General features: G+C 39.8%; 192 protein-coding genes, 2 tRNA genes and 1 pseudogene (1 of these 195 cut by a window edge). 120 read left to right on the plus strand and 75 right to left on the minus strand.

The genetic code is table 11. The annotated features are described in order from the left end of the window. The first annotated feature begins 415 nt into the window (after positions 1-415). The 5 genes from lpdA (at position 416) to AC04Q1_RS15885 (ending at position 6,857) form a co-directional block, all read left to right on the plus strand. Entirely contained in the window at positions 416-1,822 is a 1,407-nt protein-coding gene (lpdA, locus tag AC04Q1_RS15865) for a dihydrolipoyl dehydrogenase (protein WP_478365560.1), read from the plus strand. A gap of 290 nt (positions 1,823-2,112) precedes the next feature. Further along, positions 2,113-3,660, plus strand: coding sequence for a choice-of-anchor I family protein (locus tag AC04Q1_RS15870; protein ID WP_478365561.1), 1,548 nt, complete (start codon positions 2,113-2,115; stop codon positions 3,658-3,660). A 397-nt stretch (positions 3,661-4,057) separates the two neighbouring features. Continuing rightward, positions 4,058-4,891: a bifunctional hydroxymethylpyrimidine kinase/phosphomethylpyrimidine kinase gene (gene thiD, locus AC04Q1_RS15875; RefSeq protein ID WP_478365562.1), complete on the plus strand. Its 834-nt coding sequence runs from the start codon at positions 4,058-4,060 to the stop codon at positions 4,889-4,891. Continuing rightward, on the plus strand, positions 4,888-5,541 hold the full coding sequence (locus AC04Q1_RS15880; protein ID WP_478365563.1) for a TenA family protein: 654 nt from the start codon (positions 4,888-4,890) through the stop codon (positions 5,539-5,541). Before thiD ends, AC04Q1_RS15880 begins: the two co-directional genes overlap by 4 nt. Positions 5,542-5,651: 110 nt before the next feature. After that, on the plus strand, positions 5,652-6,857 hold the full coding sequence (locus AC04Q1_RS15885; RefSeq protein ID WP_478365564.1) for an MFS transporter: 1,206 nt from the start codon (positions 5,652-5,654) through the stop codon (positions 6,855-6,857). Positions 6,858-6,875: 18 nt separating this feature from the next. Here AC04Q1_RS15885 and AC04Q1_RS15890 read toward each other — a convergent pair whose 3' ends face one another. The 7 genes from AC04Q1_RS15890 to AC04Q1_RS15920 all read right to left on the minus strand — a co-directional run bounded on the left by AC04Q1_RS15890 (position 6,876) and on the right by AC04Q1_RS15920 (position 15,040). Beyond that, a complete protein-coding gene (locus tag AC04Q1_RS15890; RefSeq protein WP_478365565.1) occupies positions 6,876-7,169 on the minus strand; it encodes a type II toxin-antitoxin system RelE/ParE family toxin in 294 nt (97 codons plus the stop codon). Then, a complete protein-coding gene (locus tag AC04Q1_RS15895) occupies positions 7,169-7,408 on the minus strand; it encodes a hypothetical protein (RefSeq protein ID WP_478365566.1) in 240 nt (79 codons plus the stop codon). The genes AC04Q1_RS15890 and AC04Q1_RS15895 overlap by 1 nt, the downstream gene beginning before the upstream one ends. Positions 7,409-7,453: 45 nt before the next feature. Continuing rightward, positions 7,454-8,257, minus strand: coding sequence for a hypothetical protein (locus AC04Q1_RS15900; RefSeq protein WP_478365567.1), 804 nt, complete (start codon positions 8,255-8,257; stop codon positions 7,454-7,456). Between the two features lie 430 nt (positions 8,258-8,687). Then, positions 8,688-11,882: an efflux RND transporter permease subunit gene (locus AC04Q1_RS15905; RefSeq protein WP_478365568.1), complete on the minus strand. Its 3,195-nt coding sequence runs from the start codon at positions 11,880-11,882 to the stop codon at positions 8,688-8,690. Positions 11,883-11,946: 64 nt separating this feature from the next. Then, on the minus strand, positions 11,947-13,014 hold the full coding sequence (locus AC04Q1_RS15910) for an efflux RND transporter periplasmic adaptor subunit (RefSeq protein ID WP_478365569.1): 1,068 nt from the start codon (positions 13,012-13,014) through the stop codon (positions 11,947-11,949). Between the two features lie 2 nt (positions 13,015-13,016). Continuing rightward, positions 13,017-14,357: a TolC family protein gene (locus AC04Q1_RS15915; RefSeq protein ID WP_478365570.1), complete on the minus strand. Its 1,341-nt coding sequence runs from the start codon at positions 14,355-14,357 to the stop codon at positions 13,017-13,019. Positions 14,358-14,428: 71 nt separating this feature from the next. Further along, complete coding sequence (locus AC04Q1_RS15920; protein WP_478365571.1) at positions 14,429-15,040, minus strand: TetR/AcrR family transcriptional regulator; 612 nt, start codon at positions 15,038-15,040, stop codon at positions 14,429-14,431. 167 nt (positions 15,041-15,207) lie between these two features. Here AC04Q1_RS15920 and AC04Q1_RS15925 point away from each other — a divergent pair, with 167 nt between their 5' ends. From AC04Q1_RS15925 to AC04Q1_RS15945, 5 genes are all read left to right on the plus strand, one after another. After that, a complete protein-coding gene (locus tag AC04Q1_RS15925) occupies positions 15,208-15,648 on the plus strand; it encodes a sterol desaturase family protein (protein ID WP_478365572.1) in 441 nt (146 codons plus the stop codon). A 10-nt stretch (positions 15,649-15,658) separates the two neighbouring features. Beyond that, a complete protein-coding gene (locus tag AC04Q1_RS15930) occupies positions 15,659-16,108 on the plus strand; it encodes a hypothetical protein (RefSeq protein ID WP_478365573.1) in 450 nt (149 codons plus the stop codon). A gap of 46 nt (positions 16,109-16,154) precedes the next feature. After that, the gene (locus AC04Q1_RS15935) at positions 16,155-17,294 is read left to right on the plus strand and encodes a thioredoxin-like domain-containing protein (protein ID WP_478365574.1); all 1,140 of its coding nucleotides are present in this window, start codon (positions 16,155-16,157) and stop codon (positions 17,292-17,294) included. 73 nt (positions 17,295-17,367) lie between these two features. Then, a complete protein-coding gene (gene murB, locus AC04Q1_RS15940; protein ID WP_478365575.1) occupies positions 17,368-18,384 on the plus strand; it encodes a UDP-N-acetylmuramate dehydrogenase in 1,017 nt (338 codons plus the stop codon). 129 nt (positions 18,385-18,513) lie between these two features. Beyond that, positions 18,514-19,044 carry an RNA polymerase sigma factor gene (locus AC04Q1_RS15945; protein ID WP_293304601.1) on the plus strand — a complete coding sequence of 177 codons (531 nt, stop codon included), beginning with the start codon at positions 18,514-18,516 and terminating at the stop codon, positions 19,042-19,044. A gap of 430 nt (positions 19,045-19,474) precedes the next feature. Here the strand turns inward: AC04Q1_RS15945 and AC04Q1_RS15950 are convergent, their stop codons facing one another. Continuing rightward, the gene (locus AC04Q1_RS15950; RefSeq protein ID WP_478365576.1) at positions 19,475-20,956 is read right to left on the minus strand and encodes a phytoene desaturase family protein; all 1,482 of its coding nucleotides are present in this window, start codon (positions 20,954-20,956) and stop codon (positions 19,475-19,477) included. A 186-nt stretch (positions 20,957-21,142) separates the two neighbouring features. Here AC04Q1_RS15950 and AC04Q1_RS15955 point away from each other — a divergent pair, with 186 nt between their 5' ends. The 3 genes from AC04Q1_RS15955 (at position 21,143) to AC04Q1_RS15965 (ending at position 23,069) form a co-directional block, all read left to right on the plus strand. Continuing rightward, complete coding sequence (locus AC04Q1_RS15955; protein WP_478365577.1) at positions 21,143-21,673, plus strand: hypothetical protein; 531 nt, start codon at positions 21,143-21,145, stop codon at positions 21,671-21,673. Beyond that, a complete protein-coding gene (locus AC04Q1_RS15960; RefSeq protein WP_478365578.1) occupies positions 21,674-22,378 on the plus strand; it encodes a lycopene cyclase domain-containing protein in 705 nt (234 codons plus the stop codon). It abuts the gene before it with no gap. Between the two features lie 448 nt (positions 22,379-22,826). Beyond that, entirely contained in the window at positions 22,827-23,069 is a 243-nt protein-coding gene (locus AC04Q1_RS15965) for a cytochrome b5 domain-containing protein (protein WP_478365579.1), read from the plus strand. On the opposite strand, the gene AC04Q1_RS15970 is transcribed toward AC04Q1_RS15965, so the two are convergent. Continuing rightward, the gene (locus AC04Q1_RS15970; protein WP_478365580.1) at positions 23,056-23,883 is read right to left on the minus strand and encodes a helix-turn-helix domain-containing protein; all 828 of its coding nucleotides are present in this window, start codon (positions 23,881-23,883) and stop codon (positions 23,056-23,058) included. The genes AC04Q1_RS15965 and AC04Q1_RS15970 overlap by 14 nt on opposite strands. A gap of 85 nt (positions 23,884-23,968) precedes the next feature. On the opposite strand from AC04Q1_RS15970, the gene AC04Q1_RS15975 reads away from it, so the two are divergent. Genes AC04Q1_RS15975 through AC04Q1_RS15985 form a run of 3 tightly spaced genes read left to right on the plus strand, consistent with a single transcriptional unit; the run spans position 23,969 to position 27,963 of the window. Next, on the plus strand, positions 23,969-25,306 hold the full coding sequence (locus AC04Q1_RS15975; protein WP_478365581.1) for a TolC family protein: 1,338 nt from the start codon (positions 23,969-23,971) through the stop codon (positions 25,304-25,306). Position 25,307: 1 nt separating this feature from the next. Beyond that, positions 25,308-26,375 (plus strand): HlyD family secretion protein, encoded by a 1,068-nt coding sequence (locus AC04Q1_RS15980; RefSeq protein ID WP_478365582.1) that lies wholly within the window; start codon positions 25,308-25,310, stop codon positions 26,373-26,375. Further along, positions 26,368-27,963, plus strand: a complete 1,596-nt coding sequence (locus AC04Q1_RS15985) for an MFS transporter (protein ID WP_478365583.1) — start codon at positions 26,368-26,370, stop codon at positions 27,961-27,963. Before AC04Q1_RS15980 ends, AC04Q1_RS15985 begins: the two co-directional genes overlap by 8 nt. A 194-nt stretch (positions 27,964-28,157) precedes the next feature. On the opposite strand, the gene AC04Q1_RS15990 is transcribed toward AC04Q1_RS15985, so the two are convergent. Next, positions 28,158-29,078: a PfkB family carbohydrate kinase gene (locus AC04Q1_RS15990; protein ID WP_478365584.1), complete on the minus strand. Its 921-nt coding sequence runs from the start codon at positions 29,076-29,078 to the stop codon at positions 28,158-28,160. Positions 29,079-29,222: 144 nt separating this feature from the next. Between AC04Q1_RS15990 and AC04Q1_RS15995 the strand changes: the two genes are divergently transcribed. Next, positions 29,223-29,299: transfer RNA gene (locus AC04Q1_RS15995), tRNA-Asn, on the plus strand. Between the two features lie 133 nt (positions 29,300-29,432). Here the strand turns inward: AC04Q1_RS15995 and AC04Q1_RS16000 are convergent. Next, complete coding sequence (locus AC04Q1_RS16000; RefSeq protein WP_478365585.1) at positions 29,433-29,687, minus strand: hypothetical protein; 255 nt, start codon at positions 29,685-29,687, stop codon at positions 29,433-29,435. 154 nt (positions 29,688-29,841) lie between these two features. Here AC04Q1_RS16000 and AC04Q1_RS16005 point away from each other — a divergent pair, with 154 nt between their 5' ends. Continuing rightward, positions 29,842-30,177, plus strand: coding sequence for a hypothetical protein (locus tag AC04Q1_RS16005; RefSeq protein ID WP_478365586.1), 336 nt, complete (start codon positions 29,842-29,844; stop codon positions 30,175-30,177). 166 nt (positions 30,178-30,343) lie between these two features. On the opposite strand, the gene AC04Q1_RS16010 is transcribed toward AC04Q1_RS16005, so the two are convergent. Together AC04Q1_RS16010 and AC04Q1_RS16015 are read right to left on the minus strand one after the other, a co-directional pair. Continuing rightward, the gene (locus AC04Q1_RS16010; RefSeq protein ID WP_478365587.1) at positions 30,344-30,982 is read right to left on the minus strand and encodes a suppressor of fused domain protein; all 639 of its coding nucleotides are present in this window, start codon (positions 30,980-30,982) and stop codon (positions 30,344-30,346) included. A gap of 421 nt (positions 30,983-31,403) precedes the next feature. After that, on the minus strand, positions 31,404-33,143 hold the full coding sequence (locus AC04Q1_RS16015; protein WP_478365588.1) for an ATP-binding protein: 1,740 nt from the start codon (positions 33,141-33,143) through the stop codon (positions 31,404-31,406). A gap of 472 nt (positions 33,144-33,615) precedes the next feature. Here AC04Q1_RS16015 and AC04Q1_RS16020 point away from each other — a divergent pair, with 472 nt between their 5' ends. The 5 genes from AC04Q1_RS16020 (at position 33,616) to AC04Q1_RS16040 (ending at position 36,504) form a co-directional block, all read left to right on the plus strand. Then, entirely contained in the window at positions 33,616-33,939 is a 324-nt protein-coding gene (locus AC04Q1_RS16020) for an ArsR/SmtB family transcription factor (RefSeq protein ID WP_478365589.1), read from the plus strand. Between the two features lie 6 nt (positions 33,940-33,945). Further along, positions 33,946-34,413, plus strand: a complete 468-nt coding sequence (locus AC04Q1_RS16025; protein ID WP_478365590.1) for an SRPBCC domain-containing protein — start codon at positions 33,946-33,948, stop codon at positions 34,411-34,413. 6 nt (positions 34,414-34,419) lie between these two features. Beyond that, positions 34,420-34,806 (plus strand): DoxX family protein, encoded by a 387-nt coding sequence (locus tag AC04Q1_RS16030; protein WP_478365591.1) that lies wholly within the window; start codon positions 34,420-34,422, stop codon positions 34,804-34,806. Positions 34,807-34,810: 4 nt separating this feature from the next. After that, complete coding sequence (locus AC04Q1_RS16035; protein WP_478365592.1) at positions 34,811-35,389, plus strand: YdeI/OmpD-associated family protein; 579 nt, start codon at positions 34,811-34,813, stop codon at positions 35,387-35,389. Positions 35,390-35,934: 545 nt separating this feature from the next. Further along, positions 35,935-36,504, plus strand: a complete 570-nt coding sequence (locus AC04Q1_RS16040) for a DUF4256 domain-containing protein (RefSeq protein WP_478365593.1) — start codon at positions 35,935-35,937, stop codon at positions 36,502-36,504. Between the two features lie 3 nt (positions 36,505-36,507). Here AC04Q1_RS16040 and AC04Q1_RS16045 read toward each other — a convergent pair whose 3' ends face one another. Next, complete coding sequence (locus tag AC04Q1_RS16045; RefSeq protein WP_478365594.1) at positions 36,508-37,008, minus strand: GNAT family N-acetyltransferase; 501 nt, start codon at positions 37,006-37,008, stop codon at positions 36,508-36,510. A gap of 441 nt (positions 37,009-37,449) precedes the next feature. On the opposite strand from AC04Q1_RS16045, the gene AC04Q1_RS16050 reads away from it, so the two are divergent. The 9 genes from AC04Q1_RS16050 to AC04Q1_RS16090 all read left to right on the plus strand — a co-directional run bounded on the left by AC04Q1_RS16050 (position 37,450) and on the right by AC04Q1_RS16090 (position 50,898). Beyond that, positions 37,450-40,701 (plus strand): TonB-dependent receptor, encoded by a 3,252-nt coding sequence (locus AC04Q1_RS16050; RefSeq protein WP_478365595.1) that lies wholly within the window; start codon positions 37,450-37,452, stop codon positions 40,699-40,701. Positions 40,702-41,057: 356 nt separating this feature from the next. Next, positions 41,058-41,216, plus strand: coding sequence for a hypothetical protein (locus AC04Q1_RS16055; protein ID WP_478365596.1), 159 nt, complete (start codon positions 41,058-41,060; stop codon positions 41,214-41,216). A 147-nt stretch (positions 41,217-41,363) separates the two neighbouring features. Further along, positions 41,364-41,933 carry a helix-turn-helix domain-containing protein gene (locus tag AC04Q1_RS16060; RefSeq protein ID WP_478365597.1) on the plus strand — a complete coding sequence of 190 codons (570 nt, stop codon included), beginning with the start codon at positions 41,364-41,366 and terminating at the stop codon, positions 41,931-41,933. Positions 41,934-42,025: 92 nt separating this feature from the next. Next, on the plus strand, positions 42,026-42,916 hold the full coding sequence (locus AC04Q1_RS16065) for an alkaline phosphatase family protein (protein ID WP_478365598.1): 891 nt from the start codon (positions 42,026-42,028) through the stop codon (positions 42,914-42,916). Between the two features lie 209 nt (positions 42,917-43,125). Further along, on the plus strand, positions 43,126-44,445 hold the full coding sequence (locus AC04Q1_RS16070) for a DUF5690 family protein (protein WP_478365599.1): 1,320 nt from the start codon (positions 43,126-43,128) through the stop codon (positions 44,443-44,445). A gap of 98 nt (positions 44,446-44,543) precedes the next feature. Further along, the gene (locus AC04Q1_RS16075) at positions 44,544-45,704 is read left to right on the plus strand and encodes a TIGR03364 family FAD-dependent oxidoreductase (RefSeq protein ID WP_478365600.1); all 1,161 of its coding nucleotides are present in this window, start codon (positions 44,544-44,546) and stop codon (positions 45,702-45,704) included. Between the two features lie 104 nt (positions 45,705-45,808). After that, positions 45,809-49,036, plus strand: a complete 3,228-nt coding sequence (locus AC04Q1_RS16080; protein WP_478365601.1) for a SusC/RagA family TonB-linked outer membrane protein — start codon at positions 45,809-45,811, stop codon at positions 49,034-49,036. 24 nt (positions 49,037-49,060) lie between these two features. After that, complete coding sequence (locus AC04Q1_RS16085; protein WP_478365602.1) at positions 49,061-50,629, plus strand: SusD/RagB family nutrient-binding outer membrane lipoprotein; 1,569 nt, start codon at positions 49,061-49,063, stop codon at positions 50,627-50,629. Positions 50,630-50,824: 195 nt separating this feature from the next. After that, a tRNA-Asn gene (locus AC04Q1_RS16090) sits at positions 50,825-50,898 on the plus strand. Positions 50,899-51,201: 303 nt separating this feature from the next. Here AC04Q1_RS16090 and AC04Q1_RS16095 read toward each other — a convergent pair. Beyond that, entirely contained in the window at positions 51,202-51,750 is a 549-nt protein-coding gene (locus AC04Q1_RS16095) for a DUF6090 family protein (protein ID WP_478365748.1), read from the minus strand. Then, positions 51,713-51,859, minus strand: a complete 147-nt coding sequence (locus tag AC04Q1_RS16100; RefSeq protein WP_478365603.1) for a hypothetical protein — start codon at positions 51,857-51,859, stop codon at positions 51,713-51,715. Before AC04Q1_RS16100 ends, AC04Q1_RS16095 begins: the two co-directional genes overlap by 38 nt. Before the next feature lie 699 nt (positions 51,860-52,558). On the opposite strand from AC04Q1_RS16100, the gene AC04Q1_RS16105 reads away from it, so the two are divergent. The 7 genes from AC04Q1_RS16105 (at position 52,559) to AC04Q1_RS16135 (ending at position 59,501) form a co-directional block, all read left to right on the plus strand. Beyond that, a complete protein-coding gene (locus AC04Q1_RS16105) occupies positions 52,559-53,413 on the plus strand; it encodes a COG1470 family protein (protein WP_478365604.1) in 855 nt (284 codons plus the stop codon). A 34-nt stretch (positions 53,414-53,447) separates the two neighbouring features. Next, positions 53,448-54,455: an ABC transporter ATP-binding protein gene (locus AC04Q1_RS16110; protein ID WP_478365605.1), complete on the plus strand. Its 1,008-nt coding sequence runs from the start codon at positions 53,448-53,450 to the stop codon at positions 54,453-54,455. Then, on the plus strand, positions 54,406-55,422 hold the full coding sequence (locus AC04Q1_RS16115) for an ABC transporter permease (RefSeq protein ID WP_478365606.1): 1,017 nt from the start codon (positions 54,406-54,408) through the stop codon (positions 55,420-55,422). The genes AC04Q1_RS16110 and AC04Q1_RS16115 overlap by 50 nt, the downstream gene beginning before the upstream one ends. A gap of 175 nt (positions 55,423-55,597) precedes the next feature. After that, the gene (locus tag AC04Q1_RS16120) at positions 55,598-56,770 is read left to right on the plus strand and encodes an aminotransferase class V-fold PLP-dependent enzyme (protein ID WP_478365607.1); all 1,173 of its coding nucleotides are present in this window, start codon (positions 55,598-55,600) and stop codon (positions 56,768-56,770) included. A 438-nt stretch (positions 56,771-57,208) separates the two neighbouring features. Beyond that, the gene (locus AC04Q1_RS16125) at positions 57,209-58,075 is read left to right on the plus strand and encodes a hypothetical protein (protein WP_478365608.1); all 867 of its coding nucleotides are present in this window, start codon (positions 57,209-57,211) and stop codon (positions 58,073-58,075) included. A 30-nt stretch (positions 58,076-58,105) separates the two neighbouring features. After that, positions 58,106-58,759: a hypothetical protein gene (locus tag AC04Q1_RS16130; protein ID WP_478365609.1), complete on the plus strand. Its 654-nt coding sequence runs from the start codon at positions 58,106-58,108 to the stop codon at positions 58,757-58,759. Positions 58,760-58,832: 73 nt separating this feature from the next. Further along, the gene (locus tag AC04Q1_RS16135; protein WP_478365610.1) at positions 58,833-59,501 is read left to right on the plus strand and encodes a hypothetical protein; all 669 of its coding nucleotides are present in this window, start codon (positions 58,833-58,835) and stop codon (positions 59,499-59,501) included. A gap of 162 nt (positions 59,502-59,663) precedes the next feature. On the opposite strand, the gene AC04Q1_RS16140 is transcribed toward AC04Q1_RS16135, so the two are convergent. Both AC04Q1_RS16140 and AC04Q1_RS16145 read right to left on the minus strand, forming a co-directional pair. Further along, on the minus strand, positions 59,664-60,077 hold the full coding sequence (locus AC04Q1_RS16140; RefSeq protein ID WP_478365611.1) for a VOC family protein: 414 nt from the start codon (positions 60,075-60,077) through the stop codon (positions 59,664-59,666). A gap of 312 nt (positions 60,078-60,389) precedes the next feature. Beyond that, complete coding sequence (locus AC04Q1_RS16145; protein ID WP_478365612.1) at positions 60,390-61,133, minus strand: SDR family oxidoreductase; 744 nt, start codon at positions 61,131-61,133, stop codon at positions 60,390-60,392. A gap of 105 nt (positions 61,134-61,238) precedes the next feature. On the opposite strand from AC04Q1_RS16145, the gene AC04Q1_RS16150 reads away from it, so the two are divergent. The 3 genes from AC04Q1_RS16150 to AC04Q1_RS16160 all read left to right on the plus strand — a co-directional run bounded on the left by AC04Q1_RS16150 (position 61,239) and on the right by AC04Q1_RS16160 (position 63,448). After that, positions 61,239-61,586: a winged helix-turn-helix transcriptional regulator gene (locus AC04Q1_RS16150; protein WP_478365613.1), complete on the plus strand. Its 348-nt coding sequence runs from the start codon at positions 61,239-61,241 to the stop codon at positions 61,584-61,586. A gap of 57 nt (positions 61,587-61,643) precedes the next feature. Then, positions 61,644-62,138, plus strand: coding sequence for a glycosyl-4,4'-diaponeurosporenoate acyltransferase CrtO family protein (locus AC04Q1_RS16155; RefSeq protein WP_478365614.1), 495 nt, complete (start codon positions 61,644-61,646; stop codon positions 62,136-62,138). Positions 62,139-62,284: 146 nt separating this feature from the next. Then, complete coding sequence (locus AC04Q1_RS16160; RefSeq protein ID WP_478365615.1) at positions 62,285-63,448, plus strand: aspartyl protease family protein; 1,164 nt, start codon at positions 62,285-62,287, stop codon at positions 63,446-63,448. A 5-nt stretch (positions 63,449-63,453) separates the two neighbouring features. On the opposite strand, the gene AC04Q1_RS16165 is transcribed toward AC04Q1_RS16160, so the two are convergent. The 6 genes from AC04Q1_RS16165 to AC04Q1_RS16190 form a co-directional block, all read right to left on the minus strand. Beyond that, positions 63,454-64,038 (minus strand): hypothetical protein, encoded by a 585-nt coding sequence (locus tag AC04Q1_RS16165; RefSeq protein ID WP_478365616.1) that lies wholly within the window; start codon positions 64,036-64,038, stop codon positions 63,454-63,456. 105 nt (positions 64,039-64,143) lie between these two features. After that, positions 64,144-64,758 (minus strand): hypothetical protein, encoded by a 615-nt coding sequence (locus AC04Q1_RS16170; protein WP_478365617.1) that lies wholly within the window; start codon positions 64,756-64,758, stop codon positions 64,144-64,146. A 260-nt stretch (positions 64,759-65,018) separates the two neighbouring features. Beyond that, positions 65,019-65,933: a glycerophosphodiester phosphodiesterase family protein gene (locus AC04Q1_RS16175; RefSeq protein WP_478365618.1), complete on the minus strand. Its 915-nt coding sequence runs from the start codon at positions 65,931-65,933 to the stop codon at positions 65,019-65,021. Then, positions 65,930-67,210, minus strand: coding sequence for an alkaline phosphatase family protein (locus tag AC04Q1_RS16180; RefSeq protein ID WP_478365619.1), 1,281 nt, complete (start codon positions 67,208-67,210; stop codon positions 65,930-65,932). The genes AC04Q1_RS16175 and AC04Q1_RS16180 overlap by 4 nt, the downstream gene beginning before the upstream one ends. 14 nt (positions 67,211-67,224) lie before the next feature. After that, positions 67,225-67,977 carry a S1/P1 nuclease gene (locus tag AC04Q1_RS16185; RefSeq protein WP_478365620.1) on the minus strand — a complete coding sequence of 251 codons (753 nt, stop codon included), beginning with the start codon at positions 67,975-67,977 and terminating at the stop codon, positions 67,225-67,227. Positions 67,978-68,055: 78 nt separating this feature from the next. Next, on the minus strand, positions 68,056-71,388 hold the full coding sequence (locus AC04Q1_RS16190; RefSeq protein ID WP_478365621.1) for a TonB-dependent receptor: 3,333 nt from the start codon (positions 71,386-71,388) through the stop codon (positions 68,056-68,058). 446 nt (positions 71,389-71,834) lie between these two features. Between AC04Q1_RS16190 and AC04Q1_RS16195 the strand changes: the two genes are divergently transcribed. Both AC04Q1_RS16195 and AC04Q1_RS16200 read left to right on the plus strand, forming a co-directional pair. Then, on the plus strand, positions 71,835-72,653 hold the full coding sequence (locus AC04Q1_RS16195) for an SDR family NAD(P)-dependent oxidoreductase (RefSeq protein WP_478365622.1): 819 nt from the start codon (positions 71,835-71,837) through the stop codon (positions 72,651-72,653). A gap of 72 nt (positions 72,654-72,725) precedes the next feature. Next, positions 72,726-73,616: a helix-turn-helix domain-containing protein gene (locus tag AC04Q1_RS16200; RefSeq protein WP_478365623.1), complete on the plus strand. Its 891-nt coding sequence runs from the start codon at positions 72,726-72,728 to the stop codon at positions 73,614-73,616. Positions 73,617-73,812: 196 nt separating this feature from the next. Here AC04Q1_RS16200 and AC04Q1_RS16205 read toward each other — a convergent pair whose 3' ends face one another. From AC04Q1_RS16205 to AC04Q1_RS16215, 3 genes are all read right to left on the minus strand, one after another. Then, positions 73,813-74,202 carry a RidA family protein gene (locus AC04Q1_RS16205; RefSeq protein WP_478365624.1) on the minus strand — a complete coding sequence of 130 codons (390 nt, stop codon included), beginning with the start codon at positions 74,200-74,202 and terminating at the stop codon, positions 73,813-73,815. A gap of 243 nt (positions 74,203-74,445) precedes the next feature. Then, on the minus strand, positions 74,446-75,009 hold the full coding sequence (locus AC04Q1_RS16210) for a Crp/Fnr family transcriptional regulator (protein ID WP_478365625.1): 564 nt from the start codon (positions 75,007-75,009) through the stop codon (positions 74,446-74,448). A gap of 309 nt (positions 75,010-75,318) precedes the next feature. Further along, the gene (locus AC04Q1_RS16215) at positions 75,319-76,074 is read right to left on the minus strand and encodes an SDR family oxidoreductase (protein ID WP_478365626.1); all 756 of its coding nucleotides are present in this window, start codon (positions 76,072-76,074) and stop codon (positions 75,319-75,321) included. A gap of 133 nt (positions 76,075-76,207) precedes the next feature. Here AC04Q1_RS16215 and AC04Q1_RS16220 point away from each other — a divergent pair, with 133 nt between their 5' ends. The 14 genes from AC04Q1_RS16220 (at position 76,208) to AC04Q1_RS16285 (ending at position 99,411) form a co-directional block, all read left to right on the plus strand. Then, on the plus strand, positions 76,208-76,624 hold the full coding sequence (locus AC04Q1_RS16220) for a winged helix-turn-helix transcriptional regulator (protein ID WP_478365627.1): 417 nt from the start codon (positions 76,208-76,210) through the stop codon (positions 76,622-76,624). A 57-nt stretch (positions 76,625-76,681) separates the two neighbouring features. After that, on the plus strand, positions 76,682-78,217 hold the full coding sequence (locus AC04Q1_RS16225; protein ID WP_478365628.1) for a SulP family inorganic anion transporter: 1,536 nt from the start codon (positions 76,682-76,684) through the stop codon (positions 78,215-78,217). A 520-nt stretch (positions 78,218-78,737) separates the two neighbouring features. Continuing rightward, positions 78,738-81,752: a SusC/RagA family TonB-linked outer membrane protein gene (locus AC04Q1_RS16230; RefSeq protein ID WP_478365629.1), complete on the plus strand. Its 3,015-nt coding sequence runs from the start codon at positions 78,738-78,740 to the stop codon at positions 81,750-81,752. Position 81,753: 1 nt separating this feature from the next. Then, entirely contained in the window at positions 81,754-83,304 is a 1,551-nt protein-coding gene (locus AC04Q1_RS16235) for a RagB/SusD family nutrient uptake outer membrane protein (RefSeq protein WP_478365630.1), read from the plus strand. 10 nt (positions 83,305-83,314) lie between these two features. Next, on the plus strand, positions 83,315-84,424 hold the full coding sequence (locus AC04Q1_RS16240; protein ID WP_478365631.1) for a fasciclin domain-containing protein: 1,110 nt from the start codon (positions 83,315-83,317) through the stop codon (positions 84,422-84,424). Positions 84,425-84,459: 35 nt separating this feature from the next. Further along, positions 84,460-85,551: a DUF5007 domain-containing protein gene (locus AC04Q1_RS16245; protein WP_478365632.1), complete on the plus strand. Its 1,092-nt coding sequence runs from the start codon at positions 84,460-84,462 to the stop codon at positions 85,549-85,551. A 21-nt stretch (positions 85,552-85,572) separates the two neighbouring features. Continuing rightward, on the plus strand, positions 85,573-88,719 hold the full coding sequence (locus AC04Q1_RS16250) for a SusC/RagA family TonB-linked outer membrane protein (protein ID WP_478365633.1): 3,147 nt from the start codon (positions 85,573-85,575) through the stop codon (positions 88,717-88,719). Between the two features lie 11 nt (positions 88,720-88,730). After that, positions 88,731-90,251 carry a RagB/SusD family nutrient uptake outer membrane protein gene (locus tag AC04Q1_RS16255; protein ID WP_478365634.1) on the plus strand — a complete coding sequence of 507 codons (1,521 nt, stop codon included), beginning with the start codon at positions 88,731-88,733 and terminating at the stop codon, positions 90,249-90,251. A 19-nt stretch (positions 90,252-90,270) separates the two neighbouring features. Continuing rightward, the gene (locus AC04Q1_RS16260; protein WP_478365635.1) at positions 90,271-91,011 is read left to right on the plus strand and encodes a fasciclin domain-containing protein; all 741 of its coding nucleotides are present in this window, start codon (positions 90,271-90,273) and stop codon (positions 91,009-91,011) included. Between the two features lie 29 nt (positions 91,012-91,040). Then, positions 91,041-92,663, plus strand: coding sequence for a DUF5008 domain-containing protein (locus tag AC04Q1_RS16265; RefSeq protein WP_478365636.1), 1,623 nt, complete (start codon positions 91,041-91,043; stop codon positions 92,661-92,663). A gap of 36 nt (positions 92,664-92,699) precedes the next feature. Then, positions 92,700-94,403, plus strand: a complete 1,704-nt coding sequence (locus AC04Q1_RS16270; protein ID WP_478365637.1) for a DUF4983 domain-containing protein — start codon at positions 92,700-92,702, stop codon at positions 94,401-94,403. A gap of 30 nt (positions 94,404-94,433) precedes the next feature. Further along, the gene (locus tag AC04Q1_RS16275; protein WP_478365638.1) at positions 94,434-95,876 is read left to right on the plus strand and encodes a PA14 domain-containing protein; all 1,443 of its coding nucleotides are present in this window, start codon (positions 94,434-94,436) and stop codon (positions 95,874-95,876) included. Positions 95,877-95,889: 13 nt separating this feature from the next. Beyond that, on the plus strand, positions 95,890-96,732 hold the full coding sequence (locus AC04Q1_RS16280) for a PKD domain-containing protein (RefSeq protein ID WP_478365639.1): 843 nt from the start codon (positions 95,890-95,892) through the stop codon (positions 96,730-96,732). Between the two features lie 204 nt (positions 96,733-96,936). After that, positions 96,937-99,411, plus strand: a complete 2,475-nt coding sequence (locus tag AC04Q1_RS16285) for a glutaminase family protein (RefSeq protein WP_478365749.1) — start codon at positions 96,937-96,939, stop codon at positions 99,409-99,411. A 578-nt stretch (positions 99,412-99,989) separates the two neighbouring features. On the opposite strand, the gene dinB is transcribed toward AC04Q1_RS16285, so the two are convergent. After that, a complete protein-coding gene (gene dinB, locus AC04Q1_RS16290; RefSeq protein ID WP_478365640.1) occupies positions 99,990-101,090 on the minus strand; it encodes a DNA polymerase IV in 1,101 nt (366 codons plus the stop codon). 65 nt (positions 101,091-101,155) lie between these two features. Here dinB and AC04Q1_RS16295 point away from each other — a divergent pair, with 65 nt between their 5' ends. Continuing rightward, a complete protein-coding gene (locus AC04Q1_RS16295) occupies positions 101,156-101,509 on the plus strand; it encodes a DUF6717 family protein (RefSeq protein ID WP_478365641.1) in 354 nt (117 codons plus the stop codon). A gap of 133 nt (positions 101,510-101,642) precedes the next feature. Here the strand turns inward: AC04Q1_RS16295 and AC04Q1_RS16300 are convergent, their stop codons facing one another. Then, a complete protein-coding gene (locus AC04Q1_RS16300) occupies positions 101,643-102,002 on the minus strand; it encodes a response regulator (protein WP_478365642.1) in 360 nt (119 codons plus the stop codon). Between the two features lie 735 nt (positions 102,003-102,737). Between AC04Q1_RS16300 and AC04Q1_RS16305 the strand changes: the two genes are divergently transcribed. The 10 genes from AC04Q1_RS16305 (at position 102,738) to AC04Q1_RS16350 (ending at position 120,352) form a co-directional block, all read left to right on the plus strand. Then, a complete protein-coding gene (locus AC04Q1_RS16305; protein ID WP_478365643.1) occupies positions 102,738-103,751 on the plus strand; it encodes a LacI family DNA-binding transcriptional regulator in 1,014 nt (337 codons plus the stop codon). 433 nt (positions 103,752-104,184) lie between these two features. Further along, on the plus strand, positions 104,185-107,160 hold the full coding sequence (locus AC04Q1_RS16310; RefSeq protein WP_478365644.1) for a SusC/RagA family TonB-linked outer membrane protein: 2,976 nt from the start codon (positions 104,185-104,187) through the stop codon (positions 107,158-107,160). Between the two features lie 13 nt (positions 107,161-107,173). Further along, the gene (locus tag AC04Q1_RS16315) at positions 107,174-108,766 is read left to right on the plus strand and encodes a RagB/SusD family nutrient uptake outer membrane protein (RefSeq protein ID WP_478365645.1); all 1,593 of its coding nucleotides are present in this window, start codon (positions 107,174-107,176) and stop codon (positions 108,764-108,766) included. A gap of 19 nt (positions 108,767-108,785) precedes the next feature. Then, complete coding sequence (locus tag AC04Q1_RS16320; protein ID WP_478365646.1) at positions 108,786-109,790, plus strand: SusE domain-containing protein; 1,005 nt, start codon at positions 108,786-108,788, stop codon at positions 109,788-109,790. Positions 109,791-109,860: 70 nt separating this feature from the next. Beyond that, the gene (locus AC04Q1_RS16325) at positions 109,861-111,795 is read left to right on the plus strand and encodes a glycoside hydrolase family 13 protein (RefSeq protein WP_478365647.1); all 1,935 of its coding nucleotides are present in this window, start codon (positions 109,861-109,863) and stop codon (positions 111,793-111,795) included. Positions 111,796-111,894: 99 nt separating this feature from the next. Then, positions 111,895-112,581 (plus strand): beta-phosphoglucomutase, encoded by a 687-nt coding sequence (pgmB, locus tag AC04Q1_RS16330; RefSeq protein ID WP_478365648.1) that lies wholly within the window; start codon positions 111,895-111,897, stop codon positions 112,579-112,581. A gap of 71 nt (positions 112,582-112,652) precedes the next feature. Beyond that, positions 112,653-114,971, plus strand: coding sequence for a glycoside hydrolase family 65 protein (locus AC04Q1_RS16335; RefSeq protein ID WP_478365649.1), 2,319 nt, complete (start codon positions 112,653-112,655; stop codon positions 114,969-114,971). Positions 114,972-115,150: 179 nt separating this feature from the next. Next, positions 115,151-116,833, plus strand: a complete 1,683-nt coding sequence (locus AC04Q1_RS16340; RefSeq protein ID WP_478365650.1) for an alpha-amylase family protein — start codon at positions 115,151-115,153, stop codon at positions 116,831-116,833. Positions 116,834-116,927: 94 nt separating this feature from the next. Then, positions 116,928-118,304 (plus strand): MFS transporter, encoded by a 1,377-nt coding sequence (locus AC04Q1_RS16345; protein ID WP_478365651.1) that lies wholly within the window; start codon positions 116,928-116,930, stop codon positions 118,302-118,304. 110 nt (positions 118,305-118,414) lie between these two features. Beyond that, positions 118,415-120,352: an alpha-amylase family glycosyl hydrolase gene (locus AC04Q1_RS16350; RefSeq protein ID WP_478365652.1), complete on the plus strand. Its 1,938-nt coding sequence runs from the start codon at positions 118,415-118,417 to the stop codon at positions 120,350-120,352. A 45-nt stretch (positions 120,353-120,397) separates the two neighbouring features. On the opposite strand, the gene AC04Q1_RS16355 is transcribed toward AC04Q1_RS16350, so the two are convergent. Next, positions 120,398-121,003: a hypothetical protein gene (locus AC04Q1_RS16355; RefSeq protein WP_478365653.1), complete on the minus strand. Its 606-nt coding sequence runs from the start codon at positions 121,001-121,003 to the stop codon at positions 120,398-120,400. 5 nt (positions 121,004-121,008) lie between these two features. Next, positions 121,009-121,506, minus strand: coding sequence for an RNA polymerase sigma factor (locus AC04Q1_RS16360; protein WP_478365654.1), 498 nt, complete (start codon positions 121,504-121,506; stop codon positions 121,009-121,011). Between the two features lie 155 nt (positions 121,507-121,661). On the opposite strand from AC04Q1_RS16360, the gene AC04Q1_RS16365 reads away from it, so the two are divergent. The 12 genes from AC04Q1_RS16365 (at position 121,662) to AC04Q1_RS16420 (ending at position 141,821) form a co-directional block, all read left to right on the plus strand. Next, positions 121,662-122,216 carry an RNA polymerase sigma factor gene (locus AC04Q1_RS16365; RefSeq protein ID WP_478365655.1) on the plus strand — a complete coding sequence of 185 codons (555 nt, stop codon included), beginning with the start codon at positions 121,662-121,664 and terminating at the stop codon, positions 122,214-122,216. A gap of 571 nt (positions 122,217-122,787) precedes the next feature. Then, positions 122,788-123,855 carry a FecR family protein gene (locus tag AC04Q1_RS16370; protein ID WP_478365656.1) on the plus strand — a complete coding sequence of 356 codons (1,068 nt, stop codon included), beginning with the start codon at positions 122,788-122,790 and terminating at the stop codon, positions 123,853-123,855. A 178-nt stretch (positions 123,856-124,033) separates the two neighbouring features. Continuing rightward, positions 124,034-127,342, plus strand: coding sequence for a SusC/RagA family TonB-linked outer membrane protein (locus AC04Q1_RS16375; RefSeq protein ID WP_478365657.1), 3,309 nt, complete (start codon positions 124,034-124,036; stop codon positions 127,340-127,342). A 20-nt stretch (positions 127,343-127,362) separates the two neighbouring features. Beyond that, a complete protein-coding gene (locus AC04Q1_RS16380) occupies positions 127,363-128,943 on the plus strand; it encodes a SusD/RagB family nutrient-binding outer membrane lipoprotein (protein ID WP_478365658.1) in 1,581 nt (526 codons plus the stop codon). 214 nt (positions 128,944-129,157) lie between these two features. Next, on the plus strand, positions 129,158-131,497 hold the full coding sequence (locus AC04Q1_RS16385; RefSeq protein ID WP_478365659.1) for a family 20 glycosylhydrolase: 2,340 nt from the start codon (positions 129,158-129,160) through the stop codon (positions 131,495-131,497). A 393-nt stretch (positions 131,498-131,890) separates the two neighbouring features. Then, the gene (locus AC04Q1_RS16390; RefSeq protein ID WP_478365660.1) at positions 131,891-135,040 is read left to right on the plus strand and encodes a SusC/RagA family TonB-linked outer membrane protein; all 3,150 of its coding nucleotides are present in this window, start codon (positions 131,891-131,893) and stop codon (positions 135,038-135,040) included. Positions 135,041-135,051: 11 nt separating this feature from the next. Continuing rightward, a complete protein-coding gene (locus tag AC04Q1_RS16395; RefSeq protein WP_478365661.1) occupies positions 135,052-136,503 on the plus strand; it encodes a RagB/SusD family nutrient uptake outer membrane protein in 1,452 nt (483 codons plus the stop codon). Between the two features lie 11 nt (positions 136,504-136,514). After that, the gene (locus tag AC04Q1_RS16400) at positions 136,515-137,216 is read left to right on the plus strand and encodes a fasciclin domain-containing protein (protein WP_478365662.1); all 702 of its coding nucleotides are present in this window, start codon (positions 136,515-136,517) and stop codon (positions 137,214-137,216) included. Between the two features lie 10 nt (positions 137,217-137,226). Beyond that, positions 137,227-138,288, plus strand: coding sequence for a DUF5007 domain-containing protein (locus AC04Q1_RS16405; RefSeq protein ID WP_478365663.1), 1,062 nt, complete (start codon positions 137,227-137,229; stop codon positions 138,286-138,288). Between the two features lie 26 nt (positions 138,289-138,314). After that, entirely contained in the window at positions 138,315-138,707 is a 393-nt protein-coding gene (locus tag AC04Q1_RS16410; RefSeq protein ID WP_478365664.1) for a hypothetical protein, read from the plus strand. A gap of 131 nt (positions 138,708-138,838) precedes the next feature. After that, complete coding sequence (locus AC04Q1_RS16415; RefSeq protein WP_478365665.1) at positions 138,839-140,398, plus strand: S10 family peptidase; 1,560 nt, start codon at positions 138,839-138,841, stop codon at positions 140,396-140,398. A 460-nt stretch (positions 140,399-140,858) separates the two neighbouring features. Continuing rightward, positions 140,859-141,821: an acetyl-CoA carboxylase carboxyltransferase subunit alpha gene (locus AC04Q1_RS16420; protein ID WP_478365666.1), complete on the plus strand. Its 963-nt coding sequence runs from the start codon at positions 140,859-140,861 to the stop codon at positions 141,819-141,821. A gap of 227 nt (positions 141,822-142,048) precedes the next feature. Here AC04Q1_RS16420 and AC04Q1_RS16425 read toward each other — a convergent pair whose 3' ends face one another. Both AC04Q1_RS16425 and AC04Q1_RS16430 read right to left on the minus strand, forming a co-directional pair. Then, on the minus strand, positions 142,049-145,093 hold the full coding sequence (locus tag AC04Q1_RS16425; protein WP_478365667.1) for a protein O-mannosyl-transferase family: 3,045 nt from the start codon (positions 145,091-145,093) through the stop codon (positions 142,049-142,051). A gap of 216 nt (positions 145,094-145,309) precedes the next feature. Then, positions 145,310-148,336: a glycosyltransferase family 117 protein gene (locus AC04Q1_RS16430; RefSeq protein WP_478365668.1), complete on the minus strand. Its 3,027-nt coding sequence runs from the start codon at positions 148,334-148,336 to the stop codon at positions 145,310-145,312. Between the two features lie 370 nt (positions 148,337-148,706). On the opposite strand from AC04Q1_RS16430, the gene AC04Q1_RS16435 reads away from it, so the two are divergent. The 3 genes from AC04Q1_RS16435 (at position 148,707) to pth (ending at position 151,165) form a co-directional block, all read left to right on the plus strand. Further along, complete coding sequence (locus tag AC04Q1_RS16435) at positions 148,707-149,648, plus strand: ribose-phosphate pyrophosphokinase (RefSeq protein ID WP_478365750.1); 942 nt, start codon at positions 148,707-148,709, stop codon at positions 149,646-149,648. Positions 149,649-149,809: 161 nt separating this feature from the next. Beyond that, positions 149,810-150,394: a 50S ribosomal protein L25/general stress protein Ctc gene (locus tag AC04Q1_RS16440; protein ID WP_353905201.1), complete on the plus strand. Its 585-nt coding sequence runs from the start codon at positions 149,810-149,812 to the stop codon at positions 150,392-150,394. 210 nt (positions 150,395-150,604) lie between these two features. Beyond that, positions 150,605-151,165: an aminoacyl-tRNA hydrolase gene (gene pth / locus AC04Q1_RS16445; protein ID WP_478365669.1), complete on the plus strand. Its 561-nt coding sequence runs from the start codon at positions 150,605-150,607 to the stop codon at positions 151,163-151,165. Positions 151,166-152,004: 839 nt separating this feature from the next. Here pth and AC04Q1_RS16450 read toward each other — a convergent pair. Beyond that, a complete protein-coding gene (locus tag AC04Q1_RS16450) occupies positions 152,005-152,670 on the minus strand; it encodes a tetratricopeptide repeat protein (protein WP_478365670.1) in 666 nt (221 codons plus the stop codon). Positions 152,671-152,794: 124 nt separating this feature from the next. Next, complete coding sequence (locus AC04Q1_RS16455; protein WP_478365671.1) at positions 152,795-153,187, minus strand: hypothetical protein; 393 nt, start codon at positions 153,185-153,187, stop codon at positions 152,795-152,797. Positions 153,188-153,307: 120 nt separating this feature from the next. Here AC04Q1_RS16455 and recF point away from each other — a divergent pair, with 120 nt between their 5' ends. Both recF and AC04Q1_RS16465 read left to right on the plus strand, forming a co-directional pair. Further along, positions 153,308-154,411, plus strand: coding sequence for a DNA replication/repair protein RecF (gene recF, locus AC04Q1_RS16460; protein ID WP_478365672.1), 1,104 nt, complete (start codon positions 153,308-153,310; stop codon positions 154,409-154,411). Continuing rightward, positions 154,404-154,694, plus strand: a complete 291-nt coding sequence (locus AC04Q1_RS16465; RefSeq protein WP_478365673.1) for a DciA family protein — start codon at positions 154,404-154,406, stop codon at positions 154,692-154,694. The genes recF and AC04Q1_RS16465 overlap by 8 nt, the downstream gene beginning before the upstream one ends. A 101-nt stretch (positions 154,695-154,795) precedes the next feature. Here AC04Q1_RS16465 and AC04Q1_RS16470 read toward each other — a convergent pair whose 3' ends face one another. The 3 genes from AC04Q1_RS16470 to AC04Q1_RS16480 form a co-directional block, all read right to left on the minus strand. Beyond that, the gene (locus AC04Q1_RS16470; protein WP_478365674.1) at positions 154,796-154,969 is read right to left on the minus strand and encodes a hypothetical protein; all 174 of its coding nucleotides are present in this window, start codon (positions 154,967-154,969) and stop codon (positions 154,796-154,798) included. Positions 154,970-155,284: 315 nt separating this feature from the next. Then, the gene (locus tag AC04Q1_RS16475; RefSeq protein WP_478365675.1) at positions 155,285-156,055 is read right to left on the minus strand and encodes an FKBP-type peptidyl-prolyl cis-trans isomerase; all 771 of its coding nucleotides are present in this window, start codon (positions 156,053-156,055) and stop codon (positions 155,285-155,287) included. Positions 156,056-156,191: 136 nt separating this feature from the next. Continuing rightward, positions 156,192-156,611 carry a nucleoside-diphosphate kinase gene (locus tag AC04Q1_RS16480; RefSeq protein WP_025144153.1) on the minus strand — a complete coding sequence of 140 codons (420 nt, stop codon included), beginning with the start codon at positions 156,609-156,611 and terminating at the stop codon, positions 156,192-156,194. Positions 156,612-156,838: 227 nt separating this feature from the next. On the opposite strand from AC04Q1_RS16480, the gene AC04Q1_RS16485 reads away from it, so the two are divergent. The 4 genes from AC04Q1_RS16485 (at position 156,839) to AC04Q1_RS16500 (ending at position 161,197) form a co-directional block, all read left to right on the plus strand. Next, a complete protein-coding gene (locus AC04Q1_RS16485; protein WP_478365676.1) occupies positions 156,839-157,849 on the plus strand; it encodes a DHH family phosphoesterase in 1,011 nt (336 codons plus the stop codon). Between the two features lie 47 nt (positions 157,850-157,896). After that, the gene (locus AC04Q1_RS16490; protein WP_478365677.1) at positions 157,897-158,892 is read left to right on the plus strand and encodes an FKBP-type peptidyl-prolyl cis-trans isomerase; all 996 of its coding nucleotides are present in this window, start codon (positions 157,897-157,899) and stop codon (positions 158,890-158,892) included. Between the two features lie 187 nt (positions 158,893-159,079). Continuing rightward, entirely contained in the window at positions 159,080-160,048 is a 969-nt protein-coding gene (locus tag AC04Q1_RS16495) for an FKBP-type peptidyl-prolyl cis-trans isomerase (protein ID WP_478365678.1), read from the plus strand. Positions 160,049-160,561: 513 nt separating this feature from the next. Next, on the plus strand, positions 160,562-161,197 hold the full coding sequence (locus AC04Q1_RS16500; RefSeq protein ID WP_478365679.1) for a response regulator: 636 nt from the start codon (positions 160,562-160,564) through the stop codon (positions 161,195-161,197). Positions 161,198-161,288: 91 nt separating this feature from the next. Here AC04Q1_RS16500 and AC04Q1_RS16505 read toward each other — a convergent pair whose 3' ends face one another. The 9 genes and pseudogenes from AC04Q1_RS16505 to yiaA all read right to left on the minus strand — a co-directional run bounded on the left by AC04Q1_RS16505 (position 161,289) and on the right by yiaA (position 171,488). Further along, positions 161,289-161,759, minus strand: coding sequence for a CYTH domain-containing protein (locus AC04Q1_RS16505; RefSeq protein WP_478365680.1), 471 nt, complete (start codon positions 161,757-161,759; stop codon positions 161,289-161,291). Further along, entirely contained in the window at positions 161,759-163,708 is a 1,950-nt protein-coding gene (locus tag AC04Q1_RS16510; RefSeq protein ID WP_478365681.1) for a beta-N-acetylhexosaminidase, read from the minus strand. Before AC04Q1_RS16510 ends, AC04Q1_RS16505 begins: the two co-directional genes overlap by 1 nt. A gap of 482 nt (positions 163,709-164,190) precedes the next feature. Further along, positions 164,191-164,580 (minus strand): SpoIIAA family protein, encoded by a 390-nt coding sequence (locus AC04Q1_RS16515; protein WP_478365682.1) that lies wholly within the window; start codon positions 164,578-164,580, stop codon positions 164,191-164,193. A 3-nt stretch (positions 164,581-164,583) separates the two neighbouring features. Next, positions 164,584-165,951 (minus strand): annotated as a pseudogene (locus AC04Q1_RS16520) (aldehyde dehydrogenase family protein); the annotation flags it as partial. Between the two features lie 77 nt (positions 165,952-166,028). Next, complete coding sequence (locus AC04Q1_RS16525; RefSeq protein WP_478365683.1) at positions 166,029-166,733, minus strand: gamma-glutamyl-gamma-aminobutyrate hydrolase family protein; 705 nt, start codon at positions 166,731-166,733, stop codon at positions 166,029-166,031. Positions 166,734-166,834: 101 nt separating this feature from the next. Beyond that, positions 166,835-167,983 (minus strand): iron-containing alcohol dehydrogenase, encoded by a 1,149-nt coding sequence (locus tag AC04Q1_RS16530; protein WP_478365684.1) that lies wholly within the window; start codon positions 167,981-167,983, stop codon positions 166,835-166,837. 227 nt (positions 167,984-168,210) lie between these two features. Then, positions 168,211-169,572 carry a glutamine synthetase family protein gene (locus tag AC04Q1_RS16535; protein WP_478365685.1) on the minus strand — a complete coding sequence of 454 codons (1,362 nt, stop codon included), beginning with the start codon at positions 169,570-169,572 and terminating at the stop codon, positions 168,211-168,213. Continuing rightward, on the minus strand, positions 169,572-170,885 hold the full coding sequence (gene eat / locus AC04Q1_RS16540; protein WP_478365686.1) for an ethanolamine permease: 1,314 nt from the start codon (positions 170,883-170,885) through the stop codon (positions 169,572-169,574). Before eat ends, AC04Q1_RS16535 begins: the two co-directional genes overlap by 1 nt. Before the next feature lie 195 nt (positions 170,886-171,080). Further along, the gene (gene yiaA / locus AC04Q1_RS16545) at positions 171,081-171,488 is read right to left on the minus strand and encodes an inner membrane protein YiaA (protein WP_132398365.1); all 408 of its coding nucleotides are present in this window, start codon (positions 171,486-171,488) and stop codon (positions 171,081-171,083) included. Between the two features lie 168 nt (positions 171,489-171,656). Here yiaA and AC04Q1_RS16550 point away from each other — a divergent pair, with 168 nt between their 5' ends. Further along, the gene (locus AC04Q1_RS16550; protein ID WP_478365687.1) at positions 171,657-173,153 is read left to right on the plus strand and encodes an NAD(P)H-hydrate dehydratase; all 1,497 of its coding nucleotides are present in this window, start codon (positions 171,657-171,659) and stop codon (positions 173,151-173,153) included. A 120-nt stretch (positions 173,154-173,273) separates the two neighbouring features. Beyond that, the gene (locus AC04Q1_RS16555; RefSeq protein WP_478365688.1) at positions 173,274-173,975 is read left to right on the plus strand and encodes an AIM24 family protein; all 702 of its coding nucleotides are present in this window, start codon (positions 173,274-173,276) and stop codon (positions 173,973-173,975) included. A 531-nt stretch (positions 173,976-174,506) separates the two neighbouring features. Here the strand turns inward: AC04Q1_RS16555 and AC04Q1_RS16560 are convergent. The 4 genes from AC04Q1_RS16560 to AC04Q1_RS16575 all read right to left on the minus strand — a co-directional run bounded on the left by AC04Q1_RS16560 (position 174,507) and on the right by AC04Q1_RS16575 (position 177,534). Further along, on the minus strand, positions 174,507-175,364 hold the full coding sequence (locus AC04Q1_RS16560) for an anti-sigma factor (protein WP_478365689.1): 858 nt from the start codon (positions 175,362-175,364) through the stop codon (positions 174,507-174,509). Between the two features lie 2 nt (positions 175,365-175,366). Continuing rightward, positions 175,367-175,918: an RNA polymerase sigma factor gene (locus AC04Q1_RS16565; RefSeq protein ID WP_316847948.1), complete on the minus strand. Its 552-nt coding sequence runs from the start codon at positions 175,916-175,918 to the stop codon at positions 175,367-175,369. A gap of 114 nt (positions 175,919-176,032) precedes the next feature. Then, positions 176,033-176,926, minus strand: a complete 894-nt coding sequence (gene lipA, locus AC04Q1_RS16570; protein ID WP_029278501.1) for a lipoyl synthase — start codon at positions 176,924-176,926, stop codon at positions 176,033-176,035. A gap of 176 nt (positions 176,927-177,102) precedes the next feature. Continuing rightward, positions 177,103-177,534 carry a GNAT family N-acetyltransferase gene (locus tag AC04Q1_RS16575; protein WP_478365690.1) on the minus strand — a complete coding sequence of 144 codons (432 nt, stop codon included), beginning with the start codon at positions 177,532-177,534 and terminating at the stop codon, positions 177,103-177,105. A 174-nt stretch (positions 177,535-177,708) separates the two neighbouring features. Between AC04Q1_RS16575 and cysS the strand changes: the two genes are divergently transcribed. From cysS to AC04Q1_RS16600, 5 genes are all read left to right on the plus strand, one after another. Next, complete coding sequence (gene cysS / locus AC04Q1_RS16580) at positions 177,709-179,169, plus strand: cysteine--tRNA ligase (protein ID WP_478365691.1); 1,461 nt, start codon at positions 177,709-177,711, stop codon at positions 179,167-179,169. A 147-nt stretch (positions 179,170-179,316) separates the two neighbouring features. Beyond that, positions 179,317-179,703: an endonuclease domain-containing protein gene (locus tag AC04Q1_RS16585; protein ID WP_478365692.1), complete on the plus strand. Its 387-nt coding sequence runs from the start codon at positions 179,317-179,319 to the stop codon at positions 179,701-179,703. Positions 179,704-180,018: 315 nt separating this feature from the next. Further along, a complete protein-coding gene (locus tag AC04Q1_RS16590; RefSeq protein ID WP_478365693.1) occupies positions 180,019-180,999 on the plus strand; it encodes a M28 family peptidase in 981 nt (326 codons plus the stop codon). Between the two features lie 86 nt (positions 181,000-181,085). Then, a complete protein-coding gene (locus AC04Q1_RS16595; protein WP_478365694.1) occupies positions 181,086-181,943 on the plus strand; it encodes a DUF4440 domain-containing protein in 858 nt (285 codons plus the stop codon). Between the two features lie 231 nt (positions 181,944-182,174). Next, positions 182,175-183,059 carry a glycerophosphodiester phosphodiesterase family protein gene (locus AC04Q1_RS16600; RefSeq protein WP_478365695.1) on the plus strand — a complete coding sequence of 295 codons (885 nt, stop codon included), beginning with the start codon at positions 182,175-182,177 and terminating at the stop codon, positions 183,057-183,059. A 74-nt stretch (positions 183,060-183,133) separates the two neighbouring features. Here AC04Q1_RS16600 and AC04Q1_RS16605 read toward each other — a convergent pair whose 3' ends face one another. From AC04Q1_RS16605 to AC04Q1_RS16640, 8 genes are all read right to left on the minus strand, one after another. Beyond that, complete coding sequence (locus tag AC04Q1_RS16605; protein ID WP_478365696.1) at positions 183,134-183,325, minus strand: hypothetical protein; 192 nt, start codon at positions 183,323-183,325, stop codon at positions 183,134-183,136. Between the two features lie 129 nt (positions 183,326-183,454). Then, positions 183,455-183,976 (minus strand): hypothetical protein, encoded by a 522-nt coding sequence (locus tag AC04Q1_RS16610; RefSeq protein ID WP_478365697.1) that lies wholly within the window; start codon positions 183,974-183,976, stop codon positions 183,455-183,457. A gap of 757 nt (positions 183,977-184,733) precedes the next feature. Next, positions 184,734-185,321, minus strand: coding sequence for a class I SAM-dependent methyltransferase (locus AC04Q1_RS16615; RefSeq protein ID WP_478365698.1), 588 nt, complete (start codon positions 185,319-185,321; stop codon positions 184,734-184,736). A 9-nt stretch (positions 185,322-185,330) separates the two neighbouring features. After that, the gene (locus tag AC04Q1_RS16620) at positions 185,331-185,816 is read right to left on the minus strand and encodes a DinB family protein (RefSeq protein WP_478365699.1); all 486 of its coding nucleotides are present in this window, start codon (positions 185,814-185,816) and stop codon (positions 185,331-185,333) included. 135 nt (positions 185,817-185,951) lie between these two features. Then, positions 185,952-186,341 carry an RDD family protein gene (locus AC04Q1_RS16625; RefSeq protein ID WP_478365700.1) on the minus strand — a complete coding sequence of 130 codons (390 nt, stop codon included), beginning with the start codon at positions 186,339-186,341 and terminating at the stop codon, positions 185,952-185,954. A 183-nt stretch (positions 186,342-186,524) separates the two neighbouring features. Next, positions 186,525-187,487: an AAA family ATPase gene (locus AC04Q1_RS16630; protein ID WP_478365701.1), complete on the minus strand. Its 963-nt coding sequence runs from the start codon at positions 187,485-187,487 to the stop codon at positions 186,525-186,527. A 5-nt stretch (positions 187,488-187,492) separates the two neighbouring features. Next, positions 187,493-188,851 carry a peptidylprolyl isomerase gene (locus AC04Q1_RS16635; protein WP_478365702.1) on the minus strand — a complete coding sequence of 453 codons (1,359 nt, stop codon included), beginning with the start codon at positions 188,849-188,851 and terminating at the stop codon, positions 187,493-187,495. Positions 188,852-188,906: 55 nt separating this feature from the next. Then, entirely contained in the window at positions 188,907-189,389 is a 483-nt protein-coding gene (locus AC04Q1_RS16640) for a hypothetical protein (RefSeq protein WP_478365703.1), read from the minus strand. A gap of 209 nt (positions 189,390-189,598) precedes the next feature. Between AC04Q1_RS16640 and AC04Q1_RS16645 the strand changes: the two genes are divergently transcribed. After that, positions 189,599-190,252: a hypothetical protein gene (locus AC04Q1_RS16645; protein WP_478365704.1), complete on the plus strand. Its 654-nt coding sequence runs from the start codon at positions 189,599-189,601 to the stop codon at positions 190,250-190,252. A gap of 121 nt (positions 190,253-190,373) precedes the next feature. After that, entirely contained in the window at positions 190,374-190,952 is a 579-nt protein-coding gene (locus AC04Q1_RS16650) for a non-canonical purine NTP diphosphatase (RefSeq protein WP_478365705.1), read from the plus strand. A 147-nt stretch (positions 190,953-191,099) separates the two neighbouring features. On the opposite strand, the gene AC04Q1_RS16655 is transcribed toward AC04Q1_RS16650, so the two are convergent. Beyond that, positions 191,100-193,526 carry an OstA-like protein gene (locus AC04Q1_RS16655; RefSeq protein WP_478365706.1) on the minus strand — a complete coding sequence of 809 codons (2,427 nt, stop codon included), beginning with the start codon at positions 193,524-193,526 and terminating at the stop codon, positions 191,100-191,102. A gap of 65 nt (positions 193,527-193,591) precedes the next feature. Between AC04Q1_RS16655 and tilS the strand changes: the two genes are divergently transcribed. The 4 genes from tilS (at position 193,592) to AC04Q1_RS16675 (ending at position 197,383) form a co-directional block, all read left to right on the plus strand. Beyond that, positions 193,592-194,923, plus strand: coding sequence for a tRNA lysidine(34) synthetase TilS (tilS, locus tag AC04Q1_RS16660; RefSeq protein WP_478365707.1), 1,332 nt, complete (start codon positions 193,592-193,594; stop codon positions 194,921-194,923). Further along, positions 194,924-195,415, plus strand: a complete 492-nt coding sequence (locus AC04Q1_RS16665; RefSeq protein WP_478365708.1) for a hypothetical protein — start codon at positions 194,924-194,926, stop codon at positions 195,413-195,415. Positions 195,416-195,531: 116 nt separating this feature from the next. Beyond that, positions 195,532-196,674: an N-acetyl-alpha-D-glucosaminyl L-malate synthase BshA gene (gene bshA, locus AC04Q1_RS16670; protein ID WP_478365709.1), complete on the plus strand. Its 1,143-nt coding sequence runs from the start codon at positions 195,532-195,534 to the stop codon at positions 196,672-196,674. A 262-nt stretch (positions 196,675-196,936) separates the two neighbouring features. After that, entirely contained in the window at positions 196,937-197,383 is a 447-nt protein-coding gene (locus AC04Q1_RS16675) for a KTSC domain-containing protein (protein WP_184467855.1), read from the plus strand. Between the two features lie 52 nt (positions 197,384-197,435). Here AC04Q1_RS16675 and AC04Q1_RS16680 read toward each other — a convergent pair whose 3' ends face one another. The 5 genes from AC04Q1_RS16680 to AC04Q1_RS16700 all read right to left on the minus strand — a co-directional run bounded on the left by AC04Q1_RS16680 (position 197,436) and on the right by AC04Q1_RS16700 (position 202,035). After that, complete coding sequence (locus tag AC04Q1_RS16680) at positions 197,436-197,624, minus strand: hypothetical protein (RefSeq protein WP_478365710.1); 189 nt, start codon at positions 197,622-197,624, stop codon at positions 197,436-197,438. A gap of 651 nt (positions 197,625-198,275) precedes the next feature. Continuing rightward, positions 198,276-198,512 carry a GIY-YIG nuclease family protein gene (locus tag AC04Q1_RS16685; protein ID WP_478365711.1) on the minus strand — a complete coding sequence of 79 codons (237 nt, stop codon included), beginning with the start codon at positions 198,510-198,512 and terminating at the stop codon, positions 198,276-198,278. 104 nt (positions 198,513-198,616) lie between these two features. Continuing rightward, positions 198,617-199,111 (minus strand): SRPBCC family protein, encoded by a 495-nt coding sequence (locus AC04Q1_RS16690; protein ID WP_478365712.1) that lies wholly within the window; start codon positions 199,109-199,111, stop codon positions 198,617-198,619. A gap of 17 nt (positions 199,112-199,128) precedes the next feature. Then, positions 199,129-200,238 carry a lactonase family protein gene (locus tag AC04Q1_RS16695; RefSeq protein WP_478365713.1) on the minus strand — a complete coding sequence of 370 codons (1,110 nt, stop codon included), beginning with the start codon at positions 200,236-200,238 and terminating at the stop codon, positions 199,129-199,131. Positions 200,239-200,445: 207 nt separating this feature from the next. After that, the gene (locus AC04Q1_RS16700; protein ID WP_478365714.1) at positions 200,446-202,035 is read right to left on the minus strand and encodes a pseudouridine synthase; all 1,590 of its coding nucleotides are present in this window, start codon (positions 202,033-202,035) and stop codon (positions 200,446-200,448) included. A gap of 263 nt (positions 202,036-202,298) precedes the next feature. On the opposite strand from AC04Q1_RS16700, the gene AC04Q1_RS16705 reads away from it, so the two are divergent. Both AC04Q1_RS16705 and AC04Q1_RS16710 read left to right on the plus strand, forming a co-directional pair. Continuing rightward, complete coding sequence (locus tag AC04Q1_RS16705; RefSeq protein WP_478365715.1) at positions 202,299-203,081, plus strand: lytic transglycosylase domain-containing protein; 783 nt, start codon at positions 202,299-202,301, stop codon at positions 203,079-203,081. Between the two features lie 244 nt (positions 203,082-203,325). Further along, positions 203,326-204,369: a 2Fe-2S iron-sulfur cluster-binding protein gene (locus AC04Q1_RS16710; RefSeq protein WP_478365716.1), complete on the plus strand. Its 1,044-nt coding sequence runs from the start codon at positions 203,326-203,328 to the stop codon at positions 204,367-204,369. A 124-nt stretch (positions 204,370-204,493) separates the two neighbouring features. On the opposite strand, the gene AC04Q1_RS16715 is transcribed toward AC04Q1_RS16710, so the two are convergent. Beyond that, positions 204,494-205,057 carry a hypothetical protein gene (locus AC04Q1_RS16715; RefSeq protein WP_478365717.1) on the minus strand — a complete coding sequence of 188 codons (564 nt, stop codon included), beginning with the start codon at positions 205,055-205,057 and terminating at the stop codon, positions 204,494-204,496. A gap of 45 nt (positions 205,058-205,102) precedes the next feature. Then, a complete protein-coding gene (locus tag AC04Q1_RS16720; protein WP_478365718.1) occupies positions 205,103-205,675 on the minus strand; it encodes a DUF1361 domain-containing protein in 573 nt (190 codons plus the stop codon). 271 nt (positions 205,676-205,946) lie between these two features. Here AC04Q1_RS16720 and AC04Q1_RS16725 point away from each other — a divergent pair, with 271 nt between their 5' ends. From AC04Q1_RS16725 to AC04Q1_RS16750, 6 genes are all read left to right on the plus strand, one after another. Next, entirely contained in the window at positions 205,947-206,798 is an 852-nt protein-coding gene (locus AC04Q1_RS16725) for a hypothetical protein (protein WP_478365719.1), read from the plus strand. Between the two features lie 111 nt (positions 206,799-206,909). Beyond that, complete coding sequence (gene uvrA / locus AC04Q1_RS16730; RefSeq protein WP_478365720.1) at positions 206,910-209,825, plus strand: excinuclease ABC subunit UvrA; 2,916 nt, start codon at positions 206,910-206,912, stop codon at positions 209,823-209,825. A gap of 154 nt (positions 209,826-209,979) precedes the next feature. Then, the gene (locus AC04Q1_RS16735) at positions 209,980-210,747 is read left to right on the plus strand and encodes a TatD family hydrolase (RefSeq protein WP_478365721.1); all 768 of its coding nucleotides are present in this window, start codon (positions 209,980-209,982) and stop codon (positions 210,745-210,747) included. Between the two features lie 191 nt (positions 210,748-210,938). Beyond that, complete coding sequence (locus AC04Q1_RS16740) at positions 210,939-211,958, plus strand: asparaginase (RefSeq protein WP_478365722.1); 1,020 nt, start codon at positions 210,939-210,941, stop codon at positions 211,956-211,958. 285 nt (positions 211,959-212,243) lie between these two features. Beyond that, positions 212,244-213,659 (plus strand): MBL fold metallo-hydrolase, encoded by a 1,416-nt coding sequence (locus tag AC04Q1_RS16745; RefSeq protein ID WP_478365723.1) that lies wholly within the window; start codon positions 212,244-212,246, stop codon positions 213,657-213,659. Between the two features lie 57 nt (positions 213,660-213,716). Further along, positions 213,717-214,685 carry a YpdA family putative bacillithiol disulfide reductase gene (locus AC04Q1_RS16750; RefSeq protein WP_478365724.1) on the plus strand — a complete coding sequence of 323 codons (969 nt, stop codon included), beginning with the start codon at positions 213,717-213,719 and terminating at the stop codon, positions 214,683-214,685. 79 nt (positions 214,686-214,764) lie between these two features. Here AC04Q1_RS16750 and AC04Q1_RS16755 read toward each other — a convergent pair whose 3' ends face one another. From AC04Q1_RS16755 to AC04Q1_RS16765, 3 genes are all read right to left on the minus strand, one after another. After that, positions 214,765-215,583, minus strand: coding sequence for an alpha/beta hydrolase (locus AC04Q1_RS16755; RefSeq protein WP_478365725.1), 819 nt, complete (start codon positions 215,581-215,583; stop codon positions 214,765-214,767). Between the two features lie 4 nt (positions 215,584-215,587). Then, positions 215,588-216,088, minus strand: a complete 501-nt coding sequence (locus AC04Q1_RS16760) for a hypothetical protein (protein ID WP_478365726.1) — start codon at positions 216,086-216,088, stop codon at positions 215,588-215,590. 130 nt (positions 216,089-216,218) lie between these two features. Further along, positions 216,219-217,211, minus strand: coding sequence for an alpha/beta hydrolase (locus AC04Q1_RS16765; RefSeq protein ID WP_478365727.1), 993 nt, complete (start codon positions 217,209-217,211; stop codon positions 216,219-216,221). Positions 217,212-217,570: 359 nt separating this feature from the next. Between AC04Q1_RS16765 and AC04Q1_RS16770 the strand changes: the two genes are divergently transcribed. The 6 genes from AC04Q1_RS16770 (at position 217,571) to AC04Q1_RS16795 (ending at position 223,102) form a co-directional block, all read left to right on the plus strand. Beyond that, positions 217,571-218,542 (plus strand): polyprenyl synthetase family protein, encoded by a 972-nt coding sequence (locus tag AC04Q1_RS16770; RefSeq protein WP_316848538.1) that lies wholly within the window; start codon positions 217,571-217,573, stop codon positions 218,540-218,542. Further along, positions 218,542-219,597 carry a TerC family protein gene (locus AC04Q1_RS16775; RefSeq protein WP_478365728.1) on the plus strand — a complete coding sequence of 352 codons (1,056 nt, stop codon included), beginning with the start codon at positions 218,542-218,544 and terminating at the stop codon, positions 219,595-219,597. The genes AC04Q1_RS16770 and AC04Q1_RS16775 overlap by 1 nt, the downstream gene beginning before the upstream one ends. Positions 219,598-219,965: 368 nt before the next feature. Next, positions 219,966-221,414, plus strand: coding sequence for a M28 family peptidase (locus tag AC04Q1_RS16780; protein ID WP_478365729.1), 1,449 nt, complete (start codon positions 219,966-219,968; stop codon positions 221,412-221,414). Between the two features lie 456 nt (positions 221,415-221,870). Beyond that, on the plus strand, positions 221,871-222,221 hold the full coding sequence (locus AC04Q1_RS16785) for a hypothetical protein (protein WP_478365730.1): 351 nt from the start codon (positions 221,871-221,873) through the stop codon (positions 222,219-222,221). Next, a complete protein-coding gene (locus AC04Q1_RS16790; protein ID WP_478365731.1) occupies positions 222,211-222,708 on the plus strand; it encodes a M23 family metallopeptidase in 498 nt (165 codons plus the stop codon). Before AC04Q1_RS16785 ends, AC04Q1_RS16790 begins: the two co-directional genes overlap by 11 nt. Positions 222,709-222,712: 4 nt before the next feature. Continuing rightward, the gene (locus AC04Q1_RS16795) at positions 222,713-223,102 is read left to right on the plus strand and encodes a bactofilin family protein (RefSeq protein ID WP_478365732.1); all 390 of its coding nucleotides are present in this window, start codon (positions 222,713-222,715) and stop codon (positions 223,100-223,102) included. 53 nt (positions 223,103-223,155) lie between these two features. Here the strand turns inward: AC04Q1_RS16795 and AC04Q1_RS16800 are convergent, their stop codons facing one another. Beyond that, positions 223,156-223,584: a CBS domain-containing protein gene (locus AC04Q1_RS16800; RefSeq protein ID WP_478365733.1), complete on the minus strand. Its 429-nt coding sequence runs from the start codon at positions 223,582-223,584 to the stop codon at positions 223,156-223,158. 396 nt (positions 223,585-223,980) lie between these two features. Here AC04Q1_RS16800 and ahcY point away from each other — a divergent pair, with 396 nt between their 5' ends. Continuing rightward, positions 223,981-225,297: an adenosylhomocysteinase gene (gene ahcY / locus AC04Q1_RS16805; RefSeq protein WP_478365734.1), complete on the plus strand. Its 1,317-nt coding sequence runs from the start codon at positions 223,981-223,983 to the stop codon at positions 225,295-225,297. A 307-nt stretch (positions 225,298-225,604) separates the two neighbouring features. Then, a complete protein-coding gene (locus AC04Q1_RS16810) occupies positions 225,605-225,946 on the plus strand; it encodes a DUF6370 family protein (protein ID WP_478365735.1) in 342 nt (113 codons plus the stop codon). 119 nt (positions 225,947-226,065) lie between these two features. Here AC04Q1_RS16810 and AC04Q1_RS16815 read toward each other — a convergent pair whose 3' ends face one another. From AC04Q1_RS16815 to AC04Q1_RS16830, 4 genes are all read right to left on the minus strand, one after another. Beyond that, positions 226,066-227,031, minus strand: coding sequence for a polysaccharide deacetylase family protein (locus AC04Q1_RS16815; protein WP_478365736.1), 966 nt, complete (start codon positions 227,029-227,031; stop codon positions 226,066-226,068). A 34-nt stretch (positions 227,032-227,065) separates the two neighbouring features. Beyond that, the gene (locus AC04Q1_RS16820) at positions 227,066-227,563 is read right to left on the minus strand and encodes a hypothetical protein (protein WP_478365737.1); all 498 of its coding nucleotides are present in this window, start codon (positions 227,561-227,563) and stop codon (positions 227,066-227,068) included. A gap of 451 nt (positions 227,564-228,014) precedes the next feature. Continuing rightward, a complete protein-coding gene (locus AC04Q1_RS16825; protein ID WP_478365738.1) occupies positions 228,015-228,395 on the minus strand; it encodes a GtrA family protein in 381 nt (126 codons plus the stop codon). A gap of 1 nt (position 228,396) precedes the next feature. Next, complete coding sequence (locus AC04Q1_RS16830; RefSeq protein WP_478365739.1) at positions 228,397-230,037, minus strand: ArnT family glycosyltransferase; 1,641 nt, start codon at positions 230,035-230,037, stop codon at positions 228,397-228,399. Positions 230,038-230,120: 83 nt separating this feature from the next. Between AC04Q1_RS16830 and AC04Q1_RS16835 the strand changes: the two genes are divergently transcribed. Further along, positions 230,121-230,686 carry the 5' portion of a pyridoxine 5'-phosphate synthase gene (locus tag AC04Q1_RS16835; RefSeq protein WP_478365740.1) on the plus strand. 151 nt of this gene lie beyond the right edge of the window, so 566 of the gene's 717 nt are visible here — the first part of the coding sequence; its start codon is at positions 230,121-230,123; its stop codon lies beyond the right edge, outside the window.

Raw genomic sequence — 230,686 nt, forward strand, 5'->3', positions numbered from 1 at the left:
GAAACCTTTAATGTACAGAGGGATATAGCTTAACTTAACGACATTGGGCGGGCGGTTGAAGTGGTACCCTGCAGCAACGAGGTACGAGAAGCGAAGCGTACAAGCGTAAAACGGGACGAACCCTGGTGTAATGCACTATACCCTGTGCTTCCCTAAAAAACAGATCAATTAACTTACTTCTCACTGCGGACTACCGTCTTCGGATCTATCAGTTCACTGGTTACTGCCAATTCTCTGCTTAAAGTAAAATGTTTTCTACCTTCATCCAACCAAATAACTTTTAAGTTTAGATAGGGCATTATATTGATCATCAGTGCGCTGGTTACGCACACTAAAGAGTTACAATTGGCCGATTCGCTTTCAGCTTTCCGCCTTTTTTTCCCTACCTTTGACTAATCAAAATTATCAAGAAATTATGCAATACGATGTCGTTGTTATCGGTTCAGGGCCGGGCGGTTATGTAGGCGCAATCCGTTGTGCTCAGTTAGGTTTAAAAACTGCAGTTATTGAAAAATATAAAACTTTTGGAGGTACTTGCTTAAATGTTGGCTGTATCCCATCTAAGGCTTTGTTAGACTCATCAGAGCACTATCACAATGCTGCCCATACATTTACTACCCATGGTATCAACTTAAAAGATTTAAAGGTTGATATGAAACAGATGATCGCCCGTAAAGACGATGTTGTTGCTCAAAATACTGCCGGTATCACGTATCTCTTTAAGAAAAATAAAATCGATTCATTCGAAGGCGTTGGTTCTTTTGTGGATAAAAACACCATTCTGGTAACCAAGGCTGATGGTTCTACCGAAACCTTATCGGCTAAAAATGTAATCATTGCTACTGGTTCTAAACCAACAGCTTTACCGTTTTTGCCAATCGATAAAAAGCGTATCATTACTTCAACCGAGGCTTTAAACATTAAAGAAGTACCAAAAACGATGGTGGTGATCGGTGGTGGTGTAATCGGTTTAGAGTTGGGTTCGGTATATGCACGTTTAGGCACAAAAGTTTCTGTAGTTGAGTTTTTACCATCGATCATCGGCACCATGGATGCTGGTTTGGGTAAAGAACTTCAGCGCGTGTTGAAGAAAACTTTAGGTATGGAGTTCTACATGGGCCACAAAGTTACGGGCGCTACCACTAAAGGTAAAACCGTAACGGTTACTGCCGAAACACCAAAAGGTGAAACCATTTCTTTAGAAGCCGATTATTGTATCGTTGCCGTTGGCCGTACCGCTTATAGCGAGGGTTTAGGTTTAGATAAAATCGGGATCACTGTAGAAGAAAGAGGTAAGAAAATTCCGGTTAACGAACATCTAGAAACTTCGGTTAAAGGTGTTTATGCCATTGGTGATGTAATTACCGGTGCCATGCTGGCGCACAAAGCAGAAGATGAAGGCACTTATGTTGCCGAAACCATTGCAGGCCAAAAACCACATATCAATTATAATTTAATCCCTGGTGTTGTATACACCTGGCCAGAGGTTGCTTCGGTAGGTTTAACCGAAGAGCAATTAAAAGAAAAGGGTGTTAAATATAAAGCAGGTTCATTTCCTTTCAAAGCCAGCGGACGTGCAAAAGCAAGTATGGATACCGATGGCTTTATTAAAGTATTGGCCGATGCCGCTACGGATGAAGTTTTAGGTGTACACATGATCGGGCCGCGTGCTGCTGATATGATTGCTGAAGCGGTTATTGCGATGGAATTCCGCGCATCTGCAGAAGATATCGCACGTACCTGCCATGCCCACCCCACTTATACTGAGGCATTAAAAGAAGCCGCACTTGCCGCAACGGATAACAGAGCGATACATATTTAATTGATCGTTCTCGATACTGATCCGATAGCTATCGGATTTATTTCAGTATCTAATCTGCAAAATGATATATAGCTGAAGAAATCCTGGTATTTATACCGGGATTTTTTTTAATCTGTCGGTTTTGAGGACCTTTTTATGATAGTTTGTCAATTACACAGCAATCAGTATTTTAGCGTTGTCAACTCTTCAGATCCTGCTTCTTTACCTTTTCTTAATAAAATGATAACAAACCGCGCCTGAAAAATGGTGTTGGAGGCGGTTATTTTTGCGGTTCAGATATTAAACGAACCATGAACTGTAAAAAACTATTTGGTGCAATCCTAATGGCATCATTGGCATTTGCTGCCTGTAAAAAAGATTCAACTGATGATCCGATTATAGATCCGCCAACCGAAGCCATGGTACCCGAAAAAATCGATAGCTTCAAAGAAATCGCCTCTATTGATTTAGGTGGAGAATTTGCCTCAGAAATTTCTGCATACGACCCCTTAACCAAACAATTATTTGTAGTGAGTAACGATGGCGGAACCAAGGTTGACGTGGTTGACATGGGCAAATACCCAACGGTTACCAAACTGAAAACGCTTTTATATCCAGGTAATGCAGGTATCAATAGTGTAGCGGTGAGTAACGGTTTATTGGCCATCGCCTTAGATGGTGCAGATAAACAAGGTAATGGCGATGTAGTGGTTTTAAAAACATCCACTTTAGAAGAAGTTAAAAAAATCACGGTAGGAGCTATGCCCGATATGGTTACGTTCAGTCCGGATGGCAACTATATTTTATCGGCCAATGAAGGTGAACCGAACCTTGCCTATACCGTTGACCCTAAGGGAACCATTTCGATCATCAATATTAAAGACAACTACTCGGTAAAAACATTAGATTTTTCGGCTTTCGAATCACAAAAGGCAGCTTTGCTTGCAGGTGGTTTTAGGATTTACGGTTTAAACGCGAGTTTTACACAAGATATCGAACCCGAATATATCGCAGTAAGTTCCGATTCTAAAAAAGCATACGTTACCTTACAAGAAAACAATGGCGTTGCCGAGGTAGATATTGTTGCCGGAACGATCACTAAAATCAATCCGTTGGGTACAAGAGACATCAGCCTAACTGAAAATGCTTTTGATGTAAGCGATAAAGACAGCAAACAAGTGTTAGGTACCTGGCCAATCAAGGCGTATTATTTACCAGATGCCATCTCGTATTTCAGTGCTGGCGGTACAGCTTACCTGGCATTGGCTAACGAAGGAGACACCAGACAAGATTACACACCAAAAGATGCAAAGGAAGAAGTGCGGGTAAAAGACCTTGTATTAGACCCTGTTAAATTCCCGAACGCTGCCACACTACAATTAGATGCCAATTTAGGCAGGCTTACGGTAACCAATACCGCTGGTTTTACCATGGTTGGTACGAATAAAGTGTATCAGGAATTGTACTCAACGGGTGGAAGAAGCGTGAGCATTCTAAATGCAGGCACAGGTGCTTTGGTAGCCAATATTGGCAAAGATTTAGAGCAACATGTCATTGATGCAGGTAAGTATGACGACGACCGTTCGGATAATAAAGGTGTGGAGGTAGAAAGTGTAACGGTTGCGCAGGTGAACGGACAAACCTTAGCTTTTATTGGTATGGAGCGCGCAGATATGATTGCTGTTTATGATGTAACTACACCAGCCTCGCCAAAATTTGTTCAGTTATTTTCTACAGGCGATGCCCCTGAAGGTTTACTCTTTGTTAAACCCAAAGACAGCCCTAACGGAAGAAGTTTATTAATCGTTTCAAACGAATCTGATGGTACCGTTAGGTTCTATCAGCCAGATAAAATATAGTCTCTACCCCTTTATTAATTATTGTGTTTTAACCCCGGTTTTATACCGGGGTTTTTGCATTTAGAGTTGTCAGATTAACAGACAGTCGCTGTTAAGTTGACAACTCTGCTTATATAATTCGTTTATATAAACGAAGAATAAAAACTAAGCCCTATATTGCGGTACGAAATAAAACTTTAGGGGTGCCTTCAAATCAGTTGGCTGAGAATATACCCGTTTTATAGGTGAAAGCTAAAAGGTTAAAGGCGGAGGGTAAAAACCCTATGCCCTAAACCCCACACCTTATACCTTATAAATGAACCTGATCCGGATCATGCCGGCGTAGGAAATTAGTTTGTCTGCAAAAATTGCGTAAAATGCATCCTGCATTTGAAGACTCCTAAGGTTGTATAACAAAATGAAGTCTTTAGCAATGAAGTATATTAATGTATTAACCATAGCGGGTTCCGATAGTGGCGGTGGCGCGGGCATTCAGGCCGATTTAAAGACCTTTTCTGCATTGGGATGTTTCGGAACTTCCGTAATCACCGCCGTAACCGCTCAAAATACTATGGGCGTAAGGTCGGTGTTTGGCATCCCCGAAGAAATGATTAAAGATCAGATCCAGGCGGTGTTGGAAGACATTGCGCCTGTAGCCATTAAAATCGGGATGATCAACCGTGCCGGGGTGGTGCAGGTTATCGAAAGGGAGTTAAAGGCCTATCATCGCCGTGTTCCGGTTATTTTAGATCCTGTTATGGTGGCTACCAGTGGTCATCGCTTAATCGAACCCGATACCGTTATTCAACTGGTTGAAAAATTGTTTCCATTGGCGACATTGGTTACCCCAAATATTGATGAGGCCATTATACTTTCAGGACAGCAGATCCATCACCTGGATGATATGGTTGCTGCGGGTTATAAAATTATCGAAAAAGGAGCAAAGGCGGTTTTGATAAAAGGCGGACATTTACCAGGATCAATGATCTACGATGTTTTCATTTCAGGAAACAATGCTCCGGTGGTATTGGAAAGCGCCTTCATTGCCTCAAAAAACCTGCATGGAACAGGTTGCACGCTTTCATCGGCCATAGCCGCCGAGACGGCAAAGGGCCACAATCTGTTGGCTGCCATTAAAAAGGCGAAGGATTATATCAGTGAGGCCTTGCAAGCGGGCAGCATGGTGACAACAGGCAAGGGTAATGGCCCATTAAATCACTTCTTTAACCCTTTAAAACTAGTTATCCAATGACGTGGAGCGAACAGGCATGGGACAGGGTTAGCCCTATTTATACAAAAATTTTAGCATTGCCTTTTAATACAGAATTGAGCAATGGCAGATTGCCAATAGAGAAATTTGTCTTTTATCTGGCTCAAGATGCGTATTACTTATTGGAATTTGGCCGGACACTAAGCGCTATCAGTAGCCGGATGCAGGATGCTGATCTGGTTTTAGCCTTTGCCGGATTTTCTACAGGGGCCATTTTCGCAGAGCGTAGTTTGCACGAAAGTTATTTTATAGAATTTGGTCTTGACAGCAGAGTGCAGCCTAGCCCGTCTACGCTATTGTATACCAATTATATCCTCAGTCAGGCGGCTTATGCCAATGTAGAGGTTGCAGCAGCTGCCGTTTTGCCTTGCTTCTGGATATACAAAGCCGTTGGCGATTATATTTTTGCGCAACAAAATGGTGATCAGAATCCCTACAAAAGATGGATTGATATGTATGCGGGTACCGAATTTGCCGCAGCAGTAGAAAAAGCGATTGCCCTAACCGATCAATTGGCAGCGGGTGCCAATGCCGAGATCCGGGAGAAGATGTGGCTGGCTTTTGAAATGGCCACGCGATTGGAATGGATGTTTTGGAATAGTGCCTATGAACAGGAAAAATGGAAAATCTAATATTTTAACGTGCTGCTGAGCAAATATTTTGATATAATGTTAAAAAATTGTCGGTATTTCCAATAGATTTAAGGAACTTTGTAGCTTCATTTTAAATTTAGAACATCATTTTGGAAGTAAGCACGCAAGAACAGGAAATTTTAAATACACCAGAAGACCAACCTGTAACAGCGCAAAGCTCTCCGAAACAAGTACGTTTCGCAATATCGGCCTTTTATTTTATGCAAGGGGTCTGTTTTGCAAGCTGGGCCAGTAGGATCCCAACTTTTAAAGCTTCGATGGGTTTGAACGATGCGGAGTTGGGTTCCATTCTTTTTGCATTGCCTGCAGGGCAGATTATTACCATGTTTTTCTCGGCAAAGCTTACCACACATTTTGGCAGCAAGAAAATGCTTAAGGCTACTGCGCCATTGTATGCCATTGCGCTAACTTTTTTGGCACTGGCCACCACTGGCTGGCAATTGGCTGCTTTTTTGGTGCTGTTTGGTATAACGGGTAATCTCTGTAACATTGCTTTAAACACACAGGGCGTTGCGGGCGAAAATTATTATGGCAAGCCAATTATGAGTTCATTCCATGGTGCCTGGAGCATCGGAAATTTAACCGGGGCGTTAATTGCACTGGGTTTGGTTAACCTGAAATTAGGGATGTACACGCATTTTTGGATCGTTGCGCTACTCTCATTAAGCAACGTTATATTTAACTCGAAAAAACTGTTACACTATAAAAAGCCAGATATTCCCATTGAGAAAACAAAGTTTTTTACCATGCCTCAGGGTATTTTGGTGTTATTGGGTGTCATCGCATTTTGCAGTATGGCCACCGAAGGAACGATGTTTGACTGGAGCGCGATTTATTTCGAAGATGTAGTGAAACTGCCGCACAACCGGGCAATCATTGGCTATGCGTCGTTTATGTTTATGATGGCCAGTGGAAGGTTTTTAGGCGTATTCCTGATCAGTAAATTCGGACGGAAAAACCTCCTGCAGATCAGTGGTGCAATTATATCGATAGGCATGGCACTGGCGGTTATATTCCCGAATATTATTGTCGCCATTTTTGGTTTTATGTTGATTGGCCTCGGGGTTTCGAGTATTGTACCCATGGTGTACAGCATTGCAGGTAACAACAAAAAGGTACCTGCGGGTAAGGCCATCACCATGGTTTCGAGTATTGGTTATTTTGCGTTTTTGTTCGGACCGCCATTAATTGGTTATGTTTCGCAATTGTCCAGCCTGCGTTACTCTTTTGGGATCATTTCTGTTTTCGGATTGCTGATTACTTTTCTGGTTACGAAAATAAAGTCAATCAATTAGAGGAGGGTAGTCGATCATTTAACGTGTGAATGGCCTTCGGCTAGCGTGCCTTACTCTCAGGATTCTAATTTCTTTATCTTTCCTTCTGAATGATATTCTGTATCGATCAATTTCAAAGGCAAAAAAACTACCATCATTGTTTTTCTTTAACCGATCTATTTGAAATGTGTGAAGATGATTTGGAAGTGACCTGATTTTGGATAAAATCCTAATTTCTATTTTTTCAGCATAGTCAATAAGGTCATTATCTTCTAAATACTGAATGATTTCTAATAGCTGTTTTACCGCAAGTTTATTCCATTTAATTTTCATTAAATAAGCTTCCGTCTTTTTTCGAAAAGTTGTTCCACGTCTTCGTGAGAAATAAAGTTGCCGGATTCTATTTCTTTATCTGCTTGATTGATGTCCTCATTATATTCATTTAAGAATGCTGCTTCAGCTTCTGCTGGTTCGTCATTAATATCAGATTGATATTTATAATCTAAACTATCCAAAAAAGCAATAAGTACTTTTTCTTCCTGTTCATTTTTGGTATTTACAAATATGCTCATATTCAAATTTAACGAAATTTTATGAAAATAAATATAAGTGATTACCTACTCCTTCCTCACCAGGCCATGTTCCTTCAGTGTAGCAACTGCCAGCTCAATCAGCCTTAAATTTTCATCCTGATGCCCGTGTTGTACCTCTACATTGATGTAAGGAATATTATTCTGCATGGCATAAACTGATAGCGAGCCATCATTGGATGCAAATTTAGATTGGAGGATAACATTCACATTTGCTTTTTTTAAACTGCTGAACAATCTTGGCTCGGTTACGTAAATCAGGTCATCGCCATCCATCTGGAAGTTGATGTAAACAGAGTCGGCTGTGCTGGCCAGATCATATCCGGGCAGGTAAGAAGAGATCCCAAAACCGCCGTCAGCATTGTTGTGGAGCGTTAAAAAATAACCTGTTGATTTTGGATCGTAAAAATCGACAATCTGTTTGCCTGCATTTAATATAGCTTTCTCCACCTCGTTAGAGCTAAACATATCTTTCTTTAACCGGGTATTTACACCCACTTCGGTATAAATCGCATTGGGGTCTATACGGTATTGATCATCCATATAGGTGAAATAATAATCCCTTACCCCGCCATATTGACTGTCGATCAGTTCGCCACCGCTCCAGCGGATGTAATCGAAACCTGCTTTTACACCGGTATCTTCATTGTCATGTACCACCAAAAATTTAATCCCGTTAGGTTTGTAGCTGTATTTTACCAGTGTAATATCCAGGTTGTAAACTTTAATGAAGCTCGAATCGGTAGTCATTGCCGGAAAAACTGGCGGGTGTTGAGCTTTTACTAGGAGGGCAGAGCAGATCAGGAACAGGCTAAAAATGAATTTAAACATAATGCCTAATATACAATGTTGCTATATAATTTGTTTGGAGACAGTATTGTAGAATTATCCGCGCAACTTTTTGAAGTGGTTCAGGTTTCCGCCCAGCAACTGTCCGTTTAAATTTGAGGATTTGGAAACTCGATATAAAATTGGTTCGTGGAGACGCGGACTAAGGCGATGGAATGATGATGGTTTTGATTGAAGTTGAAAACTTTTCACCCGAAGCGCAGGGCTTGTATTTCACAATCAGTTTGTTCCCGTTTTTCGCTTGTACACTTCACTTCCTTGTAAACGTGTTCTATTTGGTCAATGGTGGACAGGATTCATATCATTTGTAGAGGCACAAACGATGGCAAGGGGGTAGATGCAATTATCTGAGCATAAAAAAGGCCACCTTTTGGGAAGGTGGCCTTGGTTTGATTGTTAATCTGGATGTTTATTAGTGTCCGTGATCTAGATCGTATTCGTTTACATCTTTATGATCATATGGTTCTTCCATCAGTTCATCAATGGTTTTGCCTTTTTTGTTGAAACCTAAACGCTCTAACATTCTATCGAACATTAAATATACCACCGGTACAACAATTAAGGTTAAGAACAATGAACTGGTTAATCCGCCCACAATAACCCATGCCAAACCATTTTTCCATTCGGCACCTGCACCGCTTGCCAATGCAATTGGAAGCATACCAAATACCATGGCAATGGTGGTCATTAAAATTGGTCGTAAACGGGCGTGGTTGGCCAGAACAAGTGCTTCTTTGGTTTCTTTACCTTCGGCTTTTAGGTGGTTGGTAAAATCGACCAGGATAATCGCATTTTTCGCTACCAGACCCATTAGCATGATTAAACCTAAAATGGTAAAGATACCGATCGAGTTGTTGGTTAAAGCCAGTGCAAGCAATGCTCCGATTACCGCTAATGGAAGCGAGAACATTACCACCAGTGGATAGATAAAACTATCATAAAGCGCTACCATGATCAGATAAACCAAAATAATAGAGGCCAGTAAGGCGATACCCAGAGTACCAAAACCTTCGCTCTGGTTCTCCTGGTCTCCTGCCCAGCTATAGCTTACGCCTACCGGTGCTTTTAGCTTACCATTTTTCTGTAGTTCTTCCAGTTTGGCCTGGAATTCAGCCACCACTGTTCCGGTTGGCCTACCGATTGATTGTGCCTTAACGGATACCGAAGTAGACTTATTTAAACGTTCTAACTGACTTGGGCCTGAACCTTCAGTAATGGTTGCAAACTGCGACAACTTAATCTGTTTGTTATCGTTGTTTACAAAAATCAGGTTTCTTACGTCGTCTATATTCTGACGGTTGAAGTTTTGATACTGGATATTGATGTCGTATTCGTACTCGCCTTTTCTATATTTACCATCCGTGTTGCCTGCAAATGCAGTTTGCATCGTAGAACCCACCGTTTGTAGTGTTAGGCCAACGGCCGACATCTTATCGCGGTCTACCTGAACGTTAATCTCAGGGGTTCCTTTTTCTACTGAGAGTTTAATCTCTGTAGCACCAGGAATCGAAGCAAGTACTTTTTGAGCACCTTCTGCGTATTTCAATGCGCTATCTAAATCTGATCCCATGACCACCAACTGGATAGGTGCATTTTCAGCAATACCCAAAATACTGATCGGAACGGTTTTTACTTTTGCTCCAACCAATTCTTTAGCCAGTGCACGACTCATTTTCGTAGCGAAAATATCTGAAGAAACGCCTTCACGCTGATCACGCTCAACAAGTTTAACGTTGATCTCCGATTTATAAGCCGTTGCCTGTGTACCACCGAAATCACCTGTCGATTGTCCGACAGTAGTAATTAACTGCGTAATTTCTGGCTGTTTATCTAAATAAGCTTCAGCTTTTTGCGTTAAAAAGTTGGTTTGTTCTAAAGAGGCATCTTTAGGCAATTCTAATTGTACCAGGAACTCACCTTTGTCTGATTTAGGGAAGAACTCAGAACCGATAAACCCGCCCACCAATAAACCGCATGAACTTAAGAACATTACCACAACCGCAACTAAAGTAAGTGCTTTATGGTTTAAAGACCATGTTAAAATGCTGGTAATCCAAAGGGTAAATTTCTTTAATTGTTTTTCGAACCATAGAATAAAACGGCCGAACAGGTTTTTGCCTTCAATACGTTCTAACTTTCCGAAACGGGAGAAGATAAGCGGTACAATGGTAAATGAAGCCACTAACGAAAGCAGGGTTGCAATAATTACTACAATACAGAACTGACGAAGGATGTTCGAAACCAAACCTGTACTTACCGCAATCGGGAAGAACACTACTACAATTACGAAGGTAATGGATACTACGGTAAAACCGATCTCTCTTGTTGCATCAGAAGCAGCCCTTACTTTATTTTTACCCATCTCCATGTGTCGCTGGATATTTTCCAGTACCACAATCGCATCATCCACCAGGATACCTACCACGAGTGATAGTCCTAAAAGCGACATCAGGTTTAAGGTAAAACCAAATAAGCTGATTCCAATAAATGTAGCGATCAATGAAACCGGGATGGATACCATTACAATTAATGCGTTACGTAAACTGTGCAGGAAGAAAAGCATTACAAAAGCCACCAAAATAACCGCAAGGATTAAATCGTGTATTACCGCGTCGGCTGATTCTAATGTAAAAATAGAACTATCGTTAACAATTCTGATGTCCAATTTATTTGCTGCATATTCCGTTTTAAGCTTAGCAATAATGGCATGTACACCTTTACTCACTTCTACCGCGTTCGCATCACTTTGTTTAATGATCTGGATTGCGATAGATGCTTTACGATCGATACGTGCCAATTTCTCGGTTTCTTTTTGCGAATCCTGAACATCGGCTACATCACCTAAACGGATCTGTGCACCATCTTTCGAAGTGGTTAAAACCAGGTTTCTCAACTCTTCCATACTTCTGTATTTACCCGATAAACGGATCAATACATCCTGGTTTTGCGTTTTCACACTTCCTGTAGGGAAATCTAAGTTGGAGGATAAAATCAATTGCTGAACCTGAGGGACAGAAAGATTATAGCCCTGTAATTTATCAGCATCTAAAGAAACCTGGATTTCGCGTTCCGAACCGCCCACTAAATTCACCTGAGCAATACCGCTTACCCTCGAAATTACGGGGGCAATACGTTTGTCGATCAAATCGTAAAAGGTAATGTCATCCATGTTTGCGGATGCCGACATGGTAATTACCGGTAAATCATCCAAAGAGAATTTACTTAATGATGGCGTTTTTACATCCTCAGGCAGATCAGAAAGAATAGCGTTAACCTTTCTTTGTGCATCATTTAAGGAAATATCGATGTTTGCGGCATCGGTTAAGGTGATGGTAACCGTTGATAAACTCTCAAACGATACAGAGTTGATTTTTTTGATGTTTTCCATCGATGATACCGCATCCTCAATCTTTTTGGTTACGGTATTTTCGACCTCATTTGGTGAAGCACCAGGGTAGATGGTCGAAATAGATACTACGTTGTTAGAGAATTTTGGAAGTAATTCATAACCCAACGAAAAGTAACTTAGTAGCCCAAGCAGGGTCAGTGCGGTAAATACCACAATCACCAGCGAAGGCCTTTTTATAGATATGTCTGTTATCTTCATTTTAATTAGTATTGTGTTTTGCGATTGGCGTACCGCGTTTTAAAAGCCGAAAAATCCCTCTAACTTATTTTACGATACTCACTGCGGTACCTTCAGTTAAGTTAATCTGACCACTGGTAATTACGGTTTCACCTTCTTTTAATCCGTCAAGAATCTCCACGTTGTCTCCTAAAATACGGCCAGCAACAACAGTACGGGTTTTAGCTGTGTTATTCGATTTATCCAATACGAAAACCTGGTTGCTGCTTACACTACCTACAAATGAAGTGCGTGGGATCAGGATGCTCGGTGCTTGTTTAGGGAATTTGAATATGGCAGTTCCGTACATACCCGCTTTCAAGGTGTTTTTGTGGCTGTTATCTACTTCAATTTCGATTGGGAAGTTTAACGTTCCATCCGCTTTTGCAGCGATGAAAGTTACCTTGCCCGAGAAACTATCGGTAGGGAAAACAGAAGATTTGATCTCGATTTGATCTCCAACTTTAAGGTTGGCCACCTGCGATTCGTTTACATTCACCTTCAGTTTTAATTTCGAAACATCAACCAATTCGAACATCTGTGTGCCCTGGGTATTTACAAATGCACCCACTTCGATGTATCTTTTGTTCACGATACCGTTAATAGGCGATTTGATATTTGCATCACTTAATTTGCGTTGTGAAGCCTGCAAGCGTAATTTTGCATTTCTGGTAGCCAGTTTAGCCTGATCTAACTGTTGTTGGGTTACACCACCGGTAGAGAAAGAGCTTTGGTATCTGGCTTCATCTCTTACTGCATTTTGATAGTTCGCTTCAGCAGTTTCTCTATCGGTATTGATAATCTCGGCATCAACACGTGCGATAACCTGACCTTTGCTTACGCGATCACCCTCATCAACATAAATGGCAGTAACACGGCCTGCATTTTCTGATAAGAAGTTAAGTTCTTGTTTAGGAATAAAATTTCCGTTTGCACTGAAATCTAAATTCACGGCTTTTTTCTGTACTTCAGCAATACGAACGGCAACTGCACCACCACCTTTAGCAATGAAAGCAGTTTTTTCTTCGTTCTTCTTTTTATTGTTGCTTAAAACATAAGCGATTGCGCCCAGGGCAACAACAATTACGACAATTATGATAATTACTCTTTTCATTTCTATTTAACTAGCGATTTAATATTTCCGTTTGATTTGATTAATTGTATTTCGGCTATTTTGTAATTCAATAGCGCCTGTGTATAGCTGTTTTGTGCTTCAGTAAGTGCATTTTCTGTATCCAGAAGATCGGTTAAGGAAGCTAAGCCGTTGTTATAGTTGTTTTGTGTGCTTTTGTAAATCTCCTGCGCCAAATCGGCATTTTTACGTTGCGATTTAATGGTGTTGATATTGTTGCGCAATTGGATTTTCGCGTTCTCGTAAGCCAGGTTTAATGAATTTACTGATTCTTTTCTGCTTTCCCTGGCTTTTTTAATATCGACATCTGCCTGGCGGATTTTTGAACGTGTTAAAAAGCCGTTAAAAATGGGCACTTTTAAAGTTAAACCAACCGCTGATGCGCCGTATCCGATTGCTGCCGCATTCGACTTTAAAAAATCGAAACCGTCGCTTTGGCTCGAATAGGTATAATTTCCCGTTAAAGCCAATGATGGATAATATTCGGCAACATAAGCCTTTCTCTGCAGTGACAACAATTTATCCTGGTTATCCAAAAGTTTCACCTCTGTTCTGTTTGCCAGATCGATTGAATCTGTAAATACAGGTAAGGTGGTAACTTCTGTTAATTCAGTAGCAGGTAAGCTGATCGGTGTAGAAACCGGCATACCCATCGAGAATTTTAACTGATTTTCCAATTGGGTAATGGCATTGATTACCTGCTCACGCTGTGTATTCAGGTTGGTTAAGTTTACCATGATCCGATCAACGTCGATTTTCCTTGCCAAACCGTTTTTAAATTGGTTTGAAACAATTTTTTCTACAATCTTCACATTTTTAATGTTGGTATCGATTACGTTTAACTGTTGTCTGTTTACCAAAACCTGGTAGTAATTGTTGGCAACCAGTTCGATAATCTGTTCTTCAGTTAACTGCGAAGTCAGGTTATAATACTCTTCACTCGATCTCGCAGCTTGTAAACCGGTAAAAACCTGTTGGTTGAACAATTGTTGCGAAAGCTGAACGCCCGCAGTCGAATTCCAGTTCTGACCCAATTTGATCGCCTGTGTTTGACCACCGAAATTAGCAACCAATTGACCAATAATAGGATTGTAGGTTAAACCCACATTACCTGTGATTTGGGGTAAGGCCTGTGCCCTAACTTCCTCTACCTTATATCTTCCGCCTTCAATATCCAGTTTCGCATTGCGAACCTTGGTGTTGTTTTGGAGCGCAAAGGTGAGCGCATCTTTTAAGGTAACTTGCTGCTGAGCAACCACCAGCTGCGGTAAAGCCGAGCCGATTAGCAGTATGAGCATTAATTTTACCATTTTTACTCTAAGCATAATGTATTGTTTTTTGTTTTTGGGTTCTTATCTATTTAAGTTCTTCTTGTATGTTGAAGGTATTTGGTTGCTTAATCTGAGCACCTTAATCCCCTTACAAATATGGTAGTGAGGTTTTTTTGTTTCAATGTCATTCTGTTAAATGCTTTTTTGTCGGGGAAAAGGTCTTTGCCTGTTTCCATGATACACATGGTACAAAGGCCCATCAAACTTTCCAGATAGAGTTCTGCAACATGGGCAGTATCATCGTGCTCTATTTCTCCCTTTGTTTTTGCCTGACTGAAAATCTCTGCAAAAAATTCTTTTTCGGAGCCTTTAAGGGCTTGAAGCTTGCCTTTTATCACATCATCATTGAGTAAATCAGGAATACCTTCCGTAATCCTTAACATATAATATTTTTGGAAGAACGTGTTTCTAACATCTATGGTGCTAAAAAGGATTTCTTCCAGGGGCTGATCAGGATTGTATTTCTTTTTGATCAGTTCAAAAAAGTCGTGGAATACCCTTTCTATTACCCCGATAATTAAATGCTTCTTATCCGGGAAATAATAATAAAGCGATGGTTTGGAAACGGAAAGATCTTCGGCAATATCGTTCATTGTGGTTTTTCCAATACCAAAATGGATAAAGCGTTTTATAGCGCCATCAATAATTTGCTCTCTCTTTTTATCGGCTACAATCATTTTACTTTTCTACTTTCTGACTTTTTTAATATTTTAGTCAAAAATAGTGCTAAAAAATGATTTGTCATGAAAGGTTTGTTGAAAAGTGCATTAAGCTTACAATTTTATGACACAATTTTGCGGGTTCGGCTGTTTATATATCTTTACAAACCAATCATTTAGAAATATTGTCCATATTTATCAGCATTTTAACGGTATTGTTTACCATCGTTTTGATGGAGTGTTTGTCGTGGTGTATACACAAGTATTTATTCCATGGCCCACTCTGGTTTATGCATAAAAGCCACCATCAAAAAACAGCATCGTTTTTTGAGTGGAACGATCTGTTCGCTGTGCTGTTTGCAGGCTTGTCTTTGTATTTAATGTATATCGACAGAGCGCATCTGGGATACCGGTTTTTTATCGGTTTGGGTATTACTTTATATGGCCTGATTTATTTTGTCGTGCATGATTGGTTTGTGCACCGCCGTTTTAAGACTTTTAAAAGCAATAATGCTTATTTGCAGGCGGTTAGGAAAGCGCATAAAATCCATCATAAAAACCAACATAAGGAAAAGGGGAAGGCTTTTGGACTGTTATTTGTGCGAAAAGAAGTATTGAAAAGCTAAATTATACCTTATGAAAAATTATTGCCTGGTCATTCTTTTTGGAATTATCTCTTTGATCTTATATTCATGCGGAAAAAAAACAGATAAAGAGCGCGCCATCGCATTAGTCGAAACTAAGTATAAAAATAGTGCGCAGAAGTTCGATTTCGATGGTGCAAGCCTGGATAGTCTTTACAATATTTCTCCTGCAGCTTATGCCGATAGCCTAAAAAAAGGAAATGAGCTGGATGCTACTTTGGCAATTCTTGAAAGTGAAATAGAGCATTTAAGTCAGGAAGCGTCTGATAGTGTAGGCTTGATCAGTGCGAAACTTACCAAAGAAAGATACCACTTATTGGATCTAGCCAAAACTAAACCCGCTTTTATTGGTTGGAAACTTTCGGGGGTTAAGTTGGAAAATGCCAGACCTGAAGGATTGAGTTTTAATTTTGATAAGGAGATTACGAAGATTGTACAATAAATATTAATTTTAATTACCTTCTATTCAAATCGTAATCTGCTCTCACATGAAAATACTGCTGCCTTTAGTTTTTGTATTCATAAGTTTAACGGGCTTTGCTCAAAATGATGCTTCAAGGTTTAATTTATTGGGCAAAACCGATTTGAAGGATGGGGAGAAAATTATACTCGAATACCGTGGAAACAGAGATTCGTCCTTTGTAATAAATGGTTCTTTCAGCTTTAGTGGTTATTTAAGTGAACCCAGTTTGGCCAGTTTGAAACATGGGCAAACAAATCTGTTTGAGGGACCAGCATCTGTCAGGTTATTTTTGGAACCTGGCCATTTGAGGGTAAACGTCATTGCTGGACAGTTTTTTAAGGCAGAATTGCTGGGATCAAAAACCCAGTTGGATTGGGATAAGCTTAGGCTTAAAAAGGAATACGACGCGATACTGGATAAAATTGATGCTTTAAATGAAGCAATTAAAGAAAAGGGGAGTTCTGATGCGTTGAAGGCAAATCTTGATTTAAATTATGCCGAAAGATTGAGGATAATTAAAGCCGGAGAAAAGAATAGCTTAACTTTTATCCGAAACAATCCTGATTCTTACCTGAGTCCTTATCTACTTACTGCTTTAATTAAATATTTGCCCAGAGATTCTGTTGAGTTTTATTATCGGGGTTTTTCCGGGCCAGTGTTAAACAGCGCCTGGGGAAGGGTAGTTTATAAAGCACTGGCTTATGAAGAATTAAGTAAGGTGGGGCAAACAGCCCCAAATTTTTCTGCGAAGCTGGTTAATGGAAAAATGATCAACCTTGCCGGATTTAAAACCAAGCAATATGTACTGTTGGATTTTTGGGGAACCTGGTGTGTGCATTGTAGGGCATTGAGTCCTGATTTGATCGAAGTATATAAAAAATATAAAGATAAAGGACTCGAAATCGTAAGCATAGCTACCGACCGTGATCGTAAGCTATGGCAAAAAGCAATTGAGGATGATCGTACTGGTTTATGGAAACACATTTTACTTATAGATGCAAGTAAAAGTGCCAGGGGGGATGATTTGATCGTGCAATATAATGTTGCAGCTTATCCAACATTCATTTTGATAGACAAAGCGGGCAAAATAGCCGGTCGTTATGAGGGTGAAGGGAACGATTTTCATGTTAATTTGAAAAATAAGCTGGCCGCGATTTTTGAATAGCAGGCTATATGGTCAATCAATTATTAATATAAAGTCTTTTTATTTTACTTTTGCAGCATAACCTAAAATCAATATGCTTCAGATCCAGGAAAATATTTCGTTAAAACCATACAATTCATTTGGTATAGATGTTAATGCCCGTTATTTTGCTGAAATATTTTCTGAAAAGGATTTGATTGAATTGTTTCAGGATGAGGTAACGGAATCTCACAAGCTCCTTGTTATTGGTGGTGGGAGTAATGTACTTTTTACTGAAGATTACAAAGGTTTAGTTGTTAAAATCAGCATCAAAGGCATCCAATACGAAGTTTTGGAAGATAAAATCTTGGTAACTGCAGGTGCCGGAGAAGTTTGGAACGATTTTGTAAACTATTGTGTGGCGCATCATTTTGCAGGTGTAGAAAACTTGAGTCTAATACCCGGCACGGTGGGTGCCTCGCCAATTCAAAATATTGGTGCCTATGGCGTAGAGCTTAAAGATGTTTTCGAAAGCTGTACGGCATGTGAGATCAGGACAGGGCAGATTAAAACTTTTACCTATGCTGATTGTCAGTTCGGTTACCGCGAAAGTATTTTCAAAGGAGCGTTAAAAGGTCAATATATTATTACGTCGGTTACTTTCCGTTTGTCGGCAGAAGCAAAAATTAACACTTCTTATGGTGCTATCGAAACCGAACTCTTAAACAGGGGCATCGAAAATCCGAATATTGCGGATGTTTCTGCTGCGGTATCGCATATCCGGGTGAGTAAATTGCCCGACCCGTCTACCATAGGGAATGCGGGTAGTTTTTTTAAAAATCCGGTGATCGAAAAATATGAATTTGCCGATGTTGTGGCAAAACATCCCGATGTGGTGCATTATCCCACAGCTGATGATAAAATTAAATTGGCTGCTGGTTGGTTAATCGAGCAATGTGGCTGGAAAGGCAAAATCGTAGGACAAACAGGTACCTGGAAAAACCAGGCTTTGGTTTTAGTTAACCATGGCGGCGCAACTGGCACGGAAGTGTACCAGTTTTCTGAACAGATAATAGACAGTGTAAAGTCTACTTTTGGAGTCACTTTAGAAAGAGAAGTAAATATTCTGTGACGAAAGTATGCCGTAACGTAGTTATACGCTTTTGGCACCGTGCCAGAAATTTTTGGTACTAAGTTTGTTTAGGTTTATGCGAATGAACATCATTCATTTGTTTTTTTAATCTTCCTAAAGCTAAACATCATGACAAAATTCGAATTCAATCATCTGGTTAATCATCACTCGGTATCACTTAGATCTTATGCTTTAAATTTTACAAAAGACGCAGAAGACGCAAATGATTTGGTTCAGGATACCATGTTGAAAGCGATCACTTATTACAATAAGTTTAAAGAGGGTACGAATTTGAAAGGTTGGTTATTTACCATCATGAAAAATACGTTCATTAACAACTACCGTCGTTTGGTAAAAACGAATACTTTGATTACGCAGAGCGAAGATATTTCTTCCGCTAACCTTTCATATAGTGCAACAAAAAACCAGGCTGAAAGTAAATTTGTACTGGGTGATATTGATAAAGCCCTTTCACAATTGCCTGAAGAGTATTATGTGCCTTTTATCCGTTATTTTGAAGGATATAAATACCATGAAATTGCAGATATGTTAGAAATTCCAATCGGAACGGTTAAAACCCGTATCCACGTTGCAAGAGGAATCCTGAAAAAATACCTTAAAACCTATTCAAAAGAAATTGCCATAAGTGAAATGGCTTAAGATACATCCATCGAAAAACTAAGGGCTCAGATTTGATCTGGGCCTTTTTTGTTTGTTCCCTTCTTGATGATATTCGTCATCCGTGCAGCGTAACCTGGAGCACGATTACTCAGCGGAGCTAAATCTATTGCATCTATTGTACAGATTTTTCCCCGCCTGTACGGGCAGGCATTCCGCGTTGCTTCAGTCGAAATGACGATCAGATATTAGTACTAGTTATTTGCAGAATGTCGTAAAAAGCAAAAGGCCTGAAAATTCAGGCCTTTTTGCTTATCATATATTTGGTTAGTTGATTCTTATTTTTTCTTTCAACAATTCGCCTTCTCTCTTATTTCGAAACAAATGAAAACCTCAAACAATTATGTGTTTTAAAGCTTTTTTGCAGTGTTTTTGTTTTGTGGTTATAAAGATAAGGGAAATTTTAAATTTGTCAAGCTTTTTTTAACTTTTTTTTTATTTCTTTTGCTACCACTTGCCCTGAGATGATTGCAGGTGGCACTCCGGGGCCTGGAACGGTTAATTGTCCGGTGTATAAAAAATTTGTTACCTTACTTTTCATCTTCGGTTTTAAAAAAGCCGTCTGTTTCAAAGTGTTTGCTAATCCATAGGCATTTCCTTTAAAGGCATGGTAATCTTCCACAAAATCATTCATGGCATAACTGCGTTTAAACAAAATGTTAGCGCTAATGTCGTTTCCTGTTAAATCTTTAAAGCGTTTAACCAATAAATTGAAGTATTCTTCTCTTTTGCTTTCGTTATCTTTTAAATCGGGCGCAAGCGGAATAAGGAAGAAAAGGTTCTCACAACCTTCGGGTGCTACACTTGGATCGGTAACCGAAGGGCAGCAGGCGTAAAACAATGGCTTTGATGGCCATTTCGGATCGGTATAAATTTCTTCGGCATGCTGATCAAAATTCTCGTCGAAAAATAAGTTATGGTGCAATATATGATCTAGTTTTTTATTTAAGCCAATGTAAAACAAGAGGCATGAAGGAGCCATTGTTCTTTTGTCCCAATATTTTTCGCTGTAATTACGGTATGGTTTTTCAAAAAGATGCTGGTCGATGTGGTGATAGTCGGCATTGCCAATAACAAAGTCGCTTTTAAAACTGCCCTTATTGGTAATCACTGTTTCTGCAATGTTGTTTTTGACTTCAATTTTGGTTACTTCGGTATTGACAATAAATTTTACACCCTGTTCTTCAGCAATTGTTTGCATAGCGGTTACAATTTTATGCATCCCCCCCATGGGGTACCAGGTACCCAAAACGAGATCGGCATAATTCATTAAACTGTACAAAGCAGGGGTATTTTGTGGCGTGGCACCTAAAAATAATACCGGAAATTCTATAAGTTTCCTTAACCGATCATTTTTAAACAATTGGTGCACATGTTTCCGCATATTTCCTAAAAGCTGAAGTTTTATTCCGCTAATGGCCAGTCGCGGGTCGAAATACTCCATTATGCTATGCGAAGGTTTAAAAACATATTCGTTCATGCCCACATCATATTTATATTTGGCCTGATCGAGAAAGGACTCCAGGTTTTTACTGCTGCCAGGTTCTAGTCTTTCGAACAAGGAATACAGATCATCTAGTGTTGCCGGTACGTCGATCGTATCGGTTTTGCCAAAATAAATGCGGTAAGACGGACTTAATCTCTTCAGTTCATAAAAATCGGAAGTTGTTCTGTTAAAGAGCTGGTAATAGTTCTCAAAAACATCGGGCATCCAGTACCAGCTTGGCCCCATATCGAAAGTAAAGCCATCTTTTTCCCAGGTTCTGGCCCGGCCACCGGCCATTTCATTTTTTTCGATTACCGTTACTTCGCAACCATCCCTGGCCAGTAAAGCTGCAGCGGCCAAACCTCCAAAACCGGCACCAATAACGGTAACTTTGGGTTTATTATCCATGGTGTAAATAAAGGAAATTTATATCGTTTTGTTTTTGTTATTTGTGCCTTATTTGGTGACGCAGCAAACACTCGTGAACTCCAAACACCCTGTCCTGGCTAACTCCCCTCTAAAAGTGGGGAATGAAGTGCCGTCTGATATCAGCATGCCAAATACAATTAGCTTTTCTTACCTTTGCGCCCAAACATGATCAAATTACGCATTATATTTTTTCTGCTGTTTGCAGCAACCCATATTACTTATGCCCAGTTGTCAACGCAAGAAATTGCGGTACTGAAAACCAATATGGTAAAAGCAGTAGAAAATTCGAAGTTAACCGATTCGTTATTTGATAAGCTAAGCAAATTATCCAATAAAACGGCCTTGATTACCGGCTATACCGGAACCCTGGAAGCGTTGAAAGCTAAACACTCGTGGAATCCCTACAACAAGATTAAATATGTAGGCCGATCACTTAAAACGATGCAAAAGGCGATCGATATGGATAAAGAAAACATGGAAATCCGTTTTATGCGTTTTTCGATCGAGTTTTATACCCCATCTTTTTTAGGCTTTAGTAAAGATCTTGCCGAAGATAAAAAGGAAATTGTTAAACATTATCAAAATGAGAATTTTGGACTTGCCGACCACGAGCTGGTAAAAAATGTTGCCAAATTTATGATCGACAGCAAAAAATGTAGCCCATCAGAAGTTAAAATTTTAAAGAAACACCTATAAATGAACTATACTTATTTACTTATAAACCTTGCTGTAATTTTCTTTCCTCTGGTTTTATCCTTTGATAAAAAAGTTCATTTCTTTAGTAAATGGAAATTTGTTTTCCCCGCCATATTGATTACAGGTGTAGTGTTTTTAATCTGGGATATCCTGTTTACCAAACTCAATGTATGGTCATTCAATCCCGACTATATTATTGGTGTAAATCTGTTGGGTCTGCCTTTGGAAGAGATGCTGTTCTTTTTGACCGTTCCCTACGCCTGTGTGTTTATTTATGAGTGTTTAAATGTTTATTTCCCTAAAAATGACCTGCAGAAGTACAGTCTGGCAATAAGCAATTTATTACTGGGCATATGCGTGGCCATGTTGTTTTTCGGTCATGGCAGGTGGTATACCTTCATTAATTTTGGGTTTTTACTTTTGGTGCTGGGTTACGTAGAGTACATCAATTCAAAACATCGGTTTATGTACCGGTTTTTTAGGGCTTATCTGGTTTCGCTTATTCCTTTTTATATTGTAAACGGTTTTTTAACTGCTATTCCGGTGGTGATCTATAACAGCAGAGAAAATGTAGGCTTTAATGTTGGCAGTATTCCTTTTGAAGATCATTTCTATTTAATGAGCCTGTTGCTGATGAATGTTTACCTGTATGAAGTTTTTAAAAATAAAAGCGTTAAAAAGGAAGATTTAAAATTAGAAAATTAATTAATTTTTTCCTCAAAGAGGTATCATCCCGGGCATAGTCAAAGCATACTTTTCCATTGGAAAATGAACGTGTAGTGGCTCTTGGCTGTTTGTAGTCCCGCTTTGCGCTTTACTTCGTTGCACTTCGTGTTCGCTGTATCCGATAGCTATCGGATCGGGTTTAGAAACAAGGGTTTCTGCATCCTGCAAACCCCAAATATGAAATACAGCCCTGTTCACCTAGCGGTGGTTAGAGCGGTACCCTGCAGCAACAAGGAATCCCGAACTTCCGGGAAAGCGTACAAGCGAAAGACGGGAATAAACTTATTGTATTGTACTGGCGTTGCGCTTCAAAAAGTACTTACTGCCCTCAACTACAATTCATTATAAAACATAGCTTGATATGCCCCTTATATTTCTTATGCGGTTAAAAACCTTTTTCTTTATCTTCAACGCGAAATTAATTTAAATGGATTTACCAGGATATACCAAGCAGCAACTCGCTTTACGCAACGGACAGGATAAACCGCAGATTTGGGTGGCTTACAAGGGTTTGATCTACGATATGACCGATAGCAGGCTTTGGCGCAATGGTAAACATTACGAGCACTGGGCCGGTCAGGATTTAACAGATGAGCTGCCCGATGCACCCCATACCGAGGCTGTTTTTGAAAAGTTTATCCCAATAGCCAAACTGGTTACGCTAAATTGATTTTAGTTAGAGTAGATTGTTTCAGTTCCTTAAATTCCGAAGGCCTTTTGCCTACCATCTTATAAAAGGTATTGCTAAAAGAGGAAATACTGTTGTAGCCCACCTGGTAAGCAATCTCGCTAATAGTGGCATCGCTTTCCAATAATTTCTCCATTGCTTTGATCATCCTGGCCAGTTTTAAATACTGAAAAAAAGAAGTATCTAAAGCCGACTGAAATAACCTGGAGAGTGTGCGTTCGCTAAATCCCATCGCTTTCCCAACACTTTCTAAACTCATGCCATCGTCGGCCAGTCCGTCAACGATATGTCTTAATACAGGTCTTAACCGCTGGTTTTCTGTTGTTGGCAAGGCAATTGGGAGTGGATGTTGGCTCACTACGGGCAAAATATTTTTAAGCGTATTTAAAAAATCGTATTCTTTGGTTTGTGGTACAATGTTGCCGTTCCAGCGCTCAGAAAAAAGGAACATTTCTAATAAAAGATTATTTACAGGATAAATGCCAATCTGTTTGTAAAAGGGATTTTCGTCATCTGTGGCGGTATCGAAATAGATATTCCGTACGATTGCGGCATGATACCGGTGCTGTAAATGGTGTTCTACCCCTGCAGGGATCCAAACATAATGCCTTGCTGGCAGGAAATAAGATTTCTCCTTGGTATATAAGAAAATGATGCCGCCCTCTACATAAGTGAGCTGTCCTTTTAAATGCGTATGGTCTTGAAATCGGTCTTCAAACCTGCTGTGCCAAACATACATGGTTTCTGGTTTTTCGTCGATTGCAAATAAAAGGTCTTCGTTGCTAACTTTTATCATTTGGCTGGTTTAAACAAATATCTGTCGGTTTAGATAAAACAAAGTAACAAATCTGTCGCGAAATTTGCATCATTAATTAGCGAATATGAATTTTAACAGGAGTAAAAGAACATTTTGGGTGTGCATGCCCTTTCTTTTATCATCAATTTTTGTTCATGCACAAGCCGTTCTGGATCAAAACAATTTTACCATCAGCCAGGTTTGGGCATTGGCTGATAGCAACAATAAAAAAATCCAGATGCAGGGCCTCAATGTGCAGGCTGCTGATGTGCATGTAAAAGTAAGCAAGGCCGAAAGGTTGCCAGAGATAGCTGCTGAAGGACTTTATGCACATGTTTTTCCCTTGCCGATTTACGAAAACGGATTGTTCCATACCCCAAGTCAATTCCCGGTTGTACCCACCTATTACAAAGCTGGGGCAGATGCTTATTTCAATATTTATAACGGTGGGAAAACCACGGCCGAAATCAATGCCTCAAAAGTAGAAAGCGAATTGAGCAGGATACAAAAAGGGCAAAGCAAACAGGAGATCCATTATACCGTAACGGTTTATTTTTATGATGTTTTTCGTAATATTTCCTATCAGGTTTTGTTGGAACAAGACATCCGCGACCGTGAAAAGCAGCTGGCCGAAATTAACCAGCTGTATAAAAACGGAACGATATTAAAAAGTGATGTGCTGAGGGCCGAATTGCGTCTTTCTAAACAGCGCATGCTATTAACCGAAATCAGCAACAGTATTAAAATTGCGAAGCAAAAACTCAATATTTTAATCGGAAGAACAGATGATGCACCCCTGAACCCGCAGATTTCGGACAATGAAACAGATGCGATCGCACTCAAACAGGTGGATGAATATTTTAATGATGCCAAAACATCTTCTTATAAAATACAGCTTTCGGAAAAAGAACAGGCCTTGGCGAAATTGAAACTGAAGACTGTAAAATCGAACATTATGCCTTCTTTGGGTTTCTTTGGTGAGTATGCTTTTGCCTATCCACAAATCCAGTTTTATCCTTATGCCTTATCGCTCTATAGTAACGGTATGGTTGGGTTAAAACTTAAAATCCCGATTTCATCCTGGTATACCAACCAACACAAAGTAAAGGAAGCGGAAATCAAGGTACACCAACAAGCGGTAGAAGATGAAGATGTGAAGGATAACATCCGGCAGGAAGTGCAGGAAAATTATATCCGTTATAAGGAGTCGGTTCAGCGCATTGCCTTGGCCGAAGAAAATATTAAACAGGCTGCAGAAAGTTACCGCATCGTACAGAATACCTATTTCAACCAGTTGTCGCTTTTAACCGATCTGTTGGATGCCGAAACCCAGTTGTTGCAATCGCGGTTCGAACTCACTACCGCTAAAGTGAATGCCAAAATACAATACTATCAATTACAAAAAGCCGTAGGAAATTTATAAGATGAACACACAGAAACAAAGCAAGGCCGATAAAATCATTAGTAGGATCACGACAGTAATAGCGCTCATCGTTTTAGTGGTGTTGATGGTATGGGGTGGGAAAACGCTCTTTGGCTATATGAAATATGAGGAAACGAACGATGCACAGGTGGATGAGTACATCAATCCCGTAACGGCGAGGGTGAGTGGTTATATCAAAGAAGTAAAATTTGAAGAAAACCAGGATGTGAAAAAAGGTGATACATTGGTTTTGATCGACGATGATGACTACACGGTTCAACAAGATGAGGCCTCGGCTTCGTTGCTGAATGCCAAAGCACAGGTTTCGGTACAGCAAAGCAATATCAAAACAGCTCAGAGTACAGCCATGGTTGCCGAAGCCAAAATTGCTGCGGCAAAAGCCAGACTCTGGAAACAGCAAACGGAATATAACCGTTATAAAAAACTTTTTGATGCAGAATCGGCTACGCGCCAGCAACTGGAAAACATCGAGAGTTTGTTGCAGGTTGCACAGGCAGAATACCAAGCCGCCAAAGAAGATTATATGACCGCAATCTCCAGAACGAATGATATTAAAGCGCAACGTGATGTGCTGGAATCTGAAATAAAAAGAAGACAGGCTGTTGTGAAAAGAAATAACCTCAATACTTCTTACACGGTAATTGTAGCGCCTTATGATGGCAAAATGGGTAGAAGGACCATCCAGGCAGGGCAATTGGTTCAAACCGGCCAAACCATCGCTTACATTGTAGATAGAAGTGCAGGCAAATGGGTGGTAGCCAATTTTAAGGAAACCCAGATTGCTAGAATGTATGTTGGTGAAAAGGTAAATGTTGAAGTGGATGCTTTTCCGGGCCAATTGTTTATTGGAGAAATCGAATCCTTATCCGGTGCAACAGGGTCAAGGTTCTCCTTATTACCTCCCGATAATGCTACCGGCAATTTTGTAAAGATTGCCCAGCGTATCCCTGTACGTATCCGCTTAGATAAAAAAGATAATGCTACCGAGCATTTAAGCGCTGGCATGAGTGCAAGTGTTATAGTGAAAAGGGACGGAAAAAATGACTAATCAGTTGCCTATATTTAAAGAGAGGGTGCCTGAATGGTTAGTGATACTGAGTATTTTCGCGGTGCTTTTATCTTCAGTATTGCTTTTTGCGCTTTCTACTGCTGATGGTAACGCTGCTGCAGGTTATTATGGTGCGAGTGCTTCTGATGTCCAGTTTTCGCTATTGATGTTTTATGCAGCAGTTGCGAGCTTTGCTGTGGTTGAGCGAAGGTTTTTTGCCAGGGTGGTGACCAAGGACTATCTTCTGATCTGTATCATATTAGAAATCCTGATCGCTTATTGGTGTTACCATACACGTGAAATTTGGTTAATATTTACCCTGAGGTTTTTGCAGGGCATTGTAAACTGTGGCTTAACGAGTATTTCCCTAAATCTGCTTTTTAGCAGGTTAAAATCAGAACATGCAAAAGAAACAGGATATACTATTTTTTATGGGATGATTCTTTGTGTATCCCCCTTGACCGCTTTGTTTTCGGTGCCAATAGTGGAAAATTTTGAATATAATGTGGTTTACAAGGCCATTATATTCTGTTTTCTGCCCAGTGCAATCCTGCTTTTTAGTGTAATGAACAGGGTACGTCTATTACTTAAAACGCCTTTATATAAGATCGATTGGATGAGTTTTGTGCTGTTTTCTACCATGTTAGTACTTATTGCCTATGTATTGGTTTATGGTCAGCAGTACGATTGGCTGGAAGATGCCAGTATTTTATACTCCATTTTGGCTATCCTAGTTTTGTTTGTGGTTTCGGTCGTTAGACAACTTACCTTAAAAAGGCCAGCGGTTGATCTCAGCATTTTCAAGTCACGGAATTTTACCATAGGCATTGTCTTTTTGGTGATCCTCTATATTATACGTGGTGCTTTTAGCTTAACATCCTCTTATTTTATTAACGTTTTAGGGATGGATTCGCTGCATGCCAACGAGATGATGATTTTCAATATTGCAGGGGTAATATTAGGTTCAATCATTGCCATTCGCTTCCTGATTCTTCAGAAACATTTAAGGATATTATGGGTAACCGGTTTTATATTGCTTTTTGCATTTTTTTTATGGATGTGCCAGTTGTTTGCCAGTGAAGCAGGAACAGAGAACTTTTACCTCCCGTTATTCGTGCAGGGCGTGGGTGCTGGAATGGTCATGTCGCCGATCGTGATGTTTATTATGTCGTCCGTTCCCGATAACATGAGCCAGTCAGCATCATCTGTGGGTGTATTTGTGCGCTTTTCGACCTTTAGCCTTAGTTTGGCTTTTATCAATTTCTACCAGCTTTATTTTAAGGGAAAACATGGCGACGATTTGCGTGGCGGTATTACCTTGTTGGATTTTAACCTGCCAGAAAGGTTGAAAATGTATCAATCCGCTTTGAGTAGCAGGGGAATGCCTCGTGATGAAGCGGGTAAAGTGGCTATAGGATTACTAAATAAGGCCGTTCAAAAACAAACCTTTTTGCAGTTTTGTGTAAGTTATTATGCATGGATTGCGTTGCTTTGTTTGTTAACGATTATCCTTATTGCCTTACAGCCGGTAATCAGCCGAACGGTGATTAATTTGCGGAATAAGCAACCTGCGGCGGCTGGGTTTTAGGTTAGTTATCAGTTATCAATTTGTAATTTTCAGTTTGCATAAATCAACCTTAATCTCTTTTAAGATTCCCAACTGAATGGGAATGACGATTTCCTATAAGAAAAAACCGCAGATTTAAAGAAATGTATCTCTAAATCTGCGGTTCGTTTATTTGCAATTGAAAAGCAAACCGTTAACCGAAAACTGTCAACTGACTATGCTTCAATTGTAAATGCACTTAAGCTTACAAATTCCTGAATCCTGGCAGCAACTTCTTCCTCGGTTAGGTTTAATAATTTTTCTGTTCCAAATTTCTCTACACAGAAAGACGCCAATGCTGAACCATAAATGATTGCATTTTTCATATTGTTAAAGCTAATGGTACCCACTTTGGCCAGATAGCCAATAAAACCACCTGCAAAAGTGTCGCCGGCACCAGTTGGGTCAAATACTTCAGCCAAAGGCAATGCAGGGGCAGAGAAAATCTGATCTTCATGGAACAATAAGGCACCGTGCTCGCCTTTTTTAATGATCAGATATTTTGGGCCCATGGTAAGGATTTTCTTTGCTGCTTTAACCAATGAGTATTCGCCAGATAACTGACGCGCTTCTGCGTCATTAATGGTTAATACGTCTACCAATTTAATGGTCTCCAGTAAATCATCCATCATAATGTCCATCCAGAAATTCATGGTGTCCATTACAATTAACTTAGGGCGGTTTTTAAGGCGTTTAATTACGGTTTGCTGCACCTGAGGGGTTAAGTTGCCCAGCATTAAATATTCGCAATCCTGATAGCTCTCCGGGATAATTGGGTCGAAGTTTTCCAATACATTTAATTCTGTAATCAATGTATCGCGGCTGTTCATGTCGTTATGGTATTTTCCCGACCAGAAAAAAGATTTTTCACCAGCTTTAATCTGTAATCCTTCGGTATCAATACCGTGGGCAGTGAAGGTATCGATGTCTGATTGATGAAAATCATCACCAACAACTGCTACGATTTTTGCTTTATTGTAAAAGTAAGATGCGGCTAAACTTGCGTAAGTTGCTGCTCCACCTACAATTTTATCCGTTTTTCCGAAAGGAGTTTCAATAGCATCAAAAGCTACAGTACCTATGATTATCAGGCTCATATCTATGGGTTAATTTTTTTTTAAAATTTTTCAGTGCAAATATTGCATAAATAATTTAAAAGCCCTAATATTGCATTCCCAAAACGAACAAGGCTATGTGTACTGTAAAGTACAAAAAACCTCGTTTTAGGAAATGACCAGTACTCCTTCTTAGCTCAGCTGGTTAGAGCATCTGACTGTTAATCAGAGGGTCGCTGGTTCGAGCCCAGCAGAGGGAGCCAATGCCCTTCACGATATCGTGAAGGGCATTTCTGTTTTTAGCTGATTTTCAAATCGTTGCATATGTTAAATAGAGGCCGATTTTTGGTTCGAGCCCAGTGTCCGCACCCTTACTGTGCAAAGTCTTTAAAATTTTTAAGTTTGCTTTACTAACGCCTTCTTAGCGAATAAGTTATAATTAATATTCTCTGGTTTTTTTGGTTCGATGCTGCTAAATTCGATGGGATTGCAAGTTTTGCTTGCATTATAGAGTTTAAATGCCTGTTCTGAGAAGAAATAAATAAGATCGATGTATTCTTCTGCTTCCTTTTCTGTAAGATTATTTTTTTTGGCTTTGAGGTCTTGAATTACCTTTTTAGTGGTAAGAGATCTTGTGATTTGATTTTCCATTATGGTGAGTTGTAGTGAATTCGTTTTTAAATATTGGCCTGCTCTTTCTTATCGCTATATTTGAATTAACAAATTTACTACAGCACGCTCAATGTATCTTCGATTTACAACTCAATTTATAAATCCATATGGAGAACTGGAAACGGGTATATTTATGGCATTAAAATATCTGAGAGAAGATTACTCCCTTACAAATGATGAAGACATTGTAAAACTTAAAGGACTTACAGTTTGGTTTAGTAAAAATTTAGAAAAGCCAAGTAGATTTTCTAATGGAACAAGTAAGCATAATGCTGCTATTTCCTTGTCTTGGTTTAAAGATACAGCAAATGAGCACCTTAAAAAAATGCAAGAGTTTATTAAAATAGCTGAGCAATATGATATAGTAGTTGAAAGGATTATTAGTAAAAATCCAGGCTATGTTGTCTATGAAGATGAATATCAAGTTTCAGCTATCCCATTTAAAAATGATCGCAAAAATGTAATATGATTGCATTATTCTAAATAATATTCATCAGTCCTTGCAATTCTCTTAAGGTCATTAAGTAGGTTTCGAAAAGTAAATAGTCTCGGGAGCCAAAACCGCAACGAAAGTTATTCACTTTGTTTATTTAAATTAACTATCCTGCAATGATTATAAGATTTCGAAGTGCCGTTTAATCACAAGTATTTGGTCTGCCAATTTTTACGATTTCATTTACACCAAAATGATCAAGACGTTCCAATAGCGCCACGGCTCCATTTTGCTTTTTAAATTCCAGCTCTTCGGGATAAAGGGGAATTAGAGAATATATAGTAACTACTTGTTCATCTGCCATTTCTATTTGCGTAAAATCGTCAGATAGTTCCATGGAATGTGCTAACATTACCGCCTTGAATCCTATTTTCTCCGCAAATTCATCATCTACCTCATGTTCAAAGGTATGTCCAAATCCCAGCCAGGTTTCATCTGGATGCGGTAACATCATCAATTCTTTCATTAAGCGGATTGGCCAATAGTTTTGTTCGTCTTCGAAGGATTCATAATTTAGATTCCATTCTTTGGGGAGTAAAAACATGATTTCAGCATAGGGAGAAGATCCATCATCTTCAGGAACCTTCATAGGCAATGCACTCATGCCACAACTCAGTAGAATATGATACGGCCTTTCTTCATTAGCTTTTATAAAAAAAATATCTCTATGGATTACTTCTGATTCAATTTCATCAAACACCACAATATCTTCATTATCATTAAAGAACTTATCAAGGTGACTATCGATTAGCTCCACGCTATTAGGAACAGAGTTTTTCATTGTAATATTTTCTTGTCTTTAAAAGTAAATGAAATCAGCCAAAATCATCCTACAAAAAGCTATTTTTTATGCGTCACTCCGGATCTTAGTTTCTTCAAGCATATCGAATAAATTGTAAATATGATATTGTAAACCTTGAACTTGTAGGTATAATTAACGTTGTTAAAAATGCAATGATTTGATTAATATCATAAATTATTCCAAATTATCTTCATTAATCTTTGAAATTCTAGTCAAGTCGTCAAGCAAATTTCTAGAAAAATACAGAGTCTCGGGAGCCAAAACCCGCAACGAATTTGTGGGTTTTTTGCGTTTAGGGCTGGATGAGAAGTTTATCCTGAGCGCAAAAACGGAAGCTTAAAAGCCTGATTAATAGCTAAATCGACGCTGAATAAATAGATATTTTAAAGAATCGACTTGTTTATTTTAATGGCAGCTCAACGAAAAACGTTGTGCCCTGGTTTAATTCGCTGTCAAACCATATCCTGCCTTTGTGTGCATCAACGATTTGTTTGGAAATGGCTAGTCCCAGGCCGGAAGAATATTCCCCAATAGTTCCTTTTCTTTGGGCTACGGTAAACAGATCAAAGATGGTATTTCCCAGCTCGGCTGGAACACCAATGCCGTTATCCTCAATACTTACAATAACCGTTTTTAGTTTTTCTTCTGTTATTATTTTTATTTCTGCTCCAATAGGGCTGAATTTTATGGCATTTGCAATCAGATTGCTGAATACCCTCCATATTTTTCTTCCATCTGCCTCGAAGATAATGTTCTGTACTTTTAAGTTTAATTTTTGCTTTTTTTCAAGTGCCTTAAATTTAAATAGGTTAGCGCAATAATTTAACAGTGTATGCATTTCAACAGATTCTTTGATCAGATCGGCAGTTTCGGCGTTTATATTTAATATACTCGCAATCATTTCTAAAGATCGCTGGCTGGAAAGCTCTAAAAGTTCAAGCATTTCAAGGTCGGCCTGGGGTAGGGCTGTTGCTTTAAGTATTCCCGAAATGCTTATTGCTGCGGCAATCGGACTCCTGAGGTCGTGCGCCACAATTTTCATCATACGGGTATTTTCCTGTTGCGTTTGCTCTAAAGCAGTTAGCAGTTTTTGCATGTTTAAATTTTGAGCGGTAATTTTCTTGTTCATTACCTTTAATTTTTCTCGGTTAAACAATACCAGGCTCAGCAATGCGATTATGATTACTGTGAAGAAAATGAATATGATTAAATAATTTTTTTTGATTTCGTTGTCTTTGTGGAGCAAAGCTATTTTATATTCCTGTTCAGTAGCCTTAAACGATAAATTGATGTCTGCCTTTCTTAAACTCTCATTCTCAGCATTCACTGAATCGTCCAGCTGATGATAAAGTTGCATATACTCTAAGGCTTTGGCAACGTTATGAATTTGATCAAAATAATTCCATTTTAACCGGTATAATTTGATCTGGCTATCAACTGTCATTTTTTGGCCCTTTAATTTCTGGTCTAATACCAGCTGGAGTTCATTTAACAGGGTTTTTGCTTCCTTAAATCGTTTAAAATCCAGATAGAGAGCAGCTAATTTTATTTTGGCAGTTTGTGCATCTACTTGGTCATGACCAGGGCGATCGTTAATTTTAATACTTGCTTTCAGGTATTTTTCAGCTTCAGCATATTGTTTGATTTTTGCATATGTGCCCCCTAGGTTTCCATAAACAACTCCATGGGCGATCGTTAAAAAATCTGCTTGATGAGGATATCTGGAAAGGTTTTCGTCCAAGAAAGCGATTGCCTTTCTGTAGTAATAAATGGCACTGTCCAGTTTATTTGCCTTTTCAAAACAAAGCGCAATGGTATTGATGTAACTTTGCCGGGATATAAATGTCATCTTTAGTGATTCTTCCTGATCACAATTTTTACTTTCAGAAAATGCTTTTTTAAGAAAGGTAACTGCATCGAGATATTGGTGTTGATTGTATTTTAAAAGCCCCAATCTATAGTTGAAACCATAAGAATCGCAACTATCTAGATTTTTTAATGCAAGTTGTCCGGCATTGTAGTAATAATTAAAAGCAGTATTGTACATTTTAGTTGAAACAAGGGCATCTCCCTTTGTAAAAATGGCATTTGCATAGGCCGATCTGTAGATGTCTTCCTTTCCTTTTATTATATAATGCATGCTGTCTGCATATAGGTTGGCCTTAGCTGTATCCGGTTGTCTATATAGATAATATACCGCCTTCGCATAATATTTGCTATACACGTCCATCAAATTTGGTTCTTTTAACTTGCGATGTGCAGAATCAAGATATGTTAACGCTTGATCATTAAGTCCGGCATAGATAAGGGAGTCCATATGTGCCGCTATTTTTTTGCTTTGTAGAGATTGTTCTGCTTTTTCTTTTGTAACTGTGTTTTTGCAAGCGAATTGAAAAAAGGATAATAGCAATAAAATAAAAGACACAACAGTTTTTTTGCAAAAGGAGGTATAGGTCATCGCTTTATTTTTAGCATACTGAAACTATCATTATCCAAATTACATTAAAAAAATGATAAGGTGAAATGATGATAAAAGCCTGATCTAAAAAAAATCAACAAAAATTTGCGTAGTTAAATGACTACATGTATATTTGTAGTCAAATAGCTACATAATGAATTTAAGAAGAGATGTATTTCAGGCCATTGCCGATCCCACCAGAAGGGCAATATTGTTATTGGTGGCCACCCAATCGATGACGGCAGGAGCAATAGCCACCAATTTCGACACGGCAAGGCCAACGGTTTCCAAACATCTGCAAATCCTCACCGAGTGCGAATTGTTAGAACAAAGGCAAAACGGGAGAGAAGTTCACTACCATACCAATGCAAAAAAAATGAAAGAAATAGCTGATTTTATCGAACCTTTCCGCCAAATGTGGGATGACAGATTTAATAAATTGGAAGATATCATGAAAAACTATAAACCAACCAAATAGCATACCATGGAGCGGAAAACCAAAATCGATGCCGAAAACGGTAAACAGGAAATTATCATCACCAGGGAATTTGATCTGCCCCTGGCACTACTTTTCAAAGCTTATGTAGAGCCTGAAATCGTTGAGCAGTGGATGGGCACCAAAGTATTGAAGCTTGAAAATAAAAAGTATGGCAGTTATCAGTTTGAAACTTCCGATCCCAAAGGGAATGTGGCGTTCGTGGCTACCGGGGTGATTCATGAGTTTGTTCCCGAAGAAAAAATCACACGGACATTCGAAATGGAGCAAACACCTTTCGGTGTTCAGCTTGAGTTTTTAATGTTTGAAAAGCTGGATGATGATAGGAGTAAGCTCACCATGCACGTCGTTTACCGATCAGTTACAGTTAGGGATCAGATACTTGCATTACCTTTTGCCCAGGGCATTAATATGGCGCATAACCGCCTACAAGATATTGTAAACCAGTTAAAATAATACATCATGACAAAAAAAAACAAAATTATCTACTGGATTGCCACGGTTTGGCTTGCATTGGGCATGTTATCTACCGGCATCGTGCAATTATTGAAAACGAAAGAAGAAGTAGCCATGTTTAACCAACTGGGTTATCCGCTCTATTTTCTAACCATTTTGGGGGGTTGGAAAATTTTGGGTGTGGTTGCGGTGTTAATTCCGAAATTTGCTTTACTAAAAGAATGGGCTTATGCTGGCTTTTTCTTAGCCATGTCTGGTGCTGTCTTCTCGCATCTGGCGGTTAGCGATAACAGTGTTTCGGCTTATTTTGGCCCAATTTTATTAATGGTATTAACGGTGTTGTCCTGGTATTTCAGGCCTGCCGATAGAAAAATTGTTCCTGCTAAATTATAATCCGATGAACCCTAACGTTGATTTTTATTTTAACAAAGCAAAAAAGTGGCAGGAAGCTGTAAGCTTATTAAGAACAATTGCCCTTGATTGCGGACTTACCGAAGAATTGAAATGGGGCTGCCCATGTTACACGCTTAAAGGGAGCAACATTGTTTTAATACACGATTTTAAAGAATACTGTGCTTTTTTATTATTTAAAGGTGCTTTATTAAAAGATAAGGAAGCTATTTTGATCCAGCAAACGGAGAATGTACAATCATCAAGACAAATCCGCTTTACCAATGCATTGCAGATTGTAGACATGAAGGCAATTTTAAAAGCCTATATTCTGGAAGCCATTGAGGTAGAAAAAGCCGGATTGAAAGTTGAATTAAAGAAAACGACTGAATATGTAATTCCTGCAGAGTTTCAAAACAAACTGGACCAAATTCCGGGTTTAAAAGCAGCTTTCGAAGCTTTGACGCCAGGGCGACAGCGCGGATATCTTTTGTATTTTTCGTCTGCTAAACAATCCAAAACCCGCGAGGCCAGGGTGGAGAAATATATGCCGCAGATTTTGAATGGAAAAGGATTGGATGATTAGCATGAAAGTGCCTTCATTTCGACCGGTAAATCCTTAGAAAAACAGAAGATTTGGGATCACTGGTAGCGACAGATCGTCATTGCGAGGCGCGAAGCAATCTTATGACTATGGGTGGGTAAACATAATTGATGATACGCTCTTGAAGTTCAAAAAATGAGGACTGGTATTGCGCATATTGCAAAAAGGAATGATTTAAGATTAGAAAATGAACGGCTTGTGGTACTTGGCGGTTATTAGTCCCGCCATTCGCTATAGCTCCGATAGAAAACCTGTGAAACAAGCAAGCATACCAAAATATAATATAAACCGGTGCTTAAATCGGAGACTGTCGCTGCTGTCGCCTGCCAGCTGCAGGCTGGGGTTTAAAAACAAGGGTTTGTGCATCTTGCAACCTCAAAAATGAAAAACTGGCTTGGCCATATAGCCCCGATTGAAGCGTTATCCCGAATTTTCGGGAAAGCGTAAAAGCGTAAAACAGGAAAGAACTTCATATTTTGTACAGGCACGGCGCTCCGTTATAAAAATGAAAATAAATTAATCACTTTATGAGCAAAATAAATAAAAAAGAAATCTCCACCGAACAAACGGCAGAACTACTCCATACCTTAAAAGTTCGTTTTGAGAAAAACATGAACCGCCATAAAGGTCTGGAATGGGCTAAAGTTCAGGAAAGACTGGAAGCTAACCCCGAAAAGCTACCGGTGCTTGATGAAATGGAGGTGACGGGTGGTGAACCTGATGTTGTAGATTATGATAAAGCTACTGGTGAATATATATTTTACGATTGTTCTGCAGAAAGCCCTAAAGGCCGCAGAAGTGTTTGTTATGATCTCGAGGGGCTCGAATCGAGAAAAGAACATCAACCAGATCATAACGCCGTTGACATGGCCGCGGCTATGGGTGTCGAACTTTTAACGGAAGCGCAATACAGGACCTTGCAGCAGCTGGGAAAATTCGATACCAAAACATCAAGCTGGATTGTTACCCCTCCCGAAATCAGAAAACTTGGTGGAGCACTCTTTGGCGATCGCCGTTACGATCATGTATTTGTGTACCATAATGGAGCACAATCCTATTACGCCGCAAGAGCATTCCGTGGATCATTAAGGGTATAACCGCTACAATAATTTTTCGTAACAGAAAAAACGGAGGCCAGGTCGTTTGGCGAGACTAATTTCGCCGCTAAACTGATAACCGAGTTTTGGAAAAAGCGCCTGGGTGGCTTTGTTTTCGCTATTGGTGTCGACCCTTAATATGGTAATGCCGGTTGTTTTCGCTACAACCTCGGCCTGCATCATTAACGCTTTGGCAATGCCCATGCCCTGGCGATCGGGATCTACCGCTAAGCGGTGTGTTACAATAGCTTTGTCGTTAATGTCCCAGCCTGCATCTGCATATTCCGGATCCTGATCTGTTGTAATGGCAGAAACACCAACAACTTCGTCTTCCATTTCTGCAACCCACAACTGGGTAATGGCGATGTCTTTGGTAAATACTTCCGGATTTGGATAATCGTTTCCCCACTGAAAGTTACCGGCAGCCTGCATTAAGGGTACAACCTTGCTTACCAGCTGCATTATTTTAGGTATATCTGCTGTTTGGGCTAATCTTATTATCATGATGCAAAGATAATATATAGGTTCATTTGTCAATAGTTCATTTGTTCAGGGGTCATTGGTTCATTTGTTGCCGTAGTGCGTAAAATATTTAGCGGTTAACTGGTTAATTATTGAAACCGGTTGACTGCAAATTGCCAACTGCCAACCGGAAATTGTGAACCGTTTAAATCGGTTAACGGGTGCTAAACGCCCAGCGCCACACCCAAAGATTGTTAATCGGCTGTGGACTAGCCTAACTTCACGAAATGTTCATCTTTCAATTTGATATTTGAGCGTATTTCTTATCATGATATTCCGGTCTGTAAATTGGCTATTAAGGAATTGTTTTTCTATTGTATATTTCCGATTTCCGTATTGTTAATATAAGGTTAAACTTAATCTGATATTAATATTGAATTAACATTAGGGCTGTTGTTTTGTACCAAAATAAAATAACAGAAAATGAAATCACGTATACTATCCCTAGTAGGTATTCTGATGCTCTTGGTCACGTTTGCTCAGGCACAGGTTACAACATCTAGTATTAATGGTAAGATTAAGGATAACAAAGGTATCATCCCAGGTGCAACCGTCGTTATGGTACACGTTCCAACAGGTACGGTATCTAAAGGTTCGTCGAATGAAAACGGACTTTACCGCATTGGCAATTTAAACCCGGGCGGACCATACAAAATCACCGTAACCTTTGTGGGTTATAGTCCGGTTGTAAAAGAAAATATTTATTTAACCTTAGGTTCCGATGTAAAATTGGATATCGATCTTCAGGAACAGGGCAACCAATTGGCTGAGGTAAGTGTTAAAGGGCAAAAAGGCGGAACAAAATCTGGTGCTGGTACCAGTATTGGCGAAGGTCAGATTAAAACCTTACCAACCATGAACCGCAGCTTGCAGGATGTAACAAGGGTTACCCCGCAGGGCAGTAAGGATAATACTTTTGGCGGTACCAACTTTAGGTATAATAACGTAACCATTGATGGTGCGATTAATAATGATGCCATTGGTTTCAGTCCATCATTGGGCGGTCAGAGTGGAAGCTCAGGTATGCCAGGAAGCAGTACACGTACCAATCCGGTTTCGCTTGACGCGATACAGGATGTTACTGTTTTGCTTTCTCCATACGATGTTAAAGTAGGTAACTTTTTAGGTGGTAGTATTAATGCCGTTACCCGTGGCGGTACCAATGAAGTTGTAGGATCAGTTTATGGATATGGCCGTAACGCTTCGTTAATTGGCAAGAACAAAATTGGCGATAACAGTAAAGAACCCTCCGCTTTTCACGATTATCAGACTGGTTTCCGTGTGGGTTTCCCGATCATAAAAGATAAATTGTTCTTTTTTACCAACGAAGAGATTACCCGCCGTCAGGATCCGGTAATTTTAGGCGCGGGATCGTCTGATATGAAATTGCTTACTTTAACTGAAGCGCAGCAGATCTCTGACCGCATGAAAAATGTATATGGTGTAGATGCAGGTTCGTTTGGCGATTACAATATCTATTCGCAGTCTAACAAATTCTTTAACCGCTTAGATTGGAACATCAGCGAAAGCACCCAGTTAACCATCAGAAATAACACGATCATTTCGAAAGCCACAAACCTGGAAAGGGATCAGTCTAACTTCAGGTTTGGCGGTATCGATTTTAAGCAGAACAACAATCAAACTTCAACAGTTGCCGATCTGAAAACCCGTTTCGGAAATTCAGCTACCAACAACTTAATCGTAGGTTATTCTACCGTTCACGATTTCCGTGACCCACTTTCTAATCCGGCTTTACCGCAGATTGAGATTGCTTCTAACGGTGGGACATTGTTTTTAGGTACCGACCGTGAGGCCAGTATCTTCAATATGAAACAGAATACATTCGAATTTACTGATAACTATACGTATAGCTCTGGTATCCATACTTTTACGGTTGGTACCCACAATGAGTTTTATAACATCAACTACGGTTTCGTAAACTCTTGGAATGGCCGTGTAGCTTATGGCAGTGTTGCCGATTTTCTGGCCAACAAGCCAAGTAGGGTACGTACCAGTTATAACTACGATGACAATACCCGCGATAACATTATTGCGAACCCAACGGCAGCGTTTAATGTAAACATGTACAGTGTTTACGGTCAGGATGAAATCCGCATTGGCGACCGTTTTAAATTAACGCCTGGATTGCGCTTTGATATGGCAAACTTACCAGATATGCCTTCGTTGAGCACTAAAACAACAGGTTCTCCGGTTGATACAAATTACGGTACTACCTATACTTATACCCAGCCTTCATCAATTACCGGAAAATTCCTGAATAAAATTCAGATCTCTCCACGCGTAGGCTTTAATTTTGATGTACTGGGCAACCAAAGTTTGGTAATGCGTGGTGGTACAGGCCTGTTTACCAGTCGTGTTCCTTTTGCGTGGATTGGTTATGCGTATTACAACAACGGCGTAAATTATGGTGCTTTTGATAAGAAATATGTTTATACAAATGCAGATCCTACAAAAATAGTAATACCTGCAGCAGGTTCAGATCCGATTAAAGATGCCTTAACAGGTAATGGTGAAGCAGGTTATGTAACCAATCAAGGCATTAACGTTAAAGATGCTAAAGGTGCAACACAGGTAGATTTGGTTGACAATAACTTTAAGATGCCAAAAGCATGGAGAAGTAATCTGGCTTTCGATTATAAAACAGACGACCAATGGAAATTTACGGTTGAGGGAATCTTTAGCCAGGTAATCAAAGATGTGCAGTTTCAGCAGATCAACTATGTAGATAACCCTACGTATATGGTTTATGATACGCAGAAACAGCAACCGATTTACTCAGGTGCCAAAATCAATCAATTGTATACCAATGCTTATCTTTTGTCGAACACGGATAAAGGATATAAATACAGTTTAACCGCTCAGGTAAGTAAATCACTTCCGATAGGTTTAGATATGATGGTGGCTTATACCTATGGCAGATCAAAAGATATCGCCAATGGTATCCGTAATTCGATGGAGTCTAACTGGCAATTGAACCAGGCGCTTAATCCAAATAATCCAGGTTTGGCGTATTCTAACTTCGATATCCGCAACAGGATTATCTCTACCATCAATTACAGGTTAGATTGGGCTAAAAACGGTAAGTATGTATCTAACTTCTCGTTATTCTTCAGTGGTCAGTCAGGTTCGCCATACTCATTGGGTTTAGTGAACAGTACCATTAACGGAACTGGACAAACAGTGGGTTTATTATATGTTCCAGCTGCTGGTGAAACTACTAAGTTTTTTGCCAATACACCTGATGGCATCGCACAGGCTGCAGCATTTGATAACTACATTAACGGTGATAAATACTTAAGTACCCGTCGTGGCAATTTCACAGAGCGTAATGGCGCACGTACCCCATGGAATGTTCAGGCTGATTTCCGTTTCGCTCAGGATATACAGGTAGCTAAAGGAAAACACCCACATGTACTTACGTTAACCTACGATATTGTTAACCTAACCAATTTGGTGAATAAGGATTGGGGAATTCAGTATTTTTCTCCTAATACTTATAACTCTATGGCCAGTGTGGGTATTAAGGTTGCAACAGCAGGCACACCAACAGCATATCCGGTGTATACCTTTGCTCAAAAAGATGTAACCTCTTATTCAAAAGATTTCTTTGCTTCACGTTATCAGATGCAATTGGGATTGAGATATAGCTTCTAATCTTTTTTAATGATAAATATATAACGGTCTGGCCTAGATAAGGTCAGGCCGCTTTTTGTTTAACAACGAGGGTTCCTGATCATATTTATCGTTGTAAAAACTGTAAACCTTATTGAAGTGAAAAGTGAGCACGCAAGCGAGACACGAGTGTGGAATGTAACGGAAAGAAGGACCAGGGCTACCGATGAAAGCGTATATTGATTTCGTGCAAATCTCTCCTTTTCTGCCCAGTCTTCTGAGTACGGACTTAAGAAATCTTTCTTGCATAAACAATTAAACCTTTCCTATCCTCACCCTGTCAAAATAATACACACAGCATAAAGCTTGATTTATTTTTTCACTTAAAAAGTTAGGTTATGAAAAAGATTGTAAATGCATTGCTCTTATTGGTTATGGCGGTTAATTTTAGTGCATGCGTAGTAAGCGCACGTGCACCACGCGGTCACTGGGTACCTGGACACTATAATGTTGGCCCTCACGGTGGCCGATATTGGGTAAAAGGCCATTATCGTTAAATCAGTTTCAGATCGCCGCTCGGGTAAATATGGCGGCGATCTCTTTAAGAAAAATGCTAAAAGATGTTAATGCGTAACTAATGCGATAGTTGGATTCAGAATACAGGAATAAAATAATACATTAGCAGTATTAATATCTATTTTAATATGCAAGAAGAAATTCTTTTACAGATAAGCGTTAAAATTAAAGAAAGGCGTAAGGAGCTTGGCATTACCGTTCAGGAACTTGCTGATAAAGCCGAGGTAAGCAAAGGCCTTATTTCACAGATCGAAAACAGCAGGACCATTCCGTCTTTAATGGTGTTGATGGATATTATCAAAAGCTTACAGATTGATCTGAATAGCTTTTTTAAAGACATCAACTTTCATAAAAAAGATGCACCCGTTCTGGTGAAGCGGCAAGAGCAATATCAGAAGTTTGAAAAGGAACAGGCCGTTGGCTTTAATTATTCGCGTATCCTAACCAAGAATATTAAATTTTCTACGGCTGATTTTGTACTGCTCGAGCTCGAAGTTAACGCGCACCGGCCAATGGTTAAAACTGAAGCCTTCGAATTTAAGTATATGATTGAAGGTAAGGTAGAATATCAGTTTTCGAAAAAGAAAATTATCCTCGAAAAGGGCGACTCGATGCTTTTCGACGGAAGACTTTCTCATACGCCGGTAAATATTGGCGATACCAAAGCTTTAATGCTTGTTGTTTATTTTTTCGAGTAAAAATTTGGTAAACAAAGTTTATTAATACTTAACAAATATCTATCTTCATCTTCATAAACCAGTCCTAATTTTGATTGGTAAAGAATATGAATATGAAAAAATTGTTAAAAAGCACAATCTTGTTGCTTTGTGTAGCGGTATTTGCGCAGGCACAACCTAAAAAAGTTAAACATGTAATCTTGATCGGTTGCGATGGTTTTGGCGGCTATGCCCTGCAGGAAGCCAATATGCCCAATCTGAAAGCTTTAATGGCCAATGGCTCATGGACCAACAAGGCACGTTGTGTATTGCCGTCATCCAGTGCGGTAAACTGGGCTTCCTTGTTAATGGGCGCGGGACCAACCGAACACGGTTATACCGAATGGAACAGCAAAGTGCCCGAAATTCCTTCCATTGTCAAAACTTCTTACGGTTTGTTCCCAGGTATATTCAGCGTAATCCGTGATCAGAAAAAGCAAGCTAAAACAGCTATTATTTATAGCTGGAACGGTATCGGCTACCTGTTCGAAAAAGAAGCGGTGAACATCATTGTAGACGGGAAAGAGAAAGACGATTTCTGTGCCGACACTGCTTCGGCAATTATCAAAAGGGAAAAACCTTATTTCACTTTTGTACATTTCGACGAACCTGATGAAACCGGTCACTCAATCGGTCACCGCACGCCAGCTTATTATAAACAACTTGAACTTGTAGATCAGCGCATCGGGAAAATAGTAAAGGCAGTTCAAGATGCGGGTATTGCCGACGAAACCATTATCTTAGTTACAGCAGATCATGGCGGAACGGGTAAAGGGCATGGTGGTAAATCGTTGGATGAAGTGCAGATTCCCTGGATTATTGCAGGGCCTGGGGTACACAAAAACCACGAGTTAAAAGATGCGATCATCACCTACGATACGGCTGCTACACTGGCATGGTTAATGGGTTTAAGTGCGCCGCAAAGCTGGAGAGGAAAGCCGGTGTTAGAGGCGTTTAGCAGATGATATTTGCCCGCTGGTTAAATTTAACAATTTGATAACCTGGATTTTGTTTACAAATAATAAACATTGTTTACTATTGTTTTCTTTAAAAGTTAATATATTATGGTAATCAAGTTTGTAGAATTCGATGGGGCGGGCAAAGCCTTCACAGCATTAGGCAAGGGAGCTGATCAGTTTAAGGATAGGGTATTTGGAATGATAACAGACTAAAGATGAATTTGCTTCAAATTGCCCGTAAAAAAGCGTTGAATTGGCCATATTGGCTAATAACCATGCTTGGTGGTGTTGCGGCCTTTGGTTGTTATACCAGTATGTATGCTTTCAGAAAAGCCTTTGCTTCTGCTACGTTCGAGCACCAGGAATTTCTGCACATTGATTATAAAGTGTGGCTGGTTATTGCACAGATGGTGGGTTATACCTTAAGTAAATTTTATGGTATCCGCTTTATTTCCGAATCCGGGAAAAGCAACCGCGCCAGGAGCATTATCTTTCTGATCCTTTTTTCTTGGATTGCGCTGTTAGGCTTTGCACTGGTACCGGCCCCTTACAATATCGTATTTCTTTTTCTTAATGGTTTTCCGTTGGGGATGATCTGGGGTTTGGTATTCAGTTATCTTGAAGGACGGAAAACAACCGAATTTATGGGCGCATTAATGTCGATCAGTTTAATATTTGCCTCTGGTTTTGTTAAAACCGTAGCACGTACACTGATGGGTTTTGCTGCGGTAAGCGATTATTGGATGCCTTTCCTTACCGGACTGGTTTTCCTGTTGCCGCTGTTCCTGTTTGTTTTTTGTTTAGAAGTCATTCCACCGCCATCAAAAGAAGACCAGGAGCTGCGGACCAAGCGGGTACCGATGGATGCCAAACAACGCAAGGCTTTTATTACCGCTTTTTTGCCGGGTATTATCCTTACCATCATCATTTATGTGCTGCTTACCTGTATCCGCGATATGCGCGATAATTTTGAGGTCGAAATCTGGAATGGTTTAGGGATCCATGACAACCATATATATACGCAGATTGATACCCTGATTTCTGTAGTGGTATTGATCATGATGGGACTTTTGATCCTGATTAAGGATAACCTTAAAGCTTTTACCGTGATCCATATCATGATTATTGCAGGTTGCTTATTGATCGGTGTGAGCACGTTCTTTTTTGACCGGGGCTACATCGGTCCGGTTAGCTGGATGGCTTTGCTGGGCATGGGGCTTTATATGGCCTATATTCCGTATAATGCCATTTTCTTTGAAAGGATGATTGCCAATTTTCATTACAAAAGCAATATCGGCTTTATTATGTATGTAGCCGATTCTATTGGTTATGTGGGTAGTTTTTCGGTACTGATGCTACACGAATTTGGCGAAACCGATATCAGCTGGATGCATTTCTTTAAGCAGTGTTTGTTTGCTGTGCCACTAATTGGCGGGGTATGTAGTGTGCTTTCGCTGATTTATTTCAGAAGGAAAACTTTGGCTACAAATAAAAAAATGAATGCCGATGAACGGCTGGTTTTAACAAGGAAATAAAGCATTGGACTTGATTTAGCTGGACAGAATACTTAATAGTAATACACATTGGTGCCATATAAACCTAAAAATATCCGGCACCAGCAAAAAAATAAACAATGAATAAACATTTCGATCTTATCGTAATCGGCGGGGGTATACTGGGAACATTCCATGCCTACCATGCCTTACTTTCGGGTAAATCTGTATTGCAGCTCGAAAAAGACAATTATCCGGTAGGAGCTACGGTACGTAACTTTGGTCAGGTGGTACCATCGGGTATGGAAGCCGAGTGGTTCGGATATGGTGTAGCCGGATTGGAGATTTATAAATCGATCCAAAAGGATTTTGATATCTCCGTGCAGCAAAATGGTAGCGTATACATCGCATCTGATGATGATGAATGTACGTTGATCCATGAGCTGAAAGCACATTACGATACCATTGGTTACGAAACCGAGCTGCTCAATCAGGAGGCCATTTTAAAGAAATACCCGGCCATCAAATCATCCTATGCCAAAGAGGCGATCTTTTTTCCGCAGGAGATCAGCGTAGCGCCAGATCAGATGATCCATCGCCTGCATACGTACATGCAGAACAAGTTTGGAAAGTATACACTTCAATACAATAGTCCGGTTACCGCCTGCGAAAGTAAAGGCAGCGGTGTGGAAGTAGGCTTGAAAAACAATGCTGAACTTTTTACCGCTGAGAAGGCCATTATCTGCAATGGTTATGAATTTAAACTGCTCTATCCGGAACTGTTTGGCGAAAGCGGAATTGTGGTGAGTAAATTACAGATGATGCGCAGCATCCCGATGCCGGATGTTGCTTTAGAAGGCAATATTTTAACTGGTTTAACCACCAGACGCTACGAGAGTTTCGAGCACTATTGTCCTTCATTTAAGACCATTAAAACACCTGCATATTACGAAGAACTGAAAAAGTGGGGCATCCATATCCTGTTTAAAAAAGCCGCAGATAATACGATTATTATAGGCGATTCGCATGAATATGCCGATGCAAAACATTTTGATGATCTGGGTTTCAATTTAAGTTACCACATTAACGAGCTGATGCTGCAGGAAGCAGCACGGATTGTTGATTTCGATGTGCTTAAACTGCAAACTACCTGGGCAGGATTTTACCCTCAGCACCCAACTAAACATATCGTAGAGTATGATCTCGACGATCGCATCCACATCCGTACGGCCATTGGTGGGAAAGGGATGACGGCCAGTGCAGGCTATGCCGCAGAAAGTATTAAAAAAATATTTAGTTAACAAATACTAAACAAAAACAGGCTGTTTTGTTAACTAAAAATTGGCATTAGGCTAACATGCATATCTTATCATTGCATCTATAAAACCTAAAAAATTATAGATAAATGAAACATCTCTACAAGATGAAGATGTGCATGGTAGCTTTGCTGTTATTATGCCTCACGCCCTGTTTTACCTGGGCACAAACAAAAATTGCTGGTCTGGTTAAAGACGATGCACAACAGCCGGTTCCTGGTGTAAGTGTGTTAATAAAGGGAACTAAAAAAGCCACCTCAACCGATCAGTCGGGCCGTTTTACTTTAGAGGCCAAAACCGGCGAAACACTTGTGCTTAGCTCTATCGGTTTTCTTACCCAGGAAGTTGAGGTTACAGGGGCCAACCTCACCATAACCTTAAAAACAGATTCGAAAAACCTGAACGATGTAGTGGTTACCGCGCTGGGTATCCGTAAAGAAAAGCGGAACCTGGGTTATGCCATTCAGGAAGTTAAAGGTGCCGATCTGGTAAAAGCCCGTGAAGCAAACCCTGTAAACGGGTTGGTGGGTAAGGTTGCCGGTTTAACTGTTGGGGTATCCTCAGAGCTTTTAGGCCGTTCATCGCTCTACCTGCGTGGTAATGATGTGAACCTGGTAGTGGTAGACGGGGTGCCGATCAATTCTGATACCTGGAATATCAATCCGGATGATATTGATACCTATACGGTACTTAAAGGCCCTGCTGCTGCTGCACTTTATGGTTATCAGGCTTATAACGGTGCATTATTGATTACCACTAAAAGAGGCAAGCTGAGTGACAAAGGTTTTACTGTAGAACTCAATTCGAGTACACAGTTTAACAAAGGATTTATTGCTTTACCAAAAAGCCAGGACGAGTACGGCCCCGGAGAGCACAGTGCCTATGCATTTGGCGATGGTAAAGGCGGTGGTTTAAATGATGGTGATTATGATATCTGGGGGCCAAAATTCGATGGGCAATTGATCCCGCAATACGATAGCCCAATTGTAAACGGTGTGCGCCAGGGTACGCCCTGGGTGGCCCGTGGTAAAGATAACTTAAAACGTTTTATCGAAACAGGATTACTTTCTGCCAACAACATTGCTTTATCTTCAGCAACTGATAAATACAATCTGAGGGTTTCCATCTCTAACAATTACCAGAAAGGAATTATCCCGAACACGCAGTTGAATATCAATAATTTTAATGTAAGCGGTTCTTATAACATCAGTCCTAAATTAAGGGCCGAAGCCTATATCAATTACAGCCGTCAGTTTTCTGATAACATCCCGGATGTAAACTATGGCCCGAACAGCGTAATCTACAACATGACCCTTTGGGGCGGTGCCGATTGGAATATTGATGATATGAAAAACTACTGGCAGCCGGGTAAAGAAGGCATCCAGTCTATCTATGCCGAATACCAGCGTTACCATAACCCTTATTTTCTATCGTACGAATGGTTGCGTGGACATAAAAAGAATGATATTAATGGTTATGCCTCATTAAACTATACTATATCGAAAGGATTAGATGTACTGTTAAAAACACAGATCTCTACCTACGATCAGTTAAGGACAGAGAAAATGCCGTTTTCTGCCCACCCATACGGACGCGAAGAAGGTTTGGGCGATTACCGGGAAGACCGCAGGAGCATGTTCGAGAACAATACCCAATTGATTTTAAAATACAATAAAAACGTGGGCGATCTTTTCGAAATCAGTGCTTTTGGTGGGGGCAATGCCCGTAACTTCAGTTACAACTCGAGCTTTACCACAACCGATTATTTAAACGTTCCTGAGGTGTATAATTTCTCGAACTCTAAAAACCCGGTCAAAGCATTCAATTTCAATTCGCAGATGTTGGTGTTAAGTGCTTTTTACTCGGTTGATTTAAGTTTTAAAAAATACCTGAACATCAATACCACTGGCCGGGTAGATAAAAACTCTGCGCTTCCTCCGGGCAATAACGCAGCATTCTATCCTTCAGTTTCGTTAAGCTCGGTGATTTCTGATTATGTGAAAATGCCTGCATTTATCTCTTTTGCAAAAATAAGGGCATCGTACGCCAACGTTAAAGACCCAGGTTTGGGTACGCAGGATTTTATCGGTGCAACACCATTGCAAACTTATCCGATAGGTTACGGTGCCGAATATACTTCATCATACGGAGGCCCTGGTTATGGTTTGTCTTCGCCATATAGCATCAGACCCACCTATAACAACCAAACCGGAGCTTATTACACCAATAACCTGATTGATCTGAATGCGGTTAAAGCGCAGAGCAGAACCAATTACGAAGGTGGTATCGACTTAAAGTTCCTGAAAAACAGATTGGGCTTCGAGGCCACTTATTTCAGGTACATCGACGGACCAAAAATTATCAAACAGAATATCTCGGCAGCTACAGGTTACCAAACCAATACCATCAATGGTCGTAAAACGCAGAACAGTGGTGTAGAGTTAAGTTTGTCGGGTGCACCCATCATGACCGATAAATTCGGATGGGATGTGATGATCAACTGGTCTACCTATAAACAGATTTATAAGGAACTTGCCCCAGGCGAAACATCGGTTGATCAGTTCTTTAAAACCGGCGACCGTATCGATAATATCTATGGTTCAGTACTGGCCAAAACACCAGGCGGACAGGTGATCCACACCTCGAGCGGAACACCGATTTCGTTACCGGTGAATCAGTTATTGGGGCATGCCGATCCAAACTGGGTATGGAGTATCGGTAACAAGTTCAGATATGAGAATTTCTCTTTCAGCTTCCAGTTAGATGGTAAAGTTGGTGGGGTAATGCAAGATTATGTGCGGTTGAAGTCGTTTCAGGGTGGCCGTCAGATCGAAACCATTCAGGGAAAAATGGGCGAAGCCCGGTACCAGGATTATTTACATGTAAACGATCCAAAGTACAAAGGTACCTGGGTAGGCGAAGGTGTGGTGGTGGCCAACAACGGTAAACTCAATTTCGATCCGGTTACAGGTGTAATTACCAATTATGGCGATCTAACTTTCGCGCCAAATACTACCCCTCAGCTTTTACAGGATTATCTGGGCGTTTTTTACGGTGCCAAAGAAAATACCATGATGAGCCGTACTTATGCAAAATTACGCGAAGTGACCTTCGGTTATCAGTTACCTAAAAAATTATTGGAACGCACGTTTATCAAATCGGCCAATATTTCGGTAGTAGGGCGTAACCTCCTGTATTTTATCAATTCCACCTATAACGATGTGGATGTAGATCAATATTCGGGCAGGGAAGGCACTTCTACATTACAAACTCCAACTACGAGAAGTGTAGGCTTTAACCTGAATGTTACTTTTTAATACCTAAAAAATAAATATAAAGAGATGAAATCAATATATAAAATCCTTTTTCTTTTCATTATCGTGGCAGTTTGCGGCGGATGTAAGAAAGAATTTGAAGACAACTTCAAAAACCCCAACCAGGCCGAAACTGTTCCGCCAAACTTGTTGTTGAACGGTATTTTGTTCGATATGTACGAGGCTCCGTTTTCGGGCTCAGAAAGGTGGAACCAGTATACTGCAGCCAACTACTACTATTATGCAACCAATAACTACGATTGGACAGGCGCTTCGTTAGATTATACCACCTTGAAAAATGTGGTGAAAATGGAAGAAGAGGCCAACCGTTTGGGTGGTGCAGTGGCTAAACCTTACCTGGCGCTGGCTAAATTCTTTAAAGCCTATTACTTTGTGAGAATGAGTTTGAAAGTTGGCGATTTGCCTATGACAGAAGCGTTAAAGGGTTTTGCCAACTTAACACCAAAGTACGATACCCAAAAGGATATTTTCAAACAATCCTTAACATGGTTGGAAGAGGCTAACAATGATTTGACCGGTTTAATTGTTGCAGGCAATAAAGAGCTAAAAGGCGATATCTATCTGAAAAACGACCTGGTAGCCTGGCAAAAGGTAGTGAATACCTTTAAATTGCGGACTTTGGTTAATTTGAGCACTAAAGCAGATGATGCCGACTTACAGGTAAAACAACAATTTGCCGCGGTGTTGGGCAACCCGACCAAATATCCGGTGATGGACAGTATGGCCGATAACCTGCAGTTTGTGTACAATGAAAGTTTTAACAAATATCCTAACAATAAAGACAATTTTGGTAACGATGCCTTACGTTACAATATGGCGGGCACATATTTAAATACGCTTTCGGGCCTACAAGACCCCCGGGCCTATATGGTAGCTGAGCCGGCAAGAGGTATCGCAGAAGCCAATGGTTATGCGATTACCGATTACCGCAATTTTATAGGTGCACCTACGGGCGAAGATCAGGGAGTAATGTTGGATAAAGTGCAGAAAGGCTTGTATTCATTGATTGGCCGTTACCGTTACTATAGTGGTTATACCGCCGAAAATACCTTTATCATCGCTTATCCTGAATTGTGTTTTATCAAGGCAGAAGGCATTAACCGTGGCTGGGCTACCGGCGATGCCGAAAGCTGGTACAAAAAAGGGATCCAGGCTTCTATTGGTTTTTATGGAATAAAAGATGGTGTAAATGTGGTTACTTTTCTTAAAAAGGATGGGAAACTTGGCGAATTTGAAAACTTCAATATTAATTTTTCTTTCGAGAACGATTATTACGCACAGGCAATGGTTAAGTATGCCGGTAATACCGCCGATGGTTTAAAACAGATCCTGATGCAAAAATACCTCTCTTATTTCCGTAATTCGGGTTTCGAAGCCTATTATCAGTACCGCAGAACTGGTGTGCCAACTTTTGATGTAGGTCCGGGTGTGGGTAACAGCAACAGGATCCCTAAACGTTTTCAGTACCCTGATATCGAAAGAACAACTAACGGCGAGAACCTCAAACAGGCCCTGCTCCGTCAATTTAACGGAACTGACGATATTAATCAGTCACCATGGATTGTTAAACCATAATTGTTAATGATCTGATAGTCAGTTTGAAATTAGTGAAACGGTCCTCCTCCGCAAAAGGGGGATCGTTTTCTTTGATAATAATTGATTTTATTTTTGGATAAATAATTTTAAAGCGCTAATATTGCACTCCCAAAACGAACAAGGCTCAGGTTGCCGCAAAGTAACATCAGCCCCGTTTTAGGAAACGACCAGTACTCCTTCTTAGCTCAGCTGGTTAGAGCATCTGACTGTTAATCAGAGGGTCGCTGGTTCGAGCCCAGCAGAGGGAGCAGATTGAAAGCCTTACAACATCTTTGTAAGGCTTTTTTGTTAATAAAGTTTTCGTTAGCTCAGCTGTGCTAGCGTCCCGCACGTGCGGGATTATTCAGCCGAATGATCGGGATTATAAAGGTCGCTAAGGTTAAGATCCCAATACTTCGGGAAGCCCCGCAGAGGAGCCAAAACCCGCAACGAATTTTTGGTTTTTTTGCGTTTAGGGCCGGGCTAGATTTTATCCTGAGCGTATCCGAAGAAGCCCGGCAAATAATGCTGCAGACAAAGCCCTCCGTTTACCTGTTTTCTTTTAATTTAACTTATTTCTCCAGCTTTTTGATCCGATTTACAATGTCTTTCCCAGTTTTAATAGAGGTTGTTGCCATAAGTGTATACCCGTTGACCAACATGATATAATCACTATAGAGATATCGGTATAATTTAGTCCCAGTGAAGCCTTCCGGATGCGAACTGATTTCATACAGGATTTTTTTCTTAGATTCTTCCATCCTTTTTTTTGCTGTATTGACTGCAGGAAGTAAATCCTGATAATATTTTAGAATTGCGTTCCGCAAGCTGCTATCTTCTATGAAGGCGATCTTCCCGCTAGAGTTAAATCCTTCAAAACTGGAATTCATGTTAAAAAATGTATATTTCCCAGTGATAATCTTCGTGATTTGGTCGGTATTCGTAATATTTTTTATTTTTTGGTCTATAGTCGATAACTCGCTAATTTCTAATTGCTTTTCTCCAAGCATCTTATTTATTTCTATTTTAAGATCAGACATAAATTCCCTGACTTCCTTTTGCTTGTGCCGGTGCTCGCTCCATTCATGTAGCCATAGCGATAAGCTTAGCGCAAAAACAATTAATGATTTCTAAAATAAACTCTCCTACCTTGTGCCACAAACTATGCTCTTTGCTGGTCAAGATTTGATGTGTTTTTTTAACATGTTTAATGACTTCCTGATCTGCCATAATATTTTTAATTAGCGACTAAAAAAGATTCTTCATTTAAAGATATAAAAACAAATAATTAAATGCATCGCGCAGTATAAAAAAGATTGTGCATTGTATTTCAGGAAATTATCTATTCATTTTTGTGCCAAATATTCTGTCCCATTTGTTTTGGTCTTTTTAAGGCCTTCCCATTTGAAAACATCAGTTTGCCTAAAATTGGCTCTAATAGGGTCTGTCAAAGTGCTTTTACAGAGTAAAATATCTATATCGTATCAAAATTAACCTTCGATCGCACCAGGTTTATATCAATAAACGGCAACTGGAATTACTGTCCTTGTTCGTCAGCATAAATTAATCCCTGGTAGCTGACAAGTTAACGGTGTATGAAATTTTCATTCATGGATACTCCGCAGTTTACCAACAAAATGCAGACTTGCTGCGGACATGAGATAATCTTGATAAGGTTTTTGATAGCACATGAAGCCAGGAGAATACAGGCAGTAAGTCGGCGCTATGTCTGGCAGTTGCAGGATCAATCCTTACCGTAGTAGGTAATATTCAGCTCGCGCATAAGGTTCTTTTCCATATTCATTCCAATTGTTAAAAAATGTTAAAGGATTTTGAAAAAATCATTCCTTTTTTTTGTTTTGAAATCTAATCAGATAAACAATCAGAAAGCATTTTTTAGAGCAATTATTAAAATTTTTGGTTTAGATCATGTCAACAAAATCATTACACAACGCCCTGCGCAAAAAACTTTTTGGCGCGCTTTTATTACTAAGCACCATTTCAATAGCAGTGTCCGCTATTGCACAACAAACAAATGTCCAGAGCGGGCCATCAAACCTGAGCGCAAAGCTGATCAATATCGAATCGGCCACCAATGAGCCTTTCCGGTTTTCGGTCACACTCCGCAACGGAACAGCATCGGCCCAGCTTTACGAACTCAAAGCCGATCTTCCGATGGGGTGGCAGGTAAGCTACAAGATAGAAGGCAGCCAGGTCACTTCGGTGAATATGGAAGCCGGCAAAACCCAGGAGATTGCGGTAGAGATTACCGCCACCAGTACTGCGGCAGCCCGGAAATACATTATCCCGTTTAAGGCCACATCTGCTACCCAAACCCTATCATTGCAACTCGAAGCAGTGGTAAAAGGAAATTACGGCTCCACTATCAGCACAGCAAGCGGAAGACTCAGCGAAGAGGTTACCTCGGGTGTCCATAAGGATATTGAGCTGGAGGTACGCAATACCGGGACCCTTCCACTAAGCGAACTTGAAATTACTTCTCAATTGCCTGCAGGTTGGGAGGTCAGTTTTGAGCCAAGCAAAATAGCCAAACTCGAGGGCGGCAAAAAGATCACCGTAAAGGCATCGCTCAAGGTTCCGGATAAAACGATAGCGGGAGATTATGCCGCTACTTTTAACCTTAGTGGCAATAATGCTACTGGTCAGGCTGCGTTTCGCATCTTTGTCAAAACTTCAATACTGTCGGGATGGATTGGTATTTTTGTGGTCCTGATCGCCATTGCGGCGGTGTATGTGCTGATCCGCAAATACGGCAGACGATAATCCATCTTTCAGCTAAAATCTTATTGAAGAGCAGATGGAACCGATTATAAATTTAAGAGGCCTGGTGAAAAACTATGGCAGCCATAAGGCAGTGGATAGACTTGATCTGGACATTTACCGGGGTGAGATTTTTGGCCTGCTCGGGCCTAATGGTGCAGGGAAAACCACCAGCATATTGATGATGCTCGGACTCACCGAGCCCGACAGTGGTAAGGCCACAGTGTGCGGATATGATGCTACCCGAAATCCCATAGCCGTAAAGCGGAAAGTAGGCTATATGCCCGACAATGTAGGTTTTTATCCGCATATGACCGGGCTCGAAAATCTGCTGTATATGGCCAGGCTTAATGGACTCGAAGAAGAGGGGATAATTGAGCATGCATTAACTGTACTGGATATTGTTGGACTAAAAGGTGCCGCATATCAGCAAACTGCTACCTATTCGCGGGGCATGAAACAAAGGCTGGGACTTGCAGAAGTACTCATCAAGGATCCCGAAGTGATAATATTGGATGAACCTACACTGGGCATCGATCCCACCGGGGTGCGCGAATTTCTGGAGCTGATTAAACGTTTAAAAGAGGAGCAGGGATTAACGGTGCTGTTATCCTCACATCACCTCCATCACGTACAACAGGTATGCGATCGGGTAGGCATATTCGTGGCCGGAAAACTATTGGCGCAGGGCAACCTTGCTACGCTCACGGAGGAGCTTTTCAACAATGCGGGTATACAAACCGTTATTCAATTGACTCAGCCACCGGCTGATGCAGATGGTTTACAGCAGAAATTCTCAAAGTGGCCAAAGGTTACCCATTTGAGTATTTCAGGAGATCTATTAACCTTCAGCAGTACCGAAAACATTACGCCGGGGCTCGTCCGTACACTTATTGAGAGTGGAGCAGACATCCAGCGGGTTACCCAAAAGGCTTACGGCCTGGATGAAATCTATCAGAAATATTTTGAAAGCAGTTCTAACAACACAACAGACCATGAAAGCAGCATCCCCAACAGCATATTCAAGCGCGGCAGAAAAAAATAGTCTGAGCTCAGCAAAACAAAAGAGCCCCTTTAAGGTAATGGTGCATAAGGAGGTAGCCGATCATTTGCGGAGCTGGCGTTTCATTTTGCTGCTGGCACTGGTGATATTAACCTTTGCGGCTTCGCTTTACATCTCGATGGGCAACATCAAAAATGCTTTTACCAATACGGGAGACCCAGACCATGCCTTTTTATACCTGAAACTGCTCAGTACCACCGACGGTTCGATGCCGCCCTTCCACGTGCTGCTCAGTTTTCTGGCGCCATTATTGGGGATCAGCATGGGGTTTGATGCAATCAATTCGGAACAGAACAGCGGCACCCTGACCAGATTGCTGGCGCAGCCCATTTACCGCGATAACATTCTGCTGGCAAAATTCTATAGTGCGATGCTGATCATCGGCACGCTGTTCGTTTCACTTACCTTGCTTATGATCGGTGGTGGGCTCTTTATCACCGGGGTAAGAATCGAGCCACAGGAGTTGATGCGGATCCTAAGTTTTGCACTCACCACCATTTTGTACGTAGCTTTTTACCTAAGTCTGTCAATATTGCTGTCCATTGCCTTCCGGCAGGCGGCCACTTCGGCATTGAGCGCCCTGGGTATCTGGCTGTTCTTCACTGTATTCTACCCGATTTTGGTAAACCTCATCATCAGGGCCTTTCTTCCTGATCCCGCTTACCTTACCCAGGGGCAAATCATGCGTTATAACGAACTCATCATGGATATCTTGCGCATTGCGCCAAACCAACTATATAGTGATGCTGCTACCACACTGCTGATGCCATCTATCCGTAGTCTTGGGCCGATGAATATGGAACAGCTTTCGGGAGCCATACCAGCACCGCTGCCCTTAAAAGAAAGCCTGATGATTGTCTGGCCACAGCTCAGTGGAATGATTGCCTGTAGCATTGCGTGTTTTGCCTTTGCCTATTATCTGTTTATGCGCCGGGAGATCAGGAGCTAACAATTAAAGCGTTTGTTGCCCATGTCCCCTTTTCTGTGATGTGGCGTAATTCAGGTCAAGCTTAAAGTATTGAAAACAGAATTGGAAGAAAGGTGTTAGTTTTTATTGAGGAAGCCGGTTGGCAGGCAAATGATAAGGTATTTTGCTTGTTTACGGGTTCTAAATCATACTGATCATGGATATACAACTCATCAGAAAACAGACCTTAGGTAGCGGGAACGCCATACATTTTAACAATGCGGGTGCGGCATTAATGCCACAAACAGTTGCCGATGCGATTCGCGATTATATTACCGAAGAAGAACTGCATGGCGGTTATGAAACGGCCGATCGAAGGCGCGCTGAGCTTGATCTTTTTTATGATTACGGTGCGCAGCTGCTTCATTGTAAAAGCGGGAATATCGCCTTTACCACTAATGCGACCGACAGTTATAACCGGGCCTTATCGTCGGTCTCCTTTAAGGCTGGAGACGTTATCCTGGTGACTGAAAACGACTATCCCTCAAATTTTATCGTGTTGCTCTCCTTACAGCACAGATTCGGGATTAAAGTTGTGCGTGTGGCCAATACCGAAACCGGAGAAATTGATCTCGGCGATCTCGAAGATAAGATCATCCGTTACCAGCCGCGGTTGCTTTCTGTAACGCATATCCCTACGAGTTCAGGTTTGATCCAACCTGTTGAAGAAATCGGGCAGATCGTGAAGAAGTATGATGTGCTGTATCTGCTGGATGCCTGTCAGTCGTTGGGCCAGTTAAAGGTTGATGCCGTAGCCACCGGTGCCGATTTTATCAGTGGCACTTTTCGGAAATTCCTCCGTGGTCCAAGGGGAGCGGGAATCTTATATGTGTCGGACAAAGCACTTAAAGCAGGGTTTGAGCCGATGTTTATCGATCTGCGTGGAGCGGAATGGACAGCCGCAGACCAATACAGCCCACGGAAAGATGCCAAGCGTTTCGAAGACTGGGAAACGGCTTATTCATTGATGATGGGCAGCAGTGAAGCCTTGCGTTACTTGCTGGACATCGGGATTGATCAGATCGCATCGAGGAATAAGAGTCTGACGGATACTTTAAAGGCAGGGCTTTCGCAAATCGATTTTATCAAGCTTCAGGATAGGGGTAAAAAGCAGGGTAGTATCCTAACTTTCAGCTGTGGAAAACGACGGGAGATGGAAACCAAGAAATATTTTACCGATCAGCATATACACATCTACACCACTGCTAAATCGAATGCGATTATTGATTTTGCTGAAAAAAATGTAGACTGGGTGGTACGGGTTTCGCCCCACTATTACAATACAGAGGAAGAAATCAAAACATTTATTAAAGCGGTTGAGAATTTATAAAGCGTCAGCTTGGATAGTTAAGATGCCAAACGCTCAACGCAATGCTGGTAAATCGGTTTCCCTTTCATATCATCATCCCCGCGCAGTCGGAGAGGCTTTCGACGAAGCCTTCTCCCAAATGGGGATATCACGGTAGATCACGGTTTTAACAATTCTGGCATAGGCTGCATCAATAATCTATAGTTAAGGTCCTTTTATCTTTCGATAGGCAGGTCCAACACGATTTTTCCAAATCGTAAGTTTGGATACATCTGTAATTTGGGGCTGTAAGCCTTTATCTCCGAAAAAGCATGGTGCCTGGCTACATAAAGCCCACTGTATCCCTTTTTTGATAATCTCAGGTACAGATTGCTCTTAACTGGTCTTAGCGTCTCGCTAAGACCAGATTAATATTATGGAATCCTGTGCTTTATTGCATCTTTCTAAGAAACCTAAAGCATGAAAAGTCTACAATTAGTACTCACTAACCCCTGTACACAGCAGTGGAGCGATATCGAACGCCCGGATGGAAACCACCACTGTAGCCGTTGCGAAAAAAATATTGTGGATCTTACCGCTAAATCCGATCAGGAGTTAATTCAGTTCTTCAAAAATAAGAGTGACAATGTATGTGGCCGTTTGCTTGATAGTCAGTTAAACCGGGAGCTTGTTTTGCCTTCGTCAAAACTGAACTGGCAATGGCTGGTGCCATTTGCTTTTACTGCATTGGTTGTTAGCCCGGCCCAGGCGCAACATTTAAAACCTGCTGTCGTGCAAAGCGATCAACATCCTAAATCTTCTTCAGTGCCACTAGAATTGTCAAATGCCTTACCTCCTTTAGATACCATCATCACCGGAAAGGTCCTGAATCAGGTAAATGGCCATCCCTTAGGTGGGGTGGAGATCAGGAAAAAGGGAGAAGAAAAGGTGCTGGCGGTAACAGATACAACCGGCACATTTGAACTCAGTCTACCCGATAGAGATACCTTAGCTAAATTCGTTTTTAATTTACCAGGCTTTTCGAATGCAGAGATTTATCTCAATAACAAAATGGTGGTAAGGTTAGGTGCTGAGCGGAGGATCATGCTGGGGGGTATCTCCACGATATCGCCAATTCAGAAGCCGCTTTACTATGTCTTGGCGGGTAATAAAAGCTGTGTCCTCGATCCTGCCAAAATGGGTGAAATATCTCCTGATTGGATCGAAAAAATAGAAATATTAAAAGATGCTAGCGCAACCGCATTGTATGGTAGCAGAGGCGCCAATGGAGTAATATTGATTGAGATTAAAAAAGAATATAGAAAGAAGATTAAATTCTCGGAATAGTGTTAGTTTGTAAAATCATAAAAAGTTAATATGCTAAACAGGTACACGCTTACCATGATGCTGTTTTTAACAACAGCAATTTCATTTGCACAAATAAAAGGCACGTATGTGTATGTTCCGGGCTTTGATAGTGGCGTACGGACGCTAACTTTTAACACTTCGGGTTTTACTGATCAATCAACCGGGCATGTGGGTGGTAAATACGGAGCAGGTTCATTTAAAATAAAAAACGATAGCCTTTACCTCACGTATTTTAAATTGGAAGATAAAGATTCTTCCCTTTATAAAATCAGTTCTGAGGAAGCCCGTTATGGATACACGCATATTTATACTCAGATATTTGATGGAAAAGCGCCACTAAACGGTTCACTAGTTGCTTTAAGGGATCAGGACTTCAAAATTATTTACGCCGCAGATGCGGTTTCAGAAGGGAAAGCCAGTTTGCAGGTGCGTAAACAAGAAAAAATTGGCTATCTCACCATTGATTTTATAGGTTATAACCAGGTGGTCATTCCCTTTGATAAATTACAGGGCAAGAGAAGTGATATTTTTGTTGAGCTTAAGCCACAGCACACCCTGATCGAGCCACCACATATTGAGGTTTACCGGATAATTAAATTGGAAGAGAAGAAACTGATACTGCAAAGTACAGCAGACACCGAGCTCGTATTTACTAAAAGGTAGTGTTGAGAAGCGGGGAGACCGCCCTCAAAAAAAGATCCTATTTAATAAGCTTTTGGAATACTTAAATGTTATAATGAATATAAAAGAAATTGTAAAAACCTGTTTATTTTTCCTTTTCAGCCTGGTCTCTATTTCTGGCTATGGTCAGTCTGGTCCGCCGGTTATTCTAGTGGGACCTCCAATGAACCTTTTAGAGGTGATGAGGGTTGAATACAATAAACCAGTTGGTCTTAAAGAGATCCGTATGAGCGAATGTTTCAAGGCCTATCCCAAGCTTAACGCCCTCATTACTTGTGCATACAGTCAATTTGAATCTAAAGACAAACAATTTTTTCTGTTCACCACTCTGTATAAACCTTTAAGTCCGGAAGACTCTGTTTTTATCTCCAAAATTTCCCCCAACAAGATAAAGACTTTGGATTGGATGCATGAGGCGAATATCAAAGGGAACATCAAAGAATCTTTAAGAGAGGATGCTGCCATGCGTTGGAGATCGTTTGTCAAGTGTGGCACTTTGGAACAGGCAAGAAAGTTTTTTAATGCCGACTCTGTTCTATCGTATTCGATAAAGTTAGATCCCAAGGACTATTATCATGGTAAATTCAATAATCTTGAGGTGTTGTGTATTGCAAAGAAGCGTAGAGGTGTAATCTATCTTTTCGCACTCTACACAGATGAAGGTAAAAGAAATCTGAAACCTTATCAGAAAGAACTGGAGGGAATATTCAGATTCAAGGAATAAAAAACTTCGTTAAGCGGTTAGCATGACTATTACGTTAAGTAAGAACTAAAAACGATATTATATCAGCCTTAATATTGGAAAATCAGATATAGAAATCCATAAAAAGGGCAAGCAGCGGATTTTCGTGCTTGCCCTTTATATTGCTATAAAATACGATCATCACTATCCCTGATGCTCAGGCATGCCGTTTGGATCCATCCATACATATTCCCAATGGTGGCCATCCAGATCATCGAAACTGTGTTGGTACATGAAACCGTAATCGGTAGCCGGATTCGGGATGGTGGCTCCAGCAGCTACGGCTTTGTCTACCATTTCGTTAACCGCATCTTTGCTCTCGGCCGATATGGCAATAGAGGTTTCTATCGCCTTGTGGGCATCAACAATTTCTTTTTCGGTAAAGGTTTGGAAAAAGGTTCTGGTGAGGAGCATCACATAAATGGTATCGCTGATGATCATACAGGTTGCTTTTTCGTCGGTAAATTTTGGGTTAAAGGTATAACCGAGTTTGGTAAAAAATTCTACCGACTTGTTTAGGTCGCTAACGGATAGGTTCACAAAAATTTGAGTTGCCATGTTGTTTAATGATTTAGTTTACTCAAAGATACAGCAACAGCCTATCTGGACAAACGTGCAAAAACGACAAGTTAAGGGGTGATATGCGACGGATGAGGTATAGGGAGTATGGGTGCGCGCAAAGCTCTCAATTTGGAGCATGGCTATAACACAGTCGTCATTCTCGCTTATACTGGAATCTTAATGCGCTGTTATTTTTGGCACCCTACGACTTCATTATTGGATTTTATTAATGTCAGGTAGGAGAATGGTGCCAATAGGGGATGATTAAATTACATAGAAAGCGGCATTTACCGCTTTCTATGTAGAGACTTATTTTAACGCATAGTTAAGATAACCACCATCAGCTACAATCTCTGTTCCCGTGATAAAGCTTGCATCATCAGAGGCCAGGAACAATACTGTTTTGGCAATTTCATCGGGGTGGCCCAACCTTTGCAGCGCAGTAGCACCAGCTAAAAATTCTTTTGCTTCTGCGGGTACAGCGTTTTCTAAGCCCGGTGTGGCCACCGGTCCCGGACTAATCAAATTTACACGGATCTTTCTGCCCGCCAGTTCGTTTGCTGCGATCTGGGCTATTTTATTCAAGGCCCCTTTAGTTGCAGAATATACGCTTGCACCTAAATTTGCAGCTGTTGCCACTGTTGAAGAGGTGAACAATACGGCTGCGCCATCTGCCAAATGTGGAAGTAACTTTTGCAGGGTGAAAAAATGCCCTTTTACATTGGTGTTAAATTGTGCGTCGAAATTTTCCTCGGTCACTTTTTCTATCGGTTCGAATGTCGCGATTCCGGCATTTAGAAAAAGAACATCTACCTTGTTTCCGCTTTCGGCGATTGCTTTTTCAAGGATAGCAATATCCGCAAGTTTTGAGGTGTCGGCTACCACCGTGTTCAAATTTGGGTGATCGATTTCAGCGCTTGCTTTCTGTAAATTGCCGGCATTTCTACCGGTGATCAATACATTTGCCCCTGCATCAATAAATGCTTTTGCGGTAGCTAATCCAATTCCGGTAGTTCCTCCGGTAATAACGACGTTTTTATTTTTAAAGTCCATGATTATTTTAAATTGTTTACGCTGTAAAGTTATCACGAATCAATTTATTTTAGTTACTTTGTAACAAAAAGTAACAGTAACTTTCGGGTAACAAAGTAACTTATTATGGAAGATCATTGCCAGTTAGGGCACAAAAAAGAAATCATGGCGGTCCACGATGCGATGGACGTGCTGAGCGGAAAATGGAAAATATCCATCATTTCCTCTATTTGCTATTACAACAAAAGAAGATTTTCTGACATTTTGAATGATGTACCAGGAATATCAAACAAAATGCTGAGTAAGGAATTAAAGGAGCTGGAGATCAATAAACTGGTAAACCGGACGGTATTAGATACCCAGCCTATTTCTGTTCAGTATCAATTATCAGAATATGGGATGTCGTTGAAAACGATTATCAACAACCTCACCGCTTGGGGATTGGCGCACCGTAAAGTGATTAGTGGTAAATAAAGATGTATCTCACAACCTAAATTGTTTCTATTAGATTTCGCTCAAGCAATAAAAACCATGATTAAATACCTGACTTTTGGCATTGCTATCTCCTTTATTTCCTGGATCGTAGGGATCATTTTAAATGCTGTTTTAATCAAAACGCCGTATTACCATCAGAAACTTTCCCATCTCAATTTTATTCGCAATGAAAACCTGAATACATATATTGGAATAAACCTCTTTAAATGGGTTATTATCCATTCTATTTTTAAATATTTTAATCCTAAGCTGTCGCTGAAAAAAAAGATTAAGATCACAGCATTAGCGGATCTGCGGAATGAAATGACAATTGCCGAAATTGGCCATTTAATTGGTTTTTGCTTTGTAATGGTTTTTGTGCTAATTAAACTGATCAATGGCAATTATGGCTTTGCTTTGATCATTTTGCTGGTAAACATCATAATGAATCTGTACCCCTCATTGCTACAACAGCAAAATAAAAGAAGGATAGATCAATATCATAAAATTACCGCACTTAGGGCAGGCCATCGCGATCTGGTTAATGGCTGATTGCAATATTGTTTTGTTTTTCAAGTATTTTTTTCAGGAGAAAAGTATTGAAAGGCTTGTGCTGGGTCTTTACCCCCTTCTCCATTCTTATAAATCTTTATATCTTTAGTTTTGGTTTACCATTCCATCTAAATTGAGCCCTTAACATGAAACGAATCTTAAGTATCTTAGCTGTTTTACTTCCCTTTTGCGGTGTCGCTCAAAAGAAATTGCCTCTTGTAAAAGCAGGAGCTGGTTTGGCAAAATTTTACGAAGAACATAACGCCTCATCGAACTGGTACATCAACCCCAAGTTAAAGTTAGATGTATTTACAACCGGCAAAATAACCAAATCGAGTAACATCAAATTCAAAACGGATATCGATTCTATTGTTTTTAGAATAGGGCCCGGAGAGCAAAAGGAATTTATTGTTTTGTTAAACGGCAAAGATTCGTGCCGTACCCGGATTGTATGTCCGGAGTTAAAAAACTTTAGTAAGGTATCGCCCGAAGTTCACGATTCAATTCCCTTTTTTGTAAATAAGTACAACACTAACTTTTTACCGGTCGTTTTTAACGGAACCGATTCCCTGTTGTTGAATTTTGATTCGGGAGCCACGGAAATAGACCTCACCACTGCTGCGCTGAAACAAAAAGTAAAGTCTAAACCTAAACTTTATAATACCGAATATGGGATCAAGATTGGAAGCCAGACCTATAAAAGCAAAATTTATGATATCGAATTGGCGGGCAACGAAACAGACGGCCTGCTGGGATGGGATATATTTGACGGTATGATTGTAGCGCTTGATTACGACCAGAACAAAATGATGGTGCATTCTGTGATGCCTAAACAGATTTTACAGGATAAACAATACAGCAAATTCAAGATCACTTACATCAGGAATAAACCTTTTATAGAAAGTGAAATCTTGCAAGGCAGAACTAAAAATAAAAGCCTGTTTTTCTTTGATCTGGGTTATCAGCGTACTGCAATGCTGGATAACGATTTGTTGCGGGAGATGAAGTTTCCGACAGAAGAGATGGAGGTAATTAAAAAGGTGATGATGCATGGTACAAGGGGGAACGAAGTGCCTGTAACCACGGTAAAATTGCAAAGTTTAAAGATCGGTCATTTCGAGCTGAAAGATGTTCCGGCACAGGTGATGGAACAGGGCAAGCCCATGCCGGGTGTGAACGTTCATTATTTAGGAACCGACATTCTGAAAAGGTTCAATACCGTTTTCGATTTTCAAAATGATGTGATTTATTTAAAACCCAATCACCTGTATGAGGTAGCCTATGCAGACCAAAAGAAGAGTGGCGCTTAATCTTTTTACAGATCTTGTTTAAGGGCCAATAAACTTTTATCTATTAATTTTAAGGCCAGCTGGCGCAGTTGATTGTCGCCACGGTTTAAGCTGCCGAGCAACAAGCGCTTTTTTTTCAGGTATTTTTTGGCATGTTTTAGATCGTGAACAAGCATCCAGCCGATGTTATCCATTAAATCGGCATACTTTACGGTCTGCGCAGAAGCACTGATACTTAAAAGTCGTTCGCTCTCCAGTTTTTTCCGTTTTGCCTTACTGAGATCAGGATAAGCTTTTTTGGTATAAAAATCCGTTAGCTCAAGCACACTGACCGTAATTTCATGCGCATCGGGTTCCGAATAACCAAAACCGAGTAAGGCTTGCAGTAGTTCTTCACTGGTGGTGTCAGTATCTTCTAACAGATCATGGCAGAGCCCAATTTCATAACCCAATCTTGTTGCCGGTTTGGCCATTGAGGCAACGGTAATCAGATGATTAAAATAGGGGGTATTTGTTTTTCTAATGAGCTGCCCCGAATGTTGGTTTGCCACCCAGTTTGCCAATTCTGCTGCGGTGGCCGTGCTGATTTTATCTCCGTCCTCTTGATACATTTAGGTACATTATTAAAAGCTAACCCGAAATATCAGGTTTTTGTTTTAATTGATAAAGGGTGAACTATTGCCATTTTATCATCCTGAACGAAGCCGAAGCGCTATCTAATTAACAAACTGTATCTGCTGCACCAAATATGCTTTTCCGAATTTCTGCGGGTCGTGCGTAACGGTAGCTTTAATGGCCTTCCATTTTGGTTCCTGGTAGTTCTGCTGGTTGGCACGTATTTCCTGTGCATTCAACCAGATTTCTTCCAGCTGGTTTTGAATAGTGCTGTTTGCAAAACTGAGCTGTATTTTATCTGGAATGAAACTATATTCGCTTCCCGTCTTGCCCAGTCTGATCACTTGTCCGCCGGGTATGTATGAGGTAATGAGCTGTATGCTGAAGGATTCATTTCCTTTATACTGCACTTTGTTAATGACCTTTTCGAATACAAAGGAATATTCTGGACCATCCTCTACTGGCACTTCATCACGCTTAAACCTGGCTTTAATATGGTAAGTGTAGCCTGGCTCTCTTGTATCAAATCCCTCAAGGTAAGCTTCAGCGGGTATATTTTCAGGAAACTTTAAAAGTTTTTCCTGGTCTGCACCATAGCGGTGATCGACGATGAGTTCTACTTCCTGTCCGTTTTTTAGTTTCAGTGGGCCATATACCGGTTCTTTTTTACAGGAAACAAATGCAAAGGCGATAAAAAGGATGAATAGGTTTTTCATAACTGAGCTTAGCTTAATAAATCAAATGGTTTTTCATTAAACGCAAGGATGTCAATTAACGCTACAGGAGAAATGATAATTTAATGGGAAACGCAGTTATTGATAACTGCTTTCTGCAAAACATCCGTAAAGTTTAGCTTCTAACGATAGTTTTTCAACTATATTTATCACCTGGATCTTTAAACACGACGGTTAAAACACTAATTTGATCTAAAATGATTGACCCATAGGGATTATCCATAAGGATCAATCATTTCCATTTACTTTTTGGATGCAACCAGATGTTTAGTGCCCGATCCTTTTTCCTTGCTATACTTTAATAATTTAGTTGCACTTTCGATGCTTCTATCACTTGATAAAATGTCTGCACCATCTTCGATTAGTTCTGTATAAAGGTTATCGCCCTTAGCTTTTGCACTTTTATCAAGGTTGCCCATGGTGCCCAAAATACACCAGATCCCCTTGCTGTGCAGGTAATCATATACGGCTTTTTCTGGTGCAGCAGTGCCAACAAAAGCGACGATACGGTTGTTCGGGATGCCCATTTGGTTAAGCCTTTCCAGATCCGCAATACTTCTGATCGAAGCCGAAATCATCAGCTCTGGAGCTAAACGGTGCACTTCTGCGGCTTGCCCGGCATTATAAGTAATCATAATGCTATAAGCCTCTGCTTTATTCCGCCTTACAGCTTCAACCATTTTTTGATAAGGCACGCCTCTTTTGACATCCAGGGTAAAAATTACCTTATCCTTTCCCCATTTTAATACCTCATCCAACGTAGGTATATGAAACGTGGTAACCGTACCTGCATTATCCTTTAAGCGGAATTCCTTTAATTCGATAAGGGTTTTTTCGCCGATCGGACCTGTTCCGTTTGATGTTCTTTCCAAACGGTCGTCATGCATCATAACCAGGACCGAATCTTTGGTTAAGGCTGCGTCGCATTCGATAATGGTGGGGTGAAATTTTACACTATTGGCGAAAGTTTCTATGGCATTTTCAGGAAATCCGGCAACCGGCCCGCCACGGTGGCAACTAATGAGGGGATATCGGGAAGGAGACCATTGCATAAATTTCTGTAGTTCCTCAACCGTTTTAAATTTTAACGCATATTGCTGACTGTATACCGTAGTAAAGCTGAGTACGGCAACAATTGCCAATAATAATCTTTTCATTGTCTGTTATTTAAAATGGGTTTTAGTATCTCGATTTTACCATCAATCGGTTCCTGATAAGTTAAACCGAGAATGTTTGCGATTAATGGATATACATTTACATTTTCAAAGGATGGGATTTTCACCTGTTTTTTAAACGCTGGTCCCCACGCCAAAAATGTAGCGTGCATATCTTTAACTACCGAAGGGTCAAAGCCGTGGTGACCTATGCCCGGTTTGCGGTTCGAAAATACCTTTGGCCATTCGGGTACGAGGAGGATATCGCCGATGCGGTTCATTCTGTCGTCTTGTGCACTGTAATGAAAATGTCCGGGCATATTGGTTTTTAAATAAGCTTTGTAATCCTTTTCATTGCTTTTTAACTGTTCGTACAATGGCAGAATATCTGCCTTGTTTTTGGCATGGATATCCATCAGGGTACCGGAAGAAGCAATGATGTATTTAGCGGTATCTATGGCCTGTGGCGTGGCTATCGGATGTTCACGGTCTACAGCAGTCATGCCGTGATCTGAAACAAATACATAATTAACAGGCAAACCCAGCGGTTCGATGGCTTTGGTCAAGGCAAAGATTACTGAATCGACCATTTTAACGGCTTTTTCAGTCTGCGCCGCATCGGGCCCGTAACTGTGTCCAGCATGGTCGGGTTCTGAAAGGTAAAAGGTAATGAGGTGTGGCCTTTTTTCCTCGGGAAGACTCAGCCAGTTTTTAACGATATTGATTCTTTTTTCAACCGTAATCTGTTCGGTGTAATCGTAATAATAGCTTGGGCGTAATCCTTTAATCTCTGCTTCTGATCCCACCCAGAACATACTTGCGGCAATCATGTGCTGCTGCTCAGCCAGTACCCAAAGCGGTGTGCCGCCATACCATTTTCCGTCTCTTACTTTCGTTTTTGCACCCATCGAGTATTTTTCTCCTGTTTTTTCATCCAGAAAGCTATTGTTCACCAGGCCGTGATGCGAAGGGTACATCCCTGTTGCGATACTGTAATGGTTTGGGAAGGTTACCGAAGGGTAACTTGGGATCATGGATGCTGCCTGTACACCATCATGGCTAAGTGCTAACAAATGCGTTGCTTTGTAGCGCTCTGCATAGTCATAGCGGAAACCATCTGCCGAAATTAAAATTACATAAGGTTTTTTTAACTGTGCCGCATCATTTTTCCGGTCCTGCGCAACATGCTCTAGGGTGTCGGTTTGAGCCTGTACATTGCTTGCTGTTATGAATAGGAAAGCAGTAACGATCAGGCAGAAGTTATAATTGATTTTTTTCATTTTTATACTTATTTTTATATTTCATTCAGTATTGCCGCTAAACGGATGCCTGCCTGCGCAAGTCGTTTCTTTACCAGATCAGCATGGGCAGGATAATAATTGTAATCGAAATCAGGATTTTTTGCCGCTTCTGCATAGAGCTGTTTGCTGATTTCGTAAGATTCGAAGGCCCATTTCGCCACATCATCCTTTTCCCAGGTTCTGGCCTCATTCTTTTCTGCCATATCGCAGTCTGCTGCCAGTTCGCGGTAACTTAAGCCTGCATAATCGATCAGGCCGCTATCCCAAAGGCCGTGAAGATTGCTCTCTTTGCGCATCAGTTTTACTTTAATGCCATTACCTCCAGAATCTTCTGAATGACCGGTATGCATGGGCTGATGGATATCGCCTACCAGGTGCACCAAAAATTTTAGTGCAAAAATATGTTCTTCTTTGGTTTTGGAGGCATCTTTTAAGTCACTAATACATTGCAGGAGTGCTTTATAAATATTTGGTTTTTCCATTGATTTCAATTGTATATTGAAATCCTCATAACTTAATCCTTCAGGCAGGTTTACATAATGCCATGGCGCAGTATAGGCATATTGGGAATAAGACCTGATCTCATCGGGATAGGTACTCACCATTGCGAGGCTCTCGCTCCCTAAAATATCCTGAACTGCTTTTTTTGCTTTGGTACTCAGGTGGTTTTCGGCAATTTTACCAATGGCCCGGTGACCAATTACACCCCATGAAATCAGGGCAAAACTGATGGCTATCAGTAGCATAGGGAATAGTAGTTTTTTTAACATGGTATAATTAAAATAGGGAAAGCCAGTCCGGCTTTCCCTTATAAAAAAGATGGATTAATTGAAAATGTAACGGAAACCAAACTGCATTTCGTAGGTAGATGCAAAGCCTACCACATCCCTGTTGCCGTTTACAATAGGGAAGTTCCTGTCTGTTGCGATACGAAAGGTTGGTTTAGTTGTTCCGCCAGGTGTTAAGGCCGCTACGTTAGTGGGTACCAGGATAGAAGTGGTGCCAAAGTTGGTCTGCATACCCCAATCCTTGTTCAACAAATTACCAAAATTCCTGATGTCGATACTGAACTGGATGGTATTGCGTTTGCCACCCACATTGGTGAAGATATCCTGTAGGAATTTAAAGTCCCACCGGCCGTTAAACGGTGTGATTACAGCGTTACGCTCAGCATATTGTCCTTTTCTGCCTCGCAGGTATTTGTCCTGGTCAACATAACGGAAAAACATATCGCTCTGCTGTTTTGGTGAAAAGGTAACCATGTCAGCGCCTGTTCCAATAGTCAAAGGTACAAACGTGATCTCTGATGCGTCTTTTGGTACATAAATCAAGTCACCGTTTACACCGTCCCTATTGATATCGGTAGAATAGGTATAAGATGCGCGTCCGTTTGATCCATCATAAATCAAAGTAAGCTGTGTACCCAAATGTTTGATAAATTCTTTGCGGTAATAAAGAGAAGCGATAATACGGTCAGGCGAAACAAAACCCGAGTAGCCCAATGTAGGGTTGTTGGCGCCATCTACGGTACTTGTTCCCTGCCATCCCGATAGGGTTTGGTCGCCACTACCTTCGAATAAACTTTTAGCAGAACTTCTGATATAAGAAACGCTACCACCAAAGCCATTGTCGAAGCGTTTGCTCAACGTACCCGTTAACGAATAATAGTAGCCTTTATTAGCATTTCCCAATACAATCACATTAAATGCATCAGGCTGTCTGGCGTTAGCTCCTGGTATAACCGTACCGTTTGGCACTGGCAGCCCGTTTAATATCGGGTTGATAAATTTGTCGGTTGCTGCACTTGGGTAGATCAGCCTGTTATCAGGATAACCTGCAACATTTAAAGGTTTTGGATCAACCAGGTTCGCATTGCGGAAAAGGACAGTCCGGATGTCTCTGTTGAAAATCCCTTCAACTGAACCAACAATACCGTAGGGAAGTTTAAAATCTACCGCTAAACTGGTTTTAAAGGCAGCCGGCATTTTTAGGTTTCTGTCCATTACCGTAATCGGGTTGGGCAATACAGTTCCGGCAACCGGTACCGTTGTTGGGCGGTAAGCACCGATATTGGGATTAAACGGGCCAGGGGTATTGTTCTGTCCTGAATAGGTTTCCGTAATCTGAAGCATCCCTGCATCACCAGCCTGTGCCACAATCCACACATTTGGAATGCGGCCCACAAAAAGACCTGCACCGCCCCTCACCTGGATCGACCGGTCGCCGATAACATCCCAGTTAAAACCGATACGCGGAGAAATAGAAAGTTTTGATTTTGGAAGATTCCCGGTATTTAAATGCTCTCCGTTTTGAAAAGAAAGCATCGATACCAGTGGATGTTCTTTTAAGATTTTTGGATAGGTGCCCAATTCTGCACGGATACCGCCTGTTACCCTTAAACGATCGGTAACTGAGATTTCATCCTGCACATAACCCGAAAACTGCCAGAATTTATAGGTAGGGAAGGCCTGCTCATAGTTTGGCGAAAGTGAATAGGTTTGGGCAAACTCGATTGGCTTGGCGCCGTTTTTAAAATCATCCCAGGAGTTAAAGGTATAATAACTTGTTCCAAAGCGTTGGAAACCGTTTTTGGTAATTGTATAATCACCCTGTAAACCTGCCGTAATGTTGTGTTTACCAACCGCCCAGGTTACGTAATCGTTTAATGAATACACCTGTACATCCCTTAAGTTTCCGTAGGTGAAAGGTTCATAACCAAATGTGGTAAATGGTGTAGGTGCCGAATTACCATCTGCTTTTAAGATATCAACCAATGGGAAAATATCGCTGTCAGAACTTCTTGGGTCGTTCTGGTTGGTGTAGGATAAACGAAGGGTATTGGCAAAGCGGTTAAATACCTTGCTGTTCAGCTCGGCAGTAATCGAATATAAATTGCTCTCCTGGTAATAATTGGAGTTTTTAAAAGCCAATGCGCTATTACCTGTTCTCGATCCTCCCCCAGGGAATCCGCCTAACGGACTTCTGGATGTACTTACAAAAGAAGGCTGTTTAGTTTTAACATAACTGCCACGGATATTGAAGTGGTTGTTCTGATCAATATTCCAGTCTAATCTTCCCAGTAAGTTTGTTCTTTCTGTTTCAGAAGCATAACCCTGATAAATCCCCGGATCATATCCGTAGGTTGTTTTGAGGTAATTACTAATCTCATCCAGTTCTGAGGCCGTTGGACGTACCACATTCGGAATACCTGATCCAAAAGGGGCCTCAGGTGTTGCAGCCAACCGGGTCTGTCCCGGTGTTACCTCATTTTCCCTTTCCGCATTTAAGAAGAAAAACAATTTGTTCTTGATAATTGGGCCGCCAATTCTGGCGCCGAAAGTTTTATAGGTCTGATCCGTTGGATCTGCAAGTTCAGGGTAATTGCTTACCTTTTTACCGATCTGGTTCTGGTTTCTGAAATAGGTATAGGCAGAGCCCGAAAACTCATTTGTACCTGAACGCGTTACCGCATTGATGGAAGCACCGATAAAACCCGACTGTTTTACATCATAAGGGGTAACATTTACCGATATTTCTTCCAATGCATCTATTGATACCGGGTTTCCGTTTCCGGGAAGATTGTTACCGATCCCAAAGTTGTTGTTAAAATCGGCACCATCTACCGTTACATTGTTCTGGCGTGAGTTACCTCCGCCAATTGCCGCTCCGTTCGCTTGCGGTGCCAACCTGGTCAGGTCGCTCAAACTTCTGCTCAAAGTTGGAATGGCGTTAATCTCCTTTTTACCCAGACTGGTCGAAGTACCTGTTCTGCTGGCATTTAGAACCGAATTTTTAGATGCCCCCTTGATGCTCACTTCCCCAAGCTCTTTTCCCCCAGCAGCCATGCTAAGGTTAAGGATGTAGGTATCGCCCAAAGGAAGGGTGATATTCTCAATTGTTTTTGGATCCATACCCACATAGGTAATTACCACTTTGTAAGGGCCACCAGGGCGCATGTTCGAAATGGTAAAGCGGCCGTCGTCATTGGTGCTCGCCACATAATTTGTTCCTGAAGGTAAGTGCGTGGCTTTGACCGTTACGCCGGGCAAAGTGTTTTTCGAATCTTTTATTGTTCCGGATAAACTCCCCGTCGTGACCTGCGCATGCAGGGAAATCGCGACAAATAGTAACGATAAAAGCGTAAATAGTTTTCTCATGTTAATCTTATTTGTTAATGAATTAGTTGGGGGCAAAGTTCTCCCGGCCACTTAAAGCGGAGATTAACAAAAGGTTAAAATAGGTTAAGAAAAAAGTATTATCGGCGTGACAACAGGGGGTATTATAAAGCCAATATTTACAAAGGGATAAATCTGAAGCTTATTTGGGTAACATACCCGATAGGCTTATCTGTAATTTGTTATTATACAGAGTGTTGTAATAGTTTTTTGGAGTTTTGAGGTTGAAATGCATTTTTCTGCTAATTCTTAAACAAACGTTTGCGTATTTTCAATACTACAGATAATGGAACGAAATGTTCTGACCGTGAGTGTGTAATTAAATTAGTCTATCCTAACCGCGAAATGTGCTAATACTCCCGTGTTTTGTGTAAATCCCTGTCGGCCCGCACCAATACCTTTGTTATCAATTTTTAAACAAAGAAAAAATGTCGAAAATAATTTTAATTACCGGAGCCTCACGTGGCTTTGGTAAAATCTGGGCAAAGGCCCTTTTAGAGCGCGGCGATAAAGTTGCCGCAACTGCAAGAAATACCGCAGATTTAAATGATCTGGTAGCAGCCTATGGCGATGCCGTATTTCCTGTGCAACTGGATGTAAACGATAGGGATGCCTGTTTTGCAGCAGTTGATCAGGTTAAACAGCACTTTGGCCGCATTGATGTACTGATCAATAATGCGGGCTTTGGTTTGTTTGGTGCGATAGAAGAAACCACCGAACAACAGGCCCGTGCACAGATGGAAACCAACTTCTTTGGTTTACTTTGGGTAACACAGGCTATTGTTCCGGTAATGCGTGAACAAAAAGGCGGCCATATTATTCAGGTGTCGAGCTTTTTAGGATTGGTGAGTTTACCAATATTAGGTTTATATAACGCATCGAAATATGCAGTTAACGGTTTAAGTGAAACCTTAGCTACCGAAGTAAAAGGTTTTGGTATCAACGTAAGTTTAATCGAACCAAATGGTTTTTCAACCGATTGGTCTGGAGCCTCTGCTTTCCAAACTGAGGCCAACGAAGTTTATGCACCGGTTAGAAAAGCATTTTTTGAAGGCGCCACACCTGATAGCTGGGGAAATCCAGAAACCACAACGCCTGCAGTACTCGCACTAATTGATAGTGACAACCCGCCTTTGCATTTTTTATTGGGTAAAGTGGCCTATCCGGTGGTTAAGCAGGTGTATGCAGACCGGCTGGCCGAGTTTGAACAATGGGCAACAGTATCTGCCGATGCACACGGTCATTAAGAAATCATTTAATACGTTAAATTACAAGCTATATCGTGTAATTGTGTAGCTTGTAATTTATCATTTAAGGAAATGAAACATTACAAAAGTTTAGCCGAATTGCACAAGGGAAATGGATTTCCGCTACCAGAAAACCCGTTATTTAGTGTGTACAAATGCGACCATATGTGTAGCATTGGCGACCGTGAATTTACCAGCGACTTCTATATGATCGGTTTTAAAAAGATCATTGCCGGGCATATCCTTTACGGACGTACTAAATACGACCACGAATGCGGTCCGATGATGTTCTTTAAGCCCCATCAGGTAATCGAAATGAAAAACCTCGAATTTGATGAGGATGGCTTTTTGATGTTTATTCATGAGGACTTTCTGAACGGACACCCCCTGCACGATAGCATAAAAAAATACCATTACTTCGATTACGAAATCAACGAGGCATTACACCTTTCGCCCAGCGAAGAAATAACCATATGGGAACTTTACCACAAAATTGAAACCGAATACCGCAACAACCAGGATGAGTATAGCAGGGAGTTGATTTTGGCCAATGTAGATACGATGTTAAAATACAGTCAGCGTTTTTACAAAAGGCAGTTCCTGAACCGTACCGAGATTTCGGGCAAAACGGTTACCAGGTTTAATGAGGAAATAAACAAGTATGTAGCAAGTGGGCTGTTGGGCACTAAAGGTTTGCCCTCTGTAAACTATATGGCCGAGCGTTTAAATATTTCAGCAGGTTATTTAAGTGATATTTTAAAACAGGAAAGCGGAAAGACGGCTTTAGAACACATCCATATTTACCTCATATCGGAAGCGAAAAACCGCTTGATCGGAGAGGACAGGTCGGTTTCGGAGATTGCCTATGCGCTGGGGTTTGAAAATCTTTCCTATTTCTCACGCTTGTTTAAAAAGGAAGTTGGTATAAGCCCCAATTTATTTAAAAAGCAATTGTTGAATTAAAGCATGCGAAGTAGAGTGATTATTTAATCTGGAGTTATCTTCTTGAATCTGCGGGAACAAAACAATCCTAGGGATGTCCCGCAGATTTAGAAGATAAACGCAGAATTAATCCATCATAGGGCATGAGATTTGAGATAGCTTTACGACTAAAATCGCATATCTCACATTTCCATAATCAATGATTTAGCAATATCGCCTATTTCACTACTGTAGCTTCCAATTCGACGCTTAAAGTTTCGTACAGACTTTTTACTTCCAAAAGGGTAGTGGCCTGTTTAATGCCGTGTTTGGCAATCCAGGCTTGGAAAATATCGAAGCATTCGAAAAATTCGGCCGATGCCGTAGTGTAGATATTTAAGCGAACAATACCCTTAGGCTCATAGCCCGCCTGGGCAATTACCTCCTCCAGATGTTTTATGGCATCAACAAGCTGGGTTTTAACATCAGCGGTGCTCGATATGCCATCTGCACCGGTAGCCGTTTGACCAGAGATATAGAGTGTGCCTGTTGCCTGTTTAACTTCTACCGCTTGTACATAACTGCGTTGATCTTGCCAATTCCAGGGATTAATGATTTGTTTTTCCATTACGTTGTTTTTTGAATTTAATAACACAAAGTTGCAGCGGTGGCCCGAATTTTAACGGTGATAAAACGCACGATTATGGAGTGAGGTTCGTCACAAAGCCGCTGGTCAATTCAATTGCTTTGGATTTGTAATTAGGACCTGTGTGCTATGGATTTGTAATCCGTTTATACATCATTTCCTTAGAAATTTATTTTAGCTTAACCCTCAAACCGCTGACAGGCAAATCGGATCCCATTATTAATGTTAAACTGAAAATCTACTTAAAGTCTCGCGCGAAACCCCTAGATAGGCTGCAAGTAAAGATTTGGGTACCCGTTGAAATAGAGCTGGATATTGTTTCAACAACTGCTCATAGCGCTCTTGCGCGTTGGAGGTGAGTAATGATAATATGCGGCGTTGCGAACCGATATGTCCAAAATTTGCTTTCTGCAGAAAAAAGTACTGCATCTTCTGGAGCTCAGCACATAAGGTGCTGTAATCTTCAAGTGTAAAGCAACATACTTCTGTATCTTCGAGGCACTCTAAACTCATGGTGGCCGGGCTTTGCGTAAAATAGGCCAGATAGTCGCTTTCCCACCAGTCTTCCATGGCAAAAGAAACAATATGTTGTTTTCCAGAATCGTCGGTATGCACCAGTTTTAAGAGACCAGAAACTACAAAATAGGAGTATTTTACGCTTTCTCCTTCTTGAATCAGGAATTGATGTTTTTTGAACTTTTTAGTCATGAAATGTGCCTGTACAAATGCAAACTCCTCATCTGTTAGCGGCACTATTTTTTCGATATGAGTTCTTAATTCGTGTTGCATAGCTTTAGCGATAAAGATAAGAGCTATTTTTCGTAGTACGAATTTTGATGTGCAGAGAAGCGTTTGGCGTATACCTCTATTCATGATTTAACCACGAAGGCACCAAGAGAACAAGGGAGAAGATCAAGGCAGAATCAATTTCATCACCCAACTTACATTTTTTGTTTGGTCAGGATTTGCAATCCGTTTATCACTATTTATTTGTCCCGCAGATTTAGAAGATTAACGCAGAATCAATTCAGTTATCCATCTTACATTTTCCATCAACTTAACCCAGAACATTTAATTGCTCCGGGTTAAATTTTAATCTTATAAATTATACATACCACCATCGGCAATAAGTTCTGATCCTAAAATGAAGGAAGAATCATCAGAAGCAAAAAACGCGATTGTTTTGGCGATTTCTTCGGCCTGACCGAACCTGCCCACAGGGATCTGTTTTACCAAACTTTCGCCCATCTGCTGTAAATCTTCATCACTTAAGCCTAATTTTTCGCTACTGTGCAACGGGGTGCCAACAGGACCGGGGCTGACAGCGTTAACCCTTATTTTCCTGGATGTTAATTCGGCAGACAGGTTTTTGGCCAAAGTTAACAATGCCGATTTGCTTGCGGCGTAAACTGTAGCACCAGCCATTCCGATATGCGCATTGATCGAAGTATTTAATACAATAGATCCACCATTGTTAACCAAAGGCAATAGTTGCTGTAAGCTAAAATAAGCGCCTTTAAAGTTGATGTTCATGATTTCATCAAACATTGCCTCAGTCATGTTCTCTAATGAATTGAATTTTCCAATACCAGCGTTTACTACAATAATATCAAGCGTTGGTGTGATCGTTCTAACCTGATCGGCCAATTTGGTAATTTCTTCCATATAGGCACTGTCGGAAATTATTCCATGTGCATTTTCGCCCAGTTGTGCTAAGGCATCTTTTACCGATTTTTCATTTCTTCCGGTGATGATTACTTTAGCACCCTGCGCTAAAAATTCTTGTGCTGTTGCGAAACCTATACCGCTATTTCCACCTGTGATGATTGCGGTTTTTCCTGCTAATTTTTTCATTATCTTTATGTATTAATAGGTCAAAGAGACGCTTAATCTGAATGCCCGTCAAGTATGTACTTTTTAGTTCGGTACGTACTTTTTAGTACGAAATGCTCCCAGATTCTTTAAACACCTTGCATCAAATTTTTATATGACAAAGAAAAGACAGGCCTATTATTCCTGCTCCATGGAGGCGGCCCTAAATGTGATAGGCGGCAAATGGAAGCTAACGATTTTAAACCGGCTCTTATCTGGCCCAAAGAGATATGGCGAACTTCACCGTAGTGTTGCGGGCATAACCGAAAAGATGCTTACGCAGCAACTGAGGGAGTTGGAGGAAGATCAGATCGTGGAAAGAAAAATTTTTCCTGTGGTGCCACCTAAAGTGGAGTATTCTTTTACCGAATCAGGAAAAAAACTGACAGATGTTTTTAAGGCACTGGAGATTTGGGGCAGTAATTTCCAGCACCGGATTAGTCCGATTTCTGGAAATGCAGATCACGACAATAGTTGTTACACTTTTAAGGATGAAGCACAGCTTGCCGAAATATCCATAACCCATCGCTAATGATAGGCTAATGTTTTATAATTCCGATATTAGCAGCTGCTAAACCTATCCCTTAAAATGAAACCCTACCTGCAGCTTTTTGATTTCTCGAAGAAAATAAACTACAAAACCGAAATTCTTGCGGGGCTAACTGTAGCCATGACAATGATTCCCGAATCGCTGTCGTTTGCTATTCTTGCAGGCTTCCCTCCCTTAACTGGTTTATATGCTGCATGTATAATGGGTTTGGTAACCGCTGTATTGGGCGGAAGACCTGGTTTGGTGTCGGGTGGGGCAGGGGCTACCGTAATTGTGCTCATTGCTTTGATGAAAACCCAGGGTATAGAATATGTTTTTGCTGCAGTGGTACTGGCTGGCGCAATCCAGATTTTAGTGGGCTTGTTTAAGCTTGGTAAATTTGTACGGCTGGTTCCACAACCCGTAATGTTTGGCTTCGTTAACGGTTTAGCTGTCATTATTTTTATGTCGCAGTTGGAGCAGTTTAAAACCCTGGTTAATGGGAGGGTTGAATGGCTCACTGGTACACCGTTATATATTATGCTGGCCTTGGTGCTGCTTACTATTTCAATTGTGGTAATCCTCCCTAAAATAACCAAGGCTATTCCAGCATCTTTAGTTGCCATTATTGTGGTTTTTATTGTGGTGCTGGGTTTTGGGATCGATACCAAGTTAGTGAAAGATATCGCTTCAGTTAAGGGAGGTTTTCCGCCATTTCATATTCCAGGTGTTCCGTTTAACCTAGAAACACTTAAAACCATCTTCCCTTACGCGCTCATTATGGCGGGTGTGGGGCTAACAGAAGGCTTGCTTACCTTAAACCTGGTTGATGAAATTACAGACACTAAAGGGAACAGGAACAGAGAAAGCATAGCGCAGGGAATAGCCAATATTGCGAACGGCTTTTTTACGGGCATGGGTGGTTGTCCGATGATTGCGCAAACACTGGTCAACCTATCGGCAGGAGCAAGGGCCAGGTTATCGGGTATTATTGCTGCGATAACTATACTGGTTATTATATTGATTGGTGCGCCTGTAATCGATCGTGTACCCATGGCTGCATTGGTGGGGGTAATGATGATGGTCGCCATCGGAACTTTTGAATGGATGAGCTTTAAGGTAATTAATAAAATGCCCAGACAGGATATTATGATCGGTATTTTAGTAGCAGTAATAACCATTTGGCTGCATAACCTGGCATTGGCCGTGTTAATCGGTGTAATTATTTCGGCGCTTGTTTTTGCATGGGAAAGTTCTAAACGGATCAGGGCCAGCAAACATATTGATGCCGATGGCTCAAAACATTACGAAATATTCGGGCCGCTCTTTTTTGGATCTGTTGCTGGTTTTAATGAGCTGTTCGATGTAGCGCAAGATCCTGCTTTTGTGGTCATTGATTTTAAACATAGCCGGGTTTTTGATATGTCGGGCATTGATGCTCTGAATAAACTAACCGAAAAATATAGCATCGCCAATAAAAAGCTTCAGTTGAAACACCTCAGTAATGATTGTAAACGTTTACTTATAAATGCTGATGAAATTATTCAGGTAAATATTATCGAGGATCCGGGTTACCGCGTGGCAACGGAGAGATAACCGCCGTTACTATTCGCTATTCTAAAAGAATAGCGCTGTCGTATTAGTACTATGATAAATCGTCATCAATCTAGAAAATAATTATTTTTTGTATTCACTGGCATCCGGTGGTTGATGTTCAAAGATTTAGTAAAACGTTTAACTAGAATGAAGCTTTACAACAGAAAATTGTTCAATTTATTGTAGTTGAGACCGAAAAATGTTGTTATGTGCTGTTATTTAGGATGTTAAATTATTAATAGATTTTATTAATATTTACTTTTTTATCTGTCAAACTGACAATTATTTTGATATAATTAAATATTATTGCTGTGTTTTATAAAAATTTCATAAAAATGACATTTTGTTGTTAAAACGATTTAGTATATATATATTTGATTTAACCAAATGCAAAATTTTATGAGAATCCCTAACTATTACTACCGAAGTACCTGTCTTTCTAACCTGAGACATATCTTGCCGTTTCCCAAAAAATAAGTTTTAGAAATCATTTTTTTTACCAATTAAAGATCCATTAACTATGCGATACTTATGGGCGTGCCTTGTTTTTTTTGCCGCGTTTACATTAAACGTTTTACCGACTTATGCAACGGGTAGAAAAATTCATAAAGGCCTAACAATTAATTACCTGACCCTTCAGGACACGACAAAAATCAAGATCGTAACCCTGAAAGATTCATTACGAAAAGACAGTTTAGACCAGATCAAGCAGAAAACACTTTACAATAAGCTATCTGGCGGTGTAAAGAAAGACACCAGAGACCTGGCGCTTTTCCCTGCAATTTCATTACAGCAAAACTTAAAGGGCAATTTTGCTGGTCTGTATATTCAGGAGCCATCAGGCGAGCCTGGATCCATTCAGAACATGTTTATCAGAGGGGCTGCAATGCCGCTATTGTCTAAAAAGGAATTATATGATGCTCAGCCATTGGTTGTGCTCGATGGAATCCCTTTGGTACGGGAGCATCCTTTTGCTTTTGATACACAGCAATTCGATTTTAACAGAATTGGCCCTGCAACTAATTTATTGGCAGGTATCGATATGAATAATATTGCATCAGTAGAGGTACTTAAAGATTTAGCATCAACATCTATTTATGGGCCAAGAGGTGTTAACGGGGTAATTGTTTTAACCTCTAAAACAGCTGCTGGTAAATATCGCTCCATATCTTTCAATTCATATATTGGGATGGTGCAAAAACCAACCGTAAATACCATTAATGGTAAATATGAAAATGAGTTCAGACAACGTTTTTACGATATCTATACCACTAACGGCAGGTATTCTGATGATGAGGAATATCCGGTATACTTAAGCGATTCGTTAAACAATGTATATAGCGGTAAATCAGACTGGACCGATTTATACTATAAAAATGCCTTAATATATGGCATTAATTTCTCACTTTCCGGTGGTACCGACCGGGCGAACTTTAGGTTTGCATTGGGCAATACCAAAAGCGAAGGTGTAGCAGATGACACGGGTATCGACCGTTACAGCGCTACTTTCAATATCAATATGAAACCAACCAAGTGGTTGTTGTTCTCCACAATGATTAATGCGAACCGTTTAAATCGCAATAGAAATAGAACCTTGCGTGACCGGTTTTCGCAACTTAATTATTTCCCTGATTTAAGCGCTCCACTTCCTCCCAATAAGGATTTCTATGGTTCTTATTTGCAACAATATACCAAAGGATTTGATGATAATAAAACAAACAGTATACAGGGTTATGCCAAATTGGAAGGAACTTTTGGCAAATTTAAAGTGGTATCGTCTTTTGACGCCGATTACAGCGAAGGCTACAGAGATGTTTTCTATGCCAGAACGCTTTTACAGGGAAACAGTTATGCATCCAATTACTATGGCTTTAGCCAAAGGTTAATGATGGATAACAAAGTGACTTACGATTTGAATCTGAATAAGGTTCACGATTTTCATTTTGCGTTAGGACAGTCTATGCAATGGGACATTTATAAGTATAGCAATGCTTATGCCTATAAAGGTGTTAACGATTATATCAAAATCAATTTACTCGATTCGAAACCTAAAAACGACGACGGTTCGGATAATGGAGGTTACCTAACTCCGGTTGCCTTCCCTAGAGAATTGACCTATCGCTTTATTGATAAAACAGAAGATAATTTATTGTCTTTTTATGGAAAAGCCGATTATTCATTTAACGAAAAATATTTCTTATCAGCGATATTACGTTTAGATGGTTCTTCAAATGCACAACCTACAAGCCGCTGGTTTTATTCGCCAACCATTTCTGCAGCCTGGAATATCAAAAACGAATTTTTGAAAGATAACAAACTGGTTGATGATTTGGTGCTGCGCGCAAGTGTTGGCAGAATGGGCCGTACCTTTAGTTATGACAATTATGCACAAGGCCCACAATATACAGCATCGGTTGGCTATACCGGTAACTTAACCGTTCCTGGATATAACGCATTTGGTGTGTTAACCCGTACTTACCAATTTGGTTGGGTAGGTTATGGTGTGCCTTGGTCGTACTCTGATCAAATTAATATTGGTGCAGATGCGGCGCTGTTAAAAAACCGTCTTCACCTTTCTGTCGACCTGTATAGCAAAACCGATAAAAACCAATTAATTGGTATTCCGGCTTATGCTGAATATGGATATAAACAATCTATCGAAAGTGGGATGTCTGTTAATAACATGGGCATTGATGTAACCATTAGCGGACAGGTAATTGCCAGAAATAAATTTTCATGGAATTCTGCCCTGAACTTTAACCACAACGCTAACGAACTTAAAGCATTGCCTAGAGGTTTAGATCAGCTGGTTGTGGGCAACAGGTTTTTGAAAGTTGGCCAGCCGGTAGATCAATATTGGTTATTGGTTAACAATGGGATCTATACTTCAGATGCTGATGTGCCGGTAGTTAACGGACAAAAATTAAAATATAAAGGAATTCCTTTAAAGGCTGGTGATCCACGCTGGCAAGATCAAAATGGTGATAATACCATTGATGATAATGATAAGGTGTTAAAAGGACATTCATTACCAACTATTGCAGGTGGTTTTGATAACAACTTTAAGTATGGGAACTGGAGTTTAGGTACCAGTCTTTATTTTAATTTAGGCAGAAAGCTGATCAATCAGGAAATGGCCAGCCGTTTCGATTTTGTGAACCGCGAGGGTAATACGGATATCAATTCTGTTAAGGAAATCACCTTCTGGGAAAAACGTGGCGATTACTCCAAATATCCGCTGTATAATCCTTGGAGTACAGTAATTCCATATCGTGCAGATCAGGATCTTTTCTTAGAGAATGCTTCATTTTTAAAATTAAGACAAGTATCATTAGGTTACGACCTGGGCAACTTGCTCATTAAGAAGAACATCAAGATCAATAAACTCTTCGTATACGGTGCTGTGAGTAATATTTTCACCATCACGCCTTACACTGGTCAGGATCCTGAACTGGTTAGCTACGATGGTATTGATACAGGTTATGGCCAGCCTATTCCAAGAACATATACCCTAGGTGTTAAAATGGAGCTATAAGATGAAAAAAAGAACTAACAACACATTAAGCGAGATGAAAAATATATTATACATACTTCTGGTTTCTGTGGTAGCCTTTTCAGGCTGTAATAAAGCTTTGGAAACAGATTCTACCAGAGTTGTGGGCGAAAAAAATGCCTGGAATACAGTGGAAGATGCCCGATCGGGAATTTTGGGTGTTTATGCTTTAACCCGGGCTGCTTTATCAGACAATAACGGTCACTGGATTTATGGGGATGTAAGAACAGGAGAGTTTTTAAGTCCAAAACGACAGGATTTAAAAGCGGTTATAGGCAATAATTTAAACGCCTCATATCCCGTATTGGAATCGTTATCTGATTGGACAAGGTTTTACGCCATTGTAAACGGCGCTAATGTTTTCTTAGAGAATATTGCGCATGTAAGAGAAACAGATAAACGTTACAGCAGCAATAACATGACTGTTGATATTGCACAAGCTAGATTTTTAAGGGCTTTTGCCTATTTCTACATGGTTAGGATCTGGGGTGATGTACCCTTTATTACTTCATCGGATGAAGGTAAATTTACAAATAAGCCCCGCGAAAGCCAGGCAAGGATTTTAGCCTGGGCCGAACAGGAAATTTTAAAAGCAGCAGCTGATATGCCATTTATTTATAGTGGTGGTGATGTACAGCAGCCGACAGATTATTACAATGAAAATTCGGGGCGCTGGGGCGGAGCTTTGGCAACAAAAGTTACAGCCTACGCGGTATTGGCACATTTAGCAGCCTGGAATAGCGATTATACCAGTGTAGCTAAATATGCCAAATTTGTTGAAGATAATTATGGCAGGAGTGCTGGTGGTTTTACCTCAACTAATGATTTATCAAATTCAAACGGATTTTTCTACAATAAAAATACCAGACAGATGTTTGGTTTCAACTCTGATTATGGGCATGTTGATGGTTCATCAACGGGGCATATTGAAGAGTTAACCTTAGCGGAGCCGGTTATGACTAAATCAATTCCAGATATTTACCTGCCAAAAGATTCTATTCTGAAATATTTCAATATTGCTAAAGATCAAAGATTTGCAGTTGATACTTTAGGACAGGCTAAATACGATGGGAGATATTTTACAAACCTGAACGGCAAGTATCCAATTTTCAGTAAAATCAAAGTCATTCAGGGTGGTGGAAATGATCCGAACTTCAGATATTTTACGAGTGCTTTAATTTTTACCCGCCTTGAGGATATTATTCTTTTGCGTGCTGAAGCATTATCGGTTTTGGGTGATCAGCTTGGTGCCATAAATGAGTTGATAAATGTTCAGGCAAGAAGGTATGAAGAAGGTACTGGATTCAGTTTCAATCTCGGTACGGACGATATTATAAAATTAATCTTCGAGGAGCGTCACCGCGAATTATTGGGTGAGGGCTCCAGGTGGTACGATTTGATCCGGTACAACAAGATCAAACAAAACGATGCCAAATTTATGAACCTCATTAACTCTGGTGGAATATATTGGCCAATATCAAGGAGGCTTATTTCTCAAAACAGTTTATTAACCCAAAATGCTTACTGGCGCTAATTACAGAGATATGAAAAATTCAATAAAATACATGGGCGCTTTAGCAATTTTATCGTTGCTAACGCTGATCAATTCGGCTTGCAAAAAGAACGGAGGATTTTATGATGCACCGGATCAGAATGTAACTTTTTCTGGAAATACTTATGAGTATTTAAAAAGTAAACCAGGAGTTTTCGATTCGTTAATCGTAGCAATTGATAGAATGGGCCTTAAAAAAACATTAACCGATAGTAATGTAACGCTATTTGCGGTTACCAACCCGAGCTTTCAACTGGCTTTACGAAACTTAAATACCTTGAGAAAGCAATCAGACAAGGATCCGCTTTTTTTAGCCAATATTGATGCCGTTCAGTTAGATACAATGACCTCTTATTATATTATCAGGGGCAAAAGACCTACAGATTCTTTAAAACTTCAGGATGGGTTAAACTTAACCAGTGCACATATCTCTTACCCGATGCATGCAAGCATTACCAACATTTCGGCTTCTGGCCAGGTAGGGGCAGGGCCTGCAATTATTAATTTTGACAATACCAAAAAAAGCAAGTTTGTACGCAACTGGGCAACCAGCACAACATCATCAAATAATATTAAAACCACAAATGGTATAGTACATGTAATCAGTGCCGATCACGTATTTGGTTTTAACGAATTCGTTACCCGTTTAACTTTTGTACCACCACCACCAAATTTATATCTGGAAATTGGCGGTATATTTTCATCTAACCGCGAAAATGGTGGGGGTATAACCAGTGGAGAAAATTCGAGGAAAGTAATTGACGGCGATGATCACACTAAGTTCTTAGCCGACTTACAGGGTGAGTTATGGATGAGGTTCGAACTTAACACCCCAGCGGTTTCATCAGTGTATACCCTAACCTCGGCAAATGATGCCAACGAAAGAGATCCAAAAGCCTGGACTTATGAAGGCTCTATGGATGGTACGAATTGGGTAGAACTTGATCGGAGATCTAACTTTTTCTTTGAGGAAAGATATCAGCAAAAGGTATTTAGATGTACAAATACTGTTGCCTATAAATTTTACCGCATTGATATCACCGAACTGAGAAACAGTGGAACGTTCCAGTTGGCGGAGTTTACCATAAATAAAACGAAATAGTGATGCGAAATAGAAACATTAAAATAAATACTCCAATGAAATCTATCATAAATAAATATTTTGCGCTCCTTTTACTTGCCCTCACTGTTTTTAGTAGCTGTAAAAAGATTTTCGACTTACCTGATGAGAAAGATTATATCAGCAATAATGTGAATTTTAGCAATAAAATTCTTGAACCTATAATTGGCCGGACCAATCTTATCGGTGGTTTTAACAGTGATAACTCAACCAATCCAATCACGTTTGAAATTGTAAACGTCAGGTTCGGTGATGGAAAGCCGGTGAGCGATCTTTTTACAACTGCGCCAACTTATGTATGGACTGCTCCTTACACTGGTTTGGAAAAAAGCCTTGCTGAAATTGAAGCGAAGAGAAAAATCGAGACACATTCCATATTTGAAATACGTTCGTCAGGTGAATTCATTTTATGGCCTTCTGCAACCAATCAGATATTGAAGCCACGGCCAACAGACAGTACAAACTATTCTCAGGATACCCGCTTTTTTGATGTGAAGGTTAAAAACACCGGTGGCGAAAGGCTGATCAAAGACTTTCAGATCCGACCTTTTAGAGAGCGTCCCTACGAACCATCGAATGATTTTAACGCCTATACTGGCTTACCAGCTCCTGATCCCAAATTTCCATTGGACAAAAAATTGAGAGATTACATCCGTCCTTATTTAAATAATGTTATCGGTGCCACTTCCAACTTAAACCTGGTAAGCAACAATGATAAAAAGGACGCAATTGTATATATCCGCCCATTTACTTCAGGTGGCAACGGTCACTCGCTGCGAATCGTGGTTTTGGGTAAAGATTCTTTACCGATCGATCCAAAATTCTTCAACGAAACGGTTTGGGATAAAATGATCCATGGCTTTAATATGCAAAAAACGGATAAGTATGTGCAGTACGATGTTGCATATCCTATCCCACTGGTCGAAATCCCAACATCTTACGCCACCGGAGGATCGAGAGCAAAAGCACAGTTGAGTTACTCCCGGCTTGGTTTTGGGGGCGGACGTACAGTGGCCAATTTCGGTATTGATTTCGCCATTTACAAAGCAGGTGACTGGGAAATAGTCTTTTATTTCAAGAATGAGAACCCAAAATTTGCTAACGAATAGTTGATCAATAAAGCTAATATTATGAAAAGAAATATACTTTTATATACATTACTTATTGTATGTATAATATGTGGTACGAATGCCTATTCGCAAGAAAAAAATATTATTGTAAATGGTAGGGTTTTAGATAAAGATACCAAACAAGGGGTGCCAGGCGTATCGGTTGTTTTGCAGGCCACCAATAAAGGCTTAACGCAAACCAATGGCGATGGAAAGTTTTCGGTTAACGTACCTGTTGGAGGAACTCTTTTATTTAAATTTTTAGGTTACAACACCCAATCGGTTAAAATTACCAATCAAACAAATATTACAGTTACTATTGGCGAAGACCGCAAAGATCTGAGCGAGGTAATCATTGTAGCCTATCAGAACAGACCAAAAGAAACTACTGCCGGATCGGTAACGGTGCTTACCGGAAAAGATGTATCTGATATACCTGTTTCCAATATAGAAACACTTTTACAGGGTAAAGTTCCAGGATTAAATATTCAGAACAATACAGGTGCGCCGGGTTTCAGGGGATCAGTACAGCTCCGTGGTTTATCAAGTTTAAGTATTTCTGGTAGTGGTAACGATTCGTTTTTACAACCTACCTCGCCATTATATATTATAGATGGTGTGCCTTTGGATGCCGATAAAGCAGCCGAGTTTGGTTTTCAGACACAAGGCCCTGGCGTAAGTCCGCTATCATTGATCCCTCAGGAGGATATCGAAAATATTCAGATCCTGAAAGATGCGCAGGCAACTTCAATGTATGGATCGAGAGGTGCTTATGGTGTAATTATCATTACTACAAAAAGAGGTAACTCGAAAGTGCCGCGTATTAAATACGTATCGAACTTTTTCGTTAATGCACCGCCTAAACTACGCGAAACATTAGGTGGTAATTCAGAACGTCAATTGAAGATTCAGCAGATTATTTTAAATGCCCAAACCATTAATCAGATCAGAGGGATTAGCAATACACCTTTCCTTGCTGATAGTTTAAATGCATACTGGAACAATTCTACCGACTGGCAGGATGTATTTTATCAAACTACCTTTAACCAAAGTCATAACCTGGCCTTGGATGGTGGTGATCAGAAGTTCAATTATAAAGCCAATATGGGCTATTACTCCGAAAAAGGGGTAATTAAAAACACGGGTTATAACCGTTACAATCTGAACATGAACATGGAGTTTAAACCGAATGATAAATTTAGATTCTTCGGTTTTGTTAATGGCTCGGTAGGTAAACAGAATAAGGGTAATGGTGCCGGCTTACTTCAATCGGGTGTAGCTGCAAATGGACAGGCATCAACACTTTTGCCTCCACCATCTTTTTATCAGGCATCGGGCGGGGTACTATCGGCTTTGCAAACACTGAATGATAACAATTCCAGAAATTTAAGAGCAAATATCGATGCCCGTTACGAATTTATACCAGGTTTTGCAGCATCTTCAACCTTAAGTTATGATTATACATCGGATACTGAAACAACATTTACGCCTGCTGCAGCCAACGGACAGTTTGCCAAACTTTATGATTATAACGGAAGAAATTTCCAGTTGTATAATAGAAATGCAATCACCTATGCTAAAACATTTGGCGAAAAACACAATTTCTTTATTAACACATTTAACGAAATTTATAAACAAGGCTCACAATCATCAATAACCCAACAAGAAAGAATTCCAAATGACCAATTACAGGGGCCTGTAGGTTACGATGGTTATTACTCAAGAGGTGGTGGTGTGTTAAGTAGCTATAAAAATGCTACCATTGCATCTTTTGCAGGTTCATTATCTTACGATTATGACAAAAAATATGTTGCCGAATTCTCTTATCGTTTAGATGGTACATCATCAAGCGGTTTGGAAAATCCATATTCTAAAAACTCTTCAGTTGGTTTGAGGTGGAATTTTAATAAAGAAAACTGGTTAACCGATCAAAAATGGTTAGACTATGGTAGTTTAAGATTAACATGGGGCCAAAATATTGTACCAACAGGTAATCTTCAAAGTATTTATGGTATTTATAACCTAAATGGAAGTTACAACAATACGCAGACCATTGGTATTAACTACGATTTAATTCCAAATCCGGCACTAAAGCCAACCACTACAAGCCAGTACAATCTGGGTTTTGATATAGGCTTCCTGAACAGATTCTCAATTGTTGTGGATACCTATTTTAAAAAGGTAGATAATTTATTGTTCGACCGTATTCTATCAAATACTACGGGCTTTAATAAATTGTCGAGCAACGATTTGGGTATTGCCAATTACGGTACCGAAATCAGCTTAAATGTAAAAGCCATCACCAGTAAGGACTTTGATTTATCTTTCTCCATAAACGGAGCGTATAACCGCGACGTGCTGTTAAAATTACCAGAAGAGTATAATGGGCAATATATCCGCTTTGATGGTTCCGGTTATCTGCAACATAATGTTTTCCGTGTGGGCAGAAATACCCTATCAAACTATTTGAGAATTAACCAGGGGGTTTACAGTACTGATGCCGATGTACCTGTAGATCCGGTTACCGGAAAAAGATATCAAACCAATAATACCTTCTTTTATGGGGGCGACCCGATCCTGAAAGATGTTAACGGAGATTATATCCTGGATGGCAGAGATTACGAAATTACCGGAAACTCACAGCCATTGTTTACAGGTGGGTTATCATTTACCATGAGGTATAAAAACTGGGGTTTAAATGTGTATGCAAGTTATACCGCAGATAGAACAATTTTAAATAATGCCCTGGCCGATCGTATTGCCATCATGAGAGATCCGTTTGCCTTAAATGCAGTAGTACCTTTAGGTGATTTGAATATCTGGCAGGGACCTGGCGATGTAGCTAAATACCCATACCCTTATGATTTTTCACGTTATGGAAGTATTCAACCATTAAGAGCCGATCAAACTTTATGGCAAGAAAGTGGTTCTTATTTGAAAATCAACAACTTAACACTTTCTTACATGTTCGACAAGAAGTTGATACGCAGATTCGGACTTGCCAATTTAAGGATATTTGGCTCAACCAATAACCTGATCACATTTTCTAAGTACAGTGGCCCGAATCCAGAAAACGTAACCGCATTAGGTCGCGATATTTCTAACGGTTATCCTGTGCCACGTACATATAACATTGGTTTAAACTTAGAACTTAATACAGGCAACTAAAAATATTTATTATGAAAAAAGTTATCATTTACACTTTAGTTATTGCAGCATCTTTTTGCTTGCCTTCATGTAAAAAGTTTTTAAACATACAGCCTTTAGATAAATTAACGGGAAATAACTTTTTCCAATCTAAGGACGACGTGGTGGCCAATATTTATGATTTATCGAGGATTGTTTTCAGCAAAATAAACGAAACACATTATATCGGTGCTGTTGGAGAATATAGATCGGGAGAGGTGCTGCACGAAAGCCAGTCTGATAATGCGCCATCACGCGAATTCGTTGAATATTTAGGTAGAAACGATCTATTAAATCTGATCAGGAGAGGACAGCCCTGGGATTATTACAACTTTGACAGGATAACCAATTGGTCAAGTTATTACAGGGCCATTCAAGGCGCTAATATCTTAATCGCAAAATTAGATGAGGGAATACCAGGCGTTAGCGATACGGAGAAAGGCCAGTTCAAAGCTGAGGCTGCGTTTATTCGCTCACTTTGTTACTTTACCATGGTAAGGTTGTATGGAGATGTGGTGTATTATACTGATGCATTTCACTCTGCATCATTACCTCGTGAAAATTTTGTCTCGGTACTCAATAAATGCATTGCCGATTTAGCTAGTCACAAAAATGAAATTCCATATACCTATAACGATCCGGCTTTAAAGGGCGTAAGGGCAAGCAGGGGAAGTATTATTGCCTTAATGATGGAAATGAATATGTGGAATGCAGGTTTTGACGGCGCTAATGCAAATAAATATTATCAGGCTACTGCAGATTTGGGTAGAGAACTGGTTCAGAGTAATGCTTACCGCTTATTACCCCTTTCAGAGTGGTCAACGGTGATCAAGGGCCGTTCGGATGAAAGTTTATTTGAATTTTATCAAAGTATAAACTATGGTGATGCGGTACTGAACGTTGCACCAATTGCCGATATGTTTTTGCATTACCCCTATAAAAGACCAGAGTATACCCACCGCGTAAGTTTTGCTTACTACAGGGGAGAGTACATGCAGAAACTTTTTCAGGATGGTAGTGATAAAAGGATCACAACTTGGTTTAATGAAGATATTTTTGCCGACAACGGAAAGTTCATGTTGTTAAAATATGCGAAGAACTCTTTTATTGTCGGTGAAGAAGACGCCAATCCTGATAATACTTTTATGATTTTTAGGTATGGTGGAGAACTCCTACTGGCTGCAGAGGCTCTCGCAAATATAAATGAAGATCGCGAAGCCATAACACTGGTAAACCTGGTAAGAGGTCGCGCTGGCGCATCTCCATACACCCCTTCAATGGGCGACCTTAAAGAATTTATTTTTTACGAACGCTCTAGGGAGCTTATCGGCGAGGGCCATCATTACTTCGATTTGGTAAGAACAAAGAGAATTTTAAATAGTCAGTATTCTTACAATGTACTTACATCAGATAAATTTAGTCGTGGTGCCTGGACCTGGCCTATAAGCTCAGATGCACTGAACAACAATCCGTTCATGAAACTAAATGATTATTGGGTTAATGGAGGTAATTAATTATTATAATAAAAGACATATGAAAAAGCTAATTTTTGCTTGTGCTGCCCTGTTAATTTTATTAAATGCTTGTAAGAGGGATGAGTATTATCGTGACGGGGGATTAGCCGACCCTAATTTTAAAGGCAACATGCTTCAATATTTACAGGCTAAAACAGTTCCTTTTGATACCGTAGCTAAAATTGTAAAACTTGCGGGTTTAGAAAGCACATTTTCTAATGACGACTTTACTTTTTTTGCGCCTGATGATGAGGTAATCAAAAAAACAATTGGAACGATTAAAACGGATGGATTAAATGCATTCCTTTTTTATGCAGGAAAAGACACTGTTAAAACTTTAGACCAGATTAGTCCGATAATCTGGAAGAGGTATTTGCAACGCTACATGTTTAAGGGAGTGAATAGGTTAAAGGATTATCAACAGATAGATTTTGATGTGAAGAGTGTGTATCCTGGTGGCTTATACTATTCTCTTGCAGGTAATATTTCTAATATTGGGGTAACCTATGCTACCGCAAACAATATCAAATACATTGGATACCGCCAGCTCAATTTGACTTACATACCTGATGCTTCAAAACCAAATGATAATTGGTATATCAATAAGGTATCATCATCTGATATCAAACCCACCAATGGTGTAGTACATGCCTTAGCTTATAATGATATTGTTGGTGGTGCTTATTTTGGTTTTAACCGAAATGATTTTTTTAATGATGTATATTTTAGTGGTTTGGCGCCTTCTGATCCCTCAAAATAAGTCATAATTGGTTTACCTCAAGAAATTAAATGATGAAAAAAATTAAATTTATATTCGCAATAATCGCTTTGATTGCTTTTAGCTTTCAAGGATGTAAAAAGGCAGACGAAGTGCTCCCAGATCCTTACGCTGATGCAAAACCACCTCTGGGCGTGACCATTTCGCAAACCGATATCCCTGTACCGGCAATTGGACTGGTGGGTACAACTGTAACCATCAAAGCTACTGGTTTTGATAAATATAAGGATCAGTTGAGCTTTATGTTTAATGGCGAAAAAGCCGAAGTAGTGAGTGTTACCGCTACTGAAATAAAGGTAAAGGTTCCGGAAAGTGGAAGTACAGGCGTAACGTCAATTGCCATTGGCGATCAATTATTTATTGGCCCAACGTTTACCGTAACCGGGCTTATTCAAATCGACCCTACATTCAAGGCGATAGCCGGAACCAATGGTTATGTTAGCCAGGTGTACGAAATGCTTGATGGAAGAGCTATCGTGGTTGGTAATTTTAATAACTTTGATAACAAAGGCGGGGTGGTTCCAATCAATAGAATTGCCAGAACATCAATCGATGGAGAATACGATCGGACTTTCCGTACAGGAAAAGGTGCGAATGGCAGTTTGTCTAGGATTTTAGAAATTGGTGGCCGTTTTATTATTGCCGGAGGCTTTAGCGGATTTAACCAGCGTACTGAAAACATCAGTAACATCACCAGTTTATTTACCAGTGGTGCAATAGACACGATAAAAATCCAAACCAAAAGAAAGCCAACGCTTACTGATACGGTTACGCAGAAATGGTTTCCAAAATTTAATGGTGGTACCAATGGCTTTATTAACCGTGTATATGCCCATAAAGGAAAAATTTTAGCAACAGGCGATTTTAGGTACTATGTAAAAAGAACCTATGATCAGTTTAATTATGATTTCTCAAGAGATACTGTCATATTAGATAGCACTGAAATTCGTCAGATATTGCGCTTTAATTTAGATGGTAGCCTTGATAAAACATTCCGTTTTAACACCACTACCAATAAAGGGAAAGAAAGTGCAAATGGACCTATTGATACTTATATGCATACGGATGCCGAGAAATTGGAAAAACTGGTTGTATTTGGGAGCTTTAATACATTTGATGGTCAACCGGCTAATCGTATTGTTCGTTTAAATCCCGACGGAAATATCGATCCTTCTTTTACGCCGGGTTCAGGTGCAGATAATACGATTGCTTCGTGTACCTATAATACGACGACAAAAAAATATGTAATTACCGGAATCTTTACACAATACAATGGCAAACCAGCACCTGGCTTGGCAGTTTTAAATGATAATGGAACGCTAGATGAAACATTTGCTTCCAGCTCATTTGAAGGCGGTTTTCCTGGTTTTGCAAAACAGCTGAATAATGGATTGATTGTAGTAAGCGGATATTTTATAAAATACAATAACATTACCAGAAATGGTTTTATGGTGCTAACACCAACAGGATCATTGGCAAAAGGGTACAATTCTACCGGTCCTTTTAGCGGTAGTCTGTCTGATGTGATCGAAACCAAATCGGCTGATGGTAAAAAAGCTTTATTGTTAATCGGTGGCTTTAGTCGTTTTGATAATTTACCCTATTACAACATTATTAGGGTAACCATCGAATAGTGGAATAAGCTAAGCAAAATATAAATTAAGACGAGTATGATGAAAAAATATAAATTATTGATTGGCTTAATCGCAGCAATAATCACCACGGCCATATTTTCCTGTAATAAGGAATTCGACAGAACGGTTGGAGACAAGAATGCCAACGATACCACAACCGTTAAATACGGAAACCGTAAGGTACTCTATTTAGTTGTTGATGGAGCAAGAGGACAATCTGTATTAGATGCCAATACACCCAATATAGATGCGATTTTACCACACGCTATCTATAGCTGGGTAGGTTTAAGCGATCCTGATGCAACTGCAAATGCAACAAATTGGGCAAACATGTTAACAGGGGTTAAAAAAGATAAACATAAAGTTACCACTGATGACTTAACCAATAACGACCTGCAGAATTATCCGGTTATCTTCAATAGAATTAAAGAGACAAACCCAAATTCGAAAATTGTTAGCTATACCTCGTCAACAGTTTTTAAATCGTTAACAACAGGGGCTGATGTGAGTAATTTGGTGGCAAATGATGATGCAGTTAAAGCAGGCTTGATCAGCAATTTAACAAGCGATACATCAGCTGTCGTTGTAGGCCACTTTACAGGAATTAATGCCGCAGGAGCTGCTGCCGGGTCTGGTTATGATGTTTCTTTTCCTGCTTATAAAGCAGCTATCGAAAAATTCGATACCTCGGTAGGCGAAATCTTAACTGCATTAACAAAACGCCCAAACTACAACAATGAGCAATGGTTGGTAGTGATCGCATCAAGTGCAGGCGGGGCTTATACTTTACCTCCAAATGCCGACGATCAAACCATTTTTAGTCAAACTAAAGCCAATTCATTTGTAATTTACTATGCGCCAACCTATAGCAAAAGGATTCTGACCAAACCATTTACGGGTAACAGGTACTTAGGCAAAACGATCCGTTTTAAAGGGCAGGACGTTAGGGCACAAGTTGATGCTGCTGACGCAAATGTTTATAATATAGACGATACCACAAAAGTAACCATAGAACTTAAGGTTAAAAAGAACGAAGACAAGTTCTTTTGGCCGAGTGTTTTAGGCAAACGTAACGAGTGGTCGGGTGGTCACCCAAGTGTGGGTTGGGTGATTTATCTGGAAGAAGACTATTGGTATTTTGAATGGAGAGGGACTAAGGATGGGGATTATCATCAGTGTAGAGGTGGAAGTTTCGCCAAAGGGAAATGGACAAATTTAACAGCCAAAATAGAGGTGCGCAATGGACAAAGATTTGTTCGTACCTACACCAATGGCGGTTTTAACAATGAGGTTGAAATCACCGGCTCAGGCTCGTTGGCAAATTCGAACCCTTTAAAATTGGGATTTCTAAATGGAAATGGACACGGAGAGCCCGATGTATATGTAAGTGATATTCGTTTTTTTAAATTTTCTGTTCCGGATGGAATGATCAGCAACTATGCCTGTCAAACTTCAATTGATCAAAGTCATCCATACTTTAATTTCCTGGTAGGGTATTGGCCTGCAACTGATGGGAATGGCGATATTATGGCTGATTTAAGTTCTCAGGCGCACGACTTTAAATTTCAGGGAACTTATAACTGGGAAAATTTTAACGATTTAATCTGTCCACCGGCACCAGAAACGCTGGCCATATTTGTTCCGCAAACGTCAGATATACCCGCGCAGATTATAAACTGGTTAAAAATTGCCAATAAACAGGCCTGGAGACTCGATGGTCGGGTTTGGTTAGATCAATAAGGATTAGCTGATAATTTAAAATAGCATAAAATGAAAAAAATTATATACATCGCATTGGTAAGTTTAAGCATCATTGGTGTTTATTCTTGTCGGAAATCACAAGTAGATGATTTGAAATTACCAGATGCTGCCGTTAGGAGTATAACAGGGGAAGGTATTGTAGCCGGAAATGTTTCAATTGACAATGAATATGTTAAAGTTCCTTTTAAAATCTCTTTAACCGGGGTTGCAGAAGAAGCCTTTCAGGTAGGTTTAACCTTAAATAACGATACCGTTACGCAGTTAATTAATAATGGTACAATTACCAACGGTTTACTTATGCCATCTGCTGGTGTAGAGTACCCTAACGTCATCAATGTTGCCTATGGAACCGATAACAGCGAAGGAGTAGCCATCGTGCGTCGATCTGTATTGGAACGTAATTATGGTAAAAAGGTTGTTTTTGCATTAAAGCTGTCGGCGCCGGGTAAAGGAAATAAAATCGCAGCAGGTAAGTCGACGATTTTGGTTATTGTGAATACCGCCGATTTATTAAAACCCACCGATATACACTATTTAACATTAAAAGGTGGCGGTATTTACAATGTGGTTTATAAAGGCGACTACATTGTAGGGCCAGCTGGCGTAACCATTCCACTTGTTGTAAGTTTAGAGAATCAGCCATCAACCGCATTCAATATCAAAATTAGGGATAATGTAGATACCATAACCACTCTAGTGGGTAATGGCACCTTACCTGCAGATGCAATCCATTTGGCAGCAAAAGATTATACACTTGATACACTGGTTCGCTTTGCAACTGGGGCATCAAGTTCTATTGTCAGACTTCAGATCCCATGGCCTGTTTTTGATGCCAATATTGCGGCAAATAAGAAATTTGCATTTGCCTTAAATATTAGCGACGCCACAAACCATGTGATTCATCCTACCAAGAGCAAATTAATTGTTGTGATAGATCCTAATGTAAACTTAGATAATAACTCTTACATCACCGGAAAAGGTACTGGTTTAACAGCAAAATACTATACCAATACGCAATTGGATCCTGATGATGGACGTGCACCCTTCGTAACCAGAGTTGATGAACAAATTAATTTTGGCGGTGATGATTGGCCAGACAATGTAAAAAATGCTAGCGGAACGCAGTTAAGCCGAGATAATTTTGCTACTAAATGGACCGGAGAGTTTTTAGCCCCAGTTAGAGGTGATTACATATTTTATCAAACGGAGTGGGACGATGGGGCAAGATTATATGTAAACGGTGTAGCCCTGGTAAATGATTATACAACGCAGTGGGATAAGCCATCCAGGAATGCGACTATCCATCTGGAAAGAGGAGTGAAATATAAAATAGAAGCTCATCATCGTGAAAACGTGGGTGGACAGCAGGCAAGACTTAAATACGAAGTTCCATCTGCGGGTATTAATGGGGCACGTGTTGTCCCAAAATCTCAATTATTTCCAACACCTTAAATATTAATAAGATATGAAAAATAACACAAAAAGATTATTCAGTATTCTATCTCTTTTAATACTTATTGTAATCACAACAGTAAAGTGTAAGAAAGATGCAGAAGAGGTGGTTCAGGTGGTAGACGAACCTAAACCAACAGCAGGTTTTACCTATGTAAAGCCAGATACCTTAAAATTTTTAGAATACCAGTTTACCGGGAGTTCTACAAACTATAAAAGTTTGTTATGGCAGTTTGGTGACGACAGTACTTCTGTTTTGGTCAATCCAAAACACACCTACCGTTTTCCGGGTAAATATAAGGTTACCCTAACCACCAGGAATGGCCAAGGCTATTCTGCAGCCAAAGAAGTGTTGCTTAATGTTGTAGATCCTACCATAAATTATTCAATCTGTGGCGAAAATTATATGAAAACCATTGGCGGTAAATTTTCGGTTAACCTCGAAGCAGGTGCAGGCGCCGATTCCGGTGAGGGTTCTAAAAAGCTTGTCGATCAGGATGTGAATACGAAATTCTTACAGGCTGGTTTCGATGGTACGCAGAAATGTACCTTCGAGCTCACAACACCCCAAGTGGTTGGTGCCTATACCTTAACTTCAGGTAACGACGCGGCAGACCGTGATCCAAGGTTCTGGATTTTACAAGGCTCCTTAGACGGGATTCAGTATATTGATTTGCACACCGTTACCGTGTGTCCTTGGGAGAATACCAATGAAGGGGCCAGTAGAAAACAAACTAAACTTTTCCATTTTGATAATTTTGTTGCTTATAAATTTTACCGTTTATATATTAAATCGAATAGGGGAAGCCGGGTGTTTCAATTGGCCGAGTGGACAATCAACAAAAAACAACCTTAGTTTAGGTTTTATACACCATTTGAAAAATACATAGAGCTTAAAAACTCTATGTATTTTTTTTGATGGTCGATATTAATTGTCATCTGGACAATTAAAAGTTTGAATTCCCTATCAAAATTAAATTATATTTTATACTTTAGTAAAACGTTTAACTACAGTTAAATCTAACCAGAATATAATATCAGATCTCAATACACACAAATGATGAACAAAATCAACACTTTAAAATTCTTAGGCATACTGGGCTGCATGTTTGCAAGCGGTTTGCTAAAGGCGCAGGACCGGAAGGCACCGGCCTATCCCTTAATTACGCACAATACCTATTTCAGTATCTGGTCTACCACCGATAAATTAAACGAATCTTCTACCCAACACTGGACAGGGGCCGATAATTCTCTTTTGGGTTTAATTAATGTTGATGGTGGAATTTATCGCTTTTTAGGTAAAGAAACCACTACCTACAAAACCATCGTGCCAGCTTCTGATGAAAAGGGTTATGAGGTTAAATATACCGAAACCGCACCTCAGGGTGATTGGAAAGCTGAAAGCTACAGTGCAGGCAACTGGCAAACTGGTGCTGCACCGATTGGTGATGATGCAAAAAATGTAAAAACACTTTGGAAATCGCAAGATATCTGGGTAAGAAGAACCTTTAATGTGGCAAACCCGGCATCGATTAACGAGCTGTTTTTAAAAATAAACCACGACGATAACATTGAGGTTTACCTAAATGGAAAGAAAGTCTATACCAAAGAAGGCTGGACAAACAGTTTTCATTACGTTGCTTTAAACAATAGTGATAAAAATGCCTTAAAAGCAGGTTCAAATGTAATCGCCATCCACTTATTAAATACCGCTGGTGGCCGCTTCCTTGATTTTGGCCTTGTGGATAAATTAAAGGATAATGCCGAAAAAGTACAGATTGCGAAACAGAAAAGTGTTGATATCAATGCTACGCAAACAATCTATAACTTCACTTGTGGTAAAATCGATTTGAAATTAACCTTTACCTCGCCATTGTTAATGAATGATTTAGGATTGTTTGCACGTCCGGTTTCTTATGTTTCTTATCAGGTAAAAGCAAATGATGGTAAAACACACCAGGTAAAAGTTTACCTCAGTGCATCATCAAATATTGCAGTTTATCGCCCTACACAAGAAGTTACGGCAAGTAAATACAGTACAGCTAAATTGTCAGTTTTAAAAACAGGAACAGTAGAACAGCCAATCCTGCAAAAAGCAAGCGATGATATGCGTATTGATTGGGGTTATTTTTATGTAGCCGCTCCAAAAACAAGCAATGCGATTCAATTTGTAACTGCAGAAAAAGATGCCGCTGATGCGTTTAGAAAAGGTAATTCAGCTTCAACGGCTAAACAAGGCAAAATGCTTGCCCTGAATACCATTATTCCATTTGGTGCTGTAGGCAAAGCTGCTGTCGAAAAGTATGTAGAACTGGGTTACGATGAAATTTATTCTGTTCAGTACTTTAATAAAAACTTAAGGCCATGGTGGAATACCTCTGGTAAAGAAACCATCGAAGGGCAATTAACTGCTGCTGCCAACGAGTACAAAACCGTAATCCAAAAATGCGAAGCTTTTAACAAAACCTTATATGCCGATGCATTAAAATCGGGCGGTAAAGAATATGCCGATTTATGTGTTTTAGGTTACCGTCAGAGCATTGCAGCACATACTTTGGTTAAAAGTCAGCAAGGCGAAATTTTATGGTTATCAAAAGAAAACAACAGCGGTGGTTTCATCAATACCGTTGATGTAACTTATCCATCTGCACCACTCTACCTGATTTATAATCCTGAGTTATTACAGGGCATGTTAAATGGTATTTTCTATTTCAGCGAAAGCGGAAAATATCCACACCCTTGGGCGGCTCACGATTTAGGTACCTACCCATTGGCCAACGGACAAACTTACGGCGAGCCAATGCCTGTGGAAGAATCGGGTAACATGATTATTTTAACCGCTGCCATTGCCAAAGCGCAGGGAAATGCCAATTATGCCAAGGCACACTGGAAAACTTTAACCACTTGGGTTGATTATTTAACCAAAGAAGGTTTGGATCCAAAAACGCAGTTGTGTACGGATGATTTTGCCGGTCACCTGGCACGTAATGCCAACTTATCGGTAAAAGCGATAGTAGGTATTGCCTGTTATGCGCAGATGGCCCAAACGTTGGGTTATGACGATGTGGCAAAAAAATACCGCGCAATTGCCGAAAGCATGGTGCCAAAATGGATTGAGATGGCCGATGCAGGCGATCATTATGCCTTAACTTTCGATAATAAGGATACCTGGAGCCAAAAATATAACCTGGTTTGGGATAAGGTTTTAAATCTAAATTTGTTCCCTCAAAAAATTTATGATACCGAAACCAAATATTACCTGACCAAACAGAACAGGTATGGTATTCCGTTGGATAGCAGAAAAGCATACACTAAAAACGACTGGATTTTGTGGACTGCTACTTTTGCGCCTACGCAAAGAGAATTCGAAGCTTTGGTACATCCGGTATATAAACATGCTATCGAAACCGAATCGAGAGTGCCTTTGAACGATTTTTATGATTCGAACACAGGCATACGCGATAACTTCAAAGCGCGTAGCGTAGTTGGTGGTTTTTACATGAAAATGCTGGCCGATAAATTAGCTGGTAAATAAGAGTTTTATCTCTAAATTAACAATTAAAGGTTCTGCCTTCATTTGCAGGACCTTTTTTTATTCCCCTCTTTAGAGGATTGTCGGTACCTTTCCGACTGAGATTAAATATTATTGAATAAGGCCAGGAATGTTTAGTATTAGAAAATGATTGGATTGTGGTTCCTGGCGGTCTGTAGTCCCGCTTTCGCTTATAGTCCTCGTTGCGCCCCGGGCTATTCCGTTTTATCGCCTGCCTGCTGCAGGCAGGGGTTTAAAAAACACAGGTTTGAGCACCCTGCAGCCTTAAAAATGAAATACTGTCTTAGTGACTTAGCCCCGGTTGAAGCGTTACCCTGCAGCGACGAGGAACGAGGAAGCGAAGCGTAAAAGCATAAAACGGGAAGGGATTTGTTGTTTTGCACAGACCTTGCGCTCCAAATAAAAATTGATCGGTTTAATCCTATCAGTTGGTATTTCATCGAGCGAAATAAACAATGTTTTGTACATAATGCTTCTATGCCTTATATGGTTCCAAAAAGGCGACCGTTTTGAAATGGCTGTCGGCTGAAAAAGCCCTCTCGCAATTACGATTGGTATTCCTAAAACTCAAATTCCAACTGATTATCTTCTGGCTTTTCGATCACCACATCATCATAGAACCGGGATAAGGTGATCCCTAAAAGCCTTATCTGTGTAGTACCAATAGCTGCTTCTTCCAAAAGTTTAATCGCTTCAGCATAAATTACTTCTGCTTTATTAATCGGAGTAGCGAAGGAACGGCTACGGGTAATGAGTTTAAAATCGGCAAATTTGATTTTCAAGGTAACTGTTTTGCCGCTCAGCTGATATTTCTCCAGGCGTGTGGCCACCGTTTCGCTAATTTGTTTCAAAAGGTCGTGCATCACCGAATCCTCGTTGGTATCTTCTGCAAAAGTATCTTCAGCACCTACTGATTTGGCTTCACGGTTCGCCCTCACCGGGCGTTCATCAATGCCACGTACTATTTTATAATAAAATCTTCCCGATTTTCCGAATTGGGCAACCAACTGTGATTCGGTTAATTTTTTTAAATCGGCACCTGTAGTAACCTGCATGGCCTTCATTTTAGCCGCTCTAACTTTGCCCACACCGAAAAACTTCTCCACAGGGAGTTTTTCCATAAAAGCTTTGATTTTCGAGGGACCAATAAAGGTTAAACCATCAGGCTTATTCATATCCGAAGCCACCTTGGCTACAAATTTATTGGTCGATACCCCTGCAGACGCAGTTAAATTCAGCTCATTTTTAATCGCATCCTTAATCGATTGCGCAATATCAATGGCCGATCCAATGCCCAGTTTATCTTCCGTTACATCAAGATAAGCCTCGTCTAATGATAAAGGTTCAATAATGTCGGTATAGCGGCTAAAAATCGCTCTGATGGCTTTAGATGCAGCAGTATAAGCATCGAAACGTGGATAGACAAAGATGGCTGTGGGGCAGAGCTGATAGGCTTTACTTGATGGCATTGCAGAACGGATCCCATATTGACGGGCTTCGTAACTGGCAGTAGATACCACTCCACGGCTATCGGGCTTACCCCCAACTACGAGTGGTTTCCCGCGGTATTCGGGGAAATCGCGTTGCTCAACCGACGCATAAAAAGCATCCATATCAATGTGGATGATCTTTCTTAAAGGTATTGCGGTTTCGTCGGCCATTGGATTAGCTAAATTTCGCTATTTATTTTAGTATTATTGGATTAGAATTTTTTTCTTTACAAAATATGGAAAGAGCAATCCGCTTTTATAAAAACGCAAAACACGAATGGTATGCCGACATTCCCGAATGGGGCGGGGACCTGGCCGACCTGCAAATGGTAGAAGGTGCGGATGAATTATTAAACTGGATAGCCGTTACTGAGAATGAGTGTAAGCTGCTGATGGCTGATGCCCACCTGAAAAATGCCGAAATTTTGGATCTTGTTTATGTGCGTGAGGAAAATTTAGGTGGCGGAGGAGACTATATCTTAGAAAGCTTTAGGGGCGAATTTAAGCACCATAAGCTTTGGCTCTGTAACGTAACTGAATTTGTTTTTAAGCAATTGCCCGAGCGCATTTATTTTAAGGAAATTGATTAGCATCTTTCGCGATCGTCGTCCTGTACTTTGTTTCAGGATCTGTTTGGCGTAAAGCGATCGTAATGCACCATAGATCCTGAAATAAATCCGATAGTTATCGGATCAGAGTGACGCCTCCGGGAAAAGTATAGACCTAATTCAACAATATCTCTACTTTGTTCAATAAAGAATCCATTTCGAATGGTTTTTCCATAAAATCATTCGCACCCGCATCCATAGCCGATTGCCTGATATCCCTGCTGGCCGAAATCATTAAAATGGGAATTTCTTTATATTCAGGATCGCCTTTAAGCTGTTTGCATATGTCCCTGCCATCATGCCCACTCATCCAGATATCAAGCAGAATTAAATCTGGTCTGTTTTTTACTGCATCAATTACCGCCCCGCCATCATAAGTGTATTCCACATCGTAACCCATCACTTCCAAAATCATCGTCACAGCATCAACAATGCCCTCATCATCATCTGCAATGAGTATTTTTTTATTTGCCATTTTGTAGTTTTATTTCCATTCTTTTTGTTTTGCGTAGGTAGTGAGGAAATGATTAATACTATTTAATATTAAAGCTGTAAAGATGCTTTTTGTTTTAAAAAAAATGAATATTTATCTGAAGTATTTTGCCCTGATCAATGTTTTTCAAAATCGCTTTTAAAATGAAGGCCAACGAGGAGTTTGTTTTTGAAATTGGCGCCTAAACAACCGTGTTGTTTTTTGCGTACTGATTTTAAATCTGGATTGCCAAAAATGATTTTCAATCTGTTTTTCTAGAGACAAAGGTTGCATATCATGCTACGCTTAAGCTATAGATGTGATTGCATGATGACTTTGAGATATACTATATTGTACATTGATATACAATAAATCCAGTTAAATGCCAGGTATAATCCGCATTTTTGCGATAAAACGCGGACTATATGCGGACTTGCTGCGGACATACTGTTCATGTGCAATACATGTTGTCCCATGATATATACTTAACGATTAGTGGTTAAATCATCGATAATGTGCGAAGTGTATTAAATATAAGATTACTTTTAGATCATGTGATTTGTTCTACATAAGCCCAGGTATTTACGATATCGGTATTATTGTTTTGAAATGAAATGTACTATTCTTTCACCAGCTTTCTCCAAAATTGATAATTTGTATTCGCTTGTCGGATATTTCGAACATTTATAGTTTATATTTACAGCGTTAATTCAAATTAATTGGGTTGAATAGCCAAAAATGGATAGTATTAATATTAAGAAGTTAGCAGAAGCTTTAAATTTATCTACTTCTACAATTTCGCGGGCTTTTAGGGACAACAGTGACATTAATGGTGCCACTAAGGAGCGTATACTAGCCAAGGCGAAGGAATTAAACTATCAGCCCAACCATTACGCCAGTAATTTAAGAGAGCAGAAAAGCAAAACCATTGCCGTTATCGTTCCCGAATTGGCCAACAATTATTTCTCGCAGGCCATTCATGGGATCGAACGTGTAGCAAGGGAAAATGGTTACCATATTTTGATTTATGTAACCGACGATGATTACAAAAAAGAGGTCACCTTTATCCGCCATTTGCACAATGGAAGGGCCGATGGCATTGTGATGTCGGTTTCGGGTGAGGCAAACGACCATAATTATCTGAATAAATTTGGTGCAAAAAGATTACCCCTGGTGTTTTTCGACCGGATTTATGAAGACATTGATACCCCAAGGGTCATTACAAACGATTACAACAGCAGTTTCCTGGCTACCGAGCATTTAATCGAGCAGGGTTGCAAAAGAATTGCCTACCTGGTGGTGAACAAAAGTTTATCTATTGGAAAGACCCGTATGCAGGGCTATATTGATGCACTGGCCAAACATGGGGTTCCATTTGAAGAAAACCTGATTGTGGATTGCAGCAACAGTTATGAGGAAAACAGCATAATCATTAAAAACGCGTTAACACAGTTAAAACCTGATGGTGTTTTTACTTCGGTAGAACGTTTGGCTTTTGCCACTTACTATGCCTGTTATGATCTTAATCTCAATATCCCCAGAGATTTAAAAGTGATCAGTTTCTCCAGTCTGGAAATTGCCCCATTGCTTAATCCTTCGCTCACCACCATTACCCAGCCAGCCACCGAGATAGGGGAGCAGGCGGCGAAATTACTGTTCACCATTCTGGATGATCATGCCGATAAAAACGGATCAAATGAGGTGGTTTTGGCGTCTAAAATTATCAAGCGGAATTCGACCGCAAACGGGTAAAAAAGACCCCAAAAAACGGGGAATTTTTCACCCAAAAAATTTCAATAATTTTCCTCACTTAGTGTAAAATAAGCAGAATTATGACCAGTTTTCGGGAACGTTCCCGAAAGATGACCGAATTTTGATCTGTTTTTTTCGGGAACGTTCCCGAAAAAATGCCCTAAAATGGCTTAGTGTAATAATTACACATTAATTTTGATTTTTACATTCGTAAGTCATTGTATTTTAATTAGTTGAAAATTAAATAATTATTTATTGTGGCTTTTTACTACTACAAAATAGTTGATTTTTGCCATCGGTTTAGCCCGGTGATTTTATCAGAAAATATATTTTTTAAATAAATTTTGAAATCTCATTAACAGCTGTAAATTAGGCCTATGTGTAAATCACTATAATATTTAACCAAATTTTTATACTTAAACGAGCTTCAAATATGAGAGTATTTTACCTGTTAAAACAGGGGCTTTTGGTGCTGTTGGTTTTTTCAGCATTAATGGTAAAAGCACAAACCGGATCAGTGTCTGGTAAGGTGCTCGACGAAACCGGCCAACCCTTACCCGGTGCTTCCGTAGTTGTAAAAGGTACAACAAGAAGTACATCAACTGATGTAAACGGTAATTTTAAACTTGCAGGCTTATCAGACGGTTCGGTAACCTTATCTGCAAGTTTTATCGGTTATCAAACCCTCGACAAGGCAGTTAGCGTTTCGGCAAATGCAACTGTTAATTTTCAACTGGTGCCAGATGCACAAAAACTTAATGAAGTTGTGGTAATCGGTTACGGAACGGCAGAAAAGAAAAACCTGACCGGATCCATTACTACAGTAAATTCAAAAGATTTTCAAAAAGGTACCATTACTACACCTGAGCAGTTAATTCAGGGCAAGGTAGCCGGTGTGAACATTATTTCCAATAGTGGTCAGCCGGGCGTAGGTAGCACTATCCGTATCCGTGGCGGTGCATCTTTAAACGCAAGTAATGATCCTTTAATCGTAATCGATGGTGTTCCATTTAGCGGTAACTCTATTGGCAATGCACCAAGTCCGCTATCGTTGGTAAACCCGAACGATATCGAGACCTTTACGGTGTTAAAGGATGCTAATGCTACAGCCATCTATGGTTCACGTGCATCAAACGGTGTAATTTTAATTACCACTAAAAAAGGTGCTTCAGGTGCACCGGTTTTCAACTTTAGCAGCAATAACTCTATTGCAACTGTAGCCAAAAAGGTAGATATTCTATCTTCAGGTCAGATCCGTGATTTTGTTAATGCCAACCCGAATGCGTCATATGATGATGGTAAAAAATATACTGCTTTATTGGGCAATTCGAATACCGATTGGCAGGATGAAATTTATCAGAATGCTTTTTCTACCGACAATAGCTTAAGTATTGCAGGTTCTTTTAAAGGTGTGCCTTACCGTGTTTCTGCAGGTTATTTAGATCAGCAGGGCCTTTTGATCACCGATAAATTTTCACGTGGTACAGGGGCAATCAGCATTTCACCAAAATTATTTCAGGATCATTTAAAAATCGACCTGAATTTAAAGGGAGCATTAACCCAATCGCATTTTGCAAATGCCGGCGCTGTGGGTTCAGCTATTCAGTTCGATCCAACACAATCGGTAAGCGCAACTAACAACTTTGGCAATTATTTCGAATGGTTGCGGAGCGATGGATCTGTAAACCCCAATGCACCGCGTAACCCGGTTGGTTTAATCAGGTTAAACGATAATAATGGAAATGCCGAAAGAAGTTTTGGAAATGCACGTTTCGATTATTCTTTTCACTTTTTACCAGAATTACACGCCAACTTAAATTTAGGTTACGATTTATCTAAAGGTTCAGGCGCTGTTAGGGTTCCGGTTTATGCCGCGCAGAGTATTTCTACATTAGGATCATATACACAATCTTTAAATACCGAAACCAATAAACTTTCAGAGTTTTATTTAAATTATGCACATACCGTTGCAAGTATCAAAAGCCGTTTTGATGTAACTGCGGGCTATGGTTATTACGATAATTCGAAAACAGGTTTCAATTTTACTTCTTACAAAGGAACAGGTGAGGCATTGGTAGTTCCTGTTTTTCCTTTCTCTACCGATCGTGATAAATTACTTTCTTACTATGGAAGGTTTATTTACACCCTGGCTGATAAATACATTTTATCAGGAACGTTAAGGGCAGATGCTTCTTCGAAATTTGCAGAGAATAACCGTTGGGGATATTTTCCTTCTGCTGCTTTTACCTGGAGAATTTCAGGAGAGAATTTCTTAAAAGACAGCCAATCTGTTTCTGATTTAAAACTTCGTTTAAGTTATGGCGAAACGGGTAATAAAGATGGTATTGGATATTACGATTATCTGTCTAAATATTATGCCAATAGCAATACCGGCCAATACCAGATTGGCAGCACCTACTATAACTACTATACACCAGCGGCTTACGATCCGGATTTGAAATGGGAAACCACCACTACTTATAACGCAGGTTTGGATTATGGTTTTATGAAAGGCCGTTTATATGGAAGTATCGATGTGTATTACAAAAAAACATCCGATCTCTTAAGTAAAATCAATATCCCGGTGGGGACCAATTTTAACAACGAATTAACCACGAATGTGGGTAACATGGATGTAAGAGGAGCTGAGGCAAGCATCAATTTTGCTGCCATTAAAACCGAAAATATCAGCTGGGATTTTGGATTGAACGTTGCTTACAACAAAAGAAAAGTAACCAACTTAACCCTAAACCCAAATTCCGGATTTAAGGTAGATGCCGGTGATATTACCGGTGGAACAGGTATCCACTTAAAATACAATGCGGTTAACCAGATCCCTGGGTCATATTTTGTATACAAACAGGTTTACGATCCATCAGGCAAACCATTAGAGGGAGTTTATGAAGATCTGAACGGTGATGGTGTAGTGAATACCAGCGACCAATACTTCTATAAGTCTGCTGATCCTAACGTTACTTTTGGTTTTAACACCACCTTTAATTACAAAAAATGGAGTTTCACCACTACCTTAAGGGCAAATTTGGGCAATTATGTATATGATAACGTTTCTTCAAACTTTGGGATCAGAGCAAATATTTTGAGCTCTGCAGGTGTAATCAACAATGCTTCTACTGATTTTCTTGCCACTAATTTCCAGAACAACCAGTTCTTGAGCGATTATTATGTTAAAAATGCTTCGTTTTTGAAAATGGATAATGCTGGTATTGCTTTTAATGCTGGTAAATTATCTAAAAACGGAACGGCTACATTAAGGATTTCGGCAAACTGTCAGAATGTTTTTACCGTAACTGATTACAAAGGCCTTGATCCTGAATTGAGCAGTGGTATTGATTATAACTTGTACCCAAGACCGCGTACATACACATTAGGGTTTAACGTAGGGTTTTAATAAAGAAATAGGAATGAAAAACTCATTTAAAATAATATTGGCATCAGGTGTTTTACTGCTGTCATTAAATTCGTGCAAAAAAGGCGATTTAAACGTATTGCCTACCAATGATGTAACCTCGGCTACGGTTTATGCTACCCCGGCGGGTTACAAACAAGGTTTGGTGAAATTGTATGCCACTTATGCATTAACCAGTTCTACAGGATCTGATAACAGTGATGTAGGTGGGTTAAACTCTGGCTTTGCCGATTTTTTAAGGTTGTTCTGGACTTCACAGGAATTAACTACTGATGAGGCGATCTGTGCCTGGGGTGATACCGGTATTCCGGAATTGGACAACTCTACCTGGGCGGTTGATAACCAGTTTTTACGCGGCTTGTATTCGAGAAGTATTTTACAGATTACGGTTTGTAACGAATTTCTTCGGGAGAGTACTGCAGATAAACTGGCCTCGCGCAACATTACAGGTACTGATGCAACGGCAATCCAAAGGTACCGTGCCGAAGCGCGATTCTTACGTGCTTATCAGTACTGGGTGTTGATGGATGCTTTTGGCAATCCGCCATTTGTTACCGAAGATGATCAGATTGGTAAAGTTGCACCTAAACAAACTACTAGAGCAGCATTGTTTACTTATGTTGAATCAGAGTTGAAAGCCATTGAAGGTGATTTAGCGGATGCCCGTACCAACGAATATGGGCGTGCAGACAAAGGAGCAGACTGGGCCCTATTAGCAAGGTTATACCTAAATGCACAGGTTTATACCGGTACGGCAAAATATACCGAAGCCATTACGTATTCAAGTAAAGTGATTGCTGCAGGTTATACTTTAAAAGCCAATTACATGGATCTTTTTAAGGCTGATAACAATATCAACAACACCGAAAATATTCTAACCATCAACTATGACGGGGTAACGGGTACCAACTACGGTGGTACAACTTTCATCATCAATGCGGGTATCAATGCCGATATGGGTACTGCCTCTTATGGTGTGCCAAACGGTGGTTGGGGCGGTAACAGAACCCGTCAGAATCTGCCTGCCTTATTCCCTGATCCAAACGGTACCCAGGATAAACGTGGGGTTTTCTTCGGGGCAAAAAGTACGGTTGATGAAATTGGCACCTTTACCGATGGTTTAAGGGTAACTAAATTTAAAAATATAATTGGTCTAAATACTATACCTGCATCATTAAATGGAACATTCAGTTCGGTTGATTTCGCACTGTTCCGTTTAGCAGAACAATATTTAATTTATGGTGAGGCGGTAGCGCGTGGAGGTTCCGGAGGCGATGTGGGTAAAGCCTTAGACTATGTTAATGCCTTACGCCAACGTGCTTATGGAAACAACAGTGGAAATTTAGCTTCAACAGCAGCTTTAACTGTAGATTTTTATTTAGACGAACGTGGCCGCGAATTATACTGGGAAGCACACCGCCGTACAGATTTGGTACGCTATGGTAAATTTACAGGCTCTACCTATTTGTGGCCATTTAAAGGTGGTGTAAAATCTGGTACAAGCGTTCCTGCATACCGTAATTTATACCCAATTCCACAGGCTGATCTAATTGTTAACCCGAATTTGGTTCAGAACACAGGTTATTAATCTTAAAATTGTATAAGAGATGAAAACAATATTTTTAAAATCCCTTGCTTTAAGTCTGATAACCTTATCGCTTTGGTCTTGTAAAAAAGAAGAAACACAAACCGTTTCGAATGTGAGTGCGGCAGGTACACTTACGGCTTCGGCTACTGCTTTAAGTTTGGCACAGGTTAACGGAACAAAGCCCGCATTAACCTTAACCTTTCCTGCACCGACGGTAACAGGTTATACCATACCGGTAACGTCTACCTTGCAGTTTGATCTTAAAGGCAAAAATTTTGCCACACCAAAAGAGTATGTAATCAGTACAACATCATATTCGCCAACAGTAAATGATTTTAATACCATGATTTTAGCCTTAGGCGGTACAATTGGTACATCTACCCAGGTTGAGGTAAGATTAAAATCAGGTGCTGCGGCAAATGCCATGACGTATTCGAATGTAATTACCTTAACGGCTACACCTTATCTGGCTTCGGCATGGATTTATGTTCCGGGAAATTATCAGGGCTGGAATCCGGCAACTGCTGACAGTTTAGTGTCGTTAACCAGTAATGGTATCTATCTTGGCCTAATCAAATTTGATGGCAGTAATTTCAAAATTACACCTGAAAAAAAATGGGATGTTGCCTATGGCGATGCAGGCGGTGGTTTCATCAGCACCACCGGCGGTGATATGCCCTCTGGAGCAGCGGGTTGGAAACAATTAAAAATTAATATGAATACCAAAGAATGGAGCATTGTTGATGCTAAAGTTTGGGCAATTATTGGTGATGCAACTCCAGGTAAATGGGATGCGGATACCGATATGAAATATATCAATGATGGTAAGGGCACATGGAAAATAACAGTTAACCTAACTGCGGGTGCAATTAAATTCAGACAAGATCATAAATGGGATGTAAACCTTGGCGGTAGCGGAGGTAATCTGACTGCAGGAGGAGCTGATATCGCTGTAGCTGTAGCAGGAAATTATACCATCACACTAGATGTTACGGCAAATACATATACCATTGTTAAAAATTAATCATTAACTAAAATCCCCCTGCTTAGATCTTTTGATCTTTGCAGGGTTTTTAACCTTTTAAGTTTTTAGCATGATCAAATCGCTTACTTCCAATACTTTTGCACCCATTACTTCTTCTGCTTTAAATGTTCAAACTAAAGTCAGTACAAATGCACAGGGATTAAAAAAAATATTCATGACCCTGCTCTTGCTGGTTAGCAGCATTCAGCTCTTTGCACAAAAGCTGGAGCGTGTAGAACCGATGTTCTGGTTTGCAGGCATGCATAATCCTAAATTACAATTATTGGTACATGGCGATCATATTGCCAATGCAACCGTTACTTTAACTTACCCTGGCGTTAAACTCGTTAAGGTGAACAAAGTTGAAAATCCTAATTACCTGTTCCTCGACTTAACAATTGCGCCAACGGCCAAAGCCGGAAAATTCCCGGTTAACTTTATGGTTAACGGCAAAAAAATATTCACTTATACTTACGAATTAAAGAACCGCGATAAAAGCGCAGGCAGAATTCAGGGTGTAACCAACAAAGATTTTATTTATCTGCTTATGCCCGATCGTTTTTCGAACGGCGATAAAAGCAATGATGTGGTACAGGGCTTAGCCGAAACCGCATTAAACCGGGATAGCATGTATTACCGTCATGGTGGCGATATACAAGGGGTAATAAACCACCTCGATTACCTGAAAGATTTAGGCGTAACTACTGTTTGGATGACTCCTGAAGTAGAAAATGATATGCCACATGCTTCTTACCATGGTTATGCGGTAACCGATCATTATAAAATAGATCCACGTTATGGTACAAATGCACTTTACAAAAAATATGTAGAGACTGCCCATGCCAAAGGATTAAAAGTGATCAAAGATATTGTACACAACCATATTGGTACCCATCATTGGTTTTATAAAGATTTACCGATGAAAAGCTGGTTAAACCAATGGCCAAAATATACCCAGACCAGTTACCGCGATCAAACTGTTATGGATGTACATGCCTCGGCAGCAGATCGCAAACAGATGTTAGATGGCTGGTTTGTGCCTTCAATGCCCGATTTAAACCAGACCAATCCTTATGTACAGAATTATTTAACGCAAAACCACATCTGGTGGATCGAATATGCAGGTATTGATGGTTTGCGTTTAGATACTTACGGTTATAACGACCCGGTTTACATGGCCGATTGGGCGCTGAAAGTTCAGGCAGAATTCCCGCATTTATCCGTATTTGGCGAAACATTGGTAACTGCTGTGGCTAACCAGGCCTTTTTTACCGGTGGCAATACGGTTAACCGAGGTTTTGATACCCATCTACAGGGTATAACTGATGCCACATTAAAAGATGCCATATACGAAGGGATAAACGGTAAAAATGGTTGGGTTGATGGTATTAACCGCTTATATGCAACCTTAGCACACGATTTTCTTTATAAAAACCCCAACACCAATTGCATTTTTTTAGATAACCACGATATGAGCCGTTTCTATTCGATGGTGGGTGAAGATTTTGATAAATATAAAATGGGCATGAATATTCTGCTAACCATGCGGGGCATTCCGGAAATGTATTATGGGACAGAGATTTTGATGAAAAATTTCTCCAATCCAGATGGCCTGATCCGTTCTGATTTTCCGGGCGGATGGGAAGGCGACAAAAAAGACAAATTCACGACGGATGGCCGCACAAACAAAGAAAATGAAGCTTTCAACTTTGTGAAAACCTTAGCCAATTTCCGCAAAAACAGTGCAGCTTTACAAACAGGTAAGCTGATGCAGTTTGTACCACAGGATGATATTTATGTTTATTTCCGCTACAATGCAGAACCAAAAGGCACGGTAATGGTTATTGTAAACAATACAGAAAAAGAAAAGACATTAAATACCGATCGCTTCGCCGAAAGAACGAAAGGAATTACCGCAGCAAAAGATGTGATTAGCAGCGAAAACATTGCTTTTAAAAACATTAAGGTGCCCGCTAAAACCACCTTAGTGCTTGAGCTAAGATAAAATGTAAAAGTTTAAGGATTTAAGATATATGACCTATGTTTTGATACTTGATACTCACTACTAGATATTCACTGCCTGATACTAAAAAATATAAGAAAGATGCAAGAAACACTCCCAATTTCAAACTCCCAACTCCCAACTCAAATCAAGGCCTGTCTTTTTGACTTGGATGGCGTACTGGTCGATACCGCAGTTTACCACTATAAAGCCTGGAAACGGCTGGCCAATACCATGGGTTTCGATTTTACCGAAGAGCAGAATGAACAGTTAAAAGGGGTGAGCAGGGTAGAAAGTTTGAATAAGATTTTAGCTTGGGGTGGGGTAGAAAAAACTGATGCCGAAAAAGAAGAACTGGCTGCCTTAAAAAACAGCTGGTATGTAGATATGATCACCAAAATGACACCTGCTGAGGTTTTACCTGGAACGGTTGATTTTCTAAAAGAAATACATAAAGCTGGCTACAAACTGGCTTTAGGCTCTGCAAGTAAAAATTCCGGTATCATTTTGGAAAAAACAAACCTTGCCCATTTCTTCGATGAAATTGTAGATGGAAACATGGTCACCAAGTCGAAGCCAGATCCGGAAGTATTTTTAAAAGGTGCCGAGCTTTTAGGTTTTAAACCGGATGAATGTGTGGTTTTTGAAGATGCCGTTGCCGGTGTAGAAGCAGCAAAAAGGGGTGGAATGAAAGCCATCGGTATTGGCGAAAAAAATGTGCTTACCCAAGCCGATGTGGTTGTAAGCGGATTAGATAAATTAACAGTTAGAGATTTAGAAAGTTTATAGGTTTAAGGTGTAGGGTTTAAGGTTTAGGGGGCATTATCTCAAATCTCATATCTCACTACTCAATACTAATTATGAAAAATTACATTAAAGCAGATGAGTGGAATATTATCGAAGAAGGCTTTGATCCACATTTAAATAAAATTTCCGAAAGTATTTTCAGCCTGGGTAACGGCCGTATGGGACAGCGTGCCAATTTTGAAGAAACCTATACTGGAGAAACCCTACCAGGGAATTATGTTGCAGGTGTTTACTATCCGGATAAAACCCGTGTAGGATGGTGGAAAAATGGCTATCCGGAATATTTTGCCAAAGTATTAAATGCAGCAAACTGGATTGGCATTGAAGTAAAACTGGATGATGAAATTCTTGATCTGGCAACAGCAGAAGTAAGTGATTTTAAACGTGTGCTGAACATGCATGCCGGATATCTGGAACGTAATTTCACTGCAAAATTAAAAAGTGGCAAAACGCTAAAAGTTAAATCTACGCGTTTTTGTAGCATCGCTGATGATCAGGTTGGTGCCATTCGTTATCGTATTACACCATTAAATTTCGATGGCAAGTTAACATTGATGCCTTTTATCGATGGTGATGTTAAAAATCAGGACAGTAACTACGACGAAAAATTCTGGGATAAAGTAGCTGATGAAATCGCTGGAACGGAAGCCTATATTAAACTGAGGACAAAGAAAACAGAATTTGAAGTTTGTACCGGAAGTAACATTAAATTATATAAAAATGCTGAGCAATTAGAGATTGATCCGGAAGCAGTTCGTAAGGAGAAATTCGTTGGACAATCTTTTTCGCTTGATGTTAAAGCCAACGAAGAAATCACCCTGGTTAAAATCGCGGCAAATTTATCTTCCGAAAATTACGCAAAGGAATCACTTTTAAAAGAAACGAAATCCGTAATTGCCAAAGCATCTGCCAAAGGTTTTGATACGCTGTTAAAAGAGCAAGCTGAAGCCTGGGCCACTAAATGGGAAGAAAGTGATATCATTATTGAGGGAGATGTTTCTGCTCAGCAGGCTATCCGTTTTAATATTTTCCAGCTTTTTCAAACCTATACCGGTAAAGACGACCGATTGAATATCGGTCCGAAAGGATTTACGGGCGAAAAATATGGGGGTTCTACCTATTGGGATACAGAAGCCTATTGTGTGCCTTTTTATCTGGCCACTGCACCTCAGGAAGTAAGTAAAAACCTGTTGGTTTACCGTCATAAACAATTGGGCAAAGCGATTGAAAATGCAGCTAAACTGGGTTTCAAAGACGGTGCTGCATTGTATCCGATGGTGACCATGAACGGGGAGGAATGTCATAATGAGTGGGAAATTACTTTTGAAGAAATCCACCGGAACGGTGCCATTGCTTTTGCTATTTTTAATTACATCCGTTACACAGGCGATGAAAGTTACTTATCAGATTTTGGATTAGAAGTTCTGATTGGTATTGCGCGTTTCTGGAAACAACGTGTTAACTGGAGCAACGATAAACAGCAATACGTTATGCTTGGTGTTACCGGACCAAATGAGTACGAGAACAACGTAAACAACAACTGGTACACCAATATTTTGGCTACATGGTGCATGAAATATGCGACCGAAGCCGCCGGAATCGTGAAAACACAGCAACCAGAAAAATACAATAGCTTATTAAAAGCATTAAATTTCGATCAGAAAGAATTTACAGACTGGGCAGATATAATCGAAAAGATGTATTATCCACATGATGAAGAACTGGGTATTTTCATGCAACAGGATGGTTATCTGGATAAAGAGCAGACTTTGGTAAAAGATCTTTCTCCAAGCGATAGACCGATTAACCAAAAATGGAGCTGGGATAGGATTTTACGTTCATGTTTCATCAAACAGGCGGATGTTTTACAGGGATTATATTTCTTCGAAGAAGATTACGATTTGGATACCTTGAAAAGGAATTTCGATTTCTACGAACCGCGTACTGTACACGAAAGTTCATTGTCGCCCTGCGTTCACAGTATTCTAGCCGCGAAATTAAATGACGAAGCACGTGCTTACGAATTTTATCTGCGTACTGCCCGTTTAGATCTCGACGATTACAATAACGATACAGAAGATGGTTTGCATATCACTTCGATGGCAGGTACCTGGATGAGCGTGGTAGAAGGTTTTGCGGGAATGCGTGTACGCGATGGTAAATTGCAGTTTAATCCTTTCCTGCCAGGCAAATGGAAATCATTTTCGTTTACCATTGGCTTTAGAGGGGCAACCTTGAAAATAAACATTACCGAAAATGGCATCAGCATTAAAAACCATGCCGCCATTGATTTAGAAATCGGCATCAGAAACCAGGTATATAAATTGGCCGGAAATGCCGAAATTGAAGTGGATAACGCAGCGTTGGTATGATTGCTGAAGTAAAATGTGAAATGGATAATGTCACTTTCGCAATGAATCATCATTGCGAGAAGAAACGACAGCTTGTCCCGATTTTTCGGGTAAGCAATCTTCATGCGGTTGCATATATAGTGACAATTCTCTTTTTACTAATTTCGTCATCATCCTTTGCACAAAAAAAGCATACAAAAATGAACGATAAGCAGATCGTTATTTACCAGTTATTGCCCCGTTTGTTCGGGAATAAAAATACCGCCAATATCCCTTACGGAACCATCGAACAGAATGGCTCGGGAAAGTTTAACGATATTACCGACAAAGCTTTAGATGGCATAAAAGAGCTCCATGTAAACTATGTTTGGTATACAGGTGCCTTGGCACATGCAAGTTTGACCGATTATTCCGCTTATGGGATCAAAGTTGATGATGCCGATGTGGTAAAAGGCCGGGCTGGTTCGCCTTATGCCATCCGCGATTATTATGATGTTGACCCAGATTTGGCCGTTGATGTTAAAAACAGGATGAAGGAATTTGAAGCATTGATTAAAAGAACACATGCTAAAAACCTGAAGGTGCTGATTGATTTTGTACCCAACCATGTGGCCAGAAGTTACCATTCCTATGCCAAGCCAAATGGCGTAACCGACTTTGGTATACAGGATGATGTAACGAAAGCTTTTAGCGCTACTAACGATTTTTATTATACACCTGGTCAGCCCTTTTCAGTGCCAACAGAGGGAGCCAGACAGACGCCGATTTCTGTACTGCAGGATGGTAAGTTTGAAGAGAATCCGGCAAAGGCAACAGGCAATAACGTATTTTCTGCGCAGCCCAAATACGACGACTGGTATGAAACCATTAAGTTGAATTATGGTATCGATTATCAGAATGGCGAAAAACAATATTTCGATCCCATTCCGCCGGTTTGGTTGAAAATGCGCGATATTTTAACTTACTGGACCAACAAGGGCGTGGATGGTTTTAGATGCGATATGGCCGAAATGGTGCCGATTGCGTTCTGGAACTGGGTAATTCCGCAGATCAAAAAGGTCAATCCTGATCTGATATTCTTAGGAGAAGCCTACAATCCGAAAGTGTACAAACAATACCTGGATGAAGGTAAATTTGATTACCTGTATGATAAAGTGGGTTTATATGATGGACTCAAAAAACTGATCAGAAATGAACCAACTGCAGATGTATCAGCAATTAAACACGTGTGGCAGGTAGAGATTGCTGGTTTTGGCAAACACATGTTGCGCTTTTTAGAAAATCACGATGAAGAACGCATTGCATCAGCAGGATTTGCAGGGAAAGCCGAACTCGCTTTGCCTGCAATGGTTGTTTCGGCAACATTAGGTTCAGGTCCGGTGATGCTTTATTTCGGTCAGGAAGTAGGCGAACCAGGAAAAGGTCAGGAGGGTTTTGGTGGGGATGACAACCGAACCACGATATTCGATTATTGGGGTGTTCCGAATCACCAGAAATGGATGAACGGAGGTTTATTTGATGGATTTAAATTAGATGCGACGCAACAAAACCTCAGGGCATATTACAAACAATTGTTAAAAGTTACCTCAACAAGCGATGCTATAATAAATGGCGAAATTTATGAGGTACCTGTTACCGGTAACATGAATAACCGCATGTATGCTTTTATCCGCTATTCGGGGAAACAACGTTTGCTGATCGTGGCCAATTTTGATCGTACACAAAGCTTAACAGCCAACATCGAAATCCCTGATCATATTTTAAAAGTTAAACATTCATCACCGGTTACGGATCTGTTAACAGATCGGAAATTAAATATCCCGGCAGGAACCAGTATACCCGTAAGCCTTGCACCCGTTAGCGCGCAGGTGATTGAATTTTAACCATTGGCGATGCGTCACGCGGTTAGCGATTGAACATTATTTTAATCAAAATGTAACGCCATGCGCCCTGCGCTAAGCACTTAAACTACACAAAATGACCTTAAAAACAGTATTCGAGAACCCCAGATTAACGCTTGCGCAAATTATCAACATGAGTGTTGGTTTTTTCGGGATCCAGTTCGGTTGGGATTTACAACGTGCAAATATGGGGCGTATTTACGAAAACCTGGGTGCCAACCCCGATCAGGTTCCACTATTGTTTTTAGCTGCTCCTCTAACTGGGCTTTTGGTGCAACCGATTATTGGTTATCTGAGCGACCGTACCTGGCATCCGAAATGGGGCAGAAGAAGACCTTATTTTATGATCGGTGCCATTGTAAGCAGCATTGCCTTAATCTTTATGCCACATAGCAGCGTGTTGTGGATGGCGGCCGGATTGCTTTGGGTTTTAGATGTTTTTGGAAATATTGCCATGGAGCCTTTCCGTGCTTTTGTGACCGATAAACTGCCCGATAGCCAGGTGAACCGCGGTTTTATTATGCAGAGTATGATGATCGGTTTAGGTGGAAGTGTGGCTTCGGCATTACCGTGGATTATGAACAATATTTTTCATTTAACCAATACGGCCGAACAGGGCAACATTCCCGAAAATGTAAAGTTCTCTTTTTATATCGGTGCATTTTTCTTTTTTGCTGCTGTATTGTGGACCGTTTTTACCACTAAGGAATATCCACCTCAGGATGTTGATTTCAAACAAAAAGTAAAAGAAAGTAACAAAGGTTTTGGTGGGGGAGCGAGAGAGATTTTGCATGCTTTAAGAAATATGCCTAAAAGGATGCAGATTGTTTCTTTGGTACAGTTTTTTACCTGGCCTGGTTTGTTTTTAATGTGGTTTTATTATACAACTGCCGTTGCCGTTAATGTTTTTGGGGGTAGAGATGCAGCCGATCCGGTGTATGCACAAGGTGCGGATTTTGGAAGTTTAACCCTTGCCTATTATAGTGTGATTACTTTTCTTTTTGCTTTGGTACTCCCAAAAATTGCCGATGCATTGGGCCGTAAAACCACGCATGCCCTTTGTTTAGTTTGCGGAGCAATAGGTTTAATCAGCGTGGCCTGGGTGCACGATAAAAATATGTTGTATTTATGTATGACGGGGGTTGGCATTGCCTGGGCCAGCATTCTTTCTATGCCTTATGCCATGTTGAGCGGATCGCTGCCCAAGGATAAAATCGGAATCTACATGGGCATCTTTAATTTCTTTATCGTGCTGCCAGAAATTATCGCTTCGTTAGGCTTTGGTTGGCTTATGCGTAATGTATTAAATAACGACAGGCTTTTAGCGGTTCAATTGGGTGGGGGATTAATGATCCTGGCCGCTGTAATCTGTTATGTATTTATCCGCGAACCAAAGAAAGTAGATGAAGTTTTAGCCTCAACACTGGAAGTAGAAGAAAATAGATCGATATAAAGATTGCTCTTCCATGGTCTGTGTTCCCACAGACCACCACTCATATTTCGGTCTGTGAAGATACAGACCGAGGAGATAATCGTGCCCATAAATTAAAAATCCCTAACCAAATGAAAAAGATAATTTACCGTCTAGGTGCGTGTCTGCACGAAACGAATCAAGCAAAAAAAATCATCTATCTGTTGCTATTGGTAACCGCATTTAATAGCGCATGTAAAAAAGCATCAACTGATGCTGGTATCGATCCTTTACCTACCAATCAAAAAGCCGATTTACCTGCCGGGGCCAAAGACGGGGTGGTATTTATCAATAACGGAACATCAGCCCTGGTAAGCCTATATGCCCCAGGCAAAAAATCAGTTTCGCTGATCGGCGAATTTAACAATTGGTCTACCACAGCGGCATCAATGAAAAATACAACTGATGGGAATTACTGGTGGATTCAGATTGATAATTTAAACCCGAATACCGAATACGCTTATCAGTTTGATGTGGATGGGAATTTAAAAGTGGCCGATCCTTATTCCGAAAAAGTACTAGATCCAGATAATGATCAATATATCACGGCTGCAACGTATCCAAATTTAAAAACTTATCCTACAGGTAAAACCACTGGTATTGTAAGTGTAATGCAGGCCAACCAGCCAACTTATACCTGGAAAAATACCAGTTTTACCCGTCCTGCTAAAGATAACCTGATAATTTATGAATTGCTGGTCCGCGATTTTACCACCGATCACAATTATGCCTCAACATTGGCCAAACTCGATTATTTAATCGGTTTAGGTATCAATGCAATTGAACTAATGCCTGTAAATGAGTTCGAGGGCAATTTAAGCTGGGGGTATAATCCATCATTTTATTTTGCTCCCGATAAATACTACGGGACCAAAACTGCGCTACAAAATTTTATCGATGAATGCCATGGCCGTGGCATTGCGGTGATTATGGATATGGTATTAAATCATTCATTCGGACAATCGCCCATGGTACAATTGTATTTCGATGGTTCAAAACCAACCACTTCGAGCCCATGGTTTAACGTTGATGCCAAACACCCATTTAATGTCGGTTACGATTTTAACCACGAAAGCCAGGCCACTAAAAAATTCTCGAAGGATGTAATGAAGTTTTGGATGCAAGAATATAAGATTGATGGTTTCCGTTTCGACCTTTCAAAAGGATTTACACAGAAACAATCAACAAATGATGATCAGTTTAAACTATACGATGCCAGCCGTATTGCCATTTGGAAAGATTATAATACTTTTATTAAAAGTGTAGATGCCAATAATTTTTATGTGATTTTAGAACATTTTGCAGAAGAATCGGAAGAAAAGGTATTGGCCGATGATGGCATGATGCTTTGGAACAACCTCAACGTAAACATGAACGAAGCCACCATGGGATGGCTGGGTAATTCGAATTTTCAATGGGGATTTTATGCCAACCATGGCTTTACCAAGTCTGATGGCCTGGTTACTTATGGCGAAAGTCATGATGAAGAAAGATTGAATTTTAAAAATATTACTTATGGAAATGCTTCGGGCAGTTATGTAATTAAAGGAAATTTAACGACTTCTTTGAAAAGGGAAGAACTGGCAGCGGCATTCTTATTCAGTATCCCGGGACCGAAAATGGTGTGGCAATTTGGAGAACTCGGTTACGACATCAACATCGACTTTAATGGAAGAACCGGTGAAAAACCAATTAAATGGGATTATTATACCGATCCTAACCGGAAGGCACTGTATGATGCTTACGCCAAATTTATCCGCTTGAAGAAAAATAATAGCATTTTTAATTCTGCTAATTCAACTTATAATTTAGCTGGAGGAGTCAAATATATCAAATTAACGGAAGGTGCTAATACAGTTGTGGTGGTTGGTAATTTCGATGTAGTGAGTCAAACGGCTAGCATTGATTTTGGATCAGCTGGCAACTGGATCGATGCCGTTGGAAGCAGCGTTAATCTTTCATCGAATGTCTATAATGGAACATTGGCTCCCGGAGAATATCACATTTTTAGTAAAACCGCTTTGAAGTAACACTAAAACCTATCAGGTTTCAAAACCTGATAGGTTTTTAGATAATTAGTCCATATCGGCCAGCAACTCTTTTAACCGTTTTAGGTACCGGCCAAAATATAGATTGAAAGAGTACCTGCTCAGAACATAATGTACGCCGATTGTCCCTGCATAAATCAATAAACGTAGGGGGAACAGAATCGATTTTATAATCTCTATCCCTGGTATTAAACCCGTATTGTTATTCTGGATTAATAACTCCGTAATGATAACCAATATCAAAATTGCTGCTCTTGTAAGGCCAAGGTAAAGGTTGTTGTTGCTGATCAGCTGTTTTACCTTTCTTTGAAAATCATTTTTAACTGCACCCTCACTGTTTTCCAGCATATTGATCAGTTTAAGATTGAAATAATAATAAATCGTTGTTAGAGGGAGTACAATAAATGCCATCCAAACCAATAACTGGTTTTTCATATCGGGTACGGTGGCGGTCATTACGGCTAAAAAAACAATAAGTAGGGGCAATGTAATTAATTGTCTTTTCGACATTGTTTTCAGATCGGCTAATGGAGATTCCATCTCTTTTTTTGTTGCAGATATAATGTCGAATTCGTTGCGGGTTAAATCTGCTGAAACAATGTTCCAGCTATTTTTTAAGTGATCTAGTTCCATCTTATTTATTTTTTGGTAAAGGTTCTTAATTTGTCTTTTATACGGTTCATTTTTACCCTGAGCGTTGCATTGCTGATGCCTAAGATTTCTTCCATTTCATCGTATGATTTGTCTTCCAGGTACAGCATCACGATTGATTTCTCCACATCATTTAACAGTTGTATGGCAGCGTACATCTGTTGGTGCTGCTCTTCTTTAAGTCCAACATCCTCTTCATAAGGGATCTGGATACTTTGAAGTTCTACATCGTTGGTTTGGATGTTACGCTTTTGTTTGCGGAAATTCGTAAGTGCAGTATTGATTGCAATGCGGTATAACCAGGTGCTGAATTTAGCCTCGCCCCTAAACTTTGGATAGGATTTCCAAAGCTGGATAATAATATCCTGATATAAATCCTGAATATCGTCGTGGTTGTTTGCATACATGCGGCAAACTTTATAAATCAAAAGTTTATAATCTTTTAATTGTGTTTCAAATGTTATTTCTAAATCTGTCTTTTTCAAAATCTAATTTTGCCTGATCAGTATACTCTTTTGAAAAAAAGTTACAGTGATGGATTTTTTTTATGCAAATAGGTATAGAAAATTACAATGATCAAAATATGTAAGTAATAATCTTGTTGTTTTTAGTTAATATTGTGATAACAACTAACAAATTAATGGAGAACAAATTAGCGCATCACTTATTATGGGAACGATTACGTACTGGCGATAAAGATGCATTTTTTGATCTCTACTCGGCGCTCTATTATCCATTGGTAAATTTTGGGATCAGGGTTTGTGCCGATGCCGATACTTCGAGTGAAGCTACTGATCTTGTTTTTACCACCATTTGGGAGAAACATGAAAGCCTAAGCCGTGTCGAAAATGTTGAGGCCTATCTCCGTACCTTTCTTAAACGCAAATTGCTTAGAATCCTCGAAAGAAAACGCAAAATTAACGACGCGCTTTTTAATGCCGGGGCCGATGGCGATTGGATGGAAATGAGTTATGAAGAGTTTATTGTTAAAGTGCAGAGTGATGAACTCGTGCAACATCAGCTTAAAAATGCATTGGAAAAACTAACCTTCCGCCAAAAGCAATTGATCCACCTGAAGTTTTTTGATGGATTAAGTTACGAACAGATAGCTGAGCAGAGCAACCAGACAATTAAAACCGCTTATAATACGATTTACGATGCGCTTAAAATCCTGAGAAAGGAATTTAACGCGTAAATCATTTCCAAAGTTTAGCAGGGTTTTGGAATGGAAAAACTTAGGAATCTAAAGGGATAGTCCGTGCAGATTATGCTTTAATCTTAACATTTGTTTTTATCCGAAAATCAGCGGTCTGTTTTTCATTGGTGCTGTAGTCCTGCCATCGCTTGTAGTCCTCGTTCCGCTGTGCTTCACTGTGGGCTACCCGCTCTGTCAGGTCTATTTACAACAGACCGTTCCTGTAAATTGCCCATCCAACCCTCAATAGTAAAACAGCCTGGGCCACCTAAACCTGATTGACGCGAAAATCCTTTTTTGTCACCTGGGCGTAGCAGAAGTGCAAAAAAGATTGTAGCAAAAAGCAGGACGGACATTAAAAAAGCTACTGCAACTGCTTTCCAAAAAACAATTAAGCATTATTTGAAGGTTTAAAAAACACTCCTTTGTACTTCTGAAGTTTCATTTATGCAAATTAAATTTCTTCGTTATAACCCAATCAGGGCATATATTTCGTCATGTTAAAAAAAAGTTAAAATTTCCTTAGGAAAAAGTAAAGCTTTTAGGCACTGATATATAAAAGGCAAAAAGAATGGTTGATAGAAGTAGATTCAATGCAGAAGACTTTCTTGTTGATAGCACTTTCCAGCAATATTGTGCTGGAACAGATCAGCTATGCATTGGATATTGGGAGAAATACATTAGTGCCCATCCAGAACAGACAGCGGTAATTGGAGAAGCAAAAAAACTGTATGTGATTTTAAGCGGGAACAAACGCCCGTTAAATATACAGGCAGAAAGTTTTAAGGAAAGTATGTTTCCTGAAGAAAAAGTGGTTAAACTCAACCCTTATTTATGGCTTAAAATTGCTGCGGCAATAGTTGTGGCAATTGGTTCAGTACTGATTTATAACAACTATACCACTTACAATGGTAAAAAGGGTGAAGTACAGGTAGTGAATATTTTTACTACTAAAAGTGGTGAGCGTAAAAAAATCAGGCTTCAGGATGGCACTTCGGTATTGTTGAATGCCAAAAGTACTTTATCGATTGGCAAGGGGTTTAACGATCAATGTAGGGAGGTCACATTAACTGGTGAGGCTTTTTTTGATGTAACACACAATAAGGATAAACCATTTAAAGTGCATACCTCAGATTTTAATATCAATGTGTTGGGTACCGCTTTTAACGTAAAAGCCTATTCAGACGAAGCTACTTCTGAAGCGACGTTGATCCGTGGTTTAATTACCATGGAGGCCGTAAACGGAAATGGCGGACTTATTACTTTAAAACCAAGTCAGAAGGTTACTTTTTATAAAAATATTGCCCCAAAACAAGAAAGTAAACTGATTAAACCCACAGCCCCACAGCCAGAAATTACCATTAACCATTATACCAAAATAAAAGATAGTACCATCGTAGAAACGGCCTGGACGCAAAACCGGATCGAAATTTACGATCAGGATTTTGATGAAATTAAAAATGTTCTGGAAAAATGGTACAATGTGGAAATCAAATTTACAGATCCTGCCATAGAAAAGTACCGTTTTACGGCAACCATTACAAACGAAAGCATCGAAGAAGTTTTACGTGCTTTACAAGCAACTGAAAATAATTTTAAATATGAGATAAAGGGAAATCAGGTAATCATCTCAAAATAGGAAAAAAAGGACGGTGTTGGAGCACCGCCCTTAACAATTTCTCTTTTGATTAATTAATGGCAGTTTATGCGCAAACAGATTGCTGCCAAGAACTTATGCAACCAAAAAAAACAAAAATATGATTTATTATTACTTACTGCAAGGGCGTCCCAAATATAAAGCGCTCCTAAAATTCATTATGCTAATGAAACTAGCCTGTATTATGGTTTTCATTACCTGTCTTAATGTTTCGGCATCGGTTTTTTCTCAGGAAAAGATTTCTTTGGATGTTAAGAAAACAAAGTTGGCCAGGGTATTACAGATTATTGAACAGCAAAGCAGTTACCATTTTGTTTACAGTTCTTCTTATGTTCCGGTAAATAAGGATGTGAGCATTACGGTAACCAACACTTTGGTAACGGATGTGTTGGCAGCTATTTTAAACAGAACGAACCTGAAATATTCTGTTTCTGATGGTGGCTTGATTGTGATTAGCAAAAATAAAGAAGTTCCGATTTCTGGAACGGTGAAGGATGCACTTGGAGGGGCACTACCTGGGGCAACGGTTAGGGTTAAGGGAACGGGCATTGGTACGTCTACCGATGTGAACGGTAAATTCTCCTTAAACGCACCTGAAAATGCAGTTTTGGTCGTTTCTTATGCGGGTTTTCAAACGAAAGAAATTTCAATTGGATCACAAACCAGTATCGCTATCGTATTGTCGGAAGATACCAAACAGCTTACAGATGTAGTGGTTACCGCTTTGGGTATCAAAAAAGAAAGAAGGGCTTTGGGTTATTCGGTTACACAGATTGGTGGCGAAACTTTAACGCAGGCGAGAGAAAATAACATTACTAACTCTTTGGTAGGTAAAGTAGCTGGTTTAGATATTGCAGGTACTTCGGGCGGTGCCGGTGCCGCAACTAACGTTACCATTCGCGGGGTATCCAGTTTAGGTCCATCTAGTCAGCCATTATACGTGGTAAACGGTATTCCAATGGAAAGTGCACCAGTAGGTTTTGGTAGCACAATTGGTATTGGTAATAATGGTGGACAATACGATAATGCTCCGGATTTGGGAGATGCGATCAGCAATTTAAATCCAGATGATATTGAAAGTATTTCGGTACTTAAAGGCGCCGCGGCTTCGGCACTTTATGGTAACAGGGCAAAGGCGGGTGTAATTTTGATTACCACCAAAAGTGGAAAAGGAAACAGTATCGAATTTAGCAGTAATTATGTTGCCGAACAGGTAATGGATAGAACCAATTGGCAATACGTTTATGGCCAGGGCGCCAATGGGGTAAAGCCTGCCGATGCGACGGCAGCCGCGCAAGTGGGCGGTTCGAGCTGGGGAGCAAAATTAGATGGATCTAACGTGGTTCAATTTGATGGGGTAAGCAGACCTTATTCGGCCCAGGAAAATAATATCGAAGATTTTTATAGAACAGGGGGAACCTTTACCAATACCCTGGCATTAAACAAATCTTTCACTGGAGGTGTAATGCGCTTATCGGCAAGCGATTTGACCAACAGGTCGGTTGTACCGAATTCGGGTCTAAACAGGCAAAATTTCACCTTATCAGGTACTTTCGATCCCATTAAAAATTTGGTAATTGATGCTCGCTTCAACTATATTTTAGAACAGGCAAATAATCGTCCAATGGTTTCGGATGGTGCAGGTAATGCCAATTATAACGCGGCGTTTTTACCAACCAGTGTAAACATCGCAAGTTTAAAACCAGGAACAAAGGCCGATGGATCTGAACTTTCGTACAATACAGGTAATACCTATGCCACCAACCCTTGGTTTGCCGCTTACGATTTTATCCACAATACCAAAAGAGAACGTTTAATGAGTTCGGTAAATGCAAAATATACCTTTGATAACGGTTTGTTTTTACAGGCACGTGCAGGTAGGGATTCTTACAATGATAATTATTTGGGCATTACCCCATCAGGTACTGCTTATGATGCTGATGGAGGATATACCGAACAGATCAGTAAATTTTCCGATATTAATGTCGATGCGTTAATTGGTAAATCTTTTAAAATCGATGATTTTTCAATCACACCTAATTTTGGTGCGAGCTATCGCCGTACCAAAGGTGCCGGAACCACGAATACTGGCGGATCTTTTCAGATTTTTGGTGTGTACAATTTAGCGAATACCGGAGGTAAGGCCGTTGGTATTTATCAGACTGATCAGGAAACACAATCGGTTTACGGAACCTTAGAGTTAACCTATAAAGACATTTTATATTTAACAGGGAGTGCGCGCAACGACTGGTTTTCTACCTTGGCAACCCCAGGGAAAGATAATAAACTCAATAGTATCTATCCTTCTGTAAGTGGTTCATTTGTTTTCTCTGAGTTATGGAAACCATCTTTTTTGAGTTTTGGTAAACTTAGGGCGGGTTATGCAATGGTTGGACAAGCCACTTATCCGTTTCAAACCCAGCTATATTATAATTTACGTAGTGAAACCGTTAATGGAAACTCGTTGGGTAATATTGTTAATGCCGCAATTCCAAACGCTACTTTAAAAGCATCAAGTGCTACAGAATTGGAGATTGGTACGGAGATGAAATTCTTCGGCGATCGCCTTAGCTTCGATTTTACCTGGTACAATAAAAAATCGAAAGATGAAATTCTGGCTGTTCCCGCTTCTACAACAACAGGTTATAACGCCGCGATTTTAAACATCGGTCGGTTACAGAATAAAGGAGTAGAAGCCTTAGTATCTGGTGTGGTGTTAAAGAATACAGATTTTAGCTGGACCTCTACTTTAAATGGTTCCTATAACGATAATAAAGTGTTAACACTTGCTCCTGGTACGGCTTCGCAACCACTAGCTACCTCAAGAAGCAATGTAGGTTTTTTACAAAACCTTGAAGGATTGGCTATTGCACAGGTAATGGCTTACGACTATAAGTACGATGGCAATGGCAATATTGTGAAGGGTGCCGACGGAATCCCGGAAAGAGGCGAATTGAAACCTTATGGTTCGGCATACAATAAATGGACTGCCGGTTGGAATAATGAGTTCAACTACAAAGGTATTAATCTTTCCTTCCTGATCGACGGTAAATGGGGTGGCAAAATTTTCTCAGCAACTGATTATTATGGTTATGTGTTCGGCTTACATCAAGCAACGCTCGAAAACCGCGATGCATTGGATGCTGCCGCTGCTGCTGATCCTACCAAACCAAATGCGGCAACTTATTACGGCAATTTCGCTAATAATGTATCAAAACAGTTTGTACAAGATGCAAGTTTTATCAAATTCCGTCAGGTTATCCTGGGTTATAATTTCCCTGCAAAACTATTCAATAATAAGATTAAAGGTTTAAATGTAAGTTTCGTTGGCCGTAATTTATTTATCCTCATGAAGAAAACCGATAACATCGATCCCGAATCGAGCTATAATGCTACTATTCCGGGCATGGAGTTAGGTGGTGTGCCACCAGTGCGCACCTATGGTTTAAATTTAAGCGTTAAGTTATAATCCTTTAAACGAATTTGAAAATGAAAACGATCATAAAATTATATGTACCACTTTTATTGTCTGGATTAGCCCTGATGACTGGTTGTACAAAAGACTTTGAAAAAATTAATACAGATCCAACAGCCATTGGCCAGGAACAATATAACCCGAACTTTCTTTTATCTACAGCTCAGTTAAATTATACCGGGAGCATCGATTTTGCTTACGAAACCTGGAGGGGAAATTTAATCTATGCCTCAACCATGATGCAGGGCATGTCGTCTGTTATTAGTTATTGGGCAGGAGATAAATACTTGCTTAACGAAGGTTACACCGCGGCTTATTGGGAAAAAGCTTATCCCGATCAGGTTAAATATGCTGCCGATCTGGTTGAATTTACCAAAGGTAAAGCACAATACAACAATGTTTATCAGATGGGCAGGATCTGGAAAGCCTTGATTTTTGAAAGGTTAACGGATCTTTATGGCGATGTGCCTTATTTTGATGCAGGAAAAGGTTATTACACTGCAAATCTGTATCCCAAATATGATTCGCAGCAAGTTATTTATGCCGACCTGTTAAAAGAGGTTGATGAAGCCAGCACGGCACTAAATGCAAGCGGCGACAAAGTTACGGGCGACCTTGTTTTCGGCGGTGACATCGCAAAATGGAAACGTTTTGGCAATAGTTTGATGTTGCGTATGGCCATGAGGCTTACCAAAGCCGATGCAACATTGGCACAAAACTATATCAACAAAGCGGTAGGTAAAACCATGACCAGTGACGCTGATAATGCATTTTTTAAACACGATGCCAATGGCGACCGTGTAACTAAAAACAGAAATTCGCAGGTGCTTTTGGGAGACGGCGGACAAGAGAATTTTTATACGCGCTGGAGCAGTACCTTTATCAATTATTTAAAAACCAATAACGACCCGCGTTTAGGTAAGGTTGCTGTAACCAAGCTATATTTAACCGATGGAACTAAGGATCAAAATCCTGCTTTCATTACAACTGCTGCAGTACAAAAGGGCATGCCAAACGGCAAAGATTTAAGTGGTATTGCAGGCAGAGATGTACGTCAGGATCCTTCTTATACAGATTTTACCGATTATTCCTCACCGAATCCCGGTATGTTGAAAAAGGATGGCAATACATTTATTTTAACCTACGCAGAAACAGAGTTGCTTTGGGCAGAGGCTGCACAGCGTTACAATATTGGCGGTAGCGCAGCTACACATTACAATGCAGGTGTAACTTCGGCTATGACCTATTTATCCCAGTACGACCCATCAATGGCTGTTAGTGCTACTGATGCTGCTGCATATCTGGTGGCCCATCCTTATGTGCCGGTAAATGGTTTGGATATGATTGCTACTCAATACTGGGCACATACCATTACGATGTTGGATTTTTACGAAACCTGGTCTAACTGGCGGAGAACAGGCATGCCTGCTCTAACCCCGGTGGTTTATAGTGGTAACGCAACCAATGGAACCATTCCACGCAGGTTTCCTTATCCACTTTTTGAGGGCGTTACGAATGCCGTTAATTACAAGGCCGCCTCAGCTGCTGTACCTGGAGGTGATAAGCTTACAGGTAAAGTGTGGTGGGATAAATAATAAAAATCATCCCGGTTATTTTACCAGCCGACATTGCTTATGCAGTGTCGGCTTTTTTGCTTTAGGTATCTTAAATTGCCCATCAAACGTTTGCGCATAACTTGTTTAAGTGTATGGAAAAGTTTAGTTTATCTTTAACCTATACATATGGTTTTTAACCTTATGCCATAACAAGCGGACTTAAAACTAAACGCTCATTAATTCATCATTATACATGAAAAACATTCTATTCACGGTTGGTTTAATCGTCATCACCCAGGGTTTTTTATTCGGTCAAACCGATAGTACAGTTGTTCAAGCCATACCAAATATTCAGGCAATAAAGACTGGTGATCGGAAAATTGTTTTTCCAGAAAGCCCTAAAGATTATTCACTGGTATTTAAAGGAAGTAACCGTGCACCGATTGTTAACCCGTCTGGTGCTATCACAATGCCTCTGGTGGCAACAAAGGTGAATCTGTATTTCGAATTGATCAGTAAGGTAAGTGATTCGATAAAATTTGATGTATCAAAAGAGATTGTTGTTCCGGGAAAATTCCCCGACAGCGGTATTAACCCACAACCCTTTGTTATTCCGGCTTTACGCGAATGGCATGGTGGTAAAGGGATTTTTTTTTTAACAGCCTCCAGCAGAATTGTATTGAATGCTGCGGATGAGAAACAGCTGCGAAATGTTGCTAATATTTTAAAGCAAGAATTAAAAGATCAATTGGGTTTTAAGGTGTCGATTGTAAAGGGTAAAGCTAAGAAAGGTGATATTTTATTAACCTTAAGTGCAAAAGATAAGAGCCTTGGTGAAGAGGGATACTATTTTAATGTAGATGAGTATATAAGCATCAGTGCCGTAAAATATCAGGGATTATTTTGGGGAACACGGACTTTGCTACAATTATTGGAGCAGAAAAACAGTATCCCTAAGGGATTGGCCAGAGATTATCCGGAGTTTGAAGTCCGCGGATTTGTACTCGATGTTGGCCGTAAATTCTTTAGTCTGCAATTTTTGAGGGATTATGTGAAATTCATGTCTTATTATAAACTGAACGATTTTCAGATCCATTTAAATGATAACGGTTTTAAAAAATATTTCAATGATAACTGGTCTGAAACCTACTCGGCTTTCCGTTTAGAGAATTCAGCCTATCCGGGCTTAACTGCAAAAGATGGTTCTTATACCAAAAAAGAATTTATGGCTTTACAACAGTTGGCCAATGATTACGGAGTACGCATTATTCCCGAAATTGATGCTCCGGCACACGCACTCGCTTTTACCAAAGTGGTTCCCGCGATTGGTAGTAAGGCTTACGGAATGGATCATCTCGATCTCCATAACCCGCTTACCTATACTTTTATGGAAAATATATTTAAAGAATACATTTCTGGCAGTAAACCTGTGTTTATGGGGAAAGCTGTTCACATCGGAACCGATGAGTACGCCAAAAAAGATGCAGAAGTTTTTAGGGCCTTTACCGATCATATGATTAAATATGTAGAAGGTTTTGGAAAAGATGTACGGCTTTGGGGTGCATTGACACATGCGAAAGGCACTACACCCGTAAAAGTAGGAAACGTGGTGATGAATACCTGGTATAATGGTTATGCTGATCCTGTTGCGATGAAGAAACTAGGATATAAACAGATCAGTACGCCTGATGGCTGGCTATATATCGTGCCCGCGGCAGGTTATTATTACGATTACCTGAATATTAAAAACCTGTATAATAAATGGACGCCCTCAATGATTGGCGACGTCCGCTTTTCGCCCGGTGATCCGACCATATTGGGTGGCTCTTTTGCCGTGTGGAATGATATTGTAGGTAATGGCATTACAGAAAAAGACGTGCACGACAGGGTGTTTCCTGCCATGCAGGTATTGTCGCAGAAAATGTGGGGAGGAAGCAATACGCCTTTAAAGTTTGATGAATTTAATGCCTGGAGCAAGAAAATAGGAGAAGGCCCGTCACTAAACATCAGTGGAAAACTATCCAAAAAAGAGGCACCATTTACAGCTCATTTTACTTTTGATGAAAAAGACGAAAAAATCACAACCATAGGTGCAGTTTATGCCTCGGGATATTTAAAAAATGCACTATCGTTTTCCGGAGAAAATAGTTACGCTAAATTACCTTATGCTGAAATTGGTTATGATTACACGGTTTCATTTTGGGTAAACCCAACTGATCACAATGCCGATGATGCCGTATTATTTAAATCAGCAAATGCCGTTGTAAAATTAAAACAGGCAGGTACTGGGAAATTGGGGTTTTCGAGAGAAGGTTATAATATCGATTTCGGATATACTTTACCTGAAAATAGCTGGACACATGTTGTAATAACAGGCACCAATAAAGGCACCAGCCTCTATATTAATGGAAAGCTAGAAAAGAAATTGTACGATAACTGGATGGTGTTTACCGACAAGGACAAAACAAAAATGCGTAAATCAGAAACCCTGTTTTTTCCACTTCAAACCGTGGGAGGCTTTAAAGGAAAACTTGATGAGTTAAAAATCTGGAATAAGGTATTGTCAGACGAAGAAATTTCGGCCCTAAAATAATGTAAAACACGCGTAGGTAAAATCGATTTATGACAGGCCGACTTTGCAATGAGCATTGTCGGCTTTTTTATGTGCTTTAGCTTGGGGCACAAATCAAACAAACGTTTGTGTTGCATTTTGTTGCTATTTTAAAGCGCGCAATTATCCCGTTTTTTAATCTGATTATTATTCTATAAAATAATCCTTAAATTATCTTGTCCTAAGATTTTAGGTGACATTTTTCTGAGATTTGTCTTAAAAATTAGGCAAACGTTTGCGCATTGTTTTGAGAAAAAATGTCAATTGTTTGACCTTATCTTTAGTTAACCAAGCAACTAACGCGCCCAATAACCACTTGTTAAATTTTACTTTAAAAATTACAAGAAGCAACTAATCCTAATTTAATAAATTTCTATGACCAAATTTTACACCCGAAAAATCGGCCTTTTTACCGTTTTTCTACTGGTTGTTACATCCGTATCAGCCCAGTTAAAAATAACCGGAACTGTCAAGGGGGCCGATGATGGCCAATCGCTACCCGGCGTATCCGTAAAAGTGAAAAATACAGTAACAACCGTAAGTACTGACGGAAATGGGCGGTACAGTGTTACAACTGCCAAAGATGCCACTTTAATTTTCAGCTACGTTGGCTATAAATTAAAAGAGATCCAGGTAAATGGACGTAGCGAAATCAATGTTAGCCTTAATCCCGATCAACAATCATTAACAGATGTTCTGGTAATGGGATATCAACAGGTGAAACGCAAGAACTCTACCGCTGCGCTCTCCACGGTTACCAGTAAGGATATTGAGAATCTGCCGGCAGCCAGCGTAGATGTGCTCTTGCAAGGTAAGTTGCCGGGGGTAAACGTTCAAAATTTTACTGGGCAACCAGGTGTAAGTACCTCCCTGATGGTGCGTGGTAATACCAGGATCATGTCGGCAGGAGAATTTGATGGTGACAGAGCTTTTAGTAATCCGCTGTATGTAATCGATGGATTACCGATTTCTGAAGACGAAGTTGAAGCCTTTACTCAAACGGGAACTAATTTTCTAACCTCTCTGAATCCAAACGATGTAGAGTCCATTGATGTGTTAAAGGATGCATCTGCTGCTGCCATTTATGGATCGAGGGGTGCAAACGGCGTAATCCTGATTAAAACCAAAAGAGGAGTTGCAGGGGTGCCGAAAGTTAGTTTTAATACTTATTACGGAGTTGTTAAACAGCCAGATTTTCTGGAAACCGTTATTGGCGCGGAAGAAAGAAGGCGTAAACTAGATCTGATCTACAATTATGGTAATCCTACACAGTTAAGAGATCGGGTTCCGATTATGTTAACAGATAGCTTAAATCCATCATTTAACAACAATAACAATTGGCAGGATTTATTTTATCAAAACGGGACGGTATCCAATCAGGACTTAGCCGTTTCGGGTGGAAGTGAAAAATTCAACTACCGTTTTGGTGTTGGCCATTATAATGAAAAAGGAATAATTAAGGCAACGGGTTATGAGCGTTATTCAATAAATGCCAATTTGGGAGCAAACTTTAGTGAAAAGTTCCAGATGCAAACCTCGCTAAGGTTAAGCAGGGGATTAAGAATGGTTGGCAGGGTAAGGCCTGAGGAACAGGGTTACCGCAATTCTTTCAAAATTAATCCTGTTGGCATGCCTTCTTCGTTATTTTACTTATCCGACCAGGATAGGGCCGACATAGAGGCACCCTATGAAACGGTAAGGAACAGTAATGCCGATAATAACGTGAGTATCGTGACCAAACTAACTTACAACATCGTTAAAAATCTCTCTTTTAATACGGAGGGCGCAATCAATTATAGTTCATCAAAACGCGACTTTTTTAGTCCGGCAAGAAGCGAATACAACGGCAGGGCCTATGCATATTCTGGTTTTAGTGAAGGTTTAAAATATCTAATCACGAATACCCTGTTATATAATTTTAGCATCAACGAAACCCACAACATCAATTTTCTTGCTGGCCAGGCTTTCGAGAACCGTGATAACCAGTCGCTGTCGGTTGCTGGTGAAGGTATTCCGAATGATAATATAAAAGTTGTATCAGGTGTGGCCCAAGGCGATTTATCTGGCGGGTCTGATCACTCTACCTATTCAAAACTATCTTTCTTTGGAAGTGCACATTACGATTATAAAGAAAAATACCTTTTCGACTCGTACCTCAGGGCTGATGCCTCATCCAGGTTTGGGCGCAACAACAGATGGGCCGTTTTTCCATCATTCTCGGCAGCCTGGGTGGCAACAGAAGAAAATTTTATGAAAAATATTTCATGGATTGATTTGGCCAAGGTTAGGTTTAGCTGGGGTTTGAGTGGTGATGAAGCCAGCATTGGCGATAACGATCGTTACAACAGCTTTTCACTTGGTGGAGCAGGTTACAATGGCAGCAGTGCCGGTACTTACGATGGCGTTCCTGTAATCTACCCAAACTTTGATAAGTTAACCAACAATAATTTAACATGGGAAGAATCTTCTCAAACCAATATTGGCCTTGATGTAGACCTCTTTAAACACCGTTTAAGTATAACCGCTGATGCTTATATCAGAAACACGACCGGGCAAATGTTAAAAGTATTGGTTCCTGAAACTTCGGGCTTCAGTACCTCGTTAAGTAATGCCGCGGGTGTTCGAAACTCAGGACTTGAATTCCAGATTTCTGGCAGGGTTTTTAGGCCAGAATCTGCTTTTCAATGGAGCCCTTCTATTAACATCTCATTCAATAGAAACATTGTTACCGCACTTCCAAACGGAAACCGCGATCTGTACAGTAACGGTACTATCTATGTTGTAGGCAAGCCGTTAAATATGTACCAGATGTACATTACCGATGGGGTAATTAATTCCATTAATGATCTGTTGGTAAATCCATATACCGGGCAGGTAGGAAATACCAAATGGGGAACATTGATTTTAGGTATGCCAAAATGGAGAGATATTAGCGGCGATTACAAAATATCTGATAACAATGGCGAAAACGATATTACCTTTTATGGTGATCCAAATCCGAAAGCCACAGGGGGTATCAACAATGCTTTCAGGTATAAAAACTTCTCTTTATCCATTTTCACCACTTTTACTTTAGGTCGGACTATTGTGAACAATACCTTGGCGCAAAGATTATCGAACGGGTTGTTTTATGGTAATCCAGAAGATCTGGCTAGGGCATCTATCGGGGATTATGAACAATATAACTATTGGAGAGCGCCTGGCGACAATGCGACTTTCCCTGCATTAAACCCTTTTGCAGGTTTATATGTGTTTAGAAGCGCCCAAACCTTTTATGTAGAACCAGGCTGGTATGTAAGGATAAAGAACGTAAACCTGGGCTATGATTTTGTGCCGAAAAGCAATCCGTGGATGAAAAAGCTTAGCATTAACCGCCTAAAACTTTACGCTATGGCAGATAACCTGGTAATGTTCCAGAAATTTTCAGGGATTGACGCCGAAGCCGTAAATGCCCAGGGCTACGATTTTGGCGATGGCTATCCCATCCCTAAAAAATACACATTAGGTATTCAGGTAGAATTTTAAAAATTAAGCAGATGAAAACGAATTATAAAAAAACAAAAAGTAGTTTGCTGGTATTTGCCGCGCTGCTGATTATACTCATAGCCCCGTCTTGTAAAAAGGCTTTGGATAACGAATTGGATAATGCCACTTATGATGATAAATTCTGGAAAAATGAAGCTGATGCCCAGGGTGCCATAAGTGGGGCGTACGGACTTTTAAGAACAAGTTTGTATACCGATAATGCCTTCTTTATTTGGGGCGATCTACCATATGGAGAGTTTAAGACAGACGACACCAATATGCAGGGCCCCTACGTAAATGGGGGATTAAATGCGGTATATTATCGCGAAGGCGGTGCACACACCTGGACGAACTGGTATAAGGTAATAAACGTTTGTAATTTGGTAATCGATAAAACACCATCAATACCAGATGCATCATTTTCTGGAGGCATTAAAGCCAAAAACTACATAATAGGTGAAGCATATTTCTTGCGTGGTTTGTGCTATTTCTATATGGCCAGGGTTTGGGGCGAAGTACCGCTACAAAATGAAGCAATTTATACTGCAGAGCAAATTAAGCTATTGGCTCAATCGCCAGAAGAAAAAATTACTGATCAGGTTATAAGCGATGCAACAAAGGCATCGGCATTGTTAACCTTCGAGGGTACAGCTCAATATCAAAGGGTAAGGGCAAATAAAGGAGCGGCATTGGGTTTATTGGCTCATGTAACTGCCTGGCGTCATGATTATGCCAAAACACTTGCCTATACCGATTCGATTATCAACAGGGTTGATGCTTATGAACTGGAAACAGGAGAGAATATCAGAATGCCATTCAAAAATGCAAATTCGAAAGAGAATATCTTTGTCATCCCTTCTTCTAATGCAAAAAAAGAGGCTTACTTCTATGGTGGTATCGGTTTCGAAACCTTAATGGAGCCGTACACAAATAGTTTCAGTAAGCCATTATACTATATCAATCCAGATTTCTTATTTAATATTTACCCCAATACCGGAGATATAAGATTAGAGAAATTTTATGGGTATAGCAGCAGTGCCGATATTGATCTTTTAATAAAATACAGCGATGTTGGATATAAAACTCCTACAGAACCCTATATCGAAAGTAACCTGATCATTTACCGCCTGGCAGATATGTATCTGTTAAAAGCAGAAGCATTAAATGCACTAACAAGGGATACTGAAGCACAAACAGCGCTGAATGTTGTTCGGATGAGGGCCAATACAGCAGAAAGCAGTACTATAGGTAACCTTTTAAAAATTGATATTATGAACGAGAGGGTACGCGAACTCGCGGGCGAAGGACAGAATTTTTTCGATGGCGTAAGGATGAACCGCAGTCCGATTTGGCTTACTGATGCCCGAAAAGCACTTAAAGGTTGGAGATGGCCTATTGCCAACAGTATTCTCCAGAACAATAACCTCATCAATCAAACCGAATTCTGGAAAGGTAAATACTAATAAGATACAACATGAAAAAATACATATTTATAATTTTTGCGGCAATGACGGTATTTATCAGCTGTAAAAAAGGCAATGGGATTATTGATGGAGGACTAAGTAATCCAAAGGTGAATTTTAATACCTACGATTTCCTGAAATCACATCCTAAAAAAGTTTTCGATACCACACTTATGGTGATCGATAAAGCGGGTTTAAAAGACGTAATAAATGGAGATGTTACTTTTTTTGTGCCAAACAATTATTCGATCAATAATTTTCTGAACATTAAACGCGACGAAGCCCGCCAGATTGATGAGAACAAAAATTATACATTGGATTCGCTATTTAAATATTTTACACCTGCAATGCTCCGCGATTCGCTGGGTATCTACGTGTTTAAAGGTAAAATTTCGTACGGACAGCTTACCGAAGAAGGAAAAATTTATCATTCTGTTGTTGCCCCTACTGAAAACTTCATTATATCCTATACCAAAACAACAGGTTACCTGGTAGACGGGATTATAACAAACGATGCCAAACTGGTTTATTTTATAAAAGTTTTGGGCGACAGAGATGTTTTGGTTAACGGTAAAATGGAAGATCCGAGCGGAGATGAAAGCTTATTGGATAGAAGTACTGTTTGCCAAACATCAGGGATCGAAACTACAAATGGTATTGTTCATGTACTGAGCAACTCACATCCATGGACATTTAAAGTAAAAGATTTTTAAAGCAATTTTTATGAAAAAGATATATTTATTCGGCGGCATGCTGTGCCTTATCATTGCTGCGATAGGCTTTAATGCCTGTAAAAAAGTAAAAGAAGGCTTTTTAAGTGATTACTTACGTTATTCTTCAAATCCTTTAAGGGTTAATGCAGGTTCATTTTACCTTTCGCAAGGCTTAATTCCTGACGCATCCACCCCACCATTTAAAGTGACCCTGCTAAATGTACGTAACAAAGCAACAGGAAAGCGTGCAGAAGAATTTTTCAAAGAATATGAAATAGACATCTGGAAATTACCTTACGACCCCAGAACCGATACAACACTTGCCTTAATCAATGCAAAAAGATCGAGGGTTAAAAAAACACCTTTTGAAGTGGCACCTGTAAGCGGCCAGATGGTTTTTAACGAGGGAAGTAACAATATTCCCCCTGGAGAATATTTATTGGATATTCAGGTCGAAAATCCAAATGGCACTAAAGTTTACAATAATATCTGTACCATTATTCTTTCTCCACAGGTAGAATATGAGTATATAAATGCACCCTATGCATTGGCGGTTGAAGCCAATAGCGAAACAGGAATAAGATTTGCCTACGATGCAGATTGGATTGATGCGAACATTGGTCGCTCTACTACTGCCTGGTTAAAGATTAAACGGATTGCCGATTTTCCCAATCAGGTGGTGCTTAAGTTTAAGGATAAGAATGGGGCATTATTTGCACCTTCCGAATATAAGCAAAGGCCAAGCGGAAATACCTATCTTAAATCGTTAAGTACTTTTGCATATAAAACTACAGTTACAGATACCGCGGTATTGTACGATTATGCAACAAGCCCTTTTCCGGCACTTTACTGGGATTCACAAAGTAACGGCATAAACTGTTACTACAGGCTTAATGCGAATAATATTGCATCAATCGATACAGCCAGCGCAGCAACCTGGGGTCCTCCTTCGCAATTGCCTTATGGAACCTGGAACAAAAGACCTGTTAAATTAAATGTAAGATTTAATACCAGGATTAACAGACCAGGAAAATATCTCTACGAGATTGTTTTAGCTGCAACCAAAAAATAAATTCCATAACCATAAATCTTAAAAACATGAAAACAATAACACGTTATTTTGCCTTCATCATAACATCGGCTATTTGTTTGTTAAGCAGTTTTAAATCGGATGATACAAAAAGTACAAAGAGGTATCTGCCGCCGATAGTGGTAACCCAAAATTTTACAGCAGACAATGGCGTACCCGGTGTTGCCAGTATCCAGTATAATACCGGACAGCTCTATACCAATATTGTAACGACCATACAAGGTGTTGGCACAGTTAATTTAACCAGTGTTTCTCATTCGGCAGGCACTATCAACGTTGACAAATTTGAGGGATATATTTCTGATGGTACATACGAATATCATATATACCTAACCGTTACTGGGAACACCTCTATAGGTTGGCAAATATATAGCGCTGCGGCAGAAACGTTAATTGGTTAATCTTAAAAATTGATAAATGAATGATTAAAAGTCTTGGCAAACGTCAAGACTTTTTTTATGGTAACATTTCCAATGCGCTTTTTGATTAACGCTATAATAGTTTGATATTTAGCAACCAAACCAAACTTTCGATGAAATTTAAATTTATACTCACTACATTTCTGTGTGCAGGTTTCTTTGCACAGGCGCAACAGACGCCAAGGAAAAATCAATCCAAGGAAACCGTAACCACCACGCAGGTTACCGTTAAAGATGAACCTAAATCTCCGGCAAACGAAAGAAACATTAAGGTAGAAAGTTCGGTGGTTACCAATCACTCGGTAAACATTAATGGAAAAGCTGTTCCATACAAGGCCACTACGGGTACACTTCCGGTGTGGGACGAAGACGGGAAACCTATTGCAGGTTTGTTTTATACCTATTACGAACGCAGCGATGTGCAAAACCGCGATAAAAGACCTCTGGTTATTTCTTTTAACGGCGGTCCGGGTTCTGCTTCAGTTTGGATGCACATTGCCTATACCGGCCCTGTGGTGTTAAATATTGATGACGAAGGGTATCCTGTTCAGCCTTATGGTTATAAAGAAAATCCATATTCCATTTTAGATGAAGCTGATATCGTTTACATCGATCCGGTGAATACCGGTTATTCAAGGGCGGTGAGTAAGGATATTCCCACCAATAAATTCTTTGGGGTACGTGCCGATATTAAATATCTTGCCGAGTGGATCAATACTTTTGTAACCCGCAATAACCGTTGGGCCTCCCCAAAGTTTCTAATCGGTGAAAGTTATGGTACCACCCGCGTTTCTGGTTTGGCCTTAGAACTGCAAAACAGCCAGTGGATGTATTTAAATGGTGTGGTATTGGTTTCGCCTACCGAGCTGGGCATTGAGCGTAGCGGCCCCGTTGATGCTGCTTTGCGTTTGCCTTATTTTGCCGCTACGGCCTGGTACCACAAAGCCTTGGCCGCCGATTTACAGGGCAAAGATTTAACGGCAATGTTGCCTGAAGTGGAAACGTTTACCATTAATGAGTTGATTCCGGCCATTTCGCAAGCGGGAATGCTCAGTGCCGATAAAAAGAAAGCAATTGCTGCAAAAATGGCCCGTTATTCTGGTCTTTCAGAAAAAGTGATCTTAGATTATAACCTCAACGTACCTACGGGTTTTTTCTGGAAAGAGCTGTTGCGAGATAAGGGCTTTACTGTGGGCAGGTTGGATTCGCGCTATCGGGGTATAGATAAAATGGGGGCAGGCGAGGAGCCAGATTATAATGCCGAGTTAACTTCCTGGCTGCATTCGTTTACGCCCGCCATCAACATGTACATCCGAAATGAACTCAACTATAAAACCGATTTAAAATACAATATGTTCGGCTCTGTTTACCCATGGGATCAAACAGGCAATCAAACCGGCGATAATCTCCGTCAGGCCATGGCCCAAAACCCATATCTGCATTTATTGGTGCAATCGGGTTATTATGATGGCGCATGCGATTATTTCAATGCGAAATATAGCATGTGGCAGTTAGATGCTGCCGGTAAACTGCAAGATCGCATGAGCTGGGAAGGTTACCGTAGCGGGCACATGATGTACCTGCGTAAAGATGACCTGAAAACAGCCAATAACCACATCCGGGAGTTTATCAAAAAAGCCTTGCCAAAAGCAGGAGAGGCCGCGAAATTCTAGCCAGAATTAAGAGGGTTTAGGGATTTTAGGATCGGGGGCGGATGGTCAACTTTTTTAAGTTATTTGGAGCGCAGTTGCAGTATGTTGATTATCGTCCGTCCTGCTTTGCGCTCCGATCTTTTTTGCCCTTCGACTAGGCTCAGGGTGACAAAAAAGAATCTTCGACTTCAATCAGGGCTAGGCGGGTTAAGTTGGTGGCACGGAAGCCCCTCATCGTTGTAAGAACAGCTGTAATCTAAACCCGGCTTAGTGAAGGCTCCCGATTTTTCATCGGAGCAGAAACGGGGACGGGAGAGAACCAAACCAATGCACTACTGCAACTGCTTTCCAAATCATACAGAAAAAAAGGTGTTCATAATGCTAATCTGGGTGTACGCTGCCGCAATTTGCCCCTTCAAAATGCAAACAAAAAACTGTTGGTTACAAACTAAAAATAATTACTTATTTTTGTGGTTCAATTATGCAGCAAATAAAAACATCATTCGATTTTGAGAAACCTATTGCCGATTTAGTTCAGCAAATAGAAAAGGTTAAACAAGTTGCCGATAAAACCAAGGTAGATATGTCTGCCACTTTAGACGAGCTTGATGGTAAATTAGATGAAACCACTCAAAACTTATATAAAAATTTAACGGGTTGGAACAAGGTTCAGATGAGCCGCCATCCTGATCGTCCGCAAACCCTTGATTATATCAGCATGATCTGTGATGATTTTATCGAGATGCATGGCGATAGGACAGTTAAAGACGATAAGGCCATTATTGGTGGCTTTGCAACTATCAATGGCCAAACCGTAATGGTTATTGGTCACCAGAAAGGTAAAAATACCAAAGAACGTCAGTTCCGGAATTTCGGTATGGCCAATCCCGAAGGGTACCGCAAAGCCTTACGTTTAATGCGCCTGGCTGAAAAATTCAACAAACCGGTGATTTCTTTTATCGATACGATGGGAGCTTACCCGGGCCTGGAGGCAGAAGAACGCGGACAAGGTGAGGCGATTGCAAGGAATTTATTGGAAATGTCTGTTCTACGCGTGCCAATTATCTGCGTTGTTGTAGGCGAAGGTGCTTCGGGAGGTGCTTTGGGTATCGGTATTGGCGATAGGGTGTATATGTTAGAACATACCTGGTATTCGGTAATTTCTCCTGAATCTTGTTCATCTATTTTATGGAGAAGCTGGGATTTTAAAGAGAAAGCTGCAGAATGTTTGAAATTAACTTCTGATGATATGTTTGGCAACAAACTGATTGACGGTATTATTCCTGAGCCTCTGGGTGGTGCGCATCAGGATCCGGAACTAATGGGCAGAACATTAAAAGATTATATTACTAAAGATTTAGCTACCTTAGGTAAGCTAAAAACCGATAAAATGATCGAACAAAGAATTGATAAATTCTGCGCAATGGGTGTTGTAAACGAGTAATCATCATTAACTAAAAATAAATTTGAATCCTGTCCGGCCATGCTGAGCAGGATTTTTTTTGTTAAAATAATCCATTTGTAAACAACATATATTTAGATCCGTCGTGCTGAATTTTTCAGCATCTATCATGCTATTAAAACCCTGAAATAAATTCAGGGTGACGGATTTCCAATAAAAAAAGCAGCTGCAAATTAATGCAGCTGCTTTGTAAGCTATTTCAGGTCTGCTTATTGTTGCGGACCTTGTTGCGGGAAGAACATCGATAAACGGCCTTCTAAAGTATTAAATGTTTTCTGTAGTTTATCGCTTAACTTATCCTGACCAGCAGCTTTACTCGTTTTGATCATTCTATCCAGATAGTATAAACCTGTTTGAATGTTCTGAGATCCCGTTAAACCTTTTGATTGTGAGATATCGGCAAGATAATTAAGCTCCTTGTTAATGTATTCGCCCGATTTGTCTAAAATATCATTGGCTCTGGCGGTTTCACCTAGTTTGTATAAATTTTCGGCTATGTAGAACTTCACTACAACTGTACGGATACCGAAGAATTTATCAGTTGGCATTACTGCAAAATATTTATCCACTACTTTTTTTGCTTCATCAGTTTTGCCATCTTTAATCAGGCTACTGGTTAAGCTGCTAAACAGGTTGGTGAAAATGAAAGTATCGTCTGATGACTGGGGATCTAAATATTTAGCGGTTTTCATATTTCCCCATTTAAATTTAGTCATCAGGTTGTTATACAGAACCGGGGTATTTAACTGTTCCGGTCTGTCATCAGATGCTATAGTATCGGCTTTAAGCGGCAATAAGCGCAAAGCTAAACCTTCGCTGTACAAATACTTATCTAAACCGTTATATTGTTCAGAAGGCACTGTAGAGGCGAAATAAATAGGGCGTTTCCAGTTATTATGTGCAAGAATGTCGAACATGGCCAAAGTTCCTTTGGTTACGTAACCTTTGTTAAACTTCCAATCCATTTCTGAAGCAATTTTTGAGGCATCAGCTGCAGGAACGGTTCCTGTGCTTACTACCTGCTGTGGATCTATGGTGATTTTAAGGTTTTTTGTCGGCAAGAAGTTTGATTTTGTTCCATCCTGCATCGGTACTTTATCGCTTTCGTCGTTTGATAATAACAGATCAACTACGTTTTTCAGCTCAATACTGCCTGCAATTTTATAATCATCATAAGGCATTACGTCTCTTTCGCCCTGCACATACTGCTCAGGTTTCATCGAGATTGGCAATGGTGCCGATTCGTTTTGTTTCTGTCTTAAGCCATTGATATACCAATCCGTATCGAATAAACTTAAGTTTACAATACGCACATCCGGCCGCACATTCTCCACTTCCTGGATATACCAAAGCGGGTAGGTGTCGTTATCCCCATAAGTGAATAAGATGGCATTTGGTGCACACGATTGTAAATAATCCAAAGCAATATCGTGGGGAACCAATTTGGTAGAACGGTCATGATCGTCCCATCCCTGCTCAGCCATAATTACGGGTGCAGCCAGTAAACCGATAACCGTTGCGCCAATGGCACCAGCAGTAGGGGTTAGTTTTTTGAATAGCCATTCTTTGATCGCGAGTGCCCCAAGCCCAATCCATATGGCAAAGGCATAAAATGATCCTACATAAGCATAATCCCTTTCGCGTGGCTCTAATGGCTTCTGATTTAAGTACAGTACAATGGCGATACCAGTAAAGAAGAATAATAAACCTACAACACCTGCATCTTTCTGGTTGCGTTTGAAATGCCAAACAGCACCGATAATTCCTAAAATCAATGGTAAAAAGAAGAAACGGTTATAGGCTTTATTGTCGACCGTTGATGGAGGCAAGTGACTCTGATCGCCGCGTAACCAGGTATCAATTGGTTTAATACCACTGATCCATTCCCCTTCAAATCCGCTACCCTGACCTTGTTCGTCGTTTTGGCGGCCAACAAAATTCCAGAAAAAGTAACGCATATACATATAACCAATCTGATAACTGGCTAAAAAGCCAACATTATCAACCACGTTAGGGTGTTTGGCATCATCTAAGTGCATCCACTCTTTGTAGAAACCAGCATGTTTAGGGTCATCGCTATACATACGTGGCAATAGAGTATTGTTGTCATACTCGTAGTCGGTTTTTTTGCCGGCTACTTCGTATTTTTCTTTTCCTTTTCTCCAGATCGTTTTTCCTTCAGTAACACCTGTTCTTTCTGAGTTGTAGTTCGGACCGTAACCCAATGGCCTATCACCATATTGTTCACGGTTTAGGTAACTTAAGAAAGAGAAAGCGTCTTTAGGAGCACTGTTGTTTAAGTTCGGATCTGCTTTTGCCCTGATGATGATCATTGCAAAAGATGCATAACCGAATATGATCAAGACAGTAGAGATTAAACCTAAGTTTAATAATTTCTTTTGGTGTTTGATCGAATAACGGATACCCCAAACCAGTGCGCCGATTAATAAGACAGCGAAAAATAAAACGCCTGTTCCAAAACCCATGCCCAGGCTATTAACAAAGAACAGATCGAAATAAGCACCGAATGAAACCAGGTATTGGATGATGCCATATTGAATTACAGCCAGGATTAAGATGCCAACAAGAAGGGTTTTAATGATTCCTGATGTGGTTGCTTTATCAGTTCTTTTAAAATAATAGATAAAAGCAAGCGCTGGGATAGTTAATAAGTTTAATAAGTGGATACCGATTGATAAACCCATGATATAGGCAATAAACAGTAACCAGCGGTCGGCTCTTGGCTCATCAGCATGTGCTTCCCATTTAAGGATCGCCCAAAATACAATCGCGGTAAATAACGAGGATTGTGCATAAACCTCCGATTCTACAGCAGAGAACCAAAAACTATCAGAGAAAGTATAAGCCAAGGCACCAACGGCACCTGCACCCATAATGCTGATCAATTTACCAGTAGTTAATTCTTCTCCGGCCTTTAGCACTGTTTTTTTAGCCAATGCGGTAATGGTCCAAAATAAAAATAGGATAGTCGCCCCACTCGCAACAGCTGAACCTACGTTCATCCAATAAGCAATTTTGGTTAGGTCGCCGGTTGCAAAAATCGAAAAGAAACGTTGGAGCATTAAGAATAAAGGTGCACCCGGTTGGTGAACAACCTGCATTCTAAATGCTGATGCGATAAATTCACCGCAATCCCAAAAGCTTGCAGAAGGCTCTAAGGTTAAAACGTAAGTTAGTGTAGCAATTAAAAAGCAGATCCAGCCTACTATATTATTAACTTTTGAATAATTCATTGGTTTGTTTAATGATATTAAAAATTGTTTTCACATAAAAATGCTGCCGAAATTAACTATTCTAGTCGATAAAACAGGTAAAATTTCCGATTGATTTAACAATTTTTAACGGCCTAAGCCTATTAACATAAAGGATTTTAAACTATTTTTAAAATAAAAACCCATAAGCAGAAATGTAAAATCTGCTTATGGGTTAAAATTTAGAATGTTTTTATGCTAACCGGTTGCATATGGGGTAAAACGGATGATCAGATCGTTATACTGTTTTTCAAGACTTTTACTTAATCCATCCTGCTTAAATACACTTGTTAATTTCACCATTTGACCCAAATAACCGAGGTAAAAACGTACATCCTGCTCTGCTGTCAACTGGTTTTTGCTTTCCGAAACATCGGCAAGATAATTCAACTCCTTATTTACATAATCAGCCGTTTTTTTGATCATCGCATTTGCACGGTTCAGGTCGTTTAAGCGGTATAGGCTTTCGGTAAAATAATAGGTGCTCATCACCTGGCGCATGCTGTGAAATTTAACAGGGATCACTTCAAAGTATTTGTTCGCCATGGTTTTGCTTTCTGCAATTTTACCCTTGTTGAGCAGATCGTTTAATGCACTGTTAAACATATTGGAGATCCTGGTTACATCATCAGCAGATTGTCTGTCCAGGTGATTTGCATTTTTAATATTTCCGTAAGCATAAACATTCATCAGGTTGTTATATAAAGGTTTGATGTTGATACGCTCATAATCCTGGGTGATGGCCGTATCTGGTTTTAATGGCAGCAATCTCTTGTTCAGTCCTTCCGAATAGAGATATTTGTTCAAACCAAGATATTGCTCATCGGGCATAGCTCCGGTAAAATAAATTGGCCGCTCCCAGTTGTTATGCACCAAAATGTCGAATAAAGCCAAAGTCCCTTTGGTTACATAATTTTGGTTAAATGTCCATTCCATGCTGCCCGCAATTTTGCCGGCATCTTCTTTTGGCACCGTACCAGTATCTAAAACCTGTTGCGGACTTACCGTAAGTTTCAGGTTTTTGGTAGGCAATACATTATATTTTGCTCCATCGTTCATGGCTACCTTATCTTCGTCATGCTCGGAGAGGAGAACGTCTAAAATTTGCTGTAATTCAATATGCTGGGCAATTTTATAATCCTGGTAGTACATAATATCCCTTGTGCCTTCAACATATTGTTCGGGTTTTAAGGTGATGGGCAAAGGAGCCGATTCGTTCTGCTTTCTCCGCATGCCGTCGATATACCAGTCGGCAGTAAATAAGCTCAGGTTTACCACCCGCACATCCGGACGAACATTTTCTACCTCCTGTGCATACCAAACCGGATAAGTATCGTTATCGCCATAAGTAAACAAGATGGCATTGGGCGCACACGATTTAAGGTAATTTACCGACATATCGCGCGCTTCATGGCTGTCGGAGCGGTCGTGGTCATCCCATCCCTGGTTGGCCATAATAATCGGGGCGCCAAACAATGCTATAATTGAAGCAAAGATACTCGCACGTGCTGGTGTTAGCTTTTGGAAAACAAAATCTTTTAATCCGAATACCCCTAAACCGATCCAAATGGCAAAGGCATAAAATGAGCCTACATAGGCATAATCCCTTTCGCGTGGCTCAATCGGTACAGAGTTTAGATAAACTACAATGGCAATGCCTGTGAAAACAAATAGTAAACCGATTACGCCTGCATCTTTTTGGTTGCGTTTAAAATGCCAAACTGCACCGATTAGGCCGATTATTAAAGGTAAAAAGAAAAACCTGTTGTATGCTTTGTTCTCAACAACAGATGGCGGCAGGTTTTTTTGACTGCCCAGCCTCATCGCATCCAAAGGTTTAACGCCGCTGAGCCAGGTGCCGTCTGTACCGCCAAACTGGCCGTCCTCGTTGTTTTTTCTCCCTACAAAATTCCACATAAAATAGCGCATGTACATCTGTCCGGCCTGGAAAGAGAACAGGTATTTTATGTTTTCTGCAAGTGTGGGTTTATGTTGGTCATCGAAACCCATATAGCTTTTATAAAACCGGGCATGTTCAGGTTTATCGCTGTACATGCGTGGCATTAAAGTTTTATCGGCGTAAACGTAAGCCGATTTTGTTCCGGCAGGCTCGTATTTTTTGTCGCCCTTACGGAAAATCTCCCCCGTTTCTTTAATATCGATTTTTTCAGAATTGTAGTTCTCTCCATAAAGTAAAGGCCTGTCGCCATATTGGTCGCGGCCTAAATATCTCGAAAGGGAGAATACGTTATCTACATTATAGTTGTTGAGGTTGGGTTTGGCCTGTGCCCTGATCACTAATAATGCGAAAGAACTGTAACCGAATAAAAGAAGTACGGTAAATAACAAAATCAGGTTTAAGGCTCTTTTGTGCTTGCGGATGGAGTAACGGATGCCATAAACCAGGCTTCCAATTAATAAAACAGCAAAAAACAATATGCCTGTGCCAAAACCGAGGTTCATTGTATTTACAAAAAAGTAATCAAAACTTGCCGCAAGTGATACAATATACTGGATAATGCCAAATTGCACTACTGCCAATGCCACAATCGAAACTAAAAATACTTTTAAAACACTTTGCCAGGTGGGCGCAGGGTTCTTTTTAAAATAATAAACAAATATTAGGGCAGGGATAGTGAGCAGGTTTAAAATATGTACGCCAATAGAAAGCCCCATGATGTAGGCTACAAAAAGCAACCACCGGTCTGATTTTGGTTCATCGGCCTGCGATTCCCATTTTAATATACCCCAGAATACTACAGCACTGCAAAGCGACGACATGGCATAAACCTCAGCTTCAACCGCCGAAAACCAAAAACTATCCGAAAAGGCATAAGCCAAAGCACCAACTAAACCAGCACCCATAATACCGATGATTTTTTGATTCGTCATTTCTTCGCCTTTCTTGATCACGGTTTTCTTGGCCAGTGCAGTGATGGTCCAGAATAAAAAGAGGATCGTGCCTGCGCTGGCAAGGGCCGAAGCGATGTTTATAAAATAGGCTACTTTAGTTTTATCGCCAAAAGCAAGGGTTGAAAATAGCCTTTGAACCATCGATACGATAGGGGCTCCCGGTTGGTGCACAACCTCCATCCGGAAAGCGGAAGAGATGAATTCGCCACAGTCCCAGAAACTTACAGATTGATCTAAAGTTAAGATGTACGTGAGCGCGGCAACGAAAAAACAGAGCCAGCCTCCAATGGTGTTGATCCTTGAGTAATTCATAGTTTAATTTTAGTCTTTGATAATAAATGATTTAAGTGGTTCGCAATAAAAAAAGTCGTAGAAAAAAATAAAATGTTGCACCAGATATGAGGTTTTTTTTATCTTTGCATCGCAAACAGGAACAGCGGGAAAGAAATTAAAAATATTTTAAAATCACTCTTGCATATTTAAAATAAGGTTCCTACATTTGCATTCCCTTTCGAGGAGAATATCCTTGAGAAGTTTTTGTCCGATAGTATAAGGGTAGTACAACGGTTTTTGGTACCGTTTGTCTTGGTTCGAATCCAGGTCGGACAACGAAAATTTAATGTCGGATCATGTTTTAAACAGACATGATCCGATTTTTTTTAACCGTAAACTACACGAACCCATGCCATTGCAGTTTAACCCGGTAAAGCTTTTTTCCGGATCAGGTTCTAAGGGATTATCACTTAAGATTGCCGAACATTACGGTAAGCCACTTGGTAGCGTAACCATTCACAAATTCAGTGATGGTGAGTTTCAACCTTCCTTTGATGAATCAATTCGTGGTAGCGACGTTTTTCTGATCCAGTCTACTTATCAGCCCAGCGATAATTTAATGGAACTTTTGCTTATGGTTGATGCTGCTAAAAGAGCATCGGCACATTATATTACAGCAGTGGTTCCTTATTATGGTTTGGCCCGTCAGGACAGAAAAGACAAACCGCGTGTAGCGATCGGCGCCAAATTGGTGGCCAATTTATTAAAATCAGCAGGTATCCACCGCATCATGACGATGGATTTACATGCTGCACAGATACAGGGATTCTTCGATATTCCGGTTGATCACTTAGATGGATCGGTAATCTTTGTTCCCTATATCAAAAGCTTAAAGTTAAAAAACCTAACTATTGCATCTCCCGATATGGGCGGTTCGTATAGGGCACGTACTTTTGCCAAGTTTTTTAATGCTGAGGTAATTATCTGCGATAAACGCCGTAAACGTGCAAACGAAATTGAATCAATGTCGATTATTGGCGATGTTACCGGACAAGATGTGGTATTGATCGATGATATTTGCGATACTGCCGGAACCTTATCAAAAGCTGCGGCCTTGATAATGGAAAACGGTGCAGCAAGTGTCAGAGCCGTTTGTACACATGCCGTATTATCTGGCAAAGCAATAGAAACGGTAGAAAATTCGGTATTAACCGAACTGATCGTTACGGATACTATCCCATTAAAACAGGAAAGTCCGAAAATTAGGGTGTTAAGCACAGCAAGTTTATTTGCAAGGGCAATTGCCAATGTAAACGAACACGGCTCCATTAGTGACCTGTTTAGAGTATAGTGCAAAGCGTTTAACGTGTTGCGATGAGTATTAAAAGCGCCCGCCGCGAAACGCAAAACAAAAAAGAGTTTAAATAAGGTTGAAGGTAGAGGGTTAAAGGCTGATGGTCTTGCTACTTCCTATTCGATACTTAATACTAATAATAAATAAATAAAAATAAAATGAAAACAATCGCAATTAGCGGTTCTCCAAGAGAGAACGTAGGGAAACGCGATGCCAAGGAACTTCGTTACGAAGGTAAGGTTCCGGCGGTATTGTATGGTGGAAAAGAGCAACAACACTTCGCAGTAGTTATTGCTGACTTAAGAGATGTTATTTATACCCCGGATGTAAACTTTGTGGAGATTGATCTTAACGGTACTAAAACTAAAGCTATCGTAAAAGACACTCAGTTTCACCCACTTACCGATGTATTGATGCACATCGATTTCCTTCAGTTATTCGACGAGAAAGAAATCGTTATGGAGATCCCGGTTAAATTAACAGGAACTTCTCCAGGTGTTAAAATGGGGGGTAAATTAATCCAGAAATTACGTAAACTACGCGTTAAAGCATTACCAGCTAACATGCCACAAAACGTAGAAGTAAGCTTAGAGAAATTAGAAGTAGGTAGTTTATCTCGTGTTCGTGATCTTAAAGGTGATAAATACGTAATCACTAACACTCCTGAAGATACGATCGTTTCTGTTGCAATGTCTAGAGCATTAAAACAAGCAGAAACTGAAGCTGCTAAAGGTAAAAAATAATCAGGATTCTTAGGATTTCCTGATTTCAAGATGAAGCGTTTCGATTTAGTTCGGAACGCTTTTTTTATTTATATGAGGTTAGTCCGCCAAAGGCTTATCGCTAACCGACCCCTGTTCATAGGAAGTTGTTTGGAAATGAGTTGATTAAATTCATAATACAGACTTCCGACTTCGGACTGCTGACTTCGTACTTTTTTTTATCTTTGCCCCATGAAATATCTTATAGTTGGCTTAGGAAATATCGGACCGGATTATGCACATACCAGACATAACATTGGTTTTGATATTGCCGATGAACTGGTGAAAGGTTTAGGTGGAAGTTTCGATAATATCCGCCTGGCGTATTATGCTGAAGTGGGCTTCAAAGGCAAAAAGCTTCATGTCATTAAGCCAACTACCTTTATGAACCTCAGCGGCAAAGCCGTAAACTATTGGATGAAGGAATTAAAGATAGCACCTGAAAACGTACTTGTCATTGTTGATGATCTTGCATTGCCTCTGGGCAAACTAAGGTTAAAGCTGCAAGGCTCCAGCGCTGGCCATAATGGCCTAAAAAGTATCGAAGAGGTTTGTGGCGGACAAAACTATGCCCGTTTGCGTTTTGGTATCGGCAGCGATTATCCCAAAGGCCGGCAGGTTGATTTCGTTTTGGGCTTATTTGATAAAAATGAACAACTGGAACTGCCTGCATTGATTGACAAGAGTGTTGAACTGATCAAAAGTTATGTTACCATCGGACCTGCGCATACCATGACGGCTTTTAATAAGTAAGAGGTTCAAATATGTCGTCATTTCGACCGTAGCGGAGAAATCTGTTGATAACCTTTTTGGCTAAAATACGGTCATCCTGAGCGGAGCGAAGAGTTTTTGTAGGCCGATTACTAACCGGTATTAACAAATGTAAACTTGTACATCACTCAAATGCCTTATATGGTAATAAACGGAAGGGATATCTCTATTTCGTTGCGCTTCAAATGACGACGGTGCTAATGGTATTTTTAATGAACGTGTAGTAGAAAAAAGATCGTTTGAAGAGCAATTGCAGAAGCTCTTTTGAATGTTCGCCCTGCTTTTCATTACAAGTCCGCACTCGTACCTCGTTTACGGGCTTTTCATTTCAATCAGGTCTGGAAAGCAATGTTTTTACTACTGTTAGGGGCTGAATAGCATAGTTTTAGATAGATTCCCTCCACGAATCCATGTCTGCATCCCCCCACAGACCACCAGATCTGCAACTTCCTTTTTCTCTGCGTCACACAACCCCCGATAGTATTACAGGCCACGCCACCTAAAACCCGATCGTAGTGGTTCCGATGCTTTATTGATAACCTGCTTTTAAAACGAAATTAGCATAGGAAGAAACGGAGAGCGGGGCAGTATAAACCCAAACGCATCTGCACTTGCTTTCCAAAAAAAGCAAGAATAACCTTTTTCTATCGTTGAGTAAGATTGCATAGTTGTCTGAAAACCTTCTCAGCAATAACGTCCGATTCTTAGGATCTGTTATGGATAGCCTAACCGAAGGACTAGCACTCGCCGTTACGAAAAGCCTTTAAACAAGAAAAGACCATCTCTCGATGATCTTTCCCGTAAATATGTTTAGTTAATGATTATTTAACCTGTTCTTGAGCCCTTGCAATGTAAGCATCAATTAACTGCGCTTCTGCACTCTCAGGATATTGTGTTTTTACTTTAGTATAAGCATCAACTGCACCTTTAAAATCTTTAAGGTTTTCATTTACCAAACCTAATTTCTTTAAAAACATTGGTGAAGTAAATTTGCTTGCCTTATCAGCTGCTTTTTTATAATAAGTAGAAGCTTGTTTGTAGTCTTTCAACTCGCTATAAGCATCTCCCAATAAACCCAAAGCCAATGGATCTGCAACCGGACTTCCGGTAGCACTGTATTTGCTCAACGATTCGATCGCTTGTTTATACTCACCTTTACGTAAATAGATGCCACCTAAATAAAGGTTAGCCAGGTTTGCCGATTTTGTATTATCGTATTCTTTTGCAATCTGCTCTAAGCCCGGGTAACCGCCTTCGCCTTTAACGGCTTTGTTCGATAATGAATCTACACCAACATACTGCTCTGCTTTGTACATTTTGTTAGCGGCCTCTTCAGCACGGCCTTTTAAATAAAAGCCTTGATACCAAAGATATATTAACACTAATAACACTACAGCACCTGCAATAAACAGTAAGCTCTTATTGTTCTCTTGTAAAAATGAACCTTTTTTAGTTGGTTGAATTGTCTGGTTATCTGTTGTAGACATGTTTGTTTAAAAAAATTAAGAACGCAAAAATACATTTTTCAATCAAAGTATCAACCTTTATTTTGAAGTATTTGATTAAACATTAGTTATTTAGGGTGATGAAACTATAAAATGGCCGCGACAATTAGCGCAGCAAGCTAATTAGGGTGTTAAACCAGGTTTGGTTATCGCTAAAAATGCCCGTGTGATTAATTACGAGGTATACGGTTTGGCTTTCTGATCGGCTTATGGCCGACCGGATTCTGATGGGTTGCCAAAATGCACCGAAGTTTTTTGCAGATGAAGCAGGAAAAAGATCATCGAAACCCATGTAAACTTCCTCTATATTCGATAACGGAAGTTCCAGTTGCTCATCTCCGGTAATAAAAAGACCATTTGATGCCAACAGGATATTGCCCTCATGATTGTGGATCGGCTTTAAAAAAGAAAATAAACCAGCGATTTTTTTAATCCAGCCTGAGCTTTTTTCATTGGTCAGTTCATGATCATAAGACCATAGAACATTTCCCTCTAACATTTTTTGTGCAACCATCTAATTTTCCTTGGTATGAAAGTACAGTTTTTTTAAATGTTATTAACGTTTATTTTAAACAATGGATGTTAAGAGGCTAAAAAACGGTAAATTTGTGACATATTTATGTGGTTAAAAAACATTACCCTTCTAAATTTCAAGAACTATACCGATGCGGATCTCCATTTCTCTGAAACGGTAAACGTTTTTACGGGTAATAATGGCTCAGGTAAAACGAACATGCTCGATGCCATTCATTATCTGTGTCTGTGTAAAAGTTACTTTAATCCCATCGATAGTCAGCAGATTAAAACCAACGAAGAAGTGTTTATGATTCAGGGCGATTTTGACCGCAATGAGAAAAACGAAAAAATTTCCTGTGGGGTTAAACGCAGTCATAAAAAACAGTTCAAACGCAATAAAAAAGAATACGATAAACTGGCCGACCACATTGGCCTTTTTCCGGTAGTCATGGTGTCGCCTTATGATGTAAACCTGATTATGGAAGGCAGTGAGGAGCGGAGAAAATTTATTGATAATGTGATTTCGCAAACCGATGCACATTACCTGGATCAGTTGATTACCTATAACCGCATTTTATTAAACCGAAATGCTTTGCTTAAACAGATTGCCATTACCCGAAAGTATGATCCTACATTACTCGAAATTCTGGATGAGCAACTGGTTTTTGCAGGCAACAAGATATTCGCCATCCGTAAGGCATTTATGGATGAATTTATTCCATTGTTTAACCAATATTATACCTATCTTACCGATAACAGGGAAACCGTGGAGCTAAATTATCAATCGCAATTGAATGAGGCTACTTTCGAAGAACTGTTGAGAAAATCGGTAGAGAAAGACCGTGTGCTGGAACGCACCACAACCGGTATCCATAAAGATGAACTGGCTTTTGTGATCAGCGGGATGCCTTTAAAAAAGTTTGGCTCTCAGGGCCAGCAGAAATCTTTTTTAATCGCGCTAAAAATTGCCCAATATGCTTACCTCGCTAAAAACAAAGGATTTAAACCTTTGCTTTTACTGGATGATATTTTTGATAAGCTGGATGATCACCGCGTTCAAAAGTTGATGCAAATGGTTTCCCACCATGATTTTGGGCAAATATTTATTACAGATACAGGAAGAGAAAGAGTGAAATCAATTTTTGAAAAAATAGAAGTTGATGTAACTTTGTTCGAAGTTGATAACGGAACTATACAAAATGCGTAAACCCAATGATGTTACAGTAAAGGATGCAATCAGCAAAATGCTGGATGTATACCGTTTGCGCCGTAAGTTTGATGAAACTTCCATCTTGTCGATCTGGCCGGAGATTATGGGCACAGCCATTGCCAACCGGACCAAGCAGATCTATATCCACGATAAAAAACTGTTTTTGCGGATAGAATCTTCTGTAATCAAAAATGAACTGGTAATGGTACGGCAGGGAATTATCCAAAAACTGAACGAACATGCCGGTAGCGAAGTAATTACCGAAATGATATTTTTATAAGGCATAATAAAAGGGCATAAGATTTCTGCTTATACCCTTAATATTTCTATCTAAGCTTCCATTCAGGACTTAGGACTGTAGACTTCAGACTGAGGACTAAACTAACTCCTTCCGCCAAATACCTTGGATAAAATCCAGATGAGCAATGCAACCACTACTACAACTACAATCACGCCAACCCAAACGCCGGCTTTAAATATACCTTCTACTAGTTCACAACTGCTTAAGGTAGTGCATAAAAATGCGATCAGTACTAAAGGGAATGCTCTTTTCATATTTATGTTAATTTGTAATAGCTAACATCGAATACTGAAGAAAGTTTTAATAAATGGCTTATTTAGCTCGAATCGGTGTTTGTGATGTCAGATGTTGCCATCTGACACTTTATCAATATTTTTTTAATTGGATTATTTCAATTCAAAAAACAGCAGTCAGATGGTAACATCCGACTGCATATATTAGGTTTAGTTTCGCTATTGTGGTGTCAGATGGTAATATCTAACACAATCTCTAATTTTTCTAAGAGGAGTAATTATCTCACAGTTTTTTTTGCATGAACAGTCAGATGGTAACATCTGACCGCACAAATCTTATTTCCCGTTTACTTTTAACAATTCAACCTCAAAGATCAATGTGCTATAAGGTGGAATGTCTGCACCCGCACCACGTTCGCCGTAAGCGAGGTTGTAAGGGATGAAAAATTTATATTTAGAACCAGCAGGCATTAACTGTACGCCTTCTGTCCAACCCGGAATCACGCGGTTAAGCGGGAATGAAATCGGCTCTCCTCTGTCGTATGAGCTATCAAATTGTTTTCCGTTTAATAAGGTACCTTTGTAATGAACCAGTACCGAATCGGTAGCTACCGGTTTAACACCTGTGCCAGGGGTTAAAACTTCATATTGTAAGCCACTTGCTGTGGTTTGTACGCCTGCGCGTTTTTTGTTTTCGTCAAGAAAACTTTGTCCTTCTTTAATCATAGGTGCATATTTAATTTTATTTGCTTCTGTTTCTGCTTTGTTTTTTATTGCTGATGCTTTGGCTAATGCTTCATTTATACATTGCTCTGCCTGTTGTTGATTAAGCACAACCTTACCGCCTGTAAATGCATCTTTTAAGCCTTTTAACAATACTTCATAATTCAAGGTAGATAGACCGGTTGTTTTTAAACTTGCACCGATCGACGTACCAAAAGCATAACTGGTAGAATCTAAAGGAGACTTTAATGCAGTAAATGTTGAAGTTTTACTCACAGCCGTAGTAGCTTTCTTTGCAGCAGGTTTTTTTGCTGCTGTTTTGGTTTGTGCATATGATGCAACAGCGATACCGGATAAGCATATCGCTAAGAAAATTCTCTTCATTGATTATTTTATGTGTAATTAATTCCAACCGGTTAAAAATGGCCGACTATATTTTTAAGGGCGAAAGATACAAAATAGATAAAACAATAAAACCCCGAATGTTCGGGGTTTTATTGTAAATGTTTTGTGCCGGGAACTAAAAACGTTCGTCTGCTTTGAAGAAGAAGTTACCTTCAATTTCCGCATTTTCATCAGAATCTGAACCGTGAACCGCGTTAGCATCGATTGATTTTGCATATTTCTGACGGATAGTACCTTCTGCAGCTTCAGCAGGGTTGGTAGCACCGATCAATTTTCTGAAATCTTCAATTGCATTGTCTTTTTCTAAAATTGCAGCAACAATAGGTCCTGAAGACATAAAGCTTACTAAATCTTTGTAAAAAGGACGCTCAGCGTGAACAGCATAAAACTGGCCGGCAGTTTCGTCAGTAAGTTTGGTATATTTTAATGCGATGATTTTGAAACCAGCATTAGTAATGTCGTTAATGATTGATCCGATATGGCCGTTTGCTACTGCATCAGGCTTGATCATGGTAAAAGTTCTGTTAGTGCTCATTGTGCTTTTGATATCAAATTTTGTGCAAAAGTACGTTTTAATTGATGAATAATCAACAGCTATTGTTTGTGTTTAGGCCGTGCTTTTGGGTTTGTGCGACTGATATTGTTACTTAAAATGGCATTTAAAATATCTAACATTGCTTGTTTTTAATATATGAAGCTGCTAATCCTAAAATCCTTTAATCCTAATCTAAATTTACTTAGCTTTGCAGCGCAAAAAAATATATGCTTACACTAACTGAATTAAAAACATTATTGGCTACGCCACAACGAATTGTGATCACCACGCATCACAAACCCGACGGCGATGCGATGGGTTCATCCTTAGGTTTATATGGATATTTAATTCAGAAAGGCCACCATGTTCGGGTAATCACACCTACTGATTATCCTACTTTTTTACACTGGATGCCAAATAATGGCGATGTCGTTATTTTTACTGAGCAGCAGGAACAGGCCGCTAAGTTAGTAGAGGAAGCTTCGATCATTTTCTGCCTTGATTTCAATACCTTAAGCCGTATTAATGAACTGGGCGAATTGGTGAGGGCAGCTGGTGCCAAAAAAATCATGATCGATCATCACCTCGAACCTGAAGATTTCGACGATTACCGCCATTGGGATATCAATGCCTGTGCAGCTGCACAATTGGTTTATGATTTTATTGTAAACCAGTTAGGAGATAAAGCCGGCATTAATAAGGATGTTGCTTCTTGCCTGTATACCGGTATTATGACCGATTCAGGATCCTTCCGTTTTGAATCGGCAACATCAGAAGTATACCGCATTGCAGCAAACCTGATCGATTTAGGTGCAGAGCACTGGAAAATCCATCAGCTGGTATACGATAATGCCAGCGAAAACCGTTTGCGTTTTTTAGGTTATTGCCTGTCGAACAAGTTGGAGGTTTTAAGGGAATACAATACAGCCATTATTTCGGTTACGAAAGAAGAACTGGCCCAATACCATAGCGCAACCGGAGATACCGAAGGTGTAGTGAATTATGCGCTATCGATCAATGGAATCCGTTTGGCTGCATTAATTATTGAGCGACCTGATAAAGTTAAATTATCAGTTAGATCAACAGGTGATTTTCCCGCTAACGAAATCTGTAAGAAATATTTTAATGGCGGTGGCCACAGAAATGCTGCAGGTGGCGCAGCAGAAAAACCTTTAGCTGATGTAGTAAGCGAATTTAAATCGATATTAGCAGAATATAAAGAACAGTTGATAGCTTAGAAACAAGAAATAAAATAATAAAAACTTAAAAAAGTCAAATTAAATAAATGAAAAAGGGAATTATCATTCTAGCAGCAGCCACTTTAGGTTTAGCGGCATGTAAACAAGAAAAAAAGGGAGCTGGTGGCTTATTATATACCATCCACCACTCGGCAGGTAACGAGAAAATTAAAGAAGGCGATATCGTTAAAATGAATTTCATTCAGAAAAATGATAAAGATTCAGTTTTATCAAGCACTTTCGATAGCGAAACTCCTGCAGTATTTCCTGCACAGAAAAAAATGTACGCTGGTGATATGAACGATGTGTTAACCTTGTTCGGAGAAGGCGATAGCGCTACTTTTAAAGTAAACTTAGACACTATGGCTTTCCATAGTAAACAACCAAAACCAGAGCAGTTCAAAAACGATAAATACATCACTTTTACTGTTAAAATCGAGAAAGTATTCAAGAAAAAAACTGGCGAAGCAGATTCTACTTTCAATAAAAGAGCAACAGAATTTTTCCAGGCTGATTACAAAGCTTCTTCTGAGAAAAAGAAAGCTGCTGAACCTGCTAAATTAAAAGCTTATTTAGAAGATACTAAATTGGCAACCAAAACTACCGCAAGTGGCTTACACTATATCATTGAAACGCCAGGTAGTGCAGAAAAACCAGCTTTAGGTGATACCGTATTAATTAACTATACTGGTAGGGTAACTAAAAAAGGTAAAGATGGTAAATACAAAATCTTCGATACAAGTGATGAGAAACTGGCTAAAGAAGAAAAAGAATTTAAACCAGGTAAACCTTATGGTCCTACGAAAATGGCCGTTGGCGGTACAATCCCTGGATTTACTGAAGCTTTACAATTAATCGGTAAAGGTGGTAAAATCAAAGTAATTATCCCTTCTAACTTAGGTTATGGCGAGCAAGGTGCGCCTCAGGTAGGTATTATGCCTTTCAGTCCTATTGCTTTCGATTTAGAGATCAAAGACATTATCAAAGGAAAACCAGCTGCAGCAGCTCCAGTGCAAATGCCTGCTCCGGTAGTGAAAAAATAATTGCTTAACCTGTTATTGTAAATCCTGCTCATTTATCTGAGCAGGATTTTTTTTTGACGTTGAACCAAGAAATAAAACATTCCAAAGATTTATAAAAACTTATTATAGCCTATCTTTGTAGTGATCTAATAAAGTAACCTCATTATTCCTCGATAGGGTATTAAAGTTATTTTCAATATATAATTAAATGAAAAAAGGAATTATTTTGCTCTTGGCAGCAGCACTGGGGCTATCTGCCTGTAACAAATTCGAAAAAGGTGAAGGAGACATGACTTACAAGATCTATAAAAGTGACGGTAAGCCAAAAATTCAGGATGGTGATTATGTAAAATTAAACGGTGTTCAAACGGTAGAAACCAATACAAACCCCGATTCGGTCATGGTAAATACCTACGACAATGAGCGCCCTGCTTTTTTCGCCATTAGCAAATCAATGTTTAAGGGCGATTTGGCATCAGGCTTAAAACTGCTTGGTGAAGGTGATAGTGCTGTTTTTAAACTGAACCTCGATTCGATGGAGAAATATTCCGGACAGCCAAAACCGAAAGGACTAAAATCGAATATCGCCTCTTTTACCATTAAAATTGAGAAGGTATTACATAAAGGAAAAGATCCGGATTCTATTTTCGATGCCAAGAAAAGACTTTTCTTCGAGGCGGAATACAAAGCATTAAACGAGAAGAATAAAGTAGTAGAGCCAACCAAAATAGCAAAATACGTTGAAGAGAATGGGCTAAAGGTAACAACTGCACCCTCAGGTTTGCAATATGTAATTTCTGCTCCCGGAAACTCAGAAAGAGCAACTTTAACGGATACGGTATTGATGGATTATACTGGTCAGTTCACCAATAAAAAATCGGATGGAAAATTAAATGTTTTCGATACCTCGGACGCTAAAATAGCAAAAGAGGCTGGTATTTTTTCAGAGAGTGTACAGTATGTGCCGCGTAGCCTGCCCTTAGGCCAATTGCCGCAGGGCGTTATCCAGGGCATCCAACTTATTGGCGTCGGCGGTAAGATCAAAATGATTTTACCATCAAAACTGGGTTTTGGTGAAAATGGTGGTGGACCCATCAACCCATTTACACCTTTGGTGTTTGATGTGGAGCTGAAAGGCATTATTAAACCAAACGCAACAGTACCATTGACCAAGTAAAACACACACATATTTTATTTAAAAGCGCAAAGATCAGCAAGTAAAACGTTGGTTTTTGCGCTTTTTTGTATTAAGAAATTGATAATTATAGTGGTGATTGAAATATTTGCTTAAATTAGATTAACAAATATTAAATCATCCTTATTATCATGATGCGCTCAAACTGTAATGTTTCATTTCTGAGACTGAACTTTTTGCTATCCGGTATGTTCTTCGCACTGTTTGCGCAAAAAGCATATATGTGGTATATCATCACGTGCTGTAGTTACGCTGCTGGCACCAAAAACAAGCATCCTGATATTTTCGAATGGCCTTCTTCAACCAACATGCAAAAATGCATGATGGTTCTGGTTGATAATGCCAAAATTAAACTGCTATCTATCTTTGTTGAAAACATAAAATTTAAGGCTTTTATAATTACACCCGATATAGGTTTAGAAAGGAGTTAAGATGCTTCAAGGCTCTTTTTTGCCCAACATGCTGGTGAATGGTTAAATTAAAAAACTAAACTTTATGGAAAAGATCAAGGTCTTTTTAATTAATGATTGCAATAAATTGATAGATGGCGTTGAAACAGCACTTAAAGATTCGGAAAGTATTGTGATTGTCGGCAAAGCCAGTTCTGCTGCAGTTGTAGAGCCGTTGATTAGGGCTAAACTGCCCGATATTGTACTTGCTGATATTAGTGTTTGTGAAAAGCTTGGCGCTGATTTAACCAAATTGATCAAAAGAGAGTTTCCGAAAATTAAAGTTATTGTACTCTCCATGCGCGACGATTTTGTCAATATTTCGGCAATGATCAAATCGGGTGCAATGGGATATCTTTTAAAAAATGTAAAATGCCACGAATTGCATAAGGCAATCAATAAAGTAATGCAGGGCGAAACGTATATCCAAAATTCCATTACAGCTGAGTTTATCAATGGTTATCAACGCGAACACCAGGTAGAAGAGGTTAACATCCTATCTCCGCGCGAAGTCGAAATCATCAGGCTAATTGCCAAAGAATATACTTCTGCAGATATCAGCAAAATGCTTTTCATCTCGGAACATACCGTAGAAACTCACCGTAAAAACATCTGGCGTAAAACCGGCGTAAAATCAATCGTTGGATTATTGAATTTCGCGTATGGGCATCAGCTTATTTAATAGAAAGATCTTAAAGGTTTTTAAACGGCGCAGCCTTCAACGATGCCGTTAAAACTGTCAACCTGAGTTAAACCTATAAAGGTCTGAAAAGTTAAACCCAATCTTTAAAAGGCTTAACTGTCAAATTGGAGTTGTAATATTTTTCTTCTTCGGTAACTTCTTTGCTTATCCAATCCGGCAAATCGAAGGCTTCCTCTTCACTTTCCAGCTCAATTTCAGCAACAATTAAACCTTTATTATCACCTAAAAAAACATCAACTTCCCAAAGTTTACCGTTAAAGGGAATTTCATACCGCGTTTTTGAAAGTTCGGAAAGGGAGAAATGATCCAATAATTCTGTAGCCTCCGCTAATGGAATTTCATATTCATATTCCATTCGGGTGGCGCCTATCGTTTGACCTTTTATGGTTAGAAAACCTTTGGTTGATGTTGCCCTAACCCGTATGGTTTTATCTTTATCCGTAAGCAGATAACCCTGCCTAAAAAGCTTTCCCACTGGCTTGTTCAGATGATCCCATTTCTGCTGATTGATCAGGAATTTACGTTCTATTTCTTTTCCCATTATCTTGCCCTTTTTTGCAGGTCGGCTACCGGCATGCTGATCAGTCTTCCAATCGGTTGTTTGCCGCGGTAGGTAATTACTCGTAACATACTGGCATCCTTTGGCACCTGTAACGCAGCGGTATATTTAGGGTAGAAGCGATCGGGAGTGGAGTTGTCGAAACTATAATAGATATCTAAACCATCAATTTCAGGGGTTAATTCGATCATTAATTGTTTATCCGCACTGCGTTTTACCGTAAAAATCGGATCGTAAATGGCTGGTGAATATTTAATCTCAGCTAAATCCAAACGTTTAAAATGCTGTTGTGTACGGTCGACAAAATTTGTCCAGTTTTTCTTCTCCACCGGACTCCAGATCGATTCTGCTATTGCGAACGCACGTGGCCAAACCATATATTCTACCTGGCGGAAAGTAAAGATCTGTTCCGTCCACAGGTTAGCCTGTGCACCGATCACATACTGCGCATTTACACCAGCAGGAACCGGGTTAAATTGATAGGCTTTGTTTAACCTTAACGAAGCATAAACTTTCGGCTCGGTAATTTGATCGGCCTGCATATAATCCAAATAGGCAAAGTCTGTTGGACTCATTACCACATTGTGTTTCTCATTGGCTGCCTGAATACCATATTTCATTCCCCGCCAGCTCATCACCGCTGCTGTTGGCGATACACCTCCTTCAAGAATTTCGTCCCAGCCCATAAACTTTTTGCCTTTCGAAACCACAATCTGTTCTACACGTTTTTCAAAGTAGGCCTGAACCTGTGGAATGGTTTTTAATCCTTCGCGCAACATTAACGCTTTCACCTGATCGTTCTTTTCCCAAAAATTATGCGGTGCTTCGTCTCCTCCCATGTGGATATATTCGAAAGGGAAAAGTTTAGCAACCTGGGTGAGTACCGAATCTAAAAAAACATAAACTTTCTCATTTGCCGGACATAGCATATTGTCGATCAAAGCTGTTGGTGGGGCACCACGGCTCCAATCCATAATTTTTTCTCCTGAACGCACTTTATAATTTACTGCGTCAGCGGTGCATGAAAGTTCGGGATAAGAAGAAATAATGGCTAAACTATGTCCCGGAACATCAATTTCGGGTAAGATGTTTACAAAACGCTCTTGTGCATACTGAACAAGCTCTTTAATATCGTCCTGAGTATAAAAACCACCATAAGTACGGGGTTCATCGGGTGTAGGAGGTGTGAAATCGCCAAAAGTACCTATTTTTTTAACGCTCCAGGCGCCAACTTCAGTTAGTTTGGGTAAACCTTTAATTTCGATTCTCCAACCTTCATCATCCGCAAGGTGCAAGTGCAACAGGTTGAATTTATAGCGCACCATATCATCAATAAACTGTTTTACTTCCTGTTTGGTGAAAAAATGACGCGCCACATCGAACATCAAACCTCTCCAGCCTAATTTGGGATAATCGACCACATCGACACAAGGTGCTTTCCATTTGATATCGTTTACCAGTTCCTTGCTTTCGATTTCAGCAGGGAAAAGCTGAAGTAAGGATTGAACACCGTAAAAAATGCCCGCCGGCTGGTTAGCGGTGATCACCACCTGGGTCGGATTAACATTGAGTTTGTAACCTTCTTTGCCCAGTTGTGTGTCTTCCTGCGTATTTAAAATCAGTTTAATTGTAGGATGGCTAGAATTACTTACCGTACTCACAAATTTACCTGTGGCGGTGCTAATCCTGTCGGATAAATAAGCAATAGACTGTTTTAGCTCGCCGCTTTTAACGGCCTGTATAATTACATTCTCGGGTAAGGTAAATGTTCCGGCCTTTTTTACTAACGATACGGGCTCAGGTATAATGGCAATCGGAGTTTGAGCAACGGTATTTTCAGCATCGCCGATTTCAGTTTCTGTAACAAGCGTTTGGGCGAAAGTATTGGCTGCAAAAAAACAGCAGGAGATGATCAGGAATAATTTTTTCATTCAAATAATTCAAACGGGTTAACCGGATAAGTATAATCCGCAATTTATTAAAAAGAATTTAATCGGAGGTATTTGTGTGGAAGGAAATAAGCAGGAAGCAAAGCGCAGTAGGTATGACGTGATTAGAGATTTGTCCGTCTGAACGGATTCTATTTGTCAGTCTGAGCGGAGTTAAAACCGTAATTACAAAATGTGGCAGTTTGTACGAAAGATTAAGAGTTCATTCGGGCATCAGAGGGAGCTGTGACAATTGTACCCGAACAAGGTCCGTTCTAAATCCGTATCGGATGCCTTGTAATAGTTTCTTGGAGGTTAGGGGTATGGACAGTGAGTTAAGTGGGGGTGGTTCGTGATGACGAGTAAAAAAAATGTTCTTTTGATCTGATAGTTATTGGATCAAAAGAACAAATTCTAAATAATTTACCTCATTTCCCGCGCAGGCGGGAATCCTAGAGCGATTACATTGCGATTTGGATAATGAGCTACAAAAACTGCCTTAACCACTCCCTTGCCTTTTCGTCATCCGTAAACGATTTCATAGGGATGGGTGGAATTTGAAACTTAAAAAGGATTTTCATAATCAGTTGCGCTAAACCCGGCTTCGAAACCATGGCCATAGCCGTATAAATTTGGGGCAACTGCTCCGTAGAAAATTTTCGAGTTTCTTTATCCGGAACCGGAGAATTTTTTAGGTAGATTAACAATGGAACCTTTTTATTATTGGTGATTTTCTTCACCAGCGCTACATTAGCCGAAATGTTTTCTACGGTCCGTAAAATGCTTTTACTGTACGAAATCAGGATACCCTCATCAGTTAATAAATAATCCGCAATTTCGCCTTCAATTAAGTGATTGTCTCTGTCATTTCCCATATTTTATCCCCTTAAATGATAAGCTTTTGGTTTGGTAAAGGCCCTTAATCCCTGATGAGACAAGGTAGCCCCGATGCCTGAATATTTTCTTCCGCTCCAGGGCAGCGCCGCACTCACCCGATCGCAGCAGTTCCAGTAACCTGAGCCCGAATCTAACTGAGCCAATAGGTCTTCTGCTTTTGCCTGGCTGGCCGTATAAACCGAAGCGGTTAGGCCATAATCGGTATCCTTCATCATGTGTAAAGCCTCGGTATCATCCTTCACTTTCATAATGCCGATAATCGGTCCGAAACTTTCTTCCTGCATCACCAGCATATCATTGGTCACATCAGTTAAAACGGTTGGTTCAAAATAATAGCCTTTCCCCTCTATAGCTTTGCCACCAGTTAATAATTTGGCCCCTTTGTTTAAGGCATCTCTAACCTGATTTTCGAGCACAGCAATTTGCTCCTTTCTGGTTAATGCGCCAATGTATACGCCATCCGTTGTTGGGAGGCCTGTTTTCCAGCTTTTAACTTCTGTGATAAAGGCATTTAAATAGTTGTCGTAATTTTTCTCATGTACGTAAATGCGCTCAACTGAACAACAGCTTTGTCCGTTATTATAAAAAGCACCGTCTGCTGTGCCAACTGCTGCCGCCGCCACATCGGCCACATCTTCAGCGATATATAAAGGATCTTTTCCACCCAGTTCCAGCTGACAGGGAACCATTTTGGCGGCTACTTTTTCGTAGATGATTTTTCCAGTTTTGTAGGAGCCCGTAAAGAAATAACCGTTAAAGTCCATTTCTAATAAAGCTGCGCCAGTTTCTTTCGCACCAATGGCGATCTGGAAAACATCTTCAGGTACACCTGCTTTTTTTAATAGTTTTTCAATTTGTAATCCGGTTAGGCTGGCATATTCTGATGGTTTGTATAGCACAGCATTCCCACTTAAAAGCGCAGGAATAAAAACATTTACACCAACAAGGTAGGGGTAATTCCAGGCAGAGATATTGCAAACTACGCCTAAGGGCTCATATTTGATCACTTCTTTTAAACCCGGTTCATCAAGCATCACTTCTTCGGCAAGGTACTTTTCTGCATTGCCCAACATCCATTTGATGCGGGCCCTTGCACCGTTAATTTCATTGCGCGATTGCTGAAGCGGTTTGCCTACTTCGGCGGTGAGTACCGAAGCCAGTTCTTCTATCCCTGTTTCCAGTAAATTACTGAATTCGTTAATCACTGAAATTCTTTCGCCAAGCGTTTTGCTGGCCCATAGCGGCTGCGCTTTTTTTAAAGTACCAAATTTGGCTTGAAGTGTGGATGAATTATCTTCAGTTAAACTGGTGATAATTTCTGCTGTTGCGGGGTTGATGATGTGCATCTTGCCTAATGATTTATTGCCACGGAAACACTGAAATCACGGAGAATTCATTTTATCCCTCAATCGGTGTTTCAGTGTATTTATTTATGATTAATAATTGAATTGATAAATGCACTATGTATGTTTTTGCTAAATGGTCCATGTTGGTCTTTTAAACGCTCGGGGTGCCATTGCACAAATAACAAAAAGGATTTCCCTTCGGGTTCCATCCGTTCTATCGCTTCTGTTACACCATCTGGCGAGATGGCGCTTACCACCAGCCCTTTGCCTGTTTTATCGGTACTTTGGTGGTGGTTGCTGTTTACCAGGCCTTTATCGGTATTCACGATCTGGTTGAGCCAGGAGGATGGATTTACGCTGATTTCGTGATAGCGGTCTGATTTATCATGCATTTTCGAATGGTCGAATTTTCCCCAGGTCGGAATATCGGGGATCAATGTTCCGCCAAAAAACACATTGCCTACCTGTATACCACGGCAAATGCCCAAAACCGGGATCGAATTGGCTTCAGTATAGGTTAAAACCTTAAATTCAAACGCGTCACGTTGTTCATCCATATCGTCATCATAACAATATGGCAGGTATTCTGGCTGGTTGTAAAAGCGAGGATGAACGTCTTCTCCTCCGGTTAAAACAATACCATCACATTTTTTGATCTCATCAAAATTGTTCAGTTTATAGCCAATCTGGATTACTTCTACGTTATTATTGTAGGATAAAACCCAATCGCGGTAAATGGCGTATTTGCTGCAATCGGTAACACCAATGATTATTTTATCAGACATATTAATTATTTCACTTATTTTTCCTTCGGGGTGATTACACCGATTTTGGGATTACAAAGATTTTAAAAGGCGATATAATCCTAAAATCTTTTCATCCTAATCTATAGCGCATTTAAGTACAATTGCTTAAAATCTGCACGGCTTACCGGTTTAGGGTTATTTGGATGCGCAAAATCCGCGAAGGCTAAATCGGCAAGTGTTTCGATGTGTTCATTTTTAACGCCAATATCACTCAATTTATGCGGAATATTCACTTTTGTATTTAAATCGAACAGATATTTTACAACAGCTTCACCGGTTTCGTCTTTAAGTTCCAATGTTCGGGCAATTTTTTTAAACCGGTCTTCAAAACCTGCAATATTGAATTGCATGCCATAGGGGATATTCACTGCGTTCGCTAAACCATGGTGGGTATCTAAAAGCGATGAAAGGGGATGTGCCAGCGAGTGCACCACACCCAATCCTTTTTGAAAGGCAATGGCACCCATCATCGAAGCCATGAGCATTTTGCTGCGGCTTTCTAAATCAGGGTTATTGGTAGCCCGCTCCAACGAATCCTTGATCAAAGAGATTCCCTCTAAGGCAATCCCATCACACACGGGGTGAAAGTTTTTGGCCAGATAGGCTTCCATATTGTGTGTCAGCGCATCCATTCCTGTGGCTGCAGTGATAAATGGCGGTAAATCCATCGTTAATTCCGGATCAGCAAAAACGATCTGCGCCATTAACTTGGGTGAGAAGAGGATTTTTTTCTGATGGGTTTCATCATCGGCAATAATCGCACTGCGGCCCACCTCGCTTCCGGTACCTGAGGTGGTGGGGATGGTAATAAAATGGGGAACCTCGTTCGTAACATAAATATCCCCACCGATTAAATCATCATACTTGAAAAGGTCTTCGCGGTGGTTCACACGAAGTACAATTGAACGGGCAACATCTAAAGCCGCACCACCGCCAATGCCCACAATGCTATCGCGGTGAGTGGCATCCCAAACATCTGTGCCTTTATACACATCACTCTTTACCGGGTTTTTGTGGATATCGTTAAAAACCTCTACCGAAATGCCTTTGGCTTTTAAATCTGCTATAATCCTTTTAAAAAATGGAAGCTGGGCAATGGTAGGATCGGTAACAATTAAGGGTGCCTTTAAATTGTTTTTTGTTAGATAGGCCGGTAATTCTTTTACGGCACCTGCACCAAAACGGATGGTTGTTGGAAAATTAAACTGATGGATCTTATCAAATATCATGATACTTATTTTTATCTTTTTTTACCACCTAAAATGACTTAGGTGTGTTGTTGTTTTTCATGCTATAAAAGCCCGGTTGTCTACCATTAGCTAAGGTGCTCTAAGATGACTAAAGTGATAAACCTTCATAGCGTGTTTTATTTTTTTACCATTTCAGTCGACCGAGTGCATCTAAGCTTGGCTATTAAAAAGATGTTGAATCAAGTTCAGCATGACGTTTATGATGGTTAAATGATTTCTAAATACCTTTTCAACTCCCAATCGGTTACTACTTTAGCATATTGCTTACATTCCCATTCCCGTGTCATGGTAAAATGATCAACGAAATCTTCGCCCAATAATGTTTTGGCCAGATCTGAATTTTTCATCTTTTGTGTAGCCTCAAATAAATTACGCGACAGTATACCATTTGATAAATCGGTATATCCGTTTCCTTTGGTGGCAGGTTGCTCCAGTTTTAACTTGTTTTTAACGCCGTACATACCTGCAGCTAAACAGGCCGAAAGAGCCAGATACGGATTGGTATCCGAACCCACTATCCGGGTTTCTAAACGTGATGCCTTTTTGCTTCCCGGTAATGCACGCAACGCCGTAGTGCGGTTGTCGATGCCCCAGGTTACTGTGGTGGGTGCCCATGCACCTTCAACCAAACGTTTATAACTGTTAATGGTAGGGGCAATCATCGGTAAAAGATAAGGTAAGCAATGCAGCTGACCAGCGATATAACTTTTCATGGTTTCACTCATTTTACCTGCATCTTTTTCATCGTAAAAGAGGTTTGTCTTTTTGTTGGCATCCCAAAGGCTTTGATGTACATGACCGCTGCATCCCGGTAGGTTCTCGCTTATTTTGGCCATAAATGTGGCCAGGATACCGTGTTTATAGGCGATTTCTTTTACAGCTGTTTTAAACAGAATGGCCTGGTCGGCAGCTTGTAAAGCGGGCGCATATTTTATGGCCGCCTCGTAAACCCCTGGTCCGGTTTCGGTATGCAAACCTTCAATGGGGATGTCGAATTTATTCAGCAGATCGAACAGATCGCTCATAAACGCATTCCGGTAGGTGCTCCTTAAAATGGAATATCCAAACATGCCCGGACTTAAGGGTTTTAAATTGGCAAAACCCTTCTCATGTATAGTTTCTGGTGTTTCTGAAAAATTAAACCATTCAAACTCTTGTGCAAAAACCGGAGAAAAACCTTCATTTTCACATCCGGTAATTAGTTTTTTTAACAATTGCCTTGGACATACAAAATTTGCCTGATCCTGGTCGTTAATAAAATCGCCCAGAAAAAAAGGAACTTCATTTTCCCATGGGATTTTCCGGAAGGTGCTGATATCGATTTTCACCTGTGCATCGGGATAACCCGTGTGCCAGCCGGTATATTTTCCATTTTCGTAAGCCACATCGCCCGCATCCCAGCCAAAGGTAACATCGCAGAAGCCTAAGCGGCCCTCAACCAGGGAGGCAAATTTTTCAGCAGCTACATACTTCCCTCTTAAAATACCGTCGATATCGGCAACTGCTAATTTTACTTTTCCGGAGGGATGTTTTTTAACGTAATCCAGAATTTCTTTGCTCGTACTCATTAATCTGCCTTTTTAAAGATTTTATATAGTAGAAATATGCCTAAAACAATGCCCGAATAAATTAGACCCAATTTAAGATTATAAATCAGCATTGCGATAAAAGAAACGCATGAAATGATCAATGCAATGATGGGAAACAATGGATAAACAGGTGTTTTAAAAGGCCTTTCCATTTCAGGTTTGTTTTTTCTGAGTACCATTACCGAGATCATCGAAATGATGTATAAGGTTAATGCTCCAAATACAGAAATGATAATAATTTCGGCTGTTTTACCTGATAGGAGTGCGATGATGCCAATTACCATATTGCCAATTAAGGCATTTGCAGGTGTTTGAAATTTAGGGGATATTTTACCCAAAATAGCAGGGATACTTTTCACCCTTCCCATCTCGTAAGTAGAGCGGCCCGCAGCTAAAACCAAGCCATGGAAGGAGGCGACCAATCCAAATAGTCCAACTGTGATGAGTATATGATACATCAGGTGATTATCGCCGGTGATCATCGATAGGGCAAGGGGTAAAGGCGAATCAGAAGTTTCTCCCGATTTCCCGTTTTTATAAACAATGGCCTCCCAGCCGCCAATGCCAATGGTGGAGACAAAAACCAACACACACAATACCACTAAAGTAAATATGCCCCAGCCAAAGCCTTTACTGATATCATGCTGTGGATTTTTGGTTTCCTCAGCCACATTGGCAACACCTTCAATTCCCAGAAAAAACCAGATGGCAAAGGGAATGGCCGCAAAAACGCCGCTCCAGCCATTCGGGAAATTATTATGGACCAGATTTTCTGTATGAAATTTGGGTAGTGTAATGCCAGAGAACAGGAGGAGCTCGCCAACCGCTAAAACAGTGATAATGACTTCGAAGGAAGCAGCCGCTTTTATGCCATATACATTTAAAGCAGTAAAAATAAAGTACACCGCAATGGCGCTGGTGAGAATAGGTACCTGTGGGAAAAAAGCATTAAAATAAGCCCCGATGGCGAAGGCAATCGCGGGTGGCGCAAATATAAATTCGACCATTTGGGCAATGCCTGCAATAAAACCTATATTTTTGCCCAGTGCTGTATTGGCGTAATCGAAAACACCACCGGCCTTTGGTATGGCGCAGGCCAGTTCGGCATAACTGAAGCTAAAGGTTACATACATGATCATGATGGCCACTGTGGCGATGGCCATGCCCAATGTGCCGCCTTTTTCGAGACCAAGATTCCAGCCGAAGTACATTCCTGAAATTACATAACCAACACCAAGCCCCCACAGCATAAAGGGGGTAAGTGTTTTCTTTAAGCCATCTTTTTGTTCCATTGGCAGGATTTACAAGATTTAAATAGGTTTATAAAATTTGCTCGAAAATGATAAACTATTCGCTTCGGTATCTGGTGTTTAAAGTAGTAATTATTTTTTGGTTAAGGAGATAATATATTTCATTTTTGGCCAAAATTAAAAAACCAATGTCGAAACATTGGTTTTAGTAAATTCATTAGAAATAGACAGGTACGACTACTCCGAATCGCGGTTTTTATTCACAATCTGACTGTCTCTTGTATTCTTCTGTACCGTAATGGCACCAAACAGCGAGAGTAAAAAGGCAAAGGCATAAAATCCTTTTTCGCTGGGCAGCAAGGTGGCATTCCACAAACCGATTACCAATAAGGTGATGGTCAATAACGTAGAAAACCAACTGATACCATAATAAATTTCAGTAACCGGGATTCCTTCCAGTTTATCGCGAACAGCTTTTTGTAAAGAGATTACGGCAAAAAGGCCAAACATCAATACGGTAAAATAATATCCTTTTTCGTTAAGAAGCATATCAGAACGCCACAAGCCTACAATAAAGCCGATCATTCCGATACCTAATGCCATCCAGGCGGCTGCCACGAATGCATTCGATGGTTTTTGATTCATTGTTTTGAGATTTAATTTAATTCAATAGACAACGCTAAAGATTGGCAAAAGGTATAAAAATAAAAAGACAGTATTTAAATTATTTCAGAAATCTAATACACTTAGCGATAAAGAATCAAACAAAATCCCATCTTTTGCATTATAGCTGTATAATCTTACCTTAGTTATATGCGAACCTTGCTTACTTCTGCCCAAATGCGCAGCGCCGATCAGTTTACCATAGCCAATAAACCCATTGCCTCTATCGATCTGATGGAAAAAGCAGCAAGGGCCTTTGTCCAGAGTTTTTTGAGAGATGAGTTCGATACCAATAAAAGTGTTGCTATTTTCTGCGGCAAAGGAAATAATGGCGGGGATGGACTGGCCATTGCCCACTTGCTCATTGCCAATGGATACGAGAATATTAAAGTTTACATCGTCAATTTTGGCACCAAACAAAGTGATGATTTTGCTATTAATTTACAACGGATCGAGGAAACACGCTGTAAAAAAACAATCATTCATGCGCCTGCTGATTTAAAGAATATCAAAGCAGATTTAATTATAGACGCAATTTTAGGCTCTGGCTTAAATAAACCTTTAAGCGGTGCATTTGAAGAACTGGTTCAGATCATCAATAAACTGAATAAAAAAGTTTACGCGGTTGACGTACCCACAGGTTTTTTTGCTGAAGGCAGGCTGCCAAAGGATTATAATGGCATTAAAGCCTATAAAACAATCTGCTTTCAAAGGCCTAAGATCAATTTTTTCTTTCCTGAATCAGCAGTTGCGACTGAAAAATATGAGGTGGTTGATATTGATCTCGATGAGTCATTTATCCAAAAACAGGATACCGACTTCCATTTGCTTGAAGAAAGCGACATCCAAAAGCTGTTAAAGCCACGGAAATTATTTAGCCATAAAGGCACTTACGGTCATGCCTTGATTATTGCCGGAAATACCAATACCATGGGTGCGGCGCTGCTTTCTTCAATGGCCTGTTTGCATACCGGTGCCGGATTAACCACGGCATGTATCCCGCAAAGTGGCTTAACGGCTTTAAATACCACCTTGCCAGAGGTGATGGCAATGCCAAGGGACGAATATACACGGATTGAGAACCCGACAAAATATCAGTCTATTGCCATAGGCCCAGGTTTAGGCACCGATCCGGAATATGAAAAGTTGTTAGAAAGCCTGATTATGGCAGGTCAGAGCCTGGTAATTGATGCGGATGCCTTAAACATCTTATCAGAAAGGCCTGATTTAATCGATAAGCTTGCTCCCAATAGCATCCTTACGCCTCACATGAAAGAGTTCGATCGCTTGTTTGGTGAACATGATAATTGGTGGGGCCGGGTAGAAAAGGCTAAAGAACAGGCCCAAAAGCTTAAGATTGTGATTGTACTTAAAAATCAATATACTTTTATCTGCCTGTCCACAGGTAAAGTTTTAATTAATCCAACAGGCAATCCGGGAATGGCGCAAGGAGGCATGGGTGATATTCTAACGGGCATCATTGCCGGCTTTTTAGCACAAAAGTATCCTGCAACAGATGCTGCTATTTTAGCTTGTTACATCCATGGAAAAGCAGGCGATGATTTGGCGCACGAACGTTTTGTCGTTACTGCCTCTCAGGTGGCTACAAGGGTATCGGAAGCGATTAAAATACTCATCTCCAAATAGTTTATGAAACTGATTGTGGAAAAAAAATAGCGTTAACCTACTATGCTTCTAGTTTATAATGTATAGTTTAAGGGAATATTTAGTAATCAGATACCTAAAAACGGAAAATTTAAATTAATTATGGCACAAAAAGAATACACGCTGAACGAGTTAATTCAGGAGTCGGCAGAAAATCCAAATGAGAATGATTTTTTCGAATTGGAAAAACCAGCCATGTTGGAAGTAAACTTGAAAAACCAAAAGATCCTGGCAAAAGCAGGTTCGATGGTTGCCTACATCGGGAATATCGATTTTAAAAGAGAAGGTTTATTGAGTAAGGGTTTAGGCGGCTTGTTAAAGAAAGCCATATCAGGTGAAGGTACCTCATTAATGCATGCTACCGGAACGGGTAAATTATACCTGGCAGATGAAGGCAAAAAAGTAAAAATCATCAAACTTCAGAACGAATCGGTTTTTGTAAACGGAAACGATGTACTGGCTTTAGAAGAAGGCATTAAAAATGAAATAAAAATGCTGAAAAGCATTGCAGGGATGATGAGCGGTGGTTTATTTCAGGTTAAACTTTCGGGCAGTGGTTATATTGCCATTACCACGCATGGAGAACCGATTTTATTAAGGGTTACAGGTAATCAGCCAGTATACACTGATCCTAATGCTACAGTGGCCTGGTCTGAAAACCTAACGCCCAACATCAAAACCAATTTAACTTTCGGTTCTTTTATCGGGAGGGGAAGTGGTGAATCGTTTCAGCTGGAGTTTTTTGGCGAAGGATGGGTATTGGTACAGCCTTACGAAGAAGTGAAGTACGTAGCTAAATCTTAATTTTCGAATCATCATTTCGATCGCAGTGATAGACCTTGGTCAACAAGGTGTTTCACTGTATATGTTGTTCAGGTATTACATTTCGCTCAGCAGACTATCCATCTTTTTTTTGAAAGCAATTGCAGCAGCATTTGGGCTTAGGTAGTCCTGCCATTCGCTTTACCTCTCTACGTTCGGTGTTCGCTGCTGTCAGGTTTAGTTGGCACGGCCACTCATCCTATTTGGGGCTGCAGCAGAGCACAAAAAATGCCAATAGCTGGTGCTTCGCTGGACAGGATCTACCCCCCCCATTGTTCATAAACCCGGTAGTAACGGAAATCCTTTTTATTGCTTAAAATGGATTAAGCTAAACCTATTGCCTGAAACGTTGAGTTGCAATAAAAAGATTGGAGTGTAGAACGGGACGGCAGCACCTACGGAGCTGGAACTGTTCGTTTTCTAGTATAAATATCAACAAAAATTAATGTTATAAAAACAAAAAATCCCGGCATTTTATCAATGTCGGGATTTAATATATTAAATAATTTTTCTTTAAACACCACCCATTACGGTAAGTTTATCCATGGTTGGGTTAACGCTTCCGCCCATGGGCTCTAAAGTTACGGCAAAAGCCTGTGCTTCCTGGATGGTCTGCATTTTTACCAAAGCCTCATTATTGGTTGAATCGGTTTTACCAAATACACCTAAACTTACTGGTTTACCGTTTACCAAAGCCCATAACTGATATTCGTGTTCGGCATCAGTTTTTGGTAAATCCATTGCCACATAATTAATCAGCACACTTTTATCTTTTTTGTTCCAGTATACCTTCATTTTAGAAGACGGACTAAAAGCCTGTCCAGCCATACGGATGGTTGCCCATTCTTTGCTATCGGCCATGGCAGCCATGTTATCCAAACCCTGGTTTTCAAATTCCAGTTTGCTTACTACACCGGCAAATTTTTGTTTGTCTAAGTTTAAACTTGCAATTTGGTCGTGTGCGGCGTTCAGCTTGTTATAAGTAATAAACAACGCTGCGGTACTTACTACCAATAAAGCTACACAAGCCACTAAGGCGTAACGTAAAGTTCTTACTTTAGCATCACTTCCATCCAAACGTATAATTCTTGGTTCTTCTGTGTAAATTGGTTTGGGTTGAACATTCACATTCTCTTCAACTTCACTTAAACCCAACTTCTCGAATAATCTTGTTTCTACATCTGCAGATGGTTCTACAGCATTTTGCATAGCATATTGCTCCATAGCCTGCTCAATAGCAGCTATTTCATCTCTAACCTCAGGGTTTTGAGATGCTATTTCCTCCACCTGCAACGCTTCTTCAGGTGATAAATCACCTAAAACGTACAGCTCAAGTACTCCAGATTCGATATATGCTTTTAAATTTTCCACGCTCAATTAAAATTCCTTCTCAATTCAATAATAGCCAACCGGATCCGGGTTTTCACCGTACCTAATGGCAGATCTAACTTTTCTGCGGCCTCCACATGTGTGAAACCCTTGTAATAAACTAAATCAAGAACTGCTTGTAAATCCGGTTTAAGGTTTTCTACAAGTTGCTTAACTCCAAGAACATCGGGATTAAACGTAACCTTGTTTTGTTCATCAACGAAACTTACGTTATTTTCTATATCTTGGTTTTTGAGTGAATTCTTAAAATCTTTAGAACGTAGTTTGTCGATCGATAAATTGCGGGCAATGTTCATCATCCACGTAAACAAACGTCCTTTGGTATTATCATAGTGTGTAGCAGACTGCCAGATTTTTACAAAAGTTTCTTGTAATACATCTTCAGCAAGCTCAGTATGGGTAATAATGCGTGAAATAACGCCATAAAGTGCCGAAGAATACATGCTGTACAATGTTTTTAGTACCGCCGGATCTTTCGATTGCAGTGCTTGAACAAGTTCAGGTTCAGTTAGAGTTAATTTTTTTAATGCAGTCACTATTGGTCACTAAGATACAATACAGAACAGTAAAAGCAAAAAAATGTTTTACAAATACATTCCGCTAGGGAGTGCGATTTATAAAACATTCTAAATCAGTAGTAAATAAATGACTTATGCGATTCCCTCGATCGGAAAAAGATGCTTTTCTGCATGGTATGATGAACGTACCAGCGGACCGCTTTCTACATATTTTAAACCTTTTGCCAAACCCGCTTCCTTGTACATCGCAAAGGTATCTGGGTGGATCCAGTCTACAACAGGGTGGTGGTTACGGGTAGGTTGTAGGTATTGGCCTAAAGTTAAGATGTGAACACCATTGGCAACCAGATCGTCCATAGCTTCGAAAATATCTTCTTCAGTTTCACCCAAACCAAGCATAATACCTGTTTTTGTTCTTAGGCCAAATTCTGAAATTCTTTTTAAAGCCTCTAAACTTCTGTCGTATTTGGCCTGGATACGCACTTGTTTGGTTAAGCGCTTCACGGTTTCCATGTTGTGTGAAACCACTTCAGGTCTTTCTTCCAAAACACGGTATAAATTATCCCACTGACCTTTAAAATCGGGGATTAAAGTTTCTAAAGTTGTGATAGGGCTTTCTCTGCGGATGGCCTGTAAGGTTTCTGCCCAGATAATCGAGCCCCCATCTTTTAAATCATCACGGTCTACTGAAGTAATTACGCAATGTTTAACCCCCATTAATCTTACCGAATCGGCAATACGGTTGGGTTCGTCAACATCAACTGCCAAAGGCCTGCCGGTTGCAACTGCACAGAAAGAACAGCTACGGGTACAGATGTTGCCTAAAATCATGAAAGTTGCCGTACCTGCTCCCCAACATTCGCCCATATTGGGGCAATTGCCGCTTTCGCAGATGGTGTGGAGCTTATGCGTGTCTACTAAACTGCGAACTTGTGCATATTCCTTGCCAACAGGTAATTTTACACGTAACCAATCTGGTTTACGTTTAACTTCAGTTACAGCAGGTACTACCGGTAAATCAATCATGCCACAAAGTTAACGAATAGGATTGAAATGTTGCAATATGGAAATGTTTGAGGGTTGTAATAATGTAGGAATCGTTGGTTAATCGGTTAATTGTTTAAATCGGTTAACTGTAGGGAGCAAATTGCAAAGTCGGCTATGAGCGGGGCGCTATGCCGGCTTCGCAAGTCTAGATGGGGCTAAAACAGATCCATTTCAAATGCAACCTGCCGCTTATTCTCCTTAAAGCCAAGCCGCTCGTAAAATTTATGGCTTTCGGTACGTTTTATATTACACCTTACCTTTAGTTTTTTTACCTGATGTTTTTTTGCCCAAAGCTTTACGTTTTCAATTAACTGTTTCCCGATATTTAAATTGCGGTAAGTTTCGTCTACAATCAAACCTCCAATTTCGACAAAAGGGTCGGATTCTATCCTCAGGGTATAAAAACCATGGATCCAGCCTGCTATATGATGATCAACTACGGCAACAAATGCGCAGTTTTCGTTATTGTTGTTGATCTGCTGAATTCTAAGTAATGTTTGCGCCATGTGGCTATCATAACCCAGTTGGGTAGCCAGTTTGGCTACGCCCTCGGCATCTTTTGCTGAAATTTCTCTAATCTGAACCATTGTTTACGGATGTTTTGATAGGGGAAGCTAAAATTAGAGATTAAAATTTGTTTTAAGGTCAGATGATAACAGTTGAGGGTATGGAAACTGTTTTTAAATGTTACTTAAAAATCATAAGCTTAACATTGCAACTTTAAAGGTTTTAACTTTCTAACTAAATCTTACATTTGCAGTATGAATACTGGCTTACAGCTTTATAATACGCTTTCACGTAAAAAAGAACTTTTTCAACCGCTAAATGCGCCCAACGTTGGGATGTATGTTTGTGGTCCTACGGTTTATAGCGATGTGCACCTGGGCAATTGCCGCACTTTTATATCATTCGATTTAATTTTCAGATACCTTAAATATGCCGGTTATAAGGTGCGGTATGTGCGCAATATCACTGATGCAGGCCATTTAGAGGGCGATAGGGATGAGGGCGATGATAAATTCGCTAAACGTGCAAAGTTAGAACAGCTGGAGCCGATGGAAATTGTACAGAAGTATACCTTAGGTTTTCATGATGTACTGCGCATGTTTAATACCTTGCCACCAAGTATCGAACCTACCGCAACCGGGCACATTATCGAACAGATCGAAATGATCAAGGTAATTATGGCCAATGGTTATGGTTATGAAGTGGATGGCAATGTATATTTCGATGTAGAAAAATATAGTAAGGAATATAATTATACAATCTTAACCAACCGCAACCTCGAAGATATGCTGAACAATACCCGCGAACTGGGTGGACAGGACGAAAAACGCGGGAGGTTGGATTTTGCCCTTTGGATAAAAGCGAAGCCAGAAACCTTGATGCAGTGGCAATCGCCATGGGGAATGGGTTTCCCGGGCTGGCATATCGAATGTTCGGCCATGAGTGCCAAATATTTGGGTGCCGAATTTGACATTCATGGCGGTGGAATGGACTTAGCGGCTACGCACCATACCAACGAAATTGCTCAATCTGAAGCTTGCAGCCATAAACAGCCTGCGCGTTACTGGATGCATACCAATATGCTTACAGTAAACGGTACGCGGATGTCTAAATCAGCAGGGAACGGTTTCCTTCCTTTAGAATTATTTACCGGAGCACACCCGCTATTGAAGAAAGGCTATAGCCCGATGACGGTGAAGTTTTTTATGTTGCAGGCACACTACCGCAGTACATTGGATTTCTCGAATGATGCCCTGGATGCTTCAGAGAAAGGCTTTCGCCGCTTAATGGCCGCCATTGGTTTGTTGGATAAGCTAACGGTTTCAGAGCAGAACGATTTTGATGTTGATGTATTGAAAGAGAATTGTATCAATGCAATGAACGATGATTTTAACAGCCCGATTTTAGTTGCTGAGCTGTTTGAAGCGGTAAGGATTATCAATACCGTTTATGATGGTAAAGGAAAAATTTCTGCCGAAGCTTTAGAAAAGTTAAAACAGCTGATTAACGATTTCGTATTTGATATATTGGGACTGAAAGATGAGGATGCAGGTGGAAACGACTTAAATGGCGTTTTAGATATGGTCATCAATTTAAGGACCGAGGCCAAAGCGAATAAAGATTATGCCACTTCTGACCGGATCCGAATTGGCTTACAGGAATTGGGTATTCAGCTTAAAGATGGTAAAGAAGGTACAACCTGGAGTAAAGCGTAATTAGCTCTAGGGTAAAGTAATTACAGGCACCTTTAAAGGCCCACGGAATAATTGCTAGGAAAATACATATTTGAATTTTATTTTTAAGTACAGATCCATTCTCCCTTCAAAGGGAGAATGGGGATGAAAAATAAATAAGATACACTTATGAACAACAACTATAATCCTAAACTAAAAGCTTTTGCCAGAGGCCATCGAAATGATAGCACAAAAGCTGAGATAAGAATGTGGTGTGAATTGTTGAGGGATAAGAAAATGCTAGGATATCCCTTTTTAAGACAGCGACCGATGGCGAGTTATATTGCAGATTTTTTCTCAAAGGATTTAAAGTTGATCATAGAGGTTGATGGGCTTAGCCATGAGTGGGAGGGGCAGTACGAAAAAGATCAAGCGCGTGAAAACGTCTTAAAAGCTTTGGGCTTTCAAGTTTTAAGATTTAGTGATGCTGAAGTCATGCGCGATATCGAAAATGTGGATAGGACAATTCAACGTTTTATTGAGGAGTGGGAGAAGGACCATCCTAGGCTCACCTAAGTAATTGATTTTTTACCAGGTCATCCCCTGCCCCCTTCAAAGGGGGACGAGTTAAGCCCGAGAAATAAATCCTATACATTTTAAGTCCATCACAAAATCCATTCCCTTCAAAGAGGGACGAGTTAAGCGCGGGAAAACAAATCCTATACATTTTAAGCTCACCACAAAATACGTCCCCCTTTGAAGGGGGCAGGGGGATGGTTTAGGAAGTGCCTTATACATTTAACCCGTAAAGAAATATGTTCCCTGTTAACAGGGGCAGGGGGATGAGAAATAAAATACACTACTTTCACGAATTTTCCGTTACATTAAACAATGAACAAAAAACTACTAATCCTGCCTTTATTAGCTTTAATCGGATTTGAGGCCTGCCAGAATAAAACAAACCAAAGTACTGATGACAGCGGAGAACAAACAGTACGTTTGTCTTCTCCGGATTTTAATGCGGATAGTGCTTATGCCTACACCAAGGCACAGGTGGATTTTGGTCCGCGGATTCCGGGCACAACTGCGCATCAAAAATGTGCAGACTATTTGGTGTCTAAACTTAAATCTTTTGGTGCGGCGGTTAGCCTCCAGGGTGGGCAAACGCAAACTTATGATGGTAAAACCTTTCAGTTGAAAAATATTGTGGCCGCTTTTAATCCTGATCAAAAGAACAGGGTTTTAGTTACCGCACATTGGGATGCGCGTCCGTTTTCTGACAAGGATACCGATCCTGCAAACCAATTAAAACCTTTCGATGCGGCAAACGATGGGGCTAGCGGTGTGGCCGTCATTTTAGAAATGGCACGTCAGATTCAAGAAAAACAGCCAAATGTTGGGGTTGATTTTGTATTGTGGGATTTAGAAGATTATGGCAAAGCCGATGATGAAACACCTGATGACGCCACCTGGTGCCTGGGTTCTCAGTATTGGGCCAAAAAAGCAATTGCTACAGGTTATAAAGCCTTGTACGGTATCAACCTGGATATGGTCGGTGGCGGCAATGCCCAGTTTTCACAAGATGAGATTTCCCGGCAGAACGCGCCCAATGTGGTAAATAAAGTTTGGGAAATTGGTAATGAGATTGGTTATGCTTCTTATTTTACGGCCATACCAAGTGGGAAACTGGTAGACGATCACTTTTGGGTGAATAAGGCGGGCATCCCTGCTATCGATATTATCCATTATAATGATAATGGTGGCTTTTACATTAACTGGCATACCCAGTTGGATAATTTGGCCAATATTGACAAGAATACGTTAAAAGCAACCGGACAAACGGTCTTAGAAACCATTTATAGAGAAAAATAGGTTTTTAATGTGTAATTGTTAATTACTTTTGGATTCATACATCAAAGAAAATTTTATATTCGCCAAACATATTATCCTAATTAATAATGAAACAATTATTTTCAACCGCAATAGCTTCGCTTTTAGCCCTAGGCGCTTTTGCCCAAAAAAGTGACGGAACAACCAAATCTTTAGTAAATGCAGAAAAAGATTTCGCCAAGTCAATTGCCAAAAATGGAGATAAAGAAGCTTATATAGACTATTCATCTACCAGTACCTTAGTATTTAGGCCAAACCCGGTGAATGCTAAAACTTTTTATGCGGGCAAGGCAAATGCGGAAAATGATGTAACATGGACACCAAATTTGGCAAAGGTATCGCGCAGTGGTGATTTAGGTTTTACCACCGGCCCTTATGAAATTGGAACTTCAGAAAAAAAATACGGTCAATATCTATCTATCTGGAAATCGGAAAATGGCAAATGGAAATTGGCGATCGATCTAGGTACGGAAAGTAACAAACCTTTGGCTAAAGTTACACCACTGTTTGTTGAACCAAAAGATCACGTTGCCCCTAAGTTCTTAAATGAAAAAGAAATTAAGGCTGGAAAGGAAATTATCATCACCACCGAGAAAACATTAAATACCTTATTGAAAACGCATGGTATTGCTGCTTTTGGCGGTTTTTTAACCAACGATGCACGTTTGCTTTTCCCGGGTAATGAAGCCATTGATGGAAAAGGTAAAATTGTTGCTTTTTATAACAGCATGATCAGCAAAATCAATTTGAAAACAACTGGCGTAGATAAAGCCATCGGTAGTGATTTCGCTTATACCTATGGTGTTGCTACTATCGATTATAAAGCCGATCTACGCGAAAGCTTTAACTATGTTTTCGTTTACGAGAAAGCTGCAGATGCAAGCTGGAACTTAATTGTACAGGCATTTGTACCAGCAGAAAGATAAATAACCAATGTGAATTAAAGAGGGCTATCCATAAAAAGAGGCCCTTTTTTTATTATGGAAATTACTGTTCCTTGCAACTACGGTTGGGTTTAGCCCCGATTGAAGCGGCATCCTTGTAGCGCAGCGAAAAGATATAGCGGAAAGCGGGAACAGGCCTTCATAGAAGCAGGGTTTTTGCGCTTCAAAAAATCATTTTCACCAATAAAAACACCTATTTTACGTTTAAAATTCATGCATAAAAAATTACTTCTGTTATCTACTCTCGTTTTATTGGTTTTTAACGTTTCCGCTCAAAAGAAAAAGTTTGATGTCCAGGGAAAAGCGGGCGCACGCGGCATTATGCCCGAAAATACCATCGAAGGTATGTTAAAAGCCCTGGATTTAGGCGTTACCACTTTAGAAATGGATGCGGTGATTTCGAAAGATAAACAAGTAGTACTTTCTCAGGAACCTTACTTTAACAACGAAATTTCCCTGCAGCCCAATGGGAAAGGGATTACTTTAAAAGATCAGAAAAATTTCAACATCTATAAGATGAACTATGAGGAAATTAAAAAGTTCGATGTGGGTAGTAAAGTACACAGTCGCTTTCCGGGGCAAATGAAGTTTAAAGCCTATAAACCCTTGCTATCTGAAACAATAGATGCGGTGGAGGCCTATGTTAAGGCACATAAACTGGCTAAACCCGTGTATAGCATCGAAACAAAAACGATTAAAAATGGGGATAACGAATTTCATCCTGAGCCTGCAGAATTTGTAGATCTGATTATGGATGTCATTAATGAAAAAAAACTTGCTAAAAGGGTAATTATCGAATCATTTGATATGCGTACACTTCAATACCTGCATGAGAAATATCCAAAAATACAAACCTCACTATTGATCGATGAAAAAGAACCCTTTGAGGATTATATCGAAAAATTAGGGTTTAAACCGACCATTTACAGCCCTTATTCGGTGCTGGTGGGTAAAGGCTTGGTTGATCGTTGCCACGCCATGGGGATCAAAATTATCCCTTGGACCGTGAATACGGTGAAGGATGTAAAGTATTTTATGAGTTTGGGCGTAGATGGGATCATTACCGATTATCCCAACATTATGGGGCAACTCAAATAACGGATTTAAGCCATAAAAAAAAAGCGTCGCGATTAAAATCGGGACGCTTTTTTATTTATTCTCTTGAGCTATGCCTAGTGATGCGATTCAGGAGCTTCAGTGTGGTTTACCTCTGTTTTCTCGTGAGAAGAAGTTTCTTCTCCATGGTGGAAAATTGGTCTTGTGAAAGCCACAAGAAGGATTAATACAATAATCCAAGCCGTTAATGGTAATGCCCAAATGCCTTTAGTTTGCTGAACCGGCGCGTGTGAATCGTGAGCTGACATATCGAATATTTTTGATTTAAAGATTTATGCTTTGTAATTGTGTGGTAAAGATAGCAACAAAATTAAAATAAAAAGATTTAAACTGGCGATTTGTATCTGAAAGTAATGGTGGGCAAATGGCACTGCCTCTTATCCCTGCAAATCGTAAATCATTGCTTTTGTACTGTTCATTTTGCTTTTGATGCGGTTCTGGTGTTCGAGCAAGGTGTTTTGTTCATCCTGGATAGCATTAAACAGTTCAGCTTTTTTAAAGTAGTTTGCTGCTTCCACAAAATTTTGTTGTTGCTCGGCATGCAAACCTAAACTTTCGTAAATGTGTGCTTCGCAAACGCCCGGCACAAGCAGGGCTTTATCTGCAACCTGTTTTACCAATTTATGCATCTTCAGTGTGATCACAAGCTTTAAATATGGCCCGTAAACTTCAGGGAAATCAGCGTCTAACTCAATGCAGCGTTTGTAATAATAACCAGCAGTTTTATAATCTTTAAAGTGGGTTTGATAAATATCGCCCAACTGAAAATAAGCCCTTGCATAATCAGCGTCGAAAACGATAATCTCGTTAAAATATTGAAGCGCTTTAGGCAATTCGCCCCAATGCAATTCTTCAATGGCCTGTAGATATTTCTCTTCTACAGTGGTGTAAATGTCCATAATGGATATAATTAATTTTGATAAGCGGTAAATGGCTCAGCAAATGTGTAATAAAATGATTTTAATTTGGATTTATATGCCCTGGAGCTTAAAACCGATTAAGGGTTTGGGAGGGAATTTAATTCCATACCCAAGCCCTTTATGCCACAAGACTGGCTAAAGTTTAATTGCTGAGTATGTAGTTGACGTAGCATTTCTATAAATTTTGATGCAAAGATATTTATTTTCAGTGAATTACAAATTTTAATATGAAATTATTATCGGGTAACATGAGCAAGATATACGATAACATAACTTAATATACAAACTACACGATTGTAATTGACGGATTGGAAGAAGTTTTTGAAATGTTGTTTGGTATCGATTATTTTTGCTGCTATCAACCAAAAAAGCAGTGAAATGCCAATGTCTAAGAGATCAAAATATCCGTTAGTAAGATGAAATAGCTGCAACAATTCTAATCCAACAGCGAATATTAGCGGAATAAAAACACAATTAAAACGCTTTTTATAAAATTCAAAATAAAACTCTTTCGAGGTTAGGGTGACGCAGAAAATCCATAAGCCTTCTGGCAACGAATAAATAATGTATCTGTTTAGAGGTAAGTTCTCTGTGATGGTTAGTTTCAGACTTTCGTAGGTTTTAAAAGAAATCAGCTGAATAATCATCTGATTCACCAATGTCTTGTCAGTACGGTAAAAGACATAAATAAACAGGCTAACAATTAGGGCAAAAAAAATATACCAATAATGCTTTTTCAAGATTTAGTGAAGATTAGAATTTTAAAATAAGCAAGCGGTTTCAGAGCAATTTCTTTTTCAAGTGTAAATTGATCTATCGCCTTGATATCTTCCATGTAAAATAAAGATTTTAAATGGAATAACTTAGAGCCTGTATTAAATATCCGATCGAGATATTTTAGCCAGTTATTCGGGGTAAAATGGTTTAGAATCAGTAGTTTTCCATTGGTTTTTAAAACATTATGGCACTGTTTCAATAGTTTTTCAGGGCGATCCACAACGGCAATAACATGTGATAATACAACATAATCAAAACTATTATCTGCAAATTCGAGCTGTTCGCCATTCATTTCATACAAGTGTATGGCGTCCTTCGAATTCTTTTTGGCCATATTCAACATCGAAGAAGAAATTTCTATCCCAGTAATTTCGTGATTACGATATAAATTGAAATGTGAGCCATTGCCTACGCCGATTTCAAGTAAGTTTCCGTAGGGCAGCTGATTAATCTCATTAAAGAATTTTTTCTTTTGAGGTTTGAGAAAAATATCGACCAGTGGATATAGAAATGAAAACCGGTTATAAAAATTCGTTTGAGCGCTCAATGTTAAGTTTTAAGAATTAAATTGAATTAAAGCATTTTTAATCTGTCGCCTATGCCTTAAAACATGAACTATAGCATGTTCGAGCATTTGTTCTACATCATATTGCTGGCCCCACCTGGTGTTTATTTTTTTAGATTGATCCAGCTCTTCCATGGTAATATTAGGGTTTTTTGTAAAAAAATCCTCATTGTATTTAAGCGCCTTCCGGAGTCTGGAAATATAAAGTGCTACCTCATCAAATTGAATTCTTTCTGGTCTAAGGATTTCCAATCCAAGGGAATTTTCGATATACACGGCATAACTGAACATCGAAGCCGTTACATGCGTTAAAATGGTCTGAATGGAAATACAGTCTGTATTTGAACTTACTGGCTCAATGGTTTTTAGCAGTTGCTGCTGACTGATCGGTTCAATCACCATAATCAGTTCATCAACTGCTTTTTTATATTCGTCCATTAATGCGGCTATTGCACCGGTGAGGTTGTTGGTACCCATCTTAAGACAAATATAATAATTTTAGTTGTCGGGATTTGCAATCAGGCCTGTTGTATTGTGGATTGTAATCCACTAGCGGACGGATTAAAAATCCTTAGTTCATAAGAAGGGATTACAAATTCCGACTAAAAAAAATTAAAGTTTTATCATTACACTGCCAGATGCAAGATCATGGATGGCCCTTCTCTGTAGATTTGAATTGATTGTTATAAAGGAGATCCAACCCAAAGACAGTTTTATTGGGTAACGGAGAATAGCTTGACCGATATTGATTTTTTGGTGAATATCCTCATTTTTTCTTACTCTTATTCCTTTGACATAATTGACAATAGTGCAGCCAAATGTCATGAAGAGTGGTTCGTAAATCACAAATAGAAATGCAAACAATAAAATCCGTACCCATTCCGGTATATTGTTAAAGCGGTCTAATACATTTGAAAAACACACCATAAGAATGATCATAACTATAGTGTCGATAAATGTAGATTGTAACCTTTCTACTAGGCTTGGATATTTTTCTTCCATTTTGAGTGCGCTGATTAATTTTAAAATGTAAGTTATTAAAAATAATAATATTTTAAATACTTAATCATGCATTACGATCGACGGGATTTGCAATTACAGGCTGAGTTTGGATTGTAATCCACTAGCGGAAGGATTAAAAATCCTTAGTTCGCAAGACGGGACTACATATCCCGACTAACAATACTACAATAAATCTTTAATGATTTTTTCGATCGATAAACCTTCGGCTTCTGCGCGGTAGTTACGCACAATGCGGTGGCGTAATATAGGTTCGGCAACGGCTTTAACATCTTCGATATCAGGAGAGTATTTTCCGGTAACTGCGGCATGGCATTTTGCGCCCAGGACTAAAAACTGAGAAGCACGTGGCCCAGCACCCCAGCTGATATATTTATTCACCGCATCAGTAGCGAATTCGCTGTTCGGGCGGGTTTTGGAAGCTAATTTAACGGCATATTCCAAAACATTATCTGTAATAGGAATATCGCGGATCAGTTTCTGGAAATATTGGATATCCTCTGCATGGATAATTTTCTGCAGCTGAACAGTTTTATTGCTGGTGGTATTTTTAACGATGTTCAGTTCATCTGCAAAGGCAGGATAGTTTAATTGAATGTTGAACATGAAACGGTCCAGTTGCGCTTCGGGTAGAGGGTAAGTTCCTTCCTGCTCAATCGGATTTTGCGTAGCCAGAACGAAAAAAGGTTTTGGTAAAATATGTGTCTGGCCTGCTGCGGTAACCGATTTTTCCTGCATGGCTTCCAGTAAAGCTGCCTGGGTTTTTGGGGGGGTACGGTTAATCTCATCAGCCAGGATAATATTAGAAAAAACAGGCCCTTTTATAAATTTAAAGTGCCTGTCTTCTCCTAAAATCTCTGCGCCAATAATATCGCTTGGCATTAAATCCGGTGTAAACTGAATGCGGTTGAAGTCGAGATCTAAAACAGACGCCACAGTTTGTACAAGTAAAGTTTTGGCTAATCCGGGTACACCAACCAACAGACAGTGTCCGTTGCTAAAAATGGCGATTAAAACAGATTTTATGATGTCATCTTGTCCAACTACTATTTTGCTTATTTCGGCTTTAATGTTGTTGAAAGATTGATGAAGTGCATCAACAGCTTCTACTTCGTTCTTATACTGCATTGGTGTTATTTTGCGGCTGTGGTTTTAGTCCAGATTTTTAATTCATCACAGGTGTTAAATTCGTCATCGATTTTAATATAGGTGCTTTCGCGACGTTTCTCAAACCATTCGCTTAAAGTACGATTAATTTTATCACTTTGAGCGGCATCTCTGATTTTTGGGAAATCCTGAACAAGATTTGCTTTGTGTGGTGGTATTTTTGATTTTAAGTATAAAATGCGGTAGCCTTGTTTTCCATCGGCAGCAGTAAACAAATCTGGTTTGGAAATACCACCTATTTTCATGCTGTCAATCACTAAAAATACTGAAGGATCCAACTTATCAACCGGAATAAAGGTACTTCTTGCCTGAACGTTTTCGGCATTCAGCATCATACCACCATTGTATTTACTTTCTTTATTATCCGAATACAGGTTTGCAGCAGCGGCAAAGCTTAATTTTTTACCGATAATATTATTGTAAATACTATCTGCGTGAAGTTTTAAACGGGTTAAACTTTCTGGTGTGGTTTTAGGCATAATTAAGATATGTCTAACGTGTACCTGCTCGCCTCTGCGTTCCAATACCTGTAAAAAGTGAAAACCATAATCCGTTTCGAATACAGGCGAAATTTCACCGGCTTTAAGTTTAAATGCCCAAGCCGTAAATTCTTTAACCATTGTGGTTCTGTCGATAAAGCCATAATCACCACCATCAGCAGCCGAACCCGGATCTTCAGAATAGGTTTTAGCCAAAACGCCCATATCCTCGCCACTTTTAACCCTTAAGCGAAGTGCTTCAATTTTATCGCGGAATTTTTGCTTTTCTGCTCGAGTTAACTGAGGGTTTAAAACCACTTCACCAACTTCAACTTCGGTATTAAATTCAGGAATGCTATCACCAAGAGATTTGAAATATTTTTCAACTTCCATTGGCGTAACATTGATGTTCTCGGTAATTTTTTGTTGCATTTTCTGCGCGATCAATTCGTCTTTTACCGATGGTCTGATCTCGTCTTTGTACTGTAAAACGGATTTGTTCAAAAATTGCTCCAAACGCTCCTGTCCACCCGCACGTTGCATACTATAGCGCATGCGTTTGTTTACCTCATCATCAACCGCACCATCCTCAACCATTACCGAATCGATCTCGGCCTGTTGTTTAAGGAGTTTTTGAGTTAAGGTTTGTTGTAAGATTTTACATTTGATATCATTATTGGGCTGGTTTCCCTGGTAAAGATATTGTGTGTATTGTTGGTTTAAATCTGATAGCAGGATAATGTTATTTCCTACAACAGCAGCAACTTTATCAACGGTATGCTTTTGCGCGAAACTGTTTAAAAACAGGCAAATTAAAGCGGTTGCTACTAAAAAAACTTTCTTCATTCTATTTGTTATATTTTGCAAATTTAATATTTATGGTCTTAAAATGTCAGTTCGGTTATAGCTTAGCGAGTTTTTTAAGCTCATTTTCATTAACCTTGACCTGATATTTCTGTTTAAGGCTTTTCAGCCATTTATCTTCTAAACTCAGTTGGTAATCGGCAATTACCTCTCCTCTAACTTCGTTTAGGGGTTTATTGTATTTTTGTTGGTTTTTACTATAAAAATCATCTATCGCCTGTTCATCTTCCTGTGCTTTATTCCAGATCTTTTGTTCTGAAACATTGAACATTAAAACACCCTCGCGATATTCGTTCAATAAAAAATCGCGGTCTTTATTGCTTACCCCAATTTTTTTATGTGTTGTTAATGCATCTTCGTAGGTTTTGATTTCCTCCTGATAACTCGCATTTTTATCCAGCCCCATATCACGGGCATCCAAAACCTTCAGTTTAAAATTTATGTACAAATTTAAATACGTTTGTAAAGTGTCGTACGCAGCACTAATGTTTCCATTATGGCTTTTTTTGTATGCCCACATAAACTCCTTGGCACTAATTGATTTACCGTTAATTACAGCAACGTTTTGCGCAAACGAAACACTATAAATAAAGCTGAAAACAAATAGACAATAAGCTTTCCTCACACAGAGCACTCTATAAATTTTAAGGGATAAAAGTAACAATTAGCGACGCTATTATAAGATATTTAACTAATTTTAACAGAAATTATTATTCAGCAAAAATACGAATGGAAAACCAGGTTACCAACAATGCGAATGCTTTACGCTTATTTTTTACCGAAGAGGTTTTTTTGGTGAAGGACGAAAGTGTGGAAATTCTGCCTTTGCGTAGCGCTGAGCAAGCTTTTGTTGCTGAAAATGTTTCAGTTACCGAAGCAAAAGAATCTAATGTTAAGCCTGAAATAGCACAAATTCCTGAGATTAATGCTACAAATATTCCGAAAGTTTATCCACAAGGGCCTGAAATTCCGCATATTGTGGCGGAACCTCTGCCTGAAAAAACGTTTAAATTTTTAGGTGGAAATAAAAAATCGGTACTGATTTTAGTGAATGATAAACAGTATGATGTAAGTACCGAACAGGGTAGGGAACTGTTGCGTAAAATTGTGAAAGCCGTAGATCTGGGAACGCCTGATTTTGCCATTTTAAACTATGCAAATTACAGCGGAACTGATTATGCCGAACTGCACCGTTTTTTTAAACCTGTTATCATGTTATCCTTTGGGGTGGAAATCGCCGAATTAAAACTGAACCTCAGCTGGCAAAATGAAATTATTGTCCACGAAAACACGAAGATAATTTTTGCGCCTAATCTTCATCATTTGGATAGTGATTTAACTGCGAAAAAACTTTTATGGGGACATCTGCAGAAAATTAAATAGTGGTTAGTATTCTAGTATCAAGTATGGAGAATCAAGTATCGGGAATCAAGATCAGGTATTGTAATCTTTGCACGGAACTTAACCTTTTAACATTCCAAATTTTAACCATGTACTTTTCCAAATGAAAAAACTTGTTTTTGCCACCAATAACCAACATAAAACTGAAGAAATACGTGCCGCACTTGAGGGTAAATATGAAGTGCTGAACCTGGAAGATATAGGTTGTTTTGTTGACATTCCTGAAACGGCTGATACTTTCGAAGGAAATGCAACTTTAAAAAGCAGTTATGTAACAGATCATTTTAAATTAGATTGTTTTGCCGATGATAGTGGCTTAGAGATTGAGGCTTTAAATAACGAGCCCGGGGTTTACTCCGCCCGGTATTCGGGAAGTCGTGATAGCTTAGAAAATATTCAGCTGGTTTTGAAGAAACTTGAAGGAAATACCAATAGAAAGGCCAGGTTTAAAACCGTGATATCTTTAATGCAAAATGGCCAAAACCATATTTTTGAAGGCATAATTGAAGGAACAATCAGAACAGAATTATCTGGTTCAAAAGGCTTTGGTTACGATCCCATTTTCCAACCTGATGGGTATAAAATCACTTTTGCCGAGATGGATATGGCAGAAAAGAATAAAATCAGCCACAGGGCACTAGCACTTGGGAAAATGATGGTTTTTTTGAAGGAGGAATTATAATTTTAATACCAACCTAAACATAGCGTCACCCTGATTTAGTTCAGGTCTTTGAGTGTCTAAAAAGATAATGGCCACCGAGTAGCTATCAGGCCTTTGAAAAAAATAGAGACGACCAATAACACAAGTTCAGCACAACGTTAAAGCAAATTACATTTTACCAACCACCTTTTTTACCTGAATAGTATCCTTTTTCACTTGAGTAGAATCTTTTTTGGGTAAAATGGGTTTAATGCCAAAATTGCCAGTATCTGCGGGTTTGGTTTGGGGGGCTTTTTTGTCCAGATTCAAACTGTCTTTTCCAGATGTAATTTTGGGTTTAAGAACAGGAGTTGTAGCGGTCTTACCAGTTGGGGTTGTTGTTTTTGTCCCAGCTTGGGTCTTACCAGCAGCAGTTTTGGCCTTTGCTTTGGGCTTGGGCTTTCCTGAAGAGCCAATGGCATCTTTTTTCGATTTTGGGCGTTCTGTTGGTTTCCATGAAAATCCTTTTAACACATGGTCTTTGGCAATGGTATTTTCCGGATTTAAGGCACCCTCAACTCCCTTGATATAAACAATATCTTCAATCGCATTTTCTTTGTCCTTGAAAATAAATTTTATCCTGCTGCTTAACGTTTGGTTCATTTCTTTGTAAACCTTGGTGCTGTCATCCTGAGTGTAATAAATGCTTTCGGCGTTGCCATCAACATACAGGTTTTTAAGTTTTCCATTATAGAAGAAACCCGTCATTAACCTGCCCTTTATCTGGTTAAACCTTAATGAATCTGCTGGTGTATTTACCAAAAAAGCATTTCTAAAGGCCTGTAAATTATTGAGTTTCTTATTCTTGAACTGAACAAAAATGGTATCACCAACCTGTTGCGAGCCTTCCGACCAGATAATCGGATTACTATAGCAACGTAAAGTAGAATCGGCACTGGTATAGAAAAGACTGTCGGTTTTGGCCTGGATATTCGTTTTAAAAATTTTAACACCGTGATAAGCTTTAATAATACGGGTTTGAACGGTATCAGCCGGATTAAACTTAGCGGTATCATTTGGTTTGCCAGGTTTTAAATTTCCCAAGCCCTTTGTTAAAGTATCTTTAAGACCCGGCTTGATTGCCTTTTTTTGTAAGCTATCGATTTTTGTTTTGGAAAGTTCTTTAATTATGGGTGTTGCCTTGTCTGCTATCTTCTTTTGCAGGCTATCAACCTTCGATTTTGAAATGTCTTTTGTTATAGCACCCGCTTTATCCGTTATCTTCTTTTGCAAACTATCTGTTTTAAGTTTAGGCAGATTTTTGATGATGGAGTCGGCTTTGCTTTTTAAAACATTATTTTTTTGCAAACTATCGGTGTTAAGTTTAGGCAGTCCTTTACCAAGAGAATCTATTTTCGAGTTTAAGCTATCAATGTTTTTATCCTTCAGATGGAGTGGGTCTTCTGTTTCGGCCTCATCTTTGTTCTTTTTCTTTTTATCAGCCTTGTTGTTTTTGCGCTTATTCCTGTCTTCTTTTTGAATAGATTCAGTTTCTGGTTTAAATTTTGGCTCAGCTTTTCCTTTCTTTTCGCCAGCATTTTCATCATCTTCACCAACCTGATTATCGGCTTTGATCGAAATTTTAGGAATTAACTTTAGCGTTTTCTGTAATACCATTTGTGTTTCCAGCGTATCCGCACCCATCCATAAACTATCAGGCCTCTTTTTATTTTTCACTAGGATAGAATCTTCAGTACCGATGCCCAGATAAGCATTTCGGGTGACCAAGGTACGTTGATCTACTTTATAATAGTAACCCAGATCGCCGAACATTTTCATTTTATCTTTGGTGTCAGAAAAAACAATATTTTTTACGGCTTTACCAATGCCTTTTTTGCCATAATAATATAAACTATCTCCTTTTAATGATCTGGTACCCTGGGTATACAGGTTTTTCTTTCCGAAAAAGGCATCTTCACTAAGGGTGTTGTATTGGCCATTTTCGGTATACAGGTTATCGTCTTTTCCCTTGATATTGGTTGGCCCATAAAAAAAAGTCCATTTACTTTGCGTATTGTAACTCATGGTGTCCGATTTGATAGTTGATTGGGGTGTAACTACCAATACATCATATCTAAAATAGGCATCGTTCGAATTACTAAAATAATAGCCGTTTTTACTCGTTACCGTTACTTCCTTATTTACAATTTTGCCGCCACTGGTGTAGGTTCCTATTTTGCTGAGGGTATTGTAATCTAAAATATTGGTGGTTAAGGTAGAGGTTGGATCTTTCATCACCACATTTCCGGTTAAATGCGCATGTTTTTTATTCCCATCATATTCCAGTTGATCGGAATAAATATCTGTAGTAGGCTGGTTGATATGTACATTTTTAAAGGCCTCAAAATAGTTCCGCTCACTATAGAAAACGGCACTATCGCAGGTTAAAGTGGCATTGTCCTGTTGGAAAACAGGGTTACGCAGGTAACTGATTTTTTTCTTGGTGTCTCCGGTAATCTTGGAAAATGAAACGATTTTTATCTTCGAAGCGGGTTGCTGACCGAATAAAAATACTGGACTAATGAGAAGAAATAAAAAGACAAATAGTTTTTGCACATTACAAAGTTAGTTTTTTGTTCCGAACGTTCGGAATACCAGTTAAAATTAAATATTTTTGATGGATGTTACCCTTACAGCAATTTCGCGATTTTATTGAACAACAGAAGTTGTTTGTTCAAGGTAACCGCATTCTTTTGGCCGTAAGCGGGGGCAAAGATTCAGTATTAATGTTGCATTTGTTTAAAGCAATAGGCGTTGATGTTGGTGTGGCACATTGTAATTTTAACTTAAGGGCCGATGAGGCACAACGGGATGAAAGTTTTGTTGCGCTACTGGCTAAAAATTTAGGCTTGCCTTTTTATGTAACGCATTTTGATACCAAAAAATATGCAGCCGAAAATAAAATTTCTACCCAGATGGCTGCCCGCGATCTGCGCTATAACTGGTTTGAAGAAATTAGGGCAAAACAGGGGTATGATTATATTGCATTGGCCCAGCACCAAAACGATGCAGTTGAAACCGTACTCATTAACCTTACCCGTGGTACGGGAATAAGCGGCTTACATGGCATTTTACCTAAACGCGAACAGCTGATCAGGCCATTGTTATTTTTAACCCGGAAGCAAATTGAGGAAATCGTAACCACCAACAACATTGACTTTGTTGAAGACAGTTCGAATGCCAGCACCAATTATACCCGCAATAAAATCAGACTGCAGATTGTTCCACACCTCCAGGAAATTAATCCAAACCTGGAAAAGACCTTTGCTGAAAATATTTCCCGTTTTACGGAGTTAGAGACTTTTTTGAATATACAGGTTCAAAAACTGGAAAATAAACTTTTAAATAAGCGGACTGATGGGATTTATATCCCTTTAGAAGAGATTGCCAAATTAAACCCGCAAAAGCTACTGCTTTACGAATTGCTTAAAACTTTTGGATTTGGCGAAAACGTGGTTCAGGAAATTTTAGACAGTTTAAAGGCTTTAAGTGGTACACATTTTTTTAGTTCAACTCACCAGGCCATTATTAACAGGCGCGATCTGGTCATTGTTGAAAAAAATAGCTCAGTTACCTCAAATCAGTTTATCCATCCAGCCACAGAAAAAATCGTTTTTGGAAATGATGAAATTTCTTTGAGCTTTACAGCTGAGATAAAATTTGAAGCTAATTTGAACAGAGCCTACGTAAGCGCCGATAAATTAATTTTTCCCCTGGTGTTGAGAAACTGGCAAAATGGAGACAAGTTTATTCCGTTGGGGATGCGCAATCCCAAGAAAGTGAGTGATTATTTTATCGACGAGAAAGTTCCCTTGCATTTGAAAAGCACCACGCCGATTTTAGTCAACGGAAATGGTGAAATTGTTTGGATTGCAGGGATGCGTCAGGATAACCGATATAAATTAACTACTGCAACAAAAAAAGTTGCTATATTCGAACTCAAAATTAAATAAGTGGAAAGCAGATACGCCTATATCGAAAAACAGTACATCGGCCGCGATTATGTCCGCATTTTCATTCGGTTGATTATGGCTGCATTCTGTTTTGCTGCGTATGTTTATGAGCGCGACCGCGACAATACGCAGGATTTATTTCTTGTTGTGGGGTTCGGGATTATCGGTGTTTCCATGCTATTGCTTTTTCTGATCCAGTACAAAATTATTGTGGATAATGGCAGTATGGTGCTGGATGGCCTTTGGACAACCAAACGTGTTAAAATTGATTTGAACAGTATTGTTGATGTACGTAAGGCAACCTATAGCCGTTATTTTTTCAATAATCCGGTTTATAATTTACATACCAAAGGAACAATCCGTTTCTATTCATCAGGTAAGGATGCGGTTGTATTAACCGATCGGGATGGTTTAGAATATTTTATTGGCACCCAGCGGCCAAATGAGCTCTTCCTGGTGATAAAAGAAGAAATGAGAAACCTCAAGTCATAATTGTATTTTTCATAAATAAAATCTCTACTCAATTTCTCGTCTTTTTTATTGCAATAGGCCGACACGCATTATAGATTAAAATCGGGTACATTTGCGGTAACAACAATACATTTATAATGAAAATAGGAATTGTTTGCTACCCCACTTTTGGTGGTAGTGGAGTAGTTGCAACAGAGCTTGGTAAGGCACTTGCTAACGAGGGTCATCAGGTTCACTTTATCACTTATAGCCAGCCTGCAAGGCTCGACTTCTTTTCTGAAAATCTTTTTTATCACGAGGTTTCGGTAAGGAACTATCCACTTTTCGATTATGCACCATACGAATCGGCACTGGCTAGTAAACTGGTAGATGTAGTCCGTTTTGAGCAATTGGATGTATTGCACGTTCATTATGCCATTCCACATGCTTCTGCTGCTTTTATGGCAAAGCAGATTTTAGCAAGCTACGGCATTCATATCCCGGTGGTGACTACTTTACACGGCACCGATATTACTTTGGTAGGAAAAGACCCAACATATAAACCGGTGGTTACTTTCTCGATCAACCAAAGCGATGGCGTAACTACGGTTTCGGAAGATTTAAAAGAAGATACCTACCGTCATTTCGAGATTACAAAGGAAATTAAGGTAATCCCTAATTTTATAGATTTTAGCCGTTTTAGTTTACAGGCAAAAGATCATTTCAAAAAAGCAATTGCGCCAAATAATGAACGGATTTTAATCCATACCAGTAACTTCAGAAAAGTAAAACGTACTGAAGATGTCATCAGGATCTTCGAGAAGGTGCAGGCGGTAATCCCATCAAAACTTTTAATGGTTGGCGACGGACCGGAGCGTGTGTATAACGAGCAGCTTTGCCGTTCGCTGAATATCTGTGAAAATGTACGGTTTTTAGGCAAACAGGATGCGGTAGAAGAAATTCTTTCTGTTTCGGATCTTTTCCTGATGCCTTCCGAATCTGAAAGCTTTGGTTTAGCCGCCTTAGAAGCCATGGCTTGCAAAGTACCGGTCATTACCACGAACGCTGGCGGTTTGCCGGAGCTTAATGTAGATGGTTTTTGTGGTTACATGAGTAATGTAGGCGATATAGATGCCATGGCGGGCCATGCAATCGAAATTTTAAAGGATGATGAAACGCTTAACCGTTTTAAAGAAAATGCCTTTACCAGGGCGCAAGATTTTGACCTGAAAAAGATTTTGCCAGAATATATCAATTATTATAAAGAAGTGATCGAAAACTCTTTACAGGTTAAATATTAATTGCTGGTTCACTCATATTGATTCCTAAGGAAAAAAGTTTTGGTGTGCATGCACAACAAAACTTTTTTTACGTTAAACAGAATTTGATTGTATCTTGATATGCTGAAATCCGCTATTTGATCATTCGCATCAACAATATTCAATAAAAGTAAACTTTCTCAAAATCAAATGATTATAAATCGTATCTTTGCGGCTTGAAACGGTTTAGTGAGTAGGAATTTCAAAAAACGTTTCAACAAAAATAAAAAAGAGGTTAGTCCCAATGAAGAAAATAGTTGATTACAGAAAGCTTTTGAGCGTAGACAAAAATGCTGAGTTAAAAGAGCTTAAATCGGTGTACCGCACATTGATGAAAGATTGTCACCCTGATAAATTTCAGCAGGAAGAAGAGAAATTAGATGCAGAAGCAAGAAGTAAAGAAATTATCGAAGCTTACCATTTCCTGGTAAGTATTGCGCCAGAAACACGCGAACAAAATATCGAAACCTATACGCAAACCACTACATTGTCGAATATTCAGGATTTCGAATACAAACAACAGGTTTTAAATATCCAGTTTTTTGATGGAAGTGCTTACGAATATTTCGATGTACCAAGAGCAATCTATGTGAAATTGGTAAATGCCGATTCTCCGGGACGTTTTGCCCGCAGGCATATCTTTAATGAATTTCCTTACCGTAACGTTGCCAGGGTTGCAGAACCTGCATAATACGGTTAATTATAATATTTAAAATGGTCCCGATGAAAATCGGGACCATTTTTTATTCCTTGATATCAAATAAAGATAGTTTTTCAACCTCCTCTGTTTCTGGTAGCTCTACTCTTATCTCCATATGGTTTTCTCTTTTATTAGATTGGGGAATCGGAACGCCCCCTCCAAGACCCACAGAAGCCAGAAGGATCAGCAATACCAATCCTGTTAGCCTCATTGTTTTTTTGAAACTTTTCATGTTGTAAAGAATGCTGATTTGCAGTGGAATTAACCCGCAAATCTCTATTGAAAAAATAATGGAAGCCCTAATTAAAAGGCATAGATTAAAAGCCTGATTAACTTAGGCAAGCTGTTTCGGCGGGATATTGAACAGTTGCTTCTTGAATGAAAAAGCGTTCCGTGGTTGATATAGAAAAGAATATTTCGATGATTTTTGTTAATTTGACCCTTACCAACTGATTAAAAGCAGAAACTTGCAGGCTGTATTTTTTTAGTAAAATACCTGTTTTTCTTCGGGTCTTTCGAAATCGGGTGGGATTGGCAAAATTCCTTTGTATTTCATAAACCCATTCCGTTTGAAAAACCGGGTTTGTTTGGAGGGCAGTTGAATTGTTGTAGTTGTTCGAAACTGTGAACAAACTCAGAAAGAGGGCAAATAGTATCGTCCACTTTAAAGTGGCTCTTTCTAAGTATGATGATTTGCAGTTCATTTTCTTTTTTTAAAGATAGTATTTTCCGCTTAATTCGTCATACTGAACTTGTTTCAGTACCCATCATGCTAATTTTTTAATATACCCTGAAATAATTCAGGATGATGATAAGTGTCGTTCTGCTTACTCGATGGTGTCGAACAAATCATCCCAATTAGGATTGTTTTCGTTAATAAGGTTTATCTTCCAAGCTCTCTTCCAGTTTTAAGTTGCTTCTCCTTTGCAATTGCTTCCTCAATTGATTCAAATTGCTCATAATAAACAAGTTTATTACAGTTGTATTTGGCAGTAAATGAATTCGGATATTCCTTTTCTTTATGTTCAATGATTCTAAAATACAATTCAGAAGTAACGCCAATGTATAAGACGGTGTGGGTATGGTTAGTTAATATGTAAACACAGCCACCTCTTTCCATAGTTTTTGTTATGTTATGTTTTTCTGAATAGGCCCTGAAACAAGTTCAGGGTGACAACCAAGAAGAGAGTTTTTATATAAATCCCTCAGTTCACAATTCTTTATTTAGTTATTCAGCATGGGTTTAAAACGGCTGTCTTTGTTTCTTAAGTCCAGACCGCCTTCGTAAACCGATTTTAAATTTAGAAGATAAAAACTCCAGCCATTGTGGCAACCCAAACGGATATTTCTCCTGGAGTGATCATCCAGCGGAATATCCCTTTGCGTAAGTTCAACCACCGTATATTCAAACTCTTCCCTGAGACTAATATCTACTAAACAATCTCCGGCAAAAGTAAACTGAAAATAATCTTTGCCGTTCGCTTCGGTTATGGTTCCATTTTCAATATCATCATAGAGATACCAGATCCACTTGTACCGATCACCCTTAAGCGCATTTTGCATTTTGCTCAGCAACACATTGTTTTCATCGGAAAATTCTGCGTCACTTAAAAACCATTTCTCAATTTCACTGGCTTTTGTCCAGGCATTGTAGATATCTTCAAGCTTTGCTTTAACTGCTATCCTGATCGTGAATTTCGTCCAATCGAAGTTTTCCATTGGCTTGATTTTAGGGATTAATTAAATACTAAACAAACAGGGGCGCCAACGTCAATTCTTTTGCCACTATCGGTTAATCTGCCTGTAGTTTTATTCCGGTTGAAAATAACAACATTGTTGGTGTACTGATGTCCGATCAATAAAAATTTTCCGCTTGGATCAATGCTAAAGTTTCTTGGTCCTTTGCCCAATGTACTTACCGTTTCGATAAATTTCAATTTTCCTGTAGGTAAGATTGAGAAAGCCGAAATGCTATTGGCATCGCCACGGTTGGTTTCGTAAAGGAATTTACCATCTGCCGAAACGTGAATATCTGCCCCATCAACTTTCCCTGCAAAATCTTTAGCTGTGGTGCCGATTTCCTGGATTTTGGTTAAGCTCCCGTTCGAATACGCAAAGGCAGTGATGCTGCCATTAAATTCGTGGGCTAAATAAGCAAACTTCCCATTCGGACTAAAAGTAATGTGTCTTGGGCCAGTGCCAGCATTGGTTTTAAGTACTGATTTAGCTGTTAAGGTTTTTTCTTTTCCCGCTGAGTTGTAGTTATAGATATAAGTTTGATCTTCACCCAGATCGTTAACGATCAAGTATTTATGGTCGGGTGTAAATTTAACCATGTGTACATGGGCACTCTCTTGCCGGCCCTTCGGATCGATGCTTTTTCCGGTATGTTTGATTACCTGCGAGGCTTCATTTAAAGTGCCATCCGCTTTGCGTGGAAAAACGGCTAAACTGCCTCCGCTATAATTCGCGACGATTACATTTTTGGCATCAAGGGTAATAAAGCAAGGATCGGCGCCCTGGCTGTCAACCTTGTTTAAAAAAGTTAATTCGCCAGTTGTAGCGTTGTACTTAAAGGCGCTAACGGTACTGGTGGTTCCGGTTTCATTAACGGCATAAATAAATTTTTGATCAGGAGAAACAGCTAAATAACTCGGGTTAGCCGTGTTTTTTGTGATGCTTTTTATTTTTGTGGCGGCTGTTGCAGTGTTAAAATTATAGGTGTAAATACCTTCACTTTTGCCTGGCGCAGTATAGGTGCCGACAATAAGGTTATAATTGTTTTTCTGCGCAAAGGTTAGGGTTGATAGGATACTAAGTATGAGCACTGAACTGAATTTTTTCATGAAAAAACGATATTGATTTTAACAAATATGGGGAATTAAAATGTAATTCGCCACGAAGGCACAGAAGTGCAAGCCAATTTTATGCGCATTTGTAATGCATGTTACAAGACGACGCCATCATCTTGCTCATTCATCCACTTTTCAAATATGGCCGATCATTCTGGAGAACTAAAGCAAAAAAAAGGCAACCATTGGTTGCCTTATATCTTATTTAATTAAATGTTTAATCTGGATCAGTTCATGGTCTTCAAGATAACGCCACCTGCCACGAGGTAGATCTTTCTTGGTTAAATTGCCATAAACAACACGGTCTAATTTTTCTACATTGTAGCCCAGGTGTTCGAAAATACGGCGAACAATTCTATTCTTCCCACTGTGGATCTGGATACCAACTTCTTTTTTAGTTCCACCTGCAACGTAAGAAATATTATCAGGTTTAATTAGTCCATCTTCCAGCTCTAAACCAAAAGCAATTTTGTTTAAATCGCCTTGTGATAAAGCTTTATCCAGCTCAATATTGTAAATTTTAGTGATACCGTTTTTAGGATGCGATAATTTATCCGCTAAATCACCATCGTTTGTCATTAATAACAAACCTGTGGTGTTGCGATCTAGGCGGCCAACGGGATAAATACGCTCACGACTGGCTTTATCAACCAACTGCATTACGGTACGGCGTTCCTGTGGATCATCAGTAGTGGTGATGTAATCTTTTGGTTTGTTTAATAAAACGTAAACTTTTTTCTCGCGTTTTAATAATTCGCCGTTATAACGTACTAAATCTTTCGCGGGATCAACCTTATGCCCCAACTCGGTAATGGCTTCTCCGTTTACGGTAATAATGCCGGCAGCAATAAGCTCGTCTGCTTTACGGCGTGAGCAGATGCCTGCATTTGAAATATATCTGTTCAGGCGGATTAAGCCTTTATCTTCATTTGTTTTACGGCCTTGGGCAATTACAGTACGTTCCGGGCGGTTAAATTCTGTATCTCTCGGCTGTGCATCCTCGCGTTTTCTAAACGGACGGGTGTCGCCTTCCCTTGGTTCCCTGGGCTTTACATCTCTTGAGCTTCCAGCACTCGGCTTGAAATCATCTGATTTGCCTCTTGATTTAAAATCTTTGTAACTTCCTTCTCTAGGTTTGAAATCTCTTGATCCACCATCTTTCGATTTGAAATCACGCTCACCTGTTCTTGGTTTGTAATCTCTCGATCCGCCATCTCTAGGTTTAAAGTCGCGGTCGCCAGTTCTCGGTTTAAAATCTCTCGAATCTCCATCCTTAGATTTGAAATCGCGGTCTCCTGTTCTTGGTTTATAATCTCTTGCACCACCTTCTCTTGGTTTAAAATCCCTGTCTCCTGTTCTTGGTTTGTAATCTCTTGATCCGCCCTCTCTCGATTTGAAATCACGGTCGCCAGTTCTTGGTTTATAATCTCTCGATCCACCTTCCCTTGGTTTAAAGCTACGGTCTTCTGATTTTGCGCTACTATCTTTTGATTTAAATTCGCGGTCGCCAAATTTGAATCCCTTTGATTCTCCATCTTTCGATTTAAAATCACGGTCCCCCGTTCTTGGTCTGAAGTCTTTTTTGTCTCCGAAAGATTTTGATTTGAAATCTTTACCGTCTGAGCTTCTGGGTTTGAAGCCGTCTTTTGAATCGGATGATTTTTTGAATTTGCTGTCTTTGTCGTCTGATCTTCTTCTGTCAGACCCGGCCGAACTGCTTCTGCCTTCTGTTTTCCGACTGCCTGGTTTGGACTTGTCATCCCGACTGTTCCTGTTGTTTTTATTTATCATGATACGCTTTTAACCACATTAAAAATGCGGGTTGCAAATTTATGAAAAAATGATGAACATAACAATTTTAAGAGCGGAAAAATTAGCTAAAAAAATAGCCTCTAAAATAGGAAAAACCGGCTGAATTTCAAAATTTAAAATCCACGTTTAAAGCACTTTAGGGGGCGGTTTTCGGGCCTAATTCTGTAACTATTTGATAATGTGCTTATTATTTTTTACCTTTGCCAACGTTTTTATATAAGTTCACCAAAAAAAGGAGGAAAATGTTAAAGAAACACATCGTACCATTTGCGGTAGTGGCAACACTATTTATCTTGGCAAAAGTGTTCGCTTACCAAATGCCCTTAGCACAAAAAAGTCTTTTAAAAGAAGAAAAATTAAACACTACAATACCCAAATCTGATAGCCTAAAAGTCGAAAACGAGGAAAGCCCTCTATCTTTAATGGCACAGTTGAATTTCGCGGAAGAAACCTTGCCTTTAGGCGATAAAAAGGTAGAACGCAAAATGAAAAAAATCCTAGCAGCACACACTTACGGAAACACACAAACCAACCGCCTGCATGCAAAGGCAGCAAAATGGTTTCCCGTAATTGAGCCTATTCTTGCTGCATACAAAATTCCCAACGATTTCAAGTATTTGGCACTTGTCGAATCTGGAATGACGGAAGGTGTTTCTCCAAAAGGTGCAGCCGGAATCTGGCAGTTTATGCCTGGCACGGCCCGTACTTATGGATTAAGAGTAAACGGAAATGTAGATGAGCGCTATAATCTGCGCAAATCCACCATCGCCGCCTGCAAATACATTAAAGAAATGTATAAAGGTTTAGAAAGCTGGACGTTGGTAGCTGCGGCTTACAATGTTGGCGACGGGCGCCTGCGCAAGCAGATCGATAATCAAAATCAGGACAATTACTACAAAATGAAGTTAAACCGCGAAACCGGTGGCTATGTTTATAAAGTAATTTCCATGAAACAGATTATGGAGCATCCGAAACGTTACGGTTACGAAAAACCGAGAGTATTATTGGCTTACAACGCCGAGTAATATAATAATTAAGATAAAGACAAGCATTTGGTAAGGCGTCCCGTTTTAAATCGGGACGCTTTTTTTTTTAAGATGATTCACAGATCATGGGATTTCACAGATTTATATGCTGATCGTACTTTTTAACACAAAGTCACGAAGTTATTTTTATCGCTATGCTAACTAATGACGAATGAAACAATGGCCAATGAACTAATGACCAATGAACGATTGAACTAATAAACCATTTTCTTTTCTTTGCATTATGTTCAAACTGCGCATCAGTAAAATCATTAATCAACCAGGTGATAATATTACCTTTCAATTTGAGGAAGTGGATCATGGATATCCAAAGTATCTGGCTGGTCAGTTTTTATCGTTGGTTTTTCAGGGGAAACATAAAGAGGTAAGAAGGTCGTATTCATTTAACAGTTCGCCCGATGTAAATGAGCCTTTGGCTATTACTGTGAAAAGGGTAGAAAATGGAGAGATTTCGAGATTTCTGCACCATAAAACCTCGGTAAATGATGTGCTTTTGGCACAGGAGCCGCAGGGATTGTTCAGTTATCTGCCTGACGAAAACCAGGAACGTGATCTTTTCCTTTTCGCGGCAGGGGTGGGCATCACACCTTTGTTTTCCATTATGAAAACGGCTTTAGTACGTGAAAAAAAATCGTTGATCACATTAGTATATAGTAACCGGTCAAAAGAAGATACTTTGTTTTATGATGAGCTGAACGAATGGCAGGAAAAATTTCCTGATAGGTTAAAAATTGTTTGGGTTTTTAGCAACAGCAAAAACTTAATGACGGCCAGGTTAAATAAGTTTTACATCGAGAAGCTGCTCCAAGAACATTTACATTTCGACCGTAATGATGCGTTGTTTTATAGCTGTGGACCGATTATCTATATGGATTTATGCCGGATCACTTTATTGGGTATGGGTTTCGATATTAAACAGATTAAACGGGAAACCTTCGTATTGCCTGAAGATGAGGTAGATGAAGATGATAGTTCTGAAAAGATAATTGATAAAAATACCTATTCGGTGATTTTAAATTTTAAAGGAGAATCCTATAATCTTGAAGTGCCCTGGCCCAAACGGATTTTAGATGTTGCGCTCGAAAATAAGATCAAACTTCCATATAGTTGTCGCGGTGGGGTATGCAGTACCTGTGTGGCCAATTGTACCAAAGGCGGGGTAAGGATGGATTACAATGAAGTGCTTACGGACGATGAGCTCGAAAGGGGAAGGGTTTTGGTTTGTACCGGGCATCCTACTGAGAATGGGACGACGATTGAGTGGTAGATTAGTTCACTGGTTTGTTGGTGGCATGATGCTTATTGTTACATCGTCATCTCGAGCGGAGCGCAACGAAGCCGAGAGATCTTTGACGTACATTTACTCAGGTCTTTTCTGAAAAATTTATTTGTTAAGGTAGCAACCAAAACCGCCATCCATTCCAGTATTTGCTGTAATAAAAACCAAAAGTCTCATAAGTAGCTCCCTTATCTATTCCCTTTGATGTTAAATAATTATTGAAAGCTTCCTGCTGATCGAATGTCTGAATCACATCCGACTTTAGATCATAAACAAAATAATTTTGGTTGAGGTCAATATTATATTTATCTGATTTTCCGTAAACATAATCGTTAGTGATAGCAAATTCATTTATATATACAACGCCTTTGTTCTTTTGTTCGATATGCGACAGGAGATCTGTTTGCTGGATTTCTCTGTGATGACCTATTGGTATCCTGGCACTATCACCAAGTCCGTGGTCGCCATAGTAGGAAAACATGAAGCAGAATAATCCGAAAGAGATAAATATCCAGCTCGATATCCATGTTAACCCTTGTTCTTTCTTGAAAAAATTGGATAAAAGCCCAGCTTTTGGTTTAACAAAGTATGTTATACCGAAAAATATTATTGAAGAATAGATTGCGCCTTGGACGGAAATTTTAAATAATTCAAAGATAAAATGTATCAATGCCATTTTCTATGATTAACTGAGTGAGAATTTAGGTTAAAGAGGAAGGTTTTATTTAATCTCTACGGGATTAGGCTTGATAAATTTTATCGAAAAATAAATCATATTCAGCAATATACCCATCAGCAAGGTCATTCCCCATGTTCTAGGATGGCTAAGTGGGTGCATAAATCTATCCATAATGTCTCCGGCTAATCCAAGCGGATTGCTGATAATGTCCCAGCTGTTCCATCTGAGATAACGTCCGAGGTAAATCCCAAAACTTGCTAAAAATATAAACGAAATAATTAGCGTGCTGGTCAATTTTCTGTTTAAATATGTGCTTAAATGCTTTTCGATATCCATCAGGCTGATCAGGCCATATACCAGCCCTGTCCAGGCAAATGATAGAATAAGAACCAAATCAAACCATATTGGTGCAGAGCCTTTCAGTTTTAGATGGAAAAGATCGGTAAGGATATATGGTGAGTTGGGGAAAAATAATATCCAGGAAATAATCAGCAATATTAAGGGTAGCTTTTTATTTAATTCATAAACGACCATTAAAGAACTTATCGTCCATGGTATAATTGCCAGGAACAAATTCCAGTTCAAAAAGAGGAATACCTTTGTGTCTGTGATCAAATATCTGGTTATGGATATTGCCATGCAAAATAATGTCATAGCAATTAAAAGCATTGTAATCTTTAATCTTCCAAGTTTTTTAAGTTTCTGTACCATAAGATGAGCGTTCGATATTTTCTCTAAAAATACAAAACCGTTACCTCATTATCGGCGTTTATCTGGTATGACGAGATTTTTTTTTACACTTATAATCTGCCTCTTCTGTTTACCATTATTCGCCCAAGATCCTGTTGCTGTAAAAAGAGAGTTTGCAAATCGTGAATATATTCATTTGTATAAAGAAAATGCCGATCTGGCGTATACGGCGCCCGGCGGAGAATTCGGTGCACCTTCAAAATATGTAATTAACGGCAGGTTAACCACAACCTATATGCTGTTGGGTAGTTACAAATCGCCTGTTGCATTTGCCATTATTCCTGATTTTACCGTTCGCGTGAGGAAGGAATTTTCGGCAGCGGTGCGTACGCCAAGTTACCGGCTGGGTTTTGCCGTTTACGCCAGGTTAAACACCGATCCTGAAAATTATAAATACGGCGAATTGGCTTTTACGCATCACTCTAACGGACAGGACCAGAACGCATTTAATACCGATGGCACCATTAATACCCGTACCGGGAATTTCAATGCCAATTATTTAACATTATCTTATCGGTTTGGTGATTTCGCACCAAGCCATGCCGATGAAACTTATTATTCGCTCAATCACCGGGTAGGTTTGCAATGGTATAAATTCTTTAGGTATGAGCCCGCCCTTAACGAAGGTTTTGGTTTTACAAGGCTCTTGTATAATTTCTCCTGGCGGAGATACGATGAAGTTGAAAAGAACGCGAAAAATAAGCCGAAAGCGAAAACCGAAAAAGAAACCTGGCGTTTAAATACTGAGCTTTCGTATGCAATCAATAAAATTCCATCAAAAAATCTGGCCAATATCCAGAAAAGATTAAATGCCGAAATCAATTTTAATTACAGCTTTCCATTTATGCATAACGTGTTTTTGATGGCTGCTGTAGGTTATTATGGTGAAGATAATTATAACATTTATTTTCAGGATCATTATGGATATGTGCGCGTAGGCTTATCATCTGGTTTCCTACGGAATAGAAGTCGACATTATGACAATTAATAGGTAATCCAGATTGGTTTGGACTTTCTTTTTGATAAAATTTTTAGCATTTTTGCGGATTGAAATTGAGTCTTTTTTAAGGCTTAATTTTGCCCCCAATTTAAATAAAATATGAGCAATAAATCTATCGACCTCGGCGAGCAAAAAGATGTAGAAGTATACGGTGCGAGGGTACATAATTTAAAGAATATAGATGTCAGTTTTCCGCGCAACCAGCTTGTTGTGATAACAGGTTTAAGTGGTAGCGGTAAATCTTCATTGGCTTTTGACACCATTTATGCCGAAGGACAACGCCGCTATATGGAAACATTTAGCGCTTACAGCCGTCAGTTTATGGGTGGAATGGAGCGTCCTGACGTGGATAAGGTTTCGGGTTTGAGTCCGGTTATTGCCATTGAACAAAAAACCACCAGCAAAAACCCACGCTCCACCGTAGGTACCATTACCGAGATTTACGATTTTATGCGTTTGCTTTATGCCCGTGTTGCCGATGCCTATTCGTACAATACCGGCGAGAAGATGGAGCGCATGAGCGAAGACCAGATCCTGCAGAATATCTTTAATAAATTTGATGGGGCAGCGGTGAATATCCTGGCACCGGTTGTTAAGGGTAGAAAGGGCCATTACCGCGAACTTTTTGAGCAGATCCGTAAACAGGGTTACGTAAAGGTGCGTGTAGATGGTGAAATAAAGGATATTTCTGCGAAAATGCAGGTAGACCGTTATAAAATCCACGATATTGAAGTGGTGATCGATCGCCTGATTATTGACGTAAAAGATAAAAAACGCCTGCTCGATTCGTTGCAGATTGCGATGAAAATGGGTAAGGGCGTAATCAAAATCAGCGATAAAGATAATAACGTAGCCCACTTTAGCAAGTTTTTAATGTGCCCAACCACGGGTATTTCTTACGATGAACCTCAGCCGAACAGCTTTTCATTCAACTCACCTTACGGTGCCTGCGAGCGTTGCGATGGTTTAGGTTATATTTTCGTAGTGGATAAAGAATCGGTAATCCCGAATCCAAAGCTGAGCATTTTAAATGGGGGATTGGCTCCATTGGGCGAGTACCGCGATATCTGGATGTTCCAGGTATTAAAAGCTTTAGCCAAAAAATATAGTTTCTCGCTTTCTACCCCGATCGAAAAGTTAAGCGATGAGGTGGTAAACATCATTTTAAACGGTACGCCTGATCTGATCAAAGTTGAGGTAGAGTACAATAAATGGAACGTTCAGAATTATAATATCACTTTTGATGGCATAATTAAAATGCTCGAAGAGCAGAACGAAAAGAGAAGTGAATCTGCATCTGATGATATGGACGAGTTCAGGAAACTGAAAACCTGCCCGGAATGTCATGGTGCCCGTTTAAAAAAGGAAAGCCTGCATTTTAAGGTTGATGGGAAGAATATCTTCGAACTTTCATCAATGGATATTAACAACCTTCATCAGTGGTTCGAAAAAGTTGATGAGCGTTTATCCGACCGTCAGAATATTATTGCCAAGGAAATTTTAAAGGAAATTAAAGCCAGGATCGGTTTTTTAACCGATGTGGGTTTAACCTATTTAACTTTAGATCGCACAGCCCGAACACTTTCAGGCGGTGAGGCCCAGCGTATCCGTTTGGCCACGCAGATCGGTTCGCAGTTGATGAACGTCATGTATATCCTCGATGAGCCCAGTATTGGTTTGCACCAGCGTGATAACGAACGTTTAATCAATGCACTTAAAAATCTCCGTGATTTAGGGAACACCGTTTTAGTGGTAGAGCACGATAAGGATATGATTTTGGAAGCGGATTGGGTAATTGATGTGGGGCCTGGAGCAGGTATCCATGGTGGAACTGTGGTTGCTGAAGGAACTGCTGCACACATTCTCAAATCAAACACTTTAACGGCTGATTACCTTAACGGTAAAAAGAAAATTGAAACGCCAAAAGTCCGCAGAAAGGGCAATGGACATAAATTATCGATCGTTAAAGCAACCGGACATAATCTAAAAGAGGTGTCGGTCGATTTTCCTTTGGGTAAATTTATTGCCGTAACAGGTGTTTCTGGAAGTGGTAAATCGAGTTTGATTACCGAAACTTTATACCCGATTTTAAACCACCATTTCTTCAGGGCTAAAAAAACACCATTGCCTTATGAGAAAATTAACGGATTGAAGGAAATCGATAAGGTAATTGAAATTGATCAGGCACCTATTGGCAGAACACCACGTTCAAATCCTTCTACCTATACGGGGGTTTTCTCCGACATCAGGAATCTATTTGTTCAGTTGCCCGAAGCAAAAATCCGTGGTTACAAACCTGGCCGTTTCTCTTTTAACGTAAAGGGGGGGCGTTGCGAAACCTGTCAGGGTGCTGGTTTAAAGGTGATCGAAATGAATTTCTTACCAGATGTGCAGGTGCCTTGTGAGGAGTGTGGTGGAAAAAGATACAATCGGGAAACTTTAGAAGTCCGTTTCCGCGGAAAATCCATCAGTGATGTGTTGGATATGAGTATCGAAGATGCCTGTAACTTCTTCGAAAATATTCCGATCATCTACAGGAAAATAAAAACCTTGAAAGATGTTGGTTTAGGTTATATCACTTTAGGGCAATCGTCGGTTACCTTATCTGGAGGCGAAGCACAGCGTGTTAAACTGGCTACTGAGCTTTCTAAAAAAGACACCGGTAAAACCTTCTATATTTTAGATGAGCCGACCACCGGATTGCACTTTGAAGATATCAATGTGCTTTTGGGTGTATTGCAAGAGCTGGTTGATAAAGGAAATACCATTTTGGTCATCGAGCACAACTTGGATGTGGTTAAGGTGGCCGATTGGGTGATCGATCTTGGTGAAGAAGGCGGTGCAGGCGGCGGAAGGATTTTATTCGAAGGCACACCAGAAGGTTTGATCCAGAACCCGATCAGCTTAACCGGAAAATTTTTGAAAAAGGAAATGGAATATGGTCAGGAGTTCGAAGTCGGAAGTCCGGAGTTGGAAGTTAAAGCGCCAAAGAAAAGCAAATCTGGAAAGAAATAGAATTCCTACACCAGTATCGAGTATCAAGATTTATCAAGTATCAAGATTTGAGTAGCTAGTATCAAGAACCCGCAAATCCATTTTGATACCCGATAATTATTACTTGATCCTCAATACCTATAACTCGATACTCAATACTATAACAAGACAAAATATGATCTTCACCGATACCCATACCCATTTATATTACGAGCAGGATGCCGAAAAACAGGCGCTATTAATGGAACGCTGTTTTGAAAGCGATGTGAACCGTTTGTTTTTGCCAAATGTGGATGTGAAATCAATTGCGATGATTGATGATCTGGTAGCGAAATATCCTGCGAATTGTTTTGCGATGGCAGGTTTGCACCCTTGCGATGTGAAGGAAGATTATCTTGGACAATTAGACGAGATATACAACAGCATCTCTGGACGTAAAATTTATGCCATTGGTGAGATCGGTATCGATCTATATTGGGACAAAACAACTTTGGCCATTCAGCAAGATGCCTTTCGTAAACAGATTGGCTGGGCAAAAGACTTGGGTTTACCGATCGTAATCCATTGCCGTGAGGCCTTTGATGAAGTTTTTGAATTATTGGAGAGCGAACGTGACGAAAAGTTACGTGGAATTTTTCATTGCTTTACCGGAAATGTAGTACAGGCAAAACAGGCCATCGACTTAAATTTCTATTTAGGCATTGGTGGCGTTGTGACCTATAAAAAAGCAGGGTTGGATCTTGTTTTGTCAGAAATTCCCTTAGCTAACCTGGTTTTAGAAACCGACTCTCCTTATCTGGCACCGGTTCCTTTCCGAGGTAAACCAAACGAAAGCAGTTACCTGGTGTATATTGCCCAAAAGCTGGCTGATATTTATGGTGTTTCTATTGAAGAGATTGCTGACCTAACCACAGAGAATTCGAAAAAGATTTTTGGGATTTAGCGTCACACCAATTGATATAGGGATTTTTTGCCCCTTTAAGTTATTATCGATTTTTTAAATTAATAATATTTAAATTATTGAATTGATAATTTATAGGCAAAATTGTCTTATTTTATTGATAATTTAATAATATACCCCAATCATTTGTAAATTTTTGCTTTCTTTGCGGTGAGCAACCTTCACTAAACCAAATGACCAAAATACTTATCATCTATACCGGTGGCACCATCGGTATGGTTAACGATCCTACAAATGGGATGTTAGTTCCCTTTGATTTCGAGCAGATAAAAGTAAATGTTCCTGAATTAAGCCGTTTAGATTACCATTTAGATGTGCATTCCTTCAATCCGGTATTGGATTCATCAAATATGGACCCTGAAATCTGGAAAACTCTAGCCGAACTCGTTTATCATAAATACGATCTGTACGATGGTTTTGTGATCCTTCACGGATCAGACACCATGGCTTTTACCGCATCGGCATTGAGCTTTATGCTCGAAAACCTAAACAAACCCGTTGTTTTAACCGGATCGCAGCTTCCTATCGGTGAAATCAGAACAGATGCAAAAGAGAATTTAATTACCGCTTTAGAGATCGCTGCAACAAAAGAAGATGGCAAAGCCTTATTCCCTGAAGTTTGCATTTATTTTGATGCGCAATTATTCAGGGGCAATCGCTCTATTAAATACAACAGCGAGAAGTTTGAGGCTTTCCGGTCGCCAAATTATCCTATACTCGCCGAAGCTGGAGTTCATCTTCAATTTTACAGGAATTATGTTTTAAAAGCTACCGGAGCGGAATTAAAATTGCATACCAATTTTAATTCGAACATTGGTGTGCTAAAATTATATCCTGGAATAACCCCACAGGCCGTTCAGGCCATCACCGATTCGAAAGTTGACGCCATTATCTTAGAAACTTTTGGTTCGGGCAATACCACAACGGCACAGTGGTTTTTGGATAGTTTACGTCAGGCCATTTTAAATGGAAAAATCATTATCGATATTTCACAGTGCAAAAAAGGTTCTGTACAGTTAGGCCGTTACGAAACCAGCAGAGAATTACTGAAAATGGGTGTTTTAAGCGGCTACGATCTAACTTTCGAAGCCACGGTAACCAAACTCATGTTTGTAATGGGTCTGGGTTTATCGGTTGAAGAAAGCCGTAAGCTCATGGAAGAACCGCTTAGAGGGGAATTAACTAAAGATTAATGATGGTTTTAAGCTTTAGTCGGGATTTGTAATCCCGTCTCTCGAACCAGGGATTTCAAATCCTTTAAACCATTGAGGTCGAGATTGTAAATCTCGACCAACAAAAATCTGCGCGGCCTATTTTAAAGTAAAACTTCTGCAATTATGACCAACATCATTTCGGTTATAAGTATTTAGCCCTATTTTTGCTGTAATAGATCCGTCATGCTGAACTTGTTTAGCATCTTTTAAGACCCTGAAATAAATCCGATAGCTATTGGATCAGTGTGACGTTGCGAAGAAAACATGAAAATAGAACAGATATATACAGGTTGCCTGGCCGAAGCCGCATATTACATCGAAAGTAATGGCGAAGCTGCAATTATTGATCCGCTAAGAGAAGTGGGGACTTATTTAAAGAAAGCTGAAAAAGCAGGGGCAACCATTAAATATATTTTCGAAACACATTTTCATGCCGATTTTGTATCCGGTCATGTTGATTTGGCTGAGAAATCCGGTGCCGAAATTATTTATGGTCCAACTGCCAAAACCGAATTCAAATCGCACATGGCCAAAGATGGCGAGCAGTTTAAAATCGGCAATGTAACCATTACTGCCTTGCATACGCCTGGCCATACCTTAGAATCGACCACTTATTTATTAACTGATGAAAACGGTAAAGATCATTGCATTTTTAGCGGTGATACCTTGTTTATTGGTGATGTCGGTCGCCCGGATTTAGCACAAAAAGGGCATTTAACGATGGAAGATCTGGCCGGAATGCTTTACGATTCGTTAAATGAGAAAATTAAACCTCTGGCTGATGATGTAATTGTTTATCCGGCCCATGGAGCGGGTTCGGCCTGTGGCAAAAGCATGAGTAAAGAAACTTTTGATACCTTAGGTCATCAGAAAGAAGTGAACTATGCTTTAAAGGCGGAAACAAAAGAACAGTTTATAAGCGAAGTAACGGATGGCATCATGCCCCCACCACAATATTTTGCTAAAAATGCAGCCATTAATAAAGGTGGCGTAGAAAGTATTGATGAGGTTTACGAAAAAGGATTAAATGCCTTAACCCCTCAGCAATTTGAAGATACGGGCAACCAAACGGGCGCAATTATGCTCGATACCCGCGATCCACAGGTTTTTGCCAAAGCTTTTATCCCAAATTCGATCAATATCGGCCTCAACGGACAGTTTGCACCCTGGGTTGGTGCTTTGATTACCGATTTACAGCAACCTATTTTATTGATTACCGACGAAGGGAAAGAAGAAGAAACCATTACCCGCTTAACCCGGGTAGGGTACGATAGTACCATTGGTTATTTGGATGGCGGTTTCGAAAGATGGACCGATGCCGGTAAGGAAATCGATACGATTGAATCGATCTCTGCAGAGGCATTTGAAACGGCCAGTATTAACGGAGAAATTACCGCGCTTGACGTGCGTAAACCAGGTGAATATGAGTCAGAACACCTGGAATTTACCCTTAGCCGCCCTTTAGATTTTATAAACGACTGGACTGGGGAGATCAATCCCAAAGCCACCTATTATATTCATTGCGCAGGTGGTTACCGCTCGATGATTGCAGCATCCATTTTGAAATCGCGTGGGGTAGAAAATGTAATAGATGTGGCTGGCGGTTATGGTGCCATTAAAAATACCGGTTTAAAAAGAACCGATTTTGCCTGCCCAAGTAAAGCAATGAAAGTATCATAACTCGTCATTGCGAGGAGGAATGACGAAGCAATCTTAAAGCGAACAATAAACATCTGGATGTCTGAAAATCAAAATCATTACGACGTATTCATTATAGGTGCCGGCCCGATAGGGATGGCCTGTGCAATTGAAGCCCAAAAAGCAAACTTAAGTTATGTGATTGTTGAAAAAGGTGCTTTGGTGAACAGTCTGTTCAACTATCCGGTATTTATGACCTTCTTTTCTACTTCTCAAAAACTGGAAATTGGAGGTGTACCCTTTGTAACCATCAGTCCAAAACCCAACCGTAACGAAGCGGTTGAATATTATCGCCGTGTGGCCGAAAAGTTTGATTTAAACATCCACCTTTTCGAAAGCGTAAAGCAGGTTGTTAAAAATGGGGATAATGTTTTCGAAATCAATACCTCTAAAACCAATTATACGGCCAAAAATGTAATTGTGGCTACAGGTTTTTACGATGTACCCTTATTGATGAATGTTCCGGGCGAAGATTTGCCAAAGGTGACCCACTATTATAAAGACCCCCATTTATATGCCTTTCAGAATGTGGTAGTGGTTGGTGCGAATAACTCAGGTGTAGATGCCGCTTTAGAAACGTATCGCAAAGGTGCAAACGTAACCATGGTGGTGCGTAGTGGCGAGCTAGGCCCCCATGTGAAATATTGGGTTCGCCCTGATATTCAGAACAGGATCAAAGAAGGAGAAGTTAAAGCACTTTTCAATTCCGAATTGGTTGAAATCAGAGATGGGGAAGTGGACATTAAAACACCAGATGGGATAAAGACCATTCCTAACGATTTTGTAATCGCCATGACCGGCTATCAGCCAGATTTTGGCATGTTGAGGAAATTCGGCATCGAACTGCCTGAAACGCTTTGTCCTGTTTACAACGAAGAAACCATGGAAACTAATGTAAAAGGTTTGTATCTGGCAGGCGTGGTTTGCGGTGGATTAGATACCCACAAGCTTTTTATCGAAAACTCGAGGGTACATGCTGAGATGATTGTAAAGAATATTTTGGGCTAAATTACTTACGAAGTTTAACTGCAGCCTGTGCATGGAAAACTTCGTAAGTCTCTAATTTAAAACTTTCGGATTTATTGAATTAATCCTTTTTAGAAAACACAATTTCCAGTCCTTTATACGCGCTGTTATGTAAGATAGTGAGGTGAGTTTCCAGCATCAACGGAACAAATGTTGTTTTTACCTTTTTGTTCATTTCAATCAGATCCGCCAGATTTTTCGCATCATCTTTCATTTGTTTGCCTTCCTCGCCAACAGAAATATAGATTTTAGTGCCGGGTTTAATGTTGGGGATGAATCTGGTTGCATCTGTTAAAAGCGACTCGTTGTTCCACCACAAACTTGGACTAATAATGATATAGTTCTCGAACAACTGAGGCTTTCTTAATAAAATTTCGGTAGCCAATAAGCCGCCTAACGACTGGCCAATGATCGTTTTTGAGGTGTTTGTTTTATATTCTTTCGCTATAAAGGGTTGTAGTTCTTTTTCTATAAAGGCAATAAATTTTTCTGATTTACCGGTAGTTGGAAAATCAATTAAATCTTGTTTAACGGTTGTTGGAAAGGTGAAATCACGTTTTCTGTCGACATTGGCAATACCTACAACTATCGCTTTTGGCATTTTTTCGATCATGGTTAAAAATTGAACCAAGCCCACCATATGAATAAAATCTTCGCTTGCTGAGCCATCAAGCAAATAAATTACGGGATAAGTGCTTTTAGCATCTGGCGAATAGCCTTCGGGAAGGTAAACATTTAATTTACGCGTTTCATTTAATTCTGTAGAATGAATCTGTTCCGTTTTGCCTAAAACAAAAGGCTTTGAATTGCTTTGTTTTTGCGCAAAAGATGTGGGATTTAAAAAAATCAGGTAGCCAGCTATTAAAAAGTAAAATTTCATAAAATTATTTCTTTGATTTCCCCCATTTATAGGTTACGGATAACATCATTATAACCACTATGATCTGAAGTATAAGTACAGCTTTAGATATGATCGTTAAAATAATGAAGTTTTGTTGGAATTGATCGATTTTGGGCTGTACAGATGATGGAGGGTAAACCGTCCAGCCGTTACTGTTGTGATATGGATTAAAGAAAGGCAAAAGCTGTACGGCCAGTGATGCAAGCAGGATTAAAATAAAACCTAAAAGGAAAATAAATGAGCGTTGAAATTTTCTGCAAAATGAGTATTTAAATTCCTTAAAATAGTAGACGAAAAAGCAGATAACGATAAAAAAAGATACCAATAAATGCTGTTTTTTAATCACGAAGTAGGTATCGTGAAGATTGATATCCATTGAATCATTAAAAACAGTTTTCCCAAATATGCAGAGACCGAAAATTATAGCAACTGCAATACAGCCTAAGAGCCATAAAATTTCTTGTAAGAATAGTTTGTTTTTCATGAAAGTGAGATTTAGATTAATATTGGTCGTCATGTTGAATGTATTTCAGCATCTATCTTTCAACATATACCCTGAAATAAATCCGATAGTTATCGGATCAGGGTGATGATCACAAAGCAGGAATATTAAATTATTGAACAGGCACTTTCAGCGTACTCCCAACAAAACCTTCAATAGCCGCATTTACAGTCGGTAAGTCCTTTGAGGTAATGTAAGATCCCATTACGTGGTTGCCTGCATTGGGTATAGCTTTTTTTCTTTTTAAATCATTCGGTGTGCCCAGTTCATCAAACATTTTCAGCATGGCATCTACACGCACTACAGGATCTTGCTCCAATTCATTTTTGTAATAATAGAGTAGTAATACGGGCTGTTTCACCTTTTTGAAGGTAGATTTTACCATACTGCTCTCGATAAATTCTTCCAGCTCGACCAGCGATTCGAGCCGGTAATTGGTGTACCAGTATTTTTTGTATTCGTCTGTACGGTCGTCTACCTTGCGTTCATCGCCCCCAACCACTTTTCTGGCGATCTGTAATCCCCATGGGTTATTCAAAAGCCAGGCATTTTTATCGTTAATGGCTACATTTGGTGATAGTAAAATTAAACTGTTAATTTCCGGATAGGTTGCTGCCAGTTTTAAAGCTACAGTTCCACCAGTAGAGGTACCCACTAAAATCACCTTTTTGCCCAATTTTTTACCTATAGCGTAAGCCTGTTTGCTGGTCTCCCATAGACGATCGGCGGTAAAATATTGCATGGGTGCCAAAGTATCGATACCATGATCGGCCAAACGTGCCAGATATAAATTGGCATTTAATTCTTTGGCTAAATTTAAATATACGGGATTGCCTTCTGTTTTTGATGCGGAAAAGCCGTGCAGATAAACGATGGCATATTCGGTTTGCTGATGTACAGTATCAGCCCAGATAATTTCTGCTTCATTGCCCGGCTTTATCTTGTGCATCGATTCGATACTGGCCACATAACGGTCTAAATCTTCCAGATCGGGAACTTCGGTCAACTCTTCATTGAAAACCGGTTTTTTGGGCTTTGGACCCAATAAATAGCTTGCAACAATTAATGCCGAAAGACCGATAATTACTTTGTAGCGTTTTTTCATGGATGACTGATTGTTTTTTGACGTTAATGAAGCAATCATCAGCTGTTTGAGCCTTATGATGCCTCCTTTGGGCCCAGCTAATATTGGTTTAAATGTAAAATTTGAAATTAAATAAAGCTAATATTTTTGAGGAATTAATTATTCGTTTTGGGGCATTTGCCTGCATCAACCCCTCTTGTTAATCTGATAGCGTCAAATAGCGCACAGTACGAAGCATAAGGGTGAGGAAATGCGCAATAGCAGAATGAAAGACATTAAAGATTGCTGGCCCTTGCTTTTCAAATCCTGAATAATAAGAATTACAGATTACCTTTTTATGGGAAATTAGCTTAAGTTTGCAATCAAAATTTTTCGACTTAATGCCGGGAATCGAACAGATAAAAACACCTATAGCTGCTGATATTAAAGCGTTTGAAAAAACCTTTAAGGAATCTATGCATAGCGACGCACCGTTGCTGGATAGGATTACCCATTACATAGTAAAGCAAAAAGGCAAACAAATGCGGCCAATGTTCGTATTTTTTGCAGCTAAACTGTGCGGTGGAATTACAGAATCGACCCATCGCGGGGCTGCTTTGGTAGAGCTTTTACATACAGCTACCCTGGTACATGATGATGTGGTAGATAATGCTTACGAGCGCCGTGGCTTTTTCTCTATCAATGCTTTATGGAAAAATAAGATAGCCGTATTGGTTGGCGATTATCTCTTGGCGAAGGGATTGTTGCTTTCGGTAAACAATAACGAACACCGTTTGTTACAGATTGTATCGGAAGCGGTGAAACAGATGAGTGAGGGCGAGTTGTTGCAGGTAGAAAAAGTGCGGCGGATGGATATTTCGGAAGATTTATATTTTGATGTAATCCGCCAGAAAACGGCTTCATTAATTGCTTCCTGTTGTGCTGCGGGAGCCGCTTCGGCAGGTGCTGATGATGAAACGATAGAAAAAATGCGCTTGTTTGGCGAAAAAGTGGGAATTGCCTTTCAGATTAAAGATGATACCTTCGATTTTGGAACCGATGACGTAGGTAAACCTTTAGGTATTGATATTAAAGAGAAGAAAGTAACCCTACCTTTAATTTATGCACTAAATAAGGCCGAAAAACCTGAACGTAAAAGGATCATTAATCTGGTAAAAAACCACCAGGACGATCCGGTTAAGATTCAGCAGATTATTGATTTTGTAAATGCACAGGAGGGTGTGTATTATGCCAACCAGAAAATGTTGGAATATCAGAAAGAAGCGTTTGATATCCTGCACAGTTTTGAAGCAGGCGAAGCGCGAACCGGTTTAGAACAACTTGTACTGTATACCACTGAACGAAAAAAATAATGAGTAACGAATTACTTTTTAGCCTGGGTTTTCTTCTTTTTATTGTGCTGATCCTTGCTTTAGACTTAGGTCTTTTTAGCAGGAAAGAGCATATCGTGAGTTTGAAACAGGCTGGAGTAATGAGTTTGATTATGGTTGCCCTGGCCATCGGTTTTTACTTTCTCTTGTTAACCGAAGGTCATCAGCTCCATGGCATAAAGGATTTTGCGCATCTGCAGGAAATTGTAAGCAAACATCAGCATCATATAAAACTAATCCCCGACGATTTTGAGGGGAGTTTGGCAGTATATAAACAAAACCTCGGTTTAGAGTTTCTAACCGGTTATGTAATCGAATATGCCCTTTCGGTTGATAATATCTTTGTGATTGTACTTGTTTTCTCAGCCTTCGCCGTTGAAGAGAAATATTATCACCGCGTATTGTTCTGGGGTATTCTGGGAGCTATTGTGATGCGTTTCATCTTCATTTTTGTGGGTGCGGCACTCATTACAAAATTTGCCTGGATACTCTATATCTTCGGGGCTTTCCTAGTTTTTACTGGTGTGAAGATGTTTTTCAGCAAAGAAGAAGACGATAAGATCGATCCGGAAAACCATCCGGTGGTAAAATGGGCTTCAAAAATATTTTCTATTCATCCAAAGTACGAGGGTAAAAACTTTTTTGTTAAAATCAACCATAAAACATTGGTTACCCCACTATTCCTGGTGTTACTCATTGTAGAATTTACCGATTTGTTATTTGCTGTTGATTCTATCCCGGCCATTTTTGCGGTAACAAAAGATCCTTATATCGTATTCTTCTCTAATATATTTGCCATCATGGGCCTACGTTCCATGTTCTTCCTTCTGGTGAATATCATCCATAAATTCCATTACCTGAAAACAGGATTGGCATTCTTACTGGCTTTTATCGGCGTAAAAATGTTGGGGCACACCTATCTCGAAAAATGGGGTTTTACCACTGAACATTCGTTGATTGTAATTCTAAGTATTTTGGTAATCAGTATCGTGGCGTCACTGGTTTTTCCGAAGAAAAAAGCGCGGGTAAAACCTTAGCTAAAGTTTTGTCATTCTGAGAGTAGCGAAGGATCTTTTTTATTGTGATAAGCGAGAAGATTCGTCATTGCGAGAAGGCTTTTTCAGCCGACGAAGCAATCTTTATAGCAAGGATTACTCGCATGAAAGATTGCTTCGTCGTTCCTCAGCAATGACGATTTTTCTATAAGAATCAATCAATGGTAGCGCAGCGAAGAATCTCAGGCTGCTATACGAAGGTGTTTAGGCTGCAGATGCTTTGTTCCTCAGCATGACAGCATGTTAGGGTTGGTTCGATAAAAAATTGTTCTTCCCAAAGCAAAATATACGTTACAGCTAGCAATCTCAGGCTAAAATTTGTATTTTCAGCAACTAAACCACAATTCTTAATGAAATACCTTTTCACAGCAGCGCTTTTATGTACCGCTTTAATAACCAATGCCCAGGATAAGTTCGGTGATGTTTTTGCCAAAATCAATGCAGATGTGCAACAAAACTCAAAAGCTTATCAAACACTTAAATATGAAACCGAAACCATCGGCCACCGTTTAACTGGCTCATCAAATGGAGCAAAGGCAGAGCAGTACGCTTTCGATTTATTGAAATCTTACGGTTGCGAGGTGAAATTTCAACCTTTTGAGGTGGAAAGCTGGGCAAGGAAAAGCATTAGTGTAGAAATTGGTGCAGATAAAAACAGCCTGGTCAAAATGAAGGCCGTTACACTTGCCCATTCGCCGGTGAGTGCAGATGTTACAGGTGAAATTGTAGATGCAGGGAATGGACTGGAAGCAGATTATCAGGCTAGTCCGGAGAAGTTTAAGGGTAAAATTGCCTTGATTTATCTGGGTGTATTGCCAGGTTCTCCGGCAGGAACCAAATCCTTGCACCGATCGGAGAAAACTGCCATTGCCACAAAATATGGCGCCATAGGTGTGATCATTATCAATACGGTAAAAGATGGTGTGCTTTTAACGGGAACCGCTTCGGTAACGGGTAAATTGATTCCTATCCCTGCAGTTTGTATTGGTTTAGAAGATGGTACCGCGTTGAAAGCGAAGATTAAATCACAGGCGCAGATTGCACATATCGCCATGACCAATTTTTCTGGATTGATCAAAGCCCGTAATGTGGTAGCTACCTTTAAAGGAACTGAACTGCCTCAGGATAAAATTGTAGTGGGCGGGCATTTGGATAGCTGGGATTTAGCAACCGGCGCAATCGATAATGGCATTGGTTCTTTCGCCATCATGGATATGGCGCGTACCTTTAAAAAACTGAATTTAAAAAGCAAACGTACAGTAGAATTTGTACTATTTATGGGAGAGGAACAAGGTTTGTTAGGTTCTAAAGCTTATATCGATCAGGCCAAGAAAGACAAAACTTTAAACCAGGTCAAGTTTATGTTGAACTACGACATGACCAACGATCCGAAGGGCTTTTCTACCTCACGCTCAGAAATGAAAGATCTGTTTACCGCCTGGGGCGCAGATATTGTAAAAATTGATACAGGTTTTAAAAACTTGTTTAATGCGGGTGCGGGCTTACATAGCGATCACCAGCCGTTTATGTTAGAAGGTATTCCTACAGGCGGTGGTTTTGGCGGTAAACTGCCAAATAATTCTGGTCCATTTTATCACTCAGATGGCGACAGCTTTAAATTGGTCGACGAGCAGGAATTGAAAAATACGGTGCGATATAGCGCCATGTTAACTTACGCTATGGCCAATACACCAAAAATTCCGGTAGGTGTTCAGGGTGAGGAAGAGTTAAGGGCTTTCTTAGAATCTCAGAACCTGAAGGAACCTTTAACCATTGCTGGTGAGTGGAGATGGAAATAGCCGTTAGGTTGATTACGCCCATGTTATAGATAGCCTTGCTTTTTTCCTTACGGCTTGATTACACAGATTTGGGGGATACACTGATTTTAATATCATAAATAATCCTATAAATTAATTCATCATTTCGACACAAACGGAGAACCCGACCGCTCTGCAAAGCAAAATCTTTGAATAAACATTTTTAGATTCCCGGCTGGGCTGCTCACCTTTTAAAATGACAAAATTAAAAGCCTCATGTGGATTATTCTTTCCATTGGGCTTAGGCGCTACATTGAAACCGCACTTAAATGTTACACACCCATATTTAAACTCGTATAAGCCGCATAATGGAGGTTAATTTGATGTTAGCGGCTTATTATTTTTATTCTTAAAAGTGTTAAGCCTGAACTTTGTTTTTGAGTATGTGCTTGTTAATCATATATTTGTTTTAGTCCCAAACAAAAAATCTGAGTAAAAATGAACAGAAAACGGAATAAAACGACCGTAATTTTTGTAAATAAAAATCAAAGTTCAAACAAGCCCATCCAAGTTCCAACAGCTTATATCGTACATTGGAAAAAGTATATTTTAGGCATTTTAGGATTGTTCTTCATCCTTGTAGCGAGTATATTTTATTTGATCCGTAGTAATTCGAGTGTGGAATTAGCCAAGCATAAACTTGAAGTGGCGCTTTTAAAAAGTAAAGATAAACTATCCATTATCGATACCTCTTCACTCAAAAAACACTATCAATCGATCGATAAAAAACTGCTTACCATCAATAAATACCTGAAAGCCAGGGGGGCTAAAACCAATTTTGACAGGTAATGAGGGCGGTGAGCAAAGTGATGATATTTTATCAGCTGAAGAGATCGGCGAGTTTTACGACAACTATCTGAGTAAAATTACGTATAACGTGGCCTATACGCCAATGGGTTATCCACGTTTAGGTACCATTACATCCGGATATGGCCACCGCGAAAACCCTTTTAGCGGCGAAAATGTAGAAACACATAAAGGGCTCGATATCAGGGCCAACTACGGGGATCTTGTTAAATCTACCGCAAATGGTAAAGTGATTTTTGCGGGGAGACGCGGTGGTTATGGCAATTGCATCGTAATTAAACATGGTAATGGCTTTGAAACCTACTATGGCCATCTGTCTAAAATTTTGGTAAAGGTAGATGAAGATATTATTGCGGGCAATAACATTGGTAAAGTGGGCTCAACCGGAAGATCAACCGGCCCACATTTACATTATGAAGTACATAAAAATGGTAAAGTTATCAATCCAAGATCCTTTTTAACCTTATAAGCGCATGTTCAAGAAAAACAACCCAATTAAAGACTTAAACCAACAGGAAATTTCTACCATTATTGGCCTCGGATTTACAATAACCGGCGAATTAAAAGGAAAAGCAGTAGTCAGGATCGATGGTACTGTAATCGGAAATGTAAATGTGGAAGGTGGTATTGTTTTAGGTGAAAAAGGGATGATCAAGGGTGATATCCAAACCGCTTCAGCCATTATTTATGGAACGGTTAACGGTAATGTAAAAAGCCAGAATCTGGAAATAAAAAAGACGGACAAGGTTAATGGCGACATTAAAACAGAAGCCATTGAAATTGAAATGGGCGCACAGTACAACGGTAAGCTGGAAATGCACCAATCCGGTAAAATAGAAGACAAAGTAGCGGTGAAAGCTTAGGCATCACTTCTTAATGGTTGGCGACTCACCAACCAATACAATCTATATCACCATTATCCACTAATATAGCTTTCTAATTGCGAAATGGTCTGTTTTTGATCGGCAATGATAAACTTTACCACATCACCGATCGAAACCATTCCTTTTACTTCCCCGTTTTCTACAACCGGTAAATGTCGGATGTGTTGGTCAGTCATCAGTTCCATGCAATAGTCGATCGTATCGCTTAAATTAATCGTGATCGGTTTGGCGGTCATGGCCTCCTTAATTAAGGTATCTTTTGACGATTTGCCCTGAAGGATGATTTTTCGCGCATAATCCCGCTCTGTAAAAATGCCATGGAGCGTATTGTTTTCCATGACCAATACTGCGCTGATGTTTTTTTCTGTCATTACTTTTAAGGCATCTAAAACAGAAATATTTTCTGATACCGAGATAATCCGTACCTGTTTGGTATCTAACAATTGTTTTACGCTTTTCATAAAGTTCTATTTGGTTACAACAATTTAAGAAATAATTAGCTGTAAATCAAAGTTTTATTTTTGATGATTAAAGGTGTTTGAAAGAAGTCAAGTTAATATACGCCTGGTCATATTAAACTTAACTTCTTTGGAATTCTATCAAAGGATCTCATTACTTTAAACAGGAAGTTCAGCTCCCGATTGAAAATCGGGCCCGTAGTGGATGGCAGGAGGGAACCCAACCGAAGAACTACTGGGCTTTGCTGTCCAAAAGATAGTTAAGGCATTAGGTATGGATGTTTTGTTGTGAAAAATCAGCTAGTTATTTTACATTCAATAAATTACCTAGTGCTTTTAATTATTTGGCTTTGACAAAGCTATGCCGTAACTTTGCATTTCATTTAAAAACAAATAATTATGTCATCAGTAGAGACTTCTTATATTCCTTACAAAGTTAAGGACATTTCACTGGCAGAATGGGGCCGTAAAGAAATCGAATTAGCCGAAGCAGAAATGCCAGGTTTAATGAGTTTACGTAAAGAATTCGGTCCAACACAACCGTTAAAAGGTGCACGTATTGCAGGCTGTCTGCACATGACCATCCAAACGGCTGTTTTAATTGAAACATTGGTGGCCCTTGGTGCTGAAGTTACCTGGTCATCTTGCAATATTTTTTCTACTCAGGATCATGCTGCGGCTGCAATTGCTGCTGCTGGTATTCAGGTTTATGCCTGGAAAGGTTTAAACGAAGAAGAATTCGACTGGTGTATTGAGCAAACTTTACACTTCGGTCCGGAGCAACAACCATTAAACATGATTTTGGATGATGGTGGCGATTTAACCAACATGGTTTTTGATAAATACCCTGAGCTGATTGCAGCTATTAAAGGTTTGTCAGAAGAAACCACCACTGGTGTACACCGTTTATACGAAAGAATGAAAAACGGAACATTGCACTTACCTGCAATTAACGTGAACGATTCGGTTACCAAATCTAAATTTGATAACAAATACGGATGTCGTGAGTCGTTAGTAGATGCGATCCGTCGTGCTACCGATGTCATGATGGCTGGAAAAGTAGCTGTTGTTTGTGGTTATGGTGATGTAGGTAAAGGTTCTGCAGAATCATTAAGCTCACAGGGTGTACGTGTTATTGTGACCGAAATTGACCCGATCTGTGCTTTACAGGCTGCAATGGAAGGTTATGAAGTTAAAAAACTGGCTACTGCAATTAAAGAAGCAGATATCGTGGTAACCACAACTGGTAACTGTGATATCGTTCGCGAACAACATTTCAGAGCATTAAAAGATAAAGCGATTGTTTGTAACATCGGCCACTTCGATAACGAAATCGATATGGCCTGGTTAAACGGCGCTTATGGCGATACGAAAGTGGAAATTAAACCACAGGTTGATAAATATACCATTGATGGTAAAGATGTAATCATCCTGGCCGAAGGTCGTTTGGTTAACTTAGGTTGCGCAACTGGTCACCCAAGTTTTGTAATGAGTAACTCATTCACCAACCAAACTTTGGCGCAATTGGAACTTTGGACAAACACAGGTGCTTACGAAAACAAAGTTTATACTTTGCCTAAACATTTAGACGAAAAAGTTGCCCGTTTGCACTTGGAGAAAATCGGTGTAGAGTTAGATGTTTTAGATCAACACCAGGCCGATTATATCGGTGTGCCGGTAGAAGGTCCTTTCAAAGCAGATACTTACAGATACTAGTTCAGTTTGCAGTTTTTGGTTAACAGTTAGCTAAAGATTCATAACATAAGAGGGATGTGCAAATTGCACATCCCTTTTTTATTTCCTCCGATTTATTGGAGATTGCCCGAATGACGGAGTATCCCTAAAAGTTAGATGAATTTTTTATTTTTTAGAAAACGTTAGTGTAGTGGTTCTTCGGAGGTTTCAGTCCTGCTGTCCACTTTATCCCGATAAAAATCGGGATGTTCGTTTTCATCAGGTTTAGTTTACAAAGAATTGCGGTTCTTTTGTTCTTGAAAACTTACATTTGAAAAAAGAAAACACAATGAAAAAGTTAATATTTGCTTTGGTTCTTGGTTTATTTACTATTGCTGTAAATGCCCAAACCACACCTCAAAAAGCAGCAACGGCAAAAGTGCTTAGCAATAAGGTTGTCGATATTGCCTGTGGCGAATGCCAGTTTAAAATGAAGGGTAAAGATTGCGAATTAGCGGTAAAGATAGATGGCAAAGCTTATTTTGTTGATGGAAAAAACATCGACGATTTTGGTGATGCACATGGCGAACATGGTTTTTGCAATGCAGTAAGCAAAGCAGAGGTTAGCGGCGAAATTGTAAACAACCGTTTTAAGGCAACTTCGATCAAATTGTTGCCAGTTAAAAAATAGTTTTACCGCAAAGGAAGAAAAATTTTTCGTGAAGAGCGCAAAGCTTGATTAGTTATACATTCTGCTTTGCGCGCTTTGCGTCTTGTCTTTGTGCGCTTTGCGGTTAAAAGCGTGATAGGTTATTCAAATTCCTTCTCCAAACCTTGTCTTAAATCGAAAAGCAGCCATTGTTTACTTTTTACATCGGCTTGCCGGGTTTTTAATAACTGGATAAAATCTTTCACCCCAATTTCTTCATTGCCATTGCCGTGGATCAATACGATACTACCAGCATTGGGCTGTTGGCCTTTGGCCAGCCATGCATCGCTTCCCACCGGGATTAATCCATAGGCTTCAATTTTTTCAACAATGGCCTTATCAGACACTAATCCTGGGAAACGGAAAAATACAGAGGGCGTTAAGCCGTTTTTAAGCATGAGCTTTTCGTTCTCCAATACCTCTACATCTAAATCGGTTCCGGGAGCAAGTAAAAAATTTTCGGCTAAAGGCAGTTTATTTACTTCATGGTTGTAGGTATGGTTTACCCAGGTAATATCCAGTTCCTTTTTCTCTACTAAACTTTTCAACCAGTTCAGGTCATCCTGATGTTTCAACATCCATTTGCCAGAAACAGAAACGGCTAACGGAGCAGGCTGTTCTATCTTTTTAAATTCGTCAAAAACAGATTGAAAAATAACCCTGTCTAAAGTTTTATGCGAGGGACAAAGATCGATGGTTAAAGTAATTCCCTTTTCATTCGGAATGGCATGATCGATGCCTGCATTTTGAAGCTGTAAATCTTTGGCTGCAGCTGCTTCTATCGACTTAATATAGACTGTATTTTTGAAAATCGCCAATACGTTTGAATATTGCAGACTGCTTGTGGTATAGTTGCCCGCCAGATCTACTTTGGTATCTAAAGTTTCAGGATTCACCAGTAACAGATACTTTTGATTATCCGCAGAAAAGCTTCTCCACGCCAACAGCTTTTCACTGGCATGGGTTGCAACGGCAAAATTCACTTTATAACGTTTGATATTATCGAAATTTTGAGCAAAACCGATTTTGGATATCAGCAGCAATAAAAGCAATAATTTAGATTTCATGAAGCGGGATGCAGTTGTATTAACGTGTTCCTAATTAAATGAAATGAAGGTTTTCTGTTTTTTTATCTTTCTTTTTTTCCTTCTGGTCTTTTTTGTACTCTTTTTTTAGTTCACGCAGTTCTTGTCGCATTTCTTTTCTGGCTTCTCTTTTTTCTGCACTACTGTCGAATTCTTCCTGTTTAAAATCGTCGATGATTTCTTTTTTTTCGATCTCGTAATTCATTTGGTCAGCATTGTCGTTTAAGCTCTTCATCATCATATTGGTTAAGGCTTTTTGATCGCCGACCGAAGTAGATTTGCCCATTTTTTCGGCCTCCTTCAACTGTTTGAGCATCGTAGCGGCCATTTGTTTAGGCATGGCGCTTTTTAATTGTTTCTCTACATCTTTCCATTCTTTCGCACTCATCTTTTTTGTAGAATCAGTAGCGGATAATCGTGATAAAGAGGTTTTTGAGATGGATTGTGGTTGAGATGCGATTGCTGATAATGAAGCGGTGCACACAGTCAATAACAGGAACAATAATTTTTTCATAAGCTTTAGATTAAGATAATTGAATTTACAGAAATCTTTCGATTAACTAAACCTTTAGCAGATTATTTAAGAATCTATTGTTTCCTTATTTAAAATCTTTCTAATTTAATGTAAATCCATTATCTTTACCATCATCGTCCAATGAACAAAGAAAAAGTAAAATTATGGTTTAAGCGGGTGGGCCTGATTGGGTTTTTATTCTTCCTGATTAAAGGATTAATATGGCTTGTTGTATTCTATGTTATCGGCAAAAACGTTACTTAAATAGTTTATTAGTTCACTCGTCATTGGTGCATTGGGCCGGGCGAATTGCCTTAACAAGTTGTTTAAATTTGTCGTCATCCTGAACTTGTTTTATTAGTCATCTTTAGTGTTTTTAATGACCTAATAGCTACTTCGTGGTCAGGATCTATTCTGAAATTATAATCATGAGTAACTAATCCAGAATCTCTTACCTAAACGTAAACAGCATATTTGCGAGGAAATTCCAAACAAAAACAATTACAATTGCAAAAAATTTAGCTACATAAAAATTGGTTCCGTTTTTCCTTTGATGAAAAAGATAAATGATAAAAGTATTCAGTCCCAAGCCAATTAAACTTACCACTAAAAACTTGCTGAATTCGGTTGCCCAGTGGGTATTGGTGCTTTCGAATGTCCACACACGGTTGATCAGGTAATTATTGGTCACCGCAAGTGTAAAGCCGATCGCATTTGCAATGTATTTGTTCATTTTAATCTTCTCCTTGCACAACCAGGTGGCACCGAAATCGATCGCCATGCCAAGGAAACCTGTTAATCCAAACTTTAAGATGCGAAAGAATAAATCCATGTTAATGTATTTTAACCAAATAAAAGTGCTCTAAAACCTGAGGGCGGGTTTTCGCATTCAAAAATTTACCTGTTAGCTTAGTGGTGTGAAAATATTCAAACGATTTTAGGATTTCAGCGTGATATTCGCTTTTTAGTTTAGCAAGTTCTTGCTCAGGAATATAAACAACCAAATCTTTTAGGTGCTTTGATTGGTCTAGATCGTTATAATTATGCAAATATTTTACTTCTCCCGGCGCATAAAAATCAAAAGAGAACGCATCGATATAATTTAATACTGCAGGTTTGGCTGTAGGATAATTTTGCTTCAACCAATTTCCCGCCTGCATGCCCGATTGATATTTTAAAAGGGCAGGATAGAAAAAGACAAAGAGAAATATCATTAATCCAATTGATAAAAAGGCACTTCTGGCAATGATGGTTTCTAGCAAAACGCCTTTAAATAACAAGAATGCAAAGGCAAGAACAACAATCAGTATACCAATAATTAAATAAGGATTTTCAAAACCAAAGAAATAAGCCAGGGCAGAAAGTAAGGCAATAACCAAAATGAAAATGATATTCTGGATGAGGAAGAAGGTTTTTATACCCTTGCTGCTAAGTTTCCTTAAATAAAGCGCTGTGATGATCGAGAACTGGGGAAAAATAATCAGGATATAATGCGGCAGCTGAAATTTGGAAAGTGAAAAGATCAGAAAAGTAACGGCGGCACTTGCCCAGATCATAATGCTTTCTGGTGCCAAAGAAATTCTATTTCTTCTTTTAAACAGGTTTATGACTGCGGTATAGAACAATACAGACCAGGGCAGAAATGCCCAAAGGGTAGTATGCAGGAAAAAGGAGATATCGCCTTTCCCTTTAATAGGCCCATTATTAAAAAAACGCCCAAACTGACTGTCCCAGAAGAAAAATTTTAAACCCGAAACACCTGTTCTCTCGAAAACAATTTTTTCAGGATGCAGATCGAATTGCGTGTAAAGCGAATACAGTTCGGGTGTGATAAAAACAAAAATCAAAAGAATGGCAACATACCATTTGGGTTTGATCAATTGTTGGTATTGTTTCGTAAACAACCAATAAATTATGAAACCCGCAAATACAGGGATCAGTACAAAAATGCCTTTAATCAGTATCGCGCAGGCAGCAAAAAATGAGCCTGCCACCAGGTGCCAAAAAGAATTTTGGTGTGCCTTATAATAATGGAAAATAGATGCCAGTGTAAAAGTGGTGATGTAAATTTCGGCCCGAACATCGAATGTAGAAGTGATAATATGTAGGGCACTCAGAAAAATTACTGCACTGATCAGTCCGGTTTTCTCATCGTATATATCCTTAGCTAATCTGTATAGATAGCCTGCACCTAATAAACCGAATAAAAATGAAGGCAGTTTATAGGCAAAGGATGACATGCCGAAAATTTTAAAGGATGCTGCCGAGATCCAGAAGGTGAGGTGTGGTTTGTCCAGCCAATCTGCCCCGCGACCATAAAGATTAAACCAATCTTTAAACAGGATGATGTTTTTAGACATGGAGGCATATAATGCTCCATCAGGTTCCATTACGCCGCCAAAAAGTGCTGGTATACTTGCAATTGCGAGTAAAACGATCAGGAATTTATATAGGGTTGTATCTTTTAAGTTCATTTATAAGAAGCAAATATGAGCAAAAAAAAGTCAAATTTTTTGAAGGTTTAAGATTAACAGAGGCAAAGCCTTATCTTTGCTTTATGACAAAGTTATCGGTTAATATCAATAAAATTGCTACGCTTCGCAACAGTCGCGGAGGTAATAATCCTGATTTAGTTAAGGTTGCATTAGACTGCGAACGATTTGGTGCACAGGGAATTACCGTGCATCCACGCCCTGATGAGCGCCATATCCGCTACCAGGATGTTTACGATTTAAAGGCTGTTATTGCTACAGAATTTAATATTGAGGGCAATTGTAGGGAAGATAAATTTGTCGACCTGGTTTTAGCCAACAAACCTGCACAGGTTACTTTGGTGCCAGATGCCGAAGGACAGATTACTTCTAACCACGGCTGGGATACCATCAAACATAAAGATTACCTGAAAGAAATGGTGGCCGTTTTTCAAAAGGAAGGCATCCGTGTTTCTATTTTTGTAGATCCATTGGTAAAGATGGTTGAAGGTGCCGTAGAAACTGGAACAGACCGGATTGAGCTGTACACTGAAGCTTATGCACATAATTATTACGCCGATCGCGAAAAGGCGATTGTAAGTTATATTGCGGCAGCACATCATGCCAATACTTTAGGTTTGGGAATTAATGC

Source organism: Pedobacter humicola (assembly GCF_056490705.1).

What these genes read in the sequence shown, in the direction of transcription:
- AC04Q1_RS16780 (WP_478365729.1), top strand. Translation starts at nt 219,966, where the DNA reads ATGAAATACCTTTTCACAGCAGCGCTTTTATGTACCGCTTTAATAACC.
- AC04Q1_RS16255 (WP_478365634.1), top strand. Translation starts at nt 88,731, where the DNA reads ATGAAAAAAGTTATCATTTACACTTTAGTTATTGCAGCATCTTTTTGC.
- AC04Q1_RS16170 (WP_478365617.1), bottom strand. Translation starts at nt 64,758, where the DNA reads ATGAAAAACCTATTCATCCTTTTTATCGCCTTTGCATTTGTTTCCTGT.
- AC04Q1_RS16450 (WP_478365670.1), bottom strand. Translation starts at nt 152,670, where the DNA reads ATGTCTACAACAGATAACCAGACAATTCAACCAACTAAAAAAGGTTCA.
- AC04Q1_RS16150 (WP_478365613.1), top strand. Translation starts at nt 61,239, where the DNA reads ATGGAAGATCATTGCCAGTTAGGGCACAAAAAAGAAATCATGGCGGTC.
- AC04Q1_RS16260 (WP_478365635.1), top strand. Translation starts at nt 90,271, where the DNA reads ATGAAAAAGCTAATTTTTGCTTGTGCTGCCCTGTTAATTTTATTAAAT.
- AC04Q1_RS16130 (WP_478365609.1), top strand. Translation starts at nt 58,106, where the DNA reads ATGCTAAACAGGTACACGCTTACCATGATGCTGTTTTTAACAACAGCA.
- AC04Q1_RS16160 (WP_478365615.1), top strand. Translation starts at nt 62,285, where the DNA reads ATGAAACGAATCTTAAGTATCTTAGCTGTTTTACTTCCCTTTTGCGGT.
- AC04Q1_RS16060 (WP_478365597.1), top strand. Translation starts at nt 41,364, where the DNA reads ATGCAAGAAGAAATTCTTTTACAGATAAGCGTTAAAATTAAAGAAAGG.
- lpdA (WP_478365560.1), top strand. Translation starts at nt 416, where the DNA reads ATGCAATACGATGTCGTTGTTATCGGTTCAGGGCCGGGCGGTTATGTA.
- AC04Q1_RS16435 (WP_478365750.1), top strand. Translation starts at nt 148,707, where the DNA reads ATGCCATTGCAGTTTAACCCGGTAAAGCTTTTTTCCGGATCAGGTTCT.
- AC04Q1_RS15945 (WP_293304601.1), top strand. Translation starts at nt 18,514, where the DNA reads ATGACAAAATTCGAATTCAATCATCTGGTTAATCATCACTCGGTATCA.
- AC04Q1_RS16760 (WP_478365726.1), bottom strand. Translation starts at nt 216,088, where the DNA reads ATGAAAAACAAACTATTCTTACAAGAAATTTTATGGCTCTTAGGCTGT.
- AC04Q1_RS16280 (WP_478365639.1), top strand. Translation starts at nt 95,890, where the DNA reads ATGAAAAATAACACAAAAAGATTATTCAGTATTCTATCTCTTTTAATA.
- AC04Q1_RS16430 (WP_478365668.1), bottom strand. Translation starts at nt 148,336, where the DNA reads ATGAATTACTCAAGGATCAACACCATTGGAGGCTGGCTCTGTTTTTTC.
- AC04Q1_RS16190 (WP_478365621.1), bottom strand. Translation starts at nt 71,388, where the DNA reads ATGAGAAAACTATTTACGCTTTTATCGTTACTATTTGTCGCGATTTCC.
- AC04Q1_RS16415 (WP_478365665.1), top strand. Translation starts at nt 138,839, where the DNA reads ATGAAATTTAAATTTATACTCACTACATTTCTGTGTGCAGGTTTCTTT.
- AC04Q1_RS16390 (WP_478365660.1), top strand. Translation starts at nt 131,891, where the DNA reads ATGACCAAATTTTACACCCGAAAAATCGGCCTTTTTACCGTTTTTCTA.
- AC04Q1_RS16285 (WP_478365749.1), top strand. Translation starts at nt 96,937, where the DNA reads ATGAACAAAATCAACACTTTAAAATTCTTAGGCATACTGGGCTGCATG.
- AC04Q1_RS16745 (WP_478365723.1), top strand. Translation starts at nt 212,244, where the DNA reads ATGAAAATAGAACAGATATATACAGGTTGCCTGGCCGAAGCCGCATAT.
- AC04Q1_RS16045 (WP_478365594.1), bottom strand. Translation starts at nt 37,008, where the DNA reads ATGATAATAAGATTAGCCCAAACAGCAGATATACCTAAAATAATGCAG.
- AC04Q1_RS16820 (WP_478365737.1), bottom strand. Translation starts at nt 227,563, where the DNA reads ATGAAAAAATTATTGTTCCTGTTATTGACTGTGTGCACCGCTTCATTA.
- ahcY (WP_478365734.1), top strand. Translation starts at nt 223,981, where the DNA reads ATGTCATCAGTAGAGACTTCTTATATTCCTTACAAAGTTAAGGACATT.
- AC04Q1_RS16115 (WP_478365606.1), top strand. Translation starts at nt 54,406, where the DNA reads ATGAAAGCAGCATCCCCAACAGCATATTCAAGCGCGGCAGAAAAAAAT.
- AC04Q1_RS16505 (WP_478365680.1), bottom strand. Translation starts at nt 161,759, where the DNA reads ATGGGAAAAGAAATAGAACGTAAATTCCTGATCAATCAGCAGAAATGG.
- AC04Q1_RS16785 (WP_478365730.1), top strand. Translation starts at nt 221,871, where the DNA reads ATGAACAGAAAACGGAATAAAACGACCGTAATTTTTGTAAATAAAAAT.
- AC04Q1_RS16735 (WP_478365721.1), top strand. Translation starts at nt 209,980, where the DNA reads ATGATCTTCACCGATACCCATACCCATTTATATTACGAGCAGGATGCC.
- AC04Q1_RS15930 (WP_478365573.1), top strand. Translation starts at nt 15,659, where the DNA reads ATGAAAAATTATTGCCTGGTCATTCTTTTTGGAATTATCTCTTTGATC.
- AC04Q1_RS16710 (WP_478365716.1), top strand. Translation starts at nt 203,326, where the DNA reads ATGTTCAAACTGCGCATCAGTAAAATCATTAATCAACCAGGTGATAAT.
- AC04Q1_RS16380 (WP_478365658.1), top strand. Translation starts at nt 127,363, where the DNA reads ATGAAAACGATCATAAAATTATATGTACCACTTTTATTGTCTGGATTA.
- AC04Q1_RS16455 (WP_478365671.1), bottom strand. Translation starts at nt 153,187, where the DNA reads ATGTTAGAGGGAAATGTTCTATGGTCTTATGATCATGAACTGACCAAT.
- AC04Q1_RS16175 (WP_478365618.1), bottom strand. Translation starts at nt 65,933, where the DNA reads ATGAAAAGATTATTATTGGCAATTGTTGCCGTACTCAGCTTTACTACG.
- AC04Q1_RS16470 (WP_478365674.1), bottom strand. Translation starts at nt 154,969, where the DNA reads ATGAAAAGAGCATTCCCTTTAGTACTGATCGCATTTTTATGCACTACC.
- AC04Q1_RS15900 (WP_478365567.1), bottom strand. Translation starts at nt 8,257, where the DNA reads ATGTTTAAATTCATTTTTAGCCTGTTCCTGATCTGCTCTGCCCTCCTA.
- AC04Q1_RS16180 (WP_478365619.1), bottom strand. Translation starts at nt 67,210, where the DNA reads ATGAAAAAAATCAATTATAACTTCTGCCTGATCGTTACTGCTTTCCTA.
- AC04Q1_RS16385 (WP_478365659.1), top strand. Translation starts at nt 129,158, where the DNA reads ATGAAAAACATTCTATTCACGGTTGGTTTAATCGTCATCACCCAGGGT.
- AC04Q1_RS16770 (WP_316848538.1), top strand. Translation starts at nt 217,571, where the DNA reads ATGCCGGGAATCGAACAGATAAAAACACCTATAGCTGCTGATATTAAA.
- AC04Q1_RS16740 (WP_478365722.1), top strand. Translation starts at nt 210,939, where the DNA reads ATGACCAAAATACTTATCATCTATACCGGTGGCACCATCGGTATGGTT.
- AC04Q1_RS16440 (WP_353905201.1), top strand. Translation starts at nt 149,810, where the DNA reads ATGAAAACAATCGCAATTAGCGGTTCTCCAAGAGAGAACGTAGGGAAA.
- AC04Q1_RS16350 (WP_478365652.1), top strand. Translation starts at nt 118,415, where the DNA reads ATGAAAAAGATAATTTACCGTCTAGGTGCGTGTCTGCACGAAACGAAT.
- AC04Q1_RS16025 (WP_478365590.1), top strand. Translation starts at nt 33,946, where the DNA reads ATGGAGCGGAAAACCAAAATCGATGCCGAAAACGGTAAACAGGAAATT.
- AC04Q1_RS16205 (WP_478365624.1), bottom strand. Translation starts at nt 74,202, where the DNA reads ATGGAAAAACAAATCATTAATCCCTGGAATTGGCAAGATCAACGCAGT.
- AC04Q1_RS16645 (WP_478365704.1), top strand. Translation starts at nt 189,599, where the DNA reads ATGGAAAACCAGGTTACCAACAATGCGAATGCTTTACGCTTATTTTTT.
- AC04Q1_RS16235 (WP_478365630.1), top strand. Translation starts at nt 81,754, where the DNA reads ATGAAAAAAAGAACTAACAACACATTAAGCGAGATGAAAAATATATTA.
- AC04Q1_RS16830 (WP_478365739.1), bottom strand. Translation starts at nt 230,037, where the DNA reads ATGAACTTAAAAGATACAACCCTATATAAATTCCTGATCGTTTTACTC.
- AC04Q1_RS16625 (WP_478365700.1), bottom strand. Translation starts at nt 186,341, where the DNA reads ATGGAAGAAAAATATCCAAGCCTAGTAGAAAGGTTACAATCTACATTT.
- AC04Q1_RS16105 (WP_478365604.1), top strand. Translation starts at nt 52,559, where the DNA reads ATGTCAACAAAATCATTACACAACGCCCTGCGCAAAAAACTTTTTGGC.
- AC04Q1_RS16100 (WP_478365603.1), bottom strand. Translation starts at nt 51,859, where the DNA reads ATGGCAGATCAGGAAGTCATTAAACATGTTAAAAAAACACATCAAATC.
- AC04Q1_RS16815 (WP_478365736.1), bottom strand. Translation starts at nt 227,031, where the DNA reads ATGAAATCTAAATTATTGCTTTTATTGCTGCTGATATCCAAAATCGGT.
- AC04Q1_RS16300 (WP_478365642.1), bottom strand. Translation starts at nt 102,002, where the DNA reads ATGGCAAATAAAAAAATACTCATTGCAGATGATGATGAGGGCATTGTT.
- AC04Q1_RS16070 (WP_478365599.1), top strand. Translation starts at nt 43,126, where the DNA reads ATGAATTTGCTTCAAATTGCCCGTAAAAAAGCGTTGAATTGGCCATAT.
- tilS (WP_478365707.1), top strand. Translation starts at nt 193,592, where the DNA reads ATGTTACCCTTACAGCAATTTCGCGATTTTATTGAACAACAGAAGTTG.
- AC04Q1_RS16465 (WP_478365673.1), top strand. Translation starts at nt 154,404, where the DNA reads ATGCGTAAACCCAATGATGTTACAGTAAAGGATGCAATCAGCAAAATG.
- bshA (WP_478365709.1), top strand. Translation starts at nt 195,532, where the DNA reads ATGAAAATAGGAATTGTTTGCTACCCCACTTTTGGTGGTAGTGGAGTA.
- lipA (WP_029278501.1), bottom strand. Translation starts at nt 176,926, where the DNA reads ATGATTGATTTACCGGTAGTACCTGCTGTAACTGAAGTTAAACGTAAA.
- AC04Q1_RS16240 (WP_478365631.1), top strand. Translation starts at nt 83,315, where the DNA reads ATGAAAAATTCAATAAAATACATGGGCGCTTTAGCAATTTTATCGTTG.
- AC04Q1_RS16085 (WP_478365602.1), top strand. Translation starts at nt 49,061, where the DNA reads ATGAAATCAATATATAAAATCCTTTTTCTTTTCATTATCGTGGCAGTT.
- AC04Q1_RS16795 (WP_478365732.1), top strand. Translation starts at nt 222,713, where the DNA reads ATGTTCAAGAAAAACAACCCAATTAAAGACTTAAACCAACAGGAAATT.
- AC04Q1_RS16125 (WP_478365608.1), top strand. Translation starts at nt 57,209, where the DNA reads ATGAAAAGTCTACAATTAGTACTCACTAACCCCTGTACACAGCAGTGG.
- AC04Q1_RS16535 (WP_478365685.1), bottom strand. Translation starts at nt 169,572, where the DNA reads ATGAGTACGAGCAAAGAAATTCTGGATTACGTTAAAAAACATCCCTCC.
- AC04Q1_RS15870 (WP_478365561.1), top strand. Translation starts at nt 2,113, where the DNA reads ATGAACTGTAAAAAACTATTTGGTGCAATCCTAATGGCATCATTGGCA.
- AC04Q1_RS16605 (WP_478365696.1), bottom strand. Translation starts at nt 183,325, where the DNA reads ATGTCAGCTCACGATTCACACGCGCCGGTTCAGCAAACTAAAGGCATT.
- AC04Q1_RS16475 (WP_478365675.1), bottom strand. Translation starts at nt 156,055, where the DNA reads ATGAAGAGAATTTTCTTAGCGATATGCTTATCCGGTATCGCTGTTGCA.
- AC04Q1_RS15935 (WP_478365574.1), top strand. Translation starts at nt 16,155, where the DNA reads ATGAAAATACTGCTGCCTTTAGTTTTTGTATTCATAAGTTTAACGGGC.
- recF (WP_478365672.1), top strand. Translation starts at nt 153,308, where the DNA reads ATGTGGTTAAAAAACATTACCCTTCTAAATTTCAAGAACTATACCGAT.
- AC04Q1_RS16055 (WP_478365596.1), top strand. Translation starts at nt 41,058, where the DNA reads ATGAAAAAGATTGTAAATGCATTGCTCTTATTGGTTATGGCGGTTAAT.
- AC04Q1_RS16165 (WP_478365616.1), bottom strand. Translation starts at nt 64,038, where the DNA reads ATGTATCAAGAGGACGGAGATAAAATCAGCACGGCCACCGCAGCAGAA.
- AC04Q1_RS16075 (WP_478365600.1), top strand. Translation starts at nt 44,544, where the DNA reads ATGAATAAACATTTCGATCTTATCGTAATCGGCGGGGGTATACTGGGA.
- AC04Q1_RS16245 (WP_478365632.1), top strand. Translation starts at nt 84,460, where the DNA reads ATGAAATCTATCATAAATAAATATTTTGCGCTCCTTTTACTTGCCCTC.
- AC04Q1_RS16755 (WP_478365725.1), bottom strand. Translation starts at nt 215,583, where the DNA reads ATGAAATTTTACTTTTTAATAGCTGGCTACCTGATTTTTTTAAATCCC.
- AC04Q1_RS16065 (WP_478365598.1), top strand. Translation starts at nt 42,026, where the DNA reads ATGAAAAAATTGTTAAAAAGCACAATCTTGTTGCTTTGTGTAGCGGTA.
- AC04Q1_RS16420 (WP_478365666.1), top strand. Translation starts at nt 140,859, where the DNA reads ATGCAGCAAATAAAAACATCATTCGATTTTGAGAAACCTATTGCCGAT.
- AC04Q1_RS16120 (WP_478365607.1), top strand. Translation starts at nt 55,598, where the DNA reads ATGGATATACAACTCATCAGAAAACAGACCTTAGGTAGCGGGAACGCC.
- AC04Q1_RS16195 (WP_478365622.1), top strand. Translation starts at nt 71,835, where the DNA reads ATGTCGAAAATAATTTTAATTACCGGAGCCTCACGTGGCTTTGGTAAA.
- AC04Q1_RS16015 (WP_478365588.1), bottom strand. Translation starts at nt 33,143, where the DNA reads ATGCATTATATAATAAAAGGAAAGGAAGACATCTACAGATCGGCCTAT.
- thiD (WP_478365562.1), top strand. Translation starts at nt 4,058, where the DNA reads ATGAAGTCTTTAGCAATGAAGTATATTAATGTATTAACCATAGCGGGT.
- eat (WP_478365686.1), bottom strand. Translation starts at nt 170,885, where the DNA reads ATGGAACAAAAAGATGGCTTAAAGAAAACACTTACCCCCTTTATGCTG.
- cysS (WP_478365691.1), top strand. Translation starts at nt 177,709, where the DNA reads ATGAATACTGGCTTACAGCTTTATAATACGCTTTCACGTAAAAAAGAA.
- AC04Q1_RS16695 (WP_478365713.1), bottom strand. Translation starts at nt 200,238, where the DNA reads ATGAAAAAATTCAGTTCAGTGCTCATACTTAGTATCCTATCAACCCTA.
- AC04Q1_RS16595 (WP_478365694.1), top strand. Translation starts at nt 181,086, where the DNA reads ATGAAACAATTATTTTCAACCGCAATAGCTTCGCTTTTAGCCCTAGGC.
- AC04Q1_RS16810 (WP_478365735.1), top strand. Translation starts at nt 225,605, where the DNA reads ATGAAAAAGTTAATATTTGCTTTGGTTCTTGGTTTATTTACTATTGCT.
- AC04Q1_RS16275 (WP_478365638.1), top strand. Translation starts at nt 94,434, where the DNA reads ATGAAAAAAATTATATACATCGCATTGGTAAGTTTAAGCATCATTGGT.
- AC04Q1_RS16765 (WP_478365727.1), bottom strand. Translation starts at nt 217,211, where the DNA reads ATGAAAAAACGCTACAAAGTAATTATCGGTCTTTCGGCATTAATTGTT.
- AC04Q1_RS15905 (WP_478365568.1), bottom strand. Translation starts at nt 11,882, where the DNA reads ATGAAGATAACAGACATATCTATAAAAAGGCCTTCGCTGGTGATTGTG.
- AC04Q1_RS16715 (WP_478365717.1), bottom strand. Translation starts at nt 205,057, where the DNA reads ATGGCATTGATACATTTTATCTTTGAATTATTTAAAATTTCCGTCCAA.
- AC04Q1_RS16345 (WP_478365651.1), top strand. Translation starts at nt 116,928, where the DNA reads ATGACCTTAAAAACAGTATTCGAGAACCCCAGATTAACGCTTGCGCAA.
- AC04Q1_RS16375 (WP_478365657.1), top strand. Translation starts at nt 124,034, where the DNA reads ATGCTAATGAAACTAGCCTGTATTATGGTTTTCATTACCTGTCTTAAT.
- AC04Q1_RS16230 (WP_478365629.1), top strand. Translation starts at nt 78,738, where the DNA reads ATGCGATACTTATGGGCGTGCCTTGTTTTTTTTGCCGCGTTTACATTA.
- AC04Q1_RS16490 (WP_478365677.1), top strand. Translation starts at nt 157,897, where the DNA reads ATGAAAAAGGGAATTATCATTCTAGCAGCAGCCACTTTAGGTTTAGCG.
- AC04Q1_RS16020 (WP_478365589.1), top strand. Translation starts at nt 33,616, where the DNA reads ATGAATTTAAGAAGAGATGTATTTCAGGCCATTGCCGATCCCACCAGA.
- AC04Q1_RS15970 (WP_478365580.1), bottom strand. Translation starts at nt 23,883, where the DNA reads ATGATAAAAGTTAGCAACGAAGACCTTTTATTTGCAATCGACGAAAAA.
- AC04Q1_RS16800 (WP_478365733.1), bottom strand. Translation starts at nt 223,584, where the DNA reads ATGAAAAGCGTAAAACAATTGTTAGATACCAAACAGGTACGGATTATC.
- AC04Q1_RS16400 (WP_478365662.1), top strand. Translation starts at nt 136,515, where the DNA reads ATGAAAAAATACATATTTATAATTTTTGCGGCAATGACGGTATTTATC.
- AC04Q1_RS16640 (WP_478365703.1), bottom strand. Translation starts at nt 189,389, where the DNA reads ATGTGGGCATACAAAAAAAGCCATAATGGAAACATTAGTGCTGCGTAC.
- AC04Q1_RS16485 (WP_478365676.1), top strand. Translation starts at nt 156,839, where the DNA reads ATGCTTACACTAACTGAATTAAAAACATTATTGGCTACGCCACAACGA.
- AC04Q1_RS15915 (WP_478365570.1), bottom strand. Translation starts at nt 14,357, where the DNA reads ATGCTTAGAGTAAAAATGGTAAAATTAATGCTCATACTGCTAATCGGC.
- AC04Q1_RS16575 (WP_478365690.1), bottom strand. Translation starts at nt 177,534, where the DNA reads ATGGTTCAGATTAGAGAAATTTCAGCAAAAGATGCCGAGGGCGTAGCC.
- AC04Q1_RS16685 (WP_478365711.1), bottom strand. Translation starts at nt 198,512, where the DNA reads ATGGAAAGAGGTGGCTGTGTTTACATATTAACTAACCATACCCACACC.
- AC04Q1_RS16410 (WP_478365664.1), top strand. Translation starts at nt 138,315, where the DNA reads ATGAAAACAATAACACGTTATTTTGCCTTCATCATAACATCGGCTATT.
- AC04Q1_RS16425 (WP_478365667.1), bottom strand. Translation starts at nt 145,093, where the DNA reads ATGAATTATTCAAAAGTTAATAATATAGTAGGCTGGATCTGCTTTTTA.
- AC04Q1_RS16210 (WP_478365625.1), bottom strand. Translation starts at nt 75,009, where the DNA reads ATGCAACACGAATTAAGAACTCATATCGAAAAAATAGTGCCGCTAACA.
- AC04Q1_RS16500 (WP_478365679.1), top strand. Translation starts at nt 160,562, where the DNA reads ATGGAAAAGATCAAGGTCTTTTTAATTAATGATTGCAATAAATTGATA.
- AC04Q1_RS16145 (WP_478365612.1), bottom strand. Translation starts at nt 61,133, where the DNA reads ATGGACTTTAAAAATAAAAACGTCGTTATTACCGGAGGAACTACCGGA.
- AC04Q1_RS15910 (WP_478365569.1), bottom strand. Translation starts at nt 13,014, where the DNA reads ATGAAAAGAGTAATTATCATAATTGTCGTAATTGTTGTTGCCCTGGGC.
- AC04Q1_RS16370 (WP_478365656.1), top strand. Translation starts at nt 122,788, where the DNA reads ATGGTTGATAGAAGTAGATTCAATGCAGAAGACTTTCTTGTTGATAGC.
- AC04Q1_RS16270 (WP_478365637.1), top strand. Translation starts at nt 92,700, where the DNA reads ATGATGAAAAAATATAAATTATTGATTGGCTTAATCGCAGCAATAATC.
- AC04Q1_RS16315 (WP_478365645.1), top strand. Translation starts at nt 107,174, where the DNA reads ATGAAAAACTCATTTAAAATAATATTGGCATCAGGTGTTTTACTGCTG.
- AC04Q1_RS15955 (WP_478365577.1), top strand. Translation starts at nt 21,143, where the DNA reads ATGATCAAATTACGCATTATATTTTTTCTGCTGTTTGCAGCAACCCAT.
- AC04Q1_RS16675 (WP_184467855.1), top strand. Translation starts at nt 196,937, where the DNA reads ATGAAGAAAATAGTTGATTACAGAAAGCTTTTGAGCGTAGACAAAAAT.
- AC04Q1_RS16030 (WP_478365591.1), top strand. Translation starts at nt 34,420, where the DNA reads ATGACAAAAAAAAACAAAATTATCTACTGGATTGCCACGGTTTGGCTT.
- AC04Q1_RS16395 (WP_478365661.1), top strand. Translation starts at nt 135,052, where the DNA reads ATGAAAACGAATTATAAAAAAACAAAAAGTAGTTTGCTGGTATTTGCC.
- AC04Q1_RS16110 (WP_478365605.1), top strand. Translation starts at nt 53,448, where the DNA reads ATGGAACCGATTATAAATTTAAGAGGCCTGGTGAAAAACTATGGCAGC.
- AC04Q1_RS16225 (WP_478365628.1), top strand. Translation starts at nt 76,682, where the DNA reads ATGAAACCCTACCTGCAGCTTTTTGATTTCTCGAAGAAAATAAACTAC.
- AC04Q1_RS16680 (WP_478365710.1), bottom strand. Translation starts at nt 197,624, where the DNA reads ATGAAAAGTTTCAAAAAAACAATGAGGCTAACAGGATTGGTATTGCTG.
- AC04Q1_RS16530 (WP_478365684.1), bottom strand. Translation starts at nt 167,983, where the DNA reads ATGATATTTGATAAGATCCATCAGTTTAATTTTCCAACAACCATCCGT.
- AC04Q1_RS15965 (WP_478365579.1), top strand. Translation starts at nt 22,827, where the DNA reads ATGGATTTACCAGGATATACCAAGCAGCAACTCGCTTTACGCAACGGA.
- AC04Q1_RS16155 (WP_478365614.1), top strand. Translation starts at nt 61,644, where the DNA reads ATGATTAAATACCTGACTTTTGGCATTGCTATCTCCTTTATTTCCTGG.
- AC04Q1_RS16650 (WP_478365705.1), top strand. Translation starts at nt 190,374, where the DNA reads ATGAAAAAACTTGTTTTTGCCACCAATAACCAACATAAAACTGAAGAA.
- AC04Q1_RS16000 (WP_478365585.1), bottom strand. Translation starts at nt 29,687, where the DNA reads ATGGAAAATCAAATCACAAGATCTCTTACCACTAAAAAGGTAATTCAA.
- AC04Q1_RS16005 (WP_478365586.1), top strand. Translation starts at nt 29,842, where the DNA reads ATGGCATTAAAATATCTGAGAGAAGATTACTCCCTTACAAATGATGAA.
- AC04Q1_RS16340 (WP_478365650.1), top strand. Translation starts at nt 115,151, where the DNA reads ATGAACGATAAGCAGATCGTTATTTACCAGTTATTGCCCCGTTTGTTC.
- AC04Q1_RS16335 (WP_478365649.1), top strand. Translation starts at nt 112,653, where the DNA reads ATGAAAAATTACATTAAAGCAGATGAGTGGAATATTATCGAAGAAGGC.
- AC04Q1_RS15960 (WP_478365578.1), top strand. Translation starts at nt 21,674, where the DNA reads ATGAACTATACTTATTTACTTATAAACCTTGCTGTAATTTTCTTTCCT.
- AC04Q1_RS16610 (WP_478365697.1), bottom strand. Translation starts at nt 183,976, where the DNA reads ATGGACATTTACACCACTGTAGAAGAGAAATATCTACAGGCCATTGAA.
- AC04Q1_RS16010 (WP_478365587.1), bottom strand. Translation starts at nt 30,982, where the DNA reads ATGAAAAACTCTGTTCCTAATAGCGTGGAGCTAATCGATAGTCACCTT.
- AC04Q1_RS15950 (WP_478365576.1), bottom strand. Translation starts at nt 20,956, where the DNA reads ATGGATAATAAACCCAAAGTTACCGTTATTGGTGCCGGTTTTGGAGGT.
- yiaA (WP_132398365.1), bottom strand. Translation starts at nt 171,488, where the DNA reads ATGAATCAAAAACCATCGAATGCATTCGTGGCAGCCGCCTGGATGGCA.
- AC04Q1_RS16325 (WP_478365647.1), top strand. Translation starts at nt 109,861, where the DNA reads ATGATCAAATCGCTTACTTCCAATACTTTTGCACCCATTACTTCTTCT.
- AC04Q1_RS16585 (WP_478365692.1), top strand. Translation starts at nt 179,317, where the DNA reads ATGAACAACAACTATAATCCTAAACTAAAAGCTTTTGCCAGAGGCCAT.
- AC04Q1_RS16220 (WP_478365627.1), top strand. Translation starts at nt 76,208, where the DNA reads ATGACAAAGAAAAGACAGGCCTATTATTCCTGCTCCATGGAGGCGGCC.
- AC04Q1_RS16495 (WP_478365678.1), top strand. Translation starts at nt 159,080, where the DNA reads ATGAAAAAAGGAATTATTTTGCTCTTGGCAGCAGCACTGGGGCTATCT.
- AC04Q1_RS16630 (WP_478365701.1), bottom strand. Translation starts at nt 187,487, where the DNA reads ATGCAGTATAAGAACGAAGTAGAAGCTGTTGATGCACTTCATCAATCT.
- AC04Q1_RS16200 (WP_478365623.1), top strand. Translation starts at nt 72,726, where the DNA reads ATGAAACATTACAAAAGTTTAGCCGAATTGCACAAGGGAAATGGATTT.
- AC04Q1_RS16040 (WP_478365593.1), top strand. Translation starts at nt 35,935, where the DNA reads ATGAGCAAAATAAATAAAAAAGAAATCTCCACCGAACAAACGGCAGAA.
- AC04Q1_RS16705 (WP_478365715.1), top strand. Translation starts at nt 202,299, where the DNA reads ATGTTAAAGAAACACATCGTACCATTTGCGGTAGTGGCAACACTATTT.
- AC04Q1_RS16480 (WP_025144153.1), bottom strand. Translation starts at nt 156,611, where the DNA reads ATGAGCACTAACAGAACTTTTACCATGATCAAGCCTGATGCAGTAGCA.
- pth (WP_478365669.1), top strand. Translation starts at nt 150,605, where the DNA reads ATGAAATATCTTATAGTTGGCTTAGGAAATATCGGACCGGATTATGCA.
- AC04Q1_RS16555 (WP_478365688.1), top strand. Translation starts at nt 173,274, where the DNA reads ATGGCACAAAAAGAATACACGCTGAACGAGTTAATTCAGGAGTCGGCA.
- AC04Q1_RS16080 (WP_478365601.1), top strand. Translation starts at nt 45,809, where the DNA reads ATGAAACATCTCTACAAGATGAAGATGTGCATGGTAGCTTTGCTGTTA.
- AC04Q1_RS15985 (WP_478365583.1), top strand. Translation starts at nt 26,368, where the DNA reads ATGACTAATCAGTTGCCTATATTTAAAGAGAGGGTGCCTGAATGGTTA.
- AC04Q1_RS16750 (WP_478365724.1), top strand. Translation starts at nt 213,717, where the DNA reads ATGTCTGAAAATCAAAATCATTACGACGTATTCATTATAGGTGCCGGC.
- AC04Q1_RS16515 (WP_478365682.1), bottom strand. Translation starts at nt 164,580, where the DNA reads ATGGGAAATGACAGAGACAATCACTTAATTGAAGGCGAAATTGCGGAT.
- AC04Q1_RS16355 (WP_478365653.1), bottom strand. Translation starts at nt 121,003, where the DNA reads ATGGAACTAGATCACTTAAAAAATAGCTGGAACATTGTTTCAGCAGAT.
- AC04Q1_RS16050 (WP_478365595.1), top strand. Translation starts at nt 37,450, where the DNA reads ATGAAATCACGTATACTATCCCTAGTAGGTATTCTGATGCTCTTGGTC.
- dinB (WP_478365640.1), bottom strand. Translation starts at nt 101,090, where the DNA reads ATGGCCGACGAAACCGCAATACCTTTAAGAAAGATCATCCACATTGAT.
- AC04Q1_RS16635 (WP_478365702.1), bottom strand. Translation starts at nt 188,851, where the DNA reads ATGAAGAAAGTTTTTTTAGTAGCAACCGCTTTAATTTGCCTGTTTTTA.
- AC04Q1_RS16620 (WP_478365699.1), bottom strand. Translation starts at nt 185,816, where the DNA reads ATGGGTACCAACAACCTCACCGGTGCAATAGCCGCATTAATGGACGAA.
- AC04Q1_RS15980 (WP_478365582.1), top strand. Translation starts at nt 25,308, where the DNA reads ATGAACACACAGAAACAAAGCAAGGCCGATAAAATCATTAGTAGGATC.
- AC04Q1_RS16250 (WP_478365633.1), top strand. Translation starts at nt 85,573, where the DNA reads ATGAAAAGAAATATACTTTTATATACATTACTTATTGTATGTATAATA.
- AC04Q1_RS16825 (WP_478365738.1), bottom strand. Translation starts at nt 228,395, where the DNA reads ATGGATTTATTCTTTCGCATCTTAAAGTTTGGATTAACAGGTTTCCTT.
- AC04Q1_RS15975 (WP_478365581.1), top strand. Translation starts at nt 23,969, where the DNA reads ATGAATTTTAACAGGAGTAAAAGAACATTTTGGGTGTGCATGCCCTTT.
- AC04Q1_RS16320 (WP_478365646.1), top strand. Translation starts at nt 108,786, where the DNA reads ATGAAAACAATATTTTTAAAATCCCTTGCTTTAAGTCTGATAACCTTA.
- AC04Q1_RS16185 (WP_478365620.1), bottom strand. Translation starts at nt 67,977, where the DNA reads ATGCTACTGATAGCCATCAGTTTTGCCCTGATTTCATGGGGTGTAATT.
- AC04Q1_RS16775 (WP_478365728.1), top strand. Translation starts at nt 218,542, where the DNA reads ATGAGTAACGAATTACTTTTTAGCCTGGGTTTTCTTCTTTTTATTGTG.
- uvrA (WP_478365720.1), top strand. Translation starts at nt 206,910, where the DNA reads ATGAGCAATAAATCTATCGACCTCGGCGAGCAAAAAGATGTAGAAGTA.
- AC04Q1_RS16700 (WP_478365714.1), bottom strand. Translation starts at nt 202,035, where the DNA reads ATGATAAATAAAAACAACAGGAACAGTCGGGATGACAAGTCCAAACCA.
- pgmB (WP_478365648.1), top strand. Translation starts at nt 111,895, where the DNA reads ATGCAAGAAACACTCCCAATTTCAAACTCCCAACTCCCAACTCAAATC.
- AC04Q1_RS16510 (WP_478365681.1), bottom strand. Translation starts at nt 163,708, where the DNA reads ATGAAAAAATTATTCCTGATCATCTCCTGCTGTTTTTTTGCAGCCAAT.
- AC04Q1_RS16690 (WP_478365712.1), bottom strand. Translation starts at nt 199,111, where the DNA reads ATGGAAAACTTCGATTGGACGAAATTCACGATCAGGATAGCAGTTAAA.
- AC04Q1_RS16590 (WP_478365693.1), top strand. Translation starts at nt 180,019, where the DNA reads ATGAACAAAAAACTACTAATCCTGCCTTTATTAGCTTTAATCGGATTT.
- AC04Q1_RS15880 (WP_478365563.1), top strand. Translation starts at nt 4,888, where the DNA reads ATGACGTGGAGCGAACAGGCATGGGACAGGGTTAGCCCTATTTATACA.
- AC04Q1_RS16310 (WP_478365644.1), top strand. Translation starts at nt 104,185, where the DNA reads ATGAGAGTATTTTACCTGTTAAAACAGGGGCTTTTGGTGCTGTTGGTT.
- murB (WP_478365575.1), top strand. Translation starts at nt 17,368, where the DNA reads ATGCTTCAGATCCAGGAAAATATTTCGTTAAAACCATACAATTCATTT.
- AC04Q1_RS16525 (WP_478365683.1), bottom strand. Translation starts at nt 166,733, where the DNA reads ATGTCTGATAAAATAATCATTGGTGTTACCGATTGCAGCAAATACGCC.
- AC04Q1_RS16035 (WP_478365592.1), top strand. Translation starts at nt 34,811, where the DNA reads ATGAACCCTAACGTTGATTTTTATTTTAACAAAGCAAAAAAGTGGCAG.
- AC04Q1_RS15890 (WP_478365565.1), bottom strand. Translation starts at nt 7,169, where the DNA reads ATGAAAATTAAATGGAATAAACTTGCGGTAAAACAGCTATTAGAAATC.
- AC04Q1_RS15920 (WP_478365571.1), bottom strand. Translation starts at nt 15,040, where the DNA reads ATGATTGTAGCCGATAAAAAGAGAGAGCAAATTATTGATGGCGCTATA.
- AC04Q1_RS16405 (WP_478365663.1), top strand. Translation starts at nt 137,227, where the DNA reads ATGAAAAAGATATATTTATTCGGCGGCATGCTGTGCCTTATCATTGCT.
- AC04Q1_RS16295 (WP_478365641.1), top strand. Translation starts at nt 101,156, where the DNA reads ATGGAAAGAGCAATCCGCTTTTATAAAAACGCAAAACACGAATGGTAT.
- AC04Q1_RS16550 (WP_478365687.1), top strand. Translation starts at nt 171,657, where the DNA reads ATGCGAACCTTGCTTACTTCTGCCCAAATGCGCAGCGCCGATCAGTTT.
- AC04Q1_RS16265 (WP_478365636.1), top strand. Translation starts at nt 91,041, where the DNA reads ATGATGAAAAAAATTAAATTTATATTCGCAATAATCGCTTTGATTGCT.
- AC04Q1_RS15895 (WP_478365566.1), bottom strand. Translation starts at nt 7,408, where the DNA reads ATGAGCATATTTGTAAATACCAAAAATGAACAGGAAGAAAAAGTACTT.
- AC04Q1_RS16215 (WP_478365626.1), bottom strand. Translation starts at nt 76,074, where the DNA reads ATGAAAAAATTAGCAGGAAAAACCGCAATCATCACAGGTGGAAATAGC.
- AC04Q1_RS16365 (WP_478365655.1), top strand. Translation starts at nt 121,662, where the DNA reads ATGGAGAACAAATTAGCGCATCACTTATTATGGGAACGATTACGTACT.
- AC04Q1_RS16600 (WP_478365695.1), top strand. Translation starts at nt 182,175, where the DNA reads ATGCATAAAAAATTACTTCTGTTATCTACTCTCGTTTTATTGGTTTTT.
- AC04Q1_RS16305 (WP_478365643.1), top strand. Translation starts at nt 102,738, where the DNA reads ATGGATAGTATTAATATTAAGAAGTTAGCAGAAGCTTTAAATTTATCT.
- AC04Q1_RS16135 (WP_478365610.1), top strand. Translation starts at nt 58,833, where the DNA reads ATGAATATAAAAGAAATTGTAAAAACCTGTTTATTTTTCCTTTTCAGC.
- AC04Q1_RS16140 (WP_478365611.1), bottom strand. Translation starts at nt 60,077, where the DNA reads ATGGCAACTCAAATTTTTGTGAACCTATCCGTTAGCGACCTAAACAAG.
- AC04Q1_RS15990 (WP_478365584.1), bottom strand. Translation starts at nt 29,078, where the DNA reads ATGAGCCTGATAATCATAGGTACTGTAGCTTTTGATGCTATTGAAACT.